This is a genomic window from Zeaxanthinibacter enoshimensis, assembly GCF_004362865.1.
GTDB classification, from domain to species: domain Bacteria; phylum Bacteroidota; class Bacteroidia; order Flavobacteriales; family Flavobacteriaceae; genus Zeaxanthinibacter; species Zeaxanthinibacter enoshimensis.
Genome location: NZ_SNYI01000002.1, coordinates 403,700 through 634,385, shown reverse-complemented (window position 1 = coordinate 634,385; position 230,686 = coordinate 403,700). Strand labels below are relative to the sequence as shown.

Sequence of the window (230,686 nt, the reverse complement as noted above, 5' to 3'; positions counted from 1 at the left end):
TAAAACCGGCTATGTCCTGATCGGACTTACCATTGGCCAGCTTATAGACAATTTCTTCTCCCAACCCTTTATTTTTTCGAACAGCGTTAAATCTCATCCGCTGGAGATATTCCTGGTGATCATAATTGCTGGAATAATTTTCGGGGTGGTCGGAATGATCGTGGCCGTTCCGGGTTACACCATGCTGAAGGTCATTCTTAAAGAATTTATGGCGGATAACCATATCGTAAAGAAGTTAACCCATAACCTGTAAATACCTGATTTGAACCTCGCTGTTTTAAATACCCGGGTACAGGATTTTATCAATACACACCTCGACGAGGATCCAACCAAAATCGCCCTGAATCCCCCTGAAATCCCCGGAGTTGAGGGACGTGAAATTGCAGAACAACTGGCTTCTAAACAGAAATGCAGACACAAACTCCCTAGGTGGTACCATACAGAGGGTATCTATTATCCTAAAAAAATAAATATAGAACAGACCTCTTCGGAGCAGACCGCGGCTTACAAAGCCTCTATAGTCAAAGCAGGGAAGGTCCTGGATATGACAGGCGGGTTTGGTGTCGATAGCTTTTATCTCGCCCGGGATGCCGATAAATTAGATTATTGTGAAAGGAACCTTGAACTCTGCAGTATAGCGACGCATAATTTTAAGCAGCTGGAAGCCCGCAACATTACAACTCACTGCAAAGATGGTTTAGGTTATTTAAAAGAGAACCGCGAGCATTACGACCTTATCTATATAGATCCCTCCAGGCGATCAGAGGTTAAGGGCAAGGTATTCCTGCTTACAGACTGTGAGCCAAATGTACCTAAAAACCTGCAAACTATTTTAGAAAGAACAGCAACCCTGTTAGTTAAGACCTCCCCCCTGTTGGACATAAAAACAGGAATGGATGAGCTTGATGCTGTTGCCTCCATACATATCGTGGCTCTGGATAACGAGGTCAAAGAGCTGTTATGGGAAATCCGGCCAGGATATCAGGGCACCACTGGTATACACTGTATCAACCTGAAGGGGGATACTATAGAAGAATGGAAATTCAGGTTGGGCAAGGAGGCAGAAGCCTCCCCAGATTACGGACAACCACGCAAATACTTGTATGAACCCAATGCGGCCATAATGAAATCCGGGGCTTTTAAACTGGTCGCGACCGACTTTAAATTACTTAAGTTACATGAACACAGCCACCTTTATACCTCGGACGAGCTCATATTGTTCCCGGGGCGCCGTTTCCTCGTTAACTCGGTCATCCCCTACTCCCGGAAAAATCTTAAAGCCACGGGGATAACCAAGGCTAATATAACCACAAGGAATTTTCCGGAGAGTGTGCAGCAGATCCGTAAAAAGACGAAAATCAAGGATGGGGGGGATTGCTATCTATTCTTTACAAAAGACCCGGATAATAAGTTGCTTGTTGTTAATTGCTCTAAAATATAGCTGCCGCTGTACAGCAGAAAAACTTATCTTGAAGTCAGTAAACCCAGTACTGTAACCCGGAACTATGTATTACAACCGAAGAACATTTATGAAAAGTGCCACTGCACTGGCTGTCCTTTCTTCCTTTGGTGCTTACGGGTTCGAACTGATGAATTCAAAGCCCCTGAGAGTCGGGCTGATTGGAACCGGGTGGTATGGCAAAAGTGACCTGTTCCGTTTAATGCAGGTATGCAGGATAAACGTTATCTCGCTCTGCGATGTAGACCGGCGGCAACTCTCTGAAGCCGCAGACCTTGTACAGCAGCGACAGGAAAATGGCAGGCGGCCACGCCTGTATACCGATTTCAGGAAAATGCTCTCAGAGAAAGACCTGGACATAGTACTTATCGGCACCCCGGACCACTGGCATACCTTAACTGCCCTTGCAGCCCTTGAATCAGGGGCACATGTATACCTTCAGAAACCCATTTCCGTAGATGTTATGGAGGGCGAAGCATTAGTAGCCGCCGCTTCCCATTATGGGAAAAAGGTGCAGGTGGGTACCCAGAGAAGAAGTACTCCACACCTTGCAGAAGCAAAAAAGCTTATCGTGGATTCGGGTTTACTGGGCAAGATCTCCCACGTTGATATGTGCTGCTATTATCATATGAGGGCAAATGGCTATCCTCCAATACAACCGGTACCGGATTATTTTGATTACGAGATGTGGACCGGACCTGCGCCTATGCGTCCTTTTGACGGACTACCGCATAAACGCTGGTGGCGTACATTTATGGAATACGGCAATGGGCTGATGGGAGATATGTGTATCCACATGCTCGATGCTGTGCGATGGATGCTGGATCTCGGATGGCCAGATCAGATTAGATCCACAGGAGGTATTTTTGTTCAGAAAGATGGTCGATCTAACATAACGGATACCCAGACCGCTATTTTCGAATTCGGTGAACTCAATTGTGTCTGGCAACACAGGACCTGGGGTACAGCTGCGGACCCGGAATATCCCTGGGCTTTTATCCTTTACGGGGAGAAAGGGACTTTAAAGGCCAGTGTGATGCAGTACGAGTTTATCCCTGTAGGAGAAGGTAAGCGTATCCATGGTAAAGCACTGCTGGAGAAAGATAAATTCCCTGAGGATTTGAAAGAAGAAGGAATGGAATTACATGCTGCCCCGGCCACGCGACTTCACTTTGTAGATTTCCTTGCCTCAATAGATTCGGGTACTGATCCCGTCGCGGACATTCAAGAGGGTCATATTTCCTCGGCCAGCTGTATCCTGGCGAATATTGCGTTGGAATGCGACAGGCCTTTGCGATATGATCCCGAAAGAAAGTTAGTGAAATCCGATCCTGAAGCTACCAGGTTACTGGCCCGGGACTACAGGGCTCCCTGGGTCCATCCCAGTTACAAAGATTATTTATAAGGAACAGCTTTCAATCTCCCTGAACTGTATCACATTCCCACTCGAACTCTGCGATCTTATCCCTGGAAGCAGATCCGAGGTTATAATGCCACCACTCCGTGCGGATAGACCAGAACCCATACTTTTCCATAGTCTCTTTTAAGAGTTTTCGGTTAGCCAGTATCTTTTCAGGCAGGTCTGTATTATCATGGTATGCCTTCTTGCCAAAATAATCAAAGTCGGTTCCCATATCCACTTCTACGCCCTCCAAAGTTTCCAGGGTAATATCTACGGCCCCTCCCCTGTTATGAATAGAACCTTTATCCGGGTTTGCTACGTACTGGGGGTTTGGTACGATCTCCCACATAATGTACTGCACCGATCGCGGCCGATAACAGTCAAAGAATCGGATGCGATATCCCTTCTTCATAAGTTCGTCATTGGCTTGCATGAGTGCCTTGGCCGTTTTTGCCCGCAGATAGCATTCCCCGCATTCATAAACCTTCTCCTTCATGAAATTATTCTCGGTGGCATATCGCAGGTCATAGGAAAAATCCCGGCTGTAATCTGCAAGTCGTATAAATGTAGTGTCTGACAGGTTATCGAGAGATTTTAGTTTTACCTCCTCCGCTTGCTTAGACACAACACTTAAACTATCTTCAGGTGCCAAATTAGTCTCAGGTTTACTGCTGACTTTCTTCTCAGAAGTCGTCTCTTTACAGGATAGGATCAACAGTGACAGACCAAGGATCAGTACTCTTATCATATTTTAAACTGGAATATTAAAAAGGAAAATTGGTATCGATGCCTGTAAAAATACAGAAAAGTTAAACTTCGCCTGATTTCTTCCAATACAAGGTGTAACTTTAGATACTTTCAAAAACACATCTCATGCTTAGACAAATATATATTCTCTTCCTTCTTTTACCATTAATGTCTCTCTCGCAGGATCCCTGGTTAAAAGGATTTGAAAAACCGGCTGAAAACCCGATCATGCAAGCCGATGATCAGTATGAATTTTTCTGTCCCATTCAGCAGGATTCCGTAAAATGGCAGCAGGCAGATGTCTTTAACCCTGGAGCTGTTGTACGCAACGACACAGTTTTTATGCTTTTCAGGGCTGAAGATGATCCTGAGGCTATTCTTGGGGGGCGGACTTCCAGGATCGGACTTGCCTATAGTACCGATGGTATTAACTTCACAAAATACCCGGAGCCAGTACTTTACCCGGAAAAGGATGAATTCAGGAAGTGGGACCACCCGGGGGGCATCGAAGATCCCAGAGTCGTAGAATTGGAAAATGGCGAATACCTGATGCTGTACACCAGCTGGAACCAGGATACGGCCCGACTTTCAGTTGCCACCTCCCCCGATCTGAAAAACTGGAAAAAACATGGCCCGACCTTTCAATCGGCCTACAACGGTAAATTCCTGGATACCTGGAGCAAATCAGGATCTGTGGTGACAGAAGTTCGCGACGGGCGACTTATCGCTAAGAAGATCAACGGTCTGTACCATATGTACTGGGGGGAACTTTTTGTAAACCTTGCCACCTCGGAAGATGGAATTAACTGGACTCCCATGGTGGAAGAGGATGGCACTTTATTAAAAGTGTTTAAACCCACCCTGAACGACTTTGACAGCCACCTGGTAGAACCGGGGCCTCCCGCATTATATACTGATAATGGTATTATCCTGCTTTATAATGGCAAAAATTTAAGTGGAGAAGGGGCAGGGTCTGTAGTGCCCGAAGGCACTTATTGCGGTGGGCAGGTACTGTTTAACAAGGAAAACCCGGAAGAAATGATGAAGAGGTTGGAAAAACCCTTTATCTGCCCGAGCCTGCCACATGAGATCACGGGACAGTATAAGGCCGGGACCACGTTTATCGAAGGCCTGGTGCTTTACCAGGGCAAATGGTTCCTTTATTATGGTACCGCCGATTCTATGGTTGGTGTAGCCGTATCAGAGCAAACGGAGGGCCTATAACTGATTACATTTTCCGTAGCTGACCCAGGAATTCAAGGCTTTTGGGAACCTGCTGCACTACACTGGAGGATTCATCTTCAATAAAAAGATAAGGAATCCCCAATTCTCCTGCCCTGCGAACCAGGGCGGCAATATCAATGGTGCCGGTTCCCAGGGTTACATTGGTTTCCACATCTTCATGACCGGAAAGATTACCCTTAACTCCTGCTTTCATATCTTTCAGGTGCATAAGCTTAAATTTGTCCGGGTAGGTGTTCAGCAATTCCATAGGGTCTTCACCTCCGTGTTTCACCCAGTACACGTCCATTTCAAAATCAAAGTCGGTCGCCTGCTCAGCCATGAAATCAAAAAGAGTACCCTTCCCGTGTTTGGCAAATTCATATCCATGCGGGTGATACACCAGGGTCAGACCTGCGGCTTTAGCCTGCTTCCCGGCCTGGTTGAACACTTCCACGGCACTTTTGGCATCGGCCATCTTGAACTTGTCTTTGTGGGGAATCCACGCACACATGATATACTCGGCGTCATAGTCTTCCGCTCTTTGGATCGCTGCAGCAGGATTGTCCCGGAGTTCTTCAAAAGAACTTCCCACGCTCACTACCTGCAGGTCATATTTTTCAAGGAGATCCTGGAATTCATCCAAAGGCAAACCGTAGGTATCCCCTCCTTCCAGACTCTTAATGCCCCAATCACTGACCAGTTTAAGGGTACCCTCAACATCTGTTTTGAACTGTTCTCTCAGGCTGTAAAGTTGTAAGCCAATCTCCTGTGCGTATCCCAGGCTGGAAAAAAGGGTTATACATAAGAATACAGCAGCATGGGCAAATGTTTTCATAGCCTTAATATTTAGATTAGCTTATCAGGTCAGCAAATTACCATTTTCGTCCCACTCCGCGATCACACCCCGCTTACTTTGGTCCACACATTTAGCGATCCATTCCTCGTCATAGGCTACGCCATGTTGTTCAAGTACATCTTCAGGGACACCATCCCAAACATTGGGCATATTTCCCTGGTATCCCAGGTCCTCTATCCCCATCTTGGATGTATAGTACCCGGTCAGCGTCAGGTTTCGCATCATGGAAAAGAATTGAATTTCCAGGGGTTGTTCGTTCATGGGAACTTCCGGATCATAGAAGGCAATAGCGTCTAAAAGCTGTTTTTGCTGGGCTTCTTCTGCCGATTTGAATTCAAGGTTGTATTCGGTATTGGATTTATGATCTAACCACATGAGCCCACCCCTGAGGGTAGCCTGCATTTCCGGGATATCTTTAGCCATGAATTCTATGAAGGCAGGGGTTCCCGCATCGGTGGCACTGCCAAATTTATCATTAGCTGGCAGGATAAGAGCGCATAATACGGCTATGGTCTCCATCTCATGCTCGTTGAAGAAAACCTCCTCTTCAAGTTCCATGATCAGCTCTTTTTCCTTGGGTGTTCTCCCGTAATTATATGAGTAACCCTGTATGGCAGATTCTTCCTGGGCCACTTCGGCCTCAGGTTTACAACCGTGTAATGCTAACCCTCCTGCTACTGTTCCGAGGAATAGAGATTTTAAACTTTTTCTCCTGTCCATTTCTTAAATATTTTGTTGTTTCAATTGATCGACAAGGTAATCTGATGCGCGCCAAGCCAGCGCCAGGATTGTCCAGGTACAGTTCTTATCCGCCTGGGACACAAAAGGCCCTGCATCCATCACAAAGACATTATCCACTTCGTGCAGTTGCTGATGCTTATTCACCACTGATCTCTTAGGATCGTCACCCATCCTGGTGGTACCCACCTCATGAATGATCCTTCCCGGGGTGAGCAACCCATAATCTTCCTCCTTTGGAGGCCTGTCACCCAGGACTTCCCCGCCCATATTGTGGATGAGTTCTTCAAAGGTCTCCTGCATATGCTTGGCTTGTTTTCTTTCGAAATCGGACCACTTGTAATGGAACCGCAGGACAGGAATCCCGAATTCATCGACCGTGGTAGGATCTATTTCACAATAGTTATCCTCCCTCGCGATCGCTTCTCCCCTGCCGCCGAAACCGATGACAGAACCGTAATATTTCTTCACATCTGCCCTTAAGCCTTCCCCGTATCCACCGGTGGGCAGGCCAAAGAACTTGTTGAATTCGTTCGGGTTAAAACCAAAGCCGTAGCCCGGCATTCCCATTCCTCCCCACACTTCTATATGGTATCCCCTGGGGAAATCCAGGTTCTTGTTATCCAGCCACCAGGGAGTATAAACGTGCATTCCACCAACCCCATCTTCATTATACATTTTCCGGTTCATCAGGTCCGGTATAAAGCCGGCCCGGCTGGCACCGGTAGAATCGTGGAGGTATTTCCCAACCACATTGCTCCCGTTCCCCAGCCCGTTGGGATGCTGACTGCTTTTAGAGTTCAGCAGGATACGTGCAGAGCTGCATGCAGAGGCGGCGAGTACCACTACCCTGCCCTTTAATTTATATTCTTTCCTGTCGTCTTTGCTGATATAGGATACACCCGTAGCCCTTCCTTCTTCATTGGTGGTGACTTCACGCACAACCGAGTTTACATAAAGATCTACTTGTCCACCATTCTTCTGCGCGGGGAAGATCAGGCAGCTACCCGAGGAAAAATCAGCATACACCTGGCAGGCACGGGAACATTGCCCGCAGTAGAAACATACTCCTCTTTCTTTATTGATCTTTTTGGTAAGCATGGACATCCTGGATGGGATGACCGGGATATTCGATTTCCTGGCTCCTTTTATATAGAACAGTTCGTGCAGCCTGGGTTTTGGGGGTGGCAGGAAAAAACCATCGGGATCGTTCGGCAAACCTTCATTGGTTCCGAAAACTCCAATGAGTTTATCCACCTTATCATAATAGGGCTTTACATCTTCGTAACCAATGGGCCAGTTATCCCCGAGCCCGTCTATATCTTTATGCTTAAAATCCTTAGGCCCGAAACGCAGGGATATCCGCCCCCAGTGATTGGTCCTCCCTCCCAGCATATGCGAACGGAACCAGTCAAATTTAGTTCCATCCTTATGGGTATAGGGTTCCCCTTCTATTTCCCAACCTCCGTAGGCCGTATCAAAATCTCCAAAAGGCCGGACAGTCCCGGCGCCTCTGCGGGGGGATTCATAGGGCCATTTTAACTGGGTCATTTGGTCGGGATCTGCCGGGTCAAAGTACGGACCTGCTTCCACTACGGCAACTTTAAGGCCAGCCTCTGATAATACCTTGGTGGCCATTCCGCCACCGGCGCCAGAGCCTACAATGATAACATCATAAACCTTGGCCTGTTCTTTAATCTGCATAGGAATAGTCTGGTTTGGTTTATTTACAATTTGACTTAGAAAATTAAGTATTTAAAATAGCAAATACCTGTTAAAACTGCAGAATGATCAGAAAAGAGCAAGAATTGAAAAAAAAAGTTCAAGGCTGTGAAAGTTCTTTCAGCAATTGGAATTTTACAGGACCTTTTTAAGGTTAGAAAATTCGTTACGGAAATCCGTCGGGGTCTGCCCTTTCATTTTCCTGAATACCCGGTTAAAATTTGCAATACTGTTAAAGCCGCTGGAAAAGGCAATTTCTGATATACTCAGGTCCTTTTCGATCAGCCAGCGGGAGGCATAACCAACGCGGACTTCATTCACATACTCCACAAGGGTTTTCCCTGTACTCCTTTTTATGAACCTGTTAAAGGATACATTGCTCATATTCATAAGATCGGCCATATCGTTCAGGCTGATCCTCGAGGAAAAATTCTGGTGAACGTAGTCATATAACAATTTGACCTTATCCCCCTGTTCCGTATTATCCGGGCTCACCGTGTTGGTCGATAACAGTCGCTGGTTAGGCGTCTGGGCCAATTCGTGCATGATCCACATCAACTCAAGGAAACATGGCATCCCGGTCATGCCCGTTACTTTTTCAAGCCTGGGGATGATGTGCCGGATCTCATCGGCAGAGAACAAAATTCCATGAGCAGACCTGTCTAACATATTCCGGATTGGCTGCATGAGGTTACGCTGCAGGAATGAGTCGTGAAATAGGTTTTCAGGGAACTGAATGGTTATTTCATGTATATTCTTCTGGGTACAATTGTGCTGTTCCCACACATGGAAAAGATTGGGCCCTACCAGGACGAGTTCGGTGTTATCGATTTCCTCGATATGATCGCCTATGACCCTCCTCACCCCTTTTCCACCACTGATAAAATTTAATTCAAAATCCGGATGGTAATGGACGGGGTAATCAAAACAATCCTTTACCCTTTCACAGACATAAAAACTATCCATTTCGGTAAGCGGGGTGATTTCACGGTGTATTTTCTTGAGGAAACTGGCGATCATTCCTTAGTTGAGAAGTTTGGTTTGGTTCAAAAAATGTGCTTGTGAAACAACAATATTAATCAAAATTTAACTTACTATTCCACATTTTCCCCATTGAAAAATGCCAATTAACGTTTTACAATGTTTACTAAAATGTTAATTATTTGACAAAATAGTTTTGATAGTCTTAATAATAAGTTCTTATTTTAGAGGTATTAATAAGAATTCTCCTGGATTTTTTTTCTTCAACCTTCAGATGTAAGGGTGTTGACTGGGATGCAGGAGAATACGAATATTTATAACTAACCTAAACAACTCAAGATTATGAACCAAAGAAGTGATTATCACTCATTGAGATCAGTGCGTGGTAACTTTAGCTATTTGACGGTTTTGTCTTTCTTGTTCTTCATGGTGGGGGCCTTCGCATTTGCGAATCCTGCTGATGCACTGAGGTCCGAGTTCGACTACCAACAAACCATTACCGGAACCGTTACAGACGGGGACGGAATTCCTCTTGGAGGAGCGAACGTTCTTGTAAAAGGAACTACAAAGGGAACCCAGACCGATTTTGATGGGAATTTCACCATTGAAGCTGATTCGGATGCAGTCCTTGTTTTCAGTTTTGTCGGTTTCACCCCCCAGGAAATCCCTGTAAACGGACAAAGTGTAATTAATGTGACTATGGCTGAAGATGCCGCCCAGCTCAGCGAGGTGGTTGTTCTGGGATATGCTGCCCAGACCCGGGGAGATGTAACCGGATCTGTCGCCTCTGTTGATGTATCCGAGGCAACGAAGGCTCCTATTGTCAACGCTTCCGAAGCACTGGAAGGAAGGGTAACGGGGGTAACTGTTACTAATGCCGGTAGCCCTGGTGAAGCGCCCAAGATCAATATTCGTGGTTTTGGTACTAGTAACAACACCAACCCGCTGTATATCATCGATGGGGTACAAACAGATAATTCGAATGTACTTAACAGTATCAACCCTGCTGACATAGACCAGATCAACGTGTTGAAGGATGGTGCAGCAGCTATCTATGGAGCAAGGGCTTCTAACGGGGTTGTGATTATCACTACTAAAGGTGGAGGTTACAACCAGGAAGAAGCGATTGTTTCCTTTAACTTCTACACCGGTATCTCAAGAGCTACAAATATACCGGAGCTCCTGAATGCACAACAGCACGGAGAAATGATCTTCCAGAGTTTGGCCAATGACGGTGCCACCGTGACCCATCCGCAATACGGATCAGGACCATCACCTGTAGTTCCCAACACTCTCCAGGGATACACAAGGGTTGTTTCTTATGATCCAATAACGCGGGAGCCTGTTAGTGCTACCGTACGTCCCGGAGGAACAGATTGGGTTGACGCCATAACCCAGGATGCTCAAACTCAAAATTTTTCACTCTCAGTACAGAATGGTGGAGAGAACGGCAAGTATTTCATGTCTGCCAATTATCTTAACCGTGAAGGTATTTTCCTGACTACGGGTTTCAAACAAGGAACCACCCGCTTAAATTCAGAATTCAAGCTTGGAGACAGGATAACCATCGGGGAGCATTTAAATGCATCATTCTCTAACCGTTCTACCGGGAACACCGTACAGGATGCTTTAAGGATGAGCCCGCTGATCCCGGTATACGACGATGAAGGAAACCTTGCCGGTTCAGGAGGTCCGGGTCTTAGTAATACCAGGAGCCCTGTTGCACAACTACTCAGAGCAGATGATAACTATAATAAATTATTCCGTGTATTTGGTGATATCTATCTTTCAGCAAACCTGTACGAAGGCCTGACCTTTAAAACTCTCTTCAGTGGTACTGTAGAATCAGGAAATAACAGATCTTTCCTTTCTCTTGACCCTGAACATGTTGAGCCATTGAGCACCAATACACTTACCGAATTCACCTTTAATAATTTCTCCTGGACCTGGAGTAACACGGCGAATTATGTCAACACATTCGGAGACCACAATATCAATGTCCTTGCTGGTATAGAAGCTGTACAGGACAGGTCTAAGGGAAGCCAGATCTCGAGGAACGGGTATTTATTCGAGACTCCCGACTTCTACCTGTTAAGTAATGGTAGCGGTACACCTAATGTGGATTTTGCCTATGATGGCGAAAACGCATTGTTCTCCATTTTTGGAACTGCAACCTATTCTTACGCCGGAAAATATTTTGCCACTGCCACAGTTCGTCGGGATGAATCCTCACGATTCCTCGGGGATAATAAAAGTGATATTTTCCCCTCCTTCAGCGCAGGATGGCTCATCAGTGACGAGGATTTCTACCCTCAGGATGCATGGGTAAGCCGGTTAAAGTTGAAGGCTTCTTATGGACAGCTCGGAAACCAGACCCTGCCCGTAAGCAACCCGACGATTAACATTTCTGCCCTGAATGAAGGTCTGGCAAATTATTCCCTTGACGGTAGCTCAATTTCTACAGGGGCCATCCTTAACCAGGTGGGTAATCCTAACCTGAGATGGGAAACCAGTGAAGTGAAGAATATCGGGGTAGACCTCGGGATGTTGGACAACTCCCTTAATGTATCTTTCGAAGTATACCAGAAAGACACCAAGGACCTGATCACACGAGATTTCAGCCTTATCAGTACTACTGCCATTGATGCTACAGCGCCACTGGTAAACCTTGGAGATATCCGGAACACAGGTTTTGACCTTTCTGTTGGATATGGTAACGAAACCAGTTACGGACTTCAGTATAACATTTCCGCCAACATCTCGCACTATAAGAACGAGGTAAGGGAATTGATCGCTGACTTCCAGGTGGGCCGTACCAACCTCAGGGGCGGGGCTGTAACCCGTACAGAGGTAGGAAGGTCTATTTCTGAATTCTACGGAAGAGAGGTCATAGGGTTCACAGACCAGGGACGATTTGAATACCGCGATGTTGACGGTAACGGGACAATCGATGATGAGGACCGAACCTATATTGGCTCCCCTCACCCGGATTTCACCTACGGTCTGAATGTTGCCTTGAATTACTCCGGCTTTGACATGTCCCTGTTCTTCTCGGGATCACAAGGAAACGACGTATATAACTATGACAAGATCTATACGGATTTCCCTACATTCTTCGATTCGAACCGAAGTGTAAGGGTACTTGATTCCTGGACTCCCAGCAATACGGATGCAACCCTGCCTGCACTGAGCCAGACAATTACCAATTCAGAGACACAACCCAATTCTTATTTCGTGGAAGACGCATCCTTTTTAAGGTTGAAGAATCTACAGGTAGGATACACTTTTGATAATGATATTGCCGGTAAAATAGGAATGGATATGCTTCGTCTTTATGTACAGGGTACCAACCTGTTCACCATTACAGGGTATGACGGGTTTGACCCCGAGATCATTACATTTGACAACTTATCCCTGGGTATAGATGAGAATACATATCCTCTGGCCCAGATATTTACCATAGGTATTAACACAAAATTCTAAAAAAGATGAAAAAGAGATTATTAATGTATGTCAGTGTATTTATGGGCCTATTGGCTTGTAATGACGACTTTACCACAGTTCCGGCTGTCGGCGCACTGAGTGACGACGCCCTTAAGAATGAACAGGGTGTCAACCTCTTGCTTGTAGGCGCCTATTCAGCCCTGGACGGTATCCGGAATAACCAGCCGGCTGCCGACTGGACCGTAAGTGGAGATAACTGGTGGTTTGATGTGATATCCGATGATGCCCATAAGGGAAGTACAGATGGAGACCAGGCAGACCTTTTCCTCATAGAAACCTATGACTGGACGAGTTCTAACCCTTATTTCCTCGGAAAGTGGAGTGGTCTTTTTGCCGGTATTAACCGCGCTAACGCAGTTATCTCGCTTATCAATTCTATTGAAGACGGAGATTTCTCCTCTCAATTGGCAGAAGCACGATTCCTCAGGGGGCATTTTAACTTTGAGCTACAGAAGATCTATGGGAATGTTCCTTATATCTCTGAAGAAAACTACGCAAATACCGAATTCAACCAGCCTAACACAGGCCCGATCTGGGAAGAGATAGAGGCTGATTTCCAGTTTGCCGTAGATAACCTTCCTGCCACACAGTCTTTGGTGGGAAAACCGACCTCATGGGCTGCAAAGGCTTTCCTGGGTAAAGTTCATTTATTTCAGCAGGATTACGCTGCAGCAGGTCCTCTTTTTGAAGACGTGATCAACAACGGGCCATACGCCCTGAATGCAGAGTACCTGGATAATTTCAGCCTTGCCGGGGACAACAGTGCGGAGTCTATCTTCGCAATCCAGTTCACAGCAGACGATGCGCAATCCCTGAACGGGAACAGGGGAGGAACACTTAACTTCCCTAACCCTGGGCCATTCGGTTCTTGTTGTGGTTTTTACCAGCCTACTCAGGACCTGGTGAATGCTTACCAGACAGACGGTTCCGGGTTACCTTTACTCGACACCTTTAACCAAAGCGATGTAGCGAATGATTACGGGGTGGAAAGTTCCGATCCGTTTACACCTGAAGCAGGACCACTGGATCCTCGACTTGACTATACCGTCGGCCGTAGAGGAATAGATTACAATGGTTATGGCGAGCATATAGGAAAAGATTGGATCCGTGCCAGTTTTGCTGATATCTCAGGACCTTACCTGCCTAAGAAGAATGTTTACCAGGCGGGTGAAGAAGCTAACCAGGGTACTGGTGCCTGGGGGCAGCAGCATTCCGGGATCAATTACCACATTATGAGGTATGCAGATCTGTTGCTGATGGCCGCAGAGGTAGCTGTTGAAAATGGCGACCTGACTAAAGCTCTTGGCTATGTGAACCAGGTAAGGAACAGGGCGAAGAATATGTCTTATGTGCAAGATGCAAGCGGGACAGCTCCTGCAGCCAATTACCAGATAGAGCCTTATGCTTCTTTCCCCGACCAGGCTTTTGCCAGGAAAGCAGTCCGCTTTGAGCGTCGCCTGGAACTGGCCATGGAAGGACACCGACTATTTGACCTCAGAAGATGGGGCGTAGCAGAGAGTGTGATCAACGAGTACATTGCCAACGAAGCAAGAACCATAGGTAACTTCGGACAAAAAGCTAATCCGTACCTGCCTAAAATGGATCTCCTGCCAATCCCGGTCAACGCGATTGACCTGAGCGGTGGAGTATTGACACAGAATCCAGGATTCTAATTTATCTAAGGATTATAAAATTAAATGCGGGGCCGAAAGCCCCGCATTTTTTTTTGGTGTTATTCTGAAGTTCCCGGCTGATCCAGCAGTTTGATCGCCTCAGGTACAGAAGTAACCGGCATCTTGCAACTATGATCCCTGCATACATATATAAAGGTCTCTCCGGGTACATAGCGGTTCTTAAATAAGGCTTGTTCGCTCTTTGAAGCAGATCCTACCAGGACCGCATTCGGAATGAACCGGGCCTTCATCTCGTTAAGTTTCTTGACAGCATCAGGTCCAACCACTGCCACCTCGTAAAACGGGTAGACTGTCTGCAACAGTAAAGTGTTCCATTTTGCATAAAGATCGGGCGACTGCTTAAGCTGGGGCAGGATCAGTTGTAGCATTTCCACAGATCGCTCCAAATAACTCTTGTTGTAATCCAGGTGCCCGAGGATCAGCAGGTTCTCTGCCATGACAGCATTGGGCGAAGGTAATACCCCATCATCCGTTTTGTAAATGGTGGCGATCAACTCATTATCATCCTTAAAGCGGAATAAACCCGCATCCTTATCGTAAAACTTACTTTCGGAAATTTCAAGTAATGTGCGGGCATAGTCCAGGTACTGTTCTTCCGTGGTTACGGAATACAGGTCCAGGGATGCACTGATCATATAGGCATAATCTTCAAGGAATCCCTCCTCCTGCTCACTACCCTTTTTATAGGTGTGGATCAGCTGATCTCCTTTGGTGTTGTGCTCCCGGAGAAAATCAAATATCCCAATGGCCCTCTCCAAATATTGCGGGTCACCCAAGGCCTCGTATGCCCTGGTAAATCCACTGATCAACAGGGCATTCCAGGAGGTGATGATCTTGTCATCTACTCCCGGGCTTACCCTCTTATTCCTCGCGGGCAAAAGTAACTTCTTCCATTCCGTTTTCTTCCGCCCTAAAATTTGCTTATCCAAGGGACTATTTACCAGATAGGCACTATCCGTACGTGGCCGGGTAAGGATATAACTATTGTTTTCCCAGGGTTGCCGGCCTTCTATCCCGTAATAGGTCGCAAATTCATCATAAGATTCACCAAGAACCTCTTTCAGCTGATCTGTTCGCCAGGTATAGAACTTCCCCTCCTCACCCTCGCTATCGGCATCCAGGGCCGCATAATACGCTCCGTCCGGGTGGCGCATTTCCCGATCCAGGAAAGTACTCGTGGCTCGTATCACGTTTTCATAACCCGCTTCCTTATACAGGGAGTATCCTTCCGCATATAGCTCAAGCAGTTGGGCATTGTCATATAGCATCTTTTCAAAGTGGGGCACCTGCCAGCGATCATCGGTACTGTAGCGGTAAAATCCACCGCCTAACTGATCATAGACTCCTCCCCTTGCCATCTGGTCCATGGTGGTACGGACAAAAGCCAGTGCATTATTATTTTCTGCTAGGTAACCATATTGAAGGAGAAAAGACAAATTCACGGGAAGCATGAATTTCTGCCGCCCTTTCTGTCCCCCGAATTCAAGATCCCATTGTGGTTGCCAGGCCGTAATGATATCATCCAGTAAATGGCTGCTAAGATTCTGATTTGAAGCAGGTTTAGATACCAGGTTTACCGCCTGTATCCCCTGTGCCACTTTATCTGCATATTCTCTTGCACGGTCGGGAGAATCCTTATACAGGCTGCTTATCTCCTGGAGAACCTGCATCCATTCATCCTTGGTATGGTAAGTGCCCCCGTATAGGGGTTTTCCATCAGGGAGTGTTATTACATTAAGCGGCCACCCCCCGGAACCTTGCAAAAGCTGTAAAGCAGTCATATAGACCTGGTCTATATCCGGTCTTTCTTCCCGGTCGACCTTAATATTGATAAAATTTTTATTCATCAACTCGGCCACCTCTTTGTCCTCAAAAGTTTCTTCCTCCATGACATGGCACCAGTGGCAGGAGGAATATCCGATACTGACCAGGACGAGTTTATCTTCTTTGGCCGCATCTTCGAGCGCTTCTTCGCTCCAGGGACGCCAGTTCACAGGATTGTGTGCATGCTGAAGTAGGTACGGACTGGTTTCATTGATCAGTTCGTTCGTAAACTCGTGTTTTTCCTGTTTTTCAGTGTCACCTTTACAGGCTACAAATAACAGGAATAAACAAATTATCGTGGGGATAAAAATTTTAGTGCTGAACATTGGGACAGTCTAATTATTTTGTCAGCGGCTAAAATACAATATTCCGTGGCAAACAGACGAGGGACTCAGGCTCTGAGCCAGGTTAATCCGGTAGCTTATTTCGTTCCTGCTCCATCATCCATTCATACAAGGCTTCAGTTTTATAAGCAGGGATCCAGGCCGCGTGGCCCAGACCTTCATATACTGTAAATTTCACATTGTAACCCAGACTTCTCAGTTTCTTTACCATATTTTCAGATTCGGAGAAGGGAATGGATTTGTCTTCTGTCCCGTGAAACACCCACATCGGCATTGCTTTATCGATCCAGGAAGCATAGGGCAAAGGTGCCATCCCGCAAACTACGGCCATTGCTGCAAAAGTTGTCGGATACTGTACGGCTAGTTCCCAGGCCGCACTGCCCCCCCGACTCAGACCTGTCAGGTAGATCCTCTTCCGGTCTACACGATTATTGGTGACAATAGTATCAAGCAATTGCATTACGGCCCGGGTGTTCCACCACTGCCTTTTATGCGGGTTCTGTGGAGCAAGGATCAGGAACGGAAAGTCTTTACCTTCCGCCAGCAGCTTTGGAGGCCCGTTCAGTTTCACTTTCTCTAAAGCTTCACCGGATTCCCCACCTCCGTGAAGAAACAGGAGCAACGGGAATTTTTCATCAGGGGAAGATTCGTAGTCTTCAGGGTAATATAAATAATATCGTAACTTTTCATTGATCACTGTCTGTTCTTCATCCTGTATCAATACGGATTGAGAGGCACAACTATTACTGAACATCAGCACAACTCCACAAAAACACCTTAATATCCACTTCATCTATTGCTGCCTGTTATATAATTTATACATTGACAAAATTGCGGAAATGCCAGGGCATTCCGCCGCGCTAAGGTACAATAATAGGCACCCATTAATTTGATCTGAAACGATCAAAATGAATCGCTTTCGCATCAATTCAATGCTTTAAAAAAAGCTACGTTGCCCGGCCTGCGTTAAAACAATGTTATTTTGTTTAGTTTATTGAATTTTTATTTAAACAGATTGTACATTTACCTGTAAGTAATACGGGTAAATCCCTACAAAAGAAAAAATGAGATGTTTGGTCTGTTTAGGAAAAAATCGGAAAAAGAAAAACTCGGTGAAAAATATAAGAAACTAATGGCCGAGGCGCACCATCTTTCTACCACCAATCGAAAACTGAGTGACGAGAAAGTATACGAGGCAGACCAGGTCCTGAAAAAAATGGACCAGTTGGATTAAAAATTAGTTTCATTGCTAAAAGCGAATTATTTATGATGACAATGGATTTACAAGAAAGGGTTTCAGAATTTTTGCAACTGAAGATGTCACATATGTCTACCAGTGACCGGATTACGGCATCCCGAAAAGCAAAGAATTTGATCCTGGAACTCAACGAGATCTATAAGGTAAAAAAGGATCAGAAGATCATGGATACCATGAAAAAAATTACCGAGGTTAAGCGAAAGGTAGAAAAAAGACTTAATGGGAGAATTACAGTATAGTACTGCAGTTTCCCGTCCTATGGAAAAAGAATTTACAGAACGAGAATTAGACCGCATTATTGAAATGGCCTGGGAGGATCGCACTCCCTTCGAAGCCATTGAGTACCAGTTTAACCTGCCTGAAAAGGAGGTCATCAAGATCATGCGGAACGAACTCAAAGAAAGCAGTTTTAAGCGGTGGCGTAAAAGAGTGAACAGCGGCCCCAGCCAGAAACATCTTAAAAAACGTAACCCCGGTATTAAACGCTTTAAAAGCTCCAGGCAAACGGCCATTAGCGGGAATCGCATCAGCAAACGCTAAATAGGATTGCTCATATGAACCTTAATAAAGTGCAGATCGCTGCTATGGACCGGATTAGAAGAATTAAAATTCTGAACGGTATCAGCGGAATTAAACCTGTTAACCTTATTGGCACCGTTTCCGCCTCCGGGAATACCAACCTGGCTGTATTTAGTTCGGTCGTTCATTTAGGCAGTGACCCTGCCCTGCTCGGTTTTATAATGAGACCCGTGGGCGAAGTACCCAGGCATACTTACGAAAACATCCTGGAGACCGGTAGTTATACCATCAACCACGTACATCCTGAATTTGTTGAGAATGCTCATTATACCTCTGCAAAGTTCGAGGGTAAGGAATCAGAGTTTGAGCAATGCGGCCTGCACGAAGAATACCACGAGGATATTTCAGCTCCCTTCGTAACAGAAAGCAGAGTTAAACTGGGTATGAATTTTATAGAAGATTCATTTATCAAACACAACGGCACCAGGCTGATCATTGGGGAGATCAACAGGTTGATCTTACCTGACGAAGCTGTGGACAGCAACGACGAACTCGATTACGAGATCCTAGGCACCGTAGGAACCTCCGGGCTTAACGGGTATTACGGGGTGAATAAAATTGGCCGGTATCCTTATGCCAGGATAGGGCAAATACCCGACACCCTTAAATCCTGATCACTGTGTACGGGACCGGGAACCCAGTAACTTTGCACTGAGGGCTTCCAGGGAGATCCCTTTGGTCTCAGGCATCATAAATGCTACGAACAACAGTTGCAACACCATCATAAAAGCGAAAAAAGCGAAAACGGGACCTGCACCTATACTTCCAAATAACAGAGGAATCATGGAAGGTATCACCGCCGCGAGTACCCAGTGGACCGAGCTGCCGAAACTCTGCCCTGAACCTCTTAAATGATTCGGGAAGATCTCCGATATATATACCCAAATCACCGTTCCCTGCCCGATGGCATGGGCCGCAATGAATATAAACAGGAAGAAAGCGACCGAGAGTCCCTCCCACCCAAAGAAAAAAGCACAGGCAACCAGCGATAAGGAAACGATATAGCCTGCAGAACCAATATACATTAACTGTCTTCTACCCATCCGGTCTATCAGGTTGATCCCGATAAGTGTAAACACCATATTGGTCACGCCTATCCCGATGCTGCTTAGTAAGGCAGTACTGGCTCCAAGTCCCGCTTCTTCGAGAATTCGCGGCGCATAATATAAGAAGGCATTGATGCCTGAAAACTGGTTAAAGAAAGCGATCAAAAACGCGAGGATCAGTGGAAAGCGGTATTTTTTCATAAAAATACTCTCGCCCTTGGGGTTTTCGCTATTCTCCTTATTGATCTCGTTCATCAAAGTATCCAGGTCCTGTCCCGGACTTACGACCCCCAGCAACCTTCTCCCCTCTTCCTGTTTCCCTTTAGATAACAACCATCTTGGGCTTTGGGGTATAGAAAAAGCTAACAGGGTATAGATCAGGGCCGGAATGGCTTCTACCCCTACCATCCAGCGCCAGGCATTTTCTCCGATGCCGCTGAGCAGGTAATTGGAAAAGAATGCGATAAGTATACCAAATACGATATTGAATTGGTAGAGCCCTACAAGTTTCCCCCTGTCTTTGGCAGGTGCAATTTCGGAGATATAGGCCGGTGCTGCAATAGTAGAAGCTCCAACCCCAAGTCCCCCGAGGAAACGGAATACCGCGAATGTAATTGGGTCGCCCGCCACTGCAGACCCTATAGCAGATACTGTATATAAAATTCCAATCCCGATCAGGGTTTTTTTCCGCCCGAACCTGTCGGTCGGGAACCCTCCCAGAAGTGCACCAATTACAGTTCCCCATAATGCTATTCCTATTACTACAATCCCGTGAAACGAGTCAGAGGAATTCCAGAGTGCCTGCAATTGTTTGTCTGCTCCGGAGATAACGACCGTGTCAAACCCGAATAAAAATCCAGCTAAAGCGGCCGTCACGGACCATAACCATAGTTTTTTCATGAGAAGGTATAGTTTGGTTTGGTTAGACCCTTAAAGTAATATATTCTGTCGATATTCAATAAACAGGTTGGGAGATTCGCCATTATTGGTCATAAAAAAAGGGGGCCGTGGCCCCCTGTTTAAATCTCTTATACCTAGTTTTTCAGGGAATTCATATCGATCACAAAGCGATATTTAACGTCAGAACTGGTCACCCTGTCATAGGCTTCGTTAATATTGTCCATGTTGATCATTTCCACGTCCGAGACGATATTGTGTTCTCCGCAGAAATCGAGCATTTCCTGTGTTTCTGCAATACCCCCGATCAAAGACCCTGCAACGCGCTTCCGGCCCATAACTAGGCCGCCTCCGTGTACGGCATCCAGCGGTTCTATTGCACCGACCAATACCATGGTGGCATCTCTTTTCAGCAGGTTGATATAGGGGTTGATATCATGCCCAACCGGAACTGTATTCAGCAAAAAGTCAAAGGAGCCGGTATGCTCTTTCATAGCTTCTTCATCTTTAGAGATCAGGACCTCGTGAGCCCCCAGCCGCTTGGCATCTTTGGCTTTATCGGGAGAGGTGGTGATCATCACCACGTGCGCGCCCATGGCATTGGCGAATTTGATTCCCATATGGCCCAGTCCGCCAAGACCGATAATACCGACTTTATCTCCTTCCTTCACACCCCAATGGTTCAGGGGGGAGAAGGTAGTTATCCCGGCACAAAGCAATGGAGCTACAGCTTTCTGATCCAAATTCTCCGGGATAGTAAGGACAAAATCCTGGTCTACTACCACCATTTCGGAATAACCTCCAAAGGTATGGCCGCCAAGGTGTTTATCTTTCCCGTTATACGTTGGGACCATCCCGTTTTCACAATATTGTTCCAGGTCGTCTTTACACGAACTGCATTCCCGGCAGGAATCAACCATACAACCTACACCTACCAGCTGGCCTTCTTTAAACTTTTTTACATTCTCACCTACTGCAACTACATGTCCAATGATCTCGTGGCCCGGAACCACCGGATACACGCTGTTCTTCCAGTCGTTTCTAACCTGGTGAATATCGCTGTGGCACACCCCACAGTAGGTAATTTCAATTTTTACATCCTTAGGGCCAACTTCACGTCTTTTGATCGTCATAGGTTCCAGGTCAGCTGCCTTGTCGCTGGCTCCGTATGCCTTTATTTCCGTACTCATATAATTTGTTTTGTTTAGGTTCTGTGTCAAAGGTCATCACTACCCCTGAACTATTATTTTAAGGTTTCTTTCTCGAGTATTTACCGATTAGTCAGATTTACTGATAGCTCGATCTCAGCCTTTAATAATTTTGATACAGGACAAACTTCTTTGGCCTTGTCAGCAATCCTTTTGAATTCCTCTTCATCTATTCCGGGTACAACCCCATCCAGGTCCAGGGTGATCTTTACAATTTCCCCATCCTGGAATGCAACCTTGGCATTCGTATTCAGGGTTTCAGGAGTAAAGCCCTCTTCGCCTAGTAAAAAACTGAGCTGCATGGTAAAACAACCTGCGTGGGCCGCTCCGATCAATTCCTCAGGATTGGTTCCTTTATCCCCGTCCTCGAAACGAGTATGAAAAGAATACTGGGTATCCTCCAGGATCCCGCTCTGCGTATTCAATACTCCATTTCCTTCTTTCCCGCTTCCGTTCCATTGGGCGGATGCTTTTCGATTAAATTTCATGCTGTATTTTTTTGATTCGTGTTTCTCTTTAAATCTCTGCTTTTATCTCGTAATCCAGGTAGCCTTCTTTCCCGGGGGTATAGAAGGTATCCTTATCCCAGTCGGTGAGCGGTATACCTTCCCTGAACCTGGCTACCAGGTCCGGGTTAGAAATATATGGTTTCCCGAATGCCACCAGGTCTGCATGGCCATCCTCTATGACCTTATTCCCTTTCTCCTGGTCAAAATCCCCGTTGATGATCAAGGTTCCTTTGTACAAGGGGCGAAAGTGTTTCGCGATCTCTTTGACCGCATAGGGGATTTCGGAGACATCTGTAAAAGGTTCTGAAAGATGTATATATGCCAGGTCATAATCATTAAGTCTCTTGATAATATACTCAAAGGTGGGGATGGTATTTTCATCCATAGTGATCCCGAACAAGTTGTGCAGGGAGGGATTGAACCTGGCCCCGATCTGCTGTTCCGGGATCTCCTGTTTGATCGCATCAAGTACTTCAAAGAAAAACCTTGTCCTGTTCTCAATACTCCCCCCGTACTCGTCTGTCCGGATATTAGAAGTACTGTTGAAGAACTGGTGAAATAGGTACCCATTAGAGGAATGTATCTCAACTCCGTTAAATCCTGCCTTAACAGCATTCCTGGCTGCCATTCTGAATTCCTCCACGGTTTCCCTGATCTCCTCCTTTGTCATTGCTTTGGGGGTCACCGTATCTTTCATCCCTTCCGGGGTAAAGGATTGCGCATTCGGGTTAAGGGCTGAAGGTGCCAGGGGCAACTCTCCGTTGTGAAAATCCGGGTGAGACATCCGTCCTACATGCCAGAGCTGGATATATATCTTTCCTCCTTCTTCGTGAACACTCTGCGTCACCTTCTTCCATCCGGCAACCTGTTCTTCAGTGTGAATTCCCGGGGTATTTATATAGCCAACAGCCCTTTCGGATACCTGGGATCCCTCGGTGATGATCAGACCGGCTGTAGACCTGATCCTGTAATATACGGGCTGAAGGCCTTCTGTAGGTTTATTTTCAGGGTTATCGGCCCTGCTCCTCGTCATCGGAGCCATCACGACCCTGTTCTTCGTTTCAAATTTTCCTTTTTTATAAGGTTGTAACAATGCTTGTTCTTCACTCATTCTTACTGCAGTTTCTTCATTAGTATCTCGGCTACTTTTTCTGAGGAGGCCGGGTTCTGCCCTGTGATCAGTAATCCGTCTTCAACGGCATAAGGCTCCCAGTCTGACCCTTTGGAATATTTCCCGCCATTCTCTTTCAGCATTTCTTCGACCAGGAAAGGAACCACATCTGTAAGTTCTACTCCTTCTTCCTCTTCATTAGTAAAACCTGCAACTTTTCGTCCTTTTACCAAAGGTTCTCCCATTACATTCTTTACGTGCTTTAATACAGCCGGAGCGTGACAGACGAAAGCAATGGGTTTCTCGTGCTTATAAAAACTTTCTATCAGTCCTATAGAAGTAGGATCTTCGACAAGGTCCCACATCAGCCCATGCCCACCAGGGTAAAAGACCGCGTCAAAACCTTTCTGATCTATAGTATTCAATTTAAGCGTATGAGCTAATTTCTCCTTGGTCTTCTCATCCTTATCAAAACGCTTTGTCGCCTCCGTGGCAGCATCTTCAGAATCACTCATAGGATCTATCGGGGGCTGCCCGCCCTCTGGTGATGCGAGGGTCACTTCATAGCCTGCATCGATCAGTTTGTAGTAGGGTGCAGCAAATTCTTCTACCCAAAATCCTGTTTTCTTCCCGGTATCTCCCATTTTGTCATTGCTGGTGAGGACAAATAATATATTCTTCATCGTATGTATTTATGGATTAGTAAATGGAGCTGGTTCAATAAGTCTTTCTGCCCAAGTCTCAGGCAGAAATCATATTGTTGACAAGTCGCCCCTTGTGTATTATCTCGCTCTATATTAAACGATTAAATCAAAGGTAGCGGAAACAATACTCAATAAAATTGACCTATATCAAGAAATCAGGCCGTCTTCACCAATTTTCTCCTTATCCTGCTTAAACTTTCAGGAGAAGCACCCAGGTAATTGGCGATATGATAATTGGCGACACGCTTTTCTATATTCGGGTATACCCTGCAGAATTCCAGGTACCGTTCTTTAAGTGTTTTCTCCAATGAAGATAATACCCTACCCCTGAGCGATATGAATGCGTTCGTAACCAGCAAACGGAAATAGCGTTCAAATTTGGGTACACGCTCAAAAAGCTGCTGAAGATCGTCATAGCTGATAGCGAGCAAGGTTGAGTCTTCCAGGGCTTCGATATATAAGCGCGAATCAACCTTATTGTAAAAAGCATCAAAATCGCCGACCCACCAGTTCTCAATAGCAAACTGTATGATGTGTTTATCACCGGACTCATCAAGATAATAAGCCTTAAGACATCCATTCACCACGAAATACTCATGTTCGATTCGAGCTCCAGGCCTTACCAACCAAGTTTTCTTATTGATCTCAACCGTGGTCAAAAGGGATGTAAAGAATTCTTCCTCTTCCTGAGTCAGAGAAATGTAATTATTTACATGAGCGAGGATTGCATTGACCATGAGAGAAAAGATAAGAGCTCTAAAATAAATAAAATTATGCTGCCTGATGATCAATCATGAAGTTCACTCTGATTAACACATCAACTATGAAAATAAGTTATCAAAAGTGCCACATCTTGACAATTGATTTCAAATTCTTACAACAGTCAAAAGTCCATTGATGCTTAACTTACACGCAGATAAGCCTTTATCAGTTCATTATCATAAAGACTCCGATTCCGCATAAATAGCCAATCAAAGCTAACCAGGCCATTCGTTTCAGGTACCACACGAAGTCTATTTTCAGGATTCCCATCGCTGCCACTCCAGCTGCGGAACCGATAATCAGGACACTACCCCCGGTACCTGCGCAATAGGCCAGGAATGTCCAGAATTCGTGATCCTGGGGATACACCTCCATGGAATACATCCCCATGGCGCCTGCTACTAAAGGTACATTGTCGATCACGGCAGATAATAACCCCAGGATGGTATTGGTTATATGAAAATCACTAAAAGATGTTTCCAGGGTTTGTCCGAGAACCAGCAGCGTACCATTGGCTTCCATTGAAGCAACGGCAAGGAGAATCCCGAGGAAGAAAAGTATACTCGGGGTATCAATCCTTTGAATAGTCGCAGCTACAGTAAGCTTGTGACGAATATCCGAGGGTTTGTTTCTATGTAGGATCTCTGTGGATATCCAGAAAATACTCAGGCTGAAAAGCATTCCCATAAAAGGTGGCAGATGAGTAACAGCCTTAAATACCGGAACCATCAACAACAGGAACACACCAAGGGCCAGGATCAGGTTACTTTCTTTTTCCTTTATAAGATGTTCCGGTTCTGAACTTTGGGTCAATGCTTCTACTGCCACCCCACGGAACCGGAAGGAGACAAACAGCAAGGGTACCAGAAGACACACCACGCTTGGCAGGAAAGTCTCTGTTATGATCGTGCCAGTAGTTACCTGCCCGCCATTCCAAAGCATAATTGTTGTAACATCCCCTATGGGTGACCAGGCACCTCCTGCATTTGCAGCAATCACAATAAATCCGGCAAAGAACCACAACTCTTCCCGTTTGGTCATGAATTTCTTCAAGATCGCCATCATTACTATGGTCGTAGTAAGGTTATCCAGAACCGCTGAAAGGAAAAAGGTAAGCCCGGATAAAGTCCAGAGAAGGCCTGTTTTTGAATTTATCCGGACCACTCTCTGAATGATCCCGAATCCATTATGACTGTCAATCAGCTCCACAATGGTCATCGCGCCCAGGAGAAAGAACAGGATCTCAGCAATATCCTCAAAGTGCTCCTTCAGGTGGTGCAGGGTTTCAGGAAGGTTGTCTGACTGCAGTACCAGAAGAAGCCACAACAACACTCCAAGGAAGAGTGCTGTTCCGGCTTTATCAATCTTTATTTTATGCTCTAACGCGATCAGAACATAACCTATGATGAAAATTAATGCGAAAGTGGCCATTCCAGATTATTTGAGTTCTTTAAAACTAAAAGATGGCCTCAGGACGATAGCTCTCATGCCACCTTGCTACCGCGATGGTAACTGTGTATATGGTTAAGGATAATCAGTTTCCATTTTTCCGCTCTTCGAACTTCATAATCCTCTGAGAAGCTAACCTTAAGGTCATACATATTAAGCAATAAATTGTTCCCATTATGATCCAAAGAAAGTTCCAAATCCAACCGTTCCAGCACAGATATTTTTTTATCCCTGATCTTTGGGTATTTCCTGCTCTCGATAATTTTACACCCGACAACTTTGTCCAGATCGATAACCTCGTCCACCTTAACAGTCTCGTAATTCTTAATAAAAAGCAGTTTTCTCAAGTGGGGATCGATCCCGATGTAATTCTGTTCCCAGGCTTCTTCCGAGATTATATTCAAGTGGTGCTCTTTTACAGCCCTGTCATAGGCATCCCGCCATTGTTTGCGCCCGGCTCTTCCATTGCGTTCTAAAAAATAATAAGGTATGAATACACTGCCCACCAGGACCAGTGAAATTATGATCATTTCAGTTTCCATAAATAAAATATATAAGATGTGATTTCCTTTTCTGCTTTCGGCAAAACCAAGGTATCAGGCCATAAGATGGAACATACCCGGGTAAATCCTATAAAGCTGATTTTGTAGAGAAGTAAAGGCTACATCAGGGAAAGAAATGAAAGGGAAAGATGATATCCGTACTACCCAGTGATGGGGTAATAAAGCGGCACAGCATTAAATAAAGCGGAACCCCGGAAAGGGATACTGATTCAGGGGCGGTAGAGGAAAGGTTCCCGGTAAAAATCGAAGTTACCACTTCCCATTCCTTTACTTCCGGGACTTCCATCGGGTTGGAATGAAGATAATCGTTGGAATCCAGAACAGGAGGTGATGTAAGTGTACCGGAAATTTTATCCGACGAGAAATGATCAAAACATGGGTTCTGCGGTTCGATTCCCGCATAGACCTGCATTGTAACTAGAGCTGCAAGCAGTAAAAATAAAAGCCTGGTGACAGACATTCTCTGGATATAAAAACAGGATAAAGGTATTTATTTAAAGCTTTAATAATATGTTAATTTTTAGAGTATTACATAGGCCATTCCATTGGCTCTCAAAGACTACAGTCGAACAGAATTATATAACATTGCGGTAATAATAAAATAACCTTGCGGCTATTTTATGATAACAAATGTCAGCGTCATTTGCTGGCATTTTCAGGATTACCCGGAGTTCAAAAAACGGGGATCCGTTAACCAATTAAGACAAATGGAAAATTCAATTATATACTTGGGATTTCTCATCGCTGCCTACGCGGTGATCGCAAATGATGTTATCCAGACCCTGGGAACTTTTTTGGCCTCTAACCATAAACAGAAATGGTGGGTTCTGTGGGGTTTCGCCTCAGTGATCCTATGTGCTACACTAATATACGGCTGGAACCTGCATCAGGGGGATGTAACCTATGGTCGCCTGGACAAGATACCTTTGCCGGAAACCATGCCGTGGTGGTACCTCCTTGCACCCCTAACACTGCTTGTGATTACCAGGTTCGGTATCCCTGTAAGTACTACATTTATGATCTTAAGTGTTTTCTCCTCACAGCAGGTTATTGAAGGGATGGTTTTTAAATCGGTCATCGGGTACGCCTTGGCACTGGTAACGGCTCTTATAATTTACCTGGTAATCGCAAAGAGATTCGAATCAGACGAGGCCCTGGAAAATCTTGATAAAAAGAACAAACGTTACTGGCTGGCTGCCCAGTGGGCTTCCACCGCTTTTCTCTGGTCGCAATGGCTTATACAGGACTTTGCCAATATTTATGTCTTTCTTCCCCGGCAACTGAGCTTTCCGGAGTTAATGATGTCTTTAACGGTTCTTCTCGGAATCATGGCCTATATTTTTAACAGTCGCGGTGGTAAGATTCAGAAGATCGTTAACCAAAAATCCAATACCCGGAATATCCGTTCGGCCACGCTTATCGATCTTTTCTACGGATTACTGTTGTTTTTCTATGGAAATATGAACAATATTCCGATGAGTACTACCTGGACGTTTATCGGAGTACTTGCGGGAAGAGAGATTGCCATACACTACCTATTGCGGAAACAACATATGAAAAAGGCGTATGTACTGATCGGTAAGGATTTTGCCAAGGTTAATATCGGGTTAGCCGTGAGTATACTGATCGCCTTTCTAATTCAGTTTTTTAAAGTCTGACAATCAGCATTATAAATGATTAATATCATCCGGATTCGACACGTTTTTTGTATCTTTAATAGAGTCCGGAGGTATTAGAGATCGCTACAATCAGATTGTGAGTTTTCGATCTCCGCCTCTGATTTAAACCCAGGCTACCAGGTATGAAGACGCTCTACCAATTGTCATCAGAGATCACAAGGCTTACCAACCTGATTGAGACCAGGTACCCGGAATTGTATATATTCCTGGATGAGGATCCTATCACCCTTCCTTCCATGGCGCATATCGAGATTGATACGACCATTCTTAAGGAGTATATCCAGAGTTTAAAACAAATGCTTAAACGCTACCTGCATACTCATAAGAAATAGTATAGCATATTATGGATAAAAAGGGGACAGCACGTGTAAGGTCGTCCCCTTTTGTTTTCAGGAATTATTCCAGGGTTGGTCTGGGAAGGAAGGACGGTATTTCCGAGTTCTGATCTCCTGCTGTTGCATTATATCAAAAAGGGTATTGAATTTCCTTTGACCGGAGAATACGGAGTGAACATATGGTTTCATGATCTGAAGGATAATAATTTAATGCTGCCGATCTCAGCGTGTAAAATTTCGGTATTGTGCCCATTGCACGCGTTTGCAATCTCTTAGGTTAGAGAAGTAATTAAAGGTCTTTGATTCTGTTGCGGTTTTCGTCATTGTAGCTTTCATGGTTTCCAGATATTAGGTTTTATAATTTGTAATTTTTTTCTTGTTATATACTTACAGGACGATGGATGGCAACCTTTGTTACAGTACATTGTTATACAAGGTACTATTTTATATAATATTTAACATATACATACTTTAAGCCATATTACAAGATTGACCATTAACGGTATATCCTATTAGGACCATGACAGTAAAAATGCTTAAATAAACTTCATACATAGAAAACAGTGCCACTTGCACAAAAAATAATCTATGACGTTGGGAAATGATTAATTTAAAAATTCAACTCCATCATCATGGGTAAAAGATACTCGACCGTCATACTGCTCGCGGGATTATTACTGTGCCTGGGTTTTTCCGCTCAAAAAATGCTGCTTGATATTCCAAAGACCTGGGATATGGAGGAAATTAAGCGGTTTCATCTTCCTCCACCGGATACTTCCGTCATCATTGAATATGTTCCTGAGGCAACTTATTATTCATTAGATGAGCACCGCATTTACAAGACCTTCCCCGTCTATATCCGGGAACACGAACCCCCCGGATACCTGGATTCTTTAAAAGAGCTAAGCCCGGAGCTTATCGATTTTTCAAAGTTAAGCACCCAGGAAGACTGGATTGCTGCCGGTAAAGCAGTGTATTACTGGCCCGTTGACCAGCGGGCAGTCTCACCCCGGGGACAATTCCTCGATTCTTCCGTAATTTCCATGATTGGAATTGAAACCACCCCTGAAGGGATAGTACCGTATACCCAGTATACCAGGACCCCGGAGGGCCTACGTCAGGGAGGTCAGTCCTGTGCCTCTTGCCATACAGGTATCGTAAACGGTAAAGTTTACGATGGGATCCAGGGGGATTTTCCATTTGACCGGCTATTTGGATATATCAGGGAAAAATTTGATATCCCGTATAATGAGAGTGGCGTTAAATCACTGACAATAACTCCATGGATTGAGGAAAGAGTAAACTGGATGTCGGATTCCAGTTCACAACTGGAGTTCCTGAAAGCTATACCGCCTGGAGTAATGGTACGCCAGGGATTTGCCTATAATTATCCATTGGCCGTTCCCAGCCTGGTCGGAATAAAAGACATCAAATACCTGGATCATACCGGGTTAATGCGACACGACAACATCGGGGACCTGATGCGATATGCTGCTTTTAACCAGGGGTTGGACATGCTGACAAGTTATAACGGTTATATTCCCATGCGTGGTTTCAATTCTCATGATGAGATCACGGCTGACAGCCCCTGGTCCCATCCCTTCGGCAATGTCAATAAACGGTATAGCGATGCGCAGTTATTCGCATTGGCCAAATATATTTACTCATTAGAAGCCCCTGAGAATCCCCAAAAATTCCCGCAGGAATTATTGAATAAAGGGAAGACGGTGTTTAACCGGGAAGGCTGCGTGACCTGCCATCCTCCTCCTTTTTACACCAATAACCAGTTGCTGCCTGCAACCGGATATGAGCCATCGGCATCTGATTTCGAGAAGTACGACATCTTTAATATTTCGGTGGAAACCGATTCGGTAACCACACTTTATACCCGAAGAGGGACTGGGTTTTATAAAGTACCTTCCTTACGTGGCGCCTGGATGCGGCAAGCCTTTTTCCATAATGGCAACCTGTCCCGGATGGAAGATGTACTGGACCCGCAAAGGCTGGAGGACGATTACATCCCAACGGGTTTTAAACCGGCTACCAAGGAAACTATGGCTGTGAAGGGCCACCCCTTCGGAATGCAAATTTCGGAGGAAGAGAAGGAAGCACTATTGGCATATTTAAAGTCTTTATAAAATGCGTTTAGCAATATCTATCGGCTTCTTGATGTTGATGACACAGTTCATCAGGGCGCAGTATGATCATACCACACCCCTTCTTGATGGAAATGTCCTGTTCACCATAGAAAATGCAGGCTTTCCGGTAGAAGGGACTATTGGAGAACTTAGGGGTCAATTGGAATGGGACACCCGTAAACCGGAGAAATCAATTATCAATATAACTGCAAATCCTGCAACCATTAAAACCGGGATTGGACTTCGTGATAAGCATCTTAAAAGATCGGATTATTTTGATGTTGAATCGTATCCTGAGATTCACATGAACCTACGTTCCCTGAAGCAAAAGTCTCCGAAAATATTTATGGGAGATTTTGATCTTACTATGAAAGGAATCACCAGGGAAGTGACAATTCCATTGAACTTTTCAGAAGATAACAGCCAAAAACTCTCGGCCGAATTTGAAATAAACCGGTTAGATTTTGATCTGGGGGAAAAAAGCCTCATCTTGTCTGATAAGGTAAATATATATGTAACCCTGGACCTCTGAGTCTATTTCACTCGACTTATGCGCAAGGCATTGAGGCCGAAGTATTCCCCCTTATCTGTACTGATGACTATATTTCCATCCGAGACTTCTACTTCGGTAGTTAATCTTCTTGCTTGTAATGGAGGTGTATTGCCTAAATCCAACACTGCATTATTTATCCTTACCTGGCTTGCATGTGTAGCTTTTAAAACTGATCCGGTTTCCTCCTTGCCCAATTCATAAGCGATAGACTTATTTTTCTGGAAGGATGCCAAATACAGGTCTACCTTGTAAGTTCCATTTTCTAACGGAATCATAAGATGCGATAAATGACCCATCGCGGTTTGGTAAAGTGGATCTTCATCCGTACCTCTTATATTAGAGGAAGTTCTGAAATTTCTGACGTCTTCATTGACCTTGAAAAATTCATTTTCCTTATTGATCGGGATCCATACCGATCTTTCTCTATCTGTAAAATAGGTAGAAGCACCGAAATTCAATTCGAGTTTACCCCCTTTCTTATTCAATCCAGGAGTTTGCCAGTACAACTGTACGGAATCCACGATCTTATTGATATACGCCTTTATCTTATTACTACCCGGCTGAAGGGTGACCTGTGTTTGGATCATACCATTGTGCGGTTCAAACACCCCAATATTTTCACCGTTTAAATCTAATCTTACAGGTCTGTTGGTAATTACCTTGATCGAGCGGTCAGGAGTTGACCCGACGTGTATGGGAAGATCTTTCCATATGTGTACTAAAGGTTTTTCCTCTCTTAAAATAGCCTTATACCACCAGTACGTATTTTTAGGACTACGGTCATAAGAGACGAGTCCTTTTTGATTAATGTGTGGCTTGGTATCCCCACGGAACTCAGATCCAAAATCAGAAAAATTCCAGGCGGCCATACCTATTACATAAGGCCGTTCCTTGACCTGTTCTACATAACCCTGGTGGTATTTTAGTTGGTATTCCTCCGTAAAATCATATTTTTCAGGGTACTCGGTATGCAGACGGGAATCACTCCCAACGCCGTATTCTGAAAGGATGAGGGGTCTGTCCGGGTATTTAGCAAATTCTTCATCCAGGAATGGACCCAGGTCTTCTATAGCGCCCACATACCAACCATAATAAAGATTCCAGCCAAGTACCATCGGTAAAGAGGAAATCCCCGTCTCATTATACACCTGGTGGCCATGGATCGCCATAGCTGTAAGGTGATCCGGTGCCATAGTTCTCGTTAAATTTTCCAATTCCCGGGCCAGTTCCAGTGTTTTGTTCTTGATCTCCGTTTCTTGTTCCGGGGAATGCTTATCAAAAACCATCCTCAAATAAATCTCGTTCATATAGCCGATAAATACCAACGAAGGATGATTTATACTTTGTGCGATATGTTCCTTTTGCATTTGTAATACGGTTTCAGCATATGGTCTGTACTCCGCTCCTGTGGGAACCTTGTTCACTACAGGAATCTCCGACCACAAGACAAGTCCAAGACTGTCGGCCATCTCGTAAATCTCCTGATGCTGGGGATAATGGGCTAACCGGAGAAAATTACCGCCCATTTCTTTAATCATCATGAGATCTTTTAATTGTTCTTCTACAGGCACTGCATTACCGAATCCCTCCAGATCCTGATGCCTGTTCACCCCGATCAATTTTAATGTATCCTGGTTAATTATAAATCCCTCTGTTGTGGCAGCTACAGTTCTAAAACCCACTTTATGTTCAAAGCGGTCCATGAAGGTTCCATTTTTATCAAGTAACTTCAGCTCTACATTATAGAGGTAAGGATCGGAGGGAGACCAAACATGCACCTCAGGTAGTTTTAATGATAGATTCTTTGCAGTAATACCGGCTTTCACTGGTAATTTCAGGGAATCAGAGTCCACTCGCAATCCCTCCTGATCTGTGATTTTACGGATCAGTATAACTTCTGTGTCTTCCTGACTTCTGATGCGCATATCCAGGTTCAGGATTCCGCCTTGCTCATTTCCGGGACTGGCTTTTAAAAGAATATCGTCTGCACCGTAATTGCGGTTAAAGGAAATTTCATTCTCCTCCATTAGATACACCTTCCGGTACAACCCCCCATAGAATGTGAAATCAGCATCTAACGGAGGTATACTTTCCATATGCGAATTATCTACTAGTACTTTAATTTGGTTTTTCCCTTCCCTGAGAAATTCAGATATTGGAATATCAAAGGCTGTATAGCCGCCCCGGTGTTGCCCCGCCAGGCTGTCGTTGATATATACCCTGGTCAGCTGGTTGGCCCCCTTGAAATGGAGGTACCGATGGGCAGCAAGTTCGTGGATATTAATAGTTGTCTCATATACCCCCTGACCCCTGAAATATCCAGGTACATCATCAAAGGCATCTTCGATATTCCAGGTATGGGGCAGGGTCACCTCAGAGACGGAAAGAGAATCTGATGCCTTGTAAAACATCCAATTATCAAGGTGGATCTGGGCCTTTACCGGATGACAGACTAAGCCCAGGAGGCATAGGAGGATTGCAGGTTTCATAGCAGAATATTGAGTTGCTAAAAATAGGAACAACAGGATGGGATAAAAACAGTAAGACAAAAATATTTCCTGGTCCCCGGAAAAATCAGATGAACAGGATTGGCGAAAGAGCATCAATTATATGTTTCTTCATCCGCTGACTTTCATCATAAAGAGTAACTTTACCTCTAAGTTAAACTGCATTGAAAACCACCTTCAGATCCTATATCACTGACTTATTTCAATTCCTGAAAAGCACTGACTTTTCTAAGGCCATTCTTATTGGGTTCGGAGTGACAATTCCTGTGCTTGCAGGCATTTATACCGGGAACCTGGAAATAGGGTTGGCCATAGCTTTTGGAGCCTTTTGGTGTTCTCCCAGTGATGTGAGTGGCAGGTTCAGGAACAAAGTGGTGGGTATTCTCCTGGCTACGGCCCTGATCATGGTGGTAACCTTTATGGCCGGCTATTTTGTACGTGAGACATGGTGGTTGTTGCTCGTCCTGGGCTTTCTTACCTTCTGTATCTCCTATATTTCTATCTACGGGTTCCGGGCATCCCTGATCAGCTTTTCAGGCCTTTTGGCCCTGGTACTCAGTTTTGCCCATGATGCCAAGGTGTTGCTGAATTATGAATATACACTTCTTGTGGGATTGGGAGGCATCTGGTATTTGTTGCTGGCAACTATCCGCGAAAAGATCAATCCGAGAGGGGCCCTGGAGGAAGCACTCAATAATACCTATGAATTATCGGCCGATTTCCTTGATATACGGCGGCGAATTCTTACCAACCTCGGCAAACAGGATGTTTTACAGCGGGAACTTCTGGAGGTACAGACCCAACTGACAGAACAACATGAAACTTTGCGCGAGATATTACTGGTGAGCCGGAAAAGTTCCGGGCAGTCGCAATACCTGAATGAACGTCTTCTGATCCTGGTGGCACTGGTAGACATCCTGGAATCTGCCGTAGCTCACCCTGTCAATTACTCAAAAATGGAAAAACTGGCAGAGCGGTATCCCGGTCTGGTAGAACAATTCGGGGAGTTGATCGGCGGTATGTCCCTGCAGTTGCACGATATTGCCCGGGCCGGAAACAGCGTAAAAAAATTACCCAGTCACTCACACCTTACCGAGCTATCAAATAAGCTGAAGGAAGAGATCGAGTCTTGCCAGGCAGATTTTGAAAGCTATCTCACCTTTAAAAACCTTCTTGAATACCTGGAGAAACAACTGGAGAAGATCAACAGGATCAAATGGGTGCTCGGGAACCCGGGGAGTGAAGAAATTGAGATGGTAGACAGGAAACTCCTGAAGAAGTTCAAGATTAACAGAGAATACGATCCCCGGGATCTGCTTCGGAACTTAAATTTCAGGTCAGCCATATTTAAACATTCTTTAAGGCTGGCAGTAACCATGATGGTGGGTTACGGGGTAGGCTGGTACTATGATTTTCAGAATCCTTACTGGATTCTTCTCACGATTATCGTTATCATGAGGCCCAATTACGGGCTGACCAAAAAACGGTTCAAGGAAAGGATCTTTGGCACCCTGATCGGCGGAGCCCTGGCTGTGGGGGTGGTATTCCTGGTCAGGGATGTATATGTTTACGCGGTTCTCGGGATTGGCTCCCTGGTACTGGCCTTTTCCATGCTGCAAAGGAATTATCGCACGGCTGCCGTTTTCATTACCCTGAGTGTGATTTTTATTTATGCCATCATCAGGCCCGATGTACTGACTGTAATACAATATCGTTTGTTAGACACCCTGATCGGGGCAGGACTCTCCCTGGTATCCGTGTTATTCCTATGGCCGGCCTGGGGGTTCCTGGAAATAAAAGACAGTATACTGGGAAGTGTTAAGGCCAACCGGAGTTTCCTTGAGCAAATCGCAGAATATTACCGCCAAAAAGGCGCTGTTCCTCCTGCACTCCGGTTAGCCCGTAAAGAAGCTTTTTTGCAAAGTTCCCAACTCAGTACCGCCTACCAGCAAATGGCCCAGGAACCGGAATCAAAACAATTGTACCTGGATGAGATCTATAAGCTGGTTGTTTTAAATCATTCATTCCTGACGGCACTTGCATCCTTAAGTACATACTTCCAAACCCGCCCTACCACCAAGGCTTCGGAATTCTTTGACAAGGCAATTGCTCATATCGATGAGAACATGCGGCTTTTGATCTGTGCCCTGGAAGATGAAGAATTTGAGTGTCCTGAACCTGAAGTAAAATCCCAGGATTTTGAAATCCCCGGCACATTTGAAGCAATGACCGAATTGGATGCCCTGGGAATAAGCATCCAACCTCAAAATGAACAGGAATACCAGGAAGCACACCTGGTGATGGAGCAGTTGCGCTGGTTACATACCCTCAGTAATCAAATGATGAAATTGACCTCTTTGATCGATTTTCAGCGGGAATTTTAACGAACTTCCCCGGATTACAAGGTCATTTCAGGTTACCCTGACATATCTCCAGTTATAGACAATGAATGTCCTGTAAATTATTTAATCATATTACTGAGCAATAAATGGGCATAGTACAAATTCTGTTCGGTGTACCTCCCTGTAACCCCGGGGCTCCGCCCCACCCCGTTTTAAAGATAATTTACTCCCCTGCAGAAAACCAGCAGTGACAGGAGCTAAAATTCAGAAACCCACGTGAATAATAACATTACGTTCCCGTCCCTGGAATCAGCCGGCCGCAGTATAAAGGGTAGTAATCAAATTAAAACATTCATAACTGGCACCCCGGGGCTCCGCCCCACCCCGTTTTAAAGATAATTCACTCCCCTGCAGAAAACCAGCAGGCATATTTGTCCAGGGTGTGAGTAGCACGAAGGTCCTTCAGTTAATATCCTTTATTCCCCAAGAAGTGAAAATGCTCCCTGCAGTAAAAACTCATTTCCTTCAGAAAAATCCTGGTGGTTCAATATTTCTGTATACCCCCGGTAGGTTTTCCCTAACTTCACTTCTCGCTTTTTGAATGAATAATTGTCGCCTTTCTGCTCTGCCAGCAATAGCACATAATTCTCATTATCCAAGGTCAAAATACTTTCTGTGGGAAGCGCCATAGATTTCGTGCTATCAGTGATAATACCGGCATTCACAAACATGCCCGTGGCATACTGCCGGGTATCATTTTTCTTAAAATGCCCGTGAACCTTAACAGTCCTGCTTTTCTCATCCACCGCACCTCCAACCAGGTAGACCTCTGCGGGGATACTGTCTGACTCAACCTCTGGCAGGTTGACCCACATATCCTGACCTTTCTTTAATTGCAGAACATGCTTTTCAAAGACATTGAGCTCTATGTGAATGTGATCGGAGTTAACGATCTTCATTAGTTCATCCGCAGTGGAAATATATTTCCCCTTGTTGACATTCATCGCCGTAATGCTCCCTGTAATTGGAGAATAGATCGATATTACAGCAGAGATTTCTCCCTTCTCCACCGCTGAAGGATCAATATTCAGCATTTTCAGTTTTTCCCTAAGGGCATTGAAGCGAGACAGGTTCCGGTTGTAATCGCTTTCGGCTTTTAATAAATTCCTTTCTGAAGTTATCTCCTCTTCTCTCAATGCACGCTCCCTTTCATATTCTGACCGGAGGTAGGTCATTTGCTCCCTTGCATCCAGGTATTGCTGCTGTAATTCCAAAAACTCAGGATTTTCCAGGCTTAACAAGAACTGTCCTTTCTTCACCTGATCTCCTACTAATAATGGAGTCCTTTTTACATATCCATTCGTGAAAGAACTTATGACCGCCTTATAATCCGGGGGAGCATCTATCATTCCCGTAGCTTCGATGATTACCGGGAACGCACGGGCAGACATTTTACCAATCTTCATTTCCCCCTGGCGAAACTGTGCTCGGCTGACCGTGGTTATGATAGGATCATCTGTATGGTCCGAGGTGGGCTTCCCGGATTCTTTTTCTTCTCCACAGCTGAATAACACGAAAACTATACAGCAGCTACACAGGTATTTTAATATATCTTTCATCTCAGTAATTATAGAATTAAATAATTCATCCGGATAACCGTCTGGTTGTATAAATTCAGGTTGTCGTAATAAGACAATACGATCTCATAAGCATTCTCAAGGCTCTGAATGTATTGGAAAAAGTCGATGTCCCCGTTTTTAAAGCTCAGGGTTGCAGTCTTGATGATCTCCTCGGAAAGACGGTTCCCTTCGTTCTCAAAATAGAGTAAGATCTCTTCGTATTTCTGGAGTTCTTTGTTCAACTCGCTGTATTCCGAATTCAAGTGATTTTCATAATCAATGGTTTCCAACTTCGCCGCAGCACTTCCCAGTTTGGCCGACTTTATCCCGGCGGTATTCCCCCAGAATAAAATGGGAATCTTTAATCCTACCATGTATCCGCTTATAGGTTTTTCCAATGCCGCATTGTTCCCTTCAAAATAATTGAATGAAATACCGGGTAGTAATTGCTGCGCTTCAAGTCCCGCTTCTGCCCGGTAAACTTCGTTCCGTTTTTGGTAAAAAGTAAATCCCGGATTATCCTCTATAGGTTGTAACTGGAGGCTGAGTTTCGTCAGTGGAAAATCTTTGACCATTATGGGGACTTCCGTGCTCAACAGGGGCTTTAAAGCCAATAAAGAAGCCTCCAGCTCATGCCTGGCCTGCCTGAACTCAGTTCCTATCCGCTCTTGCTTGGCTCGGGCAGTGATCTTTTCCAGGTAATTTGTCGCACCCAATTGGAATCTCCTGTCAGCTGCATAGGCAAATTTTTGATACAAGCTGTCTAAATTACGGATCACCTTCATACGGGCATGCTGGTATTGTATGCGGTAATAAATGCTGGCCGCCATTTGTTCCAAACGAGTCCGTTGCATCCTGAAAGCTGCTTCCTGCTGCCCATAACGGGCATCCAGGATCTTACGCCTGGCAAGGTATACCGTAGGAAATTCCAGGTCTTGCTGAACCCCGAAGACATCTAAAACATCTCCTTGGGCGAGGTTGTTATTATCCCGGCTCTTATACAGGGTGGTTTTCTCAAAGGTGAAGGCACTACCCCTGATTTTCCGGGCCTCCTGAAGGCGCAGTTCTGCAGCATCCAAGCCGGAATTGGCGCTAAGAACCAGGGCTTTTAGCTGTTCAAAATCCGTAATTGTGATCTTTTCCTGGGAGTACCCGGTGACTCCACAGAGGAGGAAGATTAAAAGCATCGTAAAGTTCCGGGGTAAAACCATCTTCTTTCTCCTAACTGACTTCTCCCTGTGAAAGTAAGAATAGATAACGGGCAGTACGATCAGGGTCAACAAGGTCGAGGTTATAAGTCCGCCGATCACCACAGAAGCCAACGGTCTTTGTACCTCTGCTCCCGCACCCGTGGAAACGGCCATAGGTAAAAAGCCCAGGGCGGCTGCGGATGCTGTCAGTAAAACGGCTCTTAACCTGTCCTGCGTCCCGGTAATTATAAGCTGATGGTTGAATTTCATACCATTCTTCTGAAGTTCTTTAAAATGCTCTATCAGGACAATCCCGTTCAGTACCGCGATCCCGAAAAGAGCGATGAAGCCCACCCCTGCTGAAATACTGAATGGCATCCCTCTCAGCCACAGCATAAGAATCCCTCCAACAGCCGCAAGGGGTATTGCTGGAAAGATCATCAACGCTTCTCGTATGGAACTGAAGGCAAAATACAACAGGACAAAGATGAGGAGAAGAGCTACCGGGACCGCCACCTGCAGCCGGGCTGTTGCACTTTTCAGGTTCTCAAACTGACCCCCGTAGGTTATGGTATATCCCGGGGGAAGGATGATCTCATCATTTATGAGCTGCTGTATATCCGAAACAACGGTTTGCAAGTCGCTCTCCCTTACATTGACACTAACTACGATCCTCCTTTTGGTATCATCCCGTGAAATTTTGGCTGCCCCTTTCTGATAGGTGATTTCTGCCAGTTCACTTAACGGAATTTTTTGGCCGGCAGGGGTATCCACGTACAGGTTACGAATGTTTTCAATATCCTGCCTCTGACTTTCTTCCAGCCGTACAACCAGGTCAAATCTTTTCTCTCCTTCAAAAACACTTCCCATGGTTTTCCCTGAAAATCCCATAGTGATCATATCGTTCAAATCCGCAATATTAAGCCCATATCTCGCGATTTTAGATCGGTCGTAGGCAACATTCATTTGCGGAAGCCCTACTATTTTTTCTACCGTGATATCCGAAGCTCCTTTCACATCTTTGATCAGCTGCCTGATCTGTTGTGCCTTGGCATTCAGAATATCGAGGTCTTCGCCAAATATTTTAATCGCTATGTCTGCCCTCACCCCCGTAATTAATTCATTAAATCGCATTTCGATGGGTTGGGTAAATTCGAGTTCAATCCCGGGTATCACGGAAAGTTTTTCCTTAAATTTTTCCGCTAATTCTTCTTTAGTTTCGGCCGAAACCCATTCCTTCTTAGGTTTCAGGGTGACGATCACATCGCTTTCTTCCATAGACATAGGATCTGTCGGAACTTCCGCCGCGCCAATCCTGCTGACCACCTGTTCTACTTCCGGGAAACTATCCAACAGAATGGTTTCCATCTGGGTTGTGAGCTCTATGGTCTTACCCAGCGATGTCCCGGTCCGCAGTACCGGTTGAATCACGTAGTCACCCTCGTCCAGTTGCGGAATGAACTCCCCTCCCAACCTGCTGAAAATAAAGCCGGATATTACCAATAACAGCAGGGCTATACCCAGTACTGGTTTCCCATGTTTCAAAGACCATTGAATTACTGGTCGATATACTCCGTTCAGGTAATTTATTAATCGGACAGAAATATTCTTGTCTGAGAGTTTCTCTTCCTTTAAAAAAAGTGAAGAAACCACGGGGACATAAGTCAGGCAGAGTAACATCGCACCGATCAATGCAAAACCAAAAGTAAGGGCCATAGGACGGAACATTTTTCCTTCCACGCCGCTGAGAGACAGGATGGGGATAAATACGATCAGGATGATCAGCTGACCAAAAATGGCAGAATTCATCATCCGGGAAGCGCTTTTATAAGAGATCTCATCTTTAAGTTCCTGTCGATCGGCGTCGCTTGGATTACTTAATTCTTGAGGGTTCTTTGTCATCATAAAGGCAGTAAATTCTACTATGATCACGGCCCCGTCTATGATAATCCCAAAGTCTATAGCTCCCAGGGACATCAGATTTGCGTCAACCCCAAAAATGTACATGAGCGAAAGTGCAAACAGAAGGCAGAGCGGGATGACGGAGGCGACAACCAGGCCCGAACGGAAATTTCCAAGAAGCAGGACCACCACGAAGATCACGATCAGGCAGCCGAGAATTAAGTTCTCTGTTATGGTCATCGTAGTTCTTGAAATGAGCTCACTCCGGTCCAGGAAAGGGTTGATCACTACTCCGTCTGGAAGTGTGCCCGAAATTTCTTCTACCCGGTCTTTCACATCCCGGATCACCTTATTAGAATTAGCTCCTTTAAGCATCATCACCTGCCCAAGCACTGTTTCCCCTTTACCATTACCCGTTATGGCGCCGTAACGCGTAGCATTACCGAAACCCACATCGGCCACATCCTTTATAAGGACCGGAACCCCATTTTCATTCTGTACTACGATGTTCCGGATATCATCTAATGAAGTTACTCTTCCCTGTCCCCGTATAAAATATGCCTGGTTCAGTTTTTCAATATATCCCCCTCCGGCTACACCATTGTTATCCTGCAAAGCCTTGAACACCTTGGATACACTGATTCCCATAGCTTGCAGTTTACTGCTGTTGATGGCAACCTCGTATTGTTTCAGGTATCCTCCCCAGGCGTTGATCTCTACCACCCCTTCAATTCCCGACAATTGTCGCTTTACGATCCAGTCCTGTATGGTCCTCAGGACTTGGGCATTGTATTGATCCTCGTAACCCGGCTTGGTGTCAAGGGTATACTGGTAGATCTCTCCCAGACCAGTCGTGATAGGCCCCATCTGGGGTTCGCCAAAACCCTGGGGAATCTTTTCTGAAGCGGATTTGATCTTTTCGGCAATCAGTTGCCTGGGTAAATAAGTCCCTAAATCTTCTTCAAATACAATGGTTACTACTGAAAGACCGAACTTAGAAACCGAACGAATTTCCCGGACCCCGGGTAAATTCGCCATCTCCAGTTCCACGGGGTAAGTTATAAACTGTTCTATATCCTGGGTTGCCAGGTTTTCCGAAGTAGTAATTACCTGTACCTGGTTATTGGTAACATCCGGTACTGCACCTATGGGAACCTGGGACATGGAATAAATGCCAAATCCGATAAGAAAAGCAGTAAATAGGAAGATGACCAGCTTATGATTAAGACTGAATCTGATAATATTTGAAAGCATGACCGATAATTATGATATACGTATGAGCAATGCCTGAAGCAGCGTGTAGAATTTAAGGACAGGGCAGACCTGTCCCCTTAATTAAGCATTTGCTCTTATCGGTGGCTGAAATAATTTCTTATAATGTCCTTTACTATTACGGGCAATATAATTGTAGTTGGTTTTCTTCTTCTCCCGGGTAATACAAAAACTGATTCCCGGGTTATACGGGGTGAAGATCAGATTCAGAACTAATATGTTATTGCATTGGTGCTGGAAGGGTAATTTTTCGTGATCGTCTTTTTCTTCCTGGTGATCCATTTCGTGCTGTGCCTTAAGTTCCCCGTAATGCTTGGAAATAAAAGTGATGAGATTATCACCGTACTGCTGGCTATGAAAACGCGCATGGCTGAGTAGTTCATTGATCTGCATCAGGTCGTCAGGGTGTAACCCCAGGCTCTGTACAAAAATGAAAAGGGACAATACTATGGCTGATAGTTTGCTCACTATATAAAATTAGGAAAAAAACTAAACAGTAGAGCTTTACGATGGACTTATAAAGTTTTTAGTAGTTCAGCTGAAGTATAATATTCAAAAATCCTTTCTACTACAGCAAAATTCTTATTAAAGATAAGGGTTGCCGGCAGGGAAAACGGTTTATCTTCCCTTGATGCCAGTAGTGCAGGCAGTTCGTGGATTCCATTCCGCTTACGCAGGGCTTGTTTATTGGTGAAGGTCAGACCATCAAAAACGATCGTATCCCTGCTTTCAACATCCATTCTAACGGCATAATACTCACGGTTTATCTTCCGGATAACCGGGGTTTTGGTGAAAATTTCCCGATCAAGTTTCTTACAGTATACACACCATTCTGCGTGGAAAAAAATGAATACAGGCCTGGGTTCTTCTGCCAGGGCCATTTCCAGTTCAGACCAGCTTTTCCATTGAATTTCTTCTCCTTGTTGGGCCGACAGAACCGTGAGCCCCGAAAACCATAGTACGAATAAAAAGATGATATTTTTCATGGCATAATGCTTTAAAAATCTCCGAATTTTAAACCAACAAACACGGTCCTGGGGCGATTGGGTCCGTAAATGAAATCCGAATCCCGGAGCGGCCCGGAATCAAAGTTATCCTGGTAACTATTAAATAGGTTCTGTACCCCTCCACTCAGTTCTACATGGAAGTTTTCGGCCAGGTCAAAATGATAGGTCAGTTTGGTAGTGAGGTCAAGAAAATCTTCGGAATCCTCCAGCCTTATGAAACCGCTGTCGCTGATCACGTGGGGTACGATCATAGTGCCGGTATAACTCCCTGTAAGATCGAGTTGAAAGGCTTCGCTCATAGTCCAGTTAGCATTAATAAAACCATATACGTTAGGAGAGCGCGCAAAGTCTTTCAGAGTAACATCCTGCTCCCCTGGCACATCCCCCGTAGCTTCGTAGAGCAACTGTTCTTCCTTGTAAACAGAGCGTTGTATCGTGGCACCGGCCTTAAACAGGAATGCAGGGCTCGGAGAGACACTCAGTTCCATATTTGTCCCGGCCACGTAAGCGCCTGAACCGTTCCGCGATTCTTCCAGGATAGAACCATTAGGGAGCGAAGTACCTGTGCTTACGATAGTAAAGGGGTTCTGCAGGGTGGTATAGAAGCCTTCGAGGAGGAAATTGGTCTGTGTTTTCCTGAAATCTTTAGTGAAATTCAATGAAGCGGTATACGCATTAGAATATTCATTTTCAAGATCGTCTGAGAGAATCACAAACCGCTGCTCCCCGCCGACCGAGGAAATATGAAGATCTTCGTTAAAGGCCTGGGGTGCCCTGAAACCGCGGGCATATCCTCCCCTGAACTGCAAAGACTCAGAAATATTATAGAGCACTGTAAGCCGGGGGCTGAGTACAGTTTCATTTACCTGCGATGAGCGATCTACATCCTGAATGGTATAAAACCCATCTACATCCACATGATCCAGGCGTGCCCCCAACAGGGCCGTGAATTTTTCCACCGGTTTCCACTCGTACTGGGCATAAAGACCGTAACTATTCACTTGCTGATCTACCAGGCGATTATACCCCGGGATAGCATCTTCGGTATCATTTAATTGGTACTCCAGACCGGTGGTTATTATATCACGATTCTTAAAAGTATGTGTGTATTTAGACCCAGCGACTATGGCAAGGTCTTTCGTTAGCCCGAAGGCATTATTGGCTGCAACAGAGTCTGCTGCGGTTCTTCCACCTCCCAGGCCTCCGTAATAACTGTCACGGTCTGTATGTTGAACAGAGAGATAGGCTGTAAATTCATTCTCCCTGGTTTCGTCAAAAAGCTGGTAATCCACGCCAGTGAAGATTGTTTTATGATCCAGTTCTTCGGTTATATCTGTGAACTGCGGAGCCAGGTTAATGCGGTCACCCCCTCGCCTGTATTCCCGGATTCCTGTAAAGTCTATCCCTAACCTGCTGTTGTCATTTGGTCTCAGGAAAGCTTTTGCCCCGAGCGAATTATTACTCAGCTTGGTGATCTCACTGAAACCATCCCCGTTAGCATCATAGGCATCCCGGTCCCTGAAGATCCCGTATACTGTAACACCGCTTGACAGGTCCTCACTGACAATGGACGCATTAAGATTGACATTCCTATCGGCTGTCGTACCTCCTATGATTCCCAGGTTTGAACTTATTTCCCAGCTATTGATTACCGGTTCCCTGGTAATGACATTGATGGTGCCTGCAATAGCATTGGAGCCAAATAAAGCGGATCCACCGCTGCGCACTACTTCCAGCCTTTCGATAATACTTACAGGAATCTGCTCTAAACCGTAGACCCCGTTCAGCGCACTGAATACGGGTCTGCTGTTGACCAGGATCTGGGTGTACTGCCCTTCGAGACCATTGAGACGTACCTGTGTAAACCCGCAATTCTGGCAATTGGTTTCTATCCGAACCCCGGGTTGAAAATTTAATCCGTCTGCCAGAGAGATGGACTGTGTTGCCCTGAATAGTTTCGGGTTCAGGACGTTTACGATCACGGGAGCCTCTTTGCGACTGATGCGGTTCCGAGTTGCACTTACTACTACACCTTCCAACCCCAGTGCATCCTCTGTCAACTTAAAATCTACCTCAGCATTCTTACCTTTCATAAGGGTAATCGTACGGCTCTGACTGCGGTAGCCCTGCGATTGAGCTACAATAATCCATTCCCCAACGGGAACATCCAGTTCATAATTCCCATCGATATCCGTATTGGTTCCGGCCTTCCCATTCTTAAGGAATACACTGGCAAAAGGCACGGGTTTTCCATCCGTAGTCACCGTTCCGGAAACCCGCACCTCATTCACCTGCCCATACGAATGCGAGGCGAGGAATAACAGCAGGCATGAAAAATATTTTAGAATACCAGAATTGAGTGTTTTCAATGTCTAAATTTTAAATTTAGACAAAGCTAACAATTTATTTACACAACTTAAAAAGAGGCATGCTATCTTTTTATAATCTGGTTATATATTCACTTATAATAGTTTCAGGAACCTATATTCACGATGCAGGTATTAACAAAAAGCCGGATCAATTGACTGATCCGGCCTCTCTAAAAATGTACTGGCTGTTAGGTGCAATGGTGCCCGGTTGTTACAGGCTACTTTCTCCGTTTCGGCATCACCAGGCTGTCGGCCGGGTAATTCTCTTCCAGGTATTTCATCTGGGTCTTGGCCCAGTTTATTATAACTTTTCTATCCTCCTCGCTCAGGTCAGCTTCAGGATGGAGCCCCAGGTAGGTATATTCCTCTAACGGCATTGCCTTTTTCTCTATCATTTCTATGGTTTCCTCAAATTTATGGTTCTGGACAGCAATTGGCTTTTTGGTGAATTCTGAAAAATTCAGATGTCGTTTGCCATTTTCCACATGTTCGCTAAGCCACCACCCTATTGGCTGTACCTCGGCATACCAGGGATAAACTGTCTTATTGGAATGGCAATCGTTACAGGATATTTTTAGCAGGTGATCAACCTCCCCCGGGACCTCGTACCGGGTAGAAATATCGTAGGTGAGATCATTTGATTCATTTTTCGAAGGCCTGATGAACTGGATTGCGATAAAGATGATCAATAACCCGATGAGAACTTTTTTAAGCATGATCTCGTTTTATTAAATGGTTGATTAGCTTGTCTTGTATACGATTGTAAATTAATCAAAAAGTTTAAGGCTGTTCATCTTGCGGGGGAAAAACGATGGGTTGTGAGTAGATAGGTACATAGGTACAGAGGTACATAGTTACAAAGTGTGACAAAAGTGACAGAGGGGACATAGGGGACATAGGGGACAAAAGTGACAGGAAAATAAAATTTAACTAACTGCCTACTCCTTACTGGCTACTGCATACTGTCCATTGCCTGCTACATCAACCCTGGGGTTCTTAACCCCGCCCCATGCTCAAGTTAAATGAATTCAGTGCAGGAAACTTGCAGTGGAAACCGGCAAACCGGGAAACCGTCACCCCGTCATGCGGTGGGAGAGTGAAACGGTGATGCAGTGATGCGGTGATGCGGTGGAAAAATGCATTTATGTAAACTGCAAAATGCAAACCGCAAACTGCGAACCGCGAACATCGAACCTCAAACTTCGAACTGCGAACTTTGAATCGTTACACAGGTACATAGGTACATAGTTACATAGGATGACATAAGTGACAGGAGGGATAACCGCAAACTGCGAACCGCGAACATCGAACCTCAAACTTCGAACTTCGAACTTAGATCGTTACACAGGTACAAAGGTAAATAGTTACATAGAGAGACATGAGGGACAAGGGGACAGGAAACTTTATTTTAATGATTAATCTCGAAATTTGTTTAACCTACCCAACCGCACACGTCAAACCTCAAACCTCGAACCTCGAACCCTATAAACCAGCTTCCGGGTTCATGGGAAATAAAAAAGCCCGCATCTTCTGATGCGGGCTTTGAGAGTGTAGTGATCGCGCCAGGATTCGAACCTGGGACCGTCTGCTTAGAAGGCAGATGCTCTATCCAGCTGAGCTACGCGACCGACAAAAAAATGCCTGTTCAGCAAATTTTGTGCAAAAATAGAAAAACTGGGGGCATATGGAAATATAAAATACTTTAAATTTCAAGAAGTAATTCAATGAGAACATTTTTCCGGCTCTTATTTAACCATACTTTCTGTCCATTCATCTACAGTTTCGGGCATTCCGCCTACAGTACGCTGGTAAAATCCGGAAATATTGATGATTTTTAATTTTTATAAGAACCTGAGGATCATGAATGTATTGTTTATAGAGGATGACACCATTGAGACCATGAAGCTGCAGCGTACGCTCAAACAGGCCAATCTCAACCACCAGATCACCGAAAAGAAAAACGGCGAAGAAGCGTTGATATTCCTTCGATCCGGCGCAAAATTACCAGATATTATCCTCTTAGACCTGAACATGCCTAAAATGAACGGGATCGAATTTCTCAGGATCCTGAAAGAAGACGAGGTTCTCAAATACCTTCCCACTATTATTCTTACCACATCTAAAAATCATTCGGACCTGCTGGAATGTTATAAGATCGGGATTGCGGGATATGTTATAAAACCATTAAAATACCAGGAATACGAAGCTAAGCTGATCACCCTTTTTAATTACTGGAACATCAACGAATTGGTAAAACCCTAACATAATTAGCTGATTCACAACAAAATTTTCGCTTAGCTACCGCTATTCCCTAGATTTAACATCTAAACCGATTTGGGATGAAGGGCATCATTTTTACAGAGTTCCTTGAAATGGTCGAAGAACATTTTGGGATGGAGATCGCAGACAATATCATCGAGCATTCAAAACTGCAATCAGGGGGGATCTATACTTCTATAGGTACCTACGATTTTAACGAGATGGTAGCCCTGATCAGTGAATTACACAAAGAAGTAGGGATACCTGTCAACGATTTACTATACACATTTGGGAAATACCTGTTCAATGGACTCGGGGCAGCACACCCGGAAGTGATTGCAAATTATTCCAATCCAATAGGTCTCCTCTACTCTATCGAAGACCACATCCATGTGCATGTCAGGAAATTATACCCAGATGCGGAATTGCCAACCTTCCACATCCTGGAGAAATCGGAGCGTCACCTGTCTATGGTCTATAGTTCCTCCAGGGGATTGTATGCCCTGGCACATGGGTTGATCGAGAAAACCTTTGATCATTTTGATACTACATCACAGGTTACTTACGAGCTACTGGAAAAAGACGGCACCCGTGTTAAATTCGATATAGTTCAGAATGGAGAATAAGGAGGTCATCTTATTAAAAAAGGCCCTTGAGCGTCAGAAAAAAGCCCGGAAACAGGCTGAAAGTATTCTGGAGGAAAAATCCAAAGAGCTATATGCTACCTCCCGTAAACTTGAGGTAACAAATGAACGTCTCGAAAACCTGCTCAGTCAGAAGACCTCCGAACTGGAAGGAGTCTTCATTAATATAGTGGATCCCTATGTGGTCATGGATCTTTCCGGGCATGTGATCAAAATGAATAATGCTGCAAAAGAATTCCTTGGATTTGATTGCGAGCGGGAACAATTAGACCTGAATACGTTGGTTCATCCTGATTATACACAGTATACGAGCGAATCCTTTATGAAACTGGCACAGGCCGGAACTTTAAAAAATTACCGTGCAAAAATCTTAGTCCGTGATGGTTCAGAAAAATATGTACAGGTTAACGGGAGCCTGATCTATAATAAGAATAATGAAGCGGTGGCTGCACAGGGAATCATCAGGGATATTACCCAGGAAACAGAAGTAAAACAATTACTGGCTGAACAGAAAAGACAACTTGATATCATCGTGGAAAATTCACCCCTGGGCATCGTTCTTACGGTCAAGGGAAAGATTCTTAAGGCCAACAAAGCCTTCGGCCAGATGTTAGGGTACCCGGATACGAAACTTAAAAATCTCAGGGTAACAGATATTTCGGCTCCGGAAGACCAGGCCGAGTCGGTAGCTCTGATGTCCCGAATGGATCGTGGCGAATTGGACACTTTTTCTATGGTTAAAAAATACCGGACTAAGACCGGGCAGACTCTCCTGGCTAAAACTACGGTCAGTGCAGTTAGGGATGCGTCGGGGAACGTAGTCTACCAGGTAGCCATGGTGGATGATATTACCAAGGAGATTGCGGCCGAAAATCTTTTGAAAGCATCCCAGAGCAGACTGTCCTCACTTATCAGCAATCTACAGATGGGGGTGCTTCTGGAGAACGAAGACCGCGAGGTGGAACTCACGAACATTAAATTCTGCGAACTTTTCGGCATCCCAGCGAAGCCGGAAGATCTGAAGGGAATGGATTGCAGGGATGCTGTTGAAGAGGTAAAAGAATATTTTACTGATCCAAGTGGATTCGTAAACAGGATTGAAAGCATTCTGCAACAAAAAGTAGTGGTACTTTCAGATGAGCTGGAAATGAAAGATGGGAGGATACTGGAACGTGACTTCATCCCTATTTATAACCAGGATATTTACCAGGGACACCTCTGGACCTATACAGATGTCACCCTGCGTAAGACCTACAAGAAAAACTTAGAAATACAGAAAGAAAAATACAGTAGTATTATCGCCAATATGAACCTGGGCCTTATAGAGGTAGATAATAATGACATTATCCAATTGGTAAACCAGAGCTTTTGTAGCATGAGTGGATATTCTGAACAAGAACTACTTGGGCACAGAGCCAGTGAAATCCTGCTGGTAAAAAATACCGGGTTCATGGAACAGAAAAATCATGATCGCAAAAACAGTATTTCTGATTCATACGAGATCGAGATTAGAACCAAGAATGGAAACATCAGGCATTGGCTTATCAGTGGTGCTCCCAGGTATGATGAACAAGGGGCAGTTGTCGGTTCAATAGGAATACACCTGGATATTACAGAACAGAAAGAATTGGAATTACAGAAGGAAAATTTACTGAAAGAACTGGAAGCAAGCAACCAGGGACTACAGGACTATGCTCATATTGTTTCCCACGACCTGAAATCACCCCTCCGCAGTATCAGCGCCCTGGCTACCTGGCTGAATGATGACTATGTTGATGTCCTGGATGAGAATGGGGTATTCAATTTACAGATGATGCAGGAGAAGGTAGAAGCTATGGACAAACTGATTGATGGAATCCTGAAATACTCCAGTATTCACGAAACTCCATCTTTAAGGCAGAAAGTTGATCTGAATGAAGTGGTCAGCGAGATCAGGGAGATCATCTATATCCCGGAGCACGTGAACATAGTGATCATGAATACCCTGCCCACTGTAGAAGCTGACCCCACCAAAATGCACCAGCTCTTCCAGAACCTGCTCAGTAATGCAGTGGTGAATATTGAGGATCCAAAGGGCGTGGTACGTATTTTTTCGGAAGAGAATGATACGCACTTTAAATTAGGAATCGCCGATAACGGAGTTGGTATTCCGCCGGAATACCACAAGAAGATTTTCGAGATATTTCAATCCCTTGGTGACGGGGAACGATCTACGGGTATTGGTCTGTCTATCGTTAAAAAAATTGTCAATCTCTACGGTGGCGAGATCTGGCTTGAGAGCAAAATAGGAAAAGGAACAACATTTTATTTCACAATACTCAAATAACAAATTGGAACAGCCGAACTTAAATTATATCGTAGAATTAGCCGGTAATGATAAGGTCTTCAAGAAAAAGTTCATCGATATCCTTAAATGTGAATTCCCGAATGAGAAAAAGGAATTCCTGGATAACCTGAATAATAATATGCCACGGGCGGCTTCACTGAATGTACATAAAATTAAACACAAGATCAGCGTACTGGGGCTTGAGCATGGTTATGAGAGGGCCTCTGTCTTCGAGGAAGAGCTTAGGGATGGTATAACCAGTATGGCAGAGGAATTTATCGCTATACTGGAATGCATGGACCACTTTATAAAAAATATAAAAGTATGAACTGTATAATAATTGATGACGAAGCCACAGCACGGGCTATTGTCGCGCAGTTGTGTTCCTCTGTAGACGACTTACAGGTCGTTGGAGAATTCGACAGTGCTATAGAAGGGATAAAATTCCTCAACCATCAGGATATAGACCTGGTATTTCTGGATATCCATATGCCCGGATTCAGCGGGATCGACTTTGTACAGACCTTGCAAAATGCCCCGAAGATCGTATTGACGACCTCGGACCCCAATTTCGCTATCGAAGCTTATGAGTACGAAAGCGTGATCGATTACCTGGTAAAGCCCATCACCACTGAACGTTTTAAAAAGGCCGTTAAAAAAGTACGGAACTCGATCCGCACCATACATCCCGGTAATTCCGATCAGGGCGAACAGGAAAACAGGAAGAACGATCTTTACATCAATATAGACCGCAGGCTGATCAAAATAGAAATGCCGAGTATCCAGGTGATCGAAGCCAAAGGAGACTATATAGAAATCAAAACAGATGACACGGTTCACCGCGTACATACCACCCTTAAAAAGATCAGGGAAAAATTACCCGAACAGCAATTCTTACAGATCCATCGTTCTTTCATCATCAATTTTGATCGCATTGTAGATATCGAGGACAACAGTGTCCTTATCGAGAAACAGGTTATCCCTATCAGTCGCTCTAACAGGCCCGAACTGATGCGACGTCTCAACCTTTTGTAAGCCTCCGGAATGCAAGCCTCCTTTAGATCTCAGATCATTGTATCCTAGCCGCTTTTTTAAACAGCGAGCTATCACTGACCAGGTAACGCAGGCGCAGCCCGAATTCCGTAAATTCGAACCCGGTGGCTGTAGAAGCCGCCACATTACTGTACTTAGCACTTATACCTGCATGCCACCGCTCTGAAAACTGATGCCGGATCTCCATATCCATCCTGAAGAGGTCCGCAGCTTTTTCATTTTTCACCTGTTGTACACCTGTTGCCATGGATGCCCAGAAATACGTCTTTCCCATGGTCTTATCATAAGAAGCAAATGCTTCCACCGCCCCATATGCTTCAGGACTGAAATACAATTCCGGTAACTGTTCCTTGAACCCGATATACTGCAGGTTAGTCCCCACTTTTAGTCCTTTCAATTTAATGAACGAGTGATAAACCGAACTGAAAACCAGGTTACGTTGGTTCTGATCAGACTGCCTTGTGTGCATCAGCTGGTTATACCAACCCCACTGTTTTTGGTTGGCTATATTAATACTGAATCCATAATGATTCATCACCAGCTCGCTTCTTAATAAGGCAACATTGAAATTCTGCACCTCCCGCCTGTAACTCCCTTTTAGGTTCGTCAAGGGTAATGGAGTGGTGCTTATACTTGTGTGTACCAATGGCTGCACATAATTCTGATTCGTAAAAACAGACTTGATCACACCAATTCCGGCAGAAATTTCTGTACGCGTCCAAGGAAGGTAGTTGATGCTTCCGCTTAGCACAGAACTGCTGGCCTGGTCACCGGAACCCGAGTTTTCTGTATCCCTTTCTCCGTACATCAGTCCTGTTCTTATTCGTGGAGAAATTGGCAGAGAGATGTTCAGCTGTTGTGAATAAGCTATGTTTCCTCCATTATCAAAGGAATATGATCCTCTTAGTTGCAGGTCAGGTTTCTGGAGCATGGCAAGTTTTCCCACAAGTTGCAGGGCATCCCTCTGTCGCGGGAAATATTGCAGCACCTGTCTTGCCGCGCGTTCAGCCCTAAGGTATTCCCCCTGGGAATATAATGCGTTGGCCAGGCCAAGATTAGCATCATAAGAACCGGGTACCGAGTCCAGGACCTTACTGTAAAGATCAGCGCTTTCTGACGGCCGGTCAGAATACATTCCCAGGGAAGCTTTAAGTAATAGGACCCATATTGCACCCGGGAATTCTGCCAATAATATATCTACCTGCTTCTTAGCTTCTTTAATTCTTTTATTCCATAGGAGTGCATAGATCTGGGATATTTTTGCTTTCTCAATCAATCCTTCATCTGTATCTGAACCGATCTCCGCGACGGCTCTCCTGGCATATTGTAAGGCCAGTTCATCATGATGGCTCTGGTGTTCTGAATAAACCAGGCCTATCATTCCCTGCAATATGAGCTCCTTATTATTGAGAAGTTGAACGTATACTTCTTTAGCCTTTGCAGGTTGATTCGCCGACAGGTACATTGAGCCCAGTTGCAGTAAGGCATCTTTATCCATGGGATGGCTAATTAATACTTCTTTTAGCACCCGGGTTGAACCTTCAAAATCGTACTTTTTTTCCAGGATATATGCATGTCCCAGAAGGATATACTTCTTTGAGGTCATAGCACCGGGATTCCCGGGTTTCAAAGCAAGGGCTATATTGATGGTAGAGAGCGCCCGTTCGTATAATTTAAGGTTGGCAAGGGTATTGGCATAGCCCAAATGAAGATTGAAATTGTCAGGGTATTTCAATAACAGATGCTCGTACAGGGGCCTGGCTTCCTCGAATCGACCATTCCATAGAAATGATTCATTGTAATTCAATAGCACTTCCAGGTCCCCCGGGAATTCGGTTGACAGTTGAGCAAACCAGGAAGTGGCTTCCTCAGGCCTGCCATTGAGTCCAAGGGCTCGACCATAACAGATCCGGGCTGTTTTATTCCCCGGTTCAGACTGTAAATAATCCGCAAAGAAATTTTGGGCTTGATTATAATTTCCCTTCTCCAACATCTGGAATCCTGATTCCATGGAATCCTGGGAAAACAACGGTAATGCAATGATCAGCAACAGGGTAATCGTTAATTGTTTCATAGGTTAAGAATTGAGGCTAAAACACAGGTAATCTGCATCTTAGATTTGGTTCCTTTTGTTTAATGTAAAGATACCTCCACCCTAACCTATCCCGGAAGTGTCAATCCTGCCATTCGTCTACAGTAACCCGTCATCCACCTAAAATGAGCTTTTCAAAACGTAAGTACAGCCAATCTTTGTGGTATAATTCAAATAACATGGAGCTGAAAATCAGATACGAACTTGGAAATTGGAATATCGGAGGGGTGTGTAATTTATCCACTTCCCAATTGCTTCAGGAATATGTAGAAGATTGTATGACTGTAGCAGATGCGGTCAGCATTCACCTGGAATCCGCATTATATCTCCCACCGGACTACCTGGCTGTTCTCCGGCAATTATACACCATTGCCAGGCTTAAGAATAAACCATTACAGATACATGGCGGATTCCAGAATATTGACTATCCCCAAATTAATACCCCTTTGAACTATGACTACGCATAAATTAACCCTAAGCCCGGAACAACTTTTTATGGGCAGCATCCTGCTCGTAAACGGGGGTAACTACCTGTACAACCTCATTCTAGGCAGGTTACTGACCCCCGCTGTTTTTGCCGAAGCTGCACTGCTGATCACATTGCTGTTGATACTTTCCTTTATGGGAATGACCTTCCAACTGGCGATGGCCAAATTCACTGTTATCTTTTCAGGATCTACCTGGAAAGCCTTCCACCGGTATATCTATAAGGCCGGCCTGTTTACAGGTGTCGGTATAGGTTTACTGGTGGTTGCCCTGGCTCCTGCCTTGCAACAATTATTCAATACCAGTAATTTCTGGATGTTTACCGCATTTGGTTTTGGAGTGCCCCTTTATTTCCTCATGAGTATTAAACGGGGGAAGGACCATGGAAAGCAACATTATTCCAGGCTGTCCCTCTCTTACCAGGCCGAAATGTGGAGCCGCCTGCTGCTTACCCTGGCAGCCCTGCTACTATTGCCTGCCAAGCCGGGGTTACTCGTCGGCATGGGTATTGCAGCCTCCTTTCTTTTCGGGCTCGTCCCAGGTGGAATAAATCTTAATGTCTTTAAAATTAAAGAGCGATTAAAACCTACAGCTCATTCCCATGTTTCACGTTTTATCCTGATCACTGCGAGTTATGAATTCACCCAGATCATTATTAACAACAGCGATATCCTCCTGGTAAAACATTTCTTTGAAAATACGGATGCCGGCTTGTATGCCTCCCTGGCCCTGATCGGGAGAGTGGTTTATTTTGTGGCCTGGATGTTCGTAATGTTACTTCTTCCAGCGGTGCTGGAAAGACAAAAAAGGGGAGAGAATACCAATCCATTACTTTACAAATACGTAATGTATATCGGTATGTTTGCTTCGACAATCATTCTGGGATGTTACCTGTTCCCTGAGGTGATCATTCAGCTGATGTTCGGAAAGGCTTACCTGCCCATGGCCGGACTTTTATGGCAATATGCCCTGGCCACCTCCCTCTTCGCGATCTCTAATATCTTTGCTTACTATTTCCTGTGCCTGGATGATTATATCCCGGTAATGTGGTCCGGTATTTTCGGCATCTCCCAGGTACTCCTGATCATCTTATTCCATAGCAGCCTTGACATGGTCGTGCAACTGCAGATCGTGGTGATGACTTTCCTGCTCATCAGCCAGCTGATCTATTTTGCTTACAAAAATATAATGCGCTAACCTACTCATATACTTCGCCGGAGTTCCTTAACAGGTCTCCGGCTTATTATTAGTCGTAGCTCATACCCCGGTTTGCCCATTCCCCATTTAACAGCAGGAACCCGGCATTCGTCTACAGCAGCGTCCCGTCGACCTACAATCATATCCATAAAGGATTAATTATCAATTACTTTGCCTGAAAATAACCGTCAAATCTGACCTTAAAATTAAACCGATGAAATTAGCTATTGTAACTGCTTACCCCCCTAGTAAAGTAACCCTGACCGAATATGGATATCACCTTGTCAGGCACTTCAGGCAACAGGAAGCAATAAGTGAGATCATACTAATTACTGACCGGACCACGGGGACTATAGATCTGTCTTTTGAAGAAGAAGGATGTAAGATCACCCTTAAAGAATGTTGGAAATTCAACGATATATCCAACATCTTCAAGATCGATAAAGCTATCAGGGAAACCCGGCCGGATGCTGTTCTTTTTAACCTTCAATTCCTGAAATTCGGGGACCGAAAAATTCCTGCCGCCCTCGGGTTAATATTGCCTGCCCTTTGCAGGTTACGGGGAATACCGACCATTTCGCTGCTTCACAATATTATGGAGCAGGTAGACCTGGAGAATGCCGGCATAACGAGAAATAAAGTGCTTCAGAAGCTCTATGGATTTATCGGGAGTATGCTCACCCGGGTTGTTCTCGCCTCGGATGTAGTTGCGGTCACGATCAGCAAATATGTAGACATCCTGGAAAAAAAGTATCAGTGCCGGAATGTCACCCTGGTACCCCATGGGTCTTTTGAAACCCCGGCTCTACCTTCTTTTGATCTCCCCGGGGGACCCCGGCAGGTAATGGCATTTGGAAAATTCGGAACCTATAAAAAAGTAGAGGTGCTGATCGAAGCCATAGAGATCGTCCGGCAAGAATGCGACATCCCGGTTGAGCTCGTCATTGCTGGAACCGATAGTCCGAATACCCCGGGTTACCTGGAAAATGTAGCTGAACGTTACAGCAATGTTGAAAATATCCGGTATACTGGTTACGTTGCCGAAGAGGATGTACCCTCGCTCTTCAGGGACAGCAGCGTAGTGGTATTTCCTTATACCTCGACCACCGGGAGTTCGGGGGTGCTTCACCAGGCCGGCAGTTATGGTAAAGCGGTCGTATTACCCGATCTCGGCGACCTGGGAATCCTGGTTCGTGAAGAAGGTTACCAAGGGGAGTTCTTTGAGCCCGAATGTGCACTTTCCATGGCCAGGGCTATCTATAAAATCCTCACTGACGACCCGTACCGTGTACAACTTTCAAAAGCTAATTATAAGGCTGCCTGCTCGCTGCCGATGTCTGAGATCGCTGCTCGTTATATAGAATTATTCATTGCACTGAAAGTGAAAAAACAGAAGAAATTCAAGTTGCCCCTTAAGAAGAGAAAAGATACAGTGAAAGTATAAAGATCGGTTTTGTTAGGTTGAGAGAAAAGAGGAGGTATGCCCTGGGCTGACTCCTCTTTTTATTTTCCTGTCTTGAGGTATTGCAGCGCTTCTTTCTCATTATCCTGCCCGTCTATAACACCAAAATATCCTTGTGGTTTCTTTCTCCATGGAAGTGAACCTGTGACCTTACCCGGTATCTCATCAAAATCGTAAAGGGTCCAGGATAAAAATGGCAGATTTTCCGATCTTATGGTCTGCATCATGTCGCGATAATATTCCCCTTGTTTTTGCTCTGATCCCATGTAAAGATTCCATAACCCGGAATAAGAAGAATATCCAAATTCCTGCAGTAAGATTGGTTTATGGACCCGCTTTTTTAATGTATGATAACGTTTTTGGAAATCAGCCGGGCTATCGTAATAATGAAAAGAGACAAAATCAACGTCTTCCTCAAGTAGACCCGCAGCTTCAGGGCTGGACCAACCTATCGTAACGGGGTGATCCGGGTCCCATTTTCTTACATACGGAATAATATTCTTCAGCCAGGAAACCACATTATCCTGACCCCGGTTTTTAAAATCAAGGTCAGGTTCATTTTTTATATCCCAGGCTAAAAGTGCGGGGTGATCTTTCAGGAACTTTACAAGATGTTCAGCATGTCGGTGAGTAGCTAACCAATCACCCTGGTCGTAATTCCCATAAAAATCAAAGAGGGTGATCATTACCCTTAAGTCGTTTTCCGATGCGATATCCATCATTTGCTGAAGCTGCATCATTCCCAGTGCAGATGTCCCAGCCTGGTTGAACTCCTGGTAGGGAACAAAGACACGGATCGTATTGAAGCCCATGGAAGAAATATTATCGAAATCGGTACTGATGGGATCCGGATCAAAACCAGGGCCGAAGATCTTCCAGGCTGATTCACGCGGATAATAGTTGAACCCCCGGATCTCGTTGGTAAGAGCGGCAGTCTTTATTATCGCCGGCTCAGATGCGTTTTCAGTTTTGCCCCACGTGGTTTTTATTACTTGTCTTATTCGCCAGTTACCATCCTGCAGGAGTAAGATAAATTTATACGATAAGGTATCCGTGTCAGCTGTCAGCAAGGCATCATCCAAAAAGGTTTCCCGGTATTGTACCAACCTGTCATCCCTGATCACAACAATTTTGCCATCCGCGCTGTAAAATTCGATCCGGGGATGATGTTCCAATGTCACTCCCTTTACTGTTACTCCCTCTTGGGAATTGTGAATAAGCTGACGCTTCAAACGATGGAGGGCCTGGTCGGTAAAACGGTCAGCAGCCCACTCCACGGAATTACTGGCTAAAGATTTTTCCATGGATCGCCATGCCAGCAGGTACCCCTTTTCTATCTCGTTTCTCTCCTGCCGGGATACCGGTCTACCCCTCGATCTCCCCTCCTGCCATACCACCTCGGCTTTGGGCCCCCTGGTTACTCCCGTACCCAGGTGAAGCATATCAGAGCGTTCTGCCCCGGAATTAAAATAAGTCCACGTCTTACTGATACCTAATAGGATCAATACATTCACGGCTAGGAAAGAAATAAGCAAAAGTAACCTGTAACTATTTTTATTGTAAGAACCTCTCATAATACTATTTCCATCGTCCTTTTAAATCCACCGATATTGACCGCGAGTAGATATTTACCCGGCGAAAGTTTTTCCGATCCCAGGTCAACTGTCAATCCGCCATCCTCGAGCTCCATATTCTTTTCGAGTAAAAGCTGGAATTCAGGATCCTTTAAACTGATACTTACCGGGAATCCATCCTGTATCATTTGCCCCATCACCCCGCTTACCTGTTCTACATATAGTTTTCCTGGAATATCCTGGTCCTGCCTTAAATTATAACCTGTTACAGCCATCTCAAAGCTCACCATTAAAGGCTCGCTGGATAGTACACCGCCCACGACTGCCTCTATCTTCCAACTACCCGGGGAAGTTGGATGAAGCATGGCTGCACTGGCCATACCGTTGATGAGCTTTCCCTCTGTAAATAGTTTAAAGCCACTGGAGTTTTCAACCTGGAACCTGACAAGGGTGCCATCGGCGAGGATATTGCCGTAGCGATCCCGGACCATACCTGTTCTTATTTGCAGCAGCTCTTTTCCATCTGCAAAACCCCTGGAAGTGTCTGATAATACGGGAAAAGGCATTGGTACAGATGGACTCACTTCCAGAGTTTGTTCCCTACTCCTGGAGCCTGGAAGCACAGCGGCCAATTTCAGCTGTTGTGCCTGGTTAGATCCGGGGATAGGAGTCCATACAATCAGATCCTCCTGAACCGAGGGTATCGTAGAAATACCGTCTGTACTCCTCATATGTACCTCTGTAGACTGGCCGGGTGCTATTGGGTTATCAAACTTGTCGGTAGGGATACTTACCAGCATACTCTTGTACTCCTCACCACTAAAGATCCTTTTTGGTCCCAGGTAGGTTTCCAGGATACCGGTATTGGGTGTGGCAGGAGTAATCTCTACTTTGCCCGATAGCACCACATCCCCTCCAGCCAGGAGTTTCCATTGAAAAGAACCCGATTTTTCACTTAAGTGATCGGACCAGAGAAAAAAATACTGATCTCCGATAAGTCTGGAGTTCAGTACACTGATCCCCAGGGACCCGTCTACCATTAAGAACGGTTGAATTCCTGGGGACACTGCAAACACCTGTTCCACTTTGTCACCGGCTGTAAATTCCAGCTCTTGAGTCAGCAGTTTTGCCTGTACCCTAACAGCTGTGGTGCTTTCTTCCTTATACCGGCATGCGGAGCCAAGGAAGAGAATTGTTAGGAACAGCAACAAAATATTATTTCGGGTTTCCAACATAGCCATTTAAATCAAATTTGATGTATTCAAACCCCGCCCCCTGGTGGTATTGCAGTTCAGTGATATCACCGGTTCCTGTAAAGCCCGAAGCAGGATTTGGAAGGCCGTTCACAAAGCACAAGTCCATTCGTTGATCCAGGATAGTATACTGATTAATATCCAGCAGAGGATAACTGAACTCCCCGGTTCTTTGTACCCTGATCGCATCCTCTAAAAACTGGTGATCCACCCAGAGTAATTTCCCTTCCTCATCATAATAGGAGACCAATAATTGTGGGATTGTCACTTCCTGTATCCCTGAATTATAGAGCGTTCCATTTACCAATCCATTCTGTATATCCAGGGTTTGTAATCCTATGGACTTATAGAGATCTGAAGTCGAAATATTGCCCGCACACTGCAAGTTGAAACGCGTCGGCAGGGATCGCAGCTGCAGTGGAAATTGCAGGGCAGGATCATAGGTGCCCGGTTTCTGATCCTCATTATTATTCCACGCCGTCTCTTCAAACAGGATCTTAAAAGAAGTCGACTCCTTCGGGAGCAGCTTATGCTTAAGATGGTACATCCCGTTATAGCTTGCTATTTCTGAATTTTCAGCATCATAGATTGTTGCCGTAAGAGTGACATCAGCCGGAATATTATCAATATTTCTGACTTCTCCCACAATTGCCAGTTGCCCGTTATACACCACCATCCGCGCCTGGGTTACCTGTAGCCGGGGTTGGTCCAGGATATCTTCATCGCGGGTGGCCTGGGTGGTGACCTTTCTTCTCCCATGGTTATAAAACCTGGGTTCGTTACTGACATAGAATTGTTCTGCCGGTATTTTCCGGGTCTTCTCTTGTGGTACCAAGTACCATCTATCCTTCCGCTTCACCAATCTGTGTTCAAATTCTTTATCCACTTGTTCCAATGGGGTGATCCAGCTGGCTCTTACTTTTGCCTTTGCGTTTTGGGAATCCATAAATAACACTTCTATCCCTACCCGGTCCAATTTGGCATAGGAACTTAGAATTCCGTCACTCACGGACACTTCCAGCATATACTGGGCTAATGATTTTCCTTCTTCCGGATCCAGGTAACTATAGGCTCTTTCAAAGTCTTTAAAATCCAGGGCATCATAATACGCGGTCAATAGTGTTTCCGGGCTTTGCTGATGTTGTTCTCCGTTCCAGAACGAGACCAGTAATCCAACTAAAAGGGTCAGCATTAAAAATCCCCAACCTTTCGTTAAATAGGCTACAGTGGAAGAAAAATGCTGTAACTGCGGTGGGTATCCCAACTTTTTGCCCTGCTTTCCGTCGTCCCTGTAGATAGCCCTCCACCATGGCAATTGCACCATAAGGATAAATGCAATTATAAGCGTACTAACAGGGAGGAGACCCCACATCAGGTTCAGCCAGGGTGCCGTGGCCTCGCCGGGGAGTACAGGAGGTAAGGGGGCGATATTAAGTTTCTCCCAAACCATGATCCCGTTCTCTAATTGCTGCAGCCGTTGCCACCCACAGAAGTATAACAACGGATCGTAGAATTTATCGTTAGAAAAGACATACTTTAAATGATATTTCTCCGGAATTGTCAGGAATTGCTGCAGTGACCCAATCCCCTCAACCCCACGGAATTTTGAATTTTCCAGGCGTTCTACGGCCCTGGTGGTCAACTCAGGTAGCCTCCTGGCCGAGTGGTAGTTCCCATCCACGGTCAGAGCATTGGTCTGGGCAGAGAGCCACGCCATCTGATCCCCGAATCCAAGGGGAAGGTATCGCCACCGGTCGTGTTCATCCTGGTTCAGGAAATTCACAATTGGTAACATTTCTATTTTCTGTGGTTGTGAAGGTCTGAAATAGCCCAGGCTCATACTGAAAATCACCATGAGCAGAATACCGGCAAGGAAGCCACCGCCTAATATTTTCGGATACAGGCTGCCAAATCGGGTTTTAAGCCATTCCCTGAAATCTCCTTCCAAAAAGCGGAACAGGAATTCTGCCAGAATAGGTAAAGCCAAAATAGATGCCCAAAGGGTAAAACGGTCCAGGGTCAGTATATTAAAGGCAGTATCTCCAAGCAGCATCCTGGGAAGTGGGGTTGTACCTCCTGTCCCCAACAAGGCCATTATACTGAATGACAAGCCAAAGAAGAGTAATCTTTTACTAAAAAATCTATAGAAAATATAGGGCAGTATGAGCAGTAATATTCCCCATGGAATCAAGAAAAATACAAGGCCTGAAGAGCTGACTTCAAGAAAATTATCCCTTGATCCATGCGGGATGGGCACCTGTGTTATGGGGTTCTGCCTGGAATTGATCCAGTATGGCAGAATGCAGGTAATAATCAATAGCAGGCTGGATAATCCGAAACTGAAAATCCTCCAGAAAACCCGCTTAAAAGAGGTGAAAAAGGCCCTGAATGTGATTGCCTTATGGTGGATCACCCGTTCCCTGGTCTTATCCATTAGGGCTAACCCTATCACGGGAAATATAAAAAATACCATCCCGAAAATAGGTGTCACATGGTGTGAGGTCACCGTCACTGCGATCAGGGCAAGAGCTCTCCATAGTTTCCGGTAGCTGCCTTCCCTGATCCAGAGGTATACTTCGGGTAACGCATGGAGCAGTACGGATAGCCCTATAATACTGGGTAGCTGGCCGAACAGGTGTAATGTTTCTACAAAGGAGGAAGAGAAAACAGCGGCCAGTGCGCCATATCCTGCTATCCGTTCATCAGAGGTCAGCAGGTAAGTAAACCTGTAGACCCCTGTAATAAAGAGCAGCACCCCTGTTAGGGCTACGGTAAACATGCCAAATTTCAGTCCGCCAGCCAGCGATAGTAGGCCCATCACCTGGTGTACCAAGGGAGGGTATCCGTGCACGCTGAAACCCGTATACCATCGATAATCCCAGGATTGAAACCAATCTGTAGCGTAATGATCAGCAAAGAATAGATGGATCAGTGCATCATATGTACTCTCCAGGGTGAAGAACATGGCTGAACCGTGGAAAGCAAGTCCTGAAAACAGGGCGAGCACCAATAAGACATTGGTTTTTTGCATTAGGTTGATCTCTAATAATTTAAAACAAAATAAAGCTAGATATATTGTAGAAAACCTTGGTAATCAACGGGCGGCAGTTGTCTTCCATTGGTCTACAGAAACCCGTCACTCATCTTTCCCCCTCCTAGATTGACGTCAATGCGTCCTAGATTTGTGTCATACAAGTGGTAAAAAACCATGCAAACCTAACAACCAAATTCTTGACCTATGAAAATTCTTGCAATCGATGACCAACCCCTTATTCTTCTATCCGTAGAAAAAAGACTGACCGAAATGGGACATACCATTAAAACGGCTCCATGCGGGGAACACGCGATGATGCTCTTCGATTTTCACGAACCGGACCTGGTGATTCTGGATATCAATATGCCGGACATTTCCGGACTTGAAGTGATCAGGCATATCCGGGTTACTCGTAAATCGGATGTCCCTGTTCTTGTGATGTCGGGCAATACTGATGAAAAGACCATTTTAAAAGGATTCGAGTTAGGGATAAATGATTATATGAAGAAGCCTGTTACCCTCAATGAAATGGCTGCCCGGGTTCAGCGAATCGCCGGTAAGTCCACTCCCCGGGAAACGCTTGCAGACTTCCAGGAAGAGCAGGTACTGCAGGAGTACTGTGTGGGAGTCATCATCCCCTGTTATAACGAAGAAGAGCGCCTGAGCAGCGCTGATTTCAAAGCTTTTACCTCCGGAAACCTGGGGTACCACCTGTGTTTTGTAAATGATGGAAGTACCGATAATACCCTTCAGGTCCTGGAGGCATTGAGAGAAGGAAATGAAGATCATATCAGCATCTATAACTGTGAGAAGAACGGGGGTAAGGCCGAAGCGGTTCGCTTGGGAATAAGGCATATGGTACAAGATCCTCAATATGACTTCATCGGGTATCTTGACGCGGACCTGTCTACGGATTTCAGTGATTTTGATAGCCTGGTGCAGACCATAAAGAAATCAGAATACAAGATCGTCAGTGGCTCCAGGATCAACCGGATGGGAGCCAATATCAGCAAGGACGGTGCGCGTAAACTGATCAGTAAGTCGATCAACCTCATCATACAAAAAATACTGCATATGCCCTTTAAGGATACCCAGTGTGGCGCCAAGATCATGAGAAGAGATGTTGCACAGCACATGTTCACCAAAAAGTTCATTACAAGATGGCTTTTCGATGTTGAAATTTTTATGCGGATGAGGAAATTCTACGGGAAAGAACAGGTACAGGACCTAATCTGTGAAAAGCCCCTGAATCGCTGGATCCATGCGGATGGTTCCAAGCTTTCAATGAAAGATTCGTTCAGGATCGTCGGGCAGCTGGCACAAATAGCAACCCATTATCGTTGATAAAGATGATTACCCCGATTCCCCAAATCGGTCGTATTGACCTGCTTATGCAAAAAGCCAAACTTTACAGTTTGGCTTTTCTTGGTAAAAGGGTTAATTGCTGCAAATGATATTTTAAAACAGGGTAGCTATGATAATCAGCATACTCACTACGGTACTGATCAGTAATAACCTGAAAATTAATGCCGGCTTCTGAACCGTTAGGATGGCAAGGTTATGGGCCGAACATACGGTCACGACCAGGGCGATCAAAAACACCTCCAATAAACCGGACCCTCCCATCAGTAAACGAAGGATGGCGATAGAACCCAGGCAGGTGGAAAGAATGATACCCAATGCTGAATAGCCAATCACGTTCCTGGTATAATCCTGTTGTAATTTTGCATAATTCATAATGATCTGGTTTTATTTAGTGTTCAAATGTATAAGCTGCCGATGGGCGACCACATGATTTTGATCAGGTTGGGATTTATCAGGTCCGGACAAGGACGGTTCAAGCCCGGGGAACAGGACCATATTCCATATCTTTACAGAACCTTTAAATATGAGTACTATGAGCTATTATTTCAGCAAAACCCTCCGCGATATTTCATTTGACACAGCTATAGAAAAGACCACTGCCGCTCTTAAAAATGAAGGTTTTGGCATTCTTACTGAGATCGACATCAAAAGCACCATGAAGCAAAAGCTGGACGAGGACTACAACAATTATAAGATCCTTGGTGCCTGCAATCCGTCCTTTGCGCACAAAGCCCTGCAAGCCGAAAATAAGATTGGAACCATGTTACCCTGCAATGTCATTGTCCGTGAAAATGATGACTATAGTATAGAAGTTGCGGCTGTAGATCCAGTGGCTTCGATGATGGGTGTTGAGAACCCGTCCCTGGCGGGTATAGCCGAGGAAGTGAGAAGCAAACTGAAGAATGCCATAAGTGGCCTGTAAGATTGTATGCTCTCATCACCCTCGGTAGATTATGAGAGTTGCTGAATAGAAGGCTTATAATGGAGAGGCAGAAAGCAAGTCCAGGCGTGTAAGCAGGTATTTATATTAAGCTTTTATTCCTTCATCATGGCCACGCCAGAGGAGGTTCCTATCCTGTTGGCCCCAGCTGCGATAAATTTCAGGGCCGACTGCCGGTCCCTTATCCCTCCTGCTGCTTTTATCCCTATCTCGTCACCGACAATGGTTTTCATTAAGTTGACCACTTTCAGATCGGCTCCTCTGGCCCCGAAACCTGTAGAAGTTTTCACGTAATCTCCTCCCGCTTCTATAGTAAGCTCACAGGCCTTTTGTATTTCACTATCGGTCAAATGACAGGTTTCCAGGATCACTTTTAAAATATTATCCCCGACCACATCCTTTACCGCACGTATCTCTTCCCTGACCTGTTCAAATTTTGCATCCTTGATCAGTCCAATGTTGATGACCATGTCTATTTCATCTGCCCCTTTAAGAATGTAGTCCTTAGCCTCTGCCACCTTTGCCTCGGTTGAACTGCTGCCTAAGGGGAACCCAACTACAGAACAAACCGCAATTCCTGTTGAATCCAGTTTCTCCCGGGCTGTAAGTATATGACACCCGTTGATACAGACCGATTGAAAATCATAATGGATGGCCTCCTCGCAGAGTTTGTGAATATCTGCACGGGTAGCGTAGGGCTTTAAAAGCGTATGGTCTATGTAATTCTGAATTTCCATAAAGAGAAATGAGTTTGGTTGTTACCAAAAATAAAAAGTTTAGCGACATAGCTATAAATCCGTACATCGATTTGCATGAAAAATAAAATTCGGACTGACAAGCATCATAGTGACAGCCTGTGTTTAGTACTAATTTTAAGTTAGATGCTATTATTATGAAAACAATCCTGATACCTACAGATTTTTCCACGAATGCCTGGAATGCCATTGTATACGCGCTCCGGATGTTCCAAAATGACACGGTTAAATTTTATCTTCTCCATACCTACACTCCCGCCTTTTATCGCGTGGACTATTTCCTGGGCGGACCGGAATTCAGTGCAATCCCTGACCTGGGTGTTGACCGTTCGGTGAGTGGCCTGGAAGAAACTGTAGCACGAATTAAAAAGCAATACCCCAATACCAGGCACAGTTTTGAAACCATTTCTGCATTTAACACTCTTACGGATGAGATACAGGAACAATGTAACTCAAAGGATATAGACCTCATTGTAATGGGCACGCAGGGAGCCAGCGGAGCCAAGCAGCTATTCCTCGGCTCAAGTACAGTATTTGTAATCCGAAAGGCAAATATTCCGGTCCTGGCAATCCCTGAAGATTGTCCTTTCCGCGACATTGAAAATATCCTGATGCCCAATGATTATCTATCTGCATGCAAACCCGAAGAACTGGAACCACTTATATATCTAGCGAAACATCATAAGGCCAGGATCAAAGTTCTGCATGTAAAAGCCGCATCCGACCTGACAGATCAACAAGTAAAAAACAAGGCCAGGATAAAAGATATATTAAAAGACCTGCCGCACTTATTTACTGAACTACATGGGGAATCCATGCCCAGTGCCATCCTCGATCAAGCAGACAGCTCTGATTATCAGCTCCTGGTCATGATGAACCGGAACCATTCCTTTTTTGAGAAGATCCTGATCAGGCAATACGTAGACCAGATAGGATTCCATGTAAAGATCCCCTTTCTGGTTATCCGGGATTCCTCGGAAAAATACACCTGATAACTTAAGTAATGAAATATGAAAATTTCCGGTAAAAATCTAAGAAGAAGGATAGTAAGGGCAACCAATGTACCCACTCACATTTCTATTCCTATTGGCGGTAAAACATTGAAAGGTATTCTCTCGGTTCCGGATAATCCTGTAGGGATAGTACTGTTCTCCCATGGAAGTGGCAGCGGCAGGCTGAGTCCCAGGAATAATTACGTGGCCAATCTCCTGAAAAAAAATGGATTGGCTACTCTGTTATTCGATTTGCTGACGGCTGACGAAGACCAGAATTATTATATGCGATTCAATATAGATCTGCTGAGCACAAGACTAATTGCCGCCACCCGGTGGATCATGGAGCTGGAGTCATTAAAGAACTTACCCATAAGTTACTTTGGAGCAAGCACCGGGGCCGCTTCGGCGCTAAAAGCTGCAACCTTCTTTGGTTACCGGGTCAGTGCCGTGGTATCCAGGGGTGGAAGACCTGATATGGCTATGGAGGTCCTCCCATTTGTCCAGGCCCCAACCCTGCTCATAGTCGGAGAGCTGGACAGTACGGTCCTGGACCTGAACCGGAAGGCTTATGTCCGCCTGAACTGTACGAAAAAGCTCGAAATAGTGCCCGGTGCCTCACACCTTTTCGGAGAGACAGGAAAACTGGATGCTGTGGTAACCCTCGCCCGGAACTGGTACACCGAGCATATGAATCCTAATCCATAATACTATGTTCCTGGATCGGAAAGACGCCGCTTTACAACTTGCCCGAGAATTGGATGAGTACCGCCAGCAGCCCGTGGTGGTCCTCGCTATACCGAGGGGTGGATTATCGCTGGGTGCAATCATTGCTGATTACCTTGGTGCCCCCCTTGATGTAGCTCTTTCCAAAAAAATTGGCCATCCCTTGAATAAAGAATACGCCATAGGAGCTATCAGTTTAGAAGAAGCTATAATATCTGATACTCATGGAATTTCTGCGCAATATATTGAAGCGGAGACCAGGCGGATCCGCAACAAGCTCCGGCAACGACATGATGAGTACTATACCGATAAAATGGCCGAAGACCTGGAAGATAAGGTAGTTATTATCGTGGATGACGGTATTGCAACAGGGAACACTGTAAAAGTAACAGCTGAATTTGTTCACAAAAAACGTCCGCGAATGGTTATAGTCGCTATTCCCGTGGCCCCGGCTGACACGGTACTCAGGTTGCAGGCTTCTCCTTGTATTGACCGGGTTGTTTGTTTGACTCCTGCAAAACACTTCCGGGCTGTAGGCCTATTCTACAGGAATTTTAAACAGGTCACAGATGAAGAAGCGATCAAAATATTACGAGATCAAAAAAATGATAAAGACCCGTCAAAAAGAAATTTGAAAAATAACCAGAACTGATCTTCGTCATAGTAATGCAAGAAATGAAAACTTATCTTAGCTGGGTATTGATCATATAGGTTCATTGAAATAAAGACGAGACCCGGAGCAATCCGGGAATCCGATACCGATAGAGGAAGTTAAGAACGCCTTTTATACCTTTTGAATCACGAACAGACCTGGCAACAGGTCTTAGTAAGGGCCAGTATAAGTGGTCATTGGGCAGACTGACTTTTTCGGGAAACCGGGACATTCACGTGTCCCGGTTTTCTTATTTTACATTCATTCCTGTTACAATACCGGGAGCAACTCTTCACCTGGGTATAAAAAAATGACACTGTCAGAACAGTGTCATAAATCATCCATTTAAGAAAAACTGTAACTGATCAAAACATCAGCTTGGTATGGATGAGGTTCTTCAGGTCTTTTGGCAGGCCATCCCGGATGTCTTCCATCTCGCCCTGCGAAATATAATTACCCATATATATAACAGTTACATCTATATACCTTTCTAATAGGTCGTTTTCATACCCAAAGTCATTTACCGCCGCAGAACCATCAAATTCCCGGACCAGGTCCATGAAGTGTTCCATATTTTTTATTTTCCGGTTCCTCCCCCGGGTGGACCAACGGTTTACATATAAAGCCTTTAAAAACATTGGTAATTGTGCTACTAACTGGATGGATTCCTCGATGGAAATAATTTCCCGGAGCGCATGCAGAATAGCCACCAGTATCCTCCCGGCTTTGTCTTTGTCATTTTCCATCGCCATTTCCTTGGCATATTCGTTTAAAAATGTATTCCCCTCTGCGGCATATTGATTAAAATTAATGGACATGATATCGAGGTATTATGGTTCAAAAAGGAATATAATATCTTATGGACAGCCCAGGAATGATGATTATCAGGTATTTAAGTAAACATAAATATTATTAGTTGTCCCTCGGATGACCTGTATTCCCCAGCCAGATGGCAGAATCTTCTGGCTAGGGAAGGGATAAGAAAATATCAAACAGTATAAACAGACTGACTTATGTCATGTGATGCTACTCCTTGCCCCTGTACTTTTAGTGCCGAACAATAAAGTATGTTGGCCCAGGAAGTTGAAACTGCCTGCATGTCCAAGTCTAAAAATCGAAACATAATTAGTGGACCTATGAAAGACCTCAGTAAAAAAGAATGCCTGGAAATATTGCGAAGTAACTATGTGGGGCGTATTGCCTACAGCGCCAGCGGGAGTGCAGAAATTGTGCCTATCACGTTTTTCTACGACCCTGAACATCACGCCATTATCTCTTATTCAGGTCCAGGCTCTAAAATATCGGCCATGCGCGATAACAAAGAGGTTGCCTTCCAGGTGGATGAGATAGCATCTTTAGACAGCTGGAAATCGATCCTGTTGCATGGCGAATATGAGGAATTATCCGGAATTAATGCCAAACAACAATTGCACACGTTTGCTGAAGGAGTTAAACAATTACTGGTAAAAAAGGAAGGGCGTAACGCTAAATACCTGGAAGAGTTCTCCAGTAAAGTCAGTCCGGACAGCATCCCGATCGTTTACCGAATCAATATTTCAGAAATAAAAGGAAAATGCAGGGACTGATGTCAATGCTAAGTACCGGCTTTTCTTTTGAAGAAAGCTTTCTTTTATAAAATCCTTCTGCTTCCCGACCCTCATAAGAATAACATTCTGAAAGTCCTAGATAAGTCCCTTCATAGCCCACCTGATAATTATCATTTAAGACCCAGGGCGGGTGAACTATTTTAGTCCCCTCATAAGTAGTGAGTCGTTCTTCACATCGTCCGGGTTCGGGGGAATTCCTAAGATGATCCCTGGAGAACAATAAGTCGGTTGATGATTGGGTACATCAGAAAAGATTAATGCCACAAAGGCAAAGGTTTGACAACAATCCATCTATGACCCATAACATCACCTTAAAAAGGCAGGGACTTTCTAGTCCCTGCTTTTTTACGTCCGGTTTATATTGTCGTTTATTGATCCAGGTTGATCTAAGTTGTTAAAAACCTTTAAAATACGGGGTTCCGGATCGCTAAGCCTTCGCACTCATTGGCCGATGGCTTATTTTTGTACTCGCTCACAGTAAATTGTCCTATAAGGGTGAACTGACGAGCATAAACCCATATTATATCCAGGATGAGCAAAGCTATATATATTGCTACCACCGAGCCCAACAGCGGGAAATCTATAGTTTCTTTAGGAATGATGCGACTGCTGCTGGGCCGGACTGCCAGGGTTGGTTATTTCCGGCCTATTATCGAGACCGTGGAACCGGGATTTATCGATCACCATATCCACGCTATCCTTACCCACTTTGAAGTGGATATGAAACCTGAAGAAGCCTATTGTTTTACCCGGAGCGAAGTAGTGGAATTAAAGAATCAGGACCGGGATGACGAAATAGTCAGCAGGATCATACACCAGTTCAAAGCTATAGAAGAACGATTCGATTTCCTGCTGGTAGAAGGAACGGATTTTTCAGGGGAAGGATCTATCCTGGAATGGGATACCAACGCGGTAATTGCAAAAAACCTAGGGATACCGGCAATCGTGATCGGCAGTGGATTTGGGAAGACCGTTAAAGAAATGGTGGGAACACTTGTAATGGCCTACGACTCTTTCCAGGACAGGGACGTAGAGGTTTTACTAATGGTTGCCAATAAAGTCCCCGAAGAAGCAAAGGCAGAAACTGCTGCTGCTTTAAAGAGAAAACTTCCACCCGGGGTTCTGACCGGTATCATCCCTGTCAACCCTGTATTGGGGAGTCCTTCTGTAAAGGAGATCGCGGAAGTACTGGAAGCAGAAGTGCTCTTTGGCCATTCGTTCCTCAATGCGCAAGTGGGTGATTTCAGTGTAGGCGCCATGCAGTTGCGTAATTACCTTACCCACCTGAAAAAAGATGGACTGGTTATCACGCCCGGGGACAGGGCGGATATCATCCTCGGTGCCCTGCAGGCGAACATTTCTGCAAATTACCCCGCAATTTCGGGCATTGTTCTTACCGGGGGTCTGATTCCGGAAGAATCGATCATCAAATTAATTGAAGGACTTTCTGATGTAGTTCCCATTCTTTCAGTCCAGGGGGGCACATATTCGGTCACCAACCGCATAGGTGCCATCCGCCCAAAGCTTTATGCAGAGAATACTGAGAAGATCACTATTTCTATAGAGGAATTTGATAAGTATGTGCCAACCAGCGAACTGGCTAAGCGGCTGATCACCTTTGAGCCCGAAGGCATTACCCCAAGGATGTTCCAGTACAACCTTTTAAAACAGGCCAAACGGGTGAGAAAGCACATTGTCCTTCCTGAAGGGACCGATGAGAGGATCCTGAAAGCCGCAAAAAAACTTATCGATGCGGAGGCTGTCCGGCTAACCTTGTTGGGCGACGAAGATGCCATCCGGTCCAGGATCACAGAATTAGACCTTGGACTGGACCTGGACAAGATCAAAGTAATTAATCCAAGTACTTCCCCTTTCCTGGATGAATATGCCAGCACTTTATACGAGTTACGGAAACACAAGAACGTCAACCTGGCAATGGCCAGGGACCTGATGGAAGACGTTTCCTATTTTGGTACCATGATGGTCTATAAAGGACATGCGGATGGAATGGTGTCGGGGGCTGCACACACCACGCAACATACCATCAGGCCTGCATTACAGTTCATAAAAACAAAACCCGGCGTGTCTGTAGTATCTTCTGTATTTTTTATGTGCCTTCCCAACAGGGTCACGGTGTTCGGCGATTGTGCGATCAATCCTAACCCGGATGCGGAAGAACTGGCAGAGATCGCGATTTCTTCTGCTGCCACCAGTGAAGCGTTCGGGATTGAACCCAAAATTGCAATGTTGTCCTATTCGTCGGGAACATCAGGCGCAGGAGAAGACGTAGACCGGGTAAGAGCTGCTACAAAAATAGTCAGGCAAAAGAGGCCCGATCTAAAGGTTGAAGGCCCTATACAATACGACGCCGCCGTAGATACCAAGGTTGGAAGAAGCAAATTACCGGATTCCGAGGTAGCCGGGCAAGCGAGTGTTTTTATCTTTCCGGATCTTAATACCGGTAATAACACGTACAAAGCTGTACAGAGGGAAACGGGTGCACTGGCCATCGGACCGATACTCCAGGGATTAAATAAACCGGTAAATGACCTCAGCAGGGGCTGTACTGTGGAAGATATATTTAATACGGTAATAATTACTGCCCTGCAGGATTAATCCTGTAAGCCTGGGAAAAAACAAAGCAAAAATTATACATGAAAATACTGATTCTCAACTCCGGCAGCTCCTCCATCAAATATAAACTCATGCAGATGCCTACAGAAACTGTGATCTGTGAAGGGCTGATCGAGCGTATCGGCAGCGCTGATGCTGTGTTCAGGTATAGCAGTAAGAAGGCAGATATCACAGAATCCAGGAAAATCAGTTCCCATAATGAAGGCCTGGAACTCATCGCCCGGTATTTAGCCGAGGGCGAGACCGCAGTGATCCAGGATGTTGGGGAGATCGATGCCGTAGGGCACCGGGTGGTTCACGGTGGAAATACTTTTACGGATACTACCTTGATCACTGAAGCAGTAAAGAGTAAAGTAAGAGAACTGTCTAACCTGGCTCCATTACATAACCCCCACAACCTGGAAGGGATCAACCTGGCTGAGAAATTGTTCCCGTCGGCTAAACAGGTCGCCGTCTTTGACACTGCTTTTCACCAGACCATACCCCCCAGGTCTAAAAAATATGCCCTTCCGAGACAATGGTCTTCGGAATACGGTATAGAGGTTTACGGCTTCCATGGTACCAGTCATAAATATGTAGCTGCAAAAGCCAATGAGTACCTCCGGAAGAACCGGAGCCGTATCGTGACCATCCACCTGGGGAACGGCTGCAGTATGACCGCAGTGAAGGATGGAAAAAGTGTGGAACACAGTATGGGTTTTACTCCCTCTAACGGTCTAATCATGGGGACCAGGAGTGGCGATATAGACCCCTTTATCATATTCCATCTTGTCTTTAACCTGGGCTATGAGCTCGAGACTGTTCGTCACCAACTTCTGAAGGAAAGCGGTATGAAAGGCCTTACTGGATATACAGACCTGAGGGATATCCAGAGTAAGGCCGCTGACGGGAAGCAGGAATGTATCCTGGCACTGGAGATGAATGCCCATCGCATCAAGAAATATATAGGTTCCTATGCAGCCATTATGAATGGACTCGATGCCATCGTTTTTACAGCAGGTATTGGTGAAAATTCAGCTGTCCTACGTGAACTGGTCTGCCGGGATATGCAGTTCCTGGGAATCGAACTGGACCAGGCCAGGAATAGGCAAAAATCGAGTGACATCCGGGAGATCAATAGCCCTCGTTCCCAAGTGAAGGTTTTGGTCATTCCCACTGAGGAAGAACTGGAGATCGCTACCCAGACCTATAAACTTTGCAAGGAATAGTATCTTCCTCCTTTTCACACTACCTAATCCTGTTGGCATATTAAGCATGTATAACAGTCTGGTGACACTATAATGGGCTTCGGGTTCCTCCCCTCCTGAATACCCCGGGACAGAAGAACATTTTTATGAGTATTTTTAAGGGAGTCCATACGATACAACTTTTGAAAACCTCCCTATTAGCCAAACATTCCCGAATTATGCTGCTGCCCTTCCTGGGGATTATCCTGTTTGGTCTTTTCTATACCCTGGCCGCCATAAATTACCCCGGCGGGTCATGGGCAAAACCAGAAACAATCCATTTCAGCATTCGTCATAACTACTTGTGCGACCTGCTGGATGAATACGCCGTTAACGGCGAACTGAATACCGGGCGTAACTTTGCGAAGATTTCACTGGGTATGCTGTGTGGGTCACTCATGCTGTTATGGAGTATGCTGCCCGGAATTCTTAAAGGGAATAAACTTAATCATAAAGTGATGGTCATAAGCGGGATTTCTGCCTTGGGAGTAACCCTGTTTCTCACATCGGGAACTCATGATCTGATCTTACGTATAGCAGGGTTGCTGGGTACTGTAGCCCTGGTTTCATCTTATATTGCGTTATGGAGGTCGGGTTATTCTGTCCTATGCATCCTGGGAATAGCGGGATTGGTTATTTTTGGCTTGAATTATTATATCTACGAAACCGGATACTGGCGATCGCAACTGCCGGTCATACAGAAAATTACATTTGTTTTTATCCTTGGGTGGATGATGCTATTAAACAGAGAACTTTACCGAAAGGTCAGGGCTAGCCACAGAGAAGAAAATAAAGAACAGCACCAGGTTTAAAAGTGTGTTACTGGGCCATCATCCCACCGTCTACAATGTGGGTGCAACCTGTGATATACTTACTTTCATCTGATGCAAGGAATAATGCCATCTCGGCAATTTCTGAAGAATCGGCATACCTCCTGAAAGGTATGGATGCTTCAAATCCCTCGATCACCCCTGCCGGGTCTTCTGGGTTGATTTCTTCTTCTATCCTTCGCATCATTTGGTTATTTACCGGGCCAGGGTGAATGGAGTTCACCCGAATCTGCTGGGATGCAAATTCCAGCGCTGCAACTCTCATAAGACCAACCACGGCATGTTTACTTGCGACGTAAGCACCAAGGCCGGGAAATCCTTTCAGTCCAGCTACGGAAGAGGTCATAATAACACTTCCCCCTTTATACATCCTGGGGATGACGTGTTTGCACCCCAGCCAAACCCCTTTCAGGTTGACCGCCAGGACCCTGTCATAGATATCGTCGGGATATTCAGCAATAGGACTGGAAGTGCCTTCTATTCCTGCATTGGCGAAGAAGATATCAATACCCCCAAAAACATCCAGGGTCTTATCAATGAACCGGCGGGTATCTTCTGCGTCTGAGACATCTGCAGCAAAGATAGCCAGATGTTCGTGATTCATTTCAGAATGTATATTTTCAAGAGTCTCCTGATCCAGATCAACCAGCATTACCCTGGCGCCTTGTTCCAGAAATAATTTGGCCGTTGCCAGCCCTATGCCACCGGCACCGCCGGTAATAATAGCCACTTTGTCCGATAACCTGTTCATAACCTTGAATTTTACTGACAATACCTGTCTGTTATACCTGGTAAAATAGACCGGGCTATTTCCTTATAAAATGATAAGGATCAGACGTATATGCTGGCATCAAGGATAATGCACACCATTTCCTCTCTTTCTAAAAAGGATGACTGCAGTCATAGCTATCGTAAACTTGCTCTGTTATTTTAGGGTCTACATCATTAAGACCAATAATGAAAAAGCTACTGATTCCCACCGATTTCTCTGATAACGCCTGGAACGCGATTTTTAACACTGTTAAAATATATGCAGAAACGAATTGTAAAATTTATATAATGCATGCCTACGAACCGGACGCAATGAATAAGCTCGGCAGGAAAACACAGGCTCGTCTGGGAGTATTGTATGATTCCCTTGCCCAACTTTCTGATCAGGAACTGGGGAAAGTCAGTTCGTATTTGCAGGAAAATCACAAGAACGATAAACACCAGTTCGAGACGCTCTCTGAAAAAGGGACCCTGCTGGAGGTGATACCCGGGGTGGTATCCAGGCTGGGCATAGAAACAGTTATAATGGGGACCCAGGGTGCAACCGGGGCGAAGGAAATATTCCTGGGCAGTAATACGGTGAAAGTTCTGAGACAGCTGAAGAATTACCCGATCCTGATTATCCCGTCCGGGTATAATTTCCAAAGACTTCAAACAGCGGTTTTGCCGACGGACTACCAGGAACCTTTGACAAACGCGGACCTGAGTCCTTTAATCCACCTGGCAGCGAACTGGTCTATCGATCTTCATATTTTATATATAACAGATGAAGGCCTGTACAATGAAAAACAGGAGGACCATAAAAAACTCCTTACCGAAAACCTATCTGCATTCAGGTATAGTTTTAAGGAACGCAAGCCAACCGCCGAACTTTGGCAGGATATCTCGGGTTATTGTGATGAAGCCGGCGCTGAAATCCTGGTATTACCAAGGCATAAGCACACATTCTTTGAAAAGATAATTCGGGAAGCTGTGGTAAAGAAAACAGCATTTCATTCCAGAATCCCTGTCCTATTCCTTTCTGCCCGGGACTGATTACAAGCACCCTAACATCCTGTATATTCTATTTGTCTGCTCAACCCTAACAGCAGTACTTATTTACGCTGACAGACAGCTTTCAGCATATTTTACAACAGGGGTTGACGCATGTCATAGGGCGGCAAGCAGAAGCACTTTACTTTGTTTCTACCTAACAAAGTACCTAAAGGTCCATGGCACTAAAGTTTACCAGGAACATCCGGCAATTTTTCATCGAATTAGGAGAACTCTCCTACTTTGCGGGGCGCTTTTTCAGAGAATCGGTCAAACCACCGTTCGAATTTAAAGAGCTATTGCGCCAATGTTACCAGATGGGAAATCGTTCCCTGGTCTTGGTCCTGGTCACCAGTTTTATTATAGGGCTGGTTCTCGACCTGCAATCCCGTCCTACTATGGAACAATTCGGTGCTGTTTCCATGATGCCCAATATGGTTGGCATATCCATAGTGCGCGAGCTGGGACCGGTGATAACAGCATTGGTCTGTGCCGGGCGTATTGCCTCGGGCATAGGGGCAGAATTAGGTTCCATGCGGGTTACCGAACAAATAGACGCCATGGAAGTTTCGGGTACAAATCCTTTTAAATACCTGGTCGTGACCCGTGTTATGGCAACTACGCTGATGTTACCACTGCTGGTGATCCTGGGAGACGGACTGGCCCTCTATGGTTCGGCTTTGGTTGAATACTTCAAAGGGGCAGTATCTTTCGAACTTTATTTTAACACCGTTTTTAATGCCTTGTCTTACGGGGACCTTATCCCTGCTACGGTTAAAACCTTCTTTTTTGGATTTGCCATCGGCCTGGTTGGGTGTTATAAAGGGTATTACTGTAAGAAAGGAACTGCCGGGGTGGGTATCGCCGCCAATACGGCCGTAGTATTTACCTCGATGGTACTGTTTGTGATCGATTTTGTTGCTGTATTTATTTCAGACATATTCTACGAACTATGAAAAAACAAGAGAATATTACCACGATAAAAAAGGACTCCCGCACTGAACGGGAAGTGATCATTGATATCAGGGATCTCTACAAAAGTTTCGGAAAGGTTCGTGTCCTGAACGGATTCAATCTCAGGCTTCACAAAGGAGAGAACCTGGTGGTGATGGGAAAATCCGGCTCGGGTAAATCTGTCATGATCAAATGCCTGATCGGGCTTATAAAGCCCGATAGCGGATATATTTCTGTAATGAATAATGAAATTAAAACTCTGAACAGGGATACCCTGGACATCCTGCGATCAGATATCGGTTTTTTATTCCAGGGGAGTGCACTTTACGATTCAATGACAGTGCGGGAAAACCTGGAATTCCCCATGCGCAGGCATAAGAAAAGACTGGGACTGGTATCAGATACAACTCCAATGGTGCTCGAAGCCCTGGAAAGTGTAGGTTTAGCACATGCCATAGACCTGATGCCAGCAGAACTATCAGGGGGTATGAAAAGAAGGGTGGCCCTGGCCAGAACATTGATTTTAAAACCTAAGATCATACTCTATGATGAACCGACCAGTGGTCTTGATCCCATCACTTCTAAGGAAATTATAGAGCTGATGCTTTCAATACAGGCTAAATACGGAACCTCTTCCCTGATCATTACCCATGACGTGGATTGTGCAAGGGTAATCTCTGACCGGATGATCTTATTGGTAGATGGTATTAATTATGCCGAGGGGACATACGAGGAACTGATCACTTCGACAGATCCGAAGGTAGAAGCATTCTTTAAAAAGTAAGCAATGGAAAAAACAACAACGGAAAAATTGAGGCTAGGGGTTTTTGTGCTGCTCGGGACGATCCTGATAGTACTCGCAGCATACCTTATAGGCAACCAGAAGCATATATTCGGAAATACTTTCACCTTACATACCACCTTTAAAAATGTAAATGGTCTGCAAAGAGGTAATAACGTGAGATATGCCGGAATCAATATAGGGACCGTCCAGGATATAGAGATGGTCAACGATACATCTATCAGCGTAGCCATGCTGATCCAGGACAAGATGCTGCCCCATATCAAGAAAAATGCAACTGCAACCATAGGTTCGGATGGCTTAGTTGGTAGTATGATCATAAACATAGTTCCCGGCGAGGGAGAAGCACCTTTCGTAAGCCCGGAGGATGTTATTTCGTCCTACAGCAGGGTGGCTACGGCTGATATGCTGAACACCCTGAGCGTAACCAATGAAAATGCCGCCGTACTCCTGGAAGATCTGCTGAAGGTCTCTGCTTCTCTTAATTCGGGGAAAGGAGTGCTGGGGCGGCTATTAAATGATGGGGCTATGGCAGATGACCTGCAGTCTACCTTGGGCAATCTCAGGGTGGCGAGTAAAGAGGCTGAAGGATTGATGCAGGAATTGGGGGACGTGGTAGGACAATACAATGCCGAACAAAGCGTGGCAGGTGCGCTTTTTAGTGATTCCATAGCGGGAGCTAAACTAAGGCTCACCATTGGTCAGCTTGAGATTTCGTCCAGGGAACTGCAATCAGTATCCGTTCGCCTGAACGAATTCATCCAGGAAATCCAGGAAGGACAGGGAGCCATCAACTACCTGTCTACAGATACTACGATGGTGGGGCATTTACAGCGAACTATGGAAAACGTGGATCAGGGGATGTACCGTTTTAACCAGAATATGGAGGCGCTCCAGCACAATTTCCTGACCAGGGGATATTTCCGTAAAATTGAACGACAAAAAAAGAAGGAAGAGAAAAGATCCAGGGAGTGAACAGGTTCTCTCATTGGGGTACCACGAATTACAAGAATAACCCCTGTTTATATCTATTAATCATCCCGTTCATCAAAGAACAGGTACATGATACGGTGTTTAACATGATCGTAGTGTTCGAGGAAAATATCTGATTTTTTAGAGAGTCCATCCTCGAGGATATAACTGAAAGGTTCCGTCACCTCGAAGGTTCTGAAGACTTCTTTACTGATAGCCAGCACAGGCAGAGCGAGGATCATCCCCGCAATACCCCACATGATGCCTCCCAGGAACAAACCCAGGATGATAAAAAGAGGGTTAATTTTAATACTAGGCCCCATGACATTAGGTGAGATCAGGTTCCCTTCTATTTGCTGTACCAGGATATAAAGGCCGATAACTGCCCAGGGTTGCCAAAGACTGTCGGAGACCATCAGCATATATACAAAAGGTAAAATTCCGCCTACAGAAGTTCCGAGGTATGGTATGATCTCCAGGAAGCCTGCCAGGAATCCCCAGAAATAGGCATAGGGAACACCTATCAGCCATAAACCGGAACCGATCAGTATACCCAGGATCAAAATGATAATTCCCTGTCCTATCATGTAACGTTTTGTCAGGGACTGGAGTTTTAGAAATAATTTTTCCAGGGATTTCCTGTTTTTTGGACTGGCCTGTGAAAGCAGGTAATTCTTAAAAGAGGTTCGGTAGAGGAGCATGAAATAGGTGATCAGGACGATCAGAACCGCATTGGCGAGCACCACAGTTCCCGACTCGAAACTTTCCCTGGCAAGTTCCAGGGGAATATCCACAACTCCCATCATATTTTCTGAGACCCAGTCTGAAGAAGTCTCGGGATCGAGGTTAAATTTCTGATCCAATAAGAACATCCAGCGGTTGGTTACCTCTGAGACCCTCTGGCTGACCGAAGGCAGATCCCTGAACAATATCCTGGCTTGATTAAAGAAGAAGAACAGTATTGCGGTAAGGGGAACTACTGCGGTTAAATACGCCATAAGGATGGAAGGAATCCGTCTTCGCAGGAAACGCTCGTAGAACGTCACCACAGGTTTTAGCATCAGTGCAAAAAAAAACTGAAAAATAAGGGAATCAAAATTACTTTGGCAACGATCAGTATATAGACAAGTAAAGTCACCGAGGCTAAGAAATAAAATACCTGGGGCAGGTTTACCGTATAATTTTTCATAGAACCGTGTGTTAGAAATTACTTCTGCGTTCGATTATTTATTTACAAGCTTCCTTTGACAGTACTCATGGATGTGCTTTCAGATTTATCCTCAGACTAGGATTCAACCTTCAAGTCTGTTCTCCTGTGAGTCCGTAGACGAACTCCGCAATTTCGTGGCTATTCTTTTGATCGCATAAGTCAGTGCCATGGTCTTGAGTACTTTCATCGCATCACTCCTTAGAGCAGGTAAAAAATTACTTCTGGTTCGGTTCAGGTTAAACTTGATATTTTCCACGTGGATTTCACGTTTTAGTCGCAAGATCCTGAGGTCTTCATCAATTTCAACTAAAGAGGAATAGCTACGTCTCATCTCACTCAAAGTAATCCCTGGAAAAAGCTTTTATCAAAGGTTGCTGATCCGAATTCTCGATCGATAACTGAGGAGGGTAACCACTAAGAACACTCCGCCGACGACCAAAAACCCACTGGAAATAACTATTTGGGTTTCGTCTACCCCAACAGCTACCACACTTGAAAGTATCAGTAAAGTAATCAGGGCAGTCACACCACCCAGTATCCCCTGGGTAGGAAGGGTCACCATGCCCATAATTACTCTAAAAGCTTTCAGAAATATTCATGACTCGCTGTCTTATACATAGGATTGCAAATCTAAACAGACTTCCTGCTGATTACCTTTTGTATCTTGTAACATCCGGGTAACCTATTTTTGAAGCTGGGCGTTCTTTTTTCTCAAATCCTCCAGTTTGCGCTCAAGGGAAGCGATAATATCATCTGCCTTATAACTCATCTGGCTAATTGTTTCATCCAGTTTACGTTCAAAGGTCTCCCTTTGTTGATTAGCAGTCTTAGTCAGTTCATCTTTAGCATGAGAGATTCGTTCCGCCAGATCGTGGCTGGTATCCTCAACTTTCTTCTTTATCTTTTTTCGTGTTTTTACACCTTCATCCGGGGCATATAATATCCCTAGTCCTGCACCAATAACGGCTCCTGTTAAAAGGGCCAGTACAATGTTTCCTCCGTCGTTTGACATGATTGTTTTATTTAAAAATTAATACTCCGTTATGTCGATAAAGTATTCCAGATAATTGATGTGTAAAATGACGGCTATCAGTTAGGGTACTAATTATTAAGACTAGTTTTTATAGGAGCAGTTTTGCAGAGGTTAGGCCGATAGAAAATCAGTGATCTTGCAGCGAGGATTGATAAAACATTTCCAAAGGAAGTGAGAAGATTTATTACCAGAAACGAATTAAGTATGCCTTAGTAGATTGGCCCAGTTATAAACAGCATGCACCAGGTTCTGCTCGCTGGAGAGCAGCGCTTCTTCCAGTCCCCCGGTTTCCTGTAGGATTGATACGGCATAGGTGAGCCCGATGGACTCCTGGTGTTCTATACTGATCTTAAGTGCCCCACAAAATGCGGCTACGGGAGTATTGTATTTTTTCGCGGAGGTGACTACACCGCTTATGGTCTTGCCTGCAAGGGTCTGTTCATCCAGTTTCCCTTCCCCGGTAATAATCCAGTCCGCACCCCGGATCTTTTCATCAAATCCTGCCAATTCCTTGACCAGGTTTATACCTGACTTCAGTTCAGCATTAAGGAAAACCAGAGATGCAGCTCCCATACCCCCGGCTGCTCCCGACCCCGGTATTTCTTGTATCTCGACATCAAAAGTAGTTTTCAGTACTGAGGCAAAGTTCCTGAGACCCTTATCTAATTGAACGATTTCCTTGTCCGTAGCGCCCTTCTGCGCGGCATAGACGTAAGCAGCTCCATCCTTTCCATAAAAAGGGTTGGTCACATCGCAAGCCACCTGGATCGTTACCGTGCGAAGCCTCGGATGAACAGAAGAGGTATCAATTTCGGCGACCTGCTCCATGTTAGCGCCAATGGGATCCAATTCTTTGCCCTGCGTATCCAGGAACCGGTAACCAAGGACAGTAGCCATCCCCATCCCTGCATCATTCGTAGCACTTCCCCCTATTCCGAGGATTATTTTCCTGGCACCTTTATCCATGGCATCCAATAGCAGCTCACCCGTACCTGCAGTGGTTGTAAGCAGGCAATTCTTCTCATGTTCTTCCAGTAATTTAAGTCCTGAGGCTTCGGCCATCTCTATATAGGCGGTTTGAGCCTTAGCTGAATACAGGTACGATGCCTGTACGGGTCTGAATAACGGATCGCTGACACTTAAGGATATCTTTTCCCCTTTTAAGTAATACCGGACCACCTCGATGGTTCCGTCTCCCCCATCGGCCAGGGGAAGCCTGGTAATCTCTGCATCCCTGAAGACCAATCTTATTCCTTTTTCAACAGCATCACAGATCTGGAATGCGGTCAGGGAGCCTTTGTATTTATCGGGTGCTATAACAAATTTCATCAGTATGACTTTGCTACACAATGATACTAAATAATATGGCAGAGAAGAATTCCGCCTGTAGCAGAAAGCTCGAAGCAACAGGATTACAGGGGCCTGCTGGGTCACCTTTCAGAATACTGCACCAGGCCCCAGTACTTCGGTCTAATCATTAATTTTAAGCCCTGAACTGTTATCTATTGATACTTCAGCCGCGAATCTGTGTACCGGACATAAACAATCGGCTGGGGATGCGAATTCCCTACTCCTGGAAGGCGAATGGCGGGGGATGCCTATACCCCTCCCCGGAGTAAAGTTACCTGCCTCCAGTGCATAAAACCAGCAGTACGTTGAAAAAAATGGTGTCTCACTGCACGATTATTGCAAGGGAAACGTATAATTTGAGACCGGGGAGGGGTTTAACCCCCCGTTGAATGAAGCAATGTTCATTGAGCCCTTCATGCTCGACAATAGCCTGCTGTTTCTCAGGAACATAAACCTTCCTCAATAGGTGTCGAAAGGTAGGTTTAAGAGCATGCTATCCCCAGTCAATAAACTTATAGCATGAAAATATTTACATGTCGACCATCTTCATGGCAAAATTGAATTTCCGGAACAGAAATAACATTTTTTGAACTAATGAAAGGTTTGGAGCCGTATTAATTTTGAAAAAGGTCATTCCCGGGTACTAAGAGTCACCTGTACCTCATTAAAAAGTAAGCAGACCTCATAGTTAAAATTTTGAAGACAGGTTATTACAAGATTTCTGAAATGCAGGGGCTTGCTCAATCACAATAGGATTCATCATAATCCAATTGCATTTTCCGGTAATGACTTGAAAATTTTAAATAAAATGGAAATGAAACAATTCAACATTATAACTCTTTTAGGTCTTGTTATTTTAATAGCAGCTGCCAGCTGTGATTCAAATAAAAAAGAGCAGCCTGCAAAAGAGCAGATCATAACAGTTTTACACACCAACGATATACACGGGAGTTACCAACCATTCCAGACGCTTAAGGGTAACGCCACTGCCCAAACCGGAGATTCTGTTGATAATTACATGACCTTCCCCAGGAACGGTGAGATTGGCGGATTTGCACGGTTAGCTACCGTAGTAAAAAAAATAAGAGCACAAAAGGATAGTAATTCTGTATTACTAATAGATGGTGGCGACACCTTTAGTGACGACCTGTTAAGTAACCTTACAAAAGGAGAAGTGGTAATACGTTTAATGAATGAACTTGGTTATGATATGATGGTGCTCGGGAACCATGATTTTGATTATGGACTGGATCGTACCAAAGAACTTGCCGAACTTGCAGACTTCCCGATGCGCGCTGCCAATGTCATCGATACAGTTACTAATAAGGCCATTTTTGATGAACCATATAAAATTATCAGGAAACAAGATGTTCGTATAGCCCTGTTACCTATTGCCTACCGGAACACCCATTTGACCGGAAACCCTAAGAATATGGAAGGTATCAGGTTTGAGCAAGGGCTGGCTACGATAAAAAAATATCTTCCCGAGCTTGAAAAGAAAGCAGACATCATAGTGGTATTATCACATGAAGGGATGACTGTCGATAAACTCATTGCAGACGAATTGCCAAATGTCGATGTTATCATAGGTGGACATAGTCACGATTATATCCGTCCTCCCTATAAATCCAACGGAACATTTGTAGTGCAGGCAATGTCTGATGCTGCTGTTCTCGGAGAGACCGAGTTAATCCTTGAAGATGGGAAATTAAAAGATCTAAAAACCAAATATCATTTTTTGTATGCTGATGAATGGGAAGCGGATTCAACAATTGTAAAACTGGTGGAGGATTACAGGAAAGACTACAGATCGGAACTGGAAGAATTCCTGGCAGTTGCCGAAAAGCCTGTTGGCCGGCAATATAAAATGGAAAGTCCGTTTGATAAATTGGTAACTAACATCCTGAAAGATGAAATGAAATCCGATGTGGCATTTATGCCCGGTGTTGGTTACGGGATAACCCTACAGGATTCAATTCAGCGAGAGGATGTCTTTAAATTAATTCCCCATCCCGCCAATATAATCACCCTGAACTTGAAAGGAGAACAGTTGTATAACCTACTACAACAAACCGCTACGAATCTGAACCCAAAAGACAAAATGGATATTGTCGGGGGTTTATTGCAATCATCCGGGATTAGCTACACTATAGACTTATCCAAACCGGAAGGCGAAAGGATAAGTGAAGTGAAAATAGCAGGAAAGGACATTGACCTTAAAAAAACATATAAAGTGGCTACCCATGCCGGAATGTTAAATGGGATACATAATTATTCCCATTTCGCCGAAGGAACAGACATCCAAAAGACGGAGTTAAAACTAAATGACTTCGTCGCTAAAAAAATAAAAGAGATGAAACAGATCTCTGTTCCGGAAAATATGGGAGAAGTAACTATGATCGGCAAACATTGAATTTATAAAAAGTTGAAATTGGTGACCCAGTGATTACCGGTAGAAGCTACTGGATGCGGGGTACAGAGGGTACGGTATAAAATGAAGTCATACTAACCTGAAACTCCGCGTGTTACCCGGGCTGAACTTTGGATTCTCCTGTAAATATTCCTTCATGGCTTCCACTGCTTTCTTATCGTGTTGCTTCCTGTTTTCTCCATATTTTTTCGCCACTCCCTGCATAGTGACAAAACCAACGGTATACGTTTTGTCCATTTGAAGATGAGCCCCCTTGAAATAGATCTCCTGTATGCGATGCCCCTGTGGGTTTTCTATACGCATATTCACTTGCAAGCCCAAACATCGTTTTATATATCCCCCCATCTGACCAAAGGGATCGGAACTAAAAGTTCTTTCGAGATTCTCCTCAAGCATTTGCTTAATCTCCTCACCTGTCAGATCTACTGTGGATACAGGAGGATTCATGGGAGTAATATTGTACAGATCATTTTCAGTAATATTACCTTTAGGAATAGGTGCACCGTAACGCCATCCGTTAGAAAAGGTTATTTCCGTATTCGTGCTGTGGGCGATTGCACGCAACAGTAGCTCGTCCATAGTGGAATTCAGGGTATTGTATCGGTGTAAAACCTCCTCTGTATGACCTACAACGGTATTCCTGATCTCAGTATAGGCTGCTTCAATATTGTTGACCATGTCTTCTACCTCAGTATTTTTCGGAATGGAGTCGTCTACCTTAATAAGCCGGTACTTGCAGCTTTTGATATTCTTGCCCTTAATTTCAAGGCTAAGTCTTCCCAAGAAGGCCCCGTGACACCCGCATTGAACTATACGGGCTCCATTGATCTTGATAGCATCATAAATCCGGTTATGAGTATGAGAACTTAAACATATATCAACACCTTCTACCCGCTTCAGAAGTTCAACATCCTGTGGAAAACCATTGTGAGAAAGCAGTATTATCAAATCCGCCCCATCTGCCTTTAGGTTTTTAATGTGTCTGGGGACTTCATTCACCCCGGATGTAAATCTCAGACTGCTGCTCATTTTTTCAGGCATCACCTTGTCTATGATCATAGCACAAATACCAATAACGCCGATCTTTAAACCTCCATTTTCAAATAGAGCAGCAGGCGGAAAAAAGTTGGAGCCATCTTCTTTAAATACATTGCAACCCAACAAGGGAAAATTTAAGTGTTTGCTTAGCTCTTCTAAATGCTCAGGACCATAGGCAAAATCCCAATGCCCCACCATACCATCCAGCTGCAGTGCATTGAGAATGGGCAGAATAGCTTTTCCCCGGGAATCCACCAACGGTTTTGTACCATGAAGAGTATCTCCGCCATCAAAGAACAATATGTTGGGATTTTCCTTACGAATCTTTTCGACTAGGCCGGCAATTGCTGCATAGCCCCCCACCGTCTCCACAACTTCCCCGGAGGCATCATAAAAGAGGTCGGGATGAGGAGAAAGGTACCCGTGTATATCGTTAACAAATAAAATATCCAAGTCCATAATCACCTGATTTTTTGCTACCTGAATATATTTCAAAATTGCCTCTTACGGCCAACGAGCTATATGTTTTCCAGACCCATTTGAACATAATATTAATGCTTAAAAATTGGAGACATAGCTACATAGCCCGCCCGCCCGCTTGCCTGCCAGACTGGACAAAGTCCAGGATGGAATGACTTAGTCGGGCAGGAACGTACCGTCCGGTACGGGTGGGTGATACGGTGATGCAGTGATCCAGTGATACAGTGATACAGTGATGCAGTGATGCAGTGATGCAGTGATGCAGTGATACGATTTGAATACATCTTAAGACGCGAACTGCAAACAGCGAACGGCAATCCGCAAACCGCGAACAGCGAACTTAGCACTCGAACTTCGAACCTCAAACCTCGAATTTACCTGCCCGCCCGCCCGCCTGAATGACATAATCAGGCAGGTGTCGGTTGGACGGGCAGGCGGCAGGTACTATTCCCCCGGACTGATCTTAAAAGCCTCTACCCTATCGTTGTTATTTGCAGTGAGTACCAGGTTAAACTCCTTAGTTCTGAGAAATTTAAGGTGTTTGGCATCCTTATTGGCGAAAAATCCACTTTGATGCCCGGGAATACCCTGAAAACCTCCCTGGCCATCTCCCAGTAATAAGACACCTGTTCCCGCATCATTTCGCGGCGTTTCGATCTCGGAAACAAAAAGGTTTCCCACCCCAAGAATATCAAGAGAATTATCCCCATTAAAATCAGCAACCAGGAATGCATTCAGATTTGAGCGTTGTGCTAAACGGGGTAGTTCTTTCATCCTGAACTGACCCTGGCCTATGTTTTCCATGTACATAGAAGCAAAGGTGTCAACCTTGTAATGTAGTGCACTGTTCAGTAACTCTCTGTCATAAACCTCTTTCAGTTCCATGGAAGCAAATTGTTCATACTTGCCAATCCGGTCCTTTAATCCCGGAATCTGTTGTGCAGAGCAGGAAAACCCCCGCAGAGGATAATGTGTATTCTTATCGTAATACCCCAGTACTATATCCTGTGTGCCATTTTGATCAAAATCATTGTAATAGATATCAAACGGCGTTGCAGGAGAGGTTTTATACTTGTAATTAAGGCCGAGGTTCCCAAGAACGAAATCAACATCTCCATCCTGGTCAAAGTCTTCCGCGGTCATTCCAAACCACCAACCCCTGCTGTTTTCCAGGCCCGGTACAGAAACTTTATCAAACCGCCCATCCAGGTTCCTCAGTATAGTAACCGGCATCCACTCACCCACTAGCACTAAGTCCGAATCCCCGTCTCCATCATAATCGGCCCAGCGAGCATCCGTTACCATCCCCAGGTCTTCTAAAACCGGAGCGAGCTCCCCGGTCTTGTTAACCAGCTGCCCGTTCTCATTTATCAGCAAGCTACTTTTTGGAGGACGAGGATAAGCATGGGGAAGGTGCCTGCCTCCTACAAAAAGATCTGTATCCCCATCATTGTCGATGTCAGCGGCAATCACTTTTGAACCACTCTGGCGATCGCCCCCAAGGATAGCCCCTCTCTTAAAAGAGCCTTTACCATCGTTTATGTAAAGACGATCTGTGTAATGCACGTCGTTCGCCGGGAATTCATTTCCTCCACTCACCACGTATAAGTCGGGAAAACCATCCCCGTTTATATCCGCAAAAATGGCATCCACATCTTCATAGAATTTCTCCTTTTCCCAGAAATCTTCAAGAACCATCTTAAAGCTCCCATCGGTATCCTGCCGGTAAAGCCGGGGCATTTCCCCTGAAGCCCCACCGAAATAGAAATCCTCCAACCCGTCCTGGTTATAATCCCCTACCGCCAGAGCGGGACCGAACTGTGAAAGTTTATGAGGGAGCAGTAATTGCTTTTCATAATCGTCAAAATCATTCTCGCAATGCACCGGAAAATCATAACCTCCAGGCTTAAATGCCGTAAATAAATGATCATCCCCGGATGGTTTGTCTATCCCTGTACCTGAATTTCGACGCGGGGGCCGCACAGTATATACCTGGTTCGCTTTAATGGAATAATGTCGGCTTATCCCATGACCGGGCCATTGTACGATCAGGCTGTCAATCTCTCCCTCTTCACCTATCCCGAAATGTGCCAGCTGTTCACTACTCGAATATATACCGCGCACACTGCCAATCTCCTGTAACTGGGAACGATCACCAGTATAAATGGTTACTTGTACCCCCAGGACAGATAGGTTCCCGGGAATCTGCGGAAGCACTCGCAGGTAATTGCGGCCTTCGCGGGTCTCGTTATTATTACGGTAGACAAATGCCGGCTGATTTATGTTATTGACAACCAGGTCCAGGTCACCATCATTATCAAGATCCGCATATGCTGCTCCATTGGAAAATGATGGAGTGTCCAGTCCCCATTCTTCTGTTACTTTTTTAAACTGCAGGTCACCTTGGTTTTGGAAAGCGTAATTGGCTAATGGCACCGAGGGTAACAGATCCAGCGTCTCCTGTAAATCGATCAGGTCCCAGATAGTCTTCCCTCCTCCGTCAGGGTGTAACTGTATCCAGTCATAGATAGTCTTTTCTATATGGCGGGCCACCTTCTTGTCCGCGTCCGTATTGCGGATATCATACCTGAGGCCATTGGTAACATAGGCATCCTTTAGTCCGTCGTTGTCAAAATCCGCAAGCAGGTTCGCCCAACTCCAGTCGGTCGCCGCCATCCCGGCCATCTGTGCCACATCGCTGAATGTACCGTTTCCATTGTTAAGCTGAAGGGTATTGTACATATACTGGTAATGGCCCCCATTGTTAACCACCTCCCAGAATACATCCGGGTCCATCCCACTCATATTTGATTTTAAGCGGAAATTGTCTTCAGCAACCATATCCAGCACAAAAATATCCTGGTATTGATCATTATTCATATCGGCCACATCTACTCCCATACTATAGAACGAAGTGTGGTTCATTGCTGTTTTAGCCCGGTTTGAGAATGTTCCATCCCCGTTGTTATAGAAAAGCATATCAGGGGCCTCAAAATCATTCGCAATGTAAAGATCCGGCCAGCCATCCGAATCAAAATCACGGACGGCTACGGCGTTGGGAAATCCTGTTACATTGATGCCTGCCTCTTCACTCCTATCTTCAAAATATCCTCTGCCGGTATTTCTCATCAGGCTCATACGATATTCCGGGAGCAGGAGCTCAGTACCGTAGAGCGAGGAATAACTACCTGGGTTGGGAGGTTGCGTCAGTAAGAACAGATCCAAATGACCGTCCCGGTCATAATCCAGGAATGTGGCATGCCGTGTGCGGTTGGTATCCGCTACCTGGTATGCTGCTGCCATATCACTGAACTTGCCTGTCCCGTCGTTAATATAAAGCTTATTCGTCCTCAGGTCCGGCCGGTCGTCATACAGTTCCCTGCTGATGTAGATATCATCAAAGCCGTCATTATTTACGTCTCCTACAGTTACCCCGGTAGACCATCCCCCATCATCTCTGATGCCGGACTCTTCCGTCACATCTCGGAATTTAAATCCTCCCTGGTTCAGGTATAACCTGTCTGGTACCATATTCCCCGCAAAATACAGGTCCATTAATCCATCCTGATTAAAATCCCCGATGCCTACTCCCGCCCCACCATAAAAATTAGCGTACCGTAGGATATTAGCTTCAGGGGTATCCGTAACCTGGTTATTAAAGGCTATCCCCGTAACTGAGGCAGGCAGGGAAGTGAACTGGGGTAATTCTACTTCTACCTTACAGCTTGTAATGAGGAGAACACTTAAGAGGAGTAACAGCTTTAAGGGAAAGATATTTCTCATAAGTAAAACAATAATTACTACAGAAAAAAGGAGAGTTTCCCCTCCTTTTTTAATGACTAACTTCTAATTCACACAAATCAACTAAACACTTATTACGTATTATTCAGCATCCCACCACACCCGGGTCGTAAGAAGGTCAGGGCCTTGTGCAGCGAGTACTGCTTGGTAATTCTCGGCGTTATTACTTTGCTCACTTTCCGGGTAAGTAAGTCTCCGCGGGATAGTACCGTTGGTTTCATTTCCCGGGTAATTTACCGGGATCAAAACAGGGAACCCGGTTCTTCTCCAGTTAGCAAATGCTTCATACTCATTTAAAAAGGTGGCTGCCCAGTACTGGGTATTGATCTGTTCCAGGGCATTCGCACTATCAAATGGGTTGGCTGCCAGGTAAGCTGATATATCCGCTTCATCAATAACTGCTGCAGAGCCATAGAGTTCCAGCATATTCATTGCTGCCCGTACCCCTGCGTTATAATGAGGTTCCGGGTCGCCTCCGGCCAAGCCCCATCGGACCGCAGCCTCTGCCAGCATAAATTCTACTTCTGCGTAGGTCTGGAAGAACATTGGCGCGTCTTCCCCGGTGATAATATTTCGGTTCGGCTCGGCATAAGGAGTCGTATCTTCCTCCCCAGTCTGTTGTAACAGCAGGTTTGCATCCAGCCCGTTTGGTAATCCTTTCAGGTCAGCAGGATCCGTGCTGCCATCACTGCGGCGTGCGGCAAGAATAGGTAATCGCGGGTCTCCCTGCAGTACGTTGACAAATGTTTCGCTCATCCTGGGATTTCCATCTGCGGAAAACACTTCCCCGTTTCCATTCTTATTAATTCCCTCTGGACCTGCCGTATGTTGGATGTACGCGATATCCGCATTGGATTCCATAACCCCACCGCTTATAGCCTTGGTCGCCCACTGCTCTGCTGCTGCCGGATCAACCTTAACCAGGCGCAATCCAAGGCGGAGCATCATGGAATATGCAAATCGCCTCCATTTGGCCTGGTCTCCCTGGAACATAATATCGGCCGCTCCAAACGCAGAGGTTCCATCCCCTAAGGCAGCTGCTGATTCTTCCAATTCCTTAAGCATATCGGCATAGATGGCACTCTGGGCATCATACTCAGGCTTTAAGGTTCCGTTGATCACTGCTTTTCCGCCATTAAAGTATGGGATATCTCCATACATATCCGTGAGCCTGTGATAGATAAAGACTCTCATGATCCTGGTAATGGCCTTCATTTCGGCAGGGGCGTCTTCTGTTTCTAACTGCAACAACATGTCTTCGACACTTTTAACGGCAGTAGGGTAATATTGGTCTATAAGAGAAGCAGCATAACCTCTGTTCCATGTATACTTATCACCGGACCAATACCCCGCCGTGGTAGCCAGGTGCTGTATCATGGTGGAACTGTAGATCAGGTTCGCCCGCCAGTTCTCATACCGGGAACCGGAAGTATATAACTGGGTAGCGGTTAACTTTGTGCTGACACTGACCTGGTCGGGTTTTGTCGGATTCACGTTAATTTCTTCAAATCCTTTATCACAAGCTCCTAAGAGAAGTGTGATCAATAATATATATACAGAATTTTTCATTGTTTATTTTTTTAGAACTTAACATTTAGGTTCAGCCCGTAGCTTCTCGTGGCCGGAAGCCCGAAGTATTCAAGCCCTTGTGAATTTCCAACGGTGTATGCGCTTTCAGGGTCTATGTTATCGACACTTCTCTTTAAGTAAAAGAGATTGGATCCGATCAGGGAAATGTTAACCCCGGTCAGGAATGTCTTGTCTAACAACCTGGATGGCATTGCATAGCTCAGGCTGAGTTGCCTGAACATGATGTAATCGGAATCTTCGACAAATTCCTCAGCAATATCATTGATAGCACCGTAATAGGTCTGTAAGTTCTCAGGAGCTACCGTGGTTGTGAATGGCTGACCGGTAGCGCCATCGATGCCCGACACGGTTAAACCATTCTCTCTTCCGGCAAGCGTTGCCTTATGAAGTCCATTCCCGTAAGTAATCGTGTTGGTCCCGGAAAAGATCTGTCCGCCAAATTTCCCATCAATCAGGAAATTCAGGCTGTAATTCTTATACCTGAAGGTATTGGTAAATCCAAGCGTCAGTGGAGGTACACCCTCACCCAGTATTTTCCGTTCTCCTTCCTGTGCAAGCGGAACCCCGTCTCCATTGATATCATAAACGATGTTCCCGTCGTCATCACGAACATAGGTAACTCCAACGATGGTTCCGTAGGCCTCTCCTACCTGGTGAAGGATCCTTACATTCCTTGTACGTGGTTCATCAAGGCTCACATCAGAATCATCGTCATTGGTAGCCAGGACAGTACCTTTGTTATAGGCACCATTAAAACTGGTATCCCACCTGAAGTTCTCTGTAAGAACAGGAGTCCCTGAAACCAGGAATTCTATACCTTTATTTTCCACTTTCCCCAGGTTGGCACTTGCACCTCCATATCCGCTAAATACAGAAGTAGAAACATTTACGATATCATTGGTTGTTTCATTATTATAATATGCGAGGTCTAAGGTCAACCTGCTTTCCAGGAACCTTGCATCAACGCCTATCTCGAATTCACTCTTACTGAAGGGAACCAGGTTTGCATTGGGAACTGTTCCCCCGTTGATACCCCCGAGAGGCTGTCCTAAGTGACCCTGACCAAATATCTGGTAGGTCAGTGCCAATTGGTAGGGATCCTGAGCACCACCGGCTACTTCTGAATACCCTCCTCTCAGTTTTAAGAAGTCTACCGGTCCATCGATGTTCAGTGCCTCAGATAAGATCAGACTCGCATTTACAGATGGATAGAAATCATTGTTAGGAGTGGTTTTACCCGGGAAAGAAAGGGTAGAGAACCAGTCGTTTCTTCCTGTAAAAGTCAGGTAAGCCCAGTTCTGCCAGGAAAGTTCCACTGAACCGTATAATGATCCTATTTTTCGTTCACCAAAACTCCTGTTCCTGGATTGATTGGCAGTATTCCCAATGTCTTCGAGACCGGGTACTATAAAATCGGTTCCACTAAGGTCCAGTGCTTCTTCTTTAATACTGTTCTTATTCGCTCCGAAAAAGGAAGTAACCCCGAAATCTTCGGTTAGCTGCTTCTCCATTCCGAGCATAAGATCAGCATCGACCTGGGTATAACGGATCTCTGTTTCCGACATGGCGCCTAAAGGCCTGTAAGCGGTACCAAAAGGAGTCACATTAGTACGTTTAATAGTGTAATGATCTACCCCTGCCCTACCCGTCAGGTATAACCAGCTCAACACGTCATAACGTAAGGAAGAGGAAGCAATTATCCTGTTTTTTGTGTCTTCGTTGCGGAAATTGTAGGCTGCAAAATAGGGGTTCTGGGAAAAGGAATTATTGCTGTACTGCCGTTCAGAACCATCAGGGTTGGTCCCGGGTTCCATAAACCTAACATCCACGTTCGGCGGAAGGTTTGCTACAGTATAATTACCGTTTCCGGGGGCGTCTGACAGCCTTGGCCGGTTAGTCACATTCTCTATAATATATTTTGCACTTACCTGGGTGGTAAGCTTTTCAGCCATAGTGCTTCCCAGGTTAAGAGAGAAGGTCTTTCTGTTTAAGCCTGCATTAGGCATGATATCCTCATTGGAGAGATCCGAGGCAGAAAACCTGTAATTCATGTTATCTCTAGCGTTGGTAAGCGCTAAGGTGTTGATCAATGTGGTTCCGGTCCTGTAAAAATGATCCTGGTTATTACCAACATAAGAATAGGGCCTTGTTTCGCCATCCCATTGGATTACGGGAGAGCCGTCCAACCGAGCTCCCCAGGAAGAAGTTCCAAGGTCGAGTGCTTCTCCCTGTGTTGCAGGCTTACGTCCCTGAGTACCTTGTCCGTATTCTGTCTGGAAATCCTGCAGGGAAGTATTTACCTGGTCAAATGTTACAGCACTACTGAACTCCACTCCCAGTCCCTGGGATTTCTTCCCGGTTTTGGTGGTTAGAAGGATTACACCTCCAGCCGCACGGGAGCCATAGAGGGCAGATGCTGCACCACCTTTCAAAACACTAACAGATTCTATATCATCAGGGCTTAAACTTGAAATACCGTCTCCCCCATCTGCACCGCCCCATAAACTGGCAGATCCATTATTCGTATTACTGATAGGAATTCCATCCACTACGTATAAAGGCTGGTTGTCTCCGGACAAGGAACTGGCTCCCCGTATGATGACCCGGCTGGAACCTGCAGCTCCGGTGGCGTTCTGAGTGATATTCACCCCCGCAATCTTACCTTGCAAGGCATTGATCGCGTTGGTTTGTTTTATCGTTGAAAGTTCTTCGCCGCCAACTTCGGTGAGGGAATATCCTAAAGCCTTCTGATCTTTTTTAATTCCCAAGGCCGTTACAACAACCTCATCAAGCTGACTGGCATCCTCTGCAAGAGAAACGTTAACCGTATTCCTGCCATTCATATTCACTTCTTTGGTAGAATATCCCAGGGAGGAAAACACCAGAACACCCGAAGAATCTGCTACATCGATTGCGTAATTGCCATCAAAATCAGTTGCGGTTCCGTTGTTTGTACCCTTTTCCACAACATTAACGCCGGGAAGCAGATTTCCATTTTCATCAGTTACGGTACCAGTGACCGTAATCTGCTGAGCTATTGAATATTGAAAGCAACATAACATTGCCAGCAACAACATAGCATTGAGTCTTTTGTGCATTTTGTTTAGTTTTAGTTGGTTCTTAGTTGATAGAATGAACCACACAAATATGAAAATCCTGATCTCTCTTCAAATAAATTTCGACCAACAACTGCTGTCGATAGCTCAATGAGACCAGAATGCCCACAATTGAAACATGGAAAAAGTTCAACAAAATTCCACCCCAGAATGAGTATTACAGGGAAACCTAGAGACTGTTAACCTTAAATGTGATTATTTGAATTCCCTGATAATTGCTAAATGCTCAGGCGTTAATGCAGATGCATCAAAGAGGGCCACACCTTTCGCCCCGTTATCCAGGGCCAGTTTTATGGCTTTACGAAGATCAGAAGGATCAAGGTCAGGGATGAAAAGCCCTGTATGAAGACTTGTCGGTTTATACTTCAGGTCGCTCACACCTTGTCTGGTGGCGTAACCGATCCAGTCTAAATCTTCCAGGTAAAAGCCATGATAGATCATGGGAAGGACCATGTCGACATCCCATTTATCCCAACGCTGACGCACCATATGATCTGCCATTTCCGGGTAAGGAAATACAGCAGCGGTCAATTGTTTTCCATATTTATGGACAATTTCATAAGCTTCATTCACTACTGCCCTGATCCGGTTCAGCCGGAAATTCTTCCATTCCATATCTATAGCAGGATTATCGAGTTCCTGGGGAACTTTATGATGAATTTTCTCGAATTCAGCTCGGCACACATCGCAATAGCAGAAATCATATCGGGCTAATTCTGTCTCCTGTTCAAGATTGTATTTTGGTAATAGCCCAATGGGTAGAAAAATATCAGAATAGCGAATGTAATCCAGGTGTACACTACTCACTCCTTCAACAGCAGCCAATTGTTCGACCAGCTTTAAAATGTGAGCCTTGGACTCTTCTCTTGTTGGGCATAACCATTTATAGTAACCTACGTAAGGTGGATCATCATAACAGGATTTTCCATCCCTGCTGACTGCATACCACTCAGGATGTTGTTCGGCTATCGCATCTCCCGGCCTGTTCACTGTAAACATCCACGCATGTACTTCCAGCCCGGCTTTTGTAGCCAATGGAGTCAAACGCCGTAACAGTTCCGGGTCTGCGTTGGTATTGATTAATACAGCATCCAGCCCTCCTGCTTTATATTTATGGAACACTTCTGCGTAATGAGCATCACTTTTACTGGCATCGGCACCCATCCAAGCCCAGAATTTCGGAGGATCATTATTGGTTTCTCCCGCCTTGCTGAACGAAAAAAAAGCAAAAGCCAGGATTAAAAAGACGCATGTTGAAAGTAATTTAGTTTTCATATTTAATGAATTTTCCATCTTCCCTGATCAGAAGTTTATTCCCGTTAAAGGGGTTATTTAAATAGAGATTATAACCGGCGTTGTGTGTTTCAAAGTGAATATTCACCTTACTTCCCATGAATTCTAATTCGCCAATCGTCTTTGTTCCGGTGATATCGTTGATCCGGGACGGGGATTGTAGCATTTCACGGTAGACCTGATAGAGCGACCATTTCAAAGTTTCATCATCAGGAATCTTAAAAATGTTATCCACCCCCTGTTTATCCGAAAAATAAACGTACCCCCAATGTTCCGGTTCATGCATATTGATCACTCCCTGCGGAGACCAAACCCAGTTATACTCCGGCATAAAATTACCGGCAGCATCCTTTTTCCGGCTGTATCGCTTGCCATCTAATTCGTAATCCCAGTTCACCCTTGAAAAATTGATCCTCCAGAACGAATTTTCAGGTAGTGCAGCGCCGGGATACAATTCCTTCATTGATTCCCAGGGTATCGCTATCTCTACCTGCCATCCCTGATCGGTATCACGGGGGTCATTCAAAGATCCGAGGATATGTACTGCAGTCTTTAATCCTTTAAAATCCCAATGATCGACCACAAGCCCCCCATTCCTGTAAGGTTTGCTCAAAAGGAGATCCCAAACCGTATTATGCGCATTCACTTCTAACTCCATGTAATGGTGAGTATCCCCATCAGGGTCAATGAATATCTCAAAATCATTATTGTAGAAGATTACGGTATCTCTCTGTTTCAGGGTAGCCCATACATGCGGTTCCTCCATTTTTGCAAAAACATAGAGATTGTTGCTGTCCCACAGCATTTTTACCCGAGTCCGGTATGAGGGGATCTTTTTGCCTTCGATATCAATAAAATCATCGCTCCAGGGAGCATTGTCCCAGCTTGCTTCATCGGCCCTTCCATCTATCTTAATTTCGCTCAGGGACTTGTATGCTGTGTATGATCGTGGTGAAACTTGCGAAATTGCGGGCTTACTTATAACACAGAATAGTAAGAATAAAAATATCCATGACCGGACAGGGACATTAAACGCCCGGGGAACAGAAGAAATTGAATACGAGCTGTCAGTGCCATCACTGCCGTGTTGTAGAGGAGATAACTGAATTCGGGGGACTTTTGACATCTTATATTTAATAGTTAAACAAAAAATAACTAATTTTCTACACGACCAATAAAAATAGACCAACAACATTTCTGCGAAGCTGAATGATTTATAAAAACTCCCGTTATTAGCATCCGGAATATCCATGCCAAATCTTACATCTTTAACCTATGAAATATCAGATAAAATTCAGGCATCACCTGATTTTCTGGCTGATCTATTTTCTGTTTAACACCCTCCGGTGGGGTAGTTACTTTAATGATTACTCCTACTCCTTTAAAGCAAACCTCATAGGCTTTCCTATTCATATGGCGCTAGCTTACCTGAACATCTACGTGCTGATGCCAAGATATATTTTCAGGAGAAAATACCTGGATTATAGCTTACTGGTATTGGGGGCTTTAGGATTGATGTTGCTGGTGAAATATAACCTGACCCAGGCTCTCCTGGGTGCCAGTTCTATTCCTGCAGGACATCAGCCCATAAGTGAAATGACGCTTAATTATGCCATTACCGCTATGCTCGGTGAATTATACGTAATCTCTTTTGTGACGGCTATCAAAATCACAATAGACTGGCTGCGGGAAAACAGTAAATTCCATGCCCTGGAGAAACGACAGCTCAGCACTGAACTCCAATTACTCAAGACCCAGGTTTCACCGCATTTCTTCTTTAATACCCTTAATAATATTTATTCCTTAACGCTGGAGCAATCCCCTAAAGCACCCCAGGTCGTATTAAAATTATCGGACATGATGCGTCATCTCCTGTATTCTACAGACCGTCCATATCAAACGCTTCATGAGGAGTTCCGATACATTCACAATTATATAGAGTTACAACGAATACGCTATGACGACTCCTTGCACCTGCAGTGGAATGTGTCTGGTAAATATGACGAATGCAGCATCCCTCCTATGTTACTGATCCCCCTGGTTGAAAATTGCTTTAAGCATGCCGGAAGTAGTTCAACTGAACCCATTTTCATTGAAATCAATGCAAAGGTCAAGGAGAACTGGCTGCATTTTGAAACAAATAATAGTATCAGACCGGAGTCAGATCAATCTTTACACGAACATCCTGAAAAAGGTATAGGGCTGAGTAATGTCCGTAAACGCTTATCCCTTGCATTCAGGCCAGAAGATTACGATTTAACCATTTCTGAATCAGAACAGAACTACCGGGTCCTATTAAAATTGAAAGTATGAAACCTTTAAAAGCTATCATCGTAGATGATGAACCCCTGGCCATTAATATATTAAAGAATTACTCGGACCAGATTCAGGAGCTTCAGCTAGAGCGCACCTTCACCAATGCGGTGGAAGCCTCCCTTTATCAACAGTCCCACCCGGTGGACCTGATCTTTCTCGACATCAATATGCCCAGGCTTAATGGCCTGGAATTTATGAAGACTGTTCAAAAGGATACCATGGTGGTAATCACCACCGCTTACAAGGAATATGCAGTTAAGAGTTATGAACTCGAAGCTATAGATTACCTCCTGAAACCTTTCCCTTTTTCCCGTTTCATGCAAACGGTGAACAGGGCCATTGCCCTGCGCTGTGGTAAATATGCGCCGGCTCCCGAATCAAATATTGAAAAGGATAAGGAAAGCATCTTTGTCAAGGTCGATAAAAAACGGATACAGAAGATATACCTGGATCAGATCATGGTGGTGGAAAGCCTGAAGGATTATATCCGAATCAGGACTGCAGACACCTCTTATATAGTACATACTACTTTAGGTAGTTTTACCGAAGAACTCCCTGCCACTAAATTCATCCGAATTCACCGCTCCTACTCAGTATCCATTGACAAGGTTGAAGCTGTGGAAGGCAATATGCTTCATATCGGCAACGAGAGGTATACCATTGGAAGAAGCTATCTCAGCGAGGTGAAAGAGCGAATTCTGGATGGTCAGTTTATGTAGGGGGTGACAGGGGGAAAGGGGGACAAGCTGCTGGCCTGAATTAAAGCTGGAAGCCCGCATTAGTGTAAAAAAAAATCTATCACTTACGTGATTGGATTTTCTTGGTCGGGGTGGCAGGATTAGCTGCCCTGAACCTGTATGGAGCGTGTTGCTCAACAAAAGTTCTCAAACCTGCGGTATTCTAATTTCTACCCAAAATAAGTTTTTGGGATACTACAATTTGCGCCTCAAACCTCGAACTTCGAACCATCAGGATTACTCGCTGTGCTCGTGATCCTGAGAAGGGGGTGTTGCTCAACAAAAGTCCTCAAACCTGCGGTATTCTAATTTCTACCCAAAATAAGCTTTTGGGATACTACAATTTGCGCCTCAAACCTCGAACTTCGAACCATCAGGATTACTCGCTGTGCTCGTGATCCTGAGAAGGGGGTGTTGCTCAACAAAAGCCAGGAAACCTGCGGTTTCCGTGTTTTTTATTCCCTATGGCACTGCAAGCAAGCTTGCCGGCCTTTGGGGAATAAAAAAAGCCAGACAATTCTGTCTGGCTTTTGTTGGTCGGGGTGGCAGGATTCGAACCTGCGACCTCCTGCTCCCAAAGCAGGCGCGATAACCGGGCTACGCTACACCCCGAGGTGTTGTCTTAGAGGAATCATTCCCGGTGGTATCCTCCGATTATTTGCGGAGAGACTGGGACTCGAACCCAGGCGACACTTGCGCGTCGACAGATTAGCAATCTGCTCCGTTACCACTCCGGCACCTCTCCAATATTTTAAGCAAATGAACGCTTGTAAATATCCGCCTTGCAATTAAGTATCTCTAACTGTCAAAGCGGCTGCAAATGTAATTCTTCATATCAAGGGAAACAACTTTTTTGTAATTTTTTTGAGCCAAAATTCGCAAAAAACTGTTACTCAGGATACTCTACCCTCAGGTGGTAGATATTGGTCAGCTTCTGTTTCAGGACTTTCTTTACCGTCTCAATTTCTTTAAAAGTTATGTTCGCATTATGGAACTGGTTAGCCTGCATCTGCCCGTTAATGATCTTATCCACGAATTCATCAATAACCCGGTAAGAGGGGTTCTTGAGGCTCTTTGATGCCGCTTCCACCGAATCGGCCATCATCAGTATCGCGGTTTCCTTGGAAAAAGGTATGGGCCCAGGGTACCTGAAATCCTTCTCTTCCACAAAATCTTCTTTATCCTGCTGCTTCTTGTAAAAATAGAACACCAGTGTGGTCCCGTGATGCGTCCTGATAAAGTCGATCACCCGGTCCGGCACCTTGTTCCGCCTCGCGATCTCTATCCCTTCTATTACGTGGTTTATAATAATTCTTGCACTCTCCTTCGCCGGCAGGTCGTTATGGGGATTCACATTGGTCACCTGGTTCTCTGTAAAGTAGGTGGGATTGTTCATTTTCCCTATGTCGTGGTACAGTGCCCCTACCCTGACCAGCATGGCATTGGCGCCAATTTCGTTCGCGGCCGCCTCTGCAAGGTTTGCCACCTGCAACGAATGATGAAATGTTCCGGGGGCCTTGTTAGAGAGTTCTTTCAACAGCTTTGCATTGGTATCGGATAATTCGAGCAGGGAGACATCCGAGACCATTCCGAAGATCTTTTCGTATACATAGATCAGCGGCTGTGCAAACAGGGTGATCATACCATTGAGCAGGAAATACGCAAAGGTGTACCAGTAGATGGTATCAATGGTCCCCTCCTGTATAACATGGAAAGCAAAGTACCCTATGATGTAGATCAGGGTGATCTGCCCCACCGAAATGAACAGGTTGGCCCGCTTATACAACTCGGAGACCGTAAGGATAGTTACAATACCCGCGATGATCTGCAGGAAAATATATTCGAAACTATTGGGCACCACGAAGCCCAGTATCAAAACCGTAAGTACATGTACAAATAACCCCAGGCGGGCATCAAAGAACGTCTTCAGGATAAGGGGTAAAATACAGAGAGGTACGACGAAGACATAGGTCTCATCATACTTTACCACCAGGGTGGTCACAAAGACCATCACCAGGATATTAAAGAAGATAAAGGTGACCTTTTTATTATTGTCGTAAATATCCGGTCTGTATTTCTTGATGAACAACAGCAGCATCATAAGCACCAGTGCCACCAGGATAAAGTACCCGAAGAGGATAAAATAGTAGTTATTTTCCGTCCAGAGCTCGGATTCGTATTCGTCTCTTAAGGATTGCAGGATATTGAGGTTCTCGGCCTCCACGACCTCTCCTTTTGCAATGATCAGTTTACCTTCATCAACCGTCCCCCGGGTGTAAGAGATCTTTGCCAGCTCTGCCTGTAACTCTTTATTGGAAAGTTCGGGGTTGTGGATGACGTTGGGCTCCAGGATATCGAAGAACAATTGCTGGAAAGGTTTCTGTAACTGCTCCATTCCTCTTGCCGCCAGGACACTGTCTACCACCTCATCCACCTCGCTCATACGATAGAGCTTTGATCGTTGTATTTGGGCAGCTTCATTGCCACGGATGATATAGATACTTCCGCCTTTCCCGGCATTCCCATCATTCTTGAGTATCCCCCGGGAGTAAATGGTATTCAGGATGGATCTCCCCACGGTATCCAGCAGCACTTTCTCATTCCCTGGATAGAGATCATCCGGGAAGGCAGGTCCGAAATTGGCGCTGTAGGCCTGCCTCACCTGCTCCACTATTCGCTCATTATAATCATAGTAATCTGCCTGTTTTGCAGCTATGGAATTTCGTTCCTGGGTGATCTCCTGCTCAGACTTCTTGATAGAGAAATCAAAAGGCGCATACAGGTTATCATACTGCCAGGGTTTACCTTTTTGGAATTCGTATTTAAACTGCCCCCCTTTAGGAAAGAAAAAAACAATCAGGCACAGGGTGACCAGGTACAGAAAGTATTTATAGATGTGGGACTGATTTTTATAAATAGTGTCCAAGGTATTTCCCATGAGGCCTGCGATCTAGCCGTAAAAATAGAAAATAATAAAATGAACAAATACCTTTTGAATCGATATCCCTCAACATTGCTACATAATTTCTTATTTTCGCCCCAGGAATTCAGCTGTCCCTTCCACCGGTTCATAAGGACCCAAAATATCCCTGGTAACAGTAATAAACCGGGACAGTGATCAACATTAATTCAAAAAATTACAACATGAAAGAGGTAGTTATAGTATCTGCAGTCCGTACCCCCATTGGGAGTTTTATGGGATCGTTATCAACCGTTCCTGCAACCCGTCTAGGGGCAGTGGCCATCAAAGGCGCCCTGGATAAGATCGGGTTAAAGCCGGAGATGATTGAAGAAGTACTGATGGGCAACGTGGTGCAGGCAGGAAACGGCCAGGCCCCTGCAAGACAGGCAGCCATCTTTGCCGGCATCCCGGATACTGTGCCCTGTACTACCGTAAATAAGGTCTGTGCCTCCGGAATGAAAACTGTTATGCAGGCAGCTCAATCCATAGCCCTGGGTGATGCCTCTGTGGTTGTTGCCGGGGGAATGGAAAATATGAGTCTTATTCCTCATTATGTACACATGCGTAATGGTCAGAAATTTGGTCCTGCTACCCTGGAAGACGGGATGCAGAAAGACGGACTTGTGGATGTGTATGAACAAACTGCCATGGGAGTCTGTGCTGATGCCTGTGCCGTTGAACATAATTTCAGCAGGGAAGACCAGGACGCCTACGCGATCCAGTCTTATAACCGCTCTGCCGAGGCATGGAAGTCGGGCAAATTCAAAGACGAAGTAGTCCCGGTAGAGGTCCCGCAACGCCGTGGGGAACCGATGATATTTTCCGAGGACGAAGAGTACAGGAATGTAAAAATGGAAAAGATTCCGCAGCTGCGCCCGGCCTTCAGCAAAGACGGAACTGTTACTGCAGCCAATGCCTCTACGATCAATGACGGGGCTGCTGCACTGGTACTGATGAGCGCTGAAAAAGCCAAAGAGCTCGGTCTTAAACCAATAGCAAGGATCAGGGGATACGCTGATGCAGCCCAGGAACCTAAGTGGTTTACTACCGCCCCTTCCAAAGCACTTCCCAAAGCCCTTGCTAAGGCTGGTGTGACCCAGGATGAAGTAGATTACTTTGAATTCAACGAAGCTTTTGCCGTAGTAGGACTGGCCAATATGAAATTATTGGGATTGGATAATGATAAAGTGAACGTCAACGGAGGTGCAGTTTCCCTGGGACACCCGCTGGGTTGTTCCGGCGCCAGGATCATTGTCACCCTCCTTGGTGTTTTAAATCAGAATAATGCTAAATTAGGTGCTGCAGCCATATGTAATGGTGGTGGTGGAGCATCCGCTATTGTACTGGAACGAATCTAAACTCATTCACCCTATAAATTATGCCTTACGGTATTGCTCATCTCAGTGTTGTCCCAGTTCGGAACCAGGCTGACGACGCTGCTGAAATGCGTACCCAGCTGTTGTGCGGGGAACATTTCCGGGTCCTGGAGAAACGCAGGTACTGGAGCAGGATCCGGGTGGCATATGACAAGACCGAGGGCTGGATCTCTAATCACCAATATCAGGAGTTAACAGAAGAAGCCTACAAGGAAATAGAACGAGGCGACCGGAATCATTACGCGTCAGACCTGGTATCCTACTCCAGTACAGAAAGCCATGCGCTGATCCCTCTTCTACTGGGTTCATCCGTCGGTCACCTGCACATGGTGGGCCAGCGTTTTGAAGGAGCTTTCGCCAATGGCACCCGGGGCAAATCGCACCTGGTGGATACCGCTCTTATGTACCTGAATGCTCCTTTTGTTTCGGGAGGCAAAACCCCCTTCGGGATAGACAGTGCCGGCCTCACCCAAATGGTCTATAAGATCAACGGCTATGATCTTCTCAGGGACGCCGCAGAGCAGGCAAAGCAGGGAGAGGCATTGAGCTTTATCGAGGAAAGCGAGGAAGGTGACCTGGCCTTCTTTGATAATAATGAGGGTATCATAGACCATGTAGGCATTATCATGAGAGACAACTATATTATTCATGCCTATGGCAAGGTCCGGATAGACCGGATAGACCATACAGGCATCTTTGATGCCGAGCAGGGCCGGTACTCACATTCACTCAGGGTTATAAAAAAGATCGCATAAAAAAACCCCTATGAAATTCATAGGGGTCTTTTTTTATCAGTATGTCAGTGATTACTCACCTAAGAGCTTCTTAACTCTCATGAAATTTTCGTTATCACCTAAAGCACCGTAGATGTTCTTCAGCTGGGTAAGAATACTCTGGTTATCAGGGTTATTCTTCAAAGCGTCTTCCAGAATCTGGGCTCCTTCGCGGAATAGACTATCCTTTTTCTCCTTAAGTTCTTCGTACTTCGCGATATCTGCCTTAGAGTTACCGAGGCTGTTCATCTCGTCGATAAGACTGTTCCCTTCATTCACGTAGCTTGTAGAAAGGTTCAGCTGGGCGTTGATGTAATTTGGATTGATCTCCAAAGCCTTCCTGTACGCTTCGCGAGCTGCCTCAAGGTTCCCTTGCTCCATGTTGATCACTCCGATGTTATACTGAAGGTCTGGGTTATCCGGTGCCATAGCAGAAGCCTCAGACATCAGTTCCTTGAACTTCTCCTTATCACCCAATTTGTAATACAGGTTGGCTTCATTCAGGATAAGGTTTACATCGTTTGGATATTCGGCACGGGCTACTGCGTATGCCTCAAGTGCTTTGTCGTCCTGGCCTAACTGGGTATAGATAAGAGCCATGTTCTTAACGATCTCGGCTTTTTTAGAAGGAGTTTTCTCCTCTATCGGGTCTTTATAAGTACCGGATTTAACCATCAGGTCGCGTTGTAGTTTTTCCATTTCCTCTACTTCACCGGTCTCTACGTTGGTAGCCTTGTATACTGTGGCACTTCCGTCGTACCCAAGGTCTTTCAGCTCTTTGTAGTAACCAAGAGCCTTTTCATAAAGTCCCCCATTTACAGCACTGCTTGCCGCATAGTATAGGTAAACTGTATCAGCAGGGCTCAGCTTATAGCTCATGTAAAGTTTAGAAGCTGCAGCATCAAAATTCTCTGCTTTATTATCCTCTACTGCCGCATTGACAAGGTCTGCTGTCATATTGGCCATGGCCTGCTTTGCATCTTCAGAATATTTATCCTTCCCGGATTTTTCTTCAACACTCAGCACATTCTTAAAGGAATCAACCGCCTCTTCAAAAGCACTGTCATCTCCTTTTTTGGCGAGATCGGCATAAACCATTCCACGTACGTAGTAATATTGAGCCTGTAACTTCTCATCCATATTAGCCATCATCCCGGCCGCTGTTTCAAGGCTAGCTTTAGCCTGGGTAGCGTTTCCGTTATCAAGGGCTTTCTCAGCATCCTTTATTTCGGATTTTTGTGAAAAACCGACCATAGTGAAAGTCATGGCCGATATAAGTAACAATTTCGTTTTCATGATTAATCTAATTTCTGTTTAGTGTTTATTCTTCTTAGTGTTTAATCCTCTTTTGATTCATTGGATTCCTGATCACTTTCATCAAGAGCCGTGCCATTCTCTGGCTGCACCTCAATATCCATGATTCCGGCTTCGTCGAGATCATCCTCGTCTTTCATTACTTTGGCTACCGCAGCAATAGAATCGTCATCCCTCATTTTGATCAGACGAACCCCCTGTGTTGCTCTACCCATAGTACGCAGTTCATCCACGCTCATACGGATTGCGATCCCGGATTTGTTGATGATCATCAGGTCATCCAGGTCTGAAACGTTCTTGATCGCAACAAGTTCCCCGGTCTTCTCGGTAATAGAGATCGTTTTGACTCCTTTACCTCCACGGTTGGTGATCCTGTAATCTTCAATACTAGATCGTTTTCCGTAACCGTTCTCCGAAACTACGAGAATTTCTTCTTCAAAATTATTCACTGATACCATTCCGATCACCTCGTCATTATCATCAGCAAGGGTAATTCCACGAACCCCGGACGCACCTCGTCCCATCGGCCTGGTTTTACTTTCCTCGAAACGGATGGCCTTACCGGACTTCAGACCCAGGAATATCTGGCTGGTCCCGGTAGTCAGTTTAGCTTCCAGCAATTCATCGCCTTCACGTATACTGATGGCAATGATACCATTCTGCCGTGGCCTTGAATATTGTTCCAGTGGTGTTTTCTTCACTGAACCTTTCTTAGTGGCCATGATCACAAAATGATTGTTCACATACTCCTCGTCTTTAAGGTCACGTACACAGATAAAGGCTTTTACCTTGTCATCCTGTTCTATATTGATCAGGTTCTGTATCGCTCTTCCTTTAGAGGTCCTGCTTCCTTCCGGTATTTCGTACACCCGCATCCAGAAACATTTACCATTCTGGGTAAAGAAAAGCATGTACTGGTGGTTGGTACCTACAAACAGGTGTTCCAGGAAGTCCTCGTTCCGGGTAGAAGAAGCTTTTTGACCGACTCCTCCCCTGTTCTGGGTCCTGTACGCTGTTAGCGGGGTTCTTTTTATATAACCTGCGTGAGAGATAGTAATCACTACCTGCTCATCCGGGATCATATCCTCTATACTCAGGTCACCCCCGGCTAAGTTGATCTCCGAACGGCGAAGATCCCCATATTTGTCTTTGATCTCGAGGAGTTCATCCTTGATGATCTGCATTCTTCTGTCTTTCTTCTCAAGAATATCTTTCAGGTCAGCAATGGTCTTGATGATCTCATCATATTCAGACCTCAGCTTATCCTGCTCCAGACCGGTAAGCTGACGTAATCGCATTTCTACGATCGCCTTGGCCTGTATCTCGGTCAGCTTAAAGCGCTCCATCAGGTTTTCTCTCGCTTCATCAGCGTTAGAAGACCCCCTGATGATCGCAATAACCTCGTCAATATTATCCGAAGCTATGATAAGCCCTTCCAGGATATGTGCCCGGTCTTCAGCTTTTTTCAATTCGTACTTCGTACGACGCACGACTACTTCATGGCGATGCTCAACAAAATGATGGATGATCTCCTTTACATTAAGCAGCTTAGGCCTGCCATTCACCAACGCGATGTTGTTCACGCTGAAAGAAGATTGCAGTGCGGTATACTTATAAAGTGTATTGAGAACGATATTTGGGATGGCATCTCTTTTCAGCACATAAACGATACGCATACCATTCCGGTCTGACTCGTCCCGTATAGTTGAGATCCCCTCGATTTTCTTGTCATTGATAAGGTCGGCCGTTTTCTTGATCATATCGGCCTTATTCACCTGGTACGGAATTTCCGTAACGATGATACACTCCTTACCCTGAACTTCTTCTATATTGGCCCGGGCACGCATAACTACACGTCCTTTCCCGGTGTGGAAAGCTTCCTTTACCCCGTCATAGCCATAGATGATTCCCCCGGTTGGGAAATCCGGTGCCTTTATATGCTGGATGATCTCGTCGATCTCTATGTCGTTGTTTTCGATATAGGCGATCGTTCCGTCAACCACTTCCGCTAAGTTATGAGGCGGCATATTGGTCGCCATACCTACGGCAATACCCGAAGCTCCGTTAACCAAAAGGTTAGGAACCTTGGTTGGCAAAACGGTAGGCTCTAAGAGCGTATCATCAAAGTTAAGCTGGTGGTCTACGGTATCCTTGTCGATATCCGCAAGCATCTCGTCTGCGATCTTCCGCATCCTGGCTTCCGTATAACGCATCGCTGCCGGGCTATCGCCATCGACAGACCCGAAGTTACCCTGGCCATCGATCAACATATAACGAAGACTCCATTCCTGGGCCATCCGTACCATGGTGTCGTATACCGAAGTATCCCCGTGCGGGTGGTATTTACCCAGCACTTCCCCGACGATACGGGCCGACTTTTTATGGGCGGTGTTTGAACGAACACCTAGTTCATGCATTCCAAATAGCACCCGCCTGTGGACGGGTTTGAGACCGTCCCTGACATCTGGCAGGGCTCGTGACACAATGACCGACATTGAATAATCAATGTAGGCAGATTTCATCTCATCTTCAATGTTAATAGGAATCAGTTTTTCTCCCTCTGCCATAAAAAAATCTTATTGCATTTATTATATTAAAAATAGCACGCCAATATACGTAAAAACATTAGGTAGAGCGCATAGAATATGGAGTTTCTTGCATTATTTATCAACACAAAACCCCAGGCTTTTAGTTAATAATTCTGATGTTAATTATTTTGTAAATCTTTGAAATTTTCGTCATTTAGACATAGTTTATCGAATATAGGTACGGTATTTGACGTTCTTATAGTAAGATTCACTAATTTTAATGAAGATAAGGAAAGCGTATGGATGATAATTTTTCACCCCGGGTAAAGGATGTAATTGCTTACAGTAAGGAGGAAGCATTAAGACTTGGTCACGATTTTATTGGGACTGAGCACCTTATGCTTGGACTTCTGCGAGATGGGAACGGGAAAGCGATCAGTATTTTGGATGCCCTGGATGTAGACCTGGATCATCTGAGACGCAAAGTGGAGATCCTTAGCCCAGCCAATCCAAATGCGGGCAGTGCCCACAAAGACAAAAAGAATCTTCACCTGACAAGACAGGCAGAGCGTGCCCTGAAGACGACATTTCTGGAAGCAAAACTTTTCCAGAGTTCCTCTATCAATACCGCGCACCTTTTATTATGTATCCTGCGAAATGAAAACGACCCTACTACAAAATTGCTTCACAAGCTGAAAGTTGATTATGACGGGGTAAAAGACCAATTTAAATCTATGATCACCAGCGACGATGATTACCTCGAGTCTCCGACATCCGAATTCCCCAGCGATTCTGACGAACCGTCTGAGGGAAAAGAAAGCAATTTTGGATCTACCTCTGCCCAGAAAGGCAGCAAGAAGTCCAAAACCCCGGTTTTAGATAATTTCGGTAGAGACCTTACTCAATTAGCCGAAGAGAACAAACTGGACCCTGTTGTGGGGCGTGAGAAAGAGATTGAGAGGGTATCCCAGATCCTGAGCCGGCGTAAGAAGAACAATCCCCTCCTGATCGGGGAGCCCGGGGTTGGTAAAAGTGCCATAGCTGAAGGACTGGCACTGCGCATCATCAATAAGAAGGTGTCCCGTATCCTGTACAATAAAAGGGTAGTGACCTTAGACCTGGCTTCACTTGTGGCCGGTACCAAGTACCGAGGGCAATTTGAAGAAAGGATGAAAGCGGTCATGAACGAATTAGAGAAGAATGATGATGTCATTCTCTTTATCGACGAGATCCATACTATAGTCGGGGCCGGTGGAGCCACAGGCAGCCTGGATGCATCTAATATGTTCAAACCTGCACTTGCCAGGGGCGAGATACAATGTATTGGCGCAACCACCCTGGACGAATACAGGCAGTATATCGAAAAGGATGGCGCTTTGGAACGAAGGTTCCAGAAGGTAATGGTAGAGCCCACTACGGTAGAGGAGACCATAGAGATCCTTAAGAACATCAAAGGTAAATACGAAGAACACCATAATGTTAATTATACGGACGAGGCTTTGATAGCCTGCGTTAAGTTGACCAACCGGTACATGACAGACCGTTTCCTGCCGGACAAGGCCATCGATGCTTTGGACGAATCAGGGTCAAGGGTACATATCGTGAATATGGATGTCCCTAAACAGATCCTGGAACTGGAAAAACAACTGGATGATGTTCGTGAATTAAAAAACAGCGTAGTCAAGAAACAACGATACGAAGAGGCTGCGAAATTGAGGGATGACGAGAAGCGGCTGGAAAAAGAGCTGGCCATTGCCCAGGAGAAATGGGAAGAGGACAGTAAACTTCACCGGGAAACCGTGAGCGAAGACAACGTGGCAGACGTGGTCTCCATGATGAGTGGCATCCCGGTCAACAAGATAGCCCAGACCGAGAGCAACAAACTGGCCGAACTTCCACAACTTATCAAAGGTAATGTGATCGGGCAGGATGAAGCTGTAGCAAAAGTAGCCAAGGCGATCCAAAGAAACCGTGCGGGTCTTAAAGATCCGAACAAGCCTATTGGTTCCTTTATTTTCCTCGGGCAGACGGGAGTTGGAAAAACCCAGTTGGCTAAAGTACTGGCTAAAGAATTATTTGATTCTGAAGATGCATTGATCCGTATAGACATGAGTGAATACATGGAGAAATTTGCTATCTCCAGGCTGGTAGGTGCGCCTCCGGGATACGTTGGCTACGAAGAAGGTGGGCAGCTGACCGAAAAGGTCAGGAGAAAACCTTACTCCGTTGTATTACTGGACGAGGTGGAGAAAGCGCATCCGGATGTTTTCAACATGTTGCTGCAGGTACTGGATGACGGATACCTGACAGACAGCCTGGGTAGGAAGATAGATTTCCGGAACACCATCATTATCATGACCTCTAACATTGGTGCAAGACAATTAAAAGATTTTGGCCAGGGGGTTGGATTCGGAACTGCCGCCAAACAGGCACAGGCCGACTCGCACCAGAAAAGTGTGATCGAAAATGCGCTGAAGAAAGCTTTCGCGCCCGAATTCCTGAATCGTATCGACGATGTGGTCGTGTTTAATCCGCTGGATCGCGAGCATATCCACCAGATCATCGATATTGAACTCAAAAAACTTTATTCGAGGATCGCGGATATCGGTTATCACCTGAACCTGACGGATAAGGCTAAAGATTACATCGCTGATAAAGGATTTGACAAACAATACGGCGCCAGGCCGCTTAAAAGGGCAATCCAGAAGTATATAGAGGATACCCTGGCCGAGGAGATCGTTAATTCCAAATTGCAGGAAGGCGACAGTATCTACATGGACTACGTAGAGAAAGAGGATAAATTATCCATAGAGATCAAGAAAGAAGAGAAATCTTCCAAGGCATAAGCCCTGAGATCCGGTAATACAAGGGAGCTGTAAACAGCTCCCTTTTTTTATGCCATGGCACCGGGGACGTCGTTCCCGCTTGTAGGACGTTTAACCACTTGAACGATATTTATGTAATTGGTCGTTTATTTTTTTCAATGCATGCATCCCTAGGTACTTTCGTTCTGAACACTATAAGAATACTACACATGAAGGTCGGACCGGCGAAAAAGACCATTATCGTAAAGGAATATCACTTAGACATAGGTATAGTCCAGGTATACGATAATTACATGGTAGCAATCTTCGACGAAGGAGCTACCGTTACATTAGAGAGGGCCTACCAGGTCATTGGAATCTCTGAAATTCATTTCAGGGAAAAGAACTTCGGCTACATCAGTCTCCGCCGAAATTCCTATGCTATAGACCCCACGATTTACCAGTACCTGCGGGAACTGGAAAACCTTAAAGCATTTGCAGTGGTTTCCGTAAAGGAAATGGACATGCATAACTTTAAGATAGAAAAGATGTTCTATAAAAAACCCATGAAATTCTTTATCGACTACAACAATGCCCTGAAGTGGGTAAGAAGAAGGGTAAGGATCAAATAACTCTCTATTTCCCGCCTTTACTCTCCCCTGTTTTTCCGGGTTCACTGACCAGGGATCTGAATGCCTGGCCCATTTTTTCAATTATCAAAGTAGCAGATAAAGCCTCGTATCCCCATTCTGAAGCTGCAATATCTCCTGCCCTGCCATGTAAGAACACCCCCAGTACTGTCGCTTGTAACGGTTCATAGCCTTGTGCGATCAAAGCAGTGATCACTCCCGTGAGAACATCACCGCTTCCGCCGGTTGCCATACCGGGGTTACCGGTAGAATTAATATAGCCCTTCTCCCCGTAAATAGTGAAGGTGTGACTGCCTTTGATCACCAGGATACAATCGTATTTTTTGGAAAACGCATGAGCTTTCTCCAATTTGTCAAAATCATCCTCCCAGGAACCGATCAATCGCTTAAGCTCACCGGGATGTGGTGTCAGCACTGACCCAGGCGGAATATCCCCCAATAGTTCTTTATCAGCAGAAAGAAGATTCAGGGCATCGGCATCTAACACCAGTGGAATCTTATTGCGTTTTAAAAACGCTGAGAAAGCCTCGGCGGTAGCTTCAGAAGTCCCCATGCCTATACCCATCCCGATCACGCTGGGTTCCAGTTCAAATTCCAGTTTTTCGATCTGCTGCTCAGCCGGATCCGTGAGCAGCATGATCTCGGGAATGGCGGTTTGTAAAGGAATATAGCCGCAGGATGGAACATAAGCGGTGACCAGGCCGCTCCCTGAATGAAGACATGCCCGGGCAGATAAGTGTACCGCCCCTATTTTACCATAGCTACCCCCTATTATAAGCGAATGCCCGTAGGTACCCTTGTGAGTAAACTTCTCTCGCTCCCTATATAAAGGCCGTAGTTCTGACTGCACGACGAAGTCATAAGTTGTCTCCCTGCCGGCTAGAAATTCCTGGTCCAGCCCAATATCCAAAGCAGCCCAGTTCCCGATATATTTCCCTGTACCGGGAAGAAAAAAGATGAGTTTCGGGGCCTGGAAGGTGAGTACAAAATCAGCCTCTACTGCCTGCTGTTCAGGAGTAACCCGGTCTGTATACAAACCTGAAGGAATATCAACCGATACCTTAAATGCCTTAGAGGTATTGAGATAGTCGAACAACTGTAAAACCCAGTCGGCAGGTGGCCTGCTGAGTCCCAGTCCAAATATGGCTTCTACCACGATATCTTCATTCCCAATTTCAGGGAGAGTACTTCCTTTTTCTATGACCGTAGGCCAGACCTTCCTTTCTTTTAAACGCTCCAGGTTGATCAAGAAATCTTCTGATCGGTTCTTACTGTAATCCACGATATAGACCTTCAGGTGGTAACCATGGTCCTGCAGATGCCTGGCAAGAACCAGTCCGTCACCCCCGTTATTTCCGATCCCACAAAATATATGGATAAGTACGGGTGCACCCTGTAAGCGTTCATGGATCCAGTTAAAAAGCTCGGTAGCAGCACGCTCCATCAGCATGGCACTGGTGATTTGCTGTTTCTTTATTGTGAATTTATCAGCATCATAGATCTGCTGGGCGGTATAAATCTTCATTCTTTAAAAATAATTAAGCTTTGTTGCCGACTTGGCAAAAATAGTGACCAACATTTGCTAAGGCTCTCAAAAATACTACATTTGGTATCTAAGTACAGCCAAGATGAACCAGGATCAACCTTCTTTGATTTCTTTTACGCGTCCGCGTATTGGCTACGTAATGCTTACAGGCAATACTACCACCCCTTGGGGGTAATACACTATTTCACTTCCGTCCCTGCATTCCCTTTGCCATTGTATAAGCAAACAAATTCTCATTAACATGAAAGTATTAAAATTTGGCGGTACTTCCGTCGCCAGTTCCCAGGAAATTAGACGTGTCAGATCTATAGTAGGTAATATTACCGGCACCCGTGTCGCAGTGGTGGTTTCTGCCATGGGAGGAATAACCGATCTTTTGTTAACGATGGCCACGCTGGCGTCTGAACAGGATCCGGAGTATAAAAAGATCCTGAAAGAGATTGAAAACAGGCATCTTACATGTATCCGGGAATTACTGCCCGTTGACCAGCAAAGCGCTGCACTAAGCAAGGTTAAAAGTGAGCTGAATATACTGGAAACTTTAGTTGAGGGCGCTTTCCTGATCGGGGAGACCACCCCGCGCCTCCTTGACAAGGTTGTCAGTTACGGTGAATTACTGTCTTCCTTTATTATCAGCCAGTTCCTGAATGCCGATGGCCTGGATGCCTGCTTTAAAGATAGCAGGGAACTGATCATTACTAACGAGGTGTTCGGGAAAGCTGCCGTGCGCTTTGAGGAAACCAATGCCAATATCAGGGACTATTTTGAACATAACAACACCCAGGTGAATGTCCTGCCGGGATTTATCGCTTCCTCCAGCAACGGTAATTCGACCACCTTGGGAAGGGGCGGTTCTGATTATACCGCAGCGGTGATCGCAGCGGCTGTAGAGGCGGAAGAACTGGAAATATGGACCGATGTCAGCGGAATGTATACAGCAAATCCAAAGCTGGTAAAACAGGCCAAGGCCATTGAGCATATTTCTTACGAGGAAGCGATGGAGTTATCTCATTTTGGCGCCAAAGTTCTTTACCCCCCAACCATTCAGCCTGTCTTATCTAAAAATATCCCGATCCGCATCAAAAATACGTTCCAACCCGATTCCCCCGGAACCCTGGTGACCAGGAGTGAGAACGGCAAAGGAAAGACAGTAAGGGGTATCAGTAACATAGGCGGCATTGCGCTGGTAAGCCTTGAAGGGCCCGGCATGATAGGTATTCCGGGTATTTCCAAACGATTTTTCGAAGTGCTCTCCCTGGCCGAAATCAGCGTGGTCATGATCACCCAGGCATCTTCAGAACATTCTATCTGCGTGGGTATTGCGGAACAGGATGCAGATCTTGCTGTCACCGTAGTGAATGAAGCATTTGCTTATGAAATTGAGAGCAGGAAGCTGAAGCCTGTGCTGGCCGAAAAAGGCCTTGCCATTATTGCCCTGGTCGGGGACAATATGAAAAGTCACCAGGGGCTGAGCGGAAAAATGTTCAGTTCCCTCGGAAAGAATAACGTAAACATACGAGCCATTGCCCAGGGTGCCTCCGAACGTAACATCTCTGCCGTTATCGTACAGGAAGATGTAAAGAAAGCACTTAACACCCTTCATGAAGCCTTTTTCGAGGAACAGGTAAAACAGCTGAACCTGTTCGTAATGGGGGTTGGGAACGTAGGTTCAAAATTCCTCAACCAGGTACAGCAACAAAAGAAATACCTCAAGGAAAACCTGAAGCTCAATATCCGGGTCGTAGGTATCTCTAACAGCAGAACCATGGCCTTTGATGAAAACGGTATTCCCCTTACCGACTGGGAACAGGTGCTTAGCAAGGGGCAACCAGCCAATGCGGACCAATTCCTGGCCCAGATCCGGAAACTGAATTACCGCAACAGCATTTTTGTGGATAACACGGCAAGCGAGGATGTTGCTGCGATGTATGAATCCTTTCTCCTTCAGAGTATATCCGTGGTCACCTGCAATAAGATCGCGTGCTCATCGGACTACGAGAATTACAGGAAACTCAAGCGACTCGCCAGGGAATACAATGCCCCCTTCCTGTTCGAAACCAATGTAGGGGCAGGGCTGCCCATACTGGATACCTTGAAACACCTGATTGCCTCCGGGGACCGGGTACATAAGATACAGGCAGTACTTTCAGGCAGCCTGAATTTCGTCTGGAACAATTTTAACGACAATACTACATTCTACGAAGTGGTGAAACAGGCACAGGAGGAAGGCTATACAGAACCTGACCCTAAAATAGACCTCAGCGGTATTGATGTGATGCGGAAGATCCTGATACTGGCCAGGGAAAGTGGCTATCAACTGGATATTGATGCCATTGAAAACAAATCCTTCTTACCGGAAGAAAGCCTGGAAACTAAGGATAACGATGCATTTTTTAATACCTTGGAGAAACATGAACCTGCCTTCCAGCAGCTGTATAAAGAAGCTGCAGAGGAAGATTGCAAATTAAAGTACGTGGCCGAGTTTGCCGATGGTCAGGCGAACGTGGGCTTGCATAAAATTCCAAGGGGTCACGATTTTTATAACCTGGAAGGAAGCGACAATATTGTACTCTTTTATACCGAACGCTACCCCCGTCAGCCATTGATCATCAAAGGAGCCGGGGCCGGGGCTGCTGTAACAGCCTCAGGTATCTTTGCTGATATCATCAGAATTGGTAATTTTTAACCCATGGATTCGATCAAAGTATTTTGCCCTGCAACCATCGCCAATATTTCCTGCGGTTTTGATGTCCTCGGGTTGGCTCTCGACACGGTCGGAGACCTGATGACCGTAAAAAAACAGCAGGAGAAAGGGATCGAGATCCTTGAAGTGACCGGGCAGGATTTGCCCAAAGAAGCTCACAGGAATGTAGCCGGGGTTGCCGGGATGGCCTTACTGCAGCAGGCTGATTATAATGGAGGTTTCAGTATCAGCATCGACAAGAAAATTAAGGCAGGTAGTGGTATTGGCAGCAGCGCTGCCAGTTCTGCGGGTGCGGTCTGGGCCATGAACGAATTGTTGGGCAAACCTTTTACCCGCAGACAACTTGTTGAGTTTGCAATGGAAGGAGAGCGCCTCGCCAGCGGGGTAGCCCATGCAGATAATGTTGCTCCTGCATTATTCGGTGGTTTTACCCTGATCAGGAGTTATAATCCACTGGATATCATCCATATTTCTCCCCCAGGGGAACTCGTGGCTACGGTGATCCATCCACAGATCGAGATCAAAACCTCGGATTCCCGTAAGATCCTGAAAACCACGATCTCCCTGGAAGATGGAATCAAACAGTGGGGAAATCTCGGCGGGTTGATCGCCGGTCTTTATACCCAGGATTACGATCTGATCGGCAGGTCCCTGGAGGATCACATCGTGGAACCTATCCGTTCCATATTGATTCCGGGTTTTGACGCCCTGAAAAAGCATTCCCTGGAAGCGGGAGCCCTGGGTTGCGGGATCTCGGGTTCCGGACCTTCGGTCTATGCACTGAGCAGAAGCCTTGCTACAGCAAAGGAAGTGGCGGCCGCCATGAAAACAGTATATGACAAACTCGGAATAGCTTACGATCTCCATGTGTCAGAGATTGGTAAAAGCGGGGTTAGGGTAGCATCTCCTTCTGAAGCCAATTTCAATTAAGCAGAAAAAATGAATTATTACAGTCTAGAGAGAAATAGCATCGAAGTCAGCTTTAAGGAAGCAGTGATCCGAGGGATCGCCCCTGACCGGGGTTTGTATTTCCCGGAGCACATCCGCCCCCTGCGTTCCAGTTTTTTCAGGGATATCAACACCCTGAGTAACGAGGAAATTGCATTCAGAGCAATGCGCCAGTTTGTCTCGCCAGAGATTCCTGAAAAAATTCTCAGGGAGATCCTTGCAAAGACACTCGATTTTGATTTTCCACTCGTGCACATTGAAAAAGGGGTTGCGGCACTGGAACTTTACCACGGGCCCACCATGGCTTTTAAGGATGTAGGAGCGCGCTTTATGGCCCATTGCCTGGGTTATTTTTCACAAGACAACAATCAAGAAGTAACGGTACTGGTAGCTACATCAGGAGATACCGGGGGAGCAGTGGCTAATGGCTTCCTGGGTGTGGAAGGGGTCAAGGTGGTTATCCTTTATCCCAGCGGTAAAGTAAGTGATATACAGGAAAGGCAATTAACGACCCTGGGTAATAATATAACTGCTCTTGAAGTGGATGGCACTTTTGATGATTGCCAGGCCATGGTCAAATCAGCCTTCCTGGACGATGAACTTGAAGGTCGCGTTCGCCTGACGTCGGCTAATTCAATTAATGTGGCACGTTGGCTCCCGCAAATGATCTATTATTTTCTTGCTTATAAAATGATGCAGGATAAAAGGCAGCAACTTGTATTCGCAGTTCCCAGCGGAAATTTTGGTAATATTTGTGCCGGTATGGTCGCACAGCGGCTGGGGCTGCCGGTGAGCCATTTTGTGGCTGCCACCAACATCAATGATACCGTTCCCCAATTTATGGAATCCGGGCAATACGAGCCAAAACCCTCCTCCCCTACCATTTCTAACGCCATGGACGTTGGAGATCCAAGTAATTTTGTCCGTATTCTTCACCTCTATAACGATCAACTCCCCAACCTGGCAAGTACTTTCTCCTCGTACTCGTTTACAGACCAGATGACCAGGGAAGCTATGGCCGACCTGTACCAACGTACCGGTTATATTGCCGATCCCCACGGGGCTGTGGGTTACCTTGGCCTTAAGAAATACCAGGAATCCAATCCCGAATGCTTTGGTATTTTCCTGGAAACAGCCCATCCTATAAAGTTCCGGGATGTTGTGGAAGACACCTTGAATACTGAATTAGAGGTACCGAAACAGATCAAAGCAGTCCTGGATAAAGACAAAACCTCTATCCCTGTTAAGACTTACGAAGAATTACGGTCTTACCTCTTATCGGTAAACTGATGCCCGTCTCCGCATAAAAAAGCAATAACCACCTTCACTGGCTTCCGTTATATTTTCAATACATTTGCGCTGTAAAAAAACGGATAGAAATGAAGAGTACCGCTTTACACGCAAAACACCAGGCCCTCGGCGCGAAAATGGTTCCATTTGCAGGCTATTCCATGCCTGTTTCATATGAAGGAGTTAATGCAGAACACGAAACGGTTCGCAATGCTGTCGGGGTTTTTGATGTTTCACATATGGGGGAATTCCTGGTCGAAGGGCCAAAAGCACTGGAACTGATCCAGAAGATCAGCAGCAATGATGCCTCCAAGTTAACTATCGGGAAAGCGCAGTACAGCTGTATGCCCAATGAAACCGGTGGTATTGTGGACGACCTGATCATTTACCGGGTCAAAGACGAAACCTACCTCCTGGTAGTCAATGCTTCCAATATTCAGAAAGACTGGGATCATATCAGTAAGTACAATGCGGCGATAGGGGCCGAGATGCGGGATCTCTCCGATAACTACTCCCTGCTCGCGATACAGGGCCCAAAGGCGGTGGAAGCCATGCAAAGCCTGAGTTCTATCGATCTTTCTGCTATTGCTTTCTATAATTTTGAAGTAGCTGATTTTGCCGGGATAGAAAATGTGATCATCTCAGCTACCGGTTACACCGGGTCGGGTGGCTTTGAAATTTACTGTAAAAACGAAGAAGTAGAACAGGTTTGGGACAAGGTACTGGAAGCTGGGGCGGAATTCGGAATTAAACCCATCGGCCTGGCCGCAAGAGATACCCTGAGACTGGAAATGGGATACTGCCTTTATGGTAATGATATAAATGATACTACCTCGCCCCTGGAAGCGGGTCTTGGCTGGATCACTAAATTCACAAAGGATTTCGTAAACAGTGAAGCCCTCAAAGAACAAAAAGAAAATGGTGTCAGCCGTAAATTGGTGGCATTCGAATTAAATGAGCGGGGAATCCCAAGACAGGGTTACGAATTACTGGACCAGGAGGGAAAAGTGATAGGAGAAGTAACCTCCGGAACCATGTCCCCTTCCCTTGGAAAGGGTATCGGACTGGGGTATGTACCCGTAGAACATGCTAAGCCGGGTACCGAACTACAGATCAGGATCCGGAAGAACAGCCTACCGATCACCATTGTAAAACTACCATTCTACAAGCCCTGATGATTGATTTCCAGAAAGTTATAGAACATATCAGGACAGAGGTAACGGTGATAGAAGACAAAGGAACTGTAGCAACCTATATCCCGGAACTGGCGAAAGTACCAATTGATAAGTTCGGAATGGCACTGGTAGATCAGTATGGCAAAACACATATAACCGGGGATGGGGAAGAGCGTTTCTCCATACAAAGTATTTCTAAAGTACTTAGCCTGGCTATGGCCTTCGCAATTAAAGGCGAGGAGCTATGGCAACGGGTAGACGTGGAACCTTCAGGAGACCCGTTCAATGATCTGTCACTTTTAGAGAATGAGAACGGGATTCCAAGAAATCCACTGATCAATGCGGGGGCAATAGTAATCTGCGATGTCCTCATGACAGAGCTGGACAATCCCAGGGAAGAGATCCTGCAGTATATCCGGGAAATAGCCAACGACCCGACGATCAATTACAACCTGGATGTAGCACGTTCTGAAAAAGCAACCGGGTTCAGGAATTATGCCGCTGCAAACCTGATAAAATCATTCGGGAACCTCCACAACACCGTAGGTGAAGTACTGGACCTGTATTTTGATCTTTGCGCCATAGAAATGTCTTGCCGGCAATTATCCCATGCATTCTACCCCCTGATGAACTTGGGGAAATGCCTTAGAGGAAACCAATACCTGACCATCCCACAGGTAAAACGAATGAACGCTATAATGCTAACCTGTGGCTTTTATGATGAAGCCGGGGAATTTGCATTCGAGATCGGTCTGCCGGGGAAAAGTGGTGTCGGTGGCGGCATTGTTGCCCTACTTCCGAACGAATTCTGTGTGGCCACCTGGTCCCCTGGATTGAATGAAAAAGGAAACTCAAGACTGGGGATGATCGCCCTTGAAAAACTGACCACCAATACCGGATTAAGTATATTCTGAGACTTGGAAAAAAAAAGAATTCTCATATTAGGTGCCAGTGGATTTATAGGGAACGCCCTGTACAAGGAGCTGTGCCCTTATTTTGATACTTACGGCACCTACTGTAATGCCCGCCGGTCCTTTGAAGACAATAAGCAATTCTTTCGATACGACCTGGATGAGGATGATGTGGTTCAGTTATTACAAAAACTCAGGCCGCATGTGATCATATCTGCCCTGAGAGGTAATTTTCCCGCCCAGGTACTCGCTCACCAGCATATGGTAGAATATGTCTCTGAGAATGACTGCCGCCTGTATTTTATCTCCTCGGCTAACGTGTTCGACGCTTACAGGAAATTTCCCTCTTATGAATACGACAAGACCTTCTCTGACAGTATTTACGGCCGGTTCAAGATCAAGATAGAGAATATGCTAATGCGGTTACCTGTTTCCAAATATGGTATCCTCCGGGTGCCTATGGTCTTTGGAAACACATCCCCCCGGGTTAAAGAAATGAAATCATTTATCTGGGGAAATGAACCCATAGAAGTGTTTCCAAACCTGGTGATCAATGTGACCAACGATGACCGGCTCACCCAACAGGTGCACTACCTGATCAACCAGGACCTGGGAGGAATCTACCACCTTGGCAGCAAGGACCTGGTTCACCACGATGACTTTATACGAGAGATCGTAGAACGCATCGGGAGTTTTAACCCTATTTATAAACGGGTCTATACTTCTAACGAAGAACGATACTTAGCTGTCCTCCCCAAAGATCACCTGTTACCAGCTAACTTGCAGACTTCTTTCCAGGATATCATTGACCACCATGTGTTGAAGTGATCAGCATTTAATCGGGCTGGTAATAAAATAGATATGACTTCATAAATGCCTCATATTTTGCTATTTTATAAATCTTAAATAAGTAAGATGAAAGAATCTGTTAACAATTTTCAGGGGCTCAAAGCAGTTTTCCTGAATTGCACATTAAAAAAATCGCCCAGGCAGAGTCATACTAAGGGTTTGATGGATGTTTCCATAGAAATTATGCAAACTGAAGGTGTTGAGGTTGAGGTGATACGAGCAGTAGATCATGAAATTCCATATGGGGTTCAACCCGACATGACTGAACAGGGCTTTGACCTGGATGAATGGCCCTCTTTATTTAAAACCATTATCGATGCAGATATCCTGGTCATTGGAACTCCGATCTGGCTCGGTGAACGATCGTCTGTTTGCTCAAAAGTAATCGAGAGGTTATATGCCATGTCTGCTCAGAAAAATGAAAAAGGGCAATATATTTACTATGGAAAAGTAGGTGGCATCATTGTTACCGGGAATGAAGACGGGGTTAAGAATTGTGCCAAGAGCATTCAATATGCCTTACAGCATATTGGGTATACGATCCCCCCTCAGGCCGATGCGGGCTGGATAGGAGCTATTGGACCAGGACCGAGTTACCTGGATGAAGAATCAGGGGGTCATAAAAATGAATTTACTAACAAGAATACTACCTTTATGACCTACAACCTGATGCACCTTGCAAAAATGCTCAAGGACAATGGAGGGTTTCCCGCTTACGGGAATTCTGGGAAAGCTTGGGAAGAAGGTAAACGCTGGGCTTTTAATATCCCGGAATATCGCTAGTAACAATATTAAATGTAAAGTATTATGGAAAAACTCAACGAACGAACTATAGAAGAACGCCTGGACAAAATGGAAGGCTGGGTCTACAAGGACGGCGCTATAGAAACCTCTTTCCAATTTGCAGATTTTCGGGAAGCTTTCTCAAAAATGACCCTTATTGCATTTGAATGCGAGGCCCAGGGACACCACCCGGACTGGACCAATGTGTACAACAACCTGACCATTCGTTTAAATACCCATGACGCCAATGGAATTACGGAAAAAGATTTCCGCCTGGCGCATAGCATATGGCAGATCATACATGAAGACAGCAAGTAGTATCCAGTATTTGCGTCGATTTTAAAAAGTACTAAATTTGCTGGCATTATACAGCTAAATTAAGCTATGGGAAGAGCATTTGAATTCAGGAAAGCACGAAAAATGAAACGCTGGTCGGCCATGTCCAAAGCGTTTACTCGAATTGGCAAGGATATCGTCATGGCGGTCAAAGAGGGAGGCCCCGACCCGGATACCAATTCCAGGCTTCGGGTGGTCATTCAGAATGCCAAAGCGGTCAATATGCCCAAGGACAACATTGAACGGGCGATCAAAAGGGCTTCTGATAAATCCCAGGGCGACTATAAACAAGTGTTGTTTGAAGGTTACGCCCCCCATGGGATAGCAGTACTGATAGAGACTGCGACAGATAATAATACACGTACCGTCGCCAACATCCGCAGTTATTTCAATAAATGCAACGGGAGCCTGGGAACTTCAGGTTCGGTAGAATTCATGTTTGATCACACCTGCAATTTCCGGATTAAAGCCGAAGGCCTGGATCCTGAAGAGCTGGAGCTCGACCTGATCGATTACGGTGCAGAAGAGGTATTCGTTGATGGGGAGGATATGCTTATTTACGGACCTTTCGAAAGTTTTGGCGCTATTCAGAAGGAATTGGAATCCAGGGGTATAGAGATACTCTCGTCCGATTTTGAACGTATCCCACAGGTAACTAAAGAACTGACGGAAGAAGAAGCCGAAGACGTGGAAAAGTTACTGGAAAAGATCGAAGAGGATGATGACGTACAGAATGTATACCACACCATGAAGGAATAGCTATTTTGCTATCCCTGTTCGTCAGTGAATTTCAACGTCACAGGAAGGAAATCATACCATTTATACATATACCCCCTCAAGGGTATTACCTAAGGGGGTTAACATGGTTATCTTTGGTGAACTAACCATGAAATATGCAACTGAGTTGTATCCTTGTAGACGATTCTATCACACACCGGGAAGCTATCTCTAAACTGCTGAACAGGCAACCAGCCCTGCAACTTATTCAGACTTTTGCCGACCCTAAAGAGGCGCGTACTTACTTGAAAAAAAACGAGGTTGACCTTGTTTTCCTGGATATAGAAATGCCCGGTATGACCGGTTTCCAATTGCTTGATCGACTTAAGAACCCACCCCTGGTCATCATTATCAGTGCCCATGGTAAACATGCCTTGAAAGCATTTGATTACGAAGTCATCGATTTTCTTCAGAAACCCGTACTGCCAGAACGATTGTCTATAAGTGTGCAAAGGGCTCAGACCCAGCTGCGCTATACCATTCCCAGTGAAACCGATGATAATTACATTACTGTAAAGACCGATTACAAAAAAAATACCCGGATCAATTGTGACAGCATAGAATGGGTAGAAGCCATGGGGGATTATATCCGGCTTGTAACCTCTAATACCAGGTTCATGGTGTTATCCAGCCTGAAAGCTTTTGAAAAAGAATTACCGGAAGACCAGTTCTTACGGGTACATAAATCATTTATTGTTAACCTGGTAAAAATAGAACGGTACAATAACAATGTAATCGAAATTAAAGGTCACAAACTACCCCTGAGCAGGAGAAGGAAAGGGGCCCTGGATGAAGCCCTGAAAAACATGTGAACACCGTTTCGTCAGAGGATACCATTACCCTTACAGAAAGCCAGGAGATCAGCCGCATTGGAACAATGACTTTTGGCCAGTATATTTTTCCGGTGTGTACTTACCGTGTGCTTACTTATATTCAGTGAATCGGCGATCTGGGCATTGGTCTCACCTTTGGATATCTGTGCTATAACTTCGAGCTCCCGCCTTGTAAAGAAATTTACAAATTCTTTGTAGACCATCTCTCGCAGTTCCTTGGTGTCAAAATTATTGGCATAGACATCCCATTCTACCTTGTTATTATTAGAAATAAAAGATATGTCGCTGAGGAATGAGACATTACTTACCATCTGCCCATTCCCGTTTATTTCGTGTACCGTAGATTGTCGTAATACCTTGATATAGCTACCATCTGCTTTTTGCAACCTGTAGGTTAGGCGCAGGTATTCGTTACAGTCCGAACTGTTGTGCTGGCTGCAGTGCGTCACTATGCCTTTTATAATTCTTTGCACGAAGGTCGCATCATCGGGATGATATTGCTGGAGCACTTTATTCAGGTCAAAATTTTCCCCTGCATCGTACCCCAGTAATTCACCGATCCCCCTACCGAAGGTGATCTGTGCCTTTTCCCAGTCTACAATGTAAATTGCTTGTTTTCCCCGTACCAACGGGAATGTATCGATCCAGCTTAAATCACTACCAATGGTAACTCCGGTTTCCCGGCCAAGTCTCGCTTCCTTAAAAAAGTCTAATACTCCTGCTGCTATTTTGTCCATAATCTTGTACTCAGTGTTTGTAAATATGCAGATAAGCAAGAATTAAATATTTCCGGGTTTTAAGTCGTAATTAACGGAGTATTCCTGCAAGAATGAGTGGCCGTGGCCCGGAAGGTCGGGTGACAGCACATGGAAAGAATCAAATTTGTTCGATCGGATCTGGTTTTCACAAGCCAGTGTATCAATGGAATTACCATAGAGGAAGAGAACCGTGCTATCTGTGTCTACCCTGTTATCCCAACAGGCAATTGATCCCCCTTCCAGTTTACAAGTATTCTGAATCATTGAAAACGTCAATCATTAAACTGTATCCTTGGGGGAATAGCGTTAAGCTAGTGGCTCATCTACAGATAACAGATAAGCCTGAAATAATTCTACAGCAACCGTAATTATTTTCGCAGCTTTCGATGTAAAATATACTACAAATTTATTAAGAATCAGGCTAAAGACCTTATTAATAGGCTCATTTTTTGATATTACAGAGCGTTTGGAGCATAGATAATTAGCAACAAATTTACTCGGGTGCCTTATAAAGGAATTAGCTTCTGGCAGCTACCTTGCCAACGACCCCCTCATAAAATTTGCGGATAGTTATAAAGTCGGTTTCAATATCCCCGGAAGGAATTAACGGCTGGGAGATTTTCACCTCTTTCTTACCGAAATCAAAGGCGACCATGACGATGGGTACTCCTGCGGTGAGAGCGATATAGTAGAACCCGGTCTTCCACTGTTTTACCTTCTTGCGGGTGCCTTCGGGAGACAGGGCAAGCCGGAACTCTTCTCGTTCCTCAAAGATCTTCGCAGTTGCTTTTACCGTGTCACTGCTTTTACCCCGATCAATGGGAGCTCCGCCTGTTTTCCTGAAAAACCAGCCCCAGGGAGGTCGGAACAAGCTGTGTTTCCCTATATAATTGATCTTCATCTGTAATACTTCCCTCACGATCAACCCCATTATAAAATCAAAGTTGCTGGTATGGGGAGCGACAATAAATACGCACTTCTTTAACTGCGGCATGGTGCCGGAAAACTTCCAGCCCATAAGATCGTAAAAGAGAAATTCTGCAAGTTTATGCACTCTGAAAATTTTATAGATGGCTACTACGGTGATCCCGGAAGATCAGATCTTTTCGTATAAGGCTTTCAGGCGAGAGGGTGTCATGATCTGCCTCCATTCAGGTCCCAGGGCATTTTGCCACAGGGGTTCCAAACCGAGTGCAACATTGACCATTGTATCCATTTGCTCGTCAGACAAGGATGCGCAAATACCTTCGGGTAAATGAATGTTGTGCTTATGCTGCATCTGTCTGAATAATTTTACCCCCTCCGGGTAAAATTCGTCCAGGTGCTGAAAAACCAGGCAATTCCCGATTCCGTGCTTTGTTCCCAGGACGTAAGAGAGGCCATAGCTCATCGCATGCGCTACCCCTACCTGCGAATAGGCAATACTCATACCGCCATGCCAGGATGCCATCATAAGTTTCTCCCTGGATTCATCTTCCGGCAGATCCTCCAGAAATACCTCCTTGCAAAGGTCCAGGGCTTTTTCCCCGTAACTCTGGCTAAAGGCATTCAGGAAGGTGCCGTTCAGGGATTCCACGCAATGTATGTAGCAATCCATCCCCGTATAAAACCATTGATCTGCAGGAACCCCCAGGGTAAGGTCAGGATCCAGAACCACCTGGTCAAAAGGGGTATAGTCCGAATTGATCCCCAGTTTCTTGTGGGGTCCCAGCAATACAGTAGTACGTGAAACTTCGGCTCCTGTACCACTTATCGTGGGTATACCCACGTGGTATAATGCAGGTTTCTTAACGAGGTCCCAGCCCTGGTAATCCGAGGCAGGACCATTATTGGTCAGCATTATGGCAACCGCTTTTGCAAGATCCAACAAGGTTCCCCCACCTATCCCTACGATTCCGGATGGAAGGTCATTGTGATCCGAGAGCAATTTCTGTACCAGGACATCCACTTGTTCCGTTTTGGGTTCCTCATCGGCCGAGATAAAGATCAGCTGGTCATCGAACATCAGCGGGACCCGTTCAGCAAGTTCCCGGCCCTCGAAGACATCGTCCACAAGGAAGATTATGGGTGCATCAGAACTCTTGCGGTGGGGCATTAAGATTTCTCCCAGTTGCCCAAAACTGCCGGGACCGTAGATAACCCTGGGTACCATGGGAAAATTCCGGTATTTGGTCAGGTTGTCCTTTATTTGGTTCTTCAAGCTTGTTTCTTTTTTCAGCTGCATCTGGTCAATTCAAATATTTCACAATATCGGTAATCCTGCTCAGGGTAAGATGGTCATTGGTCTGTTCCTCCACCGGCACCTCCTCGTGGGCCCAGGTAGTATGGAAAGGCACATGTACCGCCATTCCCCCAAGGTTAAGTATAGGGAGCACATCCGATTTCAAGGAATTTCCGATCATCAGGAATTCCTCGATCGGTATCTCCAGGTGTTCCAGTAAATGCTGGTAATTCACTTCTTTCTTGTCACTGAGGACCTCGACATGGTGAAAGTAGGCAGACAGGCCGGAACGTTCCAGTTTCCGCTCCTGGTCCAGCAGGTCACCCTTGGTCAGGACGATCAGCCGGTAGTTATCCTTTAATTGTTCCAGGACCTCCGGGACGCCATCGATCAGCTCTACCGGGTGCGAGATCATTTTCTTTCCAAGATCCAGGATCTTGGCAATGGTTGCCTGGGACACCTTCTGATTAGACAATTCCAGGGCCGATTCTATCATGGAAAGCACAAAACCTTTGATCCCGTATCCATAGATATCAAGGTTTCGCATCTCCATCCTGAAGAGTTCCTGGTCTATTTTATTCGGAGTTTCATAATGATCGAGTAATTTGGCGAATTCCTCTTCGGTCTCCCTGAAGTAGGTTTCATTCACCCACAAGGTGTCGTCGGCATCAAAACCGATCACTTTAATTTTACTGAAATCTAATTCCATGCTGCTATCGCCCGTTCCAGGTCTTCAGGAGTATCTATCTCTATTCCTGTAACCTCAGTTTCTACCATTTTTATCTTTTTACCATATTCCAGGTATCGGATTGCCTCAATCTTCTCTGCGTTCTCCAGGGGTAACATTGGGAGTCTCTGGAAATCCATCAGCGCACTTTTCCGGAAGGCATAGATGCCCTTATGCTTATAATAAGTTATCTGAATGTCTTTGTTCCTGGGATAGGGAATAGGCGAACGGGAGAAATAAAGCGCAAAATCCCTGTTATCCACAATCACTTTCACGGTGTTGGGATTACTGATTTCTTCCCAGTCCGTGATCGGTGTCATCAGGGAAGCAAGATCTATCTCCCCGGAACTATCGTTCTTGAAAACTTCCAGAACCCCGGCCAGACTCTCTTTATCGGTGAAGGGTTCATCCCCCTGTACATTTACAATGATATCTACCTCCATCGGGGTTACCGCCTCTGCGATCCTGTCGCTGCCACAGGCATGCTCAGCACTGCTCATCAAAGCTTTGCCCCCTGCTTCTTCTATGGCTTTAAAAATGACCTCGCTGTCAGTTACCACGTAGACTTCGCTGAATAGCCCCGTATTGACGGCTGCTTCATAAGTTCGAAGTATGACAGGTTTTCCTGCCAGGTCCTGCATCAGCTTCCCCGGAAACCTGGAAGCCGCGTACCTGGCGGGTATCATTGCTATTATTTTCATGCTATTTCTGCTGCATTTTAAGTTCTTATTTTCGGTTTTAACTTCCTGTAAATAGAAAAGATCACTAGGAGTATCACCACCACGAGGATAAACCCAAGGATCGGGGCTAAAATAGTGATCACTGATATCACCGTGGCCGTTACCGTTTCTATCAGGGAAACTACCGGGTTGGCGATGCCCCCCGTTGTTGCCGTTGTTGCTGCCCTCCCTGTAGCCGAAGCGCCGCGGATCGCTGTTGCGGTTCCTCCTCCGGCAATAATGGCGAGGGCCCAGGTAATTACGGGGTTAAGATCTGCCACCGTAGAAACCATTACCGCGGTACCGGCAATAGCTGCCAATGGTACAGCGATAGTATCCAGTAAATTATCAACCCAGGGAATAAAATAAGCGCCGAGTTCCAGGATGGTAGCCACTCCGAGGGTGACAAGGGCAGCCAGGCTCCCGATCCACTCCCAGTTGTCATTAAGTTCCCAAATTCCCGTGTAGGCAGCCAGGCTTAATGCGAACAATGGGAGGAATACCCGGAATCCTACTGATGCGGCCAGGCCTATTCCTAAAAAGATACTGATAATGGTTTCAGCGGTCATTTAATTGGGCTAATACACTAAAATAGGCTATTCCTGGTTGACAAAAAAATCGTTTTTGAACCCGATCAGGTACAGCTGTTTCCGTGCCCTGGTCACTGCGGTATACAGCCAGCGCAGGAAGGAAACATCCGGCCCTTCGGGCATATATGGCTGTTCTACAAAGACCGTATTCCACTGCCCACCCTGGGATTTATGGCAGGTGATGGCATAAGAGAATTTAACCTGCAGTGCATTGAAGAACCGGTTATTCTTCACCCCGAGAAAGCGTTTATACTTCGACTTTTCATGGGCATAATCTTTCTGAACCTCCTGGTAAAGCCTGTTCTGGTCCTCGTAAGAGAGCGAAGGGGTCACTGCTTTGATGGTGTCGAGCAACAAAACGGTTTCAAATGGTTTTTGTTCCGGGTAATCTACCATTTGAATCTTCACCTCTGCAAAAGTAAACCCGAAGAGCTGCTTTATACTAAAGATCTCGAGAACCTCGATAATATCACCATTCGCGATAAAACCTGCAGTGGAATTACTGTCCAGCCAGAAATAATTATTCTTTACCACCATCATATAGTCCCCTACAGCAAGGTCGTTCTCCAGGAAAAGTATTTTATTCCGGATCTGTTCATTGTAAAGATTAGCCCTTTTGTTAGACCGGACAATAAACACCGTTTCTTCTTTCCCGTTCTCACTGTACGAACTATCTATCGCTTCCTGGATCTCGTAACCATCAACCAACCGGATGATATCCTTAAAAGGATCCACATCAAATTTAAAACCTTCGGGAAACTGTCCCTGCAGCTGTTCACGCAGGTTAGTGGCATTGACCAGGATACCTGAATCCTGTGCCTGTCTTACTACTTCGTCCAGTTCCATCCGCTCTATGACCTTATTGTACTGTAAGCCCAACCTGTCTCCGTCCAATGCCGGGCTGAGCTCCAGGTGCACCGGGGGTAGCTGGGCTGTGTCACCGATAAGGATAAGCTTGCATTTATGCCCGGAATAGACATATTGCATCAGGTCATCTAACAGGGAATCATTCCCGAACAATTTGGAATCTGACTGGGTGTCCGGGATCATAGAAGCCTCGTCTACTATAAATATGGTGTTGCGGTGCTTATTGGGAGATAAAACAAACTTGACTCCCCCACCCCGTTCTTTTTTCGGGAAATATATTTTACGGTGTATGGTATAGGCCTGGGTATTGGCGTAGCCGGACATCACCTTTGCTGCCCTGCCTGTGGGAGCCATCAGGACCGCTTTCTTATTCGTCTTCCAGAGGTTAGTAACAATATCTCCTATGATGGTCGTTTTACCAGTTCCGGCAAAACCTTTTAACAGGAATACCTGGTCTTTATCCTCAGACATGATGAACCTCGCGAGCTTCTGAAGCGCAATATCCTGTTTAGGGGTAGGGTCATGGGGAAATTTGGACTTGAGTAAAGTGTAAAAATTAGCTGATGTCAGGACAGTCATAGACCCCAAATATAACTAGGAAAATTGGGGCAAATCCTTTTACGATTAAAAAAAAATTGTAGATTTGTGACTACCACAATAGCTAATTAACACTAAACTAAGAATGAAAACCATACTTCAAATTGTACTCTGGATTGTCTGCATTGTTTTTGGATATCTGATCTACAGATCTGTAACAGGCCCAATAGAGTTTCAGAAAGTGAAGGAGGAACGTTTCTCCAAAGTTATTTCTAAACTAAAAGACATACGCAATGCCCAGGAGGCGTACAAGCAGGTGAACAAGAGGTATGCCAATGACTTCAACAGCTTGGTTCAATTTGTAGATACCGGGAAATACACCATTACCCAAAAGAGAGACTCCTCTTACATGGAATTTGACAAGACCTACCAGATAGACATGCTGAAAGAGGTTACCATTGTTGATACCCTGGGATTTGTTGCCGTAAAGGATTCATTGTTCAAGAACGATGACCGCTACAAGACGATGATGAATGTTCCATACGCACAGAACGATGAGAAGTTTACCATGAAGGCAGACGTCATTGATAAGAACGGTTACCGCGTTCCAGTATTTGAAGCCCGTGTAGCTAAGGATGTTGTACTTTATGATCAGCCTAAAGATCTGAAGGCCCGTGAAAATGCACAGGTTGGTGTGGAAGAGGTTAACGGCGCATACATTATCGTAGGATCTCTGAATGAAGTGAGTACCAGTGGAAACTGGCCACCCATATACGACAAAAAACGTGATTAAAAACTCCACTGATAACCCAGTAGAAAAACTTTATAAATTGTCCATTCAGGTTAGCCTGAATGGACTTTCTTTTTGCATCTTCGACACCGTGGCGAATGCCATTATCCATAGCCGCCGTGTTGATTTTCAGGAAGAGCTGAGTCCTTTTGATATACAAAAAGAGCTGAAAAAATTATTCCAGGAAGAGAAGATCACCGATTATCGTTTTACCGAGGTAGTTGCCACCCACAGGAACCTGCTATTCAGCCTCGTCCCCAGGGCCCTCTTTGACGAGAACGAGCTTGCCAATTACCTTAAGTTCAATGCGAAGATCCTGGCCAATGACCTGATCGAGTACGATGAAATCAGCAGTTATGATATGGTGAATGTGTATGTTCCTTTCATGAACATAAACAACTATATCTATGAGCTTTTCGGGGAATTCGATTTTCTGCACCACGGCACGGTCCTGATACAGGCATTGATGAGTATTCACACCGGTACAGAACCCGTGTGCTACGTTCATGTCACCGAACAACAACTGGATATCGTAGTACTGACACAGAAGAAACTGGTCTTCTTTAACAGTTTCCGGTACCAGACAAAAGAAGATTTCATTTATTATATCCTGTTTACCCTGGAACAACTGAAACTGGATACCAATACGATTAAGACCCGCCTTTTCGGAGCGGTGGAGACAGGAGATGAGCTGTATGATATCTGCTATGAATATATACAAAACCTCTCCATATTTATCCCCGAATCCGATCTCTATACAGAATCAGAGGATCAGAAAGATACCATCGATTTCACCCTAATAAATGCACTCTGATGCGAATTATATCCGGAACTTATAAAGGAAGACGCATTACCGCACCGAAAAAACTTCCGGTCCGGCCAACGACCGATATGGCTAAAGAAGCCCTCTTCAATATCCTGAATAACCGTTATTACTTTGATGGGCTTACCGTACTGGACCTGTTTGCCGGCACCGGGAATATCAGCTATGAATTCGCTTCCAGGGGTGCAGGACCGATTACAGCGGTGGATGCTGATTTTAACTGCGTCAAGTTCATTGGCAAGACCACTGAGGAACTGGGGTTCCCTATTGCTGCCACCCGGGCAGATGTATACCAATACCTGGAAAGGATATCCACTACCTACGACGTGATCTTTGCCGATCCACCTTATAATATGCCTGTGGAAGACTTTGGCAAGATCGCAGATATTGTCTTCAACAAGGGCCTTTTAAAGGAGGATGGAGTACTGGTCATTGAGCATGGAAAAGAGACAGACCTGAGTTCTATAGAAAATTATGAGGATAGCAGAAGATACGGCGGTAGCGTGTTCAGCTTTTTTGGCAGAAAAGAATAATTGTATTCTCGTTTTTTAATAAAAAAAAGCAGGCCATAAGCCGGATTCTGTTTCCTCCCATAGGGAAGATCCTTATCATTTATCTCGACTCCCGGTTACCCGGAAGCTCTAACCGCCTACCCTTCAGCTCGGGCGTGCAGCCCTCGATCGCTGATATACATGGCGTTTCACCGCATAGAGTTTACCTGATTTCACTACAGCATTACCTGTACTTGCTTTCTGTTGCACTTGTCCTTTCCCGGGGAACCCGGGACGACGGGTGTTACCCGCTATGCTGCACTATGGTGTCCGGACTTTCCTCCCCCCGCAAGATACGGGAAGCGATAAGGTAGCCTGCTTTTGCAAAGATACTTCATTTAAATCGCATCCAGCGGTAACAATTATCACATTAACCAAAGATGTCTTCCTTCCTTTTACGTTTTCCAGTTATCCCCTCTATTTGTTAATAAAAAACCACGCCAGGATCTTTAATACAACCCGGCTTTCCAATGGCTATTTATATATTTGTACTAGTTAGCGGCAAATATACCCGGCCTCGTAAAAATCAGCTGATTTGGAACCATTTATAGTATCCGCAAGGAAATACAGACCACAGACTTTTAAAAATGTAGTGGGGCAACAGGCCATCACTGAAACCCTGCTGAATGCCATTGAGCATAACCATCTTGCGCAGGCATTACTTTTCTGTGGCCCACGGGGAGTTGGTAAAACCACCTGTGCCCGTATACTTGCCAAAAAGATCAATGAAGACGGTACAGAACGGCAGGACGAAGATTACGCTTTCAATATTTTTGAGCTGGATGCTGCGTCTAATAACTCGGTGGACGATATCCGTAGTCTTATCGACCAGGTACGTATTCCACCTCAGGTGGGGAAATACAAGGTCTATATCATCGACGAGGTACACATGTTGTCCCAGTCTGCATTCAACGCCTTCCTGAAGACCCTGGAGGAACCGCCGAAACACGCCATTTTTATCCTGGCCACGACAGAGAAACACAAGATCATCCCTACCATCCTGTCTCGTTGCCAGATTTTCGATTTTAAGAGAATCACTGTAAAAGATGCCGCCTCCTACCTGAAATATATCGCGGATGAGCAAGGTATAGAGGCAGATGACGATGCTTTGCACATCATTGCTCAAAAGGCTGATGGCGCTATGCGTGATGCCCTCTCTATTTTTGACAGGGTCGTCAGCTTTTCGGGAAAAAAATTAGACCGGAAGGCCGTGACCGAGAACCTGAACGTACTGGATCTCGACACCTTCTTTGACACCACAGACCTTATCCTTACCCATGATATCCCCGGCCTGTTAATGTTGTTCAATAAAACCCTGGCTCAGGGATTTGAAGGACAGCACTTTATAAGCGGCCTGGCTACACATTTCAGGGACCTTATGGTATGTCGCCACGAACAGACCATAACCTTGTTAGAGGTGGGGGAAAATGCACAGGCGCGTTACCTTGAACAATCAAAAAAAACCTCGGAATCTTTCCTGCTGCAGGCCATAGATATTGCTAACGACTGCAGCCTGAAGTATAAATCGAGTAAAAATCACCGTTTACTGGTAGAGCTTACCCTGATGAAACTGGCGTCGATCGATTTTCACCCTGAAAAAAAAAATCCTGACGTCAGCAGCAGTCCCGGAAGTGCAAACCTACCCTCATTAGTTCCTGCATCATATTTCAAGGGCCAAAGCCCGATCAAGGTCCGGGAGAAAGATGTGGTGGTGACAACTGAGCCCCTCGATGAAAAGCCGGAAACAGAACCTATTACCGAAGAAGCACCCGGTACTCAAAAGCCGGACGCAACTCCGACGCCTGTTGCGGTAAAGGTCTCCGAACCTGCGCCCGCACCGACGGAAACAGCAGAGGCAGTAAGCAGGAAGATCAATATCAAAGACCGCGCTGAAAGAGTTTCAGGGCTTTCCATATCGAGCATTAAGGTAAAGAAGGCACATGCAGAGAAAGCATCCATTCCCGTAGACGAAGCCAGTTTGCCAAAAGAAGATTTTACGGAAGAGGCCATGCAGCACCTCTGGAAGCTCTTTGTAGATCAGCTGAATGAAAAAGGGAAAAGAATCCTGGCCACCAACCTGAACGTAGACACCCCAAAACTCATTGACCAGAGTACTATCCACATCGAGATGCCTAACAGCACGATGAAAAAGGAAATAGAACGGGAACAGGGGGATCTCCTGATGTACCTCAGGCAAGAACTTGAGAACTATGACATAAGCCTGAAGATCACGGTCAATGAGACCACCAGCACCAAGTATGCGTTTACACCGGAAGAAAAATACCAGAAATTAAGGGAAAAGAACCCGGCTATCGATCTGTTGCGCCAGGAGTTTGATCTTGATATCTAAGGCTGTTTTCTAATATACCGGATCCGTAAGGTATAGATGAGCATTAATATGGCCATGATCAGTAACCCCAGGGCTTCTCGTGCCTTTTCTATATTATCAATATTCCCTTCACCAATCGTAACTCCCTGGTAGGTTTCCGGCCAGGAGTAAGCTACGCCAGCCATAAATAAAATAAAAAGTACCGCGGGGATCAGCCAGGGTAACCTGTCTAATGCAAAGAGCACTGAGATAACAAATGCAGAACCGTAAACGGCGTACCATAAAAAGGCATCCGGATCATTGTATTGTACAAATGCTGCCCACAGGAACAGTATACCAAAGACGATTGCAAAGACCTTGAAGAATACCTTCATAGTATAGTGGTTATTTGGTTTCAGCTACCCGCAATTCCCGTTAAATGGGCCTCCATCAGGCCACGAACTTCTACGGCAGATATACTTCCAGGCAGCTTGGCATTTTTGTTGTTCGATATAAATATAGGATAATCCGCTTTATCTTCCGGGACTATTCCATGTGAGCCTTTGATGAGTTCTGGTTTCAGGGGAATAATATCCAGTACGGTTCTAAAGCCTAATTTCTTCTTCAATAATTTCCAGGCCACTTTTGGCATCACCATGGGGTCTGCCGGATCGGTGAACATTTCCACCGGGTCATAGCCGGGCTTCTTGTGAATATCCACCATCCGTGCATAGTCCGGCGCTTTGGCATCATCCGTCCAGAAATAATAGGTAAACCAACTGTCCGCTCCCGCGAGCAGCACTATATCCCCGCAACGTTCATGCTGCAGGTGGTAAGCCTTTAAGTCTTCGCCGGTCAATACCTTCTTTACCCCCGGTATCCTGGATAACTGGTCGGCTAATTCAGTTATGATCCCGGGTTCATTTACATACACATGGGCCACCTGGTGATCTGCAACTGCAAAAGCCTTACTGGCCCCGGCATCAAGCAGTTCCAGCCCACGTTCTACCCGGATCCCGAGTAAATCCATGGAACGCAGGATACGGTTGATGTGTACAGGCCTCTGAACGTCTGTTATCCCGTATTCTGATAAGATAATAATCTCTGCATCCCGTTGCTCGTAGTAATGGATCAGGTCGGCCACCACCGCATCTATTTCCCTCAGGTCCTCCCCTATTTTATCAAAGTCCAGTCCATGTCGCTGCAGGTTATAATCCAGGTGCGGCAGGTAGACCAAAGTCAGGGTGGGATCATATTTTTCATCCACGCGCATGGTAGCATCGGCGATCCAGCGACTTGATTTTATCGAGGTCTTCGGACCCCAGAAGTTAAATAAGGGAAATGTTCCCAGTTCTTCCTGCAATTCATCCCTGAGTCCCGCCGGGTAACTGTAAATATCAGGTATCTTCCTCCCGTCTGCCAGGTAGTTGGGGCGGGGTGTTACCGAATAATCCACCGAAGAATACATATTATACCACCAGAACATATTGGCACAGGTAAAATCCGGGTCTTCGGCTTTAAACTTTTCCCATATTTTTTCTGCCTGCACCAGGCGGTTGGATTGTCTCCAGAATTTAACTTCCAGCTCTTCCTTAAAATACCATCCATTGCCCACTATCCCGTGTTCTGAAGGCCATTTCCCTGTAAGGTAAGTGCTTTGAGCACTGCAGGTAACTGCCGGGACAACCGGTTCCACAGGTGCCCAGCCCCCTTTTTCTAAAAAGTTCAGTATAGCAGGGGTGTGCTCCCCGATCAATCTTTTGGTAAGGCCTACCACATCTATAACAACGGTCTTCTTCATTTTCATAAATTTTCTTTTAGCCATTGTAGTTCCCTGGTAATGGAATCTGCCAGTGGAATTTTCAGATCACCCGGCAGCACCTCCCAGGTATAGGTTTCAATTTCTAATTGTCCCGTTACACGTTCTTCCCGGAGGTATTCCAGTACTTTGAGTATATGGTCCTGTGTAGACCTCAGCAGGCCAAATTCGTCCAGGAATACGGGAACATGGAAATGAGCACGCATCTCTGTAAAATCAGCAGCCTTGTCTAATACGACCGGCAGATCCGGGTAGGTGATCACCCTTTCTCCTTTAATCTCTGTAACCTGGTGCAGGTAAACAGGTTCGTTGAAACCGGAAAGCGCCGTCCAGATTTCTTCTGGTTTACCCGTTCCCCTGGTGATCTTCAAGGCCGCACTTACCTGTATCTTCCCTATCCTGATCCCTGCACTGCGGAAAGCATTGAACGAATAGGCCGGATCTTCGAAAGCGAGAGAGAAATGACAGATATCGTAACAAAGGGTTATATAACGTCGCAATAAATCCCTGGCCTTTTCGACTGGAACACCTTTCTTAACCAGGTAATTTACACCTGTCATATCCAGGTAATGTTCGAAAAACGACAGAACATCCGGGGTATTTTCCAGGAGGCCATCCGGTTCCGGTTCTATATCCAAATGCAGGTATTTGCCTGTTCTTTCTTCATGCTCATAAAGGAAATAAGCAATTTCTGCAAAAGCTTCCGCTCCGGTTTCCAAGGCTGTTTTTCGCTCAGCCTCATCCTTGTACCAGTGTTTATAACTCACCGGGGAGGTAGAGATACCTCCTTCCTGCCCTTCGGGCAGTAAATATGACAACTGCCTGAACAGTCTCTTGGTATACTGCACCCTTTCGCGCGTTGTCCAGTCGGGGCTGTGAACCTGGTCTTTCACCCGTTCATGGTGAAAATTGCCATAGGGAAAACCATTCATGGTAAAAACATACAACCCGTTTTCCCGTAGCCATTGACCGAATTCTTCTATCCGCCCGACTTCTTCCAGTTCTTCACTGGCCTTATTGGAAAGTCTTAGTCCAACCCCGAATTCAGCATCCGGGACCAATTTCTTCTTTATACCGGGCAGGTAAGCTTTCAGGCTATTAAAGGTGGTCTCCCAGTCCTGTCCCGGGTGGATGTTGGTACAATAGGTAAGCAGGTAATCCTTATGACGCATAGCTAGTTTTTGGCAGCTGTAGTGGCCGCTTTATTCAACAGCCCAATTGATCTTTTCATCATCCCGGAATCTATTTCGTGTACATCATACTTAGAGCCTATGGCATCGATAAGGGTGATCGTCAGTTCTCCGCCCAGGTGTTCACGGAACTCTTCGATCCCGTTCAGCAGTATCACAATATCATCCGGTTCCCCGAAAGGTATATTCAGCTCGAATCCCAGGGATATTAAGAGGTCAAGGATTCGCTGCCAGCTTGCCTGATCGAGCAATCCGGCCTGCCAGGCATATGTGACATCCAGGGCAATGCCCTTAGCTACTGCTTCCCCGTGTCGTATCCGGTATTCACTCATCTGTTCCATCTTATGGGCTGCCCAGTGACCGAAATCAAGGGGACGGCTGGAACCACTCTCAAAGGGGTCCCCTCCCTGCGCGATATGCTCCATGTGGATACGCGCACAGCGATATATCAGCTCCTGCATTGGGTCTTTCTCCCTGTTTCTGATGGCCGGGGCATTGTTTTCCAGGAAAGTGAAAAACGAAGCGTCCTTGATCAGTGCTACTTTGACCGCTTCTGCTGTGCCCGAGATCCAATCCCGCCATTCCAGGGTCTCCAAAAAAACCGAATCATTAATGATGGCATAGGGCAAGGCAAAGGTGCCGATGAAATTCTTTTTTCCAAAACGATTGATCCCGTTCTTTACCCCTACTGCGGCATCATTCTGTGCAAGAACAGTGGTGGGTACCCGGATAAGTTTCACACCACGGTGCGCAATGGTCGCGGCGTAGCCTACAGCATCTATCACTGCCCCGCCCCCGATCACCACAACAAATGAATGCCTGCAGATATGCTGGGTATTAATAGCTTCCAGGACCTTGTTAACGTGGGTGTCACTGATTTTTGCTGCTTCACCTCCCGGGATCTGAACAAGCGCCGTAAAGCTCAGCTGCTGCGAGTAATTCTTACAGTAAGCACGTATCTTTTGCTCCAGGTCCGGGTGATGGTCACTTACCCCCTGGTCTATGACGAACAATGTCTTTACCGGTCCACGACTGTAATTGCCGATGATGTCCTTCAGCAGATCATTCTCCGGGCGGAACATGGAATCGGTGAAATGAAGCTTGTACTCGTGGCGTACGGTAAAGGATTGAACTATAGGATGCAGGGAATTATTTTTCATTCAGGTGACTGCAAATATTTTTGATAGTAATATAGCTAATGGCCAGAGCAATAATATAAGAATTGCATACCATAGAGGCGCAAATCCAATAGCAAGAGAGGCGTCCAGGACGATCAGGGATATAACCCCGGCCATCACTGCTTTTTTAATATTGCCGGCCGAATTTTCTTTATAAGCTCTAAAAAGTGGCCGGTAGATCAGGAAGGCAAATAAAAGGCTGAAAATCAGCCCCAGGCCAATATCCTGAGCATATACGGTCACCACGTATATAACGCATAAAAGAACTATGGCGTATAATACAGCGGCCCATAAAATATGACCTTTGTTATTACCATGAACTTCTCCCCTGCTGATCAGGGTAATGGCAAAGATATAAAGTATGGGAATGATACAATACCACAGCTCATTGAATACCCCTGCTACAGATATTCCCAGCAGTAGGTTCAGTCCGCGACATATCCCCATATTCAATGGTCCCAGAAATGCATATTTCTTGGAAAATCCATCGTAGGAGAGGATAGCCACAGCCAGGGCTAAAGCTACCAACCCACTAACCGGGTTTGCCAGATAAGAAGCTAGGATCCCTCCGATCAGCAGTGACCCACCGAAAATGGCCGCAGCACTGCGTGGGATCAGACCGCTGGGTATGGGCCTTTCCGGTCTTTCAACCAAATCTGTCTCCAGGTCAAAGACATCATTCAGCACTACTCCACCTGCATATAATAATACGGTAGAGACTACCAGCAGCAAGACCTGCGGCAGCAATTCCTGGTTAAAGGAGCCCGCCGTAAATAATGCCCCTGAAATCGCCAAACCGGCGAGAATATCGGCTGCTGCGGTAGGCAGGTTAGCCGGCCGCATCAAACGTGCATAGCCTATGAGAACAGCACGCACCTCAGGAAATTTTATCTGAATCTACCCGTGGTTCCTGCCCGCGAAGTACGCTGTTATCGTTGTATAAGCGGGTCTGGTTGATTCCCTCTGCGTGCAACCAATCAGACTCTTTCATCTTACCGTTCTTCCCGAATGCTTTCAAGGCATTGCTGTAACAGGTCTTTACAACATCTTCCCTGGAGATCCCTCGTTTTAACATTAAAGATGCGGTCTTTGGAACCGCAAGTGGATCACTCACGCCCCAGTCTGCCGAACTGTCCACAATGATATTGTCACTACCAAACTTCTCAACAACGGCCACCATGCGTTCGTTGCCCATTTTCGTCTTTGGGTAAATGGTAAAGGCCGCGATAAAACCCCGGTCCAGAACTTCTTTAACGGTTTCCTCGTTATTGTGGTCTATGATCACGTTGGCCGGGTCCAGCCCGTGCTCCAGGCAGACCTCCATACTCCTTATCGTACCGGCTTTTTTATCCCTGTGTGGTGTATGGACCTGTACGGTCATATCCAGCTCCTTAGCGAGCTCCAGCTGAGCCCTGAAATACTTATCCTCTGCCGGGGTCTGGTCATCATAACCAATTTCACCAATAGCCACAACGTTCTCTTTATGCAGGTAAAGCGGCAGAAGTTCCATTACCTGTTCGGCCAATGCCTCGTTATTGGCCTCCTTGGAATTTAACCCAATTGTACAGTAATGTTTGATACCGAACTGGCTGGCCCTGAAAGGCTCCCATCCTACCAGGCTGCTGAAATAATCCTGGAAGGACCCCACCTGTGTCCGAGGTTGTCCCAACCAAAACGAGGGTTCTATTAAAGCGACTACCCCCGCAGCTGCCATAGCCTCGTAATCATCCGTTGTTCTGGAGGTCATATGAACATGGGGATCTATAAACATCATTTTATCTTGCATTGTTATTGATTTAAGTTATTCCAGTGAATTTCTTTATTCACTACCATTCTTTGTAATTCCGGGTGGGCTGACAGCAGTTGTCTGACCTGCTCTTTCCCTGACTCTGATGCCAATAAGGCCCCGGCTTTTCGTTCTGCCATATTATCACTTTCCAAAAGTCTTTTGACATCTTCGATCAATGCTCCTTCTAAAAAAGGCGATACCGGTTGCCAGAATTGAGGATCAACATCCCGGGATGCCGCCCATCGTTCATGTGCATAATCGGAGATGATCCTGGATAGATCCTGGTTAGCCCTGTCCTTTACACTCAGTATCTGCCCCAGGTCGCGCTGCATAAAGGCAGCCTTTAAATACATCTGGTTCCACTGCTGATCGTTAAAGTAAAGCGCCGGATAAGGATTATTCAGGGCAATTGCATCAAATACAGTGGCTATGTTTGTACGGAGGGCCTCAACCGCAGAAAACCTGAAATCCCCGGCACCCGGCAATAAAACAAGGAACTTCAGGAAGGTTTCCATTTCCCCGGTATCAGCAAGTTCTATCAATTTCTGTACTTTGGGAAGGTAAAATTCCCGGTCGGCTTCCAGGGCAAATAGCAGAAGATAAATCCTTGCGATCTGCCTGTTATCTGCATTTTGTAATTCCAGGTAGTTAGTTAATTCAGATGATCCCCCGGGATATTCCGGAAGATCAGCCTGCACTTTAGTTCCCAGCAGGCTGTAGGTCAAGTAAAGCTGCCTGGCCGATGGGGTTTCCCTGAGTTCAGAAAGCTGCTTATTCCACCATTCGATTGTGCCGGGATCCAGGTTTGTTTTAAGAATTTTGGCCAGAATAGGCCCTGTATTTTCAGAATACATAGGTTAGTCTCGTCGGTTTTATTGTGTTTGCTAAAAACTGATATGGTTCCTCGAAGGGGAAAGGAAATATCAAGGCTCACAAATCTAATCAATATATTCTTTTTGACCCAGAAATACCGGGCTGCAGATATGTTGGTATTCTTCTTATTTTTGCACTAAAAGAAGATCCCATGCTCGGACTAAAATTACCCACAGACCCACGTTGGGTGAACATTGTATCTAAGAATATCGACGAAATCCTGACCGATCACGCTTACTGTGAGCAGAAAGCTGCCAGTACGGCAATATCTTTCATCGTAACGTATCCCGAGTACCCGGAACTGGTCCAGGAAATGATCGCTCTATCCCGGGAAGAGATGGGACACTTTAAAATGGTACACGACAGGATACTTGCAAGGGGTAAGACCCTTGGCAGGTACCGCAAGGACGAATACGTGATACAGCTTATGAAGTTCTTTCCCAAGGGCGGAAGTCGAATTACCCAGTTGGTCCACAGGCTTCTCTACGCAGCATTGATCGAAGCCAGGAGCTGTGAACGCTTCAGGCTTTTATCCGAGGAACTTGAGGACAAAGAGCTGGCCGAATTCTACAGGAAACTTATGGTCAGTGAAGCGGGTCATTACACCCTGTTTTTGAACTTCGCGAGAAAATTCGGGGAAAGAAAAGAGGTAGACGAAAAATGGCAGCAGCTACTGGACTACGAAGCCGGTATAATGAAAGACCTGGGTAAGAAGGAAACCATCCACGGGTAGATCTCAGACCTCCTTAAGCCGGTAACTCAGCAACATACTCACCAGTAACATCCCACACAGGAAGTAGAGGAGGAAATCCGTACTGAACCATTCCGCAAGAAAACCGATACCCGCGGTAAGTATGGTGAATAAGCCAATGAGCGTATTAGACAAAGCTATATACAAGGGGCGTTCGTCTTCCGGGGCCAAATCCGTTAGGTAGGTCTTACGGCTTAGCCTTGCACCGCCATGTGCCATCATATTGAGCAGGATGAGTGGGGCAAAGAGATAGATCGACCTGTAATCTGAAGGTAGATAAGTGAAACCCAGTACGAGCAGGCAATTCAATATTCCAAAAGCGCCTATTCCTATCATCAGCTTTCGCGATGACCAGTCTGCCAGTTTCCCCCAGAACGGACTAGAAACCAGGGCAGCGATTCCCGAAGCCACTACAAAAAGTCCCAGCCCGGACAGATCTGCATCTGTATTCTTTCGCCCGATCACCACGAAGAACGGCTGTGCAAGGGGGATAGCCATAAGGAATGCACGGGCCATTACAAATGTACGGAGGTTACTATCCTGGCCGAGCAGTTTCCATCCTTTCCTAAACTCTTCGATCGGCGTCCTGCCCCCATCCGAAGCTCCCTTCTCCTCCTCTATCCAGAGGAAGAATACGCCCGCCAGCACCCAGAGAATTGTGGCCAGGCCAACCAGTATAAACAAGATGCCCATGGTATCCTGCTCCCGGAGGAAGAAATAAAGTACGAGTCCAAAAAGAAGGGTGAGTACCCCGCCGCCGGTAGCTCGAGTAGCTAATAGCCTTCCCCTGTTCCCTTTAGGGATGGTCTTCCCCATTACATCTTTAAAGGCGACAGAGGAAACTCCACTGGCCATACTGTAGAGCAGCAGCAGGCTGACCACTGAAATTCCCAGGACAGTTCCTTCAAGTGTAAAAAATGCAATCCCCATCAATGCGACCAGGGCTGCCTGGGCCATAGCCGGGAATCCCCAGAAATATTTACGGATAGGAAACGCCCTGATCTTTCCGGAAACAAAGAGCTGCGGCAGCAAACTTCCCAGGTTCTTCAGGGGAACAAGCATCCCGGAAAATCCCAGCCCGGCATCGAACATAGAAAGCATCCAGGGAAGTGTGACCCCGGGGCTCACCAGCTGTTCTGCCAGTTTGGAACAGAACCCGCTCAGGGCATTCTTAAAAAAGTTACCCGGGACATTGGTACAGTTTTCTTCGCTTATCGCTTTGCAGGAGCGTTCTTCGTCTTCTTCGGTGATCCAGCGGTAAATTTCCTCTTCTTTCATCTTAAGAGTGCCGGGTAGTTGTAGTTTGCTCCGTGTAATAAAGTGTTTTAATGATGCCGTCAGAGAGCCCTACCTTAGGTACGTGTATCTTCTTGGCCCCACTCCATTTAGCAGCCAGTAAAAAGATCCTGGTCGCCGGGATGATCACATCCGCCCGGTCCGGGTTCAGTCCCAGCTGAATGATACGATCTTCATAACTCATGGATTGCAGGTACTGGTACTGGGAATGCAGCCAGATATAGGACAAGGGCACACCCATTTTGCGACCCGACATCTTATGGAGCTTATTGATATTGCCACCGGAGCCGATAATCTGTACATTCTGCAAGGGTGTAACGTGCTTCTGGATCCATTTCCTGATCTCCTCCCAGTGCGCATCCTCTACCATCCCGTTCAGAAGTCTCACCGTTCCAACTTTAAAGGAGCGGGATATCTTAGGAGTAGCTCCACTCAGGAGCGTAAATTCGGTGCTACCTCCACCCACATCTATATACAGGTAAGCCTGGTCTTCCTGCAGTAATTGCTGCAGGTCTGTATTGGCAATTATAGCGGCCTCTTTCTTCCCATCGATAATCTCCACCTCTACCCCGGACTCTTCCCTGATACGTTTGATGATCTTCTTCCCGTTCCTGGCTTCTCGCATTGCCGAGGTGGCACAGGCCATATATTTCTCTACCCCCATGACAGACATCAGGTGCTTAAAAGCCTTCATGGTTTCCAGCATCCTTTCGGTATTTCTCGCCGATATTTCGCCCAGGGTGAAAGTATCCTCCCCCAACCTGACAGGAACCCTTATCAGGGAACTTTTCCTGAACTGGGTTTCCTGCTTGTCTTGTTCAATTACATTGTGAACCAAAAGCCGGATGGCGTTGGAACCAATGTCTATAGCAGCAAATTTCCGAATCTTCAATCCCAGGGTTTTTACGAGTCCAGTTTTTTCAGGTAATAGTCATAAGTGGCAAATTGAGAGCGTACAGAGGGCAGGTGATTTTCCCGGTAGGTATTATCCTGTGAAGCATTGAAAACCCTGGCCTTTACGTTATCACTCCAGGAGATCTCAAAAGTATCGATAAGTTCCTGTTTAATATCTTCATCGTAGATCGGAACGCCAACTTCTACCCGGTTGTCCAGGTTCCTGGTCATCCAGTCCGCCGAGGAGATAAAAACCTTGGGATCCCCGTCATTTCCAAAAATAAATAACCTGGGATGCTCTAAGAACTTATCCACCACACTGATGGCCTCGATATTCTCGCTCATCCCTTTTATTCCGGGTATAAGGCAGCAAATTCCGCGGATGATCAGTTGAATCTTCACCCCTGCCCTGCTGGCCTCGTAGAGTTTATCCACCATCTGGTAGGAGGTAAAGGAATTCATCTTTATCTTGATATATGCTTCTTTCCCGGCTTTGGCATTAGCGATCTCCTTGCGTATAAAACGTTCAAAATTACGACGTGTATAATGCGGCGAAACAATAAGGTGTTTATACTTATGGATCTTATAGGTAGTTTCAAAGAAGTCGAACACCTTGCTCAGTTCTTTCAGAATGGCTCCATTGGCTGTAAATAAGGTATAATCGGTATAGATACGCGCGGTAGATTCGTTAAAGTTACCCGTGCTTATAAACCCGTAGTGCTTTAGGTTCTTACCCTCCAGCCTCTCAATAAGACAGATCTTACTGTGTACTTTCAACCCCGGAACCCCGAAAATTAATTTTACCCCTTCTGCCTGTAATTGTTCTGCGTATTTAATGTTGGCCTGTTCATCAAACCGGGCCTGCAGCTCTATCTGTACGGTTACCTGTTTCCCGTTCTTCACGGCGTTGATGAGCGAGGCGGTCACCTGGGAATTATCTGCCAGGCGATAGACCGTAATTTTGATATTCTTGACCAATGGATCCAGGGCAGCTTCCCTCAAGAACTTAATGACGTAAGAGAAGGTATGGTAGGGAGCATACTGCAGATAATCCTTTTTAGCGATATCCTCCAGCAAACTTCCTTCCAGGCTGAGACCCTTGACCGGTAATGGACGGATCTTGGGGTATAGCAGGTCTTCACGTCCAAGACTCGGGAATCCCATATAATCCCGCCGGTTGTGGTAACGCCCCCCGGGGATAAGACTGTCGGTCTCTTCTATTCCCATCTTCTTGATGAGGAAATCAAAGGTGTCTTCGGCTATACTCTTATCGTAAACGAATCTTACAGGGTCACCTATTTTCCTGTGCTCTACGCTGGATGAGATCTTCTCGATGAAGCTTTTACTCAGGTCGTTGTCTATATCCAGTTCGGCATCCCGTGTAATTTTGATCATGTGGGCCGAGATGGATTTATAGTCGAACATGGTGAAAATACCATCCAGGCAATAACGGATCACGTCATCCAGCATGATGATATAGTTCTTATCCCCATCTTTGGGCAGAACAATAAATCGGTCTATTCCCTTCGGGATCTCGATTAGCGCATATCGCTTTTCTTTCTTTCCTTTTACTTTTGGAATCTTATCCCCATTCTTCAGGACCATTTTTACGGCCAGGTATGCAGCCGTATCCTTAAGCATGGGGAATTGGGCAAGATCATTCAGGATAATGGTCATCAGCTGTGGACTGATACTCTGTGTAAAGTAATTCCGAACAAAGGCTTCCTGCTTACCATTGATCTCGGTCTCATTGATCAGGAAAATGTTTTCTGTTTCCAGCTCTTCCTCTATATCCTTCAGGATCTCCAGGCTCTTGCTCTGCTGCCTGATCACGATCTGGGTGATCTGTTCCAGGAGATCTTTGGCCTTCTCGCCACCCAGCTCACTTTTCCCGGATTTACCAGATTCTGCAATACGTTTCACTGTGGCATATCGCACTTTGAAAAATTCGTCAAGGTTGTTGGAAAATATACCCAGGAACCTGAGTCTTTCTATCAGGGGAACATTCTTATCTGCACATTCCTGCAGAACTCTTTCATTAAATCGCAGCCAGCTTATTTCCCTGTTAATGTATTGGTTTTTGCTTCTCTGCATTATTTTAAATGTTTTGGGAAGATGGTACGCACGGTTTTGCCTTGCTTTGCCGATTTCCAGAAATCGATATCAAACTGCAAATGTACCAGGCCCGTAGTCGGAACGTTATCGATGGATTCACTGCCCCATTGGTTCACTACGTTCGTAAAAGCGTAATTATGGCCGAAGATCATAACAGTTTCCAGGGAATCATCGAGATTATGAACAAATTCCATTACCCCCTCACCCGAAAACTCGTAAAGATCCTCGCTTAACCTGAATTTCTCCAGGTCGTATTTCAGTTTCCGAAGGAAGATGGTACAAGTGTGCAAAGCGCGGTTGGCGGGACTCGAATATATGGCATCGGGCGTTATCCCGAGAGTTTTAAACTTACCCGAAACGAGCAAGCCATCATTGATTCCCCGCTCCTTTAGCGGCCGGTCTTTATCGTTTACGTCATAATTCCATGCCGATTTCCCATGACGTACAAATATTAAGTTTTTCATTTTCCAGTTCTTTGTGTTGTTGATTAAGCTCCTTGGTAATTCATCAAGGAGACAAGCGCACCCGACCCCAATTATCACCAGGTTCCAGGGTGTAGAGAAGCCTGTCGTGAAGACGGTTAGGACGCCCTTGCCAAAATTCCATACTTTCCGGGATTACCCTGTATCCGCCCCAGTACTCCGGTCTGCTCACCTCTTCCGCCGGCAGGGTTTCTTCCAGCTCTTTCAACCGGTTTTCCAGATCTTCCCGCGAGGGGATGGTCTTACTTTGCGCAGACACTATGGCACCTAGCCGGCTGCCGAGAGGCCTGCTGTTAAAATAGGCATCTGAGTCGGAAGAATCAACCTTAGAAGCTTTTCCTTTTATGATTACCTGTCTTTCCATGGTGGGCCAGAAAAAGGAGATCCCAACCCGGGGATTGGCGGCGATGGCCTGTCCCTTTTCACTCTTATAATTCGTGTAAAAAACAAAACCTTTATCCGAAAACTCCTTTAGCAGCACTACCCTTCCTTTTGGAAAGCCATCTACCCCAAGGGTCACCAGCGTCATGGTATTGAGCTCTTCCACGGTCCCGGATTCTTCCAATTCCGTGAACCACCGCTTGAACAATTGAAAAGGATCCATACCTGCCGTTTCCTCGACCAGGGCACTTTTTTCGTATGATTTCCTGTAAGATCTGAGATCTTTTGCCATTAACGTATTTTAGAAAAACAAGATAAGCAAAGTTGGGAAAACAAAGGATATCTCAGGGGGGCCAGCTGCAATATTTTATTGCGGCTAAATAAGGAATTTCCGTGGCTGCGGGAGAACGATTTCCGGGGTACTTAGAATTCGAATGATTTCCCATCCTCAGCCAGAAGAACTTCGGGGAAAACTGTTTGTGCTTCCTGCCTGAATTTCTCAATATCCCGGTACCGGGTTGAATAATGCCCCAGGATCAGATGTGCCACACCTGCCTGCCTGGCTATTTCTGCAGCCTCGGCTGCCGTGGAATGACCTGTTTTAAGAGCAAGCTGATGCTCCGTCCGCAGGAAGGTAGATTCGTGGTAAAGAACCTGTACTCCACTGATCTGCGGCACTATACGAGGATTAAAAGCTGTATCACTGCAATAGGCATAGCTCATGGGCGCAGGAGGATCCAGGGTCAGTTCGCGGTTGCTTATAAGGGTTCCATCTTCAAGCTCGTAGTTATTACCTTGTTTAATTAACTGGAAATACTCTTTAGGAATCCTGTATTTCCGGGTGGCCTCTACGTTCAGTTTCCGGGGTGAGGGTTTTTCCCGGAAAAGGAATCCATTGGTATAAATCCGGTGGTCCAGGGGTATGGTATCCACAGAGACGACCTCATCTTCATAGAGGGTGACCGGCTGATCTTCCACCAGCTCATGGAAGAGAAGGGGGTAATTCGTCCAGGAATTTCCCAGCTTAAGCAAAAGGGTGATAGCTTCCTTTAACCCTTTAGGACCATAAATGTGCAATGCCTTCTGACGCCCTAACAACCGGAAAGATGCTACAAGTCCCGGCAGCCCAAAAAAGTGATCCCCGTGCAGGTGGGAAATAAAGATGTGATTAATCCGGGAAAAGCGGATCTTCTGCCTTCTCAATTCTACCTGGGTACCCTCCCCACAGTCGATAAGGAAGAGATGGTTCTTGATCTCCAGTACCTGGGCAGTTGGATTCGTAAGAGTACGGGGGGTGGCTGCGTAACAGCCCAGGATATGTACTTTCATAGATAAGTCCTTTAAGGAGCCGGGCAGCAGGCCTATTCCAGGTCCAGGTCCCTTTCTATCTCGTCCATCTCGATAAGGTCATTTGCCTCACGCAGGGTTGGTACTACCACTAGTTCATCCGGAATATCGTCAAATGTCACCTGTTCCGTCACGATGACAAAAGATTTACCCTTTTCCCTGTGCATATCGGAAAGCTCGAGAAAAAGAGGAAGATCCTCAGCGGTGAGCCGTGAAAAAGATGTCAGGTTAACGATGATATTATCGTTCTTGATCTTGTCATAGCCCTCTTTCAGGTTCTCAAGGAATTTTTGCAGCGATACATTTTCCTGGAATAGAATGGCCGTTTGGCCGTCTTTATCAAAGATCATAGTTCTTATTTAATTTTGGATGCTAATAAGTAGATCACGGCCATGCGGATCGCAACCCCGTTCTCTACCTGGTTCAGGATAATGGACTGCTTGGAATCTGCAACATCACTGGTGATCTCCACTCCCCTGTTGATAGGCCCGGGATGCATAACCACGATCTCCTTGTCCAGGCTGTCCAGTATTTTCTTGTTCAACCCATACTGCTGGGTGTACTCGCGCGTAGTAGGGAAATAACTGATCTCCATACGCTCGTTCTGGATGCGCAGCATATTGGCCACATCGCACCAGTTAAGTGCTTTTCGAAGGTCATTTTCCACCGTAACCCCCAGGGTTTCTATATACTTCGGGATAAGGGTGTGAGGCCCGCAGACCTTCACTTCGGCTCCCTGTAATTTCAGGGCAAATATATTAGAGAGCGCTACCCTGGAATGAAGGATATCCCCGACGATGACCACTTTTTTACCCGCAACATCACCAAGTTTTTCCCGTATTGAATAGGAATCCAGCAGTGCCTGGGTAGGATGTTCATGCGCACCGTCCCCCGCATTCACAATAGAGGCGTTTACATGTTTGGAAAGGAAGATCCCGGCACCCGGATTAGGATGTCTCATCACCACCATATCAACCTTCATCGAGAGGATATTGTTAACGGTGTCGATCAGGGTCTCACCTTTTTTTACGGATGACTGCCCGGCCGAGAAATTGATAACGTCGGCAGAGAGTCGTTTTTCAGCAAGTTCAAAGGAGAGTTTGGTCCTGGTACTGTTTTCAAAAAAGATATTGGCAATCGTGATGTCTCTGAGCGAAGGAACTTTCTTGATGGATCGGTTGATCACTTCCTTGAAGTGATCGGCAGTTTCAAAGATCAGGTCAATATCTGCTTCATTAAGATATTTGATTCCCAACAAGTGTTTTACACTTAATTCTGCCATGAGCTATTTATTTACCAGGTAGATAATATCTTCCCCTTCATTTTCTTTCCAGTGAACTTTAACCTTCTCTTGGTTGATCGCATCTACCTGCCTGCCCCGATAATTGGGCTGGATGGGTAAATGCCTGCTGAAACGCCGGTCTATGAGCACCAGCAATTCTATTTCGGCAGGTCTGCCAAAGGATTGTATTGCTGTAAGCGCTGCGCGTATGCTACGCCCGGTATACAGCACGTCATCAATGAGCACCACCTTCTTGTTCTCTACCAGGAAATCCATTTTTGTGCTGTTGGCCTCCAGCGGCTTGTCACTCCGCCTGAAATCATCCCGGTAAAAGGTGATGTCAAGGAATCCAAGATCTATTTTTTTGACCCCGTATTCTTCAATAAGGATTTTTTTCAACCGGTTGGCGAGGTAAATTCCCCTGGGTTGCATCCCGATGAGTGCGGTGTCTTTAAAATCCGTATGATTTTCTAATAATTGACAAGCCAGTCTGTGCAGTATGATGTTGATCTCTTTGGAAGAAAGCAAAACTTTTTGGCTCATAGGTGGGTTGATCCTGCGCTTATGAGGACAAAAATAGCGAATTATCCCTAATAATAAGGAGGCTGTGCTATAGAATAATCATGTAAGAATCAGCACCGGGCAAGGCCATAAAAATAAAGACCCCGGCATTGCTGCCGGGGTCTTAGCATTCACCTCAGGGTGAATTTAATTATCGGAATGAAAACTATTTTTTCTTACCAGCTTCCATTTTATCCTTCAACGCCTGCAATTGCTCGTTGGCATCTCCAAGGGTTGGCTTGGATTCTTCAGCCTGTGCAGCAGCCTTTTTCTTGGCAGCTTTTACATTGCGTTGCTCTTCTTCTTTAAAGATTGCAGTATGACTGGCAACTACTCTCTTGAACTCCTTGTTGAACTCGATGATCTTGAATTCTGCTTCTTCACCTTTGCCAAGTTTCTTCCCGTCCTCTTTCTCAAGGTGACGCTGTGGAACAAAAGCAGTGATGTCTTCATTGAATTCAATGATAGCACCTTTGTCTACCATCTCGGAGATAGAAGCGGTGTGAACTGTATCCAGTCCGTACTCCTCTTCGTACTTATCCCAAGGATTCTCCGTGGTCTGCTTGTGACCCAGGCTAAGCTTACGACCGTCAACATCCAGTTCCAGAACTTCTACCTCCAGGGTATCCCCTACGGCTACAAATTCTGATGGGTGCTTGATCTTCTTAGTCCAGGACAGATCAGAGATGTAGATCAATCCATCAATACCTTCTTCCAGTTCTACGAATACACCAAAGTTGGTGAAGTTACGAACGATTCCTTTATGCTTGGAACCTACTGGGTACTTGGTAGTGATATCAGTCCATGGATCCGGAGAAAGTTGCTTGATACCTAGAGACATTTTGCGATCCTCGCGGTCCAGGGTAAGTACAACAGCTTCCAGCTCATCACCAACTTTCACGAAATCCTGGGCAGAACGCAGGTGCGTAGACCAAGACATTTCAGAAACGTGGATCAGACCTTCAACTCCTTCAGCCACTTCAAGGAATGCACCGTAATCTGCGATCACAACTACTTTTCCTTTTACTTTATCTCCAACTTTAATCTCATCGCCAAGAGCATCCCATGGGTGCTTCTCCAGCTGCTTCAATCCAAGCTGTATCCTTGATTTATTGTCATCAAAGTCCAGAATAACCACGTTCAGTTTCTGATCCAGTTCAACAACCTCGTTCGGGTGGTTGATACGGCTCCATGAAAGATCCGTGATGTGAACCAGACCGTCAACACCACCAAGGTCGATGAATACACCGTAAGAAGTGATATTCTTAACAACACCTTCAAGAACCTGGCCTTTTTCAAGCTGGCTGATGATCTCTTTTTTCTGCTCTTCGATATCCGCCTCGATCAGTGCTTTGTGAGAAACAACTACGTTCTTGAATTCGTGGTTGATCTTAACCACTTTGAACTCCATAGTCTTTCCAACGTACTGGTCGTAATCACGGATTGGTTTAACGTCGATCTGAGAACCTGGAAGGAACGCTTCGATACCGAATACGTCAACGATCATACCTCCTTTAGTTCTGCACTTAACGTAACCGTTAACTACTTCTTCTTTATCGTGGGCTTCATTCACACGCTCCCAGGCCTTGATAGTCCTGGCTTTACGGTGAGAAAGAACCAACTGTCCGCTCTTATCTTCACGGATGTCGATAAGTACTTCTACTTTATCGCCCACTTTAAGATCAGGATTGTACCTGAATTCGTTCAGTGAGATAACACCTTCAGACTTCGCGTTGATGTCGATGATTGCTTCACGGTCTGTCAGGTAAGTTACCGTTCCTTCAACAACCTCTTCATCTGCTGTGTCAACGAAGTTTTCGGCAACCAGCTTTTCAAACTCCTCCAGTTTGGACTCGTCTACACGCTCAATTCCCTCTTCGTACTTGTCCCAATCAAAATTTTCAAGAAATTCTTTCTGATCCTTCTGGGGAGTCGCTTTTTTAGTTTCTTCTGCTCCTGCAGTTTCATCTACAGTCGCTGTGTTTTTTTCTTCAGCCATTTGCTGATTTAAATTTGTATCCCACGCTGTTACAAGAGTTAAGCAATAAACGCAGAAGTTATTTGTATAAAATATTTTTCAGTACCCAATTCCTCTTGATGCTTTGCTGAAAAAGGTGTGCAAAAATACAACTAAATATTTGTATTACAAACAATTTTTGATTGTTATTAAGCGCATAAAACATCAGGAATGATCGCCGTGCAGGTCACGGATTTCGTATCTTAGAACATTATTAATTATAAAAGTTAGGTTCATGAGTGTAAAAGCGAAATACCAACCAGTTCTTGATCTTGGAGAAAGATTGGGAATCAAAGACGGAAACGTTACTGAAGAAGGAGGAACCCTTAAAGTTAAAGGGATGGCACAGACACAGTACGAAAAAGACCTTATCTGGGATAAAATCAAGGAGATCGGTGGCGAAAAACCATCAGACATCAAAGCGAATATCACTGTTGAAGACGATTCTGTATACCACCGCCACGTGGTTAAAAGCGGTGAGTCTCTCAGTAAGATCGCTAAGCATTATTACGGGGACGCCATGAAGTATAAAGAGATATTTTCGGCGAATACCAGCATCCTGAACAACCCGGATGTCATTTACCCGGACCAGGTATTGGTGATCCCAAAGGTATAGAGGTCTACTTCTTTTAAAGAACAAAGGACGCCTCTCAGGCGTCCTTATTTATTTTCTCGATCACGCGGAGCGCGTAATTATAAATTCGTTCAAACTGCTCTTTCCTTCCCATATCGCCATTATCAAATTCAATCGCGTCTTGTGCCTTTTTCAGGGGTGAGAATTCCCGGTTAGAATCGATATAATCCCTTTCTTTTACATTTTGCAACACTTCCTCGAAATTCACCTGGTCTCCCTTTTCCAATAACTCTTTATACCTGCGGTTAGCGCGTACCTCTGGGGAAGCAGTCATAAATACTTTAAGCTCTGCATCCGGAAAAACTACGGTTCCGATATCCCGGCCGTCCATAACTATCCCCTTGTCCTTTCCCATTTGTTTCTGGAGATCCACAAGTTTAAAGCGAACTTCCTCTATGGCAGCCACCTGGCTTACATACCTGGAAACCTCCAGGGTCCGTATCTCGTTTTCCACATTTTCCCCGTTCAGGTATATTTCCGCATATCCCAGTTCCTGGTTGAATTTGAATTTCAACCGGATCTTCGGCAGTAGTTTTACCAAAGCGCTCATATTATTCTGCTCGCCCCCGACAAAACCGTTCCGCAACGCAAAGAGGGTAACTGCCCTGTACATGGCTCCGGTGTCCACGTAAACATACCCCAATGCTTTTGCCAATTGTTTGGCAAGGGTACTTTTTCCGGTAGAAGAAAAGCCATCTATGGCAACCGTGATTTTTTTCATCGGCTAAAAATATATAGAAAAGATGGAAGGCCCGGTAACCATTGCTGTTTTTCTGAACTCGAACCGGTTTTGAAATAAAAGACCCGCTGCTTTACAACGGGCCTGTTATTCCAGTCTTCCTGTTTAATTTATAGTTTCTTGGCGTTCTTCACCTTCTGCTTGGTGACCGCCAGGTCTATTACTTCGCTCATATCCGAGACGTAGTGAAAAGTAAGCCCTTTCAGATATTCTTCCTTGATCTCCAGCACATCCTTCCGGTTCTCTTCACACAATATGATCTCACGGATCCGCGCTCTCTTTGCTGCAAGTATCTTTTCCTTGATACCCCCTACCGGCAGTACCTTCCCCCTGAGGGTGATCTCACCGGTCATGGCAATACTCTTCTTCACCTTCTTCTGGGTAAAGAGGGATACCAGGGAGGTCAGCATAGTGACCCCGGCACTTGGACCGTCTTTGGGAGTAGCTCCTTCGGGTACGTGGATGTGTACATTGTACTTGTCAAAGACATCCGAGTCGATCCCAAAGCTGTCGGCATTAGATTTGATATATTCCATCGCGATGGTGGCAGACTCTTTCATCACTTTCCCCAGGTTCCCGGTCACGTTAAGGTTCCCCTTTCCTTTAGACAGGATCGCCTCTATAAAAAGGATATCCCCTCCAACACTGGTCCAGGCCAGGCCTGTGACAACACCTGCTACTTCATTATTTTCATACTTGTCTCTTTCCAGCCGGGCCGGGCCTAACACACTCTCAATATCCTCGTTGGTCACTTTTATATTGTAGTCCTCATCCATGGCGATATTCTTTGCCGCATGACGGACCATCTTTGCCACCTGTTTCTCCAGGGACCGCACCCCGGATTCACGGGTATACCCTTCAACGATCTTTTCTAACTGCCGCTTCCCGATCTTCAGGTCTTTATCAGTCAGGCCGTGTTCTTTCAATTGCTTGGGAAGCAAGTGTCTTTTTGCAATTTCAACCTTTTCCTCTATGGTATAACCCGTTACATTAATGATCTCCATACGATCTCTCAGGGCCGGTTGTATGGTAGACAGGTTATTGGCCGTAGCGATGAACATTACCTTAGAAAGGTCATAGCCCATCTCCAGGAAGTTGTCGTAAAAATCACTGTTCTGTTCCGGGTCCAGCACCTCCAGCATTGCAGAGGAAGGATCTCCCTGGTTACTGCTGGCTAGTTTATCGATCTCATCCAGGATAAATACAGGGTTAGAGGTTCCTGCCTTCTTAAGACTCTGGATGATTCTACCAGGCATAGCCCCGATGTAGGTCTTCCGGTGTCCGCGGATCTCTGCCTCGTCTCTCAGACCGCCGAGAGACATTCGCACGTACTCCCTGCCCAAGGCTTCTGCCACGGATTTTCCGAGGGAGGTCTTCCCTACCCCGGGAGGTCCATATAAGCAGAGGATGGGTGATTTCATGTCGTTCCGTAGTTTCAGAACGGCCAGGTATTCAATGATCCTGCGCTTTACGTCTTCAAGTCCATAATGATCGCGGTCCAGGATCTTCTGGGCCCGCTTCAGGTCAAATTTGTCTTTGGAAAATTTATTCCACGGGAGGTCCAGGAATAGATCAAGGTAGTTTCTTTGAATAGAATATTCGGCTACCTGGGGATTCATCCGCTGCATCTTGCCCAGTTCACGGTCAAAATGCTCCCCTACTTTCTTCGGCCATTTTTTCTTGGCCGCCCGTTCTTTCATCTCCTGTATTTCCTCGTCATAAGAGACCCCACCGAGTTCTTCCTGTATGGTCTTCATCTGCTGATGGAGGAAATACTCCCGCTGCTGCTGGTCCATATCACTGCGGACCTTGGACTGGATATCATTCCGCAACTCCAGTTTCTGCAATTCAACGTTCATGTGCTTCAGGGTAGCCAGGGCACGCTCCTGCAGGTCGTTGATCTCCAACAACTCCTGTTTTTCCTTGACCTCCAGGTTCAGGTTAGAGGATACAAAATTGATCAGGAAGGAATTACTCTGAATGTTCTTGATCGCAAAAGAAGCTTCGCTGGGGATATTGGGGTTATCCCTGATAATACGTATCGCCAGCTCCTTGATAGAATCAATGATCGCCAGGAACTCCTGGTTACCTGGTTCCGGCCGGAGCTCTGTAGCTTCACGGATTGTAGCCGTCATATAAGGCTTCTCTGTCAGTACCTCTGCGATCTCGAACCGCTTTTTACCCTGTATGATCACCGTCGTATTCCCATCGGGCATCTGCAGCACCCTCAGGATCCTCGCTACGGTACCCAGGGTGTTTATATCACGCACCCCCGGGTCCTCGGTTTCCTCGTCTTTCTGGGAAACCACACCGATGGTCTTGCTGCCGTTATTGGCATGTTTGATCAAATTGATGGATTTATCCCTGCCGGCCGTGATCGGGATGACTACCCCGGGAAACAGTACCGTATTCCTCAACGGAAGGATAGGCAATGTAGATGGCAATTCCTCATTGTTCATCTCTTCCTCGTCCTCCGGGGTAAGAAGGGGAATTAATTCTGAATCTTCATCCAATCCCTGCAACGACAAATTGTCTATATTTTTAAAATTAAAATCTCCCATATATTATTTTATCAGCCATTCTGTCATTATGACCTGGCTTGTTATCAATTTTCTTTTCCAGAACACATCCTTAACCCACTGGCTACAAGGTACATACCATTATGCGGACATGTGTGCTATATTCAAAAAACAATTGTTATGCCACGAAATGAAAAATAAATCATAAAAACTGTAACATTCCCTAACTTCAGGTATCTATTGAATAAACCATTTACTTTTTGAGCCAACTTTTAATGCATACGGAAGCGTTAGTGCCATTGTGCCTGGAAGGTGACCAGGCTGCTCAGATGGAGCTGTACAGGCGATATTATAAAGCCATGTATAACGTAGCATTACGTATTGTAAAGAAAAGTGAGGACGCTGAAGATATCATGCAGGAATCGTTTTTAAGGGCATTTACCAAGTTACACACCTTCCGGGGAGAAGTCACCTTCGGAGCCTGGTTAAAACGAATCGTGATCAACAGGAGTATTCACTATTACCGGAAGCAGCAAAAATCCGGTGAAGTAAGACTGGACGAGGTACTGTACAAGGTCGAAGACAATGATGGTTACGTCCCTGATCATGGAGAGGCTGAACTGAAGGCTCAAAAGGTGATGGCCGCCATGCAAAGGTTGAAAGACAATTACCGGATTTCTTTGACCTTACACCTCATAGAAGGTTATGATTATGAAGAGATCTGCAGCATAATGGATATCAGTTATGCCAATTGCAGGACCACGATATCCAGGGCGAAGGAAAGCCTGAGAAAAAAATTATTAAAGCTGAACTGATGAAAGATGAACGATATATAGAAGACCTCTTTAAATCCCTGGAAGGGCAGTTTGATACTGAATTGCCTGACCCAGGGCATGAAGAAAGATTCAGGGCCAGGTTACAGGCCGGGCAAAAGCCTAAAGGATCTGGGTTATCCCTGTTCAGCCTGTGGCAACCTTATGCAGCTGCAGCGGTGCTACTCGTTTTCCTTACCCTCGGTTTCCTGGTAATTAACCAGCAACCGGATATGGAGAGTCAGGTAGCCCAGATCTCCCCGGAGATCTCACAGACCAATCTCTACTTCACCAGCCTGATCGAGGAGCAGGTAAAAATACTGAGGACGGAAGATTCACCTTTGACCAATAAAGTTCTCGAAGATGCCCTGGCGCAGCTAAAAATCCTGGAAGATGATTACACGAAAATGGAAAGGGATTTGGTGAATGGCGGCAATAGTAAACTGATCCTCAGCGCGATGATCACCAATTTCCAGACCAGGATAGCGCTCCTGAAAGATGTACAAGAACAAATAGAAATGATCAAAAACTTTAATACGGAAGAAAATGAAAACATTAGTATTTAACCTGGTACTTGTCCTTGGAATTATGTCTACGGGCAGCCTATTGGCTCATGACCATGATCGCAAAGGCAAACATACCAAGGAAAAGACCATAAAGAAAGAATTCAAGGTATCGGCCAGCGGGCTCCTGAAAGTGGACAACAGTTTCGGTAACCTGGTCCTGACATCCTGGAACGAAGACCGTATTGCCATAGAGGTCCATATTAAGACCAATGGTGATAACGAGGAGAAAGTACAGGAGAAACTCGATGAGATATCCGTGGAATTTGAGCAGTCGGGAGAAACGGTCAGTGCAAAAACCAAATTCAACAAAGGAAAAACCGGCTGGAACTGGAACTGGGGTGGAAACAAGAATGTGAGCATGCAGGTGAACTACACTATTAAGTTGCCTGTGAAGCACAATGTGAACCTCAGCAACGATTACGGTGCGATCATTCTTGACCGCATAGACGGGCATGCCAAGATCAGCTGTGATTACGGCAGGCTGGACATCGGGGAACTCAGAGGCCGCAGTAACCAGTTGTCTTTTGATTATACTTCCAAATCAACCATCGGCTATATGAACAGCGGATCCATCTCTGCAGATTATTCCGGGTTCACCATTGAGAAAGCCGGTGACCTGCAACTGAATGCAGACTATACCAATGCTTCGGTGGGCACTATGGAAAACCTGGAATACAGCTGTGACTACGGCCACCTGGAAGTCAAAGAAATGAATAATGTAAAAGGAAGCGGTGATTACATAGACATCGCCCTGGGAACAGTTCACGGGAATGTGGATATCAATGCTGATTACGGCGGGATCTCTATAGACCGCATGGCCGCAGACGCGGGGAACCTAACCATCGATTCCGATTATACTGGTGTCAAGGTAGGATATGCCCCCCAGTATAACTTCAGCTTCGAGATCTCTGCACAATATGCGGATGTTAAGGGGTTAGATGAAATGGAAACCGATATCCGGAAAATAGAATCCGTCTCTAAATACTACAAAGGTCGTTACGGCAGTAATTCGGACGGAAAAAAGGTTTATATTAATAGTAGTTATGGCGGCATCCGCTTGTATAAAAATTAATCAACTGACGAAATGAAAAGAATAGTACTATTAGCCCTGTTGCTATGTATGAGCTACGGGCTGCAGGCCCAATGGGGCAAGAAGATCAAGGGCAACGGCAATGTGATCACCCAGGAGCGGGAAACCGCGGAATACGAGGAGATCGCTGTAGCGGGTTGGTTTGATGTAATATTAGTTAATGGGCGTGAAGGTGAGATTACACTGAAGGGTGAGGAAAACCTGCTGGAGTATGTAGAAACAGAGGTCGATCGTGGGAAATTGACAGTAAAAGAAAAAAAAGGAGTTAACCTTAAACCTTCCAAATGGAAAGATGGGATCGTGGTTACCATCCCGGTTGAACAGATCGAAGCCATCAGCCTTTCCGGGTCGGGCGATGTAAGCAGTCGGACGGTCTTGAAATCAGACCGACTTGAAACAGCGGTTTCAGGTTCGGGGGATATAGCACTGGAGGTGGAGTCAGATAAAGTCAAGGCAAATGTATCCGGTTCAGGAAACATCAGCCTGAAGGGTAAGACTAAAGAACTGGAGATCCGGATGTCCGGATCCGGGGACCTCGATGCTTTTGATCTCGACGCTGAAGATGTTGAAGTACAGGTTTCTGGTTCTGCCGATGTGAATGTTATGGCAACCAAATCCCTGAAGGCCAATGTAAGCGGCTCCGGTGATATTCATTATAAAGGAAATCCCAAGAAGATCGACAGTAAAAAATCCGGTTCAGGAGAGATCACCAAAGCTTGATCCCAGCCATCGCACAATATGTAAAGCCTCCTTCTCAGGGGGCTTTTTTATGAACCCGCAGCAACAGGATAAGGCCGGAAATAAAGAACAGCGCCAGGAAGACAGAAGCATTCCGCATGCTGCCTGTAAGCTGGGCGACCATTCCGTAGAGCAGTGTCCCGATCACGATCCCGATCTTCTCCGCCACGTCGTAAAAGCTGAAAAATGATGCCGTATCCTTGGTTTCCGGAAGAAATTTGGAATAAGTGGAACGGGAAAGGGCTTGTATACTCCCCATGACCAGGCCGACAAAACCTGCAGCAAGGTAGAATTCGATGGGACTGACCACGAAATAGGCATAGATACAGATAATAACCCAAAGCCCGTTGATGATCACCAGGGTTCGGATATTTCCCAATATTCTTGAAGCCCATGCCGTAAGACTGGCACCGATGATAGCCACCAGCTGAATAACCAGTATACTTACTATCAGTCCAGTGGTTCGCTCCGAATCCGAGCCCCACGCTACCTCTTCTTCACCGAAATAAGCCGCGATAAGCATTACGGTCTGGACCGCCATACTGTAGATAAAGAATGCAAGGAGATACCTCTTAAGTTCGCCCAAGTCCTGTAACTGTCTCCAAACGCTTCGCAGTTCCCTGAACCCGTTTAGCAGTACATGACGGCGCGGACCTTCCCTCTTATTGCCTTTTGGCAGGTGATAGAATGAATATTGACTGAACAGGATCCACCACACTCCTACAGAGATAAAGCTGTACCTCATGGCAACCAGTTCGGCTGCTTCACCCCCGCTTTCTGTTATCCCGAAAACAGAGGGATTCATCACCATTCCCAAGTTGAACAACAAGAGGATCACACTACCTATATAGCCCAGGGAAAAACCTTTTGCACTGACCCGGTCTTGTTGTTCAGGAAAAGCGATATCGGGCAGGTAAGAATTGTTGATGGCAAAACTGACCCAGAAGCCTGTGAGACCCAGGAAGTAGCAGAGTAGCCCCAGGTAGATATTATCGAGTGAAAACCAATAAAGACCGATGCAGGAAGCGCCGCCGAGGTAACAGAAGAATTTCATAAAGCCTTTCTTATTACCCAGGTAATCCGAGATCCCGGCAATAAAAGGGGTGATGATCGCAATAAAGAGAAAAGCTGCTGAAGTTATATAGCTGATCAGGGGAGCCCTGGCGATATAACCCCCGAAAATATATACCTGTTCTATCCCAGCCACCCGGAAGAGGGCGCCGTAAAAAAGAGGGAAGATGGTGGAGGAGATCACCAGGCTGTAAACCGAGTTGGCCCAATCGTAAAACGCCCATGCGTTCAGTAATTTCCTGCTGCCTTTAACAGCCAGTACCTGTACCATAAAAAAACCGTTTCTTTTTGGAAACGGTTTCAATATACGTTTTTAAACTGATTAGGATTTAAAAGAGGTCACTCCGAATTTTCGGGCTTCTTCCTTAGCAAGGGGTGCCCATTTCTCTATGTTGTTGATACGGGTATCATTAGACGGGTGAGTACTTAAAAATTCCGGCGGAGCCGCATTTCCTGACTCGGCTTTCATCCTTCTCCAGAGATCAGCGGCCTCCATGGGATCGTATCCCGCGATCGCCATGATCTGTAAACCTATGCGGTCCGCTTCGGTCTCGTGGCTCCTGCTGAAAGGCAGCATTACCCCTACTGTAGAACCTACCCCGTAGGCCTGGTTGAATACGTTCCTTTTTTCAGGATCACTGATCGCGATATTCCCGGCAACGGCACCCAATTGCTGCAGTGTCCCTGCGCTCATTCGTTGTGCCCCGTGGTCAGCGAGTGCGTGGGCAACTTCATGGCCCATAATGGCTGCAACTCCTGCTTCATTCTTGGCGATAGGCATGATCCCGCTATAAAAGACGATCTTACCTCCCGGCATGGCCCAGGCATTGACCGCATCATCCTTTACCAGGTTGTATTCCCACCGGTAATCCTTCAGGTAACCTGGATAACCATTGGCCGTTAGCCAGCGTTCTGCCGCGGCCGAAATCTTTTGCCCTACATTGGTAACCATACGGGCATCTTCTGTGCCTTCAACCACTTTATTTTCCTTTAAGAACTCGTCATACTGAGCAAATGCCATCGGAAATATCTGGCTGTTAGGATAGAAGTTCAAGGTCTTCTTACCGGTAAAAGGGTTAGTCTTACAGGCAACGACGGTCATCATGACCGCCACTATAAGTAATATTCGTTTCATCGTCATAAATTTTTTCCTTACTTGTTCCCATTGGACAGGTACGGCTGTTCTCTGCATGGTAAAAATCAAGAATCATACCGAATCCTGTGGGGAATGAAAGTAAGAATAAATCAGGCCCCTATTATGTGCAATTCCGTAAAATTTTTGCTTATTTCAATGGTGCTGTCACCGTTTAAACGCACGGTGTCCAGGGGAACTTTGACATTGTCTACTTCGATGGTCTTGATCTTGAACGGCAAGCCATGTAACCTGATCTTGAAAGAATCATAAGTGGTTTCATAAGTACCGTCCTTGTATTGCTGGATGATCAGCTCCTTCTCCTTCCCGTTTAACTTAAAGTTCCTCAGGCTGTACCCGCCTTTCTTATAATCAAAGCCATCCTGGGCATCCTCATAAACGGTGGAATCCTCGATCCCCTGTTTATAATATACATTCAGGGTAAGCTGTTGCAGTTCAATCTCGCCTACGTACTGCTGTACCGGGTAGAACGGGATGATAGCCCCTTCTTTAATGAACAAGGGAACTTTATCTATATCTGCAACCACCCATTTCTCCATTCCGCCTTCTACCACTTCTCCTGTCCAGTAGTTATGCCAGTTGCCCCGTGGCAGGTACATACGCCTGCCTTTGGCGTTAGGTTCCTGTACCGGGCAAACCAGGATCTGGTCGCCGAAAATAAATTCGTCTGTCCGGAAATGTGTCTGGGGATCTTCCTGGTCAAAATAGACAAGGGATTTGATCATAGGGACATTGTCCCTGGAGTATTTCCAGAACATGGTATAGAGATAAGGCAGAAGCTGATACCTCAGCTCAATGAACTTACGCACGATCTTGGTCACCTCCGGGTCAAAAGACCAGGGCTCCTGGTCCCCGTGATCCCCGCTCGAATGTACCCTGCAAAACGGGTGGAAGACTCCCAGCTGTATCCAGCGTGCAAATAATTCTCCATTGGGTTGCTCGGCGAAACCACCGATATCTGATCCTACGAAAGAATAACCGCTCAGGCACATCCGCTGTACCTGTACATTGGCTATCCATAAATGTTCCCAGGTAGCTACGTTATCCCCGGTCCAGGTACAGCTATAGCGCTGTGCCCCGGCATAAGCCGCCCTGGTAATAACAAAAGGTCTTTTAGGGAAAACGAATTTTTTGACCCCTTCATAGGTGGCCCTGACCATCTGTGTCCCGTAAATATTATGGGCTTTACGGTGACTGCAGGGATGACCGTCATAATTATGGCGGGTGTCCAGCGGTGCCGTTTTGGTTGGAACTTCCATCACCGCGGGTTCATTCATATCATTCCATACGGCGTGGACGCCGGTCTCAGCGATCATTTCCTTGTATAGGTTGGCCCACCATTTCCGCACCTCCGGGTTCGTAAAATCCGGGAAGCTGCAGACTCCGGGCCATACTTTCCCACGCATCAGGGGACCATCTCCTCTCTTGCAGAAGTAATCATTCTCCATGGCCTCCTGGTACACCCAGTAATCCCGGTCTACCTTGATACCCGGGTCTATCATGACCACAGTCTTAAAACCGTCCTTCTCCAGGTCCTGTATCATGCCTTTAGGGTCCGGGAATTTTTCCTTATCCCAGGTGAAACAACGAAAACCATCCATGTAGTCAATATCCAGGTAGATGGCGTCACATGGGATCTTATTTTTCCTGAACTGTTTTCCAAGTGCCCGTACCTGGCTATCCGGGTAGTAGCTCCATTTAGACTGGTGATATCCCAAGGCCCAAAGCGGGGGTAATTCGGGTGTGCCGGTAAGGTCCGTATAGGCCTGCACCACGCGCGACATTTCGGGGCCGTAAAAGAAATAATAGTTCATCTCGCCTCCATCAGCCCAGAAGCTGGTCACATTCCGTCGCTCATGAGAAAAATCAAAATGAGTGCGAAAAGTGTTGTCAAAAAAGATCCCGTAAGCGATCTGGTTATGTAGTCCTATATAAAAAGGAATAGCTTTATAAAGGGGGTCCTGGTCCTTGCCGTAGGCATACTGATCCGTTACCCAGTTATTCACTCTTTTCCCCTTGAGGTTAGAATGAGTAGCCTTGTCTCCCATCCCGTAGAAACTTTCCGAGGCCTGGGTAATTTTACTCATCTTAACCGAATTACCACCGTGGGTATAGTTCTCTTCCCAGTGGAATCCGAGTTCATCCTCGTTTATGATGTTCCCCTCCTTATCGGAGATCTGTGTTCGAAGGGTTTTCTTATCGATAAGTACCCGGATACGGGCAGTTTCTACCCAGTATTCAGTTTCTGTTTCGCGGAATTCCAGTTGACTGAATCCTTTAATGGCGTTCTCACTGATCGCATAGGAAAAGTCGGGCTGGAATAAATGTTCCGTAGCATAGCGGAACCGGACCGCAGAATTACGAATCACGGTGAGCTCAAGAATTACCCCGTTATCAGTAGTAAAATAGAATTTATCAGACTCCTGCTTAACATCAACAATTTCATTGGGGTATAAATTCCCTTTATATTCTAACTCCGTATTGGTAATCATGATTGATTGTTTTATTGGTATCGCAAAAGAAAGCTTAAATCCTTAAAAATTATAAGGAAGTTGTTATGTTTTTTGAACTACAACGTTAGCGTAGAGCGTTTTCTCTTACTGGAATATCAATACTGAAAGTGGTGGCAATGTGACTTCTACAGAATTTGGATGACCATGCCAGCTGTTCTTAGTGACTTTAATGGCCTTGTTATGCATCCCACTTCCGCCGTATTTCTTATCGTCAGAATTAAATATCTCTGCCAGGGCTTTTTTTGCCGAAGGTATCCCTATCCTGTAATTCTCCCTTGGGACAGGCGTAAAGTTACAAGCCACGTACAGGTCGTTCTTTTTATCATGCCCTTTCCTGACGTAAGTAAGTACGGAGTTCTCTGCATCACCATAGTCTATCCACTGGAAACCTTCAGGACTGAACTGTTTTTCGTACAGGGCCGGGTAGTTCTTGTATATATGGTTCAATTGCTTGACCAGCTCCTGGATACCCGAATGGAAATCGTAATTGGTCAGGTGCCAGTCCAGGCTGTGCTGGTAGTTCCACTCTGACGACTGCCCGAACTCTCCCCCCATAAACACCAGGTTTGTCCCCGGATGTGTGAACATATACCCGAAAAGAAGTCTTAGGTTAGCAAAGCGCTGCCATTCGTCTCCCGGCATACGGTACAGGAGGGATTGTTTCCCGTATACCACTTCATCATGGGAAAAGGGTAACATAAAATTTTCGGTAAAAGCGTAAGTAAGGCTGAAGGTTATATCATCCTGGTGGTGCTTACGGTAAACGGGCTCTTTCTTAAAGAACTCCAGTGTATCATGCATCCAGCCCATCATCCATTTCATTCCAAAGCCCAGGCCTCCCAGGTATACCGGCTTGGTGACTCCGGAAAAGGCGGTGGATTCTTCGGCTATGGTCTGGACCCCATCGTAATTACCGTAAATATATTCGTTCAGTTCTTTAAAGAACGATATGGCTTCCAGGTTTTCATTATTCCCATAGATGTTAGGTTCCCACTCCCCTTCCTCCCTGGAATAATCCAGGTAAAGCATAGAAGCTACCGCGTCTACCCTGAGACCATCCACATGGAACTGGTCCAGCCAGAAACAGGCATTAGAGATCAGGAAGGCACGAACCTCGTTCCTGCCGTAATTGAATATCAGGCTTTTCCAGTCCGGATGGTATCCGCGCCTGCGATCCGGGTGTTCATAAAGGTGCGATCCATCGAACATGCCAAGACCATGAGCATCTTCCGGAAAATGCGAAGGAACCCAGTCCAGGATCACCCCTATATCATTCTGGTGCATGGTATCTACCAGTTTCTTAAACTCTTCCGGGTTCCCGAAACGGGAGGTGGGGGCAAAATACCCGGTAAGTTGGTATCCCCATGAAGGATCGTAGGGAAATTCCATCACCGGCATAAATTCCACATGGGTAAAACCCATTTCCTTTACATAGCTAACCAGTTCTTTGGCGAAGGCCTCATAGCTGAGAAATTTATTATCATCCGTACGTTTCCAGGACCCCAGGTGCACTTCATAAACCGAATAAGGCCGGTCTAACCCGTTCTTTTCCTTCCTGTACCCCATCCAGGCCTTGTCTTTCCATTTATAATCCCCTTCCCAGACCACTGAAGCAGTTTTTGGAGGTTGCTCGGAATAACGTGCAAACGGATCTGCTTTCTCCGTGGTGATATCCTGGTTATGAGAGCGGATCTTGTATTTATAGAGGTTGCCCTTGGCTACCCCTGGAATAAAGCCTTCCCAGATCCCACTTTCGTCCCAGCGGACATAAAGTTTATGATCTCCTTCTAACCAGTAATTGAAATCCCCGATCACGGAGACCGACTTGGCGGTAGGGGCCCACACGGCGAAGTATGTACCTTTTTCTCCATTGAGTTCCATAGGGTGGGAACCCAGTTTGTCGTATAAGCGGTAATGCTTCCCCGATTTGAAAAGGTTTATATCGTAATCTGTAAATAAACTGTGTGGAATAACTTTTCCCATATGTTAGTTGTTAGTCTCGTTAATAATACTCATGATCCCTTCCAGGGGGATCACAGCCCACTGAGGCCTGGAATTCATCTCGTAACCCAGTTCGTATACTGCTTTTTCCAGCATACAATAACGCAGGATAAAGATCCTTTCCTGGGTATAGCCAATATTCAAATTGTGTTCCTGTATCAGGCTGACATAACGGCCCATAAATACCCCTATAAAATACCGGTACAGGATCTCCCCGGCCTTAAATAATGCATCCTGGGAGAACGGATAATCCTTCCCAGAATTAAAGATGGTGGCGTAGATCGCGTAATGAAAGGAACGGAATATTCCGGCCACATCTTTCAGCGGGGGTTGTTTTACTTTCCTGTCCCGGATCGTACTCTCGGGTTCGCCCTCGAAATCGAGCAGGTAAAAATCATCGCCCTGGACCAGTACCTGCCCCAGGTGGTAATCCCCGTGGATCCGAATTCGTTCGCCTTTCAGTTTTGTCCAGTCAAAGCGGACAAAGCGCTGCCGGATATCGTTCTTCTGTTCCAGGAATTTTTCGGCCAGGTCCAGGGAACGTCCTTCCAGCCTGCTGATATTATTCTCCACAATATTAAGCCTGTTCTGGAACTGGTACAGGAGACGGTTTTTCAGCCATACCTCGTAATCCCCGTTAAAATGTGCGGGTGTAAAGGCGGTGTCACTGAACTCTGATCCCAGGGCAATATGCATTTCAGCCGTCCGTGTGGCTAAGGTCTGCAGTTTCAGGAACAGGTTTAGCCCTACCCAATCGATGATCTGCGGAGGGACGTCATTGATCTCCAGGGATTTGAACATCTGGGTTCCCGGGAGCTTATCGATATTGATCCGTTTGGCTGCCAGGTTGCCAAATACCATTTTCAGTTCTTTGAGCATGTATTCCCAGGCATCACCCTGGTTTTCCACCAATTCCTGCATCAGGGCAATGGTCACCATGATGCCCTCTATGTCCACGATATTGATACTACCGCAATACGGAGGGGTATTCTTATACCCTTTGATCTCGGAGAGGAAACAACTCATCTCGTAATCCGGGTTGGTATCCGAATAGATCCTGCGGAAGAATTTGATCACGTACTTGTCATTGATAATGATCGATGTATTGCTCTGCTCCATTCCCATAAACCGGGAAGAACGGTATTCCTTATCAGTAAGATGAACACTATTGTGATAGCGCACCCTGGTCTTATCGTTGGGCACTGCCGTAACAATACGCTCAAAAACTAACTTGCGAAAAGCTTCCAGGTTCAGGGCATCGATAATAAAACCATCCTGCCCATTGATAGAAACCGGGAGAATCCGGTCTTTCTCAGCAAAATTCTCATCGGAAACAAAAGCTATAGGGAGAAAGTAATGCTGGTAGAAGGCCTCTTCAAAATTCACCTCCAGCAACAGCCCGTAATATACTTCTTCGTGCTGCTGTATCCTGAAATATTCCGCGAGTTCTATATATTTCAGTTTGCTGGATTTTCCTCCGTACCAGCGTTGTTTGGTCACATAATCCTCAAGAACATCACACAGGAAATATTCAATGAAATTTTCATTTTCCAGTAAGTTTTCCCAGGCCGAATCAAAGACGGAAGGCGCTTGTTCTACCTGTTTTTTGTTCTTTTCAGACATACGTTATTTATTTAAATGGAAGATATGGAAAGGAAGGTTGGGATTCAAGGCCACAAAATTCCATTCCTGGTTCCAGGTATAGGTATTCTCGGTAATTACGTCCCGCACCTCAACCCGGTGACCTGCATGAATACCCAGGCTGTCCAGTGGCAGCTGTATAATTCCCTGTTGTTCGTGATGCGGGTCCAGGCTGATTACCACCAGGGTCTCATCCTTACCATCGTCGCTCCATTTATGGAAAGCCATTAACTGATCGTTTTCAACAAAACAGAACCTGATATTATTGGTCTGCTGCAATGACCTGTAATGCTTTCGCGCCTCGTTGATCCTCGTGATGAGATAGGTCAGTTTATTTTCATGTTCCCAATCCCAGTGCCTGATCTCGTATTTTTCACAATTCAGGTATTCTTCCTTACCGGGAATGGCCTCTGTCTCCATGAATTCGAATACCGGCCCATATATTCCGAGGTTCCCGCATAAGGTAGCGGCAAGCGCATACCTGATCAGGTGCATAGCTTCATTCGCCCCCTGCAAGTGATAGGGGTTGATGTCCGGGGTATTAGGCCAGAAATTAGGACGGTAATATTCACGCATTTCGGATTGGGTCAGCTCCGTCATATATTCCGTGATCTCATGTTTATTCACCCTCCAGGTAAAATAGGTGTAGGATTGTGAAAAGCCTTGCTTGGCCAGCTGTTGCATTACTCTTGGCCTGGAGAAAGCCTCGGCCAGGAAGAGGACATCCGGGTGATCCTTTTTTACTTCAGCAATCAACCAGTGCCAGAAAAAATAGGGTTTGGTATGTGGGTTATCTACCCGGAAAATACGGATACCAAAGTTTACCCATTTCAGCGTTACACTGAGGAGTTCCTGCCACAGTTCCTTATAAGCCGGGGTCTCAAAATAGAAGTTGACGATATCCTGGTATTTCTTGGGTGGATTCTCTGCATACTGTATGGTGCCGTCCGGTCTTTTCCGGAACCATTCCGGGTGCTCGCTCACATAGGGATGATCAGGGGCGGCCTGGAACGCAAGGTCCATTGCAATCTCTATCCCGTAGTCCCCAGCTGCGCGGATGAGCTGTTTAAAGTCCTCCTCTGTGCCCAGTTCCGGGTGAATAGACTTATGCCCCCCGTGGCGGGAGCCAATCCCCCATGGCACACCGGAATCCCCTTCCTGGGCCTTAGTGGCGTTGTTCTTACCTTTCCTGTTCACTTCCCCGATAGGATGTATCGGGGGGAAATAAATAACGTCAAACCCCATATTGGCCACTCGTGGCAGCAGGCGTTCACAATCCTTAAAGTTTCCGTGCTTGCCCTTTTCCCTGGAAGCAGAACGTGGAAAGAATTCGTACCAGGTACTGAAATTGGCTTTCTCCCGGTCTACATACACCTTAAGAACCTTTGATTCGTTGGCGAGCAGGCGCTGTGGGTTATCATGGAACAGCTGGTGCAGGTCTTCAGAAACTGCGATCTCTACAGCCTGTTCATACGCACTGTCATCCTGGAATTTTACTGCCCAGTCGGCAACAGCCTGTTTAGCCTTTCCTTTTAATACTGTTTGCAGGTATTCCAGGTATTGCACCCCATCCAGTAATTCGCTTTTAACGTGCTGGGAGTCTTTCAGTTTGGCTTCGATGCCGTGCTGCCAGTTCAGCGCATAGTCTACCCATGCCCTGATATGGTATTCATAAAATCCCTGTTTATCAACTTTAAAGCTGGCCGAGTAGCGGTCATTCCCTTCTTTTTCCATTCGGACCTCGCGGGGAGATTTCTCACCTTCGTGCCTGAAAAGGACTTCGGCCTGCATCACATCATGACCATCCGGCAGGATATCCGCACTGACGGTCACAGTTTCACCCACCACTCTTTTTATAAAAAAGGCACCACATTGTAACTGAGGTTTTACATCCTCTATAACGACACGCTGCTGTTTAAACATAATTCTGGTTTGTTCGGTTAGGTTTTTAAATGTACTATTTTTCTTCTGCAATGGCACATCGTATTTCACAGCTGGCCTTGATAACAGTGGTATCTGAGGTACCCAGCCCCGGTCACAAAAATTCCCGGGTATGGAATATAATAAAAATGATCCATTATCTATTGGAGTAGACCTTGTAATCCCAAGGATCCAGGTGCAGGTCTAATCCTTGCTCAAAAAATTCCTTTCTCCCGGAAAACAGCGAGAAAAACGGGCCTTCTTTAAAGTTAAAGGCGAGGTGAACCTGGTGATGTTTAGAAGAAAAATTAATGACAACCACTACCCTGTCTCCTTCCTTCTCCCTTGTAAAGGCATAAATGTCCTGGTCCTTTCCAGTATGGATCTTGACCAGCCTACCCCCATGACTGCCATTCCAGAGGGCCCTGTTGCGGTGTTTTAATTGGAAAAGTTGCTCATAAAATGCAGCATTCCGGAAATCGCCCCAGTCGATCTCATCCTTCGTAAAGAATTTGAATTGTTTATCTATAGCCGATTCCATCCCTGAATACAGCAAGGGCATACCACTAAAGGTAGCGGTCAATACCGCGAAAGCTTCGTGTGCTTCCCCAAACCATTCATACGCAGATCCCGACCATGCGTTCTCATCGTGGTTAGAGGTGAAATACATCTGGTAGCCCCGGTGATACCTGCTTCTTTTAATTTCCAGGAGCCTGTCAATATCATAGGAATGCACTTCTTCCGGAATTTCGTCCCCTGTGTTCTGCTGGAGGTTTCCCTGTACCAACCGGGCACCCTCGCTTCCGGCGGCGCCTTTAAACCGGGCTATACGCGTTAGGATCTTATGCATATCCCAGCCGTAATCCATCACAAAGCAACCGCTGTTCAGCAGTTCAGGGATCTCTGCTTCGGCCAGCATAAAGAGGGGTTTAATAGCGTATAATACATCCGTACATTCTTCCCAGAAGTCCAGAGGTACACCATGGGCAACATCTACCCTGAAACCGTCTACTCCTACTTCCTCTACCCAGTAACACATAGCGGCAATCATCCCCTTGCGCATCTCCCGGTTGTTATAATCCAGGGCAGCCACGTCTGTCCATCCCCATGATTCCCCTGTATACAGGTTTATGGGGTCAGTGATATTACCGGTATCGTCTTTCAGGTACCAGTCCGGGTGTTCCCCGATCCAGGGATGGTCCCAGCCTGTATGATTTGGGATCCAGTCTATAATGGCGTGCATTTCCCGGGCATGGACCTGGTCCAGCAATTCCCTGAAGTCGGCATCAGTACCGAAATACGGGTTGATCCTGGTGTAATGTGCTGGCGCATACGGACTGCCCAGTTCTCCTTTCCGGTTCTTCTCACTTATAGGGTGAAGGGGCATAAACCACAGTATGTCTACCCCCATCTTCTTTAGCCGGGGTAGATGGGCCGAAAAAGCCTTGAAGGTACCTTCCGGGGTATAATGCCTGATGTTCACCTCGTAGATGGTGGCATTCTTATGCCAGTCCGGTACCCGTGGTTTGGAAAAGGTCTTCATAATACGATCAGGTCTTAAAATGCAGGGCTTCAACTCCTTCTATAATTCCCCTGCGTAGCCGATCGATCGGAAACAGCAATGGTCTATTGTCCTACTTCCTTGAGGTCTATGGTAGCACGGTCATTCACCTTCAAAGTGAGTAACCCCGCCAGGATCATAGATAACCCACCCACGATCAGGGCATACACAGGCTCCCCATTAAAAAAGCCACTGACCAGGAATCCCAGGATGGTAGCCGCAACCATTTGTGGGATCACGATAAAGAAATTGAATACTCCCATGTAATACCCCATCTTTTTAGGGGGTAATGCACCGGCGAGCATGGCATAAGGTACAGAAAGAATACTTGCCCAGGCGATCCCCACACCCACCATTGACAAAATAAGCATTTCCGGGGAAGCGATAAAGTACACGGATATCAGGCCAACACCTCCCAGGCATAGCGCCAGCAGGTGGGTCATTTTCCTGCTGGTCTTACGTGCCATCACCGGCAGGAGAAAGGCCACCAGGGCTGCAACACCATTATAGATCGCAAACAAAACAGTCACCCAGTCCGCAGCATTGTTATACAGCTGCGAGGTGGTATCGGTAGTGCCATATACATGCCCGGTCACAGCCTGTGTAGTATAGATCCACATGGAAAATAAAGCAAACCATGAAAAGAACTGTACCCATGCCAATTGCTTCATGGTATCTGGCATATAGAGGAGATCGGTCATGATAACCACGAAACCGGTGCGACCCTTTCTCCTGCGCACCCAGGAAGATGCGAGGAACAAGATTCCCACCGTCAGCAACCCGATAGTAAGGACATACAGTTCTTTATGCAGATCGAGAAAATACGGGATAAGTGTACTCAGACCGCCAGTAAGGGTTAAGATAATACCGTATTTTTTTAATTTACGGATGCGGTTCTCGTTTTCAGCAGGAGTGATCTCGGGCAACACCACAGCTTTATTCTCTTCAAAAGCTTCCATTTCCTCCGGGGTATATTCCCGGGATTTGATGACCGTCCAGAGTACCGCACAGAAAAAGACAATAGCACCAACATAAAATGACCATTTCACAGAAGTAGGAATCACCCCTTCCGGGGCTGTATTACTGATTCCCAGCCAGTTTGTGAAAATGTAAGGCATCATTGAGCCGACCACCGCTCCAATCCCGATAAAAAAGCTCTGCATCGCAAAGCCCAGGGTACGCTGGTCAGAAGGCAGGTTATCGCCAACAAAGGCCCGGAAAGGCTCCATGGAAACATTGATCGAAGCATCCATGATCCAGAGCATGCCCGCGGCAACCCAAAGCGAGGGCGAATTTGGCATGATACATAGAGCGATGGATGCCAGAACAGCACCAACCAGGAAATAAGGCCTTCTCCTGCCCATCCTGGTCCAGGTCCGATCCGAAAAATACCCGATTATAGGTTGTACCACCAGCCCTGTAACCGGGGCTGCAATCCAGAGGATGGGAATGTCATCTACTTTGGCTCCAAGGGTTTCAAAGATCCTTGAAGTGTTTGCGTTCTGTAAAGCAAAGCCAAATTGGATACCCAGGAAACCAAAGCTCATATTCCAGATTTCCCAAAACCCCAGTTTGCGTTTTTTCATTTGATCGTTATTAAAGTCGAGTATGTTTGCGCCTGAGCCTGAGGATAAACCGCCTGAAAATGGCCTTGTTCCCCGCTAACAGCGCACTAAATATAGGATAATTTAATTTTCGCAAGCTCATTTTCACAGAAGTTCCGGCAGCAAGATCCTGCTCGTATTCCAGCGGGATACAGTAAATGCCAATCTGCAATTTAAATGTGCCTGGAAATTTTCGGCAGATGGCATTGCGGCGGGGAATGAGAGCTTTTATCCCTTAATTACCGCCCCTTTTTCACTTGTACTATATATTTGAATTGCTCAAAACAGGGCTGTGATAACAGCAAAAAATTCCGGGTATGAATTACTTTGATACAGCGGGAATTTCCATCTTAGGATAATTTTTGGAACGCTTTTTGTAAACTCATTGATAATTTCCGGGAAACCGGGGACATATATTCATTTAAAACCAATACTGATATGAAACGATTTACGATAATGCTAACCGCCGTATTGAGCCTCATCCTATTCGCCTGTGAAGGACCTCCGGGGCCACCGGGACCTCCCGGGTTTGATGGTTTGGACGGACTTGACGGAGTCAATATCCTGGGACAGATCATCGAGATAGAGGGCAGTTTTACCCCCCAGAATGACTATACCATCTTTTATGAATTTCCCCAGACCGTAGAAGTATTTGAATCTGACGTTGTCCTGGTCTATATCCTTTGGGAACAAACCGAAGACGGGAACGGGGAAGCAGTGGATATCTGGAGGTTACTTCCACAAACCAGGATCCTTAACGAAGGACTTTTGCAATACAACTACGATCACACTTTCTTTGACGTCAGCATGTTCCTGGAATCCGATTTTGACCTGGCCACCCTGCCACCCGGGGATACTCAGAACCAGGTGTTCCGGATTGCAATCCTGCCTGCAGATTACGTACAAAGTAACGATATAGACACCTCTAACCTCGATGCCGTGATGCAGCAGCTGCAGTTCCCGGAATCCCAGGTTGAAAAACATATTTTGGATTAATCTATAATGGCATTTCCCCAACCCCGGTAAGATCCGGGGTTCTTTTTTTTACGGGTTGAAAGGATTATCTTAATGCTGCGTCTAATTACAAAAAATTGCTATGATCAGGAAAATATTAATCATCGGAACCTTTGCGCTACTAGGGTGCAAGGGAAACTCACAAGACAACCCGGATAAGGCCGTAAAGGAAAAGGAGCCTTACCAGGAATACGCGGTGAGTAAAACGGAAGCCGAATGGCGTAAGGAACTCAGTGAAATGGAATTCTATATCCTCAGGGAGGCAGGTACAGAGAACCCATTCAGCAGCGAGCTCCTGGAGGTAAAGGAAAAAGGAACATACGTGTGCGCAGCCTGCAAGACCCCGCTTTTCGAGAGTGAACATAAATTTGATTCGGGTACTGGCTGGCCAAGCTTTGACCGCGCTATTGAAGGGAATGTAGCTTATGACGTGGACTACAAGATCGGTTATAAGCGTACCGAGGAACATTGTGCTGTTTGTGGCGGGCACCTGGGCCATGTATTTGATGATGGGCCGAAGGCAACAACCGGGAAAAGACATTGTATCAACGGGGCGGCGCTGGATTTTGTGCCTGCAGAATAATAGCTTATAAACCCTGCAACTAAGGAAAGTAACATTCGCTTTCCTTTTTTTATGCGCAAATGTTATAAAACAGGGATATCCTTACGCCCGGACCATTTTTAGTCTATGGGCTTTCAGTTAGGTTTCGTAACTTTGCCACTTCAAAATAACGATCTCAAACACTAAAATAGATGAGCAAATTTGACATTATTGTACTGGGAAGTGGTCCTGGAGGCTACGTTACGGCGATCAGGGCATCACAACTTGGTTTTAAGACGGCCATCGTTGAAAAAGAAAGCCTTGGTGGCGTCTGCCTGAACTGGGGATGTATTCCTACCAAAGCCCTTTTAAAATCTGCACAGGTATTTGAATACCTGCAACACGCTGAGGATTACGGGCTTGTAGCCAAAGATGTGGATAAGGATTTTGATGCGGTAGTGAAGAGGAGCCGGAACGTGGCGAACGGAATGAGCAAGGGCGTCCAGTTCCTGATGAAAAAGAATAAGATTGAGGTCATCAATGGTTTCGGAACCCTGAAATCGGGAAAGAAAGTAAGTGTTAAGGGAGAAGACGGGAAAGAAACCGAATACAGTGCAGATCATGTCATTATCGCTACAGGTGCAAGGAGTCGTGAGCTGCCCGCCCTTCCACAGGATGGGAAAAAGGTTATAGGGTACCGCCAGGCTATGACGTTGGAAAAGCAACCGAAGAAAATGATAGTAGTAGGTAGTGGTGCTATTGGCATCGAATTCGCTTACTTCTACAACGCGATGGGAACTGAAGTTACTGTTGTGGAATTCCTTCCCAACATTGTTCCCCTGGAAGACGAAGAAGTTTCCAAGCAACTGGAGCGAACCTTTAAGAAATCCGGGATAAAGATCATGACCTCTGCTGAAGTCACCAAGGTTGACACCAGTGGAGAGGGTGTGAAAGCCACCGTGAAAACGGCGAAAGGAGAAGAAGTACTGGAGGCAGATATAGTGCTTTCTGCAGTCGGAATTAAATCCAACATTGAGAACATCGGCCTGGAATCTGTAGGAATTGCCACGGATCGTGATAAGATACTTGTAAATGATTACTACCAGACCAATATTCCGGGTTACTACGCCATCGGTGATGTTACACCGGGACAAGCCCTGGCCCACGTCGCCTCTGCAGAGGGTATACTCTGCGTAGAGAAGATAGCCGGGATGCACGTAGAGCCATTGGATTACGGGAATATCCCGGGTTGTACCTACTGTATGCCCGAAGTGGCTTCTGTAGGACTTACTGAAAAACAAGCCAAGGAAAAAGGATACGAGATCAAAGTCGGGAAATTTCCTTTCTCAGCCAGTGGAAAAGCACAGGCATCAGGGAATTCTGATGGTTTCGTAAAAGTGATCTTTGATGCCAAGTACGGCGAGTGGCTGGGTTGCCATATGATCGGGGCAGGAGTTACCGATATGATCGCAGAAGCGGTTGTTGCACGGAAACTGGAAACCACGGGTCACGAGATCCTGAAAGCTGTCCACCCCCACCCGACAATGAGCGAGGCTGTGATGGAAGCCGTGGCCGACGCTTACGATGAAGTAATCCACCTTTAAGAAGTGAAATAAATTGATTTAATCTCCGCGACCCATCCGGCTGTGACTACAGTAAAGATGGGTCGCGGTTTTTTAACTGTATTATGATACCATTATTCAGAGCCATTGCAATTGCAGAGGGGATCTCTTTTTTACTGCTTATGGGATTCAGTATGCCCTTAAAATACTGGGCAGGTATTCCGGAACCTAACCTTTACATCGGTTACGCCCATGGGGTGCTCTTTATCGCTTACGCCTTACTGGCCATCTGGGTTTGCTACGAACTACAATGGGGTTTTAAACGATTCCTGGTCTTGTTCGTCGCTTCATTGCTGCCTTTCGGCACCTTCTACATAGAACAGAAGTATTTAAAGAAAGAGGGAGCCCTGGCAAAGGGGTAGATTCCCCTCAGTCTTTCAGGAAACTACGGATGGCGAGTTCATAGCCCAGCAGGCCGAAACCGAGGATCACTCCTTTGGCAACCGGTGAAATATAAGAGATATGCCTGTAGTCTTCCCTTTTAAAGGTGTTGGAAATATGGACCTCCACCACCGGCGTCTCTATGGCCTTAACCGCATCTCCTATTCCAACCGAAGTGTGGGTGTAAGCAGCTGCATTCAAAACTACGCCGTCATATGAGAATCCTACCTCCTGTAATTTACTGATAATCTCACCTTCTATATTGGATTGGAAATACTCTAACTGAACTTCTTTGAACCTGAACTGCAATTCCGAAAAGTAATTCTCAAAGGAACTGTTTCCATAGATCTCAGGTTCTCTCTTACCCAGTAAGTTCAGGTTGGGACCGTTTATAATGATAATTTTCATAAGCTAAAAGTACGGAATCAACTGCCAATGAAAAAGGCTGATCTCAAATTTAAAGGCTGAGTATATCCCTTCCTGGCCTTCTTCCCAAAATACTATCTTTAGCCCATGAAATGGGAACAGGCCATTACAGATTTTCGCAATTACCTCAAGATCGAACGAGGGCTGTCTGTCCATTCTATACAGAATTACCAGATGGACGTGGAGAAATTACGGGATTTTGTGCTGGAGCATAATGCCGAAGAAGACCCCGTAACGGTGACTGCCGGCACGGTACAACAATTCGTATACGAGATCGCAAAAGAGTTGAATGCAAGGTCTCAGGCCAGGATCATCTCAGGGCTGAAAAGTTTCTTCAATTACCTCGCTTTTGAAGATTACCGGGAGGATAATCCCATGGATCTTATTGAGAGTCCGAAGATCGGGCGGAAACTCCCGGACACATTATCTTCAACAGAAGTTGACCAGCTGATAGGGGCCATCGACCTGTCCAAGCCCGAAGGCGAACGCAACCGGGCCATCCTGGAGACCCTTTATGGCTGCGGACTGCGTGTTTCAGAACTCATAGAGCTGAAATTATCGGACCTCTATTTTGATGAAGGATTTATCAAAGTCACCGGGAAAGGAAATAAACAACGCCTGGTCCCTATCCTGCCCTATACCAGGAAGTATATCGATATCTACAGGCAGGAAATCCGGCGGCACCAGGATATACAGAAGGGATCAGAAGATATCCTCTTCCTCAACAGGAGAGGGAAACAACTAACCCGCGCAATGATCTTTACGATTATCCGGCGGCTGGCAGAACATTGTGGTTTTAAAAAATCCATAAGCCCCCATACCCTGAGACATTCCTTTGCCACAGAACTCTTGAAGGGAGGGGCAGATCTCAGGGCAATACAGCAAATGCTGGGTCATGCCAGTATTACCACCACGGAAGTTTATGTACACCTGGACCGGGACGACCTCACCAGTGTTATTGAGAATTTCCACCCTCGGAATCCTGAAAAACCAAGAGGAAGGGAACCGGACCTTTCCCGGGATGCTGAACCGCGTGAACCTGGCCGATAAATTCTCTTTACCCCGGCTTTTCCCTTTGCGTTCATTTAGTATATTTATGGGATGACGATAAACCCACTATAAATGAAAAAAATTCTCCTTCCCTTATGTGCCCTGGCCTTGTTAGCCGGTGGTTCTTCCCATGCCCAGAAAAAAGAGAGCGAAATATTGAACAGTATTGATGCCAAAGCTGATTCCTACGCCAGTATTGCCCAGGAGATCTGGTCCCTGGCCGAAATGGGTTACCAGGAAAAGCAGAGCAGTGCTCTCCTTCAGAAAACCCTGGAATCAGAAGGATTTAAGATAGAAAAAGGAGTGGCCGGTATTCCTACTGCCTTTATTGCCGAATACGGCAGTGGCAGCCCCGTGATCGCTATCCTGGGGGAATACGATGCCCTGCCCGGTCTTTCACAGGAAGCAGTACCCTATAAAAAATCTGCAGGAGCGGCTGCCGGACACGCCTGCGGCCATCACCTTTTCGGTACGGCCTCAGCGGCTGCAGCGATCGCAACTAAGAACTGGCTACAAGCAAATGGCAAGACCGGTACTATCCGTTTTTACGGCACCCCTGCCGAAGAAGGAGGATCAGGAAAAGTATATATGGTCCGGAGCGGACTCTTTGACGATGTGGATGCGGCGCTTCACTGGCACCCGGGGGATAATAATGATGCGAGTATAGGAGCAGCCCTGGCCAACAAATCGGCTAAATTCAGGTTCCACGGAGTCTCTGCCCACGCTGCCGGCGCCCCTGAAAAAGGAAGGTCTGCCCTGGACGGAGTAGAAGCCATGAATATGATGGTAAACATGATGCGCGAACACGTACCGGAATCGGCGCGTATTCACTATGTGATCACCAGTGGTGGAAAAGCCCCGAACGTAGTCCCGGATTTTGCAGAGGTCTATTACTATGCAAGACATGATTCCCGCGATGTGGTCATCGAGATCTTTGACAGGATCGTAAAAGCCGCGGAAGGCGCAGCCATGGGTACCGGCACTACTATGGATTACGAGATGATCGGGGGAACCCACGAGCTCCTGGCCAATGTAACCCTGCAGAAAAAAATGTACGAGAACCTGAAGAAGATCGGGGGAGTAAACTATTCGGCCGAGGAAAAGGTATTTGCCGATTCTATTGCAAAAAGCCTGGGTTACAAAAAAGCGGACCTCGAAGTCGCATCAGGGCTGCAACCATTTAAAGAAGAATCCCGGCCCTCCGGTTCTACCGATGTAGGTGACGTGAGCTTCGCGGTCCCCACGGTAGGGGTCAATACGGCTACCTGGGTCCCGGGGACTCCCGCCCACAGCTGGCAGGCCGTTGCCGCCGGGGGTACCTCTATAGGCTATAAAGGGATGATGGTAGCTGCCAAAACCCTAGCTCTTACCGCCATTGACATCATTAAGGATGAGGAATTGCTCAAAAAAGCGACCGCAGAATTCGAGAAACGCCGGGGTCCTGATTTTAAATATATTCCTCTATTGGGTGAACGGGAACCTGCCCTTGACTACCGGAATAATCCCGGGAATTGATCTTATATTTTGAAAAATTTCAGAAGCTTCCGCCACTAAAACGGAAGCTTCTTTTGTTTTTACACCATTTTTTGTGATTACTTTGTAACAATTCCCCCGTTGCTTCTACTAATTGTTGAACAATGCCAACCACTGAGATCCAGAAAACATTAGAACACCAGTTTGTTTCAGAACTGGAGCTGCACCAGAACATCGTTCACAAGGTGTGCACGCTGTACACAAAGGATAAGGAGGCGCATAATGACCTGTTCCAGGAGATCACCATACAATTATGGAAAGCATATCCGAAATTCAGGGGCGAGGCAAAGTTCAGTACCTGGATGTACAGGGTGGCTTTGAATACAGCGATTACCCAGTACCGGAAATCGAAAAAGAAGGTAGATACCTATGATTACGATTCCGTTATTTTTAAGGTAAAGACTGAAGAATACGACCCTACGGAGGAACAGCAATTACAACTGATGTACAGTGCAATCCGGGAGCTGGGAGATATTGATAAAGCTTTAGTATTCCTGTACCTGGAGGATAAGGATTACCGGGAAATTGCAGAAACCCTAGGTATCACGGAGGTGAATGCAAGGGTTAAAATGAACCGCATAAAAACAAAATTAAGGACCATAATAAATCCTTGAGCAGATGATGGATGAACTCGACTTATTGAAAAAGGATTGGCAGAAGAAAGAAGCAGACCTGCCCAGGCTCAGCTATGAAGAAATTTATAAGATGACCTGGAAGCGTTCCTCATCTATCGTAAAATGGATCTTCTATATCAGCCTGATGGAATTCCTTTTCTGGACAGCGATCAACGTGGCCTTTACCGATGCTGAAGCCTGGGAGACCATCAAAAGTATGCATCTTTACGAGTTTACCATCGTGATGACCACCCTGAGCTATATTATACTGGTATTCTTTATCTACAAGTTCTATATCAATTACAGGCAGATCTCGTATACCGATTCTTCCCGGGAACTTATGAAGGCTATTCTTAAAGTTAAACGGACGGTCACCCAGTATGTCTGGTTCAATATTGCAATTTTTGCTGTATCACTTATAACCAGTATTTACGGCAGCCTGCGATACGGTCCGGATGGAAAGAAATTAGTGACTGCGGCAGGCGAAGCCGGGAACGAAGCACTTTTTTGGCTCCTGATCACGGGAATGATCCTGCTTTTCGTAGTGGTGTTCATCACCCTCTTATGGCTATTCTATAAACTGCTGTACGGCCTGCTGTTAAACCGTCTGCGGAAGAATTACAAGGAGCTGGAGCAGATCGATGTTTAAGAGCTGGGTGCCCTGAAACGCCGCTTCTGGTTCTCTTCTTCGTAGGCCAGCAATTCCTCTTTCGGAATCACCTTAAGGAAAGAAGGATGTTGCTCAATAGCATATTCCAGTTTTTCGATGATAGAGTCGACCGACTCGTTCTCATAATCGAACTCCAGAGGTTCTTTGATAACCATGGATTGCAAGATTCCCTTTTTCTTTACTCGTAGTCCTTTCTTATCAAAAGAACGCCTGAACCCGTCGATTACTACAGGAACAACTACCGGCTTGTAACGTTTGATGATATGAGCTGTACCTTTTCTAAGCGGCTTCCAGGGTGTGGTAGTTCCCTGGGGGAAGGTGATTACCCATCCATCATTTAGGGCTGTCCCAATGTTGGTTATATCGCTCATCTTCACCTGCCGTTTAACCTCTTTCCCCTCTGCCCTCCAGGTTCGTTCAATACTGACCGATCCTGCATAGGCCATCACTTTGGTCAGGAGGCTTTTTTTCATGGTTTCCGCCGCTGCCACGTAGTAAACATTCAGTTTCGGATTCCAGAGGTAACCCACGTTCTTTATAGAATCTATCCGACCACTAAGACTGGCATTAAAAACGTGGAACATTGCCACCACATCTGCGAAGTAGGTCTGGTGGTTGCTGACAAATAAGACATTCTTATCCGGCAGCGAACGGATAATATCCGAACCCTCTATCTCCAATTTATTGAATCCTTTGTACCGCTGGTGGGTGATTACCCCCATAATACGGATCAACCATTTTTTTATAAAAAGAATATGCCCGAACGGATTTTTCTTAAATAGCCCCATAGAGCACAAAAATACAAATTATGCCTTACAGCGACTGTTTAAAAAGTTCCTTTATCTCGCTCAACATCATCGCCGTGGCGCCCCAAACGGTATAACCATTTAATATAAAGGCAGGTACGGCAATACTGCTGGCATAAGAAGTAGTCATGATTTTATTCCTGACAATACTATCATCCATGAACTCGTTCAGGGAAACCTCTACCAAAGCCGCCACCTCTGTCTGGTCTACTTTAAATGGCCTGGCCTCGTGGTACAGGCCGATATAAGGATGAACTTCAAAATTACTGGGAGGTATGTATAACTCGCTTAATTTACGGATCACGGTTACCTGGGTGGCAGGGACTCCCACCTCTTCTTCAGTTTCCCTTAGGGCAGTATGCAGCAGGTCTTTGTCTGATTCTTCATGTTTTCCCCCGGGAAACCCGACCTGGTTGGAATGTACTCCTGGGTATGTATTCCTGAGGATCAACAGTAAGTGCGTCTGCATATCCTCTTTAGGATAGAACAGAGCCATTACTCCGGCTTTCCGCGGTGCTGCCCCCTCTGTATTCAGTTTACGAAGTGCCTCCAGTCTTTCCATTGGGGCCATTTTGTAGTGAGATTCAACCCCCGGAAGTTCCAGTTTTTTTATTTTTGATACTTCTTGTGTAAAAAGAGAAAAGTCCATGCGTACTATCCATATCACTCTTACTGCAATATTAGCACTATTTTTATTAGCGCAATGCAAGCCCGAACCCAAGCAGACCGGGAAACAGCAGGCTGATAAGATACAGGAAACAGACAGCAGTATCATTGACCCAGTACAGGAGGATGGAGCAGATGAGGTGGAAAAAGAAATGGCCAAGGATACTTTTCAGCTGACCGAGGAGAACGCAATCGACTTTTTCTTTAATTACCAGAAAGACCTGAAGGTGAATAAGGTGAGGATGACCACGAGTATGGGTACCTTTACCGTACAGCTCTATGATAATGTACCTTATCACAAAGCTAATTTCATCTACCTGACCCGGCAGGGTTATTTTAATAATACCATGTTCCACCGGGTGGTAAAGGATTTCATCATACAAGGTGGAAATGCCGACAACAAGGAAACAGCACAGAAGCGTTCAGAGATAGGCCGGTACCTGCTTCCGCCGGATACACGCAAAGGTCACAGTCATCACCGGGGAACCATTTCCATGCCCAGCAGCGAGATCAACAATCCCCATATGCTGGCCTCGCCCTATGAATTCTTTATCGTGGTCACCGATCCCGGTTCCTACCATCTTGATGGAGAATACACTCCCTTTGGCCGGGTGATCAGCGGGATGGATGTTGTGGATGCCATCAACCAGGTACCCGTGGATGACGGGGACTGGCCATCACAAAATGTTTACATCCTGAAGGCCGAAGTTATAAAGTAGATTCGCTCATTAGTCCTTTACCTTATAGACCGATGGCAGTGTAATATTGAACCGCACCGCCAGCAGGCGGATGCTGATGACCAACAATATCCCAGCCAGGTAAGCGTACTCTTCCTTCAGGAAAAACCGCCAAAGGAAATAACTACCCCCTCCCAGGATGCAGGCCGTTGCATAGATCTCTTTTCTGCGGAAGATCACCGGGATATCATTGCACAGAATATCTCTTATCACCCCGCCAAAACAAGCGGTAATTGTCCCCAGTGCCAGGCACATGATCGGGATGAGGCCCGTGGCAATCCCTTTTTCAATACCTACCAGCGTATATAAGCCAATCCCGACTGCATCGAAAAAGAACAGCGATTTAGTAAGGTATTTCAGCTTGGAACGGAAGATAATGGCAAAAACCACGGAACCGGCTATGGTCACCAGGTATATTGGCTGCCGCATCCATAGCACCGGGGTATACCCAATAAGCAGGTCTCTTAAAGTACCTCCTCCCACCGCGGTGACAAAGGCAATGATGAATACACCGAAAAGGTCTAGTCTTTTATCCATGGCCACCAGCACCCCCGAGATGGCGAAAGCAATGGTACCGAGGATGTCTATGGTCAGGTAAAACATGTATCAGCTTAATTATCAGTGGTTTCCCGCAAACAGCGATTCCTAAAGGGGCAAAAATACGAGAATAAATAATGATGAAGTATCTCCCTTAATTCTTTCTGGTCGCGATTCCCCGATTTTTTAACTATAAAATATTCCTGCAGGACTACACATCTTAATCCGCTGGATTTCAGTATATTTAGCAGTGTCAGATTAGTGACCAATCTCCCCTGTTGATCTCCGTGGCCGTAAGGCATGTCATCCCCCTTTAATCATTCCAAAAACTTTGTCATGAACACCAAAAGAATCATTGTATCCGGGATAGTTGTTTTACTGGCAGTCATATCCATTAGATTCCTCGGGACAGAGGAACAGATCGCTCGCGTGGAACTCGCTTCATACGGTAACCTGAAATGCACCGTTGCGAATTACCTGCTATCAGGGGTGGATACCACCCGTCAAATAGCACCCCTTTTCGAAAACCTGGGGGACCATCATTTCCCTATCAGCACCAATTCGTCCCAGGCCCAGGCTTTTTTTGACCAGGGACTACGGCTTGCCTATGGCTTTAACCATGCCGAGGCACACAGGTCATTCCTGGAGGCTGCCCGGTTAGATCCCGGCGCGGCAATGGCTTACTGGGGGCAGGCTTATGCCCTCGGACCCAATATAAATGATCCCTTCCCGGATGAAAACCGGAAACTGGCAGGGCTCAAGGCGATACAAAAGGCAAAAGAATTATCCGCAGAATGCAGTGCAACCGAAAAGGAACTGATCCAGGCCTTAAGCCAACGCTTTTCCCGGGACCTACGGCAACCTGTCAGCGAACTGAACCAGGAATATTTCCGGGAGATGCAGGCAGTGGTCAGGAAGCATGGAGATAATGCCGATGTGCATACACTTTTCGCATCGGCTGCCATGGATACCAATCCCTGGAATTACTGGAATAAGAACGGGCAGCCCAATCCCAATATGGCCGAGGCAAAGAACAGCCTGGAAAAAGCTATCGCCATTAACCCGGAACACCCCGGAGCTCATCATTATTACATCCACCTGATGGAATTGCCCAGTCCGGATGAGGCAGTTGAAAGCGCAGATATACTGGGCGGACTTATGCCGGCAGCGGGTCATATGGTACATATGCCTTCCCATATCTACATCCGGGTTGGTCGTTATGCCGATGCTGTAGCAGCCAATCAAAAAGCTATAGCAGCTGATGAGGACTATATATCCCAATGCTATGCACAGGGACTGTATCCCCTGGCATATTACCCCCATAACATTCATTTTCTCTGGTCTGCTGCCAGTCTTATAGGGGCCAGCGAGATAGCGATAGATGCCGCAAAAAAAACTGCTGAAAAAGTACCGGCAGGTCAGCTGGCAGAATTGCCCTTCTTACAGGATTTTGCAGCTACCCCCCTATTAGCTTATACAAGATTCGGGAAATGGAATGATGTGCTAACCTTCCCTGTGCCGGACACCGAAATAAAGCATCTGAGCCTGATCCGGCATTATGCAAGGGGCCTTGCCTTTATCCGGAAGAACAATGCGCGGGAAGCAGCAGAAGAGCTTAAGGCTATAGAAATATTGATGAGCGACCCGGAACTTGATTCCCTTGTGGCGGTAGCCCATAACAGTTCAGGAAAAATTGCAGAGCTTGCTTTTCATTTGATATCCGGGGAGCTGGCCGCTTTGGAGGGAAAAGATTCAGAAGCCATTAAGCACCTAAAGCAAGCTGTTGCTTTGGAAGACCAATTGGTGTATACCGAACCCTCGGCATGGCACATTCCCACCCGGCAGAACCTGGGCGCATTACTCCTGCAACAGGGAAAATATAAGGAGGCCGAAACCATTTATAAAGAAGACCTGGCAAGGATACGGCAAAATGGCTGGTCTCTTCGGGGACTGGAGCTCGCGTTGACAGGACAGAACAGGAAAGAAGAAGCAGCGCAAACCCGGCAGGAATTTGACAAGATATGGGCAGAGGCAGACCTGCAGATAAATTCTTCAGTTTTCTGAGGCTGAAATGATTGCGGTTTTATAAATTGAAGTTCTCTAAACAGACCCGTCATGAAACGTCATTTATTAAGTTGGCTGATCATTTCCCTTTTATATAGTCCCTTATTTGCACAATCCGGATTACAAGTGAACCAGGAGCGACTGGAAGAGCAATTAAAAACCCTGGCCACCTACGGACAGCGGGAAGATGGGACCACCAACCGGGTGGCATTCAGTGAAGCAGATATTAAGGGAAGGGCGTATGTAATGCAACTGATGCGTGATGCGGGGCTGGAGGTGCATATTGATGCGGCTGCTAATATTATTGGCAGGAAACCGGGTACCGAAAAAAAGCTGAAACCCTTGTCTACAGGGTCCCATATTGATATGGTACCCGACGGGGGTAATTACGACGGGATCGTGGGTTCCCTGGCAGCCATAGAGGTTGTGAAAACACTGCAGGAAAATAACATACGTACCCGCCACCCCCTGGAGGTAATCATATTTTCCAATGAAGAAGGGGGAGTGATGGGCAGCCGTGCCCTGGCCGGGAAACTCGGGAAAGATGCCCTGAAAGTCAGGAACAGTACGGGTTACTCAATGGCCGAAGGTATACAAAGGCTGGGAGGAGATACCACCCGCTTAGGGGAGGTGATCAGAAAAAAGGGAGATCTTGCCGCCTTCCTGGAGCTGCATATAGAGCAAGGAGGAATACTTGACCAGAACGATGAAGATATAGGAGTCGTAGAGGGTATCGTAGGGATCAAATGGTGGGAGGTAGTCATCCGCGGCAAGGCCAACCATGCAGGCACCACCCCAATGGACCAGCGGGCAGATGCCCTGCTGTCAGCAGCACATTTTATTATCGCGGTCAACGATGTGGCCCTGGCTAACGAAGGAAAACATGTTTGTACGGTGGGTCGGATAGTGGCTAAACCCGGAGCGCCGAACGTGATCCCCGGGGAAGTAATTCTGAGCCTGGAGATCCGGGATCTGTCCATGGAGAAAATGGACATGTTATACGGGCAGATCAAAGACAAGGCGACAGATATTGAAAACAAAATAGGAACCACATTCACAATAAGCCCGATTGACGGCACCGGTGACCCTGCACTTACAGATCCGGAAATACGGGAGCTGATCAGGTCCACAGCCACCAAACTGGGACTCAGCCATCGCCATATGCAAAGCGGGGCCGGGCACGACGCCCAGGATATGGCCTTACTGGCTCCTACGGGGATGATCTTTGTGCCCAGTAAGGATGGTATCAGCCACTCACCGGCAGAATACAGTTCCCCGGAGGATATAGCAAATGGCGCTAATGTCTTACTTCATACCCTGTTGCAATTAGACCAGGGACAGTAAGCCCTGCCCTTTCCGGCGCTACCCGGGAGGCATTTCATACCGCTATTTCCACAGCTGGGTAAATACTTATACCCTGGCTGCAGTGTATACCATACCTTAGAGAAAATACAATCATGAGAATTCTCATAATAGGCGGGACAGGAAAGACAGGGCGTGAACTGATCAAACAAGGTTTGGCGAAAGGGCATACCATAACCGTATTTGCCCGTAAGCCCGGAAAGATCAGGGAAGTACATCAGAATCTCAGGGTGGTTCCGGGTAATATCCTGGATCCCACTACCCTGGCACCTGCATTGCTAAACCAGGATGCCGTGCTCTCAGCTCTTGGGCACAAACGATTTGTAATCAGGACGAACACCCTGTCTGAAGGAACAAAAAACCTGATCTCCGGAATGGAACAACTAGGGGTTAAGCGCCTTATCTGTATCACTTCTCTCGGAATTGCCGACAGCCGCTACAGGCTTGGGCTATATTACAGCTTGTTCGTAATCCCCGTGTTGCTCTTCTTTTATTTCCGGGACAAGGAGAAACAGGAAAGGGTGATCCGGGAGAGTAACCTGGATTGGACCATAGTCAGACCCGGGCAACTAACCAATGGTAAAAAAAGAACCCGGTACAGAACCGGGCCGGGATTGGGTCATTATATTTTCACAAGATTGGTCTCCCGTGCAACCGTCGCCGGCTTTATGCTTGACGAACTGGCAGGCAGGAATTATTTGAAGCAGGTTAGTGGCATTACCAATTAAGACCTAGAATGTGACTGCCCTTTGCTGGGCATCGCGGAACTCCTTAACCATGCTTTTTACTATTTCCGCAGCCGGGCGGATATCATGGATGGTGGCTGAAACCTGGCCGATCTCCAGTTCCCCCTCTTCCAGGTCTCCTTCGAACATCCCTTTTTTCGCGCGCGCACGACCCAGTAATGTTTTCAATTCCTCAACACTTGCACCACGCGCATAGGCTTGTTCAATGTCCTTGAAAAACTTGTTCTTGAGCAAACGCACGGGTGCCAGTTCTTTCAAGGTCAGCAGGGTGTCACCTTCCTTGGCATCGACTACCATCTTTTTAAAGGCAGGATGAGAAGACGCCTCTTCACTGGCTACAAACCTGCTACCTACCTGCACCCCGTCGGCACCGAGGATCATAGCGGCCAGCATCGCCCGTCCATCCCCTATGCCACCCGCGGCGATCAGGGGAATCCCAATCTTTTCACGGACGGCCGGGATAAGGGTCATGGTCGTGGTCTCATCACGACCATTATGCCCACCGGCCTCGAAACCTTCGGCTACGATGGCATCCACCCCTACCTGCTGTGATTTCAAGGCAAATTTAACGCTGCTTACCACGTGCACCACGGTAATTCCTTTTTCTTTAAGGTAGGAGGTCCAGGTGGCGGGATTTCCTGCAGAAGTGAAGACAATCTTTACCCCTTCCTCTATAATTACCTCCATCAATTTCTCAATGTCCGGGTACAGTAAGGGCACATTGACGCCGAAGGGCTTAGAAGTGGCCTGCTGGCATTTTTGAATGTGTTCGCGCAGAATTTCGGGATACATACTCCCGGCACCTAATAAACCAAGACCGCCTGCATTGGAGACGGCCGATGCCAGGCGCCAGCCACTGGCCCAGACCATACCTGCCTGGATAATTGGATATTCTATATTAAAAAGTTGGGTAATGCTGTTCTTCATATCTGGGTTAATCTGTTTAAAAAATAATGCAACCTTCGGCTCCCGGAGCGGGAACACAAACGGTTGCACTAAAATTAAGGTATTCCGGGAAAATGATCCTCCCCATTCCCCCGGCCTGAATGGTCTACGATCAGGAGATGACCCCTGAACCGATAAGTTCTTCACCCTGGTACCAGGCAACGAACTGTCCTTCGGTTATGGCCGTCTGTGGTGTGTCAAAATCCACGTACAATCCCCCCTCGATCTTATACAGTGTAGCTTCCTGCAGGGGTTGACGGTAGCGAATACGGGCCTGTACCTTCATTGTCCCATCCGGTTGCAGCGCCAGGTCCCTGCGCACCCAGTGCAGTTCATCATCAGTGACAAATAGCGTACGCCTGTAGAGCCCGGGATGTTCTTTGCCCTGCCCGGTATAGATCACGTTTTCTTCCACGTCAGTATCGATCACGAATAAAGGCTCTTTGGTTCCGCCGACATCAAGACCTTTCCGCTGTCCTTTGGTAAAATAGTGAGCGCCCTGGTGTTCGCCCACGATCTTCCCGTCCTTTTTATGGTACACCGGCTTTTCCGAAAAGTAAGCCAATTCTTCCCGTTTATTGGCAAAAGAAGGTTTCTCCTGCCTGTATTGCGGTGCATCCCCGGGAACCTCGACGATCACTCCCTTTCTGGGTTTCAGTTTTTGCTGCAGGAAATCGGGCAGCCTTACCTTGCCGATAAAACAAAGTCCCTGGGAATCTTTCTTTTCTGCCGTGACCAGTTTATTCTCGGCAGCAATCTGCCTAACCTCTGGTTTCAGCAACTCTCCTACGGGGAACAAGGTCTTTGCCAGCTGTTCCTGGGATAACTGGCACAGGAAGTACGACTGGTCTTTATTAGGGTCTTTTCCTGCCAACAGGTGATATACCTCGTTTCCATCTTCATCCAAACTGGTTTCCTTCCGGCAATAATGACCGGTAGCTACATAATCCGCCCCGAGTTGCAAAGCGATTTTCAGAAAAACATCAAATTTAATCTCCCGGTTGCAGAGCACGTCCGGGTTGGGCGTCCTCCCCTTTTCATATTCGGCGAACATATAGTCGACGATCCGCTCCTTGTACTCTTCACTAAGGTCAACCGTCTGGAAAGGGATACCCAGCTTCTCCGCAACGATAAGGGCATCGTTACTATCTTCTAACCAGGGACATTCTTTGGAGATCGTCACAGAATCGTCGTGCCAGTTCTTCATGAACAAGCCAATAACGTCATAACCCTGTTGCTTTAACAGGTATGCCGCTACGCTGGAATCTACTCCCCCCGATAGTCCGACCACTACTTTTTTCATTCCGCTCATAATCCGGCAAAAATACAAAATTAGCCCCGTATCTCCATCCATTTAAGATTATGCTAAGACGAGAGGCTTCCATATAGATGTTCCATATCCATAAGAACGGAGAAACCGAAATCGTAAACCGTCTGACTAATACTCCCGGGAACGTTACTACGCCCAATGTCATTGCCAGTAAGAGGATAATTCCCTTAGTGAACAAGATGTTGCTTACGCAGGTAGTCGCAGATAGCCATTTGAACATAAATTTGGCTGCACGTAGATGATTTTAACCATAAATATTTCCCTTGTTCAAAGGGGAGGTTTTCCATTTATTTGAAGATTTCACGAAAAGGTTTTCGCCAGACAACATTTAAGCGGGTATTAGCATACAAAAATTAATGCTTGACAACTATCTTTTTGTCCGGCCATTACAATAGCCCATATTTGAAGCTCCAAATCTGATCAAACATAACCTACTATCAAAATGGAAAGCTCCCCGATCGGGGAGCTTTTTTTTATGGTAAACGGAATTCTGTAACGACCTCCTGATTATTTACCGGTCTTTTTCTGCTGCTCCGCCTGTTCCATCATTTCGCGCATTTTTCGCTGGAACTTATTCTCCTTTTTAGGCTTCTTCTTGTTCTCCTGTATCTGGGCATGGATCTTCTCCTCATCCAGGATGAAATTCTTAATGGCCAGCATGATGAAGATCGTGATCAGGTTAGATACAAAATAGTATAAACTCAATCCACTCGCATAGTTGTTAAAGAAGAACAACATCATCAGCGGGGAAAGATACATGATGAACTTCATGTTAGGCATTCCCGGTTGTGTCTGCATATTCTGTCCCGTGGTCATCATCATATAAAAGAAGATAGCTACAGAAGCCAGGATCGGGAACAGGCTCACATGGTCCCCATAAAATGGGATGGTGAATGGTAACTGCGCTACCGTATCATAAGATGACAGATCCTCTGCCCATAAAAAGGATTTCTGGCGCAGGGCAAAAGAGGTTGGAAAAAACATGAACAGGGCATAGAATATAGGTAACTGCAAGAGCGCAGGAACACACCCGCTCATAGGGCTGACCCCGGCCTTGTTGTACAACTTCATAGTCTCCTGCTGCTTCTTCATGGCGTTGTCCTTGTACTTCTCTCCCAATTCCGTGATCTCTGGCTTAAGTACTTTCATCTTGGCCTGGGACAGGTAAGACTTATACGTAACAGGAGACATCAGTAACCTAACCAGAATGGTCATCACCACGATCGCGATACCAAAGGGCAGGAATGAACTCAGGAAACCGTAGAACGGGGTAAAAACGTAGCGGTTGATCCAACCAAAGATCCCCCAACCGAAAGGAATAGAGTCTGCAAGGCCCAGTTCTTCGTAATGCTCCAGCACATCCACATCCGTAGGACCGTAATACCAGTTCATATCGTACGCCAGTTCCCCGGCCTGCAGCTCTAAAGGAGCTGAAGTACTGAATAATTTTGTAAAATGCTCTTCAGGGCTTTCCTCTTCCACAAGGTTTTGCGAACGCAGTTCTGCAGTCTTGAAATGATTACTCGTCGCGAGTATACTGCTGAAGAAATGCTGCCGGTATGAAAGCCATTTGATATCCTCTTCAATCTCTTCATCGTCGCTGCTCTCTGACAACTTACTGATGTTTCCATCGTCGTGGTTATAAGTCAGCCTGGTATAACGGTTTCCGTACTGTATACTTTTGTTATGGCGTATTCCTTTAACTTCCCAGTTAAGCTTGATCGGCTGATTCTTATCAAAGATTCCGGCCATACCCTGGGAGCGAATGTTGAAGTCGAGCAGGTAATCATCCGGTTTCAGTTCATAACGGTATTCCAGGAAGCGGTCTGCTCCTACCTTGGCTTTCATGGAAAGCACCTGGTTGTCCCCGTTCTTACTCAGGCTGGGTTCAAAGAATAATTTTTGTGTATTGATAGCCCGCTGATCTGTAGTGGTAAATTCCAACCCGAAAGAGGCATTGCCATCCTTTACCAGGTATACCGGTACAGAATCGTAAGTGACAAATTTCTTAAGCACCGCTTCGGTGATCTGCCCTCCAAGGTTGCTGATCTCCAGGCGGACGAGATCATTTTCCAGGACAGTGCTCCCTTCCCTGGCCTCTGTAAACCCAAAGCCTCCTACACTATTCTTATAAGCAGCAAGGTCCGCTGAATCGCGCAATACCGGCATGGTTTCCCGGGGCGTTTCTTCGGTTGTTGCCGCCTTTTCCTGCTGGGCTGCAGCCTCGATCTTCGCTTGTTCTGCCTTCTGGGCTTCCAGCTCTTCAGGAGTAGGCTGGCTCTGGTAAAACCAAAATATGAGGATTCCAAAGATCAGCACAAAGCCGATGATCGAGTTGATATCCAGTTTCTTTTCTTCCATTGAATGATCTTTCTAATAGGTCCGGGGCGGATTGATTTAGCCTGAGCCCGAAAATTTAAGGTTTGCAAATATATACCGTCTTCCGCGGTTTACGCAACCTTCGCATTGGATTGTTGCTTTTTATATTGGAGAACTGCTTTAAGGAAACCGACGAAGAGCGGGTGTGGACTGGCAACGGTACTCTTATATTCCGGGTGGTACTGCACCCCGACAAACCAGGGATGAGCAGGAATTTCCACGATCTCCACCAGGCCGGTTTCTTCGTTGATCCCCGTGGCCATCAGCCCGGCATTCTCTAACTGCTCCAGATACTTGCTGTTAAACTCATACCGGTGGCGGTGGCGTTCAGAGATACGCGATTTACCCTGGTACACTTTCTCGACCAGGGAACCTTCTTTCAGTTTACAGCCCCAGGCGCCCAGTCGCATGGTTCCTCCTTTATTGGTAATGGTCTTCTGGGCCTCCATCAGGTCTATTACCGGGTCCGGGGTATCGGGATCCATCTCGGTGGAATTTGCCCGGGATAAGCCCAGAACATTCCGGGCGTACTCAATGACCGCCATCTGCATCCCGAGGCAGATACCCAGGAAAGGAATTCCTCTTTCACGGGCAAATTGTACCGCTTTGATCTTTCCTTCTATCCCTCTTTCTCCAAATCCGGGAGCTACCAGGATACCCTGCAAGCCCTTCATCTGTTGTTCAAAATTCTCGTCGGTGATATGTTCTGAATGTATAGAGCGAACATTCACTTTTACTTCGTTCAGCGCCCCTGCATGAATAAACGATTCCAGGATCGATTTGTAGGAGTCCTGCAGTTCCACATATTTCCCTACCAGTCCGACAGTTACTTCGTGCTGCGGATTCTTATGCCTGTCCAGGAACTCGTGCCACTGGGTCAGGTCGGGCTTGGTGTCGTCCTTTAAATGAAGTTTTTGTAAGACCACTGTATCCAAGCCTTCATCCTGCATCATAACCGGGACATCATAGATCGTAGAGGCGTCGATAGACTGGATCACCGCTTCCTTTTTTACATTACAGAACAAGGCCAGCTTTTCCTTGATATCCTCGGTGATCTGGTGTTCGGTCCGGCAGACCAGCACGTCTGCTTTGATCCCGCTTTCCATCAGTGTTTTCACGGAGTGTTGGGTAGGCTTGGTCTTTAATTCTCCCGCGGCAGAGAGGAAGGGAATAAGGGTCAGGTGCACCACTATGGCATTACCATCGCCAAGCTCCCATAATAACTGGCGTACTGCCTCAATATAAGGAAGGGACTCAATATCCCCCACAGTACCCCCGATCTCTGTGATGACTATATCGTATTCACCACTGTTGCCCAGTTTCTGAACTCGTTCTTTGATCTCGTTGGTGATGTGCGGGACGACCTGTACGGTCTTACCCAGGAATTCTCCCCTTCTTTCTTTTTCAATGACACTTTGATAGATCCTGCCGGTAGTTACATTATTGGCCTGGGAAGTATTTACATTCAGGAAACGCTCATAATGCCCAAGATCCAGGTCTGTTTCAGCCCCGTCATCAGTCACATAACATTCGCCATGCTCATACGGGTTCAGGGTACCCGGGTCTACGTTGATATAAGGGTCTAATTTCTGGATGGTAGTCTTATAACCTCTTGCCTGGAGTAGCTTAGCAAGTGATGCTGCAATGATTCCTTTACCAAGGGATGAAGTTACCCCTCCCGTAACGAATATGTATTTAGTATCTGGCATTCGTCTATGTTATGTTACGGGATACAAAAGTACGAAATGCTATAAGAAATCACAGGGAATCCCTTGGAAATTCTCAGAAAACGGCTCACCGATAACCATACAGAAAAAGATCGCAAGTAATACAAACTCCCGGGGATGCCGCACCTCAATACTTTTATACTTCCACCCCGGAAACCCTCCGCCTAAAAGCTATATATTTAGAGCACCTAACACCTGCATCATGAAAAGAAGGCACTTTCTTGGAACTTCAATTGCTGCTTCTGCCGGGATTATGGCGTACCAGAATGTATACGGAGCAGCTGAGAAACCTTCCGGGTTTCAGAAATTAAAAGGAAATATAAACCATAGTGCATGTTACTGGTGCTACGAAACCATTCCCCTGGATACTTTCCTGGGGGAACTCGTCAAACTGGGAGTAAAAGCCATAGACCTGGTAGGCCCGGAAGATTGGCCATTGCTCAAGAAACACGGGATACATGCTTCTATGTGCTGGGGAGCGGAGATTAGTCTTACGGAAGGGTTTAATGACCCCGCCTATCATCCGGAACTGGTTAAACGGTATTCTGAAATAATCCCCAAAGTAGCGGCAGCCGGATACACGAACCTGATCTGTTTTAGTGGCAACAGGCGAGGTATGCCTGACGAACTTGGCCTTGCACATTGTGTGGAAGGTTTGTCCCGGGTACTTCCCATAGCCGAAGAACACGGCGTGGTCCTGCAGATGGAATTACTGAATTCCAAGGTGGACCATAAGGATTATATGTGTGATCATACCGCCTGGGGTGTCGCACTCTGCAAGGCCCTGGGATCTGATAATTTTAAACTGCTGTACGACATCTACCATATGCAGATCATGGAAGGCGACGTGATCCGGAACATCCGGGAAAACCAGGATTATATAGGACATTATCACACAGGTGGCAATCCCGGGAGGCACGAGATAGACGAAACGCAGGAACTGTATTACCCAGCGATCATGAGAGCGATACTGGAAACCGGGTTTAAAGGACACGTAGCCCAGGAATTTATCCCAAGCCGGGAAGATAAAATAGCTTCACTGGCACAGGGAATCGGTATCTGTGATGTGTGATTACTGTGGGGATACAGGGATACAGGGATACAGGGATACGGCCCGCCCGTACCGAGCGGCACGTTCGGGCGGGGGATGCGGGGATGCAAGCAGTTAAACGGTGATACGGCCCGCCCGTACCGAACGGCACGTTCGGGCGGGTGATGTCGTCATTCCGTCACACAGCTTGCCCGAATACCTCGAAGAGGTGGGCGGGTCACGCCGGGATACTGGGTACAGGTACATAGGAAAAATGGTGACAAACGGGACAAGTGGGACAGAAGGGACAAAAAAGATTCTCGAATACTGCCGACTGCATACTGGAAGCTGGCCTCAAATTTCCCTATCTCTGGTAGGCTTCAAACCTAAAACTTCGAACCTCAAACCTCCAACCTCAAACCATAAACCCTATTCTTGCTCCCACAAGAATCGGATATCCTTCTTAACATCCGGGTGAAGAGACAACAACACAGGGCAGGTCTTCCCTGTCCTTTCCAGGATAGCGCGGTCCTTTTCCGATACCCGTGAAGGTAAATGCAGGGTTACCTCTACCCGGGATATCATCCTGGGATCAGCACTCATGTGTTTTACCACCTCCGCAACAGCACCCTGCAGGGAAACATCCAGGGTATTGGATTTTATCCCCATGACGGTAAGCATACAACTTGCCAATGCGGTTGCAACTGTATCCGTAGGAGAGAATGCCTGCCCCAGTCCATGGTTATCTACAGGAGCATCACTGATGATCTCGTTTCCGGATGCAATATGCTCCGCTTTGGTCCTTAATTCACCGAGGTAGGTTACTTTAGAAGTCATGGCTGTGGTTTTACTTCTTCGATCTTCATGTTGTTGTACATCAAGATGTAAGAGGAGATATTAAAATACCCGGACACAGGGTCTTTTACAAAATTGAATTTATTACCGCTGTACTGTGTTGTTCCTATACCCCGGGAGGCCTCGAACAGATCAAGCTTATAACCCAGCTTCAAAAGCAGGTCCATGGTCAGGTCAAACCCTCTCACCGCATACTTGTCAGGTGCACCACCAAATCGCTTTGCGTATCGTTTCGTAAATGCTTCGGTAGTATCTTCACGATAAGCCGATGGATAAGTGAACTGCAGGTTAGACAGGTGTGATCCCGAGATCACCGGGTTTTCAAATCCACGGTTTTTATTGGTGGTAAACATCCTCACCTTGATATCGGGCGTATTCACCGAATTGAGGATGGAGGTAACACTGGAGATGAGTTTAAAATTGGAGGATTCTACAAACACCCAGTTTTCCTGTGTCTCAGACAACAGCAGTTGCAGGGATTCCAGGTTTATAGAGATGTTCTTTTCCTCCTCGATGACAGCCAGGGACTTAGCTCCAGGAAATTTCTTCAGGATCTCGGCCTTTGTCAGTTTGTTCTTATCATCCGCGATCACAATAACGTTCTGATCCGTCACCTGGGTTGCCATGAATTCCAGCATTCGTTTGCGCAGGATCTCATCCGAGGTATAGGAGAAGAACACATTATTAAGACTCAGATTACTGTTTACAGGCACCGGGGCAATAACAGGTACTTCCTGGTTTGCGGCCTGTATGGCTACCTCCTCGAGGGAGGATTGATCCAGGGGTCCGAAAACCGCATCGACCTGCCCGAAATTAACATTACGCAAAATCTCTTTGGTCTTGTCAAGACTCAGTTGATTATCATAGGCAACTACGTCGACAGACATTCCAAGTTCAGCAAGGGAATCCAGCGCAACCAGGGCGCCGGTATACAAACCAAGGCTGTACTTGATATCATTACGGCTCATCAAGGTCTTAAGAGCCAGTTCTTCATCGCTGAAATTCATTTTATCCAGTCGGAAAGGCAGGATATAGACCAGCCTGGGCCTGTGCCTTCTATTTAGACTGTCCAGCAAATTGATCTTATCCAGCACCAGGGAATTCTTGACCTCGAGGTCCACCGAACGCTCCTTGGGTAGCTTCAGGATCATCCCCGCTTTAAGTCCCAGGGCTAGCTCCGGGTTAAGCTCCAGTAGTTCATCATACCCTACTCCGAGATTCCTGGTCAGTGAGAACGTAGTCTGCTTAGGTTTTACCTCGTAGAAAACATAATTCTCAGCATTGACCTCCGGACCGGTGATTCGTTTTTTTGGCAGGCGAATCACCATACCTTCCTTTAAACCACCCCTGTCCATGATCTCCGGGTTAAGACGTATTATTTCTTCGGAAGACATACCGTACTCCTGGCTCAGGCTGTAAAGGGTCTTCTTTGGCGGAACAGTGTAAGAAATGTAATAATCCACTTTCTGTTCCTGCACACTGCTTCCCGGTATCTTAGGCAGTACCAGCTGTTGCCCTACAGCCAGGTTATTGTTAGCCTTCGACAGTTCGGGGTTCAGCGAGAGCATACTGTCTATAGTGATCCCGTAACGATGTGCAATGCTCCACCTGGTTTCCTTAGGTTTAACCGTATAAGTTTCAAAATTATCCAGCTCCTCATCGGCATCTGCTTCCGTTTTCTCTGCGAACACCGGGATCTGTAAACGCATGCCTTTATCGAGTTGCGAAGAATAGAGTTCAGTATTATAACGCTTGATGTCTTCTTCGGTAATATTATAATTGCGGGCAATACCAAACAGCGTTTCGCGCTTACGAACCCTGTGGACCTTAAAGTCCACAGGCTCTTCCTGCGGCGGAACAGCCTCTTTCTTCTTTACTATATCCGAGGGAGCAACGGTCGTTTCAGCTGCTTTGGAATCCAGTGGAATGACCAGGATAGTATTGGGCCGCAACGGGGCATCTTTCTTCAGTTCTTTGTTAAACTTAAGAATATTGAAAGGTGTCACCCGGTATTTTTTGGCAATACCATAAAGTGTCTCCCCTTCTTTTACCGCGTGGGTAGTATACTGCTGTGCAACCGCCTGCAGGCAGATGAGCAGGAAAACCAAAAGCATAAAACACTTCCTGTACATAATCCTATTCTTTCTTTATTCCCATTCTATGGTCGCCGGCGGCTTGGAACTGATGTCGTATACCACCCGGTTCACCCCTGGGACTTTATTGATAATATCATTGGAGGTTTTCTGAAGGAATTCATACGGTAAATTTACCCAATCTGCCGTCATTCCATCCGTGCTCTCCACCGCACGTAAAGCTACACATTTTTCATAGGTACGCTCATCCCCCATTACTCCAACACTCTGTACAGGTAGTAAGATGGCTCCTGCCTGCCAAACCTGGTCATACAACCCCCATTCCTTGAGGCCATTGATAAAAATAGCGTCCACCTCTTGCAGGATCGCCACCTTTTCCCGGGTAATATCACCCAGGATCCGGATAGCAAGCCCAGGTCCGGGGAATGGGTGTCTGCCCAATCTTTCCGGTTCAAGGTCCATACTGGCTCCTACCCTGCGTACTTCATCTTTGAACAGCATTTTCAGTGGCTCTACCACTTTTAACTTCATAAAATCCGGCAAGCCTCCAACATTATGGTGACTTTTAATAGTCGCAGAAGGGCCGCCTGTCGCGGAAACCGATTCAATTACATCAGGATAAATGGTTCCCTGCCCCAGCCATTTCGCATCCTCGACCTTGTGCGCCTCGTCATCAAACACATCGATGAATACACCGCCGATGATCTTTCTTTTTTTCTCAGGATCCGACTCCCCTTCCAGGGCATTCAAAAAGCGTGCCGAAGCATCGACGCCTTTTACGTTCAGGCCCATATGCTCGTACTGATCCAGCACTTCTGTAAATTCATTTTTCCTCAGCAGGCCATTGTTTACGAAGATACAATGCAGCTGCTTTCCTATGGCTTTGTGCAGTAACACGGCCGCAACGGTAGAATCTACCCCGCCGGATAATCCCAGGATCACCTTATCCTTACCGATCTTTTCTTTCAGTTCTGCAACCGTTGCCTCCACGAAGGCATCCGGCGTCCAGGTCTGTTCAAGGCCCGCGATACGTACCAGGAAATTTTCGAGCAATTGCTTCCCGTCCGTGGTATGGTATACCTCGGGGTGAAATTGGATGGCGTAGGTTTGCTCTCCTTCTATTTTATATGCGGCATTGAGAACATCATGTGTCCTTGCCAGTCTTACTGCCCCTGTCGGTAACTCCTGGATAGTATCACTATGACTCATCCATACCTGGGTCTCTTCCTGTATGTTCTTAAAGAAAGGATCTGATGTATCTATAGAAGAGAGTCGGGCCCGGCCGTATTCACGTGTATTAGAAGGTGCTACGGCGCCGCCGAAGAAATGAGCCAGGTACTGGGCTCCGTAACATACCGCCAGCAGAGGCACCTTACCTTTGATCCTGGAGAGATCCGGATGCGGAGCATCTTCTGCCCGTACGGAAAAAGGTGAGCCCGAAAGGATCACTGCCTTGTACTCTGACAGGTCTTCCGGCAGACGGTTATATGGTTTTATTTCACAGAAAATGTTGAGCTCCCTGACACGTCTTGCGATCAATTGGGTGTACTGGGAACCGAAATCGAGAATGAGGACGTTATTTTGCATGGGCAAAAATAGTAAAATGAGTGAATTCAAAAACCCGATCGGGGAGTATATTTCAAAGATGTCTTTTTCCTGCTCCTTTTTTTTCTCCCGGAACTACTTTCACCGACTGACCAATATCATCTGAAGAGAAAATTCCGATAAAAAATATTCCCCTATATTGTCCCTCCATAGGAAGTGTATGCCGCACTTTTTCACTGGCCGGACCGCTTAATAATCATCCGTCGAGAATCACATGACAAGGCATAACTTCTGCTGCTAGTTGACTTGTTTCCCCATCCCCGGTAGCCAAATTCCAGCAAAATCTACCACATGAAATTATCACTTCAGTTAAAATATATTAAAATACTGGATTACAATAATTTAAATCTTTTCCTACAAATGCTATTTCAATACCTTTAAGGCTAAATTTCATATAAAATCATGTGGTATTAAATAGAAAAGCCCCGGCGCGACTGCCGGGGCTTTTCAAATCAAAAACCAACCTAAACACATGAAGTTTTATAACACAAAAAGGAAAAACTTTAAATCCTTTTTCATAGCAATTTGTATATATAACAACTGGAAATAAAAAAACCCTACCTCCTTTTTTATATTTATTTTTATATAGCGATAAAACAACTACCATCATGGATCATTTTAAAGAGCTGAAAGAAGAATTATTAGCAGCCCCTTTGAACGATGGGCACCCATTCAGGACCGGGACATTTGGTACAGTCGGGCTGGATATGATGGCCCGCTTGCGAACAATTGTGCTCAGGAAAACTGACCCGGACCTGAACATGACCTTCTACACCGATTTCCGTTCTAAGAAGATCATTCATATAAAAGAGAATCCTAAGGTAAGTTTACTCTTGTACCATCCCGAAAAGAAATTACAGCTTAAGGTGGAGGGGCTGGCGGTGATCAAAAAGGATACAGCATCCCTCACCGAACTTTGGCAAAACATGAAGGACCACAACAAGAGAGATTACACCACTGCCCTGGCACCCGGAAGCGAGATCTCAGGAGAGGATAGTGTTGAATACCTGGATTCTGAGAATTTTTTATGCATGGTGATCCTGGAGCCATTTAAGATTGAATACCTGAAACTTGGCAGCCCCCATCATACCAGGATACGCTTCTCGAAGAAAAAAGCAGGTCATTGGGTATCTGACTTCCTAGTACCTTAAGATCAGGAATTCGCCCGGGATAGGTTGAAGTTTTTCTTTCAGTTCCGCTATCAGGCCCGGACCCAATTCCAGGTATAATTCCGAAAAATTCATTTGTCTTTCCTGTAAGCTCTGGTTGGGAAACAATTCATTTTGTAAACCGGTCAAACGCGAGACATGGTCACTCAATTTCCGTTTTTGTGCCTTAAGCAAACGCTTTTCCAGCTTTTCCAGGCCTTTAAGTTGTTTCACCTCCTGTGCCTTAACGGCTCCCAGGAAGGTCTTATCCGTTTTTTCAGCAAGCTCGTACAGGCCGGCAAATTGTTTAACAAGGTGTTCTTTCTGGGGGCCAAAGTCGATATCTATATTAGAGATCTCCCGGATCTTCTTATTGATCAGGCTGCTTTGCTTCAGGAAAAGATCCGGTAGCCGGACATTAAGCCTGTCCGCTTTACCCGCCTGTTTTTCACTGACCAGAAGCACAGAATTCCGCAATTGCAGGATAGGAAAAGGAACTTCCATCTGTTCAAAAAATGATTTCAGTTCCAACCAGTATGCCAGTTCGCCCCCACCTCCTATATAACAGAGGTTGGGCAATACCACTTCCTGGTATAATGGCCGGGTGATGACATTTGGGGAAAATCGTTCCGGATGTTCTTCTAATTCCTTCCATAATGCTTCGGCCGTGAAAGTGATCCCAGTATCGACCACAAAAAATTGCTGGTCCTGCTGGTCCAGGCGCTCCCTGAGACCATCTTTCAGGTAGAAATAATTTACTTCCCTTGGATTTACCTGTATCCCGTATCTCTCGGGGAATTCCTCCAGGCCGCGAATGGTTTCGCTCACGGCATTAAACCCAAGTTGCTGTTCCAGGTCTTTTTTAATGTAAGGCACAAACTGTTTTTTCAGCATCACATCGTCCCCATCCAGGATTACCAATCCTTCATCCCCGAAAATCTCGTTGACCAGGTAACGGGTTGCCGAGGTGAGGTCCGGGTGCCCGAGATAAGCCTTATCGAAAAGTTCTTTTAACCGATCTGCATTTTCCCCTGCTCCCAGTTCCTGTTTGAATGTATTGAATACTGCTTCTAACCCCTGGTTATCCAGGCGGCCGACGGCCCCTGAAGCCTCCTTGTTCCATTGGATCTTCTTCCCTTTGAAATTGAAGTAATTGATCTCGTCAAAGTCGTGGTCCTCGGTAGCCATCCAGTACACGGGGACGAAATTCCGTTCCGGATAGGTGTTTTTCAACTCATTACAAAGATTTATGACTGAGATGATCTTATAGAGGAAATAAAGTGGTCCTGTAAACAGGTTCAATTGATGGCCTGTGACAACAGTGAACGTATTTGATGATTCCAGCATGGTGATATGCCTGGCAGTGGCCGGACTTATCTTAATTCCTTCGTACTGCTGTCGCAGGGCTTTTACCAGGACATCGCGCTGTTCCGGGGTAAAAGACTCACTCTTCTGTTCCAGCTGGGGGCCAAAAGACGCAAGCTCAGGAAACGAATTATAAAAAGGTTTAAGATGGTCCTTCTGATCCAGGTAATCCACTATAAGCTGTGAAAAATAGCCGGTCTTTGAGAAGGGTATACAGTCTACTTCCATGAATGCGCCTTAATTGATGGTAAATATAAGTTACCATAAACTTTCATTTCCTAAAAATACGTTAAGAAAGGAAGATACACCAGATAACCGGGGGCCAGTGAATACTGCATTTTACCCTGTAACTGGCTTAGTTAATATTGTGGTGCAATTGACCAATATTGTTTAGATTTGGAGCTTATCTAACCAAATAACCAGCAATACACATGAAGCAGATCTTGCTTACTTTTTCATTTTTCTGGGTAATCCTGGTTTTTTCACAGGAGCTTAAATCGCCTTCAGAATTTTTAGGATATGAACTGGGAACAGAATTCACACCACATTACCGGGTAGAGGATTACTATCAGCATGTAGCCAGCACCAGGCCAGAACAGGTTCAACTGCAAACCTATGGTCACACCTATGAAGGAAGACCCCTTTTGTTGGCCTACTTATCTACAGCTGCCAATATGAAGAACCTGGAACAGATCCGGGAGGAACACCTAAAGAGCCTCGAGGGAAACAGCGATGCAGAAAAGGCGATCGTCTGGCTGAGTTATAACGTTCACGGGAATGAAAGTGTAAGTACCGAGGCATCCATGCAGACCATTTACGAATTGCTGACCTCCAAAAGTTCATACCTCGACAAAACCATTGTGATCATGGATCCGGCAATCAATCCGGACGGCAGGGACCGCTATGTGAACTGGTACAAGCAATACAGGAACAGACCAAACCAGGTTGACCCCAACAGCGTGGAACATCACGAAGGATGGTGGAGCGGCAGATCTAACCATTACATGTTCGACCTGAACCGTGACTGGGCGTGGCTGACGCAGGTTGAGAGCCAGCAGCGCCTGAAAAAGTACAACCAGTGGCTGCCGCATATCCATGTGGATTTCCACGAGCAAGGAGTGAACGAACCTTATTATTTTGCCCCTGCTGCAGAACCTTACCACGAGGTGATCACAGATTTTCAGCGGGATTTCCAGGAGACCATCGGGAAGAATCACGCCAGGTATTTTGACGCCAACGGCTGGTTCTATTTCACCAAGGAAGTATTTGATCTCCTGTACCCCAGTTACGGTGATACCTACCCTACTTACAACGGGGCGATAGGGATGACCTACGAACAGGGAGGAAGCGGCAGGGCCGGTCTCGGTATAATTACCCGGGAAGGAGACACGCTCACGCTACAGGACCGAATCGCTCATCACCTGACCACGGGATTATCTACAGTAGAAGTAGCTTCGAAAAATGCAGGATTGCTGAACGAGTCTTTTGTAAAATATTACAAGGATAGGAGTTATAAATACAACAGCTATGTCCTTTCCGGGAATCGTGACCAGCTGGATGCGCTGGCCGATCTGCTGGACCAACACCAGATAAAATACGGGGCCGGTACCGGGACCAATATCAGCGGTTACAACTACCGGCAGCAAAAGAACGGCAGTTCAAAGGCTGATGCTTCGAGCATGGTTATCTCCACGGACCAGACCAAAGGAAACCTTGTAAAAGTACTTTTTGAGCCCAACGCAAAACTCAGCGATTCGCTTACTTACGATATTACAGCATGGTCCTTGCCCTATGCCTACGGACTGGAGACCGTTGCCTCCGAAAGATTAGTGTCTTCCGCAGCATACAAGAAACAGGATACCAGCGGAAATTCTCTTGATAAAGCCACCTATGCTTACGTATCAGACTGGAACAGCATGAAAGACGCCCGTTTCCTGGCTTCCTTGCTGCAACAGGGAATCAAGGTGCGATACTCACAGAAGCCTTTCAGAATGGAAGGAAAGAGCTATGAGCGCGGCAGCCTGATCATCACCAGGGCAGATAATGCTAACCAGCCGGATTTCATAAAGCGACTCGGGGACACCGCCAGGCAATTCAGTAAAGAGTTAGTGGCTGTCTCAACAGGATTCGTAGATGCCGGAAAAGATTTCGGATCCTCTTCTGTAGAGCTGATCCTTCCACCTAAAGTGGCCGTATTGGGAGGGGAACCAACCAGTACCCTCCGCTTTGGAGAGATATGGCATTTCTTTGAGCAGCAGCTGGAATACCCGCTGACCGTTCTCCATGCCGACTACTGGAACAGGGTTAACCTTGACGAATACGACGTACTGGTCCTTCCCGATGGCAGGGGCTACAAATCAATCCTGGATGATAAACTCAGGGAACGACTATCATCCTGGGTATCCCAGGGCGGGAACCTTATCGTCATGGGGAATGCGATAAGTGCCCTAAGCGATACGCCCGAATTTTCCGTAAAGGCAAGAAAAATGGAAGGAGACAGTACAGGTAATAGTGTGAAACCTTATGGAGAAGGTGAAAGGGAGTATATTAAGAACGCCATTACAGGCGCCATATTCAAAACCAAAGTAGATCCAACACATCCCCTGGCTTACGGTTATGGTGACACCTACTATACCCTGAAGCTGGGTAATGACCGCTTTGAATACCTGGACGGGGGCACAGTGGTCTACATGAAAGACGAGACTAAACCGATCGCTGGCTTTGCCGGTAGCCAGGCTCAGAAAAACAGGGAGAATACCCTGATCTTCGGAGTACAGGAAAAGGGACGCGGGAACGTGATCTACCTGGCAGACAACCCACTTTTCAGGGGGTTCTGGGAAAATGGGAAATTGTTCTTTGCCAATGCACTATTCATGGTGAACTAAGGTCAGGAAAGAATAAATAAAATTTAAGGTGGACAGCTTTGTCCACCTTTTTTTTTGCATGCAATGCAGCCCTGGGCAGGCGGGTTTCACATAATTTTGCACCATGACCTTCCCTGAGAAATTGGTTTAACTAAACTTTAGCACGGTGTTATTAAACAAAACACATGTTTTGTTCAAGACTATGCTAAAGGCTTGCATCTTAGCCATATGCTATAAATCATTGATTTTAACATATTATGGGTTCATTCAGTAAATAGATCTGAAATTGCGTTTATTTTCGGATAGGAAAAAAACTAAACAATTCCTTATTTACGTATATTTAAATATGGAAACTACACTGGAACAAAAGAGACTTGAAAACTTACGGAAATACCAAATCCTGGACACACCCCAGGATGGAAGTTTTGACGAAATAACCTCTCTTGCCGTTAAGATATTTGATGTCCCTATAGCGATCATTTCACTCGTGGACACAGACCGGATCTGGTTTAAGTCCGCTTACGGCCTGGATATCGATGAAATTCCTAAAGCACCGGGCTTATGCAGTTCTGCAATTCTTTCCGATGATATATATATAGTTGAAAATGCGCGTAAGGATCCCCGCACCCTTACCAATCCCCTGGTAACGGGGGCTCTCGGACTTCAGTTTTATGCCGGGGCGCCGCTGATCACCAAGGAAAGATTCCGCCTGGGGAATTTTGTGATCATAGACGCAAAACCCAGGAGGCTGAATGGCAAAGAATCTTCTATGCTCATCCAGCTGTCCAGGATAGTAATGGATCGGGTTGAACTACAACTCGAGGCCAGGCAATTGGTCCAGGAACTGAATGGGGGTATGTCCTAGGACCACCCTGACACCATATTTTCATTTTACTTAATTCCGGCATAATACGATACCGCCCATACAAATTCCGCATCATTCGGGTTTTTTCTGATGGCGCCGGGGCTTTATCTTTGTATGCCTAAGCGATCACAGGATGGAAAAACAGGAAATGCTGGATTACCAGCGAGTTGAAAAAGCCATAGATTATATCAGGAAGAATTTCAGGAAGCAGCCAAGCCTGGATGAAGTGGCAGAGGTCGTCAACCTCAGCCCGGCTCATTTCCAAAGACTATTTACCAACTGGGCAGGAGTGAGTCCGAAAAAGTTCACACAATTTCTCAGCCTGGAATACGCCAAACAATTACTGGGCGATAAGAACATGACCCTGTTCGACGCGGCTGACCAGGCCGGACTTTCAGGTACAGGGCGGTTACACGACCTCTTCCTAAAGATCGAGGGAATGACCCCGGGAGAATACCGGAAAGGGGGAAGCACACTACAGATCCATTACCAGTTCTACGAGACAATTTTCGGGAAGGTCTTAATCGCATCTACAGGGAAAGGAATCTGCCAGGTGCTATTCACGGAATACGAGGAGTCAGCCCTGAAACAGTTGCGGAAATCATTTCCAAAAGCTCAGTTGGAACAAAAAGCAGAAAGTATTCACCAGGAGGCCATCAGCCAGTTCCAGGGTGCTCCGGAAACTGCCACCTCCCTGCCCTTACATTTAAAAGGAACCCCCTTCCAGTTAAAGGTCTGGCAGGCATTACTTCGTATCCCAGAAGGAGAAGTAAGAACTTACAGCCAGGTCGCTGCGGAAATCCAGATGCCCAAAGCTTCCAGGGCCGTCGGGTCTGCTATAGGCAGTAACCCGGTCGGTTTCCTTATCCCCTGCCACCGGGTCATACAAAGCACTGGAGCCTTAGGAGGCTACCGCTGGGGAGTAAACCGTAAATCGGCCATCCTGGGGTGGGAAGCATCAAAAATTTCTAATTGAACAACCCTGGTTGATGGAAAATCTACTGCTCCCTTCTGAAAATCTTTTGCCGTTTGACGGGCTGGTACATTACCACGGAGCAGTAATGGATCAGAAAACCGCCACGCGCTATATGGAACGGCTGCTTGGGGAGATAGCCTGGGAACACGATGAATTGCTGATGTTCGGAAAACGCATCACGACCAAACGAAAGGTGGCATGGTACGGAACCAGGCCTTTTGAGTATACCTATTCCCGGGTGACCAGGAAAGCCTTGCCCTGGACCCCGCTGCTTAATGAACTCAAGCATATTGCCGAAGTTGAAAGCGGGGAAAGCTACAATTCCTGCCTGCTGAATTTGTACCATCATGGGGAAGAAGGTATGGGCTGGCACAGCGATAATGAAAAAGAGTTGCTTAAAGGCGCAGCCATTGCCTCGATGAGTTTCGGCGCTGTCCGGAAATTTGCTTTTAAACACAGGGATACCAAAGAAACCGTATCTCTCTACCTGGATCCGGGGAGCTTATTAATAATGAAGGGAGTAACCCAGGAACACTGGGTCCACCGCTTACCCCCCAGTAAGCGGATATCACAACCCCGGATCAACCTCACCTTCCGAACGATTGCCTGATCTTCAAAACTCTCCCATTACTAGCCGGATTTCCATAAATTAGCACTATGCATCACCGGCCATTAATCCCGATTTTCTTTTTATTACTATTGCTATTTCCTGCCTGTGGCCAACCGGAACAGAAGCTGAGGATCGCCACCGCGGCCAATATGCAGTATGCCATGGAAGAGCTGGTGGTTGCTTTTTCTGAGCAGACCGGTACAGCATGCGAAATGATCACAGGATCCTCCGGAAAATTAACGGCACAGATCAGGGAGGGCGCCCCTTATGACATCCTGGTTTCCGCCGATATGATGTACCCCCGGGAGCTGGAAGAACTGGGGCTCATATCCGGGGAACCAAGGATATACGCCTATGGAAACATTGTCTTATGGACCAATCGTGAAGGGATCCGCCCTGAACTTCAAGATCTGACGGATGAGGCTGTAAAACATATCGCCATCCCGACTCCACAGACCGCCCCCTACGGGAGAGCAGCGGTAGAAGTACTGAGGGGAACAGGGTTGTACGACCGGGTCGCTCACAAACTGGTCTATGGCGAAAGTGTGGCCCAGGCCAGCCAGTTTATCCGCTCCGGTGCTTCGGAGATAGGAATTACGGCTAAAGCTGTGGTCTTGTCGGCTAATGTTGCCGGCAAAGGGCAATGGACAGACCTTGATCCGCGGATGCATTCCCCCATAGAACAGGGTGTGGTCCGGATCAGGAATTCCGCCATGCCCGATGCAGCCAATCAATTCTCAGAATTCCTTTTTTCCCCTGAAGCCCGGCGAATATTGAAAAAATTTGGATATTCGGTAGATGAATAGAATTGAAGGGCAGATATCGGGCATACAGGTCAGCGGTAGTTTATCACTGGTCAGTGTAGATTGTAAAGGCATATTGCTTAAATCGATCATAATAGACACCCCGGATACCTCGGATTACCTGGCGACAGGAACGAAAGTACAGCTACTCTTCAAGGAAACCGAAATAGTTATCGCTAAACCCGGGGTCAGGGAGATCAGTCTGCAGAACAGGATTCTAGCGGTGATCAGCGCCATTAAGCAGGGTGACCTGTTATGCAGTGTTATCCTGGAATCCGACTTAGGAACTTTGGAGGCCATCATCAGTACTAATGCGGTAGCAGATCTTTCCCTGCAACCAGGTATAGAAGTACTGGCGATGATTAAATTAAATGAAATAATGTTGTCACCATGTTAGAGGGAACCCCATTAAAGATCACGTTCGAGTTGGCTGCCGTTACAACAGTGCTGTTGTTCTTTGTATCGGTTCCCCTGGCGTTCTGGCTGTCCTCCAGTCGCTCCCGGATAAAACCCGTAATAGAGACCCTGGTGAGTATGCCCCTGGTGTTGCCACCAACAGTGCTCGGATTCTATTTCTTGCTTGCCTTCAGTCCTTCGAATTCCTTCGGGCAGTGGTTAGACGAGTGGTTGGGTATCCAACTTATTTTCTCCTTCCCAGGCCTGGTGGTCGCTTCTATGATCTACAGTCTGCCTTTTATGGTCCATCCTATACAATCGGGCCTGGCTTCCCTCCCACCATCACTCAAGGAAGCCTCTTACCTTCTTGGAAAATCGCGCACCACCACCCTGCTGAAGATACTGCTCCCCAATATTAAATCTTCCCTGCTCACCGGGATAGTCCTTTCGTTTGCACATACCGTTGGGGAATTCGGGGTGGTACTTATGATAGGGGGTAATATCCCCGGGGAAACCAGGGTGGCCTCTATTGCTATTTACGACCAGGTGGAGGCGCTTAATTATGGAGCTGCAAATTATTATTCCATGGTCTTGTTTGCCATCACCTTCAGCATACTCTTGTTGGTATACCTGGTCAATGGCGGGTATCTAAAAAAATTCTGGAAATGATCACTGCGCAGTTCAATAAAAAATTATGGTCTGCCCAGGGAGGGATGCAGCTGGATATCCAAATGGAGTTGCAACAGGGTGAATGCCTTACCCTGTACGGCGATTCAGGAGCGGGGAAAACCTCTGCGCTCCGCATATTGTCCGGGTTGTTACAACCGGACTCCGGCCGGATCGAGGTGGGGGGAGAAACCTGGTATGATTCCGGTAAAAATATTAACCTGCCTCCCCAGAAGAGAAATATTGGCTACGTATTCCAGGATTATGCTTTATTTCCCAACCTCACCGCCAGGGAGAATATTGCTTTCGGGCTCCGAAAAGGAGAATCCTCAGCCCTGCTGGAAGAGCTGATAACGATCACAAGCCTGGGAGAGCTCCAACATAAGAAGCCCGGGCAGCTCTCAGGAGGACAACAGCAGCGGGTTGCCCTGGCCAGGGCGCTGGTACGCCAGCCAAAGCTGTTGCTATTGGATGAGCCCATGTCTGCCCTGGATCACCTCACCCGGAGCCATTTGCAGGATTTTATCCTGGAAGCCCGGCAGCGTTACGGATTTACCGTAATCCTGGTAAGCCATGACCTGGGTGAAATTATTAAACTTTCTGACCGGGTTGCGGTTTTGGGAAACGGGGTGATCAGCAGGGAAGGAAGCCCGGCACAGGTGTTTATGCAACACAAGATCAGCGGGAAATTCCAGTTCAGCGGCAAGATATTAGGTATAGAGCAACAGGAAGTGGTATGGATCGTTACCCTGCTCATTGGCGCTAACCTGGTAAAGGTGGTGGTCACAGAAAAAGAAATACAGGGGCTTAGTATAGGCGACCAGGTGATAGTCGCCTCAAAAGCGTTTAATCCCATCCTGCAGAAAATAAGAGACTTATAGCTGAAATTATCAGTTTATACTAGTTATTCCATAGTAAATTTTCATTATATTGACCAACTAAACGGCCCTGTGACCGTGTTCCCTCCTCCGACGGCTTTGATTAGCGCCCTTAACTCTAAATAGTATAAACATGAGAAATCCAGGTTTAAAAACTGTGGCTGGGGTAATTCTGTCCTGCTGCATACTTCTAGTGATCTTCCAATCCTGCAAAGAGGACAAGAAGGAAAAAGAAATGGAGGAAACTGTCGAGAAAAAAGAAAATGTAATCCAGGTACTCACAGAGGTCATGGATTTCCAGGTACAGGATACTGTACAATCCGGCTGGCAAACCTTTCGCTATAAGAACGCATCTTCTGAAGCGCATTTCATTTTACTGGATAAATATCCCGAAGGCAAGAACATCAAGGATGGGGAGAAGGATGTCATGCCTATTTTCCAGGAAGGAATGGACCTGATCAATAAAGGAGAAATGGATGCGGCCATGGAAGCCTTTGGAAAATTACCCCCCTGGTTTTCGGAGATTGTTTTTTCCGGGGGAGTCGGTTTGGTATCTCCGGGCAAGGTAGCAGAGAGTACCGTGTACCTGGAACCTGGTTATTATGTCCTGGAATGCTATGTTAAAATGCCCAACGGGGTTTTCCACGGGGTGATGGGAATGGCCAAAGAAATGGTCGTTATTGCGGACAGTACTGCAAATACCGCTCCTGAATCGACAGTAAAGATCGCTTTATCGGGTGCTGAAGGAATCAGTGTGCTGGATTCCATCCATGCCGGTCCCCAGGTTTTCGAGGTGAAATTTGAGGATCAGATGACCCATGAAAACTTTGTAGGACATGATGTAAACCTGGTGCGATTGTCAGAAAACGCAAACCTGGACGAATTAGAAAAGTGGATGAACTGGGCCGACCCCGAAGGTCTTATCTCTCCGGCTCCTGAAGGTATAATTTTTCTTGGCGGGATAAATGACCTGCCGGCTGGGAAGACGGGATATTTCAAGGCAGACCTCGATTCGGGAAAATATGCCCTGATATCTGAAGTGCCGAATACCCGGGAGAAAAACATGCTGATCACATTTACCATTCCCTGAGAAGTAGTCCTGCAATTAAATAAGCCAGCGAACTTCGTTTACACTGTTAGGCGGGGGTGGGACTACCCTTATGCTGCCGGAACTACAGGAAATTTTATGTACATTACACCGATATTTACAACTATCAGGGCGGGAAGAATTTAGTTCTGCGGCCAAGGTTGTGATCATCTGTAAATCATTTCAACACCACCCATGGGATGACTATAAAACCAATCGCACTATTCGCAATAATCTTTACCATCAATCAAAGTTCAGGACAAGTGAAAGAGGTCACGGAAGAAAACTATGACAAGCTCCCGGAGCGCAGTAAACAATATACAGCAGGTACTACCATGGCGAGAATGGTTGACGGCCTTGCCTTTCGTTACTACTGGGCGACAGAGGGGCTCGGGAATAAGGAATATGAGTACCGTGCCGGGGAGGATCTGCGTTCCATTCAGGAATTAATGCGGCATATATATGATCTCTCCGAGGTGATCATTGCAACAGCCCGGAAAGAGGTCGTAGATAGGAGCGGTAAGCCTGCTTTAGCTATCAGCCCTCCTGAAATGCGCAGCATCACTCTTGAACGACTCAGAGAAGCTTCCGATCTCCTGGCGGGGATAGATAATTTCTCCGATTACCCGTTACGCTTCCAGGGCAAAAACTCTTATTCGGAATTCAGTTTCCTGCATCTTATTAATGGTCCTGTTTCAGATGCCATCTGGCACACCGGGCAGATTGTTATGTTGAGACGGGCCGCTGGTAATCCAATTCCGCCGGGGGTCAATGTTTTTCTTGGTACCTACTCAAATTAAGGGGCTATTTGGCTGATATTTAGAGATTTTGGAGTATCTTAAACAGTCGCTTTCCCGAGAGCACCGGGTTGATTATGAGCGGCATAGCCTTATTCTCTATTTAAATGTAAAGCCTTATGAAAAAAATCAGTATTATTCTATTTGCCCTGCTGCTGGTAGGGTTTAACCTCAGTGATCTTAAACTGACCGATGAGGAGAGAGCGATGGCAGTGGACCATCTGAAACAGACACGAGATAACCTGATGGCCTCAGTTGATGGCCTGTCAGACGAACAACTGAATTTTAAGAATAGTCCGGAATCCTGGTCCGTGGCAGAGTGCGTGGAGCACCTGGCCATATCGGAGAAGATGATAGGGGAAATGTTAAAAGGAACACTACAATCCCCGGCCAATGCCGATATGCGATCTGAAGTGAAGATGTCTGACGCCGATATCCTGGCGATGATCACCAACCGGGACCAGAAGATAAAAACCGCGGAGGCTTTTGAACCCAGTGGGCAGTTCGGTGACTTTGAACAATCCCTTGAAGCTTTTAAGAGCGCCCGGAAGAGCCATATTGATTATATGAAGGAAACCGAGGATGACCTCAGGAATCATTACGCTCAGATGCCTTTCGGCACAATAGACGCTTACCAGGCGGTCCTTTTTATGTCCGGCCACACCGCCAGGCATAACGCCCAGATAGCCGAGATCATGGAAAGCCCTGATTTTCCCGAAGAGTAGTCAAAGCTGGTAAATATAAAAGCACATCGTAGCGATGTGCTTTTTTTTATACCCATACTGCTGAAAACCAGGCGTACAAGTGTTAATTAGCTTCTGTTATAGCTCATTATTGCTTAACTTAGAAAGGCAAACACCAAAGATCATGCATTTTAATCCTCCAGTGCTCACTCGGGCAAAAAGAATGAATAAGGCCTGGACCTTCGCAATGCAGTTTTGTTTAATACTGTTACTGGTCCCGTTTATGCTGACCGCGCAGGAATCCCAACCACAGGCGTATACCCAGTACAAGGGCGAAGTGGTAGATGCTGAAAACGGGAAACCGCTTGTATTTGCGAGTGTCAGCCTCGAAAATAATAATATCAGCACGGTGACCAATACCGATGGGGAATTCTCGTTAAAGGTACCTAACGATCTCCAGGATCCGAGGGTGCAGGTATCCTTCCTCGGCTATACTTCAAAAGTGATTCCCCTGGCAAGCTTAAGGCAGGAGGAGAATACGATCGCCCTGGAAATTGCGATTACGGAACTGCCCGAAGTGAACATCAGCGCTCCCAGGAACGCCGTAGTACTCGTGAAGGAAACTTTAAGGAACAAGGGGGCTAATTATGTATCAGACCCGACGCTGATGACCGCCTTCTACCGGGAAACCATTAAACGGCGGAGAAGGAACGTCTCCTTATCCGAAGCCGTGGTAAACATTTATAAAACACCTTATACGGCGAGCAGGAACGACGTGGTAGAGCTCTACAAAGCCCGGAAGAGTACGGATTACAGCAAACTTGATACCCTGGTCCTTAAATTGCAGGGAGGCCCCTATAATACCCTCTTCGTGGATATTATGAAATACCCTGATTACCTGTTCACTGACGATTCTATCGATGCGTACGACTTTAGCTTTGACCGTTCCACGAGGATCAATGATCAGCTGGTATACGTGGTCAACTTTAAACAACGCCCGGAAATCGCAGAACCCATGTACGAAGGAAAACTATATATAGAGGCAGAGCAGAAGGTACTGACCAGTGCTATCTTTTCCCTGAACATCACCAACCGGGAACAGGCCAGCAGGATGTTTGTCCGGAAAAAACCCCAGAATGCCGATGTCTTTCCCACCCAGGTCGCCTACCGGGTAGACTATATGAATAAAGGGGGGAAGTGGTATTATGGTTACAGCAATGTGTTCCTCGAGTTCAAAATAGACTGGGACCGGAAATTATTTAATTCGGTTTACAGCTTAACTTGTGAAATGGCCGTAACAGACTGGGTGGTGAACACAGAAGGAGATTTACCCAAGGGCAAACAAAGGTTGCGCCCATCCGTCATCCTTGCCGACGAGGCCAGCGGCTTTTCCGATCCCGACTTCTGGGGAGAATACAACATCATTGAACCGGAAAAATCGATCGAATCCGCCATCCGTAAGATACAACGGCAATTAAAACGCGAACCCTCCGGCGGACCGGATACCCGTTAATATTCCAAAGATCAAAACTCCACTGATTACCAGGACACTAGAAAAAACTGCAGGTTTCGGGATTATGAACAATTGTTGATAAACTCCGTTCATAAAGTGTTGATTTTAAATTGCTTATAAAACTTGCGCAAGGTGAAAAAATGTTGTATTTTTAATTTATGGTTTTCGGGAATATCCAGTCCATGGAATTTCAAAAATCATTACGAAGTCAACGTTCTTTGTATTGTTGTATAATCCGTTAACCAAAACCAGGTAAGCAATTACATGGCAGCGGTATAGGATGAGCATTTAACGGGAGGCTGTCGCTTGTCGTCTAATGTGAGGACTTGTATATTAAGTATAGAATTGCGATTTTATATTTAAAATAAAAGAACTAATACAATGAAAAGAAACATTTAGTCAATCTTAATTTCGATTAAGAAAAAACGATGTTTCAAACGTGGATGAGATCATGCAAATGCAATCAATGGTTGCGGACTGTAACAAGATTACAGGACTAGACGTTTGCGGATCGATTCTAAAAAGCCATATCAATGTACTTGTTACAATGATATGGCTTTTGTTTTTCCGGTTTACTTCACAGCTGAAATGCCCGGCTGGTTTCCATAAAGATCACAATATGCCGGCCTCCCCCCTTTCCTCCATGAACAGAGCCATTTAAAATTGTATATTTGCGACGCTTAAATGAAAACTAGACGTATATATGCCGAGTATTATTTATACCAAGACTGACGAGGCACCAGCCCTCGCCACCCAATCATTTCTCCCCATTGTCAGAGCGTTCGGTAAAACCGCCGGCGTCCATATAGAGACCAGGGATATTTCACTGGCCGCAAGAATCCTGTCTGCCTTCCCCGACCGGCTGGAAGAATCACAAAGACATTCAGATGACCTGGCCATGCTGGGCAACCTTGCTACCACTCCTGAGGCAAATATCATTAAACTTCCCAATATCAGTGCCTCTATCCCCCAGCTGAAGGAAGCCATCTCGGAACTGCAGTCCAAAGGGTATGCGCTGCCCGACTACCCGGATGAGCCGACCACCGAAGAGGAAAAAGGGATCAAGGCGACATACGATAAAATTAAAGGGAGTGCGGTAAACCCGGTGCTCAGGGAAGGAAACTCGGACCGCAGGGCACCAAAACCGGTTAAAAATTACGCCAAGAAAAACCCACATTCCATGGGAGCCTGGGATAAGGATTCCAAAACACATGTGGCTACTATGGGAAAAGGAGATTTCCGTTCTAACGAGAAATCTGTCACCGTTGATGAGGCCGGTGACGTCCGAATCGAATTAGTCCGAGAAGATGGTACCGTTAACGTATTAAAAGAAAAAGTGAGCCTGCTGGCTAAGGAGATCATCGATGCTACCGTAATGGAAAAAAAGGCTTTGATCCAGTTCCTGGACCAGGAGATCAAAGACGCCAAGGAAAAGGATATCCTCTTTTCGGTACACCTGAAAGCCACCATGATGAAGGTCTCTGACCCTATCATTTTCGGGCACGTGGTAGAGGAGTATTTCTCTGAAGTCTTTAAAAAATACGAAGACACCTTCCAGAAGATCGGTGTCAGTGCCAATGACGGGCTGGAAAGTCTCTACAACCAGATTCAATCCCTACCAGAGGGTGAACGTGCAGCAATTGAAAAAGATCTGCAACAAGCTATGGAACAAGGGCCAGACTTGGCCATGGTAAATTCTGATAAGGGTATCACCAACTTGCATGTTCCGAGTGATGTAATCATCGATGCCTCTATGCCGGCTATGATCCGGAATTCGGGCCAGATGTGGAATGCCGAAGGAGATACCCAGGATACCAAGGCCGTGATCCCGGATAGCAGTTATGCCGGTGTTTACCAGGCCACTATTGACTTCTGTAAAAAACACGGAGCCTTTGACCCGAGAACTATGGGAACTGTCCCTAACGTGGGACTGATGGCTCAGAAAGCCGAAGAATACGGATCTCACGATAAAACCTTTGAGATCCCTGCAAACGGGAAAGTCAGGGTCGTGAGGACTTCTGATAACTCTACTTTGCTGGAGCACAATGTATCTGAAGGAGACATCTGGAGAATGTGCCAGACCAAGGATGCACCGGTAGAAGACTGGATCAAGCTTGCTGTAAAGCGTGCCCGTGCCACTAAAGTTCCTACCGTTTTCTGGCTGGACAAAGAACGTGCCCATGACGCGCAACTTATCGCAAAGATCGATCAATACCTGCCAGGACTAGATACTGAAGGATTAGATATACAGATCCTGTCCCCGGTAGAGGCGGCCGAGTTCACCCTGAAAAGGATGAAAGAAGGAAAAGATACCATCTCGGTCACCGGGAATGTTCTGCGGGATTACCTGACAGATCTTTTCCCTATCCTCGAGGTAGGTACCAGTGCAAAAATGTTATCCATAGTTCCACTGATGAACGGTGGTGGTTTATTTGAAACCGGTGCAGGAGGATCTGCCCCTAAGCACGTAGAACAGTTCCTGGAAGAGGGACACCTGCGATGGGATTCCCTGGGGGAATTCCTTGCCCTGGCTGTTTCACTTGCCTTCTATGGTGATAAATACGATAACCCGGCGGCAAAAGTGCTGGCCGAAGCCCTTGATGATGCGACAGAGAAATTCCTGGACAACGATAAATCGCCTTCCCGTAAGGTAGGCGAACTGGACACCAGGGGCAGTCATTTCTTCCTCGCCCGTTATTGGGCAGAAGCGCTCGCTTCCCAGGACGAACACCCGGCATTAAGGGAAATGTATGAAGAGATCGCCAAGTCCATGCGAGATGAGACGGATACCATCATCGGGGAATTGGAAGCAGCCCAGGGGAAACCCCAGGATATTGGTGGCTATTACATGCCAGACCCTGAGAAAGCTTCAGAGGCGATGAGACCCAGTAAAACCCTGAACAGCCTACTGGAAAAGCTGAAGTAGTTTTTCTGCTTAATTGATATACGACCCTGCCTCCCGGCGGGGTTGTTTGTTTTTATTGATTTCGATATCCGGTTATTCTCCCTATTTTTAAATAAAAATTGCGAATGCGTAAGACATTCATATTGTTGTTCGGCCTGCTATGGGTTTTCCATTCCATTTATGCCCAGCAGCGGTATACGCTCAGCGGCACCATCAGCGAGGCGAACAGCAATGAGACCCTGATAGGGGTCAGCGTAATTGTCCCGGAACTGGGAACAGGTGCTGTAACCAATGAATACGGGTTTTATTCCCTTACACTACCCGAAGGGACATATGAGATCAGGATCGCCTATCTTGGATTCCAGGAGATCAGGGAAACCATCAGCTTTGACCAGAACATACTCCGGAATTTCCGGATGTATGAACAGACCGAAGAATTACAGGAAGTGATCCTTACCGAGGATATTGAACGCACTGATATCAGCAAGCCTCAGATGAGTGTAAACTCCTTGTCTGCCCAGACCATTAAAAAGATCCCCGTGGTGCTCGGGGAGGCTGACGTCCTGAAGTCGCTCGTATTACTACCCGGAGTCACCAATGCCGGCGAAGGTTCCTCGGGCTTTAACGTCCGGGGCGGTGCAGCAGACCAGAACCTTATTCTCCTGGACGAGGCAACTATCTTTAATTCCTCACATTTATTCGGGTTCTTCTCGGTCTTCAACCCGGATGCCATCAAGGATATCAAGCTGTATAAAGGTGGGATTCCCGCGCGCTACGGGGGCAGGGTCTCCTCTGTGCTCGAGATCTTCCAGAAAGAAGGAAACAGTAAGGAATTTAAAATGAACGGTGGGATAGGCCTGGTCGCCAGTCGCCTGCTGGCCGAGGGACCCATCAAAAAAGATACAGCTGCCTTCCTGGTGGGAGGCCGCGCCTCTTATGCTCACCTGTTCCTTCCGCTGTTCGATATCCAGAACAAGGCGTATTTCTACGATCTCAACACTAAACTCAACTATCGCCTCAACGCGCGTAACAACCTGTTCCTCTCAGGTTATTTCGGGAGAGACGTTTTCAGCGTCGCTAATGTATTTAACAACACTTACGGGAACAGCGTTTTTAATTTCCGGTGGAACCATATCTTTTCTGACCGACTTTTCTCTAACCTTTCCCTGATATATTCGGATTACTATTACGGGCTGGAACTAGACTTTGTCGGGTTCCGCTGGAATTCCGGTATCCAGAATTTCAATCTCAAATACGATTTTAAGCACTACCTGACGGATGCGCTGCAGGTAAACTTCGGACTGCAGAATACCTATTACCGTTTTAACCCCGGAGAGATTGAGCCCAACCGGGAAGATTCGGGCATAGTACAGGAGCAATTGATACAGAAGTATGCCAATGAATCTGCAGTCTACGTGGATGTGGAACATAAACTATCCTCTACCTTCAGTATGCAGTACGGACTAAGATTGAGTCATTTTATACGACTGGGTCAGGATGAACTGAACCGGTACCAGGATGATCGCCCGGTCACTTTTGACCCCTTCCTGCTCATCTACCAGGAAGCAGACCCCATTGAAGTTCTTGAACCCGGGCGAGGCACTACGCTGGCCGATTTCACCAACCTTGAACCCCGTGTCGCCCTTTCCTGGACCCCGAACAGCCAAAATGCTTTTAAAGCCAGCTATACCCGGCTATCGCAATACCTGCACCTGCTTTCCAACACCAGCTCCCCTACCCCCCTGGATGTCTGGACTCCCAGTGGCCCGTTCGTCAAACCCCAGTTACTTGATCAATATGCATTCGGGTATTTCAGGGAAACAGCCGACCGCCGATATGCACTGGAAACCGAGGTTTTCTACAAAGAGGTACAGAACAGGATAGATTATATTGACGGGGCCAACCTGATCGCCAACAATGCAATAGAACAGGTGATATTGAACGGGCAGGCACGGGCTTATGGACTGGAAATCCTGCTGCGGAAGAACGAGGGCAGTTTCCAGGGGTGGATGGCCTACACCTTGTCCAAATCGGAACAACGCACCCCGGGACGAGCCCCTGTGACCGATGATGGCAGGTCTAACCAGGAAACCGGTATCAATTTCGGGGAATGGTATAATACTCCTTATGACAAAACTCATGATATCGCCGTGTATGGCAGTTATGAACTTAGTGAAAAATGGAGCCTGAACAGTAATTTCATTTACCAGACGGGGCAGCCAACCAACTATCCCGTTGGGCAATTCGGCTTCCAAGGGCTTACTGTTCCCTATTACGGACTGCGGAATACGGAAAGATTGCCGGACTACCACCGGTTGGACATCTCTGCAACCCTTATCCCCCGTAAAAACCGGGACAGGAAACTGCAGACCGAGTGGGTATTCAGCATATACAATGTTTACAACCGTATGAATGCTGCATCTATCAACTTCAGGAGAAACCAGGATACAGGGGCCAATGAAGCGGTCAGGACCTCGATCTTCGGGATAGTACCCTCTGTCACCTACAACTTTAAGTTTTGAGAACATGAAAAGGATCATCACCATCATCATTATAAGCTTGTTCTGCTCCGGTTGTGAAGACGTCATCCAGGTAGACACCCCGGTTGGACCACCCCGCCTGATCATTGATGCCCTGATCCGGGTCAACACTTCGGAGGCAGTGCAAGACGTGGTCATTAAAGTTAACCTGACAGATTCATTCTTCGGGAAGACCCCGGCCACCGAAGTAGACCAGATCACCATAACAAATATTGATATGGAAAGCTCTTTTGAGAATCCCAATACTATGGTTCTGCTGCAAACAGAACCGGGGGTATACGAAGCCAGTAAGAATACAGAATTCTTCCTTACGGGCAGGCTCATCCTGCAGGTCGATTTCCAGGGGGAATTGTATATCGCGAGGACCCAGTATATACCGGGAGTTCCGATCGATTCCCTGGAGCAAGGCGATGCCAGTCTTTTTGAAGGAGATGAGACCGAAGTGATCATTTCATTTACGGATTCCCCTGAACGCAACGATTTCTATTTATTTGATCTTGGTTCTGATGAATACCTGGTGACCGAGGATGAGTTCTACCAGGGACAACAATTTATATTCTCCTATTTCTACGACCAGACTTTTGAAGCAGGAAAAGAAATTGAAATAGGATTGCTAGGTGTAGATGAACCATTCTATAACTACATGAACCAGCTGATCGTACAGAGCGGCAGCGATACCGCCGGTCCCTTCCAGACCCCTGCTGCCACGGTGCGCGGGAACATTATTAACGCGACGGGCATTGACAATATCGAGAACTTTGACAATGTGGGGGACCCGGATAATTTTGCCCTGGGATATTTTGCCGTCTGCCAGGAATTCAGGGAAACACTCATCGTAGAGTAATGACTAAATAACTAAAAGCATTATTTTTGCAACAAAGCCATGGGTAATATGAGAACAGACAGAGAATTACTGATTAGAGGTGTCAAATACCTGGGAATCACAGCCCTGTTAATGTTCATCGCTCCCGTTATTATCTATCAGGCTTTTAAAAATGAAGGCCACCCGCTCTACATTTACGTGCTAATCCTGGGTTTTATATTTGCCCTCGCAGCGGTAGGTATGGGTTTCTACAGTATACGAACTGTTGTAAACGCCTTTTTTAATAAAAAATAGGCCGTCTGGCGGCATAGTCCGCACCCTCTAAAATACTTTAGCTTTAATTGCCCGCATCAAAGCAAGATGTTATCTTTGCTGCCTTACAAAAGTGAGCGATGGGAATGATAAAAATAACCTTACCGGACAATTCCGTAAAAGAATTTGAACAGGGAGCAACCCCTATGGATGTGGCCAGGAGCATCAGCGAAGGACTGGCCAGGAACGTGATCTCGGCTACCTTTAACGGCACAAAGGTTGAGACGGTCTCTGCCCTGGAAGAGGATGGTAAACTGGTTCTTCATACCTGGAACGATGACGAAGGAAAGAAAGCCTTCTGGCATTCGTCTTCGCACGTGGTCGCACAGGCCCTGGAGGAACTTTACCCGGGAATTAAATTGACCATCGGACCGGCGATCGAAAACGGTTTTTATTATGATGTCGATTTCGGGGAACACACCATCTCTGAAAAGGATTTCCCGGCAATTGAGAAGAAAGCCCTGGAGATTGCGAGAGGCAAGCACGAATTTAAAATGCGTGCCGTCAGTAAACAAGAAGCCCTGTCCTATTACGAGGACCAGCAAAACGAATATAAGACTGAACTCATTGAGAACCTGGAGGATGGAAGCATCACCTTCTGTGACCATGATACCTTTACGGATCTGTGCCGGGGAGGCCATATCCCCAATACTGGCTTTATTAAAGCGATCAAGATCCTCAATGTGGCAGGAGCATACTGGAGGGGGGACGAGAACAAACCCCAGCTGACCAGGGTCTACGGAATATCATTCCCTAAACAGAAAGAACTTACAGAGTACCTCGCCCTGCTCGAAGAAGCTAAGAAAAGAGATCACAGGAAACTGGGAAAAGAACTGGACCTGTTCACATTTTCCCAGAAGGTTGGCCAGGGATTACCCCTGTGGTTGCCTAAAGGTGCTGCCCTGAGGGAACGTCTGGAACAATTCCTGAAAAAAGCCCAGAAACAGGCTGGCTACGAGATGGTGGTCACCCCTCATATCGGGCAGAAAGAACTGTATGTCACCTCGGGGCATTATGCGAAATACGGGGAAGACAGTTTTCAACCCATTCATACTCCGAAAGAGGATGAGGAATTCTTGCTGAAGCCGATGAACTGTCCGCATCACTGCGAAATATACAATGCCCGGCCTTTCAGCTACCGGGAACTGCCTAAACGTTACGCTGAATTCGGTACTGTATACCGCTATGAACAAAGTGGCGAACTGCACGGCCTGACGAGGGTTAGAGGATTCACCCAGGACGATGCTCATATTTTCTGTACCCCGGATCAGCTGGACCAGGAATTCAAGGAAGTGATAGACTTGTCTTTATACGTGCTCAACTCTCTTGGTTTTGATAATTTTACCGCCCAGGTATCCCTAAGAGATCCGGAGCAACCGGACAAGTATATCGGAACAATAGAAAACTGGGAGAAAGCCGAACGAGCTATCATCAATGCCGCGAAAGAAAAAGGACTGAATTACAAGATCGTAGAAGGTGAAGCAGCATTCTACGGGCCTAAGCTGGACTTCATGGTGAAGGATGCGCTTGGAAGACAATGGCAATTGGGGACCATACAGGTTGATTATAACCTGCCAGAAAGGTTTGACCTGACCTACAAAGGCAGTGATAACGAATCACACCGGCCGGTGATGATACACCGTGCACCCTTCGGAAGCATGGAGCGATTTGTCGCTCTTTTACTGGAACATACCGGGGGTAATTTCCCATTATGGCTTATCCCGGAGCAGGCTATTATCTTGCCCGTCAGTGAGAAACACGAAAAATATGCCGAAAAAGTTTTAAATTCACTGGAAAATCACGAAATTCGCGCCCTTGCAGACCATCGTAACGAGACGGTAGGGAAGAAAATCCGGGACGCCGAGATGAATAAAATCCCGTTTATGCTGATCGTTGGCGAGCAGGAAGAATCAGAATCGATGATCTCTGTACGTCGTCACGGTGGTGAAGATCTGGGCAAGATCTCTGTGAAACAGTTTGTAGACTTGGTCGAAAAAGAAATAAGTAGTACCTTAAAGTCGTTCAAATAAAAGTTAAAATAAGTCGAATTAAAAAGTAGTAGCCATAGCAATTAGAAGAAGATTTAAGCCCCAACCTAGGAGGGAAAATAAGAATCCCCATAAGATCAATGAGAAGATATCGTCACCCAAGGTAAGATTGGTGGGAGACAACGTGGAAATGGGTGTATACCCTATCAGGGAAGCACTTTCCATGGCCGCGGAACAAGGTCTTGATCTGGTGGAAATATCGCCGAATGCGGATCCGCCGGTTTGTAAAATCATCGACTATAAAAAATACCTCTACGAACAGAAGAAGAGGGAGAAGGCTATGAAAGCCAAAGCCACCAAAGTGGTGGTGAAGGAAATCCGGTTTGGACCCCAGACGGATGACCACGATTACGAATTTAAAAAGAAGCACGCGGAAAAATTCCTTAAAGAAGGTGCTAAGCTTAAAGCTTATGTATTCTTCAAAGGACGATCTATCGTGTACAAGGACCAGGGAGAAATCCTGCTTCTGAGATTGGCATCTGAGCTTGAAGACTACGGTAAAGTAGAGCAAATGCCAAAACTGGAAGGTAAGCGGATGACTATGTTCCTGGCCCCCAAGACAAAGAAGTAAAATTGCGCAGCGTCGCAACAGATAATAATAAGCGAGATAATTAATAACAAATAGGAAGCTAATGCCTAAAATGAAAACTAAATCCAGTGCCAAGAAGCGTTTTAAGCTGACCGGTACCGGTAAAATAAAGAGGAAGCACGCTTACAAGAGCCACATTCTTACTAAGAAGTCTAAAAAGCGTAAGCTTAAGCTGACCCATGATACATTGGTACACAAAGCCGATGAGAACAGTATCATGGAACAATTACGTTTAAAGTAATTGTCACTAAGGGAATTGTATTAACCGTGGAGTTGGGCCATAAAGTATCCGCAAATAAAACCGGATCGCCTGCTACAAAAAACAAAAAGAAATGCCAAGATCAGTAAATTCAGTTGCTTCAAGAGCACGTAGAAAAAAAATAATGAAACAGGCCAAAGGATACTTTGGTCGTCGTAAAAATGTCTGGACTGTTGCCAAGAATGCAGTAGAAAAGGCAATGCAGTATGCATACAGGGACCGTAGGAATAAGAAAAGAAATTTCCGCGCCCTGTGGATCACCCGTATCAATGCAGGTGCCAGGATGCACGGACTGTCCTATTCTCAGTTTATGGGGAAATTGAAAGCCAACAATATCGACCTGAACCGTAAGGTACTTGCCGACCTGGCCATGAACCACCCCGATGCTTTCAAAGCAATTGTAGAAAAGGTAAAATAAAACGAATCTTATCTCGCTTAAAAACCCTGGCTTACCGCCGGGTTTTTTTTATGTCTCAGGTTTTCTGAATCTTAGAAATCGCAGCCTTGAATTCATCCCAATCCACATATTCATCCCCGGACTTATCATACCCTTCGATCAATTTGCTGGCGACGATCCCCCTGATAAAACCATTAATCTCTGCCCGCTTCAGCAATTCGATTATTTCATCTTTTTTAAGCTTACCATCGGAGTCTTTATCAAAGAACCTGTAGGCCTCCTCCGGGGTTTTAAAATGATGAGTGATCAGGATCTGTATCTTATTCAGGATGTCTTCTTTTGTAGCCATTATCATTTTATTTTTAATATTGCTTCTCAGGACCCGTATACGGTAAGCACCAGTCGCCTCCCGCTGACATGATCCCTGTGTTCACAAAGGTATATTCCCTGCCAGGTGCCAAGGTTCAGCCTGCCATTGGTCACAGGAACCTGGACAGACGCCCCCATAAGGGAAGCTTTAATGTGTGCAGGCATATCATCAGGCCCCTCTATGGTATGTTCATAATAGGGTGCATTTTCAGGAACCATCTGGTTCATATGACTCTCAAAGTCTGTCCTTACTGTAGGATCTGCATTCTCATTGATCGTCAGGCTTGCAGAGGTATGCTGTATAAAAACGTTCAGAAGGCCGGTCTTAATTTCGCTAAGTTCAGGAAACTGGGAGACGATCCTGTCGGTCACCAGGTGGAATCCCCTGGGAAATGGAGGCAGAGTTATGGATTTCTGGTATATCTTCATCTCCGTTGCCGGAGTATCTGAGGGTAAAACTTTCACTTTACAGTCCTTATTTAAATTCTTAAAAAATACCTTTGTAAGCTGAAGATACAAAACATGGACTTATCACGAATAAAATTAGTGGTCACCGATATGGATGGCACCCTCCTGAACTCCAAGCACCAGGTCAGCCCTTTGTTCTTTGACCTCTATAAGCAACTTCGTAAGAACAATATTCTATTCGTAGCCGCAAGCGGCAGGCAGTTTGGCAGTATAGCCGAAAAACTGGCCCCTATCCGTGACGAGATCATTATAATTGCGGAGAATGGTGCTTTTGCAGTTCAACAGGGAAAAGAGCTGGTCTCTACCCCGTTGCCGGGCGGAAAGAAAAACGAGGTTTTGGAGAAATTGTCTTCAGTTTCCGACGCGCATCCTATTCTTTGCGGTAAAGGCAGTGCCTACCTCAGTGAAAGCTCAAGGGAGTTCCAGTCCAAACTCCAGGAATATTACACCACTTACGAGGTGATACCCGATCTTTACGAATTTGACCAGGAGATCGTCAAGATTGCAGTATACCACGATATCAGTTCTGAACAATATATCTACCCGGCTGTCCGGTCCTTTGAGTCCGACCTGCAGGTCAAGGTATCCGGGGAACATTGGGTGGATCTCTCGCATCCCGATGCCCATAAGGGATACGCCCTCAAGAAAATACAGGAAAACTACGGCATAAGCCCGGAGGAGACCCTGGTATTCGGGGATTATAATAACGACCTGGAAATGATGTCACTGGCTACCTACAGTGTAGCCATGGCCAATGCCCATCCCAATGTACTGAGTGCAGCCAATTACCAGACCCTGACCAATGATGAAGGTGGGGTGGAACACATCCTGCAAAAAATGCTTGAAAATTTTTAGGTCTTTTGCTTCTTTTTCCTCGCGGCGGGAAATAAAACATTATTAAGGATTAGTCTGTACCCGGGAGAGTTCGGGTGCAACTCCAGCGCAGTTTTCGGATCCCCTACCCTGTGCTGGTAATCTTCAGGATCGTGTCCGCCGTAAAATGTAAAGAATCCCTTCCCCTTGATGCCGTGAATATACCTGGCCTCCCCGTTGATCCTGTTTTCACCCAGCACCAGGACCGTAGGTTTTATTTGTTCCCGGGCAAAGGCGGTGGTCTGCCCCATAAATCCTTTTACCAGGGAGGTATGGTTCTGGCAAAGCATTGTGGGGACCGGGTCCCATTTAGCCGAAAAGTCCATCAGTGAAAAATAATCCGACTCTTTAGGTACCTGTTGTCTCTGGGAGGTCATATCAATCGAGGAGAACTCGTACCTCAGCGGATTCCGTTCCAGGATAAAGTCTTTAAAGGCAAAGGTCTTGGTGTAATCTATTCTCTTTTGGTAATTGGGATCCGAAGGATCACCGTCGAACATTGGTTCGCAGATATCCACGCCTTCAGCAGCAAGGGCAATATCAAAGCTGTCCGTTGCCGAGCACATAGCAAACATAAATCCTCCGCCGATAACATAATTCCTGATCTTTAGAGCCACGGCGAGTTTTTCCTGTGAAACCTTAGAAAAACCTAGCCTGGAAGCAAGGTCTTCTGCCTGCCGCTTGCCTTCTATGTACCAGGGGGTGGCCCGGTATGCCCCGTAGAATTTACCATATTGCCCGGTAAAATCTTCATGGTGCAGGTGAAGCCAGTCATATAATACCAGCTTATCCCCCAACACTTCTTCATCGTAAATGGTGACGTAAGGGATCTCGGCATAAGTGAGCGCCATGGTAACCGCATCATCCCATGGTTGGTTGTCTTTAGGGGAATACACCGCAATTTTAGGAGCTTTTTCCAGGATAACGGCTTCCTGGTTCACTGCGGGGCTACTGATCCCATCCAGGATTCCCTGGGCCATTTCATCGGAAAGTACTTCGAATGATACCCCCCGGATCTGGCATTCTTTCCGGATCCGTTCCCCGTCTGGGAGCAGGAAAGACCCACCCCGGTAATTGAGCAACCATTGTACTTTTTGTTGTTTGGTCAGTACCCAATAGGTGATCCCGTAAGCCTTCAGGTGATCTTTCTGGCTCTCTGCATCCATAGGGATCAGGATCACACTTGCAGACACTTTGATCGCTGTCAGCAGGAATAGCAGCATAAACAGTACCGGCGCAAAACGCTTTAAAGAAAACTTAGAAATGAATTTACTGGGCAGTTTATGCAGTGTAACTGCAGTATTAGTGGTTCTCCGTATATCAGAAAGGAACATCATTATCATCTGGATCAAGATCAGGCGGCTGGTTCATAGAACTGCCAAAAGCCTCGTCGGCATTGGGCAGTTTACGCGTAGCGAACGGATTATCGCCATCAGCATTCATCTTCGATTGAAACTCGAATGGCGTATCAAAGTCATCCAAGTTATCAAATTTACCTAATTGTCCAATGAACTTTAACCTAATATTCTCTAACCCACCATTCCTGTGTTTTGCCACGATGAACTCTGCCTGGCCCTGGGTAGGAGTGCGTTCTTCATCATCCCATTCATCGATCTTGTAATATTCAGGACGATATATGAAGGACACAATATCCGCATCCTGCTCGATCGCCCCGGATTCCCTAAGATCTGAAAGGATAGGACGCTTACTGCCTCCCCGGGTTTCCACGGCACGGGATAACTGGGACAGGGCTATAACAGGAACGTTCAATTCCTTTGCCAGTGCCTTCAGGTTACGGGAAATAGTTGAGATCTCCTGTTCCCTGTTCCCACCTTTCTGGGTACCCCCAGCGGTCATTAATTGCAGGTAGTCAATTATGATAAGACGGATCTTATGTTGGGAAGCCAGTCGCCTTGCCTTGGCCCTGAGGTCAAAAATCGAGAGCGATGGTGTATCATCTATAAACAGTGGTGCTTTTTCGAGCGCCTTTACTTTGACGTTCAGTTGTTCCCATTCGTGTTTTTCCAGCCGGCCTGTTCTCAGTTTTTCAGAAGAGAGTCCTGTTTCTGAAGATATAAGCCTGGTGATCAGCTGCACAGAGGACATCTCCAGTGAGAAGAATGCTACAGGGGTATTCGCGTTAACGGCAATGTTTCTTGCCATGGACAGCGTTAGGGCTGTTTTACCCATACCCGGTCTTGCTGCAACGATGATCAGGTCACTGGGCTGCCAACCGGAGGTCAGCTTATCCAGTTTGTCAAATCCTGATGGGATACCACTGAGTCCGTCCTTATTAGAAATCTCTTCGATCTTCTTCTTGGCCTGGATCACCAGGTTCTGTGCCGTCTCAGCAGATCTTTTAAGGTTACCCTGGGTTACATCGTATAATTTGGCCTCCGCGTTGTCCAGGAGGTCAAATACATCCGTAGCATCATCGTAGGCCTCTTCAATGATCTCGTTCGAGATCTTTATCAGGCTGCGCTGGATAAATTTCTGCAGGATGATCCTGGCGTGAAATTCAATATGAGCCGATGAGGCTACTTTCTGCGTAAGTTTAATGAGGTAAAAATCACCACCCGCGATTTCAAGATTGCCATCTTTCTTCAATTGGGCCGAAACCGTTAATAAATCCACTGGTTCCGATGATTCGAACAATTTAAAGATCGCCTCGTAGATATGCCTGTGAGCGTCTTTATAGAAAACATCAGGGTGAAGAATATCGATAACTTCATCAACCCCTTTTTTATCAATTAGCATAGCGCCAAGCACAACCTCCTCTAAATCAACGGCTTGAGGTGGTATTTTTCCCTTTTCTAAACTAATAACATTGGGCTTGCCGACTTTGCGGCCAAGGATGGGGTTGGTGTTCTCCATGGATGTAAAATTAGCTAATTAACTTTAAGTTAACTTTAAAAGTTAAGTTAACGATATCAACCGCTCATTAACAATTAACATGTTAATAAACAACAATATAGTGTTGATAACTAAAAAATTAACCGAGGTGAGGTGAAAATATTTTCGTCAGCTTGACAAAATCACTTACTAACCGTTATAGACACCCATCTGCGCATATTTATCCATGCGTGCTGTGACCAGATCTTTTGGTGATAACTTTTTAAGTTGCTCGTAATTCTTGGAAATCTTATTCTTTACGATCTCGAAGGTCTTTTCACGCTGAGCATGAGCCCCTCCGGCGGGTTCGCGAACGATCTCATCGATCAGTTTCAGTTTTTTCATATCAGAGGCTGTCAGCTTTAAAGCTTCTGCCGCCTGTTCTTTATATTCCCAGCTTCTCCAAAGGATAGAAGAACAGGATTCCGGGGATATTACGGAATACCAGGTGTTCTCCAGCATCAGCACCTTGTCTCCTACTCCGATACCCAATGCACCTCCCGATGCACCTTCCCCTATGATCACACAGATGATAGGCACTTTTAAACGGGTCATTTCCAAAATATTCCTGGCGATAGCTTCTCCCTGGCCACGCTCTTCAGCTTCGATCCCAGGATAGGCCCCGGGGGTATCGATAAAGCAAACTACGGGAATTCCGAATTTCTCAGCAGATTTCATCAGGCGAAGAGCCTTGCGGTATCCTTCGGGGTTTGCCATACCAAAATTACGGTACTGCCGGGTCTTGGTATTGTACCCTTTCTGCTGACCGATAAACATATAACTCTGGTCACCGATCTTACCTAAACCACCGATCATGGCTTTATCGTCCTTTACATTCCTGTCCCCGTGCAGTTCAAGGAAAGTATCTCCGCAGATGGCTTTTATGTAATCAAGGGTATATGGCCTGTTGGGATGACGCGAAAGCTGAACCCGCTGCCAGGCAGTAAGGTTCTTATAGATATCCTTCCTGGTCTGTTCCAGTTTCTTTTCGATCTGCTTACAGGTCTCTGTAACGTCAACATCGCTTTCTTCTCCGATGAGTTGACATTTTTCCAACTGTTCTTCCAACTCCTTGATGGGAAGTTCAAATTCCAAATACTCCATGAATGACTTGAGTTTAGTTTTATCAGCAGACAAATATAAAATTTTATACCCGCTTTGAATAGAAAAATCAAGGAAAGCCTATTTAAAACATAAGAGGCTGACTCACAAATCCTTAGCGCTTGGCCTTCTGTAAGAGATAGATACCCAGTAACCCGAAAACAATGTTAGGAATCAGTACAGCAAGCAACGGAGAGAAACCGGATTGTTCT

The 230,686-nt window shown here is 46.0% G+C and carries 195 protein-coding genes, 3 tRNA genes and 1 other RNA gene (2 of these 199 cut by a window edge); 98 read left to right on the top strand and 101 right to left on the bottom strand.

Annotated elements, in window-relative coordinates:
• The 3 genes from CLV82_RS09015 to CLV82_RS09005 all read left to right on the top strand — a co-directional run.
• A protein-coding gene (locus tag CLV82_RS09015) for an AI-2E family transporter (RefSeq protein WP_133643979.1) crosses the window boundary here: on the top strand, positions 1 to 253 show its 3' portion. 848 nt of this gene lie to the left of the window's left edge; 253 of the gene's 1,101 nt are visible here — the last part of the coding sequence; the start codon falls outside the window, past its left edge; the stop codon is at positions 251 to 253.
• A gap of 9 nt (positions 254 to 262) precedes the next feature.
• Positions 263 to 1,441: a THUMP-like domain-containing protein gene (locus CLV82_RS09010; RefSeq protein ID WP_133643978.1), complete on the top strand. Its 1,179-nt coding sequence runs from the start codon at positions 263 to 265 to the stop codon at positions 1,439 to 1,441.
• A 64-nt stretch (positions 1,442 to 1,505) separates the two neighbouring features.
• Positions 1,506 to 2,864 (top strand): Gfo/Idh/MocA family protein, encoded by a 1,359-nt coding sequence (locus tag CLV82_RS09005; protein ID WP_133643977.1) that lies wholly within the window; start codon positions 1,506 to 1,508, stop codon positions 2,862 to 2,864.
• Positions 2,865 to 2,874: 10 nt separating this feature from the next.
• On the opposite strand, the gene CLV82_RS09000 is transcribed toward CLV82_RS09005, so the two are convergent.
• Positions 2,875 to 3,609 (bottom strand): M15 family metallopeptidase, encoded by a 735-nt coding sequence (locus tag CLV82_RS09000; protein WP_133643976.1) that lies wholly within the window; start codon positions 3,607 to 3,609, stop codon positions 2,875 to 2,877.
• 125 nt (positions 3,610 to 3,734) lie between these two features.
• Between CLV82_RS09000 and CLV82_RS08995 the strand changes: the two genes are divergently transcribed.
• Positions 3,735 to 4,832, top strand: a complete 1,098-nt coding sequence (locus tag CLV82_RS08995) for a glycoside hydrolase family 130 protein (protein WP_133643975.1) — start codon at positions 3,735 to 3,737, stop codon at positions 4,830 to 4,832.
• A 4-nt stretch (positions 4,833 to 4,836) separates the two neighbouring features.
• On the opposite strand, the gene CLV82_RS08990 is transcribed toward CLV82_RS08995, so the two are convergent.
• The 4 genes from CLV82_RS08990 to CLV82_RS08975 form a co-directional block, all read right to left on the bottom strand.
• The gene (locus CLV82_RS08990; protein WP_133643974.1) at positions 4,837 to 5,667 is read right to left on the bottom strand and encodes a sugar phosphate isomerase/epimerase family protein; all 831 of its coding nucleotides are present in this window, start codon (positions 5,665 to 5,667) and stop codon (positions 4,837 to 4,839) included.
• A gap of 24 nt (positions 5,668 to 5,691) precedes the next feature.
• On the bottom strand, positions 5,692 to 6,408 hold the full coding sequence (locus CLV82_RS08985) for a gluconate 2-dehydrogenase subunit 3 family protein (RefSeq protein WP_133643973.1): 717 nt from the start codon (positions 6,406 to 6,408) through the stop codon (positions 5,692 to 5,694).
• Positions 6,409 to 6,411: 3 nt separating this feature from the next.
• Entirely contained in the window at positions 6,412 to 8,130 is a 1,719-nt protein-coding gene (locus tag CLV82_RS08980; RefSeq protein WP_133643972.1) for a GMC family oxidoreductase, read from the bottom strand.
• A gap of 153 nt (positions 8,131 to 8,283) precedes the next feature.
• On the bottom strand, positions 8,284 to 9,168 hold the full coding sequence (locus CLV82_RS08975) for a helix-turn-helix domain-containing protein (protein ID WP_133643971.1): 885 nt from the start codon (positions 9,166 to 9,168) through the stop codon (positions 8,284 to 8,286).
• Positions 9,169 to 9,471: 303 nt separating this feature from the next.
• Between CLV82_RS08975 and CLV82_RS08970 the strand changes: the two genes are divergently transcribed.
• Both CLV82_RS08970 and CLV82_RS08965 read left to right on the top strand, forming a co-directional pair.
• On the top strand, positions 9,472 to 12,612 hold the full coding sequence (locus tag CLV82_RS08970; RefSeq protein ID WP_243744177.1) for a SusC/RagA family TonB-linked outer membrane protein: 3,141 nt from the start codon (positions 9,472 to 9,474) through the stop codon (positions 12,610 to 12,612).
• A 5-nt stretch (positions 12,613 to 12,617) separates the two neighbouring features.
• On the top strand, positions 12,618 to 14,306 hold the full coding sequence (locus tag CLV82_RS08965; protein WP_166636691.1) for a RagB/SusD family nutrient uptake outer membrane protein: 1,689 nt from the start codon (positions 12,618 to 12,620) through the stop codon (positions 14,304 to 14,306).
• A gap of 59 nt (positions 14,307 to 14,365) precedes the next feature.
• Here the strand turns inward: CLV82_RS08965 and CLV82_RS08960 are convergent, their stop codons facing one another.
• Complete coding sequence (locus CLV82_RS08960; RefSeq protein ID WP_133643970.1) at positions 14,366 to 16,477, bottom strand: thioredoxin domain-containing protein; 2,112 nt, start codon at positions 16,475 to 16,477, stop codon at positions 14,366 to 14,368.
• Between the two features lie 82 nt (positions 16,478 to 16,559).
• Complete coding sequence (locus CLV82_RS08955; RefSeq protein WP_133643969.1) at positions 16,560 to 17,288, bottom strand: carboxylesterase family protein; 729 nt, start codon at positions 17,286 to 17,288, stop codon at positions 16,560 to 16,562.
• 276 nt (positions 17,289 to 17,564) lie between these two features.
• On the opposite strand from CLV82_RS08955, the gene CLV82_RS08950 reads away from it, so the two are divergent.
• Genes CLV82_RS08950 through CLV82_RS08935 form a run of 4 tightly spaced genes read left to right on the top strand, consistent with a single transcriptional unit; the run spans position 17,565 to position 18,946 of the window.
• Entirely contained in the window at positions 17,565 to 17,729 is a 165-nt protein-coding gene (locus tag CLV82_RS08950) for a Lacal_2735 family protein (RefSeq protein ID WP_133643968.1), read from the top strand.
• A gap of 41 nt (positions 17,730 to 17,770) precedes the next feature.
• Positions 17,771 to 17,992 carry a hypothetical protein gene (locus tag CLV82_RS08945; protein ID WP_133643967.1) on the top strand — a complete coding sequence of 74 codons (222 nt, stop codon included), beginning with the start codon at positions 17,771 to 17,773 and terminating at the stop codon, positions 17,990 to 17,992.
• A gap of 19 nt (positions 17,993 to 18,011) precedes the next feature.
• Positions 18,012 to 18,293 carry a TIGR03643 family protein gene (locus tag CLV82_RS08940; RefSeq protein WP_133644505.1) on the top strand — a complete coding sequence of 94 codons (282 nt, stop codon included), beginning with the start codon at positions 18,012 to 18,014 and terminating at the stop codon, positions 18,291 to 18,293.
• Between the two features lie 14 nt (positions 18,294 to 18,307).
• Positions 18,308 to 18,946, top strand: coding sequence for a flavin reductase family protein (locus CLV82_RS08935; protein ID WP_133643966.1), 639 nt, complete (start codon positions 18,308 to 18,310; stop codon positions 18,944 to 18,946).
• On the opposite strand, the gene CLV82_RS08930 is transcribed toward CLV82_RS08935, so the two are convergent.
• The 9 genes from CLV82_RS08930 to CLV82_RS08890 all read right to left on the bottom strand — a co-directional run bounded on the left by CLV82_RS08930 (position 18,947) and on the right by CLV82_RS08890 (position 27,041).
• Entirely contained in the window at positions 18,947 to 20,278 is a 1,332-nt protein-coding gene (locus tag CLV82_RS08930) for a sugar porter family MFS transporter (RefSeq protein ID WP_133643965.1), read from the bottom strand.
• Positions 20,279 to 20,412: 134 nt separating this feature from the next.
• The gene (locus CLV82_RS08925) at positions 20,413 to 21,465 is read right to left on the bottom strand and encodes an NAD(P)-dependent alcohol dehydrogenase (RefSeq protein ID WP_133643964.1); all 1,053 of its coding nucleotides are present in this window, start codon (positions 21,463 to 21,465) and stop codon (positions 20,413 to 20,415) included.
• Positions 21,466 to 21,545: 80 nt separating this feature from the next.
• Complete coding sequence (locus tag CLV82_RS08920; protein ID WP_133643963.1) at positions 21,546 to 21,971, bottom strand: OsmC family protein; 426 nt, start codon at positions 21,969 to 21,971, stop codon at positions 21,546 to 21,548.
• Between the two features lie 28 nt (positions 21,972 to 21,999).
• Entirely contained in the window at positions 22,000 to 23,103 is a 1,104-nt protein-coding gene (locus tag CLV82_RS08915) for an alkene reductase (RefSeq protein ID WP_133643962.1), read from the bottom strand.
• 2 nt (positions 23,104 to 23,105) lie between these two features.
• A complete protein-coding gene (locus CLV82_RS08910; RefSeq protein WP_133643961.1) occupies positions 23,106 to 23,786 on the bottom strand; it encodes a type 1 glutamine amidotransferase domain-containing protein in 681 nt (226 codons plus the stop codon).
• Between the two features lie 176 nt (positions 23,787 to 23,962).
• Entirely contained in the window at positions 23,963 to 24,544 is a 582-nt protein-coding gene (locus CLV82_RS08905) for a Crp/Fnr family transcriptional regulator (protein ID WP_133643960.1), read from the bottom strand.
• A 190-nt stretch (positions 24,545 to 24,734) separates the two neighbouring features.
• Complete coding sequence (nhaD, locus tag CLV82_RS08900; protein WP_133643959.1) at positions 24,735 to 26,000, bottom strand: sodium:proton antiporter NhaD; 1,266 nt, start codon at positions 25,998 to 26,000, stop codon at positions 24,735 to 24,737.
• Positions 26,001 to 26,053: 53 nt separating this feature from the next.
• Positions 26,054 to 26,560: a hypothetical protein gene (locus tag CLV82_RS08895; RefSeq protein ID WP_133643958.1), complete on the bottom strand. Its 507-nt coding sequence runs from the start codon at positions 26,558 to 26,560 to the stop codon at positions 26,054 to 26,056.
• A 124-nt stretch (positions 26,561 to 26,684) separates the two neighbouring features.
• Entirely contained in the window at positions 26,685 to 27,041 is a 357-nt protein-coding gene (locus CLV82_RS08890) for a hypothetical protein (protein ID WP_133643957.1), read from the bottom strand.
• A 247-nt stretch (positions 27,042 to 27,288) separates the two neighbouring features.
• On the opposite strand from CLV82_RS08890, the gene CLV82_RS08885 reads away from it, so the two are divergent.
• From CLV82_RS08885 to CLV82_RS08870, 4 genes are all read left to right on the top strand, one after another.
• Positions 27,289 to 28,239 (top strand): hypothetical protein, encoded by a 951-nt coding sequence (locus tag CLV82_RS08885; protein WP_133643956.1) that lies wholly within the window; start codon positions 27,289 to 27,291, stop codon positions 28,237 to 28,239.
• A gap of 143 nt (positions 28,240 to 28,382) precedes the next feature.
• On the top strand, positions 28,383 to 28,592 hold the full coding sequence (locus CLV82_RS08880) for a hypothetical protein (protein ID WP_133643955.1): 210 nt from the start codon (positions 28,383 to 28,385) through the stop codon (positions 28,590 to 28,592).
• 635 nt (positions 28,593 to 29,227) lie between these two features.
• On the top strand, positions 29,228 to 30,733 hold the full coding sequence (locus tag CLV82_RS08875) for a hypothetical protein (RefSeq protein WP_133643954.1): 1,506 nt from the start codon (positions 29,228 to 29,230) through the stop codon (positions 30,731 to 30,733).
• 1 nt (position 30,734) lies between these two features.
• Positions 30,735 to 31,265: a YceI family protein gene (locus tag CLV82_RS08870; RefSeq protein ID WP_133643953.1), complete on the top strand. Its 531-nt coding sequence runs from the start codon at positions 30,735 to 30,737 to the stop codon at positions 31,263 to 31,265.
• 2 nt (positions 31,266 to 31,267) lie between these two features.
• On the opposite strand, the gene CLV82_RS08865 is transcribed toward CLV82_RS08870, so the two are convergent.
• Positions 31,268 to 33,775: a glycoside hydrolase family 2 protein gene (locus CLV82_RS08865; protein ID WP_166636690.1), complete on the bottom strand. Its 2,508-nt coding sequence runs from the start codon at positions 33,773 to 33,775 to the stop codon at positions 31,268 to 31,270.
• Positions 33,776 to 33,957: 182 nt separating this feature from the next.
• On the opposite strand from CLV82_RS08865, the gene CLV82_RS08860 reads away from it, so the two are divergent.
• Complete coding sequence (locus CLV82_RS08860; RefSeq protein ID WP_133643951.1) at positions 33,958 to 36,177, top strand: FUSC family protein; 2,220 nt, start codon at positions 33,958 to 33,960, stop codon at positions 36,175 to 36,177.
• A 434-nt stretch (positions 36,178 to 36,611) separates the two neighbouring features.
• On the opposite strand, the gene CLV82_RS08855 is transcribed toward CLV82_RS08860, so the two are convergent.
• The 7 genes from CLV82_RS08855 to CLV82_RS08825 form a co-directional block, all read right to left on the bottom strand.
• The gene (locus CLV82_RS08855; RefSeq protein WP_133643950.1) at positions 36,612 to 37,754 is read right to left on the bottom strand and encodes an efflux RND transporter periplasmic adaptor subunit; all 1,143 of its coding nucleotides are present in this window, start codon (positions 37,752 to 37,754) and stop codon (positions 36,612 to 36,614) included.
• A gap of 8 nt (positions 37,755 to 37,762) precedes the next feature.
• Entirely contained in the window at positions 37,763 to 42,100 is a 4,338-nt protein-coding gene (locus CLV82_RS08850) for a CusA/CzcA family heavy metal efflux RND transporter (protein ID WP_133643949.1), read from the bottom strand.
• 81 nt (positions 42,101 to 42,181) lie between these two features.
• Positions 42,182 to 42,586, bottom strand: a complete 405-nt coding sequence (locus CLV82_RS08845; RefSeq protein WP_133643948.1) for a hypothetical protein — start codon at positions 42,584 to 42,586, stop codon at positions 42,182 to 42,184.
• 47 nt (positions 42,587 to 42,633) lie between these two features.
• Positions 42,634 to 43,104, bottom strand: a complete 471-nt coding sequence (locus tag CLV82_RS08840; protein ID WP_133643947.1) for a thioredoxin family protein — start codon at positions 43,102 to 43,104, stop codon at positions 42,634 to 42,636.
• An 11-nt stretch (positions 43,105 to 43,115) separates the two neighbouring features.
• On the bottom strand, positions 43,116 to 45,494 hold the full coding sequence (locus tag CLV82_RS08835) for a TonB-dependent receptor (protein WP_243744176.1): 2,379 nt from the start codon (positions 45,492 to 45,494) through the stop codon (positions 43,116 to 43,118).
• A gap of 218 nt (positions 45,495 to 45,712) precedes the next feature.
• Positions 45,713 to 46,210: a heme-binding domain-containing protein gene (locus CLV82_RS08830; protein ID WP_133643946.1), complete on the bottom strand. Its 498-nt coding sequence runs from the start codon at positions 46,208 to 46,210 to the stop codon at positions 45,713 to 45,715.
• A gap of 838 nt (positions 46,211 to 47,048) precedes the next feature.
• Positions 47,049 to 47,122 (bottom strand) — tRNA-Arg (locus tag CLV82_RS08825).
• A 232-nt stretch (positions 47,123 to 47,354) separates the two neighbouring features.
• Here CLV82_RS08825 and CLV82_RS08820 point away from each other — a divergent pair.
• The 5 genes from CLV82_RS08820 to CLV82_RS08800 all read left to right on the top strand — a co-directional run bounded on the left by CLV82_RS08820 (position 47,355) and on the right by CLV82_RS08800 (position 51,758).
• Positions 47,355 to 47,756 (top strand): response regulator, encoded by a 402-nt coding sequence (locus tag CLV82_RS08820; protein ID WP_133644503.1) that lies wholly within the window; start codon positions 47,355 to 47,357, stop codon positions 47,754 to 47,756.
• Between the two features lie 77 nt (positions 47,757 to 47,833).
• A complete protein-coding gene (locus tag CLV82_RS08815) occupies positions 47,834 to 48,379 on the top strand; it encodes a heme NO-binding domain-containing protein (protein WP_133643945.1) in 546 nt (181 codons plus the stop codon).
• On the top strand, positions 48,369 to 50,723 hold the full coding sequence (locus CLV82_RS08810) for a PAS domain-containing sensor histidine kinase (RefSeq protein WP_133643944.1): 2,355 nt from the start codon (positions 48,369 to 48,371) through the stop codon (positions 50,721 to 50,723). The genes CLV82_RS08815 and CLV82_RS08810 overlap by 11 nt, the downstream gene beginning before the upstream one ends.
• A gap of 4 nt (positions 50,724 to 50,727) precedes the next feature.
• Positions 50,728 to 51,051: an Hpt domain-containing protein gene (locus CLV82_RS08805; RefSeq protein ID WP_133643943.1), complete on the top strand. Its 324-nt coding sequence runs from the start codon at positions 50,728 to 50,730 to the stop codon at positions 51,049 to 51,051.
• Positions 51,048 to 51,758 (top strand): LytR/AlgR family response regulator transcription factor, encoded by a 711-nt coding sequence (locus tag CLV82_RS08800; RefSeq protein WP_133643942.1) that lies wholly within the window; start codon positions 51,048 to 51,050, stop codon positions 51,756 to 51,758. The genes CLV82_RS08805 and CLV82_RS08800 overlap by 4 nt, the downstream gene beginning before the upstream one ends.
• Before the next feature lie 34 nt (positions 51,759 to 51,792).
• Here the strand turns inward: CLV82_RS08800 and CLV82_RS08795 are convergent, their stop codons facing one another.
• On the bottom strand, positions 51,793 to 53,850 hold the full coding sequence (locus CLV82_RS08795) for a tetratricopeptide repeat protein (RefSeq protein ID WP_133643941.1): 2,058 nt from the start codon (positions 53,848 to 53,850) through the stop codon (positions 51,793 to 51,795).
• 197 nt (positions 53,851 to 54,047) lie between these two features.
• Between CLV82_RS08795 and CLV82_RS08790 the strand changes: the two genes are divergently transcribed.
• The 3 genes from CLV82_RS08790 to CLV82_RS08780 all read left to right on the top strand — a co-directional run bounded on the left by CLV82_RS08790 (position 54,048) and on the right by CLV82_RS08780 (position 56,995).
• Positions 54,048 to 54,335, top strand: a complete 288-nt coding sequence (locus CLV82_RS08790; RefSeq protein WP_133643940.1) for a hypothetical protein — start codon at positions 54,048 to 54,050, stop codon at positions 54,333 to 54,335.
• On the top strand, positions 54,322 to 55,551 hold the full coding sequence (locus tag CLV82_RS08785; protein WP_133643939.1) for an MATE family efflux transporter: 1,230 nt from the start codon (positions 54,322 to 54,324) through the stop codon (positions 55,549 to 55,551). The genes CLV82_RS08790 and CLV82_RS08785 overlap by 14 nt, the downstream gene beginning before the upstream one ends.
• 214 nt (positions 55,552 to 55,765) lie before the next feature.
• Positions 55,766 to 56,995 (top strand): glycosyltransferase, encoded by a 1,230-nt coding sequence (locus CLV82_RS08780; RefSeq protein WP_133643938.1) that lies wholly within the window; start codon positions 55,766 to 55,768, stop codon positions 56,993 to 56,995.
• Between the two features lie 59 nt (positions 56,996 to 57,054).
• Here the strand turns inward: CLV82_RS08780 and CLV82_RS08775 are convergent, their stop codons facing one another.
• From CLV82_RS08775 to CLV82_RS08765, 3 genes are read right to left on the bottom strand one after another with little or no spacing between them, the layout of a single operon-like run.
• Positions 57,055 to 58,548 (bottom strand): cellulase family glycosylhydrolase, encoded by a 1,494-nt coding sequence (locus CLV82_RS08775; RefSeq protein ID WP_166636689.1) that lies wholly within the window; start codon positions 58,546 to 58,548, stop codon positions 57,055 to 57,057.
• Between the two features lie 35 nt (positions 58,549 to 58,583).
• Positions 58,584 to 59,828: a hypothetical protein gene (locus CLV82_RS08770; RefSeq protein WP_133643936.1), complete on the bottom strand. Its 1,245-nt coding sequence runs from the start codon at positions 59,826 to 59,828 to the stop codon at positions 58,584 to 58,586.
• Positions 59,803 to 62,871 (bottom strand): MFS transporter, encoded by a 3,069-nt coding sequence (locus CLV82_RS08765; protein WP_133643935.1) that lies wholly within the window; start codon positions 62,869 to 62,871, stop codon positions 59,803 to 59,805. Before CLV82_RS08765 ends, CLV82_RS08770 begins: the two co-directional genes overlap by 26 nt.
• A 207-nt stretch (positions 62,872 to 63,078) precedes the next feature.
• Between CLV82_RS08765 and CLV82_RS08760 the strand changes: the two genes are divergently transcribed.
• Positions 63,079 to 64,218 (top strand): response regulator, encoded by a 1,140-nt coding sequence (locus CLV82_RS08760; protein ID WP_133643934.1) that lies wholly within the window; start codon positions 63,079 to 63,081, stop codon positions 64,216 to 64,218.
• Positions 64,219 to 64,332: 114 nt separating this feature from the next.
• Here the strand turns inward: CLV82_RS08760 and CLV82_RS08755 are convergent, their stop codons facing one another.
• Positions 64,333 to 64,611: a hypothetical protein gene (locus tag CLV82_RS08755; protein WP_243744175.1), complete on the bottom strand. Its 279-nt coding sequence runs from the start codon at positions 64,609 to 64,611 to the stop codon at positions 64,333 to 64,335.
• A gap of 160 nt (positions 64,612 to 64,771) precedes the next feature.
• On the opposite strand from CLV82_RS08755, the gene CLV82_RS08750 reads away from it, so the two are divergent.
• Positions 64,772 to 65,161 carry a DUF302 domain-containing protein gene (locus CLV82_RS08750; protein WP_133643932.1) on the top strand — a complete coding sequence of 130 codons (390 nt, stop codon included), beginning with the start codon at positions 64,772 to 64,774 and terminating at the stop codon, positions 65,159 to 65,161.
• 113 nt (positions 65,162 to 65,274) lie between these two features.
• Here the strand turns inward: CLV82_RS08750 and deoC are convergent, their stop codons facing one another.
• Positions 65,275 to 65,916: a deoxyribose-phosphate aldolase gene (deoC, locus tag CLV82_RS08745; protein WP_133643931.1), complete on the bottom strand. Its 642-nt coding sequence runs from the start codon at positions 65,914 to 65,916 to the stop codon at positions 65,275 to 65,277.
• A gap of 155 nt (positions 65,917 to 66,071) precedes the next feature.
• Between deoC and CLV82_RS08740 the strand changes: the two genes are divergently transcribed.
• From CLV82_RS08740 to CLV82_RS08730, 3 genes are read left to right on the top strand one after another with little or no spacing between them, the layout of a single operon-like run.
• Entirely contained in the window at positions 66,072 to 66,926 is an 855-nt protein-coding gene (locus CLV82_RS08740) for a universal stress protein (RefSeq protein WP_133643930.1), read from the top strand.
• 18 nt (positions 66,927 to 66,944) lie between these two features.
• Complete coding sequence (locus CLV82_RS08735) at positions 66,945 to 67,634, top strand: dienelactone hydrolase family protein (protein ID WP_243744174.1); 690 nt, start codon at positions 66,945 to 66,947, stop codon at positions 67,632 to 67,634.
• 4 nt (positions 67,635 to 67,638) lie between these two features.
• A complete protein-coding gene (locus CLV82_RS08730; protein WP_133643929.1) occupies positions 67,639 to 68,304 on the top strand; it encodes a phosphoribosyltransferase in 666 nt (221 codons plus the stop codon).
• Between the two features lie 365 nt (positions 68,305 to 68,669).
• On the opposite strand, the gene CLV82_RS08725 is transcribed toward CLV82_RS08730, so the two are convergent.
• The gene (locus CLV82_RS08725) at positions 68,670 to 69,122 is read right to left on the bottom strand and encodes a DUF2267 domain-containing protein (protein ID WP_133643928.1); all 453 of its coding nucleotides are present in this window, start codon (positions 69,120 to 69,122) and stop codon (positions 68,670 to 68,672) included.
• A 318-nt stretch (positions 69,123 to 69,440) separates the two neighbouring features.
• Between CLV82_RS08725 and CLV82_RS08720 the strand changes: the two genes are divergently transcribed.
• From CLV82_RS08720 to CLV82_RS08705, 4 genes are all read left to right on the top strand, one after another.
• Entirely contained in the window at positions 69,441 to 69,890 is a 450-nt protein-coding gene (locus CLV82_RS08720) for a pyridoxamine 5'-phosphate oxidase family protein (RefSeq protein WP_166636688.1), read from the top strand.
• Between the two features lie 552 nt (positions 69,891 to 70,442).
• A complete protein-coding gene (pta, locus tag CLV82_RS08715; protein ID WP_133643926.1) occupies positions 70,443 to 72,527 on the top strand; it encodes a phosphate acetyltransferase in 2,085 nt (694 codons plus the stop codon).
• 38 nt (positions 72,528 to 72,565) lie between these two features.
• Positions 72,566 to 73,753, top strand: a complete 1,188-nt coding sequence (locus CLV82_RS08710; protein WP_133643925.1) for an acetate/propionate family kinase — start codon at positions 72,566 to 72,568, stop codon at positions 73,751 to 73,753.
• Between the two features lie 125 nt (positions 73,754 to 73,878).
• Positions 73,879 to 74,583 (top strand): hypothetical protein, encoded by a 705-nt coding sequence (locus CLV82_RS08705; RefSeq protein WP_133643924.1) that lies wholly within the window; start codon positions 73,879 to 73,881, stop codon positions 74,581 to 74,583.
• A gap of 7 nt (positions 74,584 to 74,590) precedes the next feature.
• Here the strand turns inward: CLV82_RS08705 and CLV82_RS08700 are convergent, their stop codons facing one another.
• Positions 74,591 to 75,352, bottom strand: coding sequence for an SDR family NAD(P)-dependent oxidoreductase (locus CLV82_RS08700; protein WP_133643923.1), 762 nt, complete (start codon positions 75,350 to 75,352; stop codon positions 74,591 to 74,593).
• Positions 75,353 to 75,558: 206 nt separating this feature from the next.
• Here CLV82_RS08700 and CLV82_RS08695 point away from each other — a divergent pair, with 206 nt between their 5' ends.
• From CLV82_RS08695 to CLV82_RS08680, 4 genes are all read left to right on the top strand, one after another.
• A complete protein-coding gene (locus CLV82_RS08695; protein WP_133643922.1) occupies positions 75,559 to 76,407 on the top strand; it encodes a universal stress protein in 849 nt (282 codons plus the stop codon).
• A gap of 176 nt (positions 76,408 to 76,583) precedes the next feature.
• Positions 76,584 to 77,360 (top strand): MlaE family ABC transporter permease, encoded by a 777-nt coding sequence (locus tag CLV82_RS08690; RefSeq protein ID WP_133643921.1) that lies wholly within the window; start codon positions 76,584 to 76,586, stop codon positions 77,358 to 77,360.
• Entirely contained in the window at positions 77,357 to 78,142 is a 786-nt protein-coding gene (locus CLV82_RS08685; protein ID WP_133643920.1) for an ABC transporter ATP-binding protein, read from the top strand. Before CLV82_RS08690 ends, CLV82_RS08685 begins: the two co-directional genes overlap by 4 nt.
• Positions 78,143 to 78,145: 3 nt before the next feature.
• Positions 78,146 to 79,135, top strand: a complete 990-nt coding sequence (locus CLV82_RS08680; RefSeq protein ID WP_133643919.1) for an MlaD family protein — start codon at positions 78,146 to 78,148, stop codon at positions 79,133 to 79,135.
• A gap of 56 nt (positions 79,136 to 79,191) precedes the next feature.
• Here the strand turns inward: CLV82_RS08680 and CLV82_RS08675 are convergent, their stop codons facing one another.
• The 4 genes from CLV82_RS08675 to CLV82_RS08660 form a co-directional block, all read right to left on the bottom strand.
• Complete coding sequence (locus CLV82_RS08675) at positions 79,192 to 80,217, bottom strand: AI-2E family transporter (RefSeq protein ID WP_262708038.1); 1,026 nt, start codon at positions 80,215 to 80,217, stop codon at positions 79,192 to 79,194.
• A 207-nt stretch (positions 80,218 to 80,424) separates the two neighbouring features.
• Positions 80,425 to 80,673: a DUF6327 family protein gene (locus CLV82_RS08670; protein WP_133643917.1), complete on the bottom strand. Its 249-nt coding sequence runs from the start codon at positions 80,671 to 80,673 to the stop codon at positions 80,425 to 80,427.
• A 351-nt stretch (positions 80,674 to 81,024) separates the two neighbouring features.
• Complete coding sequence (locus tag CLV82_RS08665; protein ID WP_133643916.1) at positions 81,025 to 81,354, bottom strand: YtxH domain-containing protein; 330 nt, start codon at positions 81,352 to 81,354, stop codon at positions 81,025 to 81,027.
• Between the two features lie 219 nt (positions 81,355 to 81,573).
• Positions 81,574 to 82,704 (bottom strand): glycerate kinase, encoded by a 1,131-nt coding sequence (locus CLV82_RS08660; protein WP_133643915.1) that lies wholly within the window; start codon positions 82,702 to 82,704, stop codon positions 81,574 to 81,576.
• 835 nt (positions 82,705 to 83,539) lie between these two features.
• Here CLV82_RS08660 and CLV82_RS08655 point away from each other — a divergent pair.
• Complete coding sequence (locus CLV82_RS08655; protein WP_166636687.1) at positions 83,540 to 85,138, top strand: bifunctional metallophosphatase/5'-nucleotidase; 1,599 nt, start codon at positions 83,540 to 83,542, stop codon at positions 85,136 to 85,138.
• 87 nt (positions 85,139 to 85,225) lie between these two features.
• On the opposite strand, the gene CLV82_RS08650 is transcribed toward CLV82_RS08655, so the two are convergent.
• From CLV82_RS08650 to CLV82_RS08625, 6 genes are all read right to left on the bottom strand, one after another.
• The gene (locus tag CLV82_RS08650) at positions 85,226 to 86,653 is read right to left on the bottom strand and encodes a bifunctional metallophosphatase/5'-nucleotidase (RefSeq protein ID WP_133643913.1); all 1,428 of its coding nucleotides are present in this window, start codon (positions 86,651 to 86,653) and stop codon (positions 85,226 to 85,228) included.
• Between the two features lie 465 nt (positions 86,654 to 87,118).
• Positions 87,119 to 90,457 (bottom strand): VCBS repeat-containing protein, encoded by a 3,339-nt coding sequence (locus tag CLV82_RS08645; protein WP_133643912.1) that lies wholly within the window; start codon positions 90,455 to 90,457, stop codon positions 87,119 to 87,121.
• Positions 90,458 to 90,556: 99 nt separating this feature from the next.
• Positions 90,557 to 92,044: a SusD/RagB family nutrient-binding outer membrane lipoprotein gene (locus CLV82_RS08640; RefSeq protein WP_133643911.1), complete on the bottom strand. Its 1,488-nt coding sequence runs from the start codon at positions 92,042 to 92,044 to the stop codon at positions 90,557 to 90,559.
• Between the two features lie 11 nt (positions 92,045 to 92,055).
• Positions 92,056 to 95,163: a SusC/RagA family TonB-linked outer membrane protein gene (locus CLV82_RS08635; RefSeq protein ID WP_133643910.1), complete on the bottom strand. Its 3,108-nt coding sequence runs from the start codon at positions 95,161 to 95,163 to the stop codon at positions 92,056 to 92,058.
• A 213-nt stretch (positions 95,164 to 95,376) separates the two neighbouring features.
• Positions 95,377 to 96,456 (bottom strand): putative glycoside hydrolase, encoded by a 1,080-nt coding sequence (locus CLV82_RS08630; RefSeq protein WP_133643909.1) that lies wholly within the window; start codon positions 96,454 to 96,456, stop codon positions 95,377 to 95,379.
• Positions 96,446 to 97,600, bottom strand: a complete 1,155-nt coding sequence (locus tag CLV82_RS08625; RefSeq protein WP_133643908.1) for a carbohydrate-binding family 9-like protein — start codon at positions 97,598 to 97,600, stop codon at positions 96,446 to 96,448. Before CLV82_RS08625 ends, CLV82_RS08630 begins: the two co-directional genes overlap by 11 nt.
• Before the next feature lie 149 nt (positions 97,601 to 97,749).
• Between CLV82_RS08625 and CLV82_RS08620 the strand changes: the two genes are divergently transcribed.
• Both CLV82_RS08620 and CLV82_RS08615 read left to right on the top strand, forming a co-directional pair.
• Positions 97,750 to 98,787, top strand: a complete 1,038-nt coding sequence (locus CLV82_RS08620) for a sensor histidine kinase (RefSeq protein WP_133643907.1) — start codon at positions 97,750 to 97,752, stop codon at positions 98,785 to 98,787.
• The gene (locus CLV82_RS08615; protein ID WP_133643906.1) at positions 98,784 to 99,509 is read left to right on the top strand and encodes a LytR/AlgR family response regulator transcription factor; all 726 of its coding nucleotides are present in this window, start codon (positions 98,784 to 98,786) and stop codon (positions 99,507 to 99,509) included. Before CLV82_RS08620 ends, CLV82_RS08615 begins: the two co-directional genes overlap by 4 nt.
• Positions 99,510 to 100,061: 552 nt before the next feature.
• On the opposite strand, the gene CLV82_RS08610 is transcribed toward CLV82_RS08615, so the two are convergent.
• From CLV82_RS08610 to CLV82_RS08600, 3 genes are all read right to left on the bottom strand, one after another.
• Positions 100,062 to 100,139 (bottom strand) — tRNA-Pro (locus tag CLV82_RS08610).
• Positions 100,140 to 100,188: 49 nt separating this feature from the next.
• Positions 100,189 to 100,272, bottom strand: a tRNA-Ser gene (locus CLV82_RS08605).
• A 144-nt stretch (positions 100,273 to 100,416) separates the two neighbouring features.
• Positions 100,417 to 102,465, bottom strand: a complete 2,049-nt coding sequence (locus tag CLV82_RS08600) for an HD family phosphohydrolase (protein ID WP_133643905.1) — start codon at positions 102,463 to 102,465, stop codon at positions 100,417 to 100,419.
• 206 nt (positions 102,466 to 102,671) lie between these two features.
• On the opposite strand from CLV82_RS08600, the gene CLV82_RS08595 reads away from it, so the two are divergent.
• Both CLV82_RS08595 and CLV82_RS08590 read left to right on the top strand, forming a co-directional pair.
• Positions 102,672 to 103,847: an acetyl-CoA C-acyltransferase gene (locus tag CLV82_RS08595; protein WP_133643904.1), complete on the top strand. Its 1,176-nt coding sequence runs from the start codon at positions 102,672 to 102,674 to the stop codon at positions 103,845 to 103,847.
• 20 nt (positions 103,848 to 103,867) lie between these two features.
• Positions 103,868 to 104,620 carry a C40 family peptidase gene (locus CLV82_RS08590; RefSeq protein WP_133643903.1) on the top strand — a complete coding sequence of 251 codons (753 nt, stop codon included), beginning with the start codon at positions 103,868 to 103,870 and terminating at the stop codon, positions 104,618 to 104,620.
• Positions 104,621 to 104,671: 51 nt separating this feature from the next.
• Here the strand turns inward: CLV82_RS08590 and CLV82_RS08585 are convergent, their stop codons facing one another.
• On the bottom strand, positions 104,672 to 105,934 hold the full coding sequence (locus CLV82_RS08585; RefSeq protein ID WP_133643902.1) for a tetratricopeptide repeat protein: 1,263 nt from the start codon (positions 105,932 to 105,934) through the stop codon (positions 104,672 to 104,674).
• A gap of 41 nt (positions 105,935 to 105,975) precedes the next feature.
• On the bottom strand, positions 105,976 to 108,519 hold the full coding sequence (gene gyrA / locus CLV82_RS08580; RefSeq protein WP_133643901.1) for a DNA gyrase subunit A: 2,544 nt from the start codon (positions 108,517 to 108,519) through the stop codon (positions 105,976 to 105,978).
• A gap of 260 nt (positions 108,520 to 108,779) precedes the next feature.
• Here gyrA and CLV82_RS08575 point away from each other — a divergent pair, with 260 nt between their 5' ends.
• The gene (locus tag CLV82_RS08575; protein ID WP_133643900.1) at positions 108,780 to 111,326 is read left to right on the top strand and encodes an ATP-dependent Clp protease ATP-binding subunit; all 2,547 of its coding nucleotides are present in this window, start codon (positions 108,780 to 108,782) and stop codon (positions 111,324 to 111,326) included.
• Between the two features lie 188 nt (positions 111,327 to 111,514).
• A complete protein-coding gene (locus CLV82_RS08570) occupies positions 111,515 to 111,916 on the top strand; it encodes an STAS/SEC14 domain-containing protein (RefSeq protein WP_133643899.1) in 402 nt (133 codons plus the stop codon).
• Between the two features lie 4 nt (positions 111,917 to 111,920).
• On the opposite strand, the gene CLV82_RS08565 is transcribed toward CLV82_RS08570, so the two are convergent.
• On the bottom strand, positions 111,921 to 113,459 hold the full coding sequence (locus tag CLV82_RS08565) for an NAD(P)H-hydrate dehydratase (protein ID WP_133643898.1): 1,539 nt from the start codon (positions 113,457 to 113,459) through the stop codon (positions 111,921 to 111,923).
• A gap of 262 nt (positions 113,460 to 113,721) precedes the next feature.
• On the opposite strand from CLV82_RS08565, the gene thrA reads away from it, so the two are divergent.
• The 10 genes from thrA to CLV82_RS08515 all read left to right on the top strand — a co-directional run bounded on the left by thrA (position 113,722) and on the right by CLV82_RS08515 (position 124,065).
• Positions 113,722 to 116,166: a bifunctional aspartate kinase/homoserine dehydrogenase I gene (thrA, locus tag CLV82_RS08560; RefSeq protein WP_133643897.1), complete on the top strand. Its 2,445-nt coding sequence runs from the start codon at positions 113,722 to 113,724 to the stop codon at positions 116,164 to 116,166.
• Between the two features lie 3 nt (positions 116,167 to 116,169).
• Positions 116,170 to 117,114, top strand: coding sequence for a homoserine kinase (locus tag CLV82_RS08555; protein WP_133643896.1), 945 nt, complete (start codon positions 116,170 to 116,172; stop codon positions 117,112 to 117,114).
• A gap of 9 nt (positions 117,115 to 117,123) precedes the next feature.
• Entirely contained in the window at positions 117,124 to 118,422 is a 1,299-nt protein-coding gene (gene thrC / locus CLV82_RS08550) for a threonine synthase (RefSeq protein WP_133643895.1), read from the top strand.
• An 89-nt stretch (positions 118,423 to 118,511) separates the two neighbouring features.
• Entirely contained in the window at positions 118,512 to 119,597 is a 1,086-nt protein-coding gene (gene gcvT / locus CLV82_RS08545) for a glycine cleavage system aminomethyltransferase GcvT (protein WP_133643894.1), read from the top strand.
• Positions 119,597 to 120,511, top strand: a complete 915-nt coding sequence (locus CLV82_RS08540; RefSeq protein ID WP_133643893.1) for a glutaminase — start codon at positions 119,597 to 119,599, stop codon at positions 120,509 to 120,511. Before gcvT ends, CLV82_RS08540 begins: the two co-directional genes overlap by 1 nt.
• 3 nt (positions 120,512 to 120,514) lie before the next feature.
• The gene (locus tag CLV82_RS08535) at positions 120,515 to 121,336 is read left to right on the top strand and encodes a sugar nucleotide-binding protein (protein WP_133643892.1); all 822 of its coding nucleotides are present in this window, start codon (positions 120,515 to 120,517) and stop codon (positions 121,334 to 121,336) included.
• A gap of 87 nt (positions 121,337 to 121,423) precedes the next feature.
• A complete protein-coding gene (locus tag CLV82_RS08530; RefSeq protein ID WP_133643891.1) occupies positions 121,424 to 122,140 on the top strand; it encodes a flavodoxin family protein in 717 nt (238 codons plus the stop codon).
• Between the two features lie 24 nt (positions 122,141 to 122,164).
• Positions 122,165 to 122,458 (top strand): 4a-hydroxytetrahydrobiopterin dehydratase, encoded by a 294-nt coding sequence (locus tag CLV82_RS08525; protein ID WP_133643890.1) that lies wholly within the window; start codon positions 122,165 to 122,167, stop codon positions 122,456 to 122,458.
• Between the two features lie 66 nt (positions 122,459 to 122,524).
• Positions 122,525 to 123,235, top strand: a complete 711-nt coding sequence (locus CLV82_RS08520; RefSeq protein ID WP_133643889.1) for a YebC/PmpR family DNA-binding transcriptional regulator — start codon at positions 122,525 to 122,527, stop codon at positions 123,233 to 123,235.
• Positions 123,236 to 123,369: 134 nt separating this feature from the next.
• Positions 123,370 to 124,065, top strand: a complete 696-nt coding sequence (locus tag CLV82_RS08515) for a LytR/AlgR family response regulator transcription factor (RefSeq protein WP_133643888.1) — start codon at positions 123,370 to 123,372, stop codon at positions 124,063 to 124,065.
• Positions 124,066 to 124,076: 11 nt separating this feature from the next.
• Here the strand turns inward: CLV82_RS08515 and CLV82_RS08510 are convergent, their stop codons facing one another.
• The 7 genes from CLV82_RS08510 to CLV82_RS08480 form a co-directional block, all read right to left on the bottom strand.
• Entirely contained in the window at positions 124,077 to 124,823 is a 747-nt protein-coding gene (locus CLV82_RS08510; protein ID WP_133643887.1) for a response regulator transcription factor, read from the bottom strand.
• A 538-nt stretch (positions 124,824 to 125,361) separates the two neighbouring features.
• Entirely contained in the window at positions 125,362 to 125,898 is a 537-nt protein-coding gene (locus tag CLV82_RS08505; protein ID WP_133643886.1) for a lysophospholipid acyltransferase family protein, read from the bottom strand.
• A 42-nt stretch (positions 125,899 to 125,940) separates the two neighbouring features.
• On the bottom strand, positions 125,941 to 127,068 hold the full coding sequence (locus CLV82_RS08500; protein ID WP_133643885.1) for an iron-containing alcohol dehydrogenase family protein: 1,128 nt from the start codon (positions 127,066 to 127,068) through the stop codon (positions 125,941 to 125,943).
• Positions 127,069 to 127,072: 4 nt separating this feature from the next.
• Positions 127,073 to 127,774 (bottom strand): HAD family hydrolase, encoded by a 702-nt coding sequence (locus CLV82_RS08495; protein WP_133643884.1) that lies wholly within the window; start codon positions 127,772 to 127,774, stop codon positions 127,073 to 127,075.
• Entirely contained in the window at positions 127,765 to 128,493 is a 729-nt protein-coding gene (gene kdsB, locus CLV82_RS08490) for a 3-deoxy-manno-octulosonate cytidylyltransferase (protein ID WP_133643883.1), read from the bottom strand. Before kdsB ends, CLV82_RS08495 begins: the two co-directional genes overlap by 10 nt.
• A gap of 17 nt (positions 128,494 to 128,510) precedes the next feature.
• The gene (locus CLV82_RS08485; RefSeq protein WP_133643882.1) at positions 128,511 to 129,080 is read right to left on the bottom strand and encodes a DUF4126 domain-containing protein; all 570 of its coding nucleotides are present in this window, start codon (positions 129,078 to 129,080) and stop codon (positions 128,511 to 128,513) included.
• Positions 129,081 to 129,107: 27 nt separating this feature from the next.
• Complete coding sequence (locus tag CLV82_RS08480) at positions 129,108 to 130,547, bottom strand: ATP-dependent DNA helicase (RefSeq protein WP_133643881.1); 1,440 nt, start codon at positions 130,545 to 130,547, stop codon at positions 129,108 to 129,110.
• Between the two features lie 103 nt (positions 130,548 to 130,650).
• Here CLV82_RS08480 and CLV82_RS08475 point away from each other — a divergent pair, with 103 nt between their 5' ends.
• From CLV82_RS08475 to CLV82_RS08465, 3 genes are read left to right on the top strand one after another with little or no spacing between them, the layout of a single operon-like run.
• Entirely contained in the window at positions 130,651 to 131,298 is a 648-nt protein-coding gene (locus CLV82_RS08475; RefSeq protein WP_133643880.1) for a hypothetical protein, read from the top strand.
• Positions 131,258 to 132,109: a DUF3822 family protein gene (locus CLV82_RS08470; RefSeq protein ID WP_394346160.1), complete on the top strand. Its 852-nt coding sequence runs from the start codon at positions 131,258 to 131,260 to the stop codon at positions 132,107 to 132,109. Before CLV82_RS08475 ends, CLV82_RS08470 begins: the two co-directional genes overlap by 41 nt.
• Positions 132,109 to 132,651: an RsmD family RNA methyltransferase gene (locus CLV82_RS08465; RefSeq protein ID WP_133643878.1), complete on the top strand. Its 543-nt coding sequence runs from the start codon at positions 132,109 to 132,111 to the stop codon at positions 132,649 to 132,651. Before CLV82_RS08470 ends, CLV82_RS08465 begins: the two co-directional genes overlap by 1 nt.
• A 21-nt stretch (positions 132,652 to 132,672) precedes the next feature.
• Here the strand turns inward: CLV82_RS08465 and rnpB are convergent.
• An RNA gene (rnpB, locus tag CLV82_RS08460) (RNase P RNA component class A) lies at positions 132,673 to 132,991 on the bottom strand.
• 213 nt (positions 132,992 to 133,204) lie between these two features.
• Between rnpB and CLV82_RS08455 the strand changes: the two genes are divergently transcribed.
• Positions 133,205 to 135,019 (top strand): DNA polymerase III subunit gamma/tau, encoded by a 1,815-nt coding sequence (locus tag CLV82_RS08455; RefSeq protein WP_133643877.1) that lies wholly within the window; start codon positions 133,205 to 133,207, stop codon positions 135,017 to 135,019.
• Here the strand turns inward: CLV82_RS08455 and CLV82_RS08450 are convergent.
• The 7 genes from CLV82_RS08450 to CLV82_RS08420 are packed head-to-tail and all read right to left on the bottom strand — an operon-like array spanning position 135,016 to position 141,807.
• Complete coding sequence (locus tag CLV82_RS08450) at positions 135,016 to 135,372, bottom strand: transmembrane 220 family protein (protein ID WP_133643876.1); 357 nt, start codon at positions 135,370 to 135,372, stop codon at positions 135,016 to 135,018. The genes CLV82_RS08455 and CLV82_RS08450 overlap by 4 nt on opposite strands.
• A gap of 20 nt (positions 135,373 to 135,392) precedes the next feature.
• Positions 135,393 to 136,778, bottom strand: a complete 1,386-nt coding sequence (locus CLV82_RS08445) for an alkaline phosphatase family protein (RefSeq protein ID WP_133644501.1) — start codon at positions 136,776 to 136,778, stop codon at positions 135,393 to 135,395.
• A gap of 2 nt (positions 136,779 to 136,780) precedes the next feature.
• A complete protein-coding gene (eboE, locus tag CLV82_RS08440) occupies positions 136,781 to 137,968 on the bottom strand; it encodes a metabolite traffic protein EboE (protein ID WP_133643875.1) in 1,188 nt (395 codons plus the stop codon).
• 2 nt (positions 137,969 to 137,970) lie between these two features.
• Complete coding sequence (locus tag CLV82_RS08435; protein WP_133643874.1) at positions 137,971 to 139,146, bottom strand: 3-dehydroquinate synthase; 1,176 nt, start codon at positions 139,144 to 139,146, stop codon at positions 137,971 to 137,973.
• The gene (gene eboC, locus CLV82_RS08430; protein ID WP_243744172.1) at positions 139,147 to 140,040 is read right to left on the bottom strand and encodes a UbiA-like protein EboC; all 894 of its coding nucleotides are present in this window, start codon (positions 140,038 to 140,040) and stop codon (positions 139,147 to 139,149) included.
• Position 140,041: 1 nt separating this feature from the next.
• Positions 140,042 to 140,950, bottom strand: coding sequence for a TatD family hydrolase (locus tag CLV82_RS08425; protein ID WP_133643873.1), 909 nt, complete (start codon positions 140,948 to 140,950; stop codon positions 140,042 to 140,044).
• Positions 140,951 to 140,952: 2 nt separating this feature from the next.
• On the bottom strand, positions 140,953 to 141,807 hold the full coding sequence (locus tag CLV82_RS08420; RefSeq protein WP_133643872.1) for an EboA domain-containing protein: 855 nt from the start codon (positions 141,805 to 141,807) through the stop codon (positions 140,953 to 140,955).
• Between the two features lie 170 nt (positions 141,808 to 141,977).
• Between CLV82_RS08420 and miaE the strand changes: the two genes are divergently transcribed.
• Positions 141,978 to 142,559 (top strand): tRNA-(ms[2]io[6]A)-hydroxylase, encoded by a 582-nt coding sequence (miaE, locus tag CLV82_RS08415; RefSeq protein ID WP_133643871.1) that lies wholly within the window; start codon positions 141,978 to 141,980, stop codon positions 142,557 to 142,559.
• A 3-nt stretch (positions 142,560 to 142,562) separates the two neighbouring features.
• Here miaE and CLV82_RS08410 read toward each other — a convergent pair whose 3' ends face one another.
• From CLV82_RS08410 to rpsA, 10 genes are all read right to left on the bottom strand, one after another.
• The gene (locus tag CLV82_RS08410; protein WP_133643870.1) at positions 142,563 to 143,855 is read right to left on the bottom strand and encodes an MFS transporter; all 1,293 of its coding nucleotides are present in this window, start codon (positions 143,853 to 143,855) and stop codon (positions 142,563 to 142,565) included.
• 1 nt (position 143,856) lies between these two features.
• A complete protein-coding gene (locus tag CLV82_RS08405; protein ID WP_133643869.1) occupies positions 143,857 to 144,765 on the bottom strand; it encodes a Ppx/GppA phosphatase family protein in 909 nt (302 codons plus the stop codon).
• An 11-nt stretch (positions 144,766 to 144,776) separates the two neighbouring features.
• A complete protein-coding gene (gene ppk1, locus CLV82_RS08400; protein WP_133643868.1) occupies positions 144,777 to 146,861 on the bottom strand; it encodes a polyphosphate kinase 1 in 2,085 nt (694 codons plus the stop codon).
• Positions 146,861 to 147,346, bottom strand: coding sequence for a SixA phosphatase family protein (locus CLV82_RS08395; protein ID WP_133643867.1), 486 nt, complete (start codon positions 147,344 to 147,346; stop codon positions 146,861 to 146,863). Before CLV82_RS08395 ends, ppk1 begins: the two co-directional genes overlap by 1 nt.
• Positions 147,347 to 147,389: 43 nt before the next feature.
• Positions 147,390 to 148,037, bottom strand: a complete 648-nt coding sequence (gene pdxH, locus CLV82_RS08390) for a pyridoxamine 5'-phosphate oxidase (RefSeq protein ID WP_133643866.1) — start codon at positions 148,035 to 148,037, stop codon at positions 147,390 to 147,392.
• A gap of 131 nt (positions 148,038 to 148,168) precedes the next feature.
• Positions 148,169 to 149,074 (bottom strand): ribonuclease Z, encoded by a 906-nt coding sequence (locus tag CLV82_RS08385; RefSeq protein ID WP_133643865.1) that lies wholly within the window; start codon positions 149,072 to 149,074, stop codon positions 148,169 to 148,171.
• Between the two features lie 32 nt (positions 149,075 to 149,106).
• Complete coding sequence (locus CLV82_RS08380) at positions 149,107 to 149,442, bottom strand: ribonuclease Z (protein ID WP_133643864.1); 336 nt, start codon at positions 149,440 to 149,442, stop codon at positions 149,107 to 149,109.
• Between the two features lie 5 nt (positions 149,443 to 149,447).
• The gene (locus CLV82_RS08375) at positions 149,448 to 150,374 is read right to left on the bottom strand and encodes an aspartate carbamoyltransferase catalytic subunit (protein ID WP_133643863.1); all 927 of its coding nucleotides are present in this window, start codon (positions 150,372 to 150,374) and stop codon (positions 149,448 to 149,450) included.
• A gap of 3 nt (positions 150,375 to 150,377) precedes the next feature.
• A complete protein-coding gene (gene pyrR / locus CLV82_RS08370; RefSeq protein WP_133643862.1) occupies positions 150,378 to 150,917 on the bottom strand; it encodes a bifunctional pyr operon transcriptional regulator/uracil phosphoribosyltransferase PyrR in 540 nt (179 codons plus the stop codon).
• A 184-nt stretch (positions 150,918 to 151,101) separates the two neighbouring features.
• Positions 151,102 to 152,934, bottom strand: coding sequence for a 30S ribosomal protein S1 (gene rpsA / locus CLV82_RS08365; protein WP_133643861.1), 1,833 nt, complete (start codon positions 152,932 to 152,934; stop codon positions 151,102 to 151,104).
• Positions 152,935 to 153,187: 253 nt separating this feature from the next.
• Between rpsA and CLV82_RS08360 the strand changes: the two genes are divergently transcribed.
• Positions 153,188 to 153,568, top strand: a complete 381-nt coding sequence (locus tag CLV82_RS08360; RefSeq protein WP_133643860.1) for a LysM peptidoglycan-binding domain-containing protein — start codon at positions 153,188 to 153,190, stop codon at positions 153,566 to 153,568.
• Positions 153,569 to 153,602: 34 nt separating this feature from the next.
• On the opposite strand, the gene cmk is transcribed toward CLV82_RS08360, so the two are convergent.
• The gene (cmk, locus tag CLV82_RS08355) at positions 153,603 to 154,307 is read right to left on the bottom strand and encodes a (d)CMP kinase (RefSeq protein ID WP_133643859.1); all 705 of its coding nucleotides are present in this window, start codon (positions 154,305 to 154,307) and stop codon (positions 153,603 to 153,605) included.
• A gap of 128 nt (positions 154,308 to 154,435) precedes the next feature.
• A complete protein-coding gene (gene lon / locus CLV82_RS08350) occupies positions 154,436 to 156,886 on the bottom strand; it encodes an endopeptidase La (RefSeq protein WP_133643858.1) in 2,451 nt (816 codons plus the stop codon).
• A gap of 218 nt (positions 156,887 to 157,104) precedes the next feature.
• Between lon and CLV82_RS08345 the strand changes: the two genes are divergently transcribed.
• Genes CLV82_RS08345 through CLV82_RS08330 form a run of 4 tightly spaced genes read left to right on the top strand, consistent with a single transcriptional unit; the run spans position 157,105 to position 160,032 of the window.
• The gene (locus CLV82_RS08345; RefSeq protein ID WP_243744171.1) at positions 157,105 to 157,659 is read left to right on the top strand and encodes an RNA polymerase sigma factor; all 555 of its coding nucleotides are present in this window, start codon (positions 157,105 to 157,107) and stop codon (positions 157,657 to 157,659) included.
• On the top strand, positions 157,659 to 158,222 hold the full coding sequence (locus CLV82_RS08340; RefSeq protein ID WP_133643857.1) for a hypothetical protein: 564 nt from the start codon (positions 157,659 to 157,661) through the stop codon (positions 158,220 to 158,222). Before CLV82_RS08345 ends, CLV82_RS08340 begins: the two co-directional genes overlap by 1 nt.
• Positions 158,203 to 159,294: a hypothetical protein gene (locus CLV82_RS08335; RefSeq protein WP_133643856.1), complete on the top strand. Its 1,092-nt coding sequence runs from the start codon at positions 158,203 to 158,205 to the stop codon at positions 159,292 to 159,294. Before CLV82_RS08340 ends, CLV82_RS08335 begins: the two co-directional genes overlap by 20 nt.
• 12 nt (positions 159,295 to 159,306) lie before the next feature.
• The gene (locus CLV82_RS08330) at positions 159,307 to 160,032 is read left to right on the top strand and encodes a head GIN domain-containing protein (RefSeq protein WP_133643855.1); all 726 of its coding nucleotides are present in this window, start codon (positions 159,307 to 159,309) and stop codon (positions 160,030 to 160,032) included.
• 34 nt (positions 160,033 to 160,066) lie between these two features.
• Here CLV82_RS08330 and CLV82_RS08325 read toward each other — a convergent pair whose 3' ends face one another.
• The 8 genes from CLV82_RS08325 to CLV82_RS08290 form a co-directional block, all read right to left on the bottom strand.
• A complete protein-coding gene (locus CLV82_RS08325) occupies positions 160,067 to 161,392 on the bottom strand; it encodes an MFS transporter (protein WP_133643854.1) in 1,326 nt (441 codons plus the stop codon).
• Between the two features lie 51 nt (positions 161,393 to 161,443).
• Complete coding sequence (locus CLV82_RS08320) at positions 161,444 to 162,256, bottom strand: M48 family metallopeptidase (protein WP_133643853.1); 813 nt, start codon at positions 162,254 to 162,256, stop codon at positions 161,444 to 161,446.
• A 110-nt stretch (positions 162,257 to 162,366) separates the two neighbouring features.
• On the bottom strand, positions 162,367 to 164,766 hold the full coding sequence (locus tag CLV82_RS08315) for a glycoside hydrolase family 31 protein (protein ID WP_133643852.1): 2,400 nt from the start codon (positions 164,764 to 164,766) through the stop codon (positions 162,367 to 162,369).
• Between the two features lie 105 nt (positions 164,767 to 164,871).
• On the bottom strand, positions 164,872 to 166,770 hold the full coding sequence (gene glgB / locus CLV82_RS08310; protein ID WP_133643851.1) for a 1,4-alpha-glucan branching protein GlgB: 1,899 nt from the start codon (positions 166,768 to 166,770) through the stop codon (positions 164,872 to 164,874).
• Positions 166,771 to 166,773: 3 nt separating this feature from the next.
• Positions 166,774 to 168,411, bottom strand: a complete 1,638-nt coding sequence (locus CLV82_RS08305) for a maltokinase N-terminal cap-like domain-containing protein (RefSeq protein WP_133643850.1) — start codon at positions 168,409 to 168,411, stop codon at positions 166,774 to 166,776.
• A gap of 3 nt (positions 168,412 to 168,414) precedes the next feature.
• A complete protein-coding gene (locus tag CLV82_RS08300) occupies positions 168,415 to 170,352 on the bottom strand; it encodes an alpha-1,4-glucan--maltose-1-phosphate maltosyltransferase (RefSeq protein ID WP_133643849.1) in 1,938 nt (645 codons plus the stop codon).
• Between the two features lie 154 nt (positions 170,353 to 170,506).
• Positions 170,507 to 171,892, bottom strand: a complete 1,386-nt coding sequence (locus CLV82_RS08295; RefSeq protein WP_133643848.1) for an alpha-amylase family glycosyl hydrolase — start codon at positions 171,890 to 171,892, stop codon at positions 170,507 to 170,509.
• A gap of 83 nt (positions 171,893 to 171,975) precedes the next feature.
• Positions 171,976 to 173,496: an MFS transporter gene (locus CLV82_RS08290; RefSeq protein WP_133643847.1), complete on the bottom strand. Its 1,521-nt coding sequence runs from the start codon at positions 173,494 to 173,496 to the stop codon at positions 171,976 to 171,978.
• Between the two features lie 456 nt (positions 173,497 to 173,952).
• Between CLV82_RS08290 and CLV82_RS08285 the strand changes: the two genes are divergently transcribed.
• The 4 genes from CLV82_RS08285 (at position 173,953) to CLV82_RS08270 (ending at position 177,053) form a co-directional block, all read left to right on the top strand.
• Complete coding sequence (locus CLV82_RS08285; RefSeq protein WP_133643846.1) at positions 173,953 to 174,510, top strand: collagen-like protein; 558 nt, start codon at positions 173,953 to 173,955, stop codon at positions 174,508 to 174,510.
• A 100-nt stretch (positions 174,511 to 174,610) separates the two neighbouring features.
• Positions 174,611 to 175,111: a peptide-methionine (R)-S-oxide reductase MsrB gene (msrB, locus tag CLV82_RS08280; RefSeq protein ID WP_133643845.1), complete on the top strand. Its 501-nt coding sequence runs from the start codon at positions 174,611 to 174,613 to the stop codon at positions 175,109 to 175,111.
• Between the two features lie 170 nt (positions 175,112 to 175,281).
• Positions 175,282 to 176,673 (top strand): dihydrolipoyl dehydrogenase, encoded by a 1,392-nt coding sequence (gene lpdA / locus CLV82_RS08275; RefSeq protein WP_133643844.1) that lies wholly within the window; start codon positions 175,282 to 175,284, stop codon positions 176,671 to 176,673.
• Between the two features lie 83 nt (positions 176,674 to 176,756).
• Entirely contained in the window at positions 176,757 to 177,053 is a 297-nt protein-coding gene (locus tag CLV82_RS08270; protein ID WP_133643843.1) for a DUF3817 domain-containing protein, read from the top strand.
• A gap of 7 nt (positions 177,054 to 177,060) precedes the next feature.
• Here the strand turns inward: CLV82_RS08270 and aroQ are convergent, their stop codons facing one another.
• Complete coding sequence (aroQ, locus tag CLV82_RS08265) at positions 177,061 to 177,480, bottom strand: type II 3-dehydroquinate dehydratase (RefSeq protein WP_133643842.1); 420 nt, start codon at positions 177,478 to 177,480, stop codon at positions 177,061 to 177,063.
• Positions 177,481 to 177,585: 105 nt separating this feature from the next.
• Here aroQ and CLV82_RS08260 point away from each other — a divergent pair, with 105 nt between their 5' ends.
• From CLV82_RS08260 to CLV82_RS08245, 4 genes are all read left to right on the top strand, one after another.
• On the top strand, positions 177,586 to 178,548 hold the full coding sequence (locus tag CLV82_RS08260) for a site-specific tyrosine recombinase (protein WP_133643841.1): 963 nt from the start codon (positions 177,586 to 177,588) through the stop codon (positions 178,546 to 178,548).
• A gap of 72 nt (positions 178,549 to 178,620) precedes the next feature.
• Positions 178,621 to 180,063, top strand: coding sequence for an amidohydrolase (locus CLV82_RS08255; protein WP_133643840.1), 1,443 nt, complete (start codon positions 178,621 to 178,623; stop codon positions 180,061 to 180,063).
• A 137-nt stretch (positions 180,064 to 180,200) separates the two neighbouring features.
• Positions 180,201 to 180,695, top strand: a complete 495-nt coding sequence (locus CLV82_RS08250; RefSeq protein WP_133644498.1) for an RNA polymerase sigma factor — start codon at positions 180,201 to 180,203, stop codon at positions 180,693 to 180,695.
• 4 nt (positions 180,696 to 180,699) lie between these two features.
• Positions 180,700 to 181,344, top strand: coding sequence for a hypothetical protein (locus tag CLV82_RS08245; RefSeq protein WP_133643839.1), 645 nt, complete (start codon positions 180,700 to 180,702; stop codon positions 181,342 to 181,344).
• On the opposite strand, the gene CLV82_RS08240 is transcribed toward CLV82_RS08245, so the two are convergent.
• Both CLV82_RS08240 and CLV82_RS08235 read right to left on the bottom strand, forming a co-directional pair.
• Positions 181,341 to 182,153, bottom strand: coding sequence for a lysophospholipid acyltransferase family protein (locus tag CLV82_RS08240; protein WP_133643838.1), 813 nt, complete (start codon positions 182,151 to 182,153; stop codon positions 181,341 to 181,343). The genes CLV82_RS08245 and CLV82_RS08240 overlap by 4 nt on opposite strands.
• Positions 182,154 to 182,178: 25 nt before the next feature.
• The gene (locus tag CLV82_RS08235) at positions 182,179 to 182,733 is read right to left on the bottom strand and encodes an NUDIX hydrolase (protein WP_317128280.1); all 555 of its coding nucleotides are present in this window, start codon (positions 182,731 to 182,733) and stop codon (positions 182,179 to 182,181) included.
• Positions 182,734 to 182,818: 85 nt separating this feature from the next.
• Here CLV82_RS08235 and CLV82_RS08230 point away from each other — a divergent pair, with 85 nt between their 5' ends.
• The gene (locus CLV82_RS08230) at positions 182,819 to 183,556 is read left to right on the top strand and encodes a peptidylprolyl isomerase (RefSeq protein WP_166636686.1); all 738 of its coding nucleotides are present in this window, start codon (positions 182,819 to 182,821) and stop codon (positions 183,554 to 183,556) included.
• A gap of 9 nt (positions 183,557 to 183,565) precedes the next feature.
• Here the strand turns inward: CLV82_RS08230 and CLV82_RS08225 are convergent, their stop codons facing one another.
• Positions 183,566 to 184,177: a trimeric intracellular cation channel family protein gene (locus tag CLV82_RS08225; protein WP_133643836.1), complete on the bottom strand. Its 612-nt coding sequence runs from the start codon at positions 184,175 to 184,177 to the stop codon at positions 183,566 to 183,568.
• Positions 184,178 to 184,447: 270 nt separating this feature from the next.
• Here CLV82_RS08225 and CLV82_RS08220 point away from each other — a divergent pair, with 270 nt between their 5' ends.
• From CLV82_RS08220 to CLV82_RS08210, 3 genes are all read left to right on the top strand, one after another.
• Positions 184,448 to 186,175 (top strand): tetratricopeptide repeat protein, encoded by a 1,728-nt coding sequence (locus tag CLV82_RS08220; protein ID WP_133643835.1) that lies wholly within the window; start codon positions 184,448 to 184,450, stop codon positions 186,173 to 186,175.
• 51 nt (positions 186,176 to 186,226) lie between these two features.
• Positions 186,227 to 187,519 carry a Zn-dependent hydrolase gene (locus tag CLV82_RS08215; protein ID WP_133643834.1) on the top strand — a complete coding sequence of 431 codons (1,293 nt, stop codon included), beginning with the start codon at positions 186,227 to 186,229 and terminating at the stop codon, positions 187,517 to 187,519.
• Between the two features lie 113 nt (positions 187,520 to 187,632).
• A complete protein-coding gene (locus CLV82_RS08210) occupies positions 187,633 to 188,265 on the top strand; it encodes an NAD(P)-dependent oxidoreductase (protein WP_133643833.1) in 633 nt (210 codons plus the stop codon).
• A 3-nt stretch (positions 188,266 to 188,268) separates the two neighbouring features.
• On the opposite strand, the gene CLV82_RS08205 is transcribed toward CLV82_RS08210, so the two are convergent.
• The 4 genes from CLV82_RS08205 to CLV82_RS08190 form a co-directional block, all read right to left on the bottom strand.
• On the bottom strand, positions 188,269 to 189,210 hold the full coding sequence (locus tag CLV82_RS08205) for an NAD(P)H-dependent flavin oxidoreductase (RefSeq protein ID WP_133643832.1): 942 nt from the start codon (positions 189,208 to 189,210) through the stop codon (positions 188,269 to 188,271).
• A gap of 130 nt (positions 189,211 to 189,340) precedes the next feature.
• Positions 189,341 to 190,531: a tRNA 2-thiouridine(34) synthase MnmA gene (mnmA, locus tag CLV82_RS08200; RefSeq protein WP_133644496.1), complete on the bottom strand. Its 1,191-nt coding sequence runs from the start codon at positions 190,529 to 190,531 to the stop codon at positions 189,341 to 189,343.
• 534 nt (positions 190,532 to 191,065) lie between these two features.
• Positions 191,066 to 192,919, bottom strand: coding sequence for a membrane protein insertase YidC (yidC, locus tag CLV82_RS08195; protein WP_133643831.1), 1,854 nt, complete (start codon positions 192,917 to 192,919; stop codon positions 191,066 to 191,068).
• An 89-nt stretch (positions 192,920 to 193,008) separates the two neighbouring features.
• Positions 193,009 to 194,646, bottom strand: coding sequence for a CTP synthase (locus CLV82_RS08190; RefSeq protein WP_133643830.1), 1,638 nt, complete (start codon positions 194,644 to 194,646; stop codon positions 193,009 to 193,011).
• 220 nt (positions 194,647 to 194,866) lie between these two features.
• Between CLV82_RS08190 and CLV82_RS08185 the strand changes: the two genes are divergently transcribed.
• The gene (locus CLV82_RS08185) at positions 194,867 to 195,736 is read left to right on the top strand and encodes a hydroxypyruvate isomerase family protein (RefSeq protein WP_133643829.1); all 870 of its coding nucleotides are present in this window, start codon (positions 194,867 to 194,869) and stop codon (positions 195,734 to 195,736) included.
• 387 nt (positions 195,737 to 196,123) lie between these two features.
• Here the strand turns inward: CLV82_RS08185 and CLV82_RS08180 are convergent, their stop codons facing one another.
• The 3 genes from CLV82_RS08180 to guaA are packed head-to-tail and all read right to left on the bottom strand — an operon-like array spanning position 196,124 to position 200,229.
• Positions 196,124 to 196,531, bottom strand: a complete 408-nt coding sequence (locus CLV82_RS08180) for an OsmC family protein (protein ID WP_133643828.1) — start codon at positions 196,529 to 196,531, stop codon at positions 196,124 to 196,126.
• Positions 196,528 to 198,681 (bottom strand): LysM peptidoglycan-binding domain-containing protein, encoded by a 2,154-nt coding sequence (locus CLV82_RS08175; RefSeq protein WP_133643827.1) that lies wholly within the window; start codon positions 198,679 to 198,681, stop codon positions 196,528 to 196,530. Before CLV82_RS08175 ends, CLV82_RS08180 begins: the two co-directional genes overlap by 4 nt.
• 15 nt (positions 198,682 to 198,696) lie before the next feature.
• Positions 198,697 to 200,229 (bottom strand): glutamine-hydrolyzing GMP synthase, encoded by a 1,533-nt coding sequence (gene guaA / locus CLV82_RS08170; RefSeq protein WP_133643826.1) that lies wholly within the window; start codon positions 200,227 to 200,229, stop codon positions 198,697 to 198,699.
• Positions 200,230 to 200,855: 626 nt separating this feature from the next.
• On the opposite strand from guaA, the gene CLV82_RS08165 reads away from it, so the two are divergent.
• On the top strand, positions 200,856 to 201,398 hold the full coding sequence (locus CLV82_RS08165) for a pyridoxamine 5'-phosphate oxidase family protein (protein ID WP_133643825.1): 543 nt from the start codon (positions 200,856 to 200,858) through the stop codon (positions 201,396 to 201,398).
• Here CLV82_RS08165 and bshC read toward each other — a convergent pair.
• Positions 201,387 to 202,988, bottom strand: coding sequence for a bacillithiol biosynthesis cysteine-adding enzyme BshC (gene bshC, locus CLV82_RS08160; protein ID WP_133643824.1), 1,602 nt, complete (start codon positions 202,986 to 202,988; stop codon positions 201,387 to 201,389). The genes CLV82_RS08165 and bshC overlap by 12 nt on opposite strands.
• A 203-nt stretch (positions 202,989 to 203,191) precedes the next feature.
• On the opposite strand from bshC, the gene CLV82_RS08155 reads away from it, so the two are divergent.
• The 20 genes from CLV82_RS08155 to rplT all read left to right on the top strand — a co-directional run bounded on the left by CLV82_RS08155 (position 203,192) and on the right by rplT (position 224,792).
• Positions 203,192 to 205,645 (top strand): M14 family metallopeptidase, encoded by a 2,454-nt coding sequence (locus CLV82_RS08155; RefSeq protein ID WP_133643823.1) that lies wholly within the window; start codon positions 203,192 to 203,194, stop codon positions 205,643 to 205,645.
• A gap of 325 nt (positions 205,646 to 205,970) precedes the next feature.
• Positions 205,971 to 206,489 (top strand): GAF domain-containing protein, encoded by a 519-nt coding sequence (locus CLV82_RS08150; protein WP_133643822.1) that lies wholly within the window; start codon positions 205,971 to 205,973, stop codon positions 206,487 to 206,489.
• 133 nt (positions 206,490 to 206,622) lie between these two features.
• Positions 206,623 to 207,465 (top strand): bifunctional transcriptional activator/DNA repair enzyme AdaA, encoded by an 843-nt coding sequence (locus CLV82_RS08145; RefSeq protein ID WP_133643821.1) that lies wholly within the window; start codon positions 206,623 to 206,625, stop codon positions 207,463 to 207,465.
• Between the two features lie 13 nt (positions 207,466 to 207,478).
• Complete coding sequence (locus CLV82_RS08140; RefSeq protein ID WP_133643820.1) at positions 207,479 to 208,075, top strand: alpha-ketoglutarate-dependent dioxygenase AlkB family protein; 597 nt, start codon at positions 207,479 to 207,481, stop codon at positions 208,073 to 208,075.
• Between the two features lie 47 nt (positions 208,076 to 208,122).
• Positions 208,123 to 208,881: a molybdate ABC transporter substrate-binding protein gene (modA, locus tag CLV82_RS08135; RefSeq protein WP_133643819.1), complete on the top strand. Its 759-nt coding sequence runs from the start codon at positions 208,123 to 208,125 to the stop codon at positions 208,879 to 208,881.
• Positions 208,874 to 209,275 carry a TOBE domain-containing protein gene (locus tag CLV82_RS08130; RefSeq protein WP_133643818.1) on the top strand — a complete coding sequence of 134 codons (402 nt, stop codon included), beginning with the start codon at positions 208,874 to 208,876 and terminating at the stop codon, positions 209,273 to 209,275. Before modA ends, CLV82_RS08130 begins: the two co-directional genes overlap by 8 nt.
• Complete coding sequence (modB, locus tag CLV82_RS08125; RefSeq protein ID WP_133643817.1) at positions 209,269 to 209,943, top strand: molybdate ABC transporter permease subunit; 675 nt, start codon at positions 209,269 to 209,271, stop codon at positions 209,941 to 209,943. The genes CLV82_RS08130 and modB overlap by 7 nt, the downstream gene beginning before the upstream one ends.
• Positions 209,940 to 210,821 carry an ABC transporter ATP-binding protein gene (locus CLV82_RS08120; protein ID WP_133643816.1) on the top strand — a complete coding sequence of 294 codons (882 nt, stop codon included), beginning with the start codon at positions 209,940 to 209,942 and terminating at the stop codon, positions 210,819 to 210,821. The genes modB and CLV82_RS08120 overlap by 4 nt, the downstream gene beginning before the upstream one ends.
• A gap of 130 nt (positions 210,822 to 210,951) precedes the next feature.
• Positions 210,952 to 211,908 carry a hypothetical protein gene (locus CLV82_RS08115; RefSeq protein ID WP_133643815.1) on the top strand — a complete coding sequence of 319 codons (957 nt, stop codon included), beginning with the start codon at positions 210,952 to 210,954 and terminating at the stop codon, positions 211,906 to 211,908.
• A 197-nt stretch (positions 211,909 to 212,105) separates the two neighbouring features.
• A complete protein-coding gene (locus tag CLV82_RS08110; protein WP_133643814.1) occupies positions 212,106 to 212,705 on the top strand; it encodes a DinB family protein in 600 nt (199 codons plus the stop codon).
• Positions 212,706 to 212,821: 116 nt separating this feature from the next.
• Positions 212,822 to 213,427 carry a DinB family protein gene (locus tag CLV82_RS08105; protein ID WP_133643813.1) on the top strand — a complete coding sequence of 202 codons (606 nt, stop codon included), beginning with the start codon at positions 212,822 to 212,824 and terminating at the stop codon, positions 213,425 to 213,427.
• 181 nt (positions 213,428 to 213,608) lie between these two features.
• A complete protein-coding gene (locus tag CLV82_RS08100) occupies positions 213,609 to 214,898 on the top strand; it encodes a carboxypeptidase-like regulatory domain-containing protein (RefSeq protein WP_133644495.1) in 1,290 nt (429 codons plus the stop codon).
• 703 nt (positions 214,899 to 215,601) lie between these two features.
• The gene (locus CLV82_RS08095; protein ID WP_133643812.1) at positions 215,602 to 217,824 is read left to right on the top strand and encodes an NADP-dependent isocitrate dehydrogenase; all 2,223 of its coding nucleotides are present in this window, start codon (positions 215,602 to 215,604) and stop codon (positions 217,822 to 217,824) included.
• A gap of 104 nt (positions 217,825 to 217,928) precedes the next feature.
• The gene (locus CLV82_RS08090) at positions 217,929 to 220,325 is read left to right on the top strand and encodes a TonB-dependent receptor (protein ID WP_133643811.1); all 2,397 of its coding nucleotides are present in this window, start codon (positions 217,929 to 217,931) and stop codon (positions 220,323 to 220,325) included.
• Positions 220,326 to 220,329: 4 nt separating this feature from the next.
• The gene (locus CLV82_RS08085; protein ID WP_133643810.1) at positions 220,330 to 221,187 is read left to right on the top strand and encodes a DUF4249 family protein; all 858 of its coding nucleotides are present in this window, start codon (positions 220,330 to 220,332) and stop codon (positions 221,185 to 221,187) included.
• A 48-nt stretch (positions 221,188 to 221,235) separates the two neighbouring features.
• On the top strand, positions 221,236 to 221,460 hold the full coding sequence (locus tag CLV82_RS08080; protein ID WP_133643809.1) for a DUF6095 family protein: 225 nt from the start codon (positions 221,236 to 221,238) through the stop codon (positions 221,458 to 221,460).
• Between the two features lie 104 nt (positions 221,461 to 221,564).
• Positions 221,565 to 223,508 (top strand): threonine--tRNA ligase, encoded by a 1,944-nt coding sequence (gene thrS, locus CLV82_RS08075; RefSeq protein WP_133644494.1) that lies wholly within the window; start codon positions 221,565 to 221,567, stop codon positions 223,506 to 223,508.
• 40 nt (positions 223,509 to 223,548) lie between these two features.
• Complete coding sequence (infC, locus tag CLV82_RS08070; RefSeq protein WP_208107981.1) at positions 223,549 to 224,097, top strand: translation initiation factor IF-3; 549 nt, start codon at positions 223,549 to 223,551, stop codon at positions 224,095 to 224,097.
• A 61-nt stretch (positions 224,098 to 224,158) separates the two neighbouring features.
• Complete coding sequence (gene rpmI / locus CLV82_RS08065; protein WP_133643807.1) at positions 224,159 to 224,356, top strand: 50S ribosomal protein L35; 198 nt, start codon at positions 224,159 to 224,161, stop codon at positions 224,354 to 224,356.
• 91 nt (positions 224,357 to 224,447) lie between these two features.
• The gene (rplT, locus tag CLV82_RS08060) at positions 224,448 to 224,792 is read left to right on the top strand and encodes a 50S ribosomal protein L20 (protein ID WP_133643806.1); all 345 of its coding nucleotides are present in this window, start codon (positions 224,448 to 224,450) and stop codon (positions 224,790 to 224,792) included.
• Positions 224,793 to 224,847: 55 nt separating this feature from the next.
• On the opposite strand, the gene CLV82_RS08055 is transcribed toward rplT, so the two are convergent.
• Together CLV82_RS08055 and CLV82_RS08050 are read right to left on the bottom strand one after the other, a co-directional pair.
• Complete coding sequence (locus CLV82_RS08055; RefSeq protein WP_133643805.1) at positions 224,848 to 225,120, bottom strand: EF-hand domain-containing protein; 273 nt, start codon at positions 225,118 to 225,120, stop codon at positions 224,848 to 224,850.
• A 26-nt stretch (positions 225,121 to 225,146) separates the two neighbouring features.
• Positions 225,147 to 225,569 carry a secondary thiamine-phosphate synthase enzyme YjbQ gene (locus tag CLV82_RS08050; RefSeq protein ID WP_133644493.1) on the bottom strand — a complete coding sequence of 141 codons (423 nt, stop codon included), beginning with the start codon at positions 225,567 to 225,569 and terminating at the stop codon, positions 225,147 to 225,149.
• 93 nt (positions 225,570 to 225,662) lie between these two features.
• Here CLV82_RS08050 and CLV82_RS08045 point away from each other — a divergent pair, with 93 nt between their 5' ends.
• Complete coding sequence (locus CLV82_RS08045; protein ID WP_133643804.1) at positions 225,663 to 226,463, top strand: HAD family hydrolase; 801 nt, start codon at positions 225,663 to 225,665, stop codon at positions 226,461 to 226,463.
• On the opposite strand, the gene CLV82_RS08040 is transcribed toward CLV82_RS08045, so the two are convergent.
• The 4 genes from CLV82_RS08040 to CLV82_RS08025 form a co-directional block, all read right to left on the bottom strand.
• Complete coding sequence (locus CLV82_RS08040) at positions 226,460 to 227,704, bottom strand: asparagine synthetase B (RefSeq protein WP_133644492.1); 1,245 nt, start codon at positions 227,702 to 227,704, stop codon at positions 226,460 to 226,462. The two genes, CLV82_RS08045 and CLV82_RS08040, sit on opposite strands and share 4 nt — an antisense overlap.
• Before the next feature lie 97 nt (positions 227,705 to 227,801).
• On the bottom strand, positions 227,802 to 229,355 hold the full coding sequence (dnaB, locus tag CLV82_RS08035) for a replicative DNA helicase (RefSeq protein ID WP_133643803.1): 1,554 nt from the start codon (positions 229,353 to 229,355) through the stop codon (positions 227,802 to 227,804).
• Between the two features lie 168 nt (positions 229,356 to 229,523).
• A complete protein-coding gene (locus tag CLV82_RS08030) occupies positions 229,524 to 230,477 on the bottom strand; it encodes an acetyl-CoA carboxylase carboxyltransferase subunit alpha (RefSeq protein ID WP_133643802.1) in 954 nt (317 codons plus the stop codon).
• Between the two features lie 112 nt (positions 230,478 to 230,589).
• Positions 230,590 to 230,686 carry the 3' portion of an LptF/LptG family permease gene (locus CLV82_RS08025; protein ID WP_133643801.1) on the bottom strand. Its footprint extends 983 nt past the window's final position, so 97 of the gene's 1,080 nt are visible here — the last part of the coding sequence; the start codon falls outside the window, past its right edge — the gene reads right to left on this strand; the stop codon is at positions 230,590 to 230,592.

Excerpts from the sequence above, each read along its gene's own strand:
- CLV82_RS09005 (WP_133643977.1), top strand. The coding sequence starts at position 1,506 with ATGTATTACAACCGAAGAACATTTATGAAAAGTGCCACTGCACTGGCT.
- CLV82_RS09000 (WP_133643976.1), bottom strand. The coding sequence starts at position 3,609 with ATGATAAGAGTACTGATCCTTGGTCTGTCACTGTTGATCCTATCCTGT.
- CLV82_RS08995 (WP_133643975.1), top strand. The coding sequence starts at position 3,735 with ATGCTTAGACAAATATATATTCTCTTCCTTCTTTTACCATTAATGTCT.
- CLV82_RS08990 (WP_133643974.1), bottom strand. The coding sequence starts at position 5,667 with ATGAAAACATTTGCCCATGCTGCTGTATTCTTATGTATAACCCTTTTT.
- CLV82_RS08985 (WP_133643973.1), bottom strand. The coding sequence starts at position 6,408 with ATGGACAGGAGAAAAAGTTTAAAATCTCTATTCCTCGGAACAGTAGCA.
- CLV82_RS08980 (WP_133643972.1), bottom strand. The coding sequence starts at position 8,130 with ATGCAGATTAAAGAACAGGCCAAGGTTTATGATGTTATCATTGTAGGC.
- CLV82_RS08975 (WP_133643971.1), bottom strand. The coding sequence starts at position 9,168 with ATGATCGCCAGTTTCCTCAAGAAAATACACCGTGAAATCACCCCGCTT.
- CLV82_RS08970 (WP_243744177.1), top strand. The coding sequence starts at position 9,472 with ATGAACCAAAGAAGTGATTATCACTCATTGAGATCAGTGCGTGGTAAC.
- CLV82_RS08965 (WP_166636691.1), top strand. The coding sequence starts at position 12,618 with ATGAAAAAGAGATTATTAATGTATGTCAGTGTATTTATGGGCCTATTG.
- CLV82_RS08960 (WP_133643970.1), bottom strand. The coding sequence starts at position 16,477 with ATGTTCAGCACTAAAATTTTTATCCCCACGATAATTTGTTTATTCCTG.
- CLV82_RS08955 (WP_133643969.1), bottom strand. The coding sequence starts at position 17,288 with ATGAAGTGGATATTAAGGTGTTTTTGTGGAGTTGTGCTGATGTTCAGT.
- CLV82_RS08950 (WP_133643968.1), top strand. The coding sequence starts at position 17,565 with ATGTTTGGTCTGTTTAGGAAAAAATCGGAAAAAGAAAAACTCGGTGAA.
- CLV82_RS08945 (WP_133643967.1), top strand. The coding sequence starts at position 17,771 with ATGGATTTACAAGAAAGGGTTTCAGAATTTTTGCAACTGAAGATGTCA.
- CLV82_RS08940 (WP_133644505.1), top strand. The coding sequence starts at position 18,012 with ATGGAAAAAGAATTTACAGAACGAGAATTAGACCGCATTATTGAAATG.
- CLV82_RS08935 (WP_133643966.1), top strand. The coding sequence starts at position 18,308 with ATGAACCTTAATAAAGTGCAGATCGCTGCTATGGACCGGATTAGAAGA.
- CLV82_RS08930 (WP_133643965.1), bottom strand. The coding sequence starts at position 20,278 with ATGAAAAAACTATGGTTATGGTCCGTGACGGCCGCTTTAGCTGGATTT.
- CLV82_RS08925 (WP_133643964.1), bottom strand. The coding sequence starts at position 21,465 with ATGAGTACGGAAATAAAGGCATACGGAGCCAGCGACAAGGCAGCTGAC.
- CLV82_RS08920 (WP_133643963.1), bottom strand. The coding sequence starts at position 21,971 with ATGAAATTTAATCGAAAAGCATCCGCCCAATGGAACGGAAGCGGGAAA.
- CLV82_RS08915 (WP_133643962.1), bottom strand. The coding sequence starts at position 23,103 with ATGAGTGAAGAACAAGCATTGTTACAACCTTATAAAAAAGGAAAATTT.
- CLV82_RS08910 (WP_133643961.1), bottom strand. The coding sequence starts at position 23,786 with ATGAAGAATATATTATTTGTCCTCACCAGCAATGACAAAATGGGAGAT.
- CLV82_RS08905 (WP_133643960.1), bottom strand. The coding sequence starts at position 24,544 with ATGGTCAATGCAATCCTCGCTCATGTAAATAATTACATTTCTCTGACT.
- nhaD (WP_133643959.1), bottom strand. The coding sequence starts at position 26,000 with ATGGCCACTTTCGCATTAATTTTCATCATAGGTTATGTTCTGATCGCG.
- CLV82_RS08895 (WP_133643958.1), bottom strand. The coding sequence starts at position 26,560 with ATGGAAACTGAAATGATCATAATTTCACTGGTCCTGGTGGGCAGTGTA.
- CLV82_RS08890 (WP_133643957.1), bottom strand. The coding sequence starts at position 27,041 with ATGTCTGTCACCAGGCTTTTATTTTTACTGCTTGCAGCTCTAGTTACA.
- CLV82_RS08885 (WP_133643956.1), top strand. The coding sequence starts at position 27,289 with ATGGAAAATTCAATTATATACTTGGGATTTCTCATCGCTGCCTACGCG.
- CLV82_RS08880 (WP_133643955.1), top strand. The coding sequence starts at position 28,383 with ATGAAGACGCTCTACCAATTGTCATCAGAGATCACAAGGCTTACCAAC.
- CLV82_RS08875 (WP_133643954.1), top strand. The coding sequence starts at position 29,228 with ATGGGTAAAAGATACTCGACCGTCATACTGCTCGCGGGATTATTACTG.
- CLV82_RS08870 (WP_133643953.1), top strand. The coding sequence starts at position 30,735 with ATGCGTTTAGCAATATCTATCGGCTTCTTGATGTTGATGACACAGTTC.
- CLV82_RS08865 (WP_166636690.1), bottom strand. The coding sequence starts at position 33,775 with ATGAAACCTGCAATCCTCCTATGCCTCCTGGGCTTAGTCTGTCATCCG.
- CLV82_RS08855 (WP_133643950.1), bottom strand. The coding sequence starts at position 37,754 with ATGAAAGATATATTAAAATACCTGTGTAGCTGCTGTATAGTTTTCGTG.
- CLV82_RS08850 (WP_133643949.1), bottom strand. The coding sequence starts at position 42,100 with ATGCTTTCAAATATTATCAGATTCAGTCTTAATCATAAGCTGGTCATC.
- CLV82_RS08840 (WP_133643947.1), bottom strand. The coding sequence starts at position 43,104 with ATGAAAAATATCATCTTTTTATTCGTACTATGGTTTTCGGGGCTCACG.
- CLV82_RS08830 (WP_133643946.1), bottom strand. The coding sequence starts at position 46,210 with ATGCTTAAAAAAGTTCTCATCGGGTTATTGATCATCTTTATCGCAATC.
- CLV82_RS08820 (WP_133644503.1), top strand. The coding sequence starts at position 47,355 with ATGAATGTATTGTTTATAGAGGATGACACCATTGAGACCATGAAGCTG.
- CLV82_RS08815 (WP_133643945.1), top strand. The coding sequence starts at position 47,834 with ATGAAGGGCATCATTTTTACAGAGTTCCTTGAAATGGTCGAAGAACAT.
- CLV82_RS08810 (WP_133643944.1), top strand. The coding sequence starts at position 48,369 with ATGGAGAATAAGGAGGTCATCTTATTAAAAAAGGCCCTTGAGCGTCAG.
- CLV82_RS08800 (WP_133643942.1), top strand. The coding sequence starts at position 51,048 with ATGAACTGTATAATAATTGATGACGAAGCCACAGCACGGGCTATTGTC.
- CLV82_RS08795 (WP_133643941.1), bottom strand. The coding sequence starts at position 53,850 with ATGAAACAATTAACGATTACCCTGTTGCTGATCATTGCATTACCGTTG.
- CLV82_RS08790 (WP_133643940.1), top strand. The coding sequence starts at position 54,048 with ATGGAGCTGAAAATCAGATACGAACTTGGAAATTGGAATATCGGAGGG.
- CLV82_RS08785 (WP_133643939.1), top strand. The coding sequence starts at position 54,322 with ATGACTACGCATAAATTAACCCTAAGCCCGGAACAACTTTTTATGGGC.
- CLV82_RS08780 (WP_133643938.1), top strand. The coding sequence starts at position 55,766 with ATGAAATTAGCTATTGTAACTGCTTACCCCCCTAGTAAAGTAACCCTG.
- CLV82_RS08770 (WP_133643936.1), bottom strand. The coding sequence starts at position 59,828 with ATGGCTATGTTGGAAACCCGAAATAATATTTTGTTGCTGTTCCTAACA.
- CLV82_RS08765 (WP_133643935.1), bottom strand. The coding sequence starts at position 62,871 with ATGCAAAAAACCAATGTCTTATTGGTGCTCGCCCTGTTTTCAGGACTT.
- CLV82_RS08760 (WP_133643934.1), top strand. The coding sequence starts at position 63,079 with ATGAAAATTCTTGCAATCGATGACCAACCCCTTATTCTTCTATCCGTA.
- CLV82_RS08755 (WP_243744175.1), bottom strand. The coding sequence starts at position 64,611 with ATGAATTATGCAAAATTACAACAGGATTATACCAGGAACGTGATTGGC.
- CLV82_RS08750 (WP_133643932.1), top strand. The coding sequence starts at position 64,772 with ATGAGCTATTATTTCAGCAAAACCCTCCGCGATATTTCATTTGACACA.
- deoC (WP_133643931.1), bottom strand. The coding sequence starts at position 65,916 with ATGGAAATTCAGAATTACATAGACCATACGCTTTTAAAGCCCTACGCT.
- CLV82_RS08740 (WP_133643930.1), top strand. The coding sequence starts at position 66,072 with ATGAAAACAATCCTGATACCTACAGATTTTTCCACGAATGCCTGGAAT.
- CLV82_RS08735 (WP_243744174.1), top strand. The coding sequence starts at position 66,945 with ATGAAAATTTCCGGTAAAAATCTAAGAAGAAGGATAGTAAGGGCAACC.
- CLV82_RS08730 (WP_133643929.1), top strand. The coding sequence starts at position 67,639 with ATGTTCCTGGATCGGAAAGACGCCGCTTTACAACTTGCCCGAGAATTG.
- CLV82_RS08725 (WP_133643928.1), bottom strand. The coding sequence starts at position 69,122 with ATGTCCATTAATTTTAATCAATATGCCGCAGAGGGGAATACATTTTTA.
- CLV82_RS08720 (WP_166636688.1), top strand. The coding sequence starts at position 69,441 with ATGAAAGACCTCAGTAAAAAAGAATGCCTGGAAATATTGCGAAGTAAC.
- pta (WP_133643926.1), top strand. The coding sequence starts at position 70,443 with ATGAGCAAAGCTATATATATTGCTACCACCGAGCCCAACAGCGGGAAA.
- CLV82_RS08710 (WP_133643925.1), top strand. The coding sequence starts at position 72,566 with ATGAAAATACTGATTCTCAACTCCGGCAGCTCCTCCATCAAATATAAA.
- CLV82_RS08705 (WP_133643924.1), top strand. The coding sequence starts at position 73,879 with ATGAGTATTTTTAAGGGAGTCCATACGATACAACTTTTGAAAACCTCC.
- CLV82_RS08700 (WP_133643923.1), bottom strand. The coding sequence starts at position 75,352 with ATGAACAGGTTATCGGACAAAGTGGCTATTATTACCGGCGGTGCCGGT.
- CLV82_RS08695 (WP_133643922.1), top strand. The coding sequence starts at position 75,559 with ATGAAAAAGCTACTGATTCCCACCGATTTCTCTGATAACGCCTGGAAC.
- CLV82_RS08690 (WP_133643921.1), top strand. The coding sequence starts at position 76,584 with ATGGCACTAAAGTTTACCAGGAACATCCGGCAATTTTTCATCGAATTA.
- CLV82_RS08685 (WP_133643920.1), top strand. The coding sequence starts at position 77,357 with ATGAAAAAACAAGAGAATATTACCACGATAAAAAAGGACTCCCGCACT.
- CLV82_RS08680 (WP_133643919.1), top strand. The coding sequence starts at position 78,146 with ATGGAAAAAACAACAACGGAAAAATTGAGGCTAGGGGTTTTTGTGCTG.
- CLV82_RS08670 (WP_133643917.1), bottom strand. The coding sequence starts at position 80,673 with ATGAGACGTAGCTATTCCTCTTTAGTTGAAATTGATGAAGACCTCAGG.
- CLV82_RS08665 (WP_133643916.1), bottom strand. The coding sequence starts at position 81,354 with ATGTCAAACGACGGAGGAAACATTGTACTGGCCCTTTTAACAGGAGCC.
- CLV82_RS08660 (WP_133643915.1), bottom strand. The coding sequence starts at position 82,704 with ATGAAATTTGTTATAGCACCCGATAAATACAAAGGCTCCCTGACCGCA.
- CLV82_RS08655 (WP_166636687.1), top strand. The coding sequence starts at position 83,540 with ATGAAACAATTCAACATTATAACTCTTTTAGGTCTTGTTATTTTAATA.
- CLV82_RS08650 (WP_133643913.1), bottom strand. The coding sequence starts at position 86,653 with ATGGACTTGGATATTTTATTTGTTAACGATATACACGGGTACCTTTCT.
- CLV82_RS08645 (WP_133643912.1), bottom strand. The coding sequence starts at position 90,457 with ATGAGAAATATCTTTCCCTTAAAGCTGTTACTCCTCTTAAGTGTTCTC.
- CLV82_RS08640 (WP_133643911.1), bottom strand. The coding sequence starts at position 92,044 with ATGAAAAATTCTGTATATATATTATTGATCACACTTCTCTTAGGAGCT.
- CLV82_RS08635 (WP_133643910.1), bottom strand. The coding sequence starts at position 95,163 with ATGCACAAAAGACTCAATGCTATGTTGTTGCTGGCAATGTTATGTTGC.
- CLV82_RS08630 (WP_133643909.1), bottom strand. The coding sequence starts at position 96,456 with ATGAAAACTAAATTACTTTCAACATGCGTCTTTTTAATCCTGGCTTTT.
- CLV82_RS08625 (WP_133643908.1), bottom strand. The coding sequence starts at position 97,600 with ATGTCAAAAGTCCCCCGAATTCAGTTATCTCCTCTACAACACGGCAGT.
- CLV82_RS08620 (WP_133643907.1), top strand. The coding sequence starts at position 97,750 with ATGAAATATCAGATAAAATTCAGGCATCACCTGATTTTCTGGCTGATC.
- CLV82_RS08615 (WP_133643906.1), top strand. The coding sequence starts at position 98,784 with ATGAAACCTTTAAAAGCTATCATCGTAGATGATGAACCCCTGGCCATT.
- CLV82_RS08600 (WP_133643905.1), bottom strand. The coding sequence starts at position 102,465 with ATGGGAAATACCTTGGACACTATTTATAAAAATCAGTCCCACATCTAT.
- CLV82_RS08595 (WP_133643904.1), top strand. The coding sequence starts at position 102,672 with ATGAAAGAGGTAGTTATAGTATCTGCAGTCCGTACCCCCATTGGGAGT.
- CLV82_RS08590 (WP_133643903.1), top strand. The coding sequence starts at position 103,868 with ATGCCTTACGGTATTGCTCATCTCAGTGTTGTCCCAGTTCGGAACCAG.
- CLV82_RS08585 (WP_133643902.1), bottom strand. The coding sequence starts at position 105,934 with ATGAAAACGAAATTGTTACTTATATCGGCCATGACTTTCACTATGGTC.
- gyrA (WP_133643901.1), bottom strand. The coding sequence starts at position 108,519 with ATGGCAGAGGGAGAAAAACTGATTCCTATTAACATTGAAGATGAGATG.
- CLV82_RS08575 (WP_133643900.1), top strand. The coding sequence starts at position 108,780 with ATGGATGATAATTTTTCACCCCGGGTAAAGGATGTAATTGCTTACAGT.
- CLV82_RS08570 (WP_133643899.1), top strand. The coding sequence starts at position 111,515 with ATGAAGGTCGGACCGGCGAAAAAGACCATTATCGTAAAGGAATATCAC.
- CLV82_RS08565 (WP_133643898.1), bottom strand. The coding sequence starts at position 113,459 with ATGAAGATTTATACCGCCCAGCAGATCTATGATGCTGATAAATTCACA.
- thrA (WP_133643897.1), top strand. The coding sequence starts at position 113,722 with ATGAAAGTATTAAAATTTGGCGGTACTTCCGTCGCCAGTTCCCAGGAA.
- CLV82_RS08555 (WP_133643896.1), top strand. The coding sequence starts at position 116,170 with ATGGATTCGATCAAAGTATTTTGCCCTGCAACCATCGCCAATATTTCC.
- thrC (WP_133643895.1), top strand. The coding sequence starts at position 117,124 with ATGAATTATTACAGTCTAGAGAGAAATAGCATCGAAGTCAGCTTTAAG.
- gcvT (WP_133643894.1), top strand. The coding sequence starts at position 118,512 with ATGAAGAGTACCGCTTTACACGCAAAACACCAGGCCCTCGGCGCGAAA.
- CLV82_RS08540 (WP_133643893.1), top strand. The coding sequence starts at position 119,597 with ATGATTGATTTCCAGAAAGTTATAGAACATATCAGGACAGAGGTAACG.
- CLV82_RS08530 (WP_133643891.1), top strand. The coding sequence starts at position 121,424 with ATGAAAGAATCTGTTAACAATTTTCAGGGGCTCAAAGCAGTTTTCCTG.
- CLV82_RS08525 (WP_133643890.1), top strand. The coding sequence starts at position 122,165 with ATGGAAAAACTCAACGAACGAACTATAGAAGAACGCCTGGACAAAATG.
- CLV82_RS08520 (WP_133643889.1), top strand. The coding sequence starts at position 122,525 with ATGGGAAGAGCATTTGAATTCAGGAAAGCACGAAAAATGAAACGCTGG.
- CLV82_RS08515 (WP_133643888.1), top strand. The coding sequence starts at position 123,370 with ATGCAACTGAGTTGTATCCTTGTAGACGATTCTATCACACACCGGGAA.
- CLV82_RS08510 (WP_133643887.1), bottom strand. The coding sequence starts at position 124,823 with ATGGACAAAATAGCAGCAGGAGTATTAGACTTTTTTAAGGAAGCGAGA.
- CLV82_RS08500 (WP_133643885.1), bottom strand. The coding sequence starts at position 127,068 with ATGCAGCTGAAAAAAGAAACAAGCTTGAAGAACCAAATAAAGGACAAC.
- CLV82_RS08495 (WP_133643884.1), bottom strand. The coding sequence starts at position 127,774 with ATGGAATTAGATTTCAGTAAAATTAAAGTGATCGGTTTTGATGCCGAC.
- kdsB (WP_133643883.1), bottom strand. The coding sequence starts at position 128,493 with ATGAAAATAATAGCAATGATACCCGCCAGGTACGCGGCTTCCAGGTTT.
- CLV82_RS08485 (WP_133643882.1), bottom strand. The coding sequence starts at position 129,080 with ATGACCGCTGAAACCATTATCAGTATCTTTTTAGGAATAGGCCTGGCC.
- CLV82_RS08480 (WP_133643881.1), bottom strand. The coding sequence starts at position 130,547 with ATGACTGTCCTGACATCAGCTAATTTTTACACTTTACTCAAGTCCAAA.
- CLV82_RS08475 (WP_133643880.1), top strand. The coding sequence starts at position 130,651 with ATGAAAACCATACTTCAAATTGTACTCTGGATTGTCTGCATTGTTTTT.
- CLV82_RS08465 (WP_133643878.1), top strand. The coding sequence starts at position 132,109 with ATGCGAATTATATCCGGAACTTATAAAGGAAGACGCATTACCGCACCG.
- CLV82_RS08450 (WP_133643876.1), bottom strand. The coding sequence starts at position 135,372 with ATGAAGGTATTCTTCAAGGTCTTTGCAATCGTCTTTGGTATACTGTTC.
- CLV82_RS08445 (WP_133644501.1), bottom strand. The coding sequence starts at position 136,778 with ATGAAGAAGACCGTTGTTATAGATGTGGTAGGCCTTACCAAAAGATTG.
- eboE (WP_133643875.1), bottom strand. The coding sequence starts at position 137,968 with ATGCGTCATAAGGATTACCTGCTTACCTATTGTACCAACATCCACCCG.
- CLV82_RS08435 (WP_133643874.1), bottom strand. The coding sequence starts at position 139,146 with ATGAAAAATAATTCCCTGCATCCTATAGTTCAATCCTTTACCGTACGC.
- CLV82_RS08425 (WP_133643873.1), bottom strand. The coding sequence starts at position 140,950 with ATGCAAGATAAAATGATGTTTATAGATCCCCATGTTCATATGACCTCC.
- CLV82_RS08420 (WP_133643872.1), bottom strand. The coding sequence starts at position 141,807 with ATGTATTCTGAAAATACAGGGCCTATTCTGGCCAAAATTCTTAAAACA.
- miaE (WP_133643871.1), top strand. The coding sequence starts at position 141,978 with ATGCTCGGACTAAAATTACCCACAGACCCACGTTGGGTGAACATTGTA.
- CLV82_RS08410 (WP_133643870.1), bottom strand. The coding sequence starts at position 143,855 with ATGAAAGAAGAGGAAATTTACCGCTGGATCACCGAAGAAGACGAAGAA.
- ppk1 (WP_133643868.1), bottom strand. The coding sequence starts at position 146,861 with ATGCAGAGAAGCAAAAACCAATACATTAACAGGGAAATAAGCTGGCTG.
- CLV82_RS08395 (WP_133643867.1), bottom strand. The coding sequence starts at position 147,346 with ATGAAAAACTTAATATTTGTACGTCATGGGAAATCGGCATGGAATTAT.
- pdxH (WP_133643866.1), bottom strand. The coding sequence starts at position 148,037 with ATGGCAAAAGATCTCAGATCTTACAGGAAATCATACGAAAAAAGTGCC.
- CLV82_RS08385 (WP_133643865.1), bottom strand. The coding sequence starts at position 149,074 with ATGAAAGTACATATCCTGGGCTGTTACGCAGCCACCCCCCGTACTCTT.
- CLV82_RS08380 (WP_133643864.1), bottom strand. The coding sequence starts at position 149,442 with ATGATCTTTGATAAAGACGGCCAAACGGCCATTCTATTCCAGGAAAAT.
- CLV82_RS08375 (WP_133643863.1), bottom strand. The coding sequence starts at position 150,374 with ATGGCAGAATTAAGTGTAAAACACTTGTTGGGAATCAAATATCTTAAT.
- pyrR (WP_133643862.1), bottom strand. The coding sequence starts at position 150,917 with ATGAGCCAAAAAGTTTTGCTTTCTTCCAAAGAGATCAACATCATACTG.
- rpsA (WP_133643861.1), bottom strand. The coding sequence starts at position 152,934 with ATGGCTGAAGAAAAAAACACAGCGACTGTAGATGAAACTGCAGGAGCA.
- CLV82_RS08360 (WP_133643860.1), top strand. The coding sequence starts at position 153,188 with ATGAGTGTAAAAGCGAAATACCAACCAGTTCTTGATCTTGGAGAAAGA.
- cmk (WP_133643859.1), bottom strand. The coding sequence starts at position 154,307 with ATGAAAAAAATCACGGTTGCCATAGATGGCTTTTCTTCTACCGGAAAA.
- lon (WP_133643858.1), bottom strand. The coding sequence starts at position 156,886 with ATGGGAGATTTTAATTTTAAAAATATAGACAATTTGTCGTTGCAGGGA.
- CLV82_RS08340 (WP_133643857.1), top strand. The coding sequence starts at position 157,659 with ATGAAAGATGAACGATATATAGAAGACCTCTTTAAATCCCTGGAAGGG.
- CLV82_RS08335 (WP_133643856.1), top strand. The coding sequence starts at position 158,203 with ATGAAAACATTAGTATTTAACCTGGTACTTGTCCTTGGAATTATGTCT.
- CLV82_RS08330 (WP_133643855.1), top strand. The coding sequence starts at position 159,307 with ATGAAAAGAATAGTACTATTAGCCCTGTTGCTATGTATGAGCTACGGG.
- CLV82_RS08325 (WP_133643854.1), bottom strand. The coding sequence starts at position 161,392 with ATGGTACAGGTACTGGCTGTTAAAGGCAGCAGGAAATTACTGAACGCA.
- CLV82_RS08320 (WP_133643853.1), bottom strand. The coding sequence starts at position 162,256 with ATGAAACGAATATTACTTATAGTGGCGGTCATGATGACCGTCGTTGCC.
- CLV82_RS08315 (WP_133643852.1), bottom strand. The coding sequence starts at position 164,766 with ATGATTACCAATACGGAGTTAGAATATAAAGGGAATTTATACCCCAAT.
- glgB (WP_133643851.1), bottom strand. The coding sequence starts at position 166,770 with ATGGGAAAAGTTATTCCACACAGTTTATTTACAGATTACGATATAAAC.
- CLV82_RS08305 (WP_133643850.1), bottom strand. The coding sequence starts at position 168,411 with ATGTCTGAAAAGAACAAAAAACAGGTAGAACAAGCGCCTTCCGTCTTT.
- CLV82_RS08300 (WP_133643849.1), bottom strand. The coding sequence starts at position 170,352 with ATGTTTAAACAGCAGCGTGTCGTTATAGAGGATGTAAAACCTCAGTTA.
- CLV82_RS08295 (WP_133643848.1), bottom strand. The coding sequence starts at position 171,892 with ATGAAGACCTTTTCCAAACCACGGGTACCGGACTGGCATAAGAATGCC.
- CLV82_RS08290 (WP_133643847.1), bottom strand. The coding sequence starts at position 173,496 with ATGAAAAAACGCAAACTGGGGTTTTGGGAAATCTGGAATATGAGCTTT.
- CLV82_RS08285 (WP_133643846.1), top strand. The coding sequence starts at position 173,953 with ATGAAACGATTTACGATAATGCTAACCGCCGTATTGAGCCTCATCCTA.
- msrB (WP_133643845.1), top strand. The coding sequence starts at position 174,611 with ATGATCAGGAAAATATTAATCATCGGAACCTTTGCGCTACTAGGGTGC.
- lpdA (WP_133643844.1), top strand. The coding sequence starts at position 175,282 with ATGAGCAAATTTGACATTATTGTACTGGGAAGTGGTCCTGGAGGCTAC.
- CLV82_RS08270 (WP_133643843.1), top strand. The coding sequence starts at position 176,757 with ATGATACCATTATTCAGAGCCATTGCAATTGCAGAGGGGATCTCTTTT.
- aroQ (WP_133643842.1), bottom strand. The coding sequence starts at position 177,480 with ATGAAAATTATCATTATAAACGGTCCCAACCTGAACTTACTGGGTAAG.
- CLV82_RS08260 (WP_133643841.1), top strand. The coding sequence starts at position 177,586 with ATGAAATGGGAACAGGCCATTACAGATTTTCGCAATTACCTCAAGATC.
- CLV82_RS08255 (WP_133643840.1), top strand. The coding sequence starts at position 178,621 with ATGAAAAAAATTCTCCTTCCCTTATGTGCCCTGGCCTTGTTAGCCGGT.
- CLV82_RS08245 (WP_133643839.1), top strand. The coding sequence starts at position 180,700 with ATGATGGATGAACTCGACTTATTGAAAAAGGATTGGCAGAAGAAAGAA.
- CLV82_RS08240 (WP_133643838.1), bottom strand. The coding sequence starts at position 182,153 with ATGGGGCTATTTAAGAAAAATCCGTTCGGGCATATTCTTTTTATAAAA.
- CLV82_RS08235 (WP_317128280.1), bottom strand. The coding sequence starts at position 182,733 with ATGGAAAGACTGGAGGCACTTCGTAAACTGAATACAGAGGGGGCAGCA.
- CLV82_RS08230 (WP_166636686.1), top strand. The coding sequence starts at position 182,819 with ATGCGTACTATCCATATCACTCTTACTGCAATATTAGCACTATTTTTA.
- CLV82_RS08225 (WP_133643836.1), bottom strand. The coding sequence starts at position 184,177 with ATGTTTTACCTGACCATAGACATCCTCGGTACCATTGCTTTCGCCATC.
- CLV82_RS08220 (WP_133643835.1), top strand. The coding sequence starts at position 184,448 with ATGAACACCAAAAGAATCATTGTATCCGGGATAGTTGTTTTACTGGCA.
- CLV82_RS08215 (WP_133643834.1), top strand. The coding sequence starts at position 186,227 with ATGAAACGTCATTTATTAAGTTGGCTGATCATTTCCCTTTTATATAGT.
- CLV82_RS08210 (WP_133643833.1), top strand. The coding sequence starts at position 187,633 with ATGAGAATTCTCATAATAGGCGGGACAGGAAAGACAGGGCGTGAACTG.
- CLV82_RS08205 (WP_133643832.1), bottom strand. The coding sequence starts at position 189,210 with ATGAAGAACAGCATTACCCAACTTTTTAATATAGAATATCCAATTATC.
- mnmA (WP_133644496.1), bottom strand. The coding sequence starts at position 190,531 with ATGAAAAAAGTAGTGGTCGGACTATCGGGGGGAGTAGATTCCAGCGTA.
- yidC (WP_133643831.1), bottom strand. The coding sequence starts at position 192,919 with ATGGAAGAAAAGAAACTGGATATCAACTCGATCATCGGCTTTGTGCTG.
- CLV82_RS08190 (WP_133643830.1), bottom strand. The coding sequence starts at position 194,646 with ATGCCAGATACTAAATACATATTCGTTACGGGAGGGGTAACTTCATCC.
- CLV82_RS08185 (WP_133643829.1), top strand. The coding sequence starts at position 194,867 with ATGAAAAGAAGGCACTTTCTTGGAACTTCAATTGCTGCTTCTGCCGGG.
- CLV82_RS08180 (WP_133643828.1), bottom strand. The coding sequence starts at position 196,531 with ATGACTTCTAAAGTAACCTACCTCGGTGAATTAAGGACCAAAGCGGAG.
- CLV82_RS08175 (WP_133643827.1), bottom strand. The coding sequence starts at position 198,681 with ATGTACAGGAAGTGTTTTATGCTTTTGGTTTTCCTGCTCATCTGCCTG.
- guaA (WP_133643826.1), bottom strand. The coding sequence starts at position 200,229 with ATGCAAAATAACGTCCTCATTCTCGATTTCGGTTCCCAGTACACCCAA.
- CLV82_RS08165 (WP_133643825.1), top strand. The coding sequence starts at position 200,856 with ATGGATCATTTTAAAGAGCTGAAAGAAGAATTATTAGCAGCCCCTTTG.
- bshC (WP_133643824.1), bottom strand. The coding sequence starts at position 202,988 with ATGGAAGTAGACTGTATACCCTTCTCAAAGACCGGCTATTTTTCACAG.
- CLV82_RS08155 (WP_133643823.1), top strand. The coding sequence starts at position 203,192 with ATGAAGCAGATCTTGCTTACTTTTTCATTTTTCTGGGTAATCCTGGTT.
- CLV82_RS08150 (WP_133643822.1), top strand. The coding sequence starts at position 205,971 with ATGGAAACTACACTGGAACAAAAGAGACTTGAAAACTTACGGAAATAC.
- CLV82_RS08145 (WP_133643821.1), top strand. The coding sequence starts at position 206,623 with ATGGAAAAACAGGAAATGCTGGATTACCAGCGAGTTGAAAAAGCCATA.
- CLV82_RS08140 (WP_133643820.1), top strand. The coding sequence starts at position 207,479 with ATGGAAAATCTACTGCTCCCTTCTGAAAATCTTTTGCCGTTTGACGGG.
- modA (WP_133643819.1), top strand. The coding sequence starts at position 208,123 with ATGCATCACCGGCCATTAATCCCGATTTTCTTTTTATTACTATTGCTA.
- CLV82_RS08130 (WP_133643818.1), top strand. The coding sequence starts at position 208,874 with ATGAATAGAATTGAAGGGCAGATATCGGGCATACAGGTCAGCGGTAGT.
- modB (WP_133643817.1), top strand. The coding sequence starts at position 209,269 with ATGTTAGAGGGAACCCCATTAAAGATCACGTTCGAGTTGGCTGCCGTT.
- CLV82_RS08120 (WP_133643816.1), top strand. The coding sequence starts at position 209,940 with ATGATCACTGCGCAGTTCAATAAAAAATTATGGTCTGCCCAGGGAGGG.
- CLV82_RS08115 (WP_133643815.1), top strand. The coding sequence starts at position 210,952 with ATGAGAAATCCAGGTTTAAAAACTGTGGCTGGGGTAATTCTGTCCTGC.
- CLV82_RS08110 (WP_133643814.1), top strand. The coding sequence starts at position 212,106 with ATGACTATAAAACCAATCGCACTATTCGCAATAATCTTTACCATCAAT.
- CLV82_RS08105 (WP_133643813.1), top strand. The coding sequence starts at position 212,822 with ATGAAAAAAATCAGTATTATTCTATTTGCCCTGCTGCTGGTAGGGTTT.
- CLV82_RS08100 (WP_133644495.1), top strand. The coding sequence starts at position 213,609 with ATGAATAAGGCCTGGACCTTCGCAATGCAGTTTTGTTTAATACTGTTA.
- CLV82_RS08095 (WP_133643812.1), top strand. The coding sequence starts at position 215,602 with ATGCCGAGTATTATTTATACCAAGACTGACGAGGCACCAGCCCTCGCC.
- CLV82_RS08090 (WP_133643811.1), top strand. The coding sequence starts at position 217,929 with ATGCGTAAGACATTCATATTGTTGTTCGGCCTGCTATGGGTTTTCCAT.
- CLV82_RS08085 (WP_133643810.1), top strand. The coding sequence starts at position 220,330 with ATGAAAAGGATCATCACCATCATCATTATAAGCTTGTTCTGCTCCGGT.
- CLV82_RS08080 (WP_133643809.1), top strand. The coding sequence starts at position 221,236 with ATGAGAACAGACAGAGAATTACTGATTAGAGGTGTCAAATACCTGGGA.
- thrS (WP_133644494.1), top strand. The coding sequence starts at position 221,565 with ATGATAAAAATAACCTTACCGGACAATTCCGTAAAAGAATTTGAACAG.
- rpmI (WP_133643807.1), top strand. The coding sequence starts at position 224,159 with ATGCCTAAAATGAAAACTAAATCCAGTGCCAAGAAGCGTTTTAAGCTG.
- rplT (WP_133643806.1), top strand. The coding sequence starts at position 224,448 with ATGCCAAGATCAGTAAATTCAGTTGCTTCAAGAGCACGTAGAAAAAAA.
- CLV82_RS08055 (WP_133643805.1), bottom strand. The coding sequence starts at position 225,120 with ATGGCTACAAAAGAAGACATCCTGAATAAGATACAGATCCTGATCACT.
- CLV82_RS08050 (WP_133644493.1), bottom strand. The coding sequence starts at position 225,569 with ATGAAGATATACCAGAAATCCATAACTCTGCCTCCATTTCCCAGGGGA.
- CLV82_RS08045 (WP_133643804.1), top strand. The coding sequence starts at position 225,663 with ATGGACTTATCACGAATAAAATTAGTGGTCACCGATATGGATGGCACC.
- CLV82_RS08040 (WP_133644492.1), bottom strand. The coding sequence starts at position 227,704 with ATGCTGCTATTCCTGCTGACAGCGATCAAAGTGTCTGCAAGTGTGATC.
- dnaB (WP_133643803.1), bottom strand. The coding sequence starts at position 229,355 with ATGGAGAACACCAACCCCATCCTTGGCCGCAAAGTCGGCAAGCCCAAT.
- CLV82_RS08030 (WP_133643802.1), bottom strand. The coding sequence starts at position 230,477 with ATGGAGTATTTGGAATTTGAACTTCCCATCAAGGAGTTGGAAGAACAG.